Origin of the sequence: Streptomyces capillispiralis, from assembly GCF_007829875.1 — a bacterium.
Lineage (GTDB): Bacteria > Actinomycetota > Actinomycetes > Streptomycetales > Streptomycetaceae > Streptomyces > Streptomyces capillispiralis.
This window is the reverse complement of the sequence record NZ_VIWV01000002.1, coordinates 57,672-225,859: the sequence shown is the minus strand read 5'-3', so window position 1 is coordinate 225,859 and position 168,188 is coordinate 57,672. Positions and strand designations below refer to the sequence as shown.

At 72.1% G+C, this 168,188-nt stretch carries 104 protein-coding genes (1 of these 104 only partly in view); 63 read left to right on the top strand and 41 right to left on the bottom strand.

Annotated elements, in window-relative coordinates:
- The 5 genes from FHX78_RS36200 to FHX78_RS36180 form a co-directional block, all read left to right on the top strand.
- A partial coding sequence (locus tag FHX78_RS36200) for an NAD(P)H-dependent oxidoreductase (protein WP_208766221.1) occupies positions 1–396 on the top strand: 396 nt, incomplete at its 5' end.
- Positions 397–510: 114 nt separating this feature from the next.
- Complete coding sequence (locus FHX78_RS36195; RefSeq protein WP_145872425.1) at positions 511–1,872, top strand: ParB/RepB/Spo0J family partition protein; 1,362 nt, start codon at positions 511–513, stop codon at positions 1,870–1,872.
- 108 nt (positions 1,873–1,980) lie between these two features.
- Positions 1,981–2,889 carry a ParA family protein gene (locus FHX78_RS36190; protein WP_167532036.1) on the top strand — a complete coding sequence of 303 codons (909 nt, stop codon included), beginning with the start codon at positions 1,981–1,983 and terminating at the stop codon, positions 2,887–2,889.
- Positions 2,886–3,194 (top strand): hypothetical protein, encoded by a 309-nt coding sequence (locus FHX78_RS36185; protein WP_145872423.1) that lies wholly within the window; start codon positions 2,886–2,888, stop codon positions 3,192–3,194. The genes FHX78_RS36190 and FHX78_RS36185 overlap by 4 nt, the downstream gene beginning before the upstream one ends.
- Positions 3,195–3,312: 118 nt before the next feature.
- Positions 3,313–3,627 (top strand): hypothetical protein, encoded by a 315-nt coding sequence (locus tag FHX78_RS36180; RefSeq protein ID WP_145872422.1) that lies wholly within the window; start codon positions 3,313–3,315, stop codon positions 3,625–3,627.
- A gap of 1,016 nt (positions 3,628–4,643) precedes the next feature.
- Here the strand turns inward: FHX78_RS36180 and FHX78_RS36170 are convergent.
- Together FHX78_RS36170 and FHX78_RS36165 are read right to left on the bottom strand one after the other, a co-directional pair.
- Entirely contained in the window at positions 4,644–5,231 is a 588-nt protein-coding gene (locus tag FHX78_RS36170; RefSeq protein ID WP_145872421.1) for a hypothetical protein, read from the bottom strand.
- 113 nt (positions 5,232–5,344) lie between these two features.
- Positions 5,345–6,280, bottom strand: coding sequence for a lytic transglycosylase domain-containing protein (locus FHX78_RS36165; protein WP_145872420.1), 936 nt, complete (start codon positions 6,278–6,280; stop codon positions 5,345–5,347).
- Positions 6,281–6,584: 304 nt separating this feature from the next.
- Between FHX78_RS36165 and FHX78_RS36160 the strand changes: the two genes are divergently transcribed.
- Both FHX78_RS36160 and FHX78_RS36155 read left to right on the top strand, forming a co-directional pair.
- On the top strand, positions 6,585–7,568 hold the full coding sequence (locus FHX78_RS36160) for a M23 family metallopeptidase (RefSeq protein WP_145872419.1): 984 nt from the start codon (positions 6,585–6,587) through the stop codon (positions 7,566–7,568).
- Between the two features lie 374 nt (positions 7,569–7,942).
- Positions 7,943–10,849, top strand: a complete 2,907-nt coding sequence (locus tag FHX78_RS36155; protein WP_229924223.1) for an AfsR/SARP family transcriptional regulator — start codon at positions 7,943–7,945, stop codon at positions 10,847–10,849.
- 341 nt (positions 10,850–11,190) lie between these two features.
- On the opposite strand, the gene FHX78_RS36150 is transcribed toward FHX78_RS36155, so the two are convergent.
- A complete protein-coding gene (locus FHX78_RS36150) occupies positions 11,191–12,102 on the bottom strand; it encodes a hypothetical protein (RefSeq protein WP_145872418.1) in 912 nt (303 codons plus the stop codon).
- A gap of 189 nt (positions 12,103–12,291) precedes the next feature.
- Positions 12,292–13,233 carry a hypothetical protein gene (locus FHX78_RS36145; protein WP_145872417.1) on the bottom strand — a complete coding sequence of 314 codons (942 nt, stop codon included), beginning with the start codon at positions 13,231–13,233 and terminating at the stop codon, positions 12,292–12,294.
- A gap of 287 nt (positions 13,234–13,520) precedes the next feature.
- On the opposite strand from FHX78_RS36145, the gene FHX78_RS37095 reads away from it, so the two are divergent.
- Complete coding sequence (locus FHX78_RS37095; protein WP_167532035.1) at positions 13,521–18,659, top strand: hypothetical protein; 5,139 nt, start codon at positions 13,521–13,523, stop codon at positions 18,657–18,659.
- Here the strand turns inward: FHX78_RS37095 and FHX78_RS36135 are convergent.
- Positions 18,654–19,547 (bottom strand): LysR family transcriptional regulator, encoded by an 894-nt coding sequence (locus FHX78_RS36135; protein ID WP_145872416.1) that lies wholly within the window; start codon positions 19,545–19,547, stop codon positions 18,654–18,656. The two genes, FHX78_RS37095 and FHX78_RS36135, sit on opposite strands and share 6 nt — an antisense overlap.
- Positions 19,548–19,705: 158 nt before the next feature.
- Between FHX78_RS36135 and FHX78_RS36130 the strand changes: the two genes are divergently transcribed.
- Both FHX78_RS36130 and FHX78_RS36125 read left to right on the top strand, forming a co-directional pair.
- Complete coding sequence (locus FHX78_RS36130; RefSeq protein ID WP_229924224.1) at positions 19,706–20,698, top strand: zinc-binding alcohol dehydrogenase family protein; 993 nt, start codon at positions 19,706–19,708, stop codon at positions 20,696–20,698.
- 165 nt (positions 20,699–20,863) lie between these two features.
- Positions 20,864–23,587, top strand: coding sequence for an ATP-binding protein (locus FHX78_RS36125; protein WP_145872414.1), 2,724 nt, complete (start codon positions 20,864–20,866; stop codon positions 23,585–23,587).
- Positions 23,588–23,691: 104 nt separating this feature from the next.
- Here FHX78_RS36125 and FHX78_RS36120 read toward each other — a convergent pair whose 3' ends face one another.
- From FHX78_RS36120 to FHX78_RS36085, 8 genes are all read right to left on the bottom strand, one after another.
- Positions 23,692–24,441 (bottom strand): glycosyltransferase family 2 protein, encoded by a 750-nt coding sequence (locus FHX78_RS36120; RefSeq protein WP_145872413.1) that lies wholly within the window; start codon positions 24,439–24,441, stop codon positions 23,692–23,694.
- Positions 24,442–24,476: 35 nt separating this feature from the next.
- On the bottom strand, positions 24,477–25,298 hold the full coding sequence (locus tag FHX78_RS36115) for an alpha/beta fold hydrolase (RefSeq protein WP_229924222.1): 822 nt from the start codon (positions 25,296–25,298) through the stop codon (positions 24,477–24,479).
- Positions 25,299–25,431: 133 nt separating this feature from the next.
- Positions 25,432–26,148 carry an alpha/beta fold hydrolase gene (locus FHX78_RS36110; RefSeq protein ID WP_189908752.1) on the bottom strand — a complete coding sequence of 239 codons (717 nt, stop codon included), beginning with the start codon at positions 26,146–26,148 and terminating at the stop codon, positions 25,432–25,434.
- A 640-nt stretch (positions 26,149–26,788) separates the two neighbouring features.
- Entirely contained in the window at positions 26,789–27,196 is a 408-nt protein-coding gene (locus FHX78_RS36105) for a hypothetical protein (protein ID WP_167532034.1), read from the bottom strand.
- A 198-nt stretch (positions 27,197–27,394) separates the two neighbouring features.
- The gene (locus FHX78_RS36100) at positions 27,395–28,345 is read right to left on the bottom strand and encodes a hypothetical protein (protein WP_145872411.1); all 951 of its coding nucleotides are present in this window, start codon (positions 28,343–28,345) and stop codon (positions 27,395–27,397) included.
- A gap of 204 nt (positions 28,346–28,549) precedes the next feature.
- Entirely contained in the window at positions 28,550–30,217 is a 1,668-nt protein-coding gene (locus FHX78_RS36095; protein ID WP_145872410.1) for an AfsR/SARP family transcriptional regulator, read from the bottom strand.
- A gap of 28 nt (positions 30,218–30,245) precedes the next feature.
- Entirely contained in the window at positions 30,246–30,860 is a 615-nt protein-coding gene (locus FHX78_RS36090; RefSeq protein ID WP_145872400.1) for a sigma-70 family RNA polymerase sigma factor, read from the bottom strand.
- A gap of 861 nt (positions 30,861–31,721) precedes the next feature.
- Positions 31,722–33,023 carry a hypothetical protein gene (locus FHX78_RS36085; RefSeq protein WP_145872409.1) on the bottom strand — a complete coding sequence of 434 codons (1,302 nt, stop codon included), beginning with the start codon at positions 33,021–33,023 and terminating at the stop codon, positions 31,722–31,724.
- A gap of 214 nt (positions 33,024–33,237) precedes the next feature.
- Between FHX78_RS36085 and FHX78_RS38100 the strand changes: the two genes are divergently transcribed.
- The 11 genes from FHX78_RS38100 (at position 33,238) to FHX78_RS36025 (ending at position 45,159) form a co-directional block, all read left to right on the top strand.
- A complete protein-coding gene (locus FHX78_RS38100) occupies positions 33,238–33,840 on the top strand; it encodes a DUF6668 family protein (protein WP_145872408.1) in 603 nt (200 codons plus the stop codon).
- Positions 33,841–34,157: 317 nt separating this feature from the next.
- A complete protein-coding gene (locus FHX78_RS36070; RefSeq protein ID WP_145872406.1) occupies positions 34,158–34,433 on the top strand; it encodes a hypothetical protein in 276 nt (91 codons plus the stop codon).
- A gap of 20 nt (positions 34,434–34,453) precedes the next feature.
- Positions 34,454–35,239, top strand: a complete 786-nt coding sequence (locus FHX78_RS36065) for a DUF8175 domain-containg protein (RefSeq protein ID WP_145872405.1) — start codon at positions 34,454–34,456, stop codon at positions 35,237–35,239.
- A 1-nt stretch (position 35,240) separates the two neighbouring features.
- Positions 35,241–36,461: a hypothetical protein gene (locus tag FHX78_RS36060; RefSeq protein WP_145872404.1), complete on the top strand. Its 1,221-nt coding sequence runs from the start codon at positions 35,241–35,243 to the stop codon at positions 36,459–36,461.
- A 54-nt stretch (positions 36,462–36,515) separates the two neighbouring features.
- On the top strand, positions 36,516–38,012 hold the full coding sequence (locus FHX78_RS36055; RefSeq protein ID WP_145872403.1) for an SCO6880 family protein: 1,497 nt from the start codon (positions 36,516–36,518) through the stop codon (positions 38,010–38,012).
- The gene (locus tag FHX78_RS36050; protein WP_373313155.1) at positions 38,009–39,526 is read left to right on the top strand and encodes an ATP/GTP-binding protein; all 1,518 of its coding nucleotides are present in this window, start codon (positions 38,009–38,011) and stop codon (positions 39,524–39,526) included. The genes FHX78_RS36055 and FHX78_RS36050 overlap by 4 nt, the downstream gene beginning before the upstream one ends.
- Complete coding sequence (locus tag FHX78_RS36045; protein ID WP_145872402.1) at positions 39,526–41,283, top strand: type IV secretory system conjugative DNA transfer family protein; 1,758 nt, start codon at positions 39,526–39,528, stop codon at positions 41,281–41,283. Before FHX78_RS36050 ends, FHX78_RS36045 begins: the two co-directional genes overlap by 1 nt.
- Positions 41,284–41,361: 78 nt before the next feature.
- The gene (locus tag FHX78_RS38095; protein ID WP_145872401.1) at positions 41,362–42,003 is read left to right on the top strand and encodes a DUF4913 domain-containing protein; all 642 of its coding nucleotides are present in this window, start codon (positions 41,362–41,364) and stop codon (positions 42,001–42,003) included.
- Between the two features lie 197 nt (positions 42,004–42,200).
- The gene (locus tag FHX78_RS36035) at positions 42,201–42,815 is read left to right on the top strand and encodes a sigma-70 family RNA polymerase sigma factor (protein ID WP_145872400.1); all 615 of its coding nucleotides are present in this window, start codon (positions 42,201–42,203) and stop codon (positions 42,813–42,815) included.
- 95 nt (positions 42,816–42,910) lie between these two features.
- Positions 42,911–43,924: an N-acetylmuramoyl-L-alanine amidase gene (locus FHX78_RS36030; RefSeq protein WP_167532032.1), complete on the top strand. Its 1,014-nt coding sequence runs from the start codon at positions 42,911–42,913 to the stop codon at positions 43,922–43,924.
- A gap of 62 nt (positions 43,925–43,986) precedes the next feature.
- On the top strand, positions 43,987–45,159 hold the full coding sequence (locus tag FHX78_RS36025; protein WP_145872398.1) for a DUF418 domain-containing protein: 1,173 nt from the start codon (positions 43,987–43,989) through the stop codon (positions 45,157–45,159).
- A 3-nt stretch (positions 45,160–45,162) separates the two neighbouring features.
- On the opposite strand, the gene FHX78_RS36020 is transcribed toward FHX78_RS36025, so the two are convergent.
- Positions 45,163–47,904: an AfsR/SARP family transcriptional regulator gene (locus FHX78_RS36020; RefSeq protein WP_268257238.1), complete on the bottom strand. Its 2,742-nt coding sequence runs from the start codon at positions 47,902–47,904 to the stop codon at positions 45,163–45,165.
- A 365-nt stretch (positions 47,905–48,269) separates the two neighbouring features.
- Here FHX78_RS36020 and FHX78_RS36015 point away from each other — a divergent pair, with 365 nt between their 5' ends.
- Complete coding sequence (locus tag FHX78_RS36015) at positions 48,270–49,316, top strand: trypsin-like serine peptidase (protein ID WP_229924210.1); 1,047 nt, start codon at positions 48,270–48,272, stop codon at positions 49,314–49,316.
- A 30-nt stretch (positions 49,317–49,346) separates the two neighbouring features.
- Here the strand turns inward: FHX78_RS36015 and FHX78_RS37085 are convergent, their stop codons facing one another.
- Positions 49,347–49,745 (bottom strand): hypothetical protein, encoded by a 399-nt coding sequence (locus FHX78_RS37085; protein ID WP_167532031.1) that lies wholly within the window; start codon positions 49,743–49,745, stop codon positions 49,347–49,349.
- Between the two features lie 183 nt (positions 49,746–49,928).
- Between FHX78_RS37085 and FHX78_RS36005 the strand changes: the two genes are divergently transcribed.
- The gene (locus tag FHX78_RS36005) at positions 49,929–50,411 is read left to right on the top strand and encodes a hypothetical protein (RefSeq protein ID WP_145872395.1); all 483 of its coding nucleotides are present in this window, start codon (positions 49,929–49,931) and stop codon (positions 50,409–50,411) included.
- A 187-nt stretch (positions 50,412–50,598) separates the two neighbouring features.
- Positions 50,599–50,739 carry a hypothetical protein gene (locus tag FHX78_RS37080; RefSeq protein ID WP_167532030.1) on the top strand — a complete coding sequence of 47 codons (141 nt, stop codon included), beginning with the start codon at positions 50,599–50,601 and terminating at the stop codon, positions 50,737–50,739.
- Positions 50,740–51,631: 892 nt separating this feature from the next.
- Here the strand turns inward: FHX78_RS37080 and FHX78_RS36000 are convergent.
- Together FHX78_RS36000 and FHX78_RS35995 are read right to left on the bottom strand one after the other, a co-directional pair.
- Positions 51,632–52,612 carry an SCO0930 family lipoprotein gene (locus FHX78_RS36000; RefSeq protein WP_145872394.1) on the bottom strand — a complete coding sequence of 327 codons (981 nt, stop codon included), beginning with the start codon at positions 52,610–52,612 and terminating at the stop codon, positions 51,632–51,634.
- 155 nt (positions 52,613–52,767) lie between these two features.
- Positions 52,768–53,886, bottom strand: a complete 1,119-nt coding sequence (locus tag FHX78_RS35995) for a DNA primase family protein (protein WP_229924211.1) — start codon at positions 53,884–53,886, stop codon at positions 52,768–52,770.
- 442 nt (positions 53,887–54,328) lie between these two features.
- Here FHX78_RS35995 and FHX78_RS35990 point away from each other — a divergent pair, with 442 nt between their 5' ends.
- Together FHX78_RS35990 and FHX78_RS35985 are read left to right on the top strand one after the other, a co-directional pair.
- Entirely contained in the window at positions 54,329–55,054 is a 726-nt protein-coding gene (locus FHX78_RS35990) for a hypothetical protein (protein WP_145872392.1), read from the top strand.
- A gap of 105 nt (positions 55,055–55,159) precedes the next feature.
- A complete protein-coding gene (locus FHX78_RS35985; RefSeq protein ID WP_145872391.1) occupies positions 55,160–55,657 on the top strand; it encodes a peptidase inhibitor family I36 protein in 498 nt (165 codons plus the stop codon).
- Positions 55,658–55,844: 187 nt separating this feature from the next.
- Here FHX78_RS35985 and FHX78_RS35980 read toward each other — a convergent pair whose 3' ends face one another.
- From FHX78_RS35980 to FHX78_RS35965, 4 genes are all read right to left on the bottom strand, one after another.
- Positions 55,845–56,294: a DoxX family protein gene (locus tag FHX78_RS35980; protein WP_145872390.1), complete on the bottom strand. Its 450-nt coding sequence runs from the start codon at positions 56,292–56,294 to the stop codon at positions 55,845–55,847.
- A gap of 131 nt (positions 56,295–56,425) precedes the next feature.
- Positions 56,426–57,091: a GTP cyclohydrolase II gene (locus FHX78_RS35975; protein WP_145872389.1), complete on the bottom strand. Its 666-nt coding sequence runs from the start codon at positions 57,089–57,091 to the stop codon at positions 56,426–56,428.
- Positions 57,088–58,251, bottom strand: a complete 1,164-nt coding sequence (locus FHX78_RS35970; RefSeq protein WP_145872388.1) for a lysylphosphatidylglycerol synthase transmembrane domain-containing protein — start codon at positions 58,249–58,251, stop codon at positions 57,088–57,090. The genes FHX78_RS35975 and FHX78_RS35970 overlap by 4 nt, the downstream gene beginning before the upstream one ends.
- 177 nt (positions 58,252–58,428) lie before the next feature.
- Positions 58,429–59,520, bottom strand: a complete 1,092-nt coding sequence (locus FHX78_RS35965) for a glycosyltransferase family 4 protein (RefSeq protein ID WP_145872387.1) — start codon at positions 59,518–59,520, stop codon at positions 58,429–58,431.
- Positions 59,521–59,782: 262 nt separating this feature from the next.
- On the opposite strand from FHX78_RS35965, the gene FHX78_RS35960 reads away from it, so the two are divergent.
- Positions 59,783–61,057: a hypothetical protein gene (locus FHX78_RS35960; protein ID WP_145872386.1), complete on the top strand. Its 1,275-nt coding sequence runs from the start codon at positions 59,783–59,785 to the stop codon at positions 61,055–61,057.
- Positions 61,058–61,068: 11 nt separating this feature from the next.
- Here FHX78_RS35960 and FHX78_RS35955 read toward each other — a convergent pair whose 3' ends face one another.
- The 8 genes from FHX78_RS35955 to FHX78_RS35920 form a co-directional block, all read right to left on the bottom strand.
- The gene (locus tag FHX78_RS35955; protein ID WP_145872385.1) at positions 61,069–62,991 is read right to left on the bottom strand and encodes a non-ribosomal peptide synthetase; all 1,923 of its coding nucleotides are present in this window, start codon (positions 62,989–62,991) and stop codon (positions 61,069–61,071) included.
- Entirely contained in the window at positions 62,991–64,376 is a 1,386-nt protein-coding gene (locus FHX78_RS35950) for a condensation domain-containing protein (RefSeq protein WP_145872384.1), read from the bottom strand. The genes FHX78_RS35955 and FHX78_RS35950 overlap by 1 nt, the downstream gene beginning before the upstream one ends.
- Entirely contained in the window at positions 64,373–66,181 is a 1,809-nt protein-coding gene (locus FHX78_RS35945; protein WP_145872383.1) for an acyl-CoA dehydrogenase family protein, read from the bottom strand. The genes FHX78_RS35950 and FHX78_RS35945 overlap by 4 nt, the downstream gene beginning before the upstream one ends.
- A gap of 8 nt (positions 66,182–66,189) precedes the next feature.
- Positions 66,190–66,990, bottom strand: coding sequence for a thioesterase II family protein (locus FHX78_RS35940; protein WP_145872382.1), 801 nt, complete (start codon positions 66,988–66,990; stop codon positions 66,190–66,192).
- A 106-nt stretch (positions 66,991–67,096) separates the two neighbouring features.
- Entirely contained in the window at positions 67,097–67,348 is a 252-nt protein-coding gene (locus FHX78_RS35935) for an MbtH family protein (protein WP_145872381.1), read from the bottom strand.
- Between the two features lie 26 nt (positions 67,349–67,374).
- Positions 67,375–70,305, bottom strand: a complete 2,931-nt coding sequence (locus FHX78_RS35930; protein WP_145872380.1) for a type I polyketide synthase — start codon at positions 70,303–70,305, stop codon at positions 67,375–67,377.
- Positions 70,302–72,221, bottom strand: a complete 1,920-nt coding sequence (locus FHX78_RS35925) for a non-ribosomal peptide synthetase (RefSeq protein ID WP_145872379.1) — start codon at positions 72,219–72,221, stop codon at positions 70,302–70,304. The genes FHX78_RS35930 and FHX78_RS35925 overlap by 4 nt, the downstream gene beginning before the upstream one ends.
- Before the next feature lie 59 nt (positions 72,222–72,280).
- Positions 72,281–73,726 carry a hypothetical protein gene (locus tag FHX78_RS35920; protein WP_145872378.1) on the bottom strand — a complete coding sequence of 482 codons (1,446 nt, stop codon included), beginning with the start codon at positions 73,724–73,726 and terminating at the stop codon, positions 72,281–72,283.
- 500 nt (positions 73,727–74,226) lie between these two features.
- Between FHX78_RS35920 and abc-f the strand changes: the two genes are divergently transcribed.
- From abc-f to tpg, 10 genes are all read left to right on the top strand, one after another.
- On the top strand, positions 74,227–75,879 hold the full coding sequence (gene abc-f, locus FHX78_RS35915; protein ID WP_145872377.1) for a ribosomal protection-like ABC-F family protein: 1,653 nt from the start codon (positions 74,227–74,229) through the stop codon (positions 75,877–75,879).
- A gap of 69 nt (positions 75,880–75,948) precedes the next feature.
- The gene (locus FHX78_RS35910) at positions 75,949–76,902 is read left to right on the top strand and encodes an aminoglycoside phosphotransferase/kinase family protein (RefSeq protein WP_145872376.1); all 954 of its coding nucleotides are present in this window, start codon (positions 75,949–75,951) and stop codon (positions 76,900–76,902) included.
- Between the two features lie 113 nt (positions 76,903–77,015).
- Entirely contained in the window at positions 77,016–77,192 is a 177-nt protein-coding gene (locus tag FHX78_RS38090; protein WP_308439693.1) for a hypothetical protein, read from the top strand.
- Positions 77,193–78,421: 1,229 nt separating this feature from the next.
- Positions 78,422–79,078, top strand: a complete 657-nt coding sequence (locus FHX78_RS35900) for a hypothetical protein (protein WP_145872375.1) — start codon at positions 78,422–78,424, stop codon at positions 79,076–79,078.
- Between the two features lie 2 nt (positions 79,079–79,080).
- Complete coding sequence (locus FHX78_RS35895) at positions 79,081–79,623, top strand: hypothetical protein (RefSeq protein WP_145872374.1); 543 nt, start codon at positions 79,081–79,083, stop codon at positions 79,621–79,623.
- A gap of 369 nt (positions 79,624–79,992) precedes the next feature.
- Entirely contained in the window at positions 79,993–80,127 is a 135-nt protein-coding gene (locus FHX78_RS38025) for a hypothetical protein (protein WP_268257237.1), read from the top strand.
- A gap of 360 nt (positions 80,128–80,487) precedes the next feature.
- Positions 80,488–81,651, top strand: coding sequence for a ParA family protein (locus FHX78_RS35885; RefSeq protein WP_145872373.1), 1,164 nt, complete (start codon positions 80,488–80,490; stop codon positions 81,649–81,651).
- Positions 81,648–82,802 carry a ParB/RepB/Spo0J family partition protein gene (locus tag FHX78_RS35880; RefSeq protein ID WP_145872372.1) on the top strand — a complete coding sequence of 385 codons (1,155 nt, stop codon included), beginning with the start codon at positions 81,648–81,650 and terminating at the stop codon, positions 82,800–82,802. Before FHX78_RS35885 ends, FHX78_RS35880 begins: the two co-directional genes overlap by 4 nt.
- A gap of 288 nt (positions 82,803–83,090) precedes the next feature.
- Positions 83,091–85,358 (top strand): telomere-associated protein Tap, encoded by a 2,268-nt coding sequence (gene tap / locus FHX78_RS35875; RefSeq protein WP_145872371.1) that lies wholly within the window; start codon positions 83,091–83,093, stop codon positions 85,356–85,358.
- Between the two features lie 6 nt (positions 85,359–85,364).
- Positions 85,365–85,922: a telomere-protecting terminal protein Tpg gene (tpg, locus tag FHX78_RS35870; RefSeq protein WP_145872370.1), complete on the top strand. Its 558-nt coding sequence runs from the start codon at positions 85,365–85,367 to the stop codon at positions 85,920–85,922.
- 13 nt (positions 85,923–85,935) lie between these two features.
- Here the strand turns inward: tpg and FHX78_RS35865 are convergent, their stop codons facing one another.
- The 3 genes from FHX78_RS35865 to FHX78_RS35855 form a co-directional block, all read right to left on the bottom strand.
- Complete coding sequence (locus tag FHX78_RS35865; protein WP_167532029.1) at positions 85,936–86,547, bottom strand: GNAT family N-acetyltransferase; 612 nt, start codon at positions 86,545–86,547, stop codon at positions 85,936–85,938.
- 186 nt (positions 86,548–86,733) lie between these two features.
- Positions 86,734–88,284 carry a DNA primase family protein gene (locus FHX78_RS35860; protein WP_145872368.1) on the bottom strand — a complete coding sequence of 517 codons (1,551 nt, stop codon included), beginning with the start codon at positions 88,282–88,284 and terminating at the stop codon, positions 86,734–86,736.
- Positions 88,285–88,405: 121 nt separating this feature from the next.
- The gene (locus tag FHX78_RS35855; RefSeq protein ID WP_145872367.1) at positions 88,406–88,930 is read right to left on the bottom strand and encodes a MarR family winged helix-turn-helix transcriptional regulator; all 525 of its coding nucleotides are present in this window, start codon (positions 88,928–88,930) and stop codon (positions 88,406–88,408) included.
- A gap of 690 nt (positions 88,931–89,620) precedes the next feature.
- Here FHX78_RS35855 and FHX78_RS35850 point away from each other — a divergent pair.
- The 4 genes from FHX78_RS35850 (at position 89,621) to FHX78_RS35835 (ending at position 93,606) form a co-directional block, all read left to right on the top strand.
- Positions 89,621–90,664: a bifunctional DNA primase/polymerase gene (locus FHX78_RS35850; RefSeq protein ID WP_229924212.1), complete on the top strand. Its 1,044-nt coding sequence runs from the start codon at positions 89,621–89,623 to the stop codon at positions 90,662–90,664.
- Complete coding sequence (locus FHX78_RS35845; RefSeq protein WP_145872365.1) at positions 90,661–92,181, top strand: DNA primase family protein; 1,521 nt, start codon at positions 90,661–90,663, stop codon at positions 92,179–92,181. The genes FHX78_RS35850 and FHX78_RS35845 overlap by 4 nt, the downstream gene beginning before the upstream one ends.
- A complete protein-coding gene (locus FHX78_RS35840) occupies positions 92,178–92,579 on the top strand; it encodes a DUF6009 family protein (protein ID WP_145872364.1) in 402 nt (133 codons plus the stop codon). The genes FHX78_RS35845 and FHX78_RS35840 overlap by 4 nt, the downstream gene beginning before the upstream one ends.
- Before the next feature lie 181 nt (positions 92,580–92,760).
- Positions 92,761–93,606: an endo alpha-1,4 polygalactosaminidase gene (locus FHX78_RS35835; protein ID WP_145872363.1), complete on the top strand. Its 846-nt coding sequence runs from the start codon at positions 92,761–92,763 to the stop codon at positions 93,604–93,606.
- A 209-nt stretch (positions 93,607–93,815) separates the two neighbouring features.
- Here the strand turns inward: FHX78_RS35835 and FHX78_RS35830 are convergent, their stop codons facing one another.
- Together FHX78_RS35830 and FHX78_RS35825 are read right to left on the bottom strand one after the other, a co-directional pair.
- Entirely contained in the window at positions 93,816–94,130 is a 315-nt protein-coding gene (locus FHX78_RS35830) for a hypothetical protein (protein WP_145872362.1), read from the bottom strand.
- A 118-nt stretch (positions 94,131–94,248) separates the two neighbouring features.
- Positions 94,249–94,833, bottom strand: a complete 585-nt coding sequence (locus FHX78_RS35825) for a sigma-70 family RNA polymerase sigma factor (protein WP_229924213.1) — start codon at positions 94,831–94,833, stop codon at positions 94,249–94,251.
- Positions 94,834–95,382: 549 nt separating this feature from the next.
- Here FHX78_RS35825 and FHX78_RS35820 point away from each other — a divergent pair.
- Positions 95,383–96,213: a hypothetical protein gene (locus FHX78_RS35820; protein WP_145872361.1), complete on the top strand. Its 831-nt coding sequence runs from the start codon at positions 95,383–95,385 to the stop codon at positions 96,211–96,213.
- Positions 96,214–96,553: 340 nt separating this feature from the next.
- On the opposite strand, the gene FHX78_RS35815 is transcribed toward FHX78_RS35820, so the two are convergent.
- Positions 96,554–97,114 carry a redoxin domain-containing protein gene (locus FHX78_RS35815; RefSeq protein ID WP_145872360.1) on the bottom strand — a complete coding sequence of 187 codons (561 nt, stop codon included), beginning with the start codon at positions 97,112–97,114 and terminating at the stop codon, positions 96,554–96,556.
- Between the two features lie 147 nt (positions 97,115–97,261).
- Entirely contained in the window at positions 97,262–97,858 is a 597-nt protein-coding gene (locus tag FHX78_RS35810; RefSeq protein ID WP_145872359.1) for a MarR family winged helix-turn-helix transcriptional regulator, read from the bottom strand.
- A 115-nt stretch (positions 97,859–97,973) separates the two neighbouring features.
- Between FHX78_RS35810 and FHX78_RS35805 the strand changes: the two genes are divergently transcribed.
- The 5 genes from FHX78_RS35805 to hemC all read left to right on the top strand — a co-directional run bounded on the left by FHX78_RS35805 (position 97,974) and on the right by hemC (position 103,025).
- Positions 97,974–99,170, top strand: a complete 1,197-nt coding sequence (locus FHX78_RS35805) for an acyl-CoA dehydrogenase family protein (protein WP_145872358.1) — start codon at positions 97,974–97,976, stop codon at positions 99,168–99,170.
- A gap of 257 nt (positions 99,171–99,427) precedes the next feature.
- Positions 99,428–100,225, top strand: coding sequence for an aldolase (locus tag FHX78_RS35800; protein ID WP_145872357.1), 798 nt, complete (start codon positions 99,428–99,430; stop codon positions 100,223–100,225).
- On the top strand, positions 100,225–101,139 hold the full coding sequence (locus FHX78_RS35795) for a dihydrodipicolinate synthase family protein (protein ID WP_145872356.1): 915 nt from the start codon (positions 100,225–100,227) through the stop codon (positions 101,137–101,139). The genes FHX78_RS35800 and FHX78_RS35795 overlap by 1 nt, the downstream gene beginning before the upstream one ends.
- A gap of 111 nt (positions 101,140–101,250) precedes the next feature.
- Positions 101,251–101,763: a flavin reductase family protein gene (locus tag FHX78_RS35790; protein WP_167532037.1), complete on the top strand. Its 513-nt coding sequence runs from the start codon at positions 101,251–101,253 to the stop codon at positions 101,761–101,763.
- Between the two features lie 257 nt (positions 101,764–102,020).
- A complete protein-coding gene (hemC, locus tag FHX78_RS35780; protein WP_145872353.1) occupies positions 102,021–103,025 on the top strand; it encodes a hydroxymethylbilane synthase in 1,005 nt (334 codons plus the stop codon).
- Positions 103,026–103,099: 74 nt separating this feature from the next.
- On the opposite strand, the gene FHX78_RS35775 is transcribed toward hemC, so the two are convergent.
- On the bottom strand, positions 103,100–104,449 hold the full coding sequence (locus tag FHX78_RS35775; RefSeq protein WP_145872352.1) for an aminotransferase class I/II-fold pyridoxal phosphate-dependent enzyme: 1,350 nt from the start codon (positions 104,447–104,449) through the stop codon (positions 103,100–103,102).
- 43 nt (positions 104,450–104,492) lie between these two features.
- On the opposite strand from FHX78_RS35775, the gene FHX78_RS35770 reads away from it, so the two are divergent.
- Together FHX78_RS35770 and FHX78_RS35765 are read left to right on the top strand one after the other, a co-directional pair.
- Entirely contained in the window at positions 104,493–105,284 is a 792-nt protein-coding gene (locus FHX78_RS35770; RefSeq protein WP_145872351.1) for a YggS family pyridoxal phosphate-dependent enzyme, read from the top strand.
- Complete coding sequence (locus tag FHX78_RS35765; RefSeq protein ID WP_145872350.1) at positions 105,281–106,003, top strand: glutamine amidotransferase; 723 nt, start codon at positions 105,281–105,283, stop codon at positions 106,001–106,003. Before FHX78_RS35770 ends, FHX78_RS35765 begins: the two co-directional genes overlap by 4 nt.
- Before the next feature lie 371 nt (positions 106,004–106,374).
- Here the strand turns inward: FHX78_RS35765 and FHX78_RS35760 are convergent, their stop codons facing one another.
- A complete protein-coding gene (locus FHX78_RS35760) occupies positions 106,375–107,340 on the bottom strand; it encodes a catalase (protein ID WP_145872349.1) in 966 nt (321 codons plus the stop codon).
- Between the two features lie 245 nt (positions 107,341–107,585).
- Here FHX78_RS35760 and FHX78_RS35755 point away from each other — a divergent pair, with 245 nt between their 5' ends.
- Complete coding sequence (locus FHX78_RS35755) at positions 107,586–108,167, top strand: helix-turn-helix domain-containing protein (protein ID WP_145872348.1); 582 nt, start codon at positions 107,586–107,588, stop codon at positions 108,165–108,167.
- A gap of 12 nt (positions 108,168–108,179) precedes the next feature.
- Here FHX78_RS35755 and FHX78_RS35750 read toward each other — a convergent pair whose 3' ends face one another.
- Positions 108,180–108,782 carry a MarR family winged helix-turn-helix transcriptional regulator gene (locus FHX78_RS35750; protein ID WP_145872347.1) on the bottom strand — a complete coding sequence of 201 codons (603 nt, stop codon included), beginning with the start codon at positions 108,780–108,782 and terminating at the stop codon, positions 108,180–108,182.
- Between the two features lie 106 nt (positions 108,783–108,888).
- On the opposite strand from FHX78_RS35750, the gene FHX78_RS35745 reads away from it, so the two are divergent.
- The 3 genes from FHX78_RS35745 to FHX78_RS35735 all read left to right on the top strand — a co-directional run bounded on the left by FHX78_RS35745 (position 108,889) and on the right by FHX78_RS35735 (position 110,979).
- The gene (locus tag FHX78_RS35745) at positions 108,889–109,431 is read left to right on the top strand and encodes a carboxymuconolactone decarboxylase family protein (RefSeq protein ID WP_145872346.1); all 543 of its coding nucleotides are present in this window, start codon (positions 108,889–108,891) and stop codon (positions 109,429–109,431) included.
- Between the two features lie 192 nt (positions 109,432–109,623).
- Positions 109,624–110,301, top strand: coding sequence for a hypothetical protein (locus tag FHX78_RS35740; RefSeq protein ID WP_145872345.1), 678 nt, complete (start codon positions 109,624–109,626; stop codon positions 110,299–110,301).
- A 207-nt stretch (positions 110,302–110,508) separates the two neighbouring features.
- A complete protein-coding gene (locus FHX78_RS35735) occupies positions 110,509–110,979 on the top strand; it encodes an ATP-binding protein (protein ID WP_145872344.1) in 471 nt (156 codons plus the stop codon).
- Between the two features lie 87 nt (positions 110,980–111,066).
- Here the strand turns inward: FHX78_RS35735 and FHX78_RS35730 are convergent, their stop codons facing one another.
- The gene (locus FHX78_RS35730; RefSeq protein WP_145872343.1) at positions 111,067–114,375 is read right to left on the bottom strand and encodes a right-handed parallel beta-helix repeat-containing protein; all 3,309 of its coding nucleotides are present in this window, start codon (positions 114,373–114,375) and stop codon (positions 111,067–111,069) included.
- A gap of 101 nt (positions 114,376–114,476) precedes the next feature.
- Between FHX78_RS35730 and FHX78_RS35725 the strand changes: the two genes are divergently transcribed.
- Positions 114,477–115,628, top strand: coding sequence for a S8 family serine peptidase (locus FHX78_RS35725; protein WP_145872430.1), 1,152 nt, complete (start codon positions 114,477–114,479; stop codon positions 115,626–115,628).
- Positions 115,629–115,666: 38 nt separating this feature from the next.
- Here FHX78_RS35725 and eccCa read toward each other — a convergent pair whose 3' ends face one another.
- Positions 115,667–119,641, bottom strand: a complete 3,975-nt coding sequence (eccCa, locus tag FHX78_RS35720; protein WP_195832811.1) for a type VII secretion protein EccCa — start codon at positions 119,639–119,641, stop codon at positions 115,667–115,669.
- 325 nt (positions 119,642–119,966) lie between these two features.
- On the opposite strand from eccCa, the gene eccD reads away from it, so the two are divergent.
- From eccD to FHX78_RS35670, 9 genes are all read left to right on the top strand, one after another.
- Entirely contained in the window at positions 119,967–121,367 is a 1,401-nt protein-coding gene (eccD, locus tag FHX78_RS35715; RefSeq protein ID WP_145872342.1) for a type VII secretion integral membrane protein EccD, read from the top strand.
- Positions 121,368–121,407: 40 nt separating this feature from the next.
- Positions 121,408–122,901: a type VII secretion protein EccB gene (eccB, locus tag FHX78_RS35710; protein ID WP_145872341.1), complete on the top strand. Its 1,494-nt coding sequence runs from the start codon at positions 121,408–121,410 to the stop codon at positions 122,899–122,901.
- 80 nt (positions 122,902–122,981) lie between these two features.
- Positions 122,982–123,323, top strand: coding sequence for a hypothetical protein (locus FHX78_RS35705; protein ID WP_145872340.1), 342 nt, complete (start codon positions 122,982–122,984; stop codon positions 123,321–123,323).
- Positions 123,324–123,387: 64 nt separating this feature from the next.
- On the top strand, positions 123,388–123,708 hold the full coding sequence (locus FHX78_RS35700; RefSeq protein ID WP_145872339.1) for a WXG100 family type VII secretion target: 321 nt from the start codon (positions 123,388–123,390) through the stop codon (positions 123,706–123,708).
- A gap of 62 nt (positions 123,709–123,770) precedes the next feature.
- The gene (locus tag FHX78_RS35695; RefSeq protein WP_229924229.1) at positions 123,771–124,271 is read left to right on the top strand and encodes a type VII secretion system-associated protein; all 501 of its coding nucleotides are present in this window, start codon (positions 123,771–123,773) and stop codon (positions 124,269–124,271) included.
- A 77-nt stretch (positions 124,272–124,348) separates the two neighbouring features.
- The gene (locus FHX78_RS37075) at positions 124,349–127,561 is read left to right on the top strand and encodes an AAWKG family protein (RefSeq protein WP_167532026.1); all 3,213 of its coding nucleotides are present in this window, start codon (positions 124,349–124,351) and stop codon (positions 127,559–127,561) included.
- 22 nt (positions 127,562–127,583) lie between these two features.
- The gene (locus FHX78_RS35680; RefSeq protein ID WP_145872338.1) at positions 127,584–128,039 is read left to right on the top strand and encodes a YbaB/EbfC family nucleoid-associated protein; all 456 of its coding nucleotides are present in this window, start codon (positions 127,584–127,586) and stop codon (positions 128,037–128,039) included.
- A gap of 4 nt (positions 128,040–128,043) precedes the next feature.
- Complete coding sequence (locus tag FHX78_RS35675; protein ID WP_145872337.1) at positions 128,044–128,415, top strand: hypothetical protein; 372 nt, start codon at positions 128,044–128,046, stop codon at positions 128,413–128,415.
- 2 nt (positions 128,416–128,417) lie between these two features.
- A protein-coding gene (locus tag FHX78_RS35670; RefSeq protein WP_145872336.1) for a lonely Cys domain-containing protein crosses the window boundary here: on the top strand, positions 128,418–168,188 show its 5' portion. 3,399 nt of this gene lie beyond the right edge of the window; 39,771 of the gene's 43,170 nt are visible here — the first part of the coding sequence; the start codon lies at positions 128,418–128,420; the stop codon falls past the right edge of the window.

The window sequence follows — 168,188 nt, the reverse complement described above, 5'->3', positions numbered from 1 at the left end:
CTGGTCTTCCCCGTGTACTGGTGGTCGATGCCTGCACTCCTGAAGGGGTGGATCGACCGCGTCTTCGTCAACGGCTGGGCCTTCGAGCACTCCCCCGCTTCGGGCCTGCAGCCGAAACTGCAGAACCTCACCACCCATCTCCTCCCCATCGCCGGCGACGACCCCGGTGCCTACGAGCGCCACGGATACGAGAGTGCACTGCGGACGCAGATCGAACACGGCATCGTCGACTACTGCGGCAGCCGGCGCGGCTCCACGGCATTCATCTACCAATCAGAACAGCTCTCCCCCGAGACCACGGTGCGAGGTGTTGACCACGCGGTGCGGACCATCAGCGAAGCCATCCATGCCCGTTTGGGGGGCGGGGACCGGAGGCCATCGCCCCCTGCTGCGTGACACCTGGGTGCCAGAGCGTATTCCGACGGAATACCGCCCCGTTGCCGTACGGACGCCTTGCAGGCCGTTAGGGTCACCTCCTGTCAGCACCCTTCTGTTGCAGGAGCACACCTCATGGCTGGAGCCTCCGGGCCGACGATGACGTTCGGCAGCAGGAAGAAGAAGCGCAGCATCTGGGACGACCCGGATGCTGCGGAGATCATCGAGATCCCGCTTGAGCAACTTCACCCCAACCCGTTCAATCCCCGCCTCGTGTACCGCGACGAGGACATCGACGAGCTGACTGAGTCGATCAAAGCGGAGGACGGGCTTCTGCAGGACCTCTCGGTTGCGGAGGTCGGAGGCTTCCTGGAGTACTGGCGGGAGCGGCTTGCCGAGAAGCAGCCCGAGAAGCTGGACGAGTTGGAAGGAACGCTCGGGGCCGTGCCGGCCGAGGACTACGTCATCCTGATCGGCCACAACAGGAAACTCGCGCTGCAGCGCGCGGGCCGGGAGAGCGCTCCCTGCAAGATCATCAACTCGAAGATTCCGCGGGCCCGGCTCCTCGGTCTGCCTGAGAACATGCGCAGGGTTCCTCTGAACCCGGTCGAGCAGGCCCTCGCGTTCCAGGGCGCGCTGAGCGACGGCCTGACCCAGGCGGAGATTGCCCAGCAGACCGGGACCAGGCAGCCGCACATCTCCCGACGCCTCAAGCTGTTGAAGCTCCCCACTGAAGTGCAGGAGGCAATCATGGAGGGCCTCGCCGTGAGCGAGGCCGAAACCCTTCTGGACCGGCTCACCTCGCCAGAGCAGCAGTTGCAGGCCTGGAAGATCATGAAAGCGGAGGGCATCAAGGCGGCCTTCGCTGCCGCTCGCGTCCTGACCGCGCCAGACCCCGGGGTCCCGCCCTCCCCGACGGTGCCAGCCCAGAAGAAGCAGTCCCCCGACGAGACCGATGCCACGGGCGAAATCCACAGGGAGGCGCTGAAGTCGAACGCTGACGGCTCCAGAGAGGTCAGCCCTCGGCAGTCGAGGGGCAAGGAAGCGGACACCGACCAGGCGCAAGGCGAGAGCACCCCGTCGGCACCCGACCCGGCTGCCGAGGCCGCGCAGCGGCGTGAGCACGCGTGTCGGACCCTGGTCTCCATGGGTGTCCCGTCCAACCCGCGCGAGACGCTTCGTCTGCTGGGTCCCGCGCTGCTGGTGGGCCCGGACAAAGCGGCGCGCGAACTTGCGCACGCCTGGCTCAGGTCAGCACCGAATGCGGCGGAACCCGTAGCCAAGCCCGCCCGCTACTTCGAGACGGTGGCCTCCTCAGGCGACACAAGGCTCACCACTCGCGTCGCCTTCGCGCTCGCCCTGGCCACAGCGGAGCTCCGTGCGGCAGACTCCGCGCGTACGTGGGACGACAGCGACCGCGAATACCTCAACTACCTCAAGACAGGCGTCCAGTACGAACCCACCGAGTGGGAGCAGGACCGGCTCGCCAGCCAGTGATCCTTATCCCGTCGGAATGATCGCCTCGGGCAGGCCGTCGGCCGACCAAGCAGTATTCCGACGGAATACCCGGCCGCCGTGCCCGCGCCGAATCCACCAGGAGCGCCATTGCCCACCCGAACGATCACACCGCCCCCCTCCGACGGTCCCCGGATCTTCGCCTGCTCCGTCATCGCCGGAGGCGCCGGCAAGACGCAGGGAGTGGTGAACCTCGCCGTCGAAGCAGCCCTGCGCGGGCACAAGGTCGCCGTCGCCGACTTCGATCCCCAGCGCACCGCTTCGCACATCCTCGGCTACCAGGACCCGCCCGACGATCAGCCCACCATCTTCAGCGTCCTGCAAGGCAAGCACCGTCTTGAGGAAGCCGTCGTCCCCGCTCGCTACCGCATCGGGGAGGGGGAGCAGGATGACGCCTTCCGTCACATCCCGCGCCTGGAACTCGTCCTCGGTACGACCGAGATGGCGGACGCGGAGGTCAACCTCGGACTCGACCCGGCCGGTGTGCTGTGGCTGCAGAACGTCCTGGACGAGCAGATGCCGAAGGAACGCTGGGACATCATGTTCTTCGACTGCGGCCCGACACTCGGCATCCTGCTCCTGTCGATCGCCATGGTCGGCCCCGAGGTCATCGCCTGCGTCGCCGACGAGTTCAAGTACATCATCGGTCTGCAGGACCTCGAGGAGACCCTGGACAAGGGGTTCCGCAAGTTCCGCCGGTTCGGCTTCAAGACCGAGGTGCAGCACATCCTCGCCACCAACATTCCTCTCACTGCTGACGGAGAAGTCCGCCGCAGCGGCGGCGCCGTCACGGACGACGCCATAAGGGCCATTCGCAGCAACCCCGACTGGGAGCCCAAGCTGCTGCCCATCGTCCGGCGGAAGCAGCGCTTCAAGGACACAATCGTCAGGCAGCGCCCCCTGCGCTATCTCGACCCCCGCAACGAAGCACTCGGAGACATCGCTCTCGTCGCGGACCAGCTCGGCATCGCACGCCTCAACTCCACCCGTAAGCGGTGAGTATTCCGACGGAATACGGCGGCGGCGCCCTGGCCCTGGTGGAGCGGGCCGAGGCCGCGAACGCCGAACGGGCCCGGGCCGGACAGCCGGCCCGGTTCGCCGCAGCCGACGTGGACGCCCTGCGGGCCGTCGCCACGCCGGCCGAGCACCACGGCGGGCGGCTCTCCGTAAACCCGCCGCCCAGGCTCAACAGCCCCGCAGCCCGTCGTCCCGCTGCACCGCCGGCGACCGCGCAGCGCCCCGGAGTCGCTGCTCCCAGCACTGCTCCCGCGAAGGCGTACTCCTCGAACTTGTCGGAGCAGTGATCGCGTTCGGGCTGAGGGCGGGGGGCGTTCCGCCGTGTCAGAGGCCACATGGGGGACGTGAACACTTTGGGGGCGAAGCGTCGTACAGAGGATCAGAACGCAAAAGTAAGGATGAACCATGAAACATCTGATGAACTCTGCCAAGCCGTTCTCTCCCACTGTCCTCGGCCAGGCTGCCCAGTCGATAGCCGGATCCGACCTGAAGAAGTACGCCGCCTACGCCAAGAGCGCTGGACTGGCGGAGTCGTCGGACCTGCTGCGCCCGAAGCTCTCCCTGACTTCCCTCAGTCCCTTCCAAGTGTCGTTCGACGACATCGCCACGGCTGCTGGACTGGACAGCACGAGCGGTGAGGTCCGCTCCGCCGACTACGGGCGCCTCGTGGCAGCCGCTTCGCAGGCCGCACTGGAGCGACGGAGCCGGACAGTTCGCTGACCCCCGCCGGCCCTGCGAAAACCACTCCAGGGCCGGGCGGTCGCTTCGCCGGCTGCTTCGAGAAGCAGCCAGCGACTGTGGACCAGCGACTCGGCGACTGTTCGGTTGCCTCTGTTCACGAGACAAACAGCCAGGTCAGGACTAGTTGTCACCCAGCAGCGACTCAAGCGACCGAAGTCAGCGACCGACGACGTGCCGGTCGCCGTGCCCCTTCTCCGGTCGCTGGTGGCCCTGCGGAGGGTCGTGCACGGCCCGACGCCGAAGCCCTCCCACAGGGGTCAGGGCCCCGGGGATCTTCGCTAGTCCATGTCCGTCACTGAGTCGCTTCGGTCGCTGATTGGGGGTGGGGATGCCCGTTGAGCTGCAGTTTTCCGACAGCGACCCGCGGCAGCGCGTTTTCGATTCAGTCAGTCGCTGACCGGTGCCGGCACTCGCCCGCTGGACCGGCCGCCGCGGCCGGCCGGTCCATCCCCTCGCCCCCGGACGCAAGACCCCTGCCCCGAACTCCAGCGACTGCCGAATGAACCCTCACCCGGCCCAGCCGCCTGCCCGGGACCGCATCCTGCCCGGCATCCCCATAGGGGACCACGTCGACCTCAGAGGCGCGGCGAACGGTTTGCACACCCTCACCGGCCATCTGCCCGCCGGCCCGTTCCCGGCCCTCGTCCGGTGCCGCTCAGGGCTTGCCAGGCGGTCCTGGCCGCCGCCGGGCCGAAACCCGCGCAGGGGCATCTCACCATGGTCCTGGAGCCTGTGCGCGCCTGCGGTGAGGTCACGGAAGGCGCGGGATTCTCCGATGCCCTCAACCGTGCCGCCTACCTCCTCGGCGGGCTTGTCGCCGCCGGCCGTCTCCTCCGGGGCCATGGACCCCCGCACGCTCCGGCCGTGCGTCAAGGGCCACAAGACCGAGCGCTTCGAAGGCGGACGGCCCTCCGGCGCCGTGCGGCAACGGGCTACGGTCCTGCCCCTGTGACGGCCGGTCGGGAAGCGGCACGCACGCCGCCGGCTCGTCGGCCTCAGCGCGCGGCCGCCGGCCTGGCGAGGGAAGCGGCCCTCGGTGTGCCGGCTGCTGCCGTCCTCGTCGCGGCCGTGGTCCCGGGATAGTTGCCGCGCACCGCGTTCCCGCCCGCGATCGCCGCGATGTGGCCGTTCACCGGTGCGCCGGCGGCAGCGGGTGTCCTGCCGCGTGGCGTGGTGGGGAAGGCGGGGTGCACTCCTCTGCGCAGCCGACCGGAGGGCACAGGAGCAGGAGACGCCGCTGCCGGGGCGTGCCGCGGGCTGTTCCGCTCGGGCAGGTACAGGTCCGCAGCGTCGGCGAACGCGGGGTGTTCGGCCGACCGCTGCGGTGACGTGGGCGCGGTGCCCTGCCGCGCCGCTGTGTCGGGTTCCCGCTTCGTCTGCCGGCGGGCGGAGCCGCGGTCGGCCAGCGCGTCCAGCGCGGCCCAGAGCTTGGACCCACGGACGTCCGGGGGCAGGCTCTCGTCCCAGGTGACGCGTTCTCCGCCCTCCCTCACCTGGGAGCGCTGCGCCGCGTAGTCGACCCGGCTTGTGGTCTCGACGTCGACCTGGATCCGGATCGCGGTATCCCCGCCATGGTTGTTCATTGGGACATCCACATTGGTAGTAATCGGGCTATTGTCTCAATAGTTACTACGGTGGACATCCTTGTCCAGTTCATTCGGCCGCCGGTTCGGGCAGGGCGTCGGCCTCCGGCGGTTCACACGGCAGGCGAGTTCGCCGGGGCGGCCTCCTGCGCCGGGGGAGCCGGGATGCCGGGGCCGGTGTCGACCATGCCGTTCTGCAGCGGGATCTTCCGGGGAGGCGGCCCCACCCCTTCCATGGGGGCGAACCACAGCCGCACCCCGACGACGTAACTCTGGGCGTCCTCGGAGGCGGGTACGCCCTTGGCCTCCCGCACGGCGTCGATCCCCACGTCGTAGGCGGCCAGCGTCATGTCCAGAACCGAGCCGGCCGCCTGGCCGGTGCCGACCAGGTCCTGCACCTGGCCGGCCAGTTCGCACAGGTAACGGCCCTGGACGTCGATGGAGACATCGGCGTCCAACGGGTCGGCGCCCTCCTCCGCCAGCCGCTCGAAAGCCTCCGTCGGGACCTGGGAGACGCCCCGCGCGCCGTTCGGCCCGACGAAGTCCGTGCGGAACTGGCTCTCGTACATGATCTGCGCGGCGATGGTCACGGGGCCGATGACGTCGCAGACGGATCCCGCCTCGTCCATGTCCTCCAGCATGTCGTTGGGCACCGTGCAGGCGCTGCCCGACGGTGAGCCCCGCGTCACCCTTTCCAACTGGCCCTTGCCATCACCGTTGACGATGCGCTCGGCTCTGTCCGCCTGACTGTCCGGATTGCTCTCGACGAGGAGGGCCTCGGTTTCCTCGCAGGACCGCTCGGCCTGTGTCAGATCGTCGAAGTCTGCGTTCCCCAGGTCTTCGATCCCGGCCAGGGGGAGCCCCTGGATGATGACGAGGAAAAGCACCAGGGGCAGCAGCAGAATTCCGAAGCCGCCGATCAGAAGAACCGCGGCGACCGCCACTATCAGGATCACGGGCCCGGCGAAGGCGGCCAGGACGACCGATACGCCGAGGGCAATGACGGCGGCGCGCGGCATACCGCCCGAGCCACGTTCGCTCTTCACCATGAACCCCTAGTTCCCGCAGGTGACGGCGGGCACGGTCCGCGGCCCCCACACGTGGCTACGGTCCGTGCCCGGTACTGGTTCATGAAGCGAACGGCATCGCACAGTGCCGGACCGGGGGTGCGACGCATGAACCGGCGCACGCTGTGACGCGTAGCCGGATGTGTCCGAGGAACGTGCGGCCGGAGCGGCCGATCACCGGATCCGAGGACGGCACGATGCCTTCCTTTTTCCGTACTTCCGTAACGGGCCGGACGGCGGCCCTCGACGTTTCTGCGGTCCCGTACAGTGAGGTGTTCTCGAAGTGATGGCGGATTCCGGACGCGATGATTCCGGAGACATACCGGGTGAGGAATTCGGCGCCCGTTCCGAACGCTTCACCCGCCGTCCCTGGGGGGAACAGGCGCCGGTGCTCGGCTATGTGCCGGAGCAGCAGCCCGCATCCCGGCGGCCGGGAACGCGTACCGTCCGCGTCCTCGTCTCCCTTGCCGTCCTCGGGGCCGTGGTGTCCGCGGCGGCGTTCCTGTGGCCGCGGGCCGGGGCCGGTCCGGAGGCGGGGGGAGAAGCCGGCACCGTGCCCGCCGCCGACGGGAACAGCCCGACGCCATCCGCCCCCGCCGTGGCTTCCCCCGGCCGGCTCTCCCTCCTGCTGCCCCTCCGCCCGGGAAGCACGGCCGGCCGGGCGCTGCTCGAGCAGGCGACGGTGCAGGAGAAACTGGCCGCCGCCTTCGAGCAGGCAGTGAAGGACGAACGCGACCGCATCGCCCGGGTGCGGGAGCGAACCGAGGCGGAGCGCGCCGAACGGCGGCGGGCCGGACAGGAACAGGCCGACCGCGAGCGAGCGGCGCGCGAGCGGGCGGCGGATGCCGCCGCGGACGCAGCGCCCGAGTCCGGCATGGTCCTGCCCCTGAGCGACTACACCCTGACCTCGACGTTCGGTCAGGCGGGGAAGCTCTGGTCGTCCGGCCGTCACACCGGACTCGACTTCGCCGCGCCCACCGGCACGCCCCTGCGCGCGGTGGGGGAGGGATCCATCGTGGAAGTGACCCGTGACGGGCCCCTGGGCAACCGGACGGTCCTGCGCCTGCTCGACGGCACAGAAGTCGACTATTGCCACCAGGCCGACGTCTCCGTGGCCGTCGGACAGCGGGTCGAAGCCGGTGCGGTGATCGGCAGGGTGGGGGAGACCGGTAACACGACCGGGCCCCACCTGCACCTGGAGGTGCGGACCGCGCAGGGCGGTCTGATCGATCCCGGCAAGTGGCTGCGAGAGGCCGGTCTGCGCCTCTGACACAGCGCGCGGCCGACGCGTACGCGCGCCGGACCTCATGTCCGGCGGATGAATTCCACATGATGACAAGGGGGGTAGAACCTCACGCTCCGTGCATGACCGCGGGTGAAGGCACCGCCTCGGCACGGGCCCTCATCAGGTCATGCCCATCAGCGCCGCCTGATGGCGCCGACCGGGGGCCGCCGCTCGTCCTCGTCCGTCGACGGCGCACGACCCGAGTCGACGGGGGTTTCGTCCATACTGATTGCGGCCATGAGCCAGACCGATCTCGGCCGTTTCTCCCTCACGGTGCAGGGGCGCTCGCTGCTTCCCGCGGGCCGAAAAGTTCTCGGTATGGTGTTACTCCGCGTCATGGGGGCGTAGGGGGAGGAGACATGCAAGAACCGCTGCGCTTCACCCTGCTCGGGGCGGTGACGGCCACGCGGGGTTCCCAGGAGATCATGCTGGGGCCGCCCCAGCAACGAGGCCTCCTGGCGAGACTGCTGCTGGCCGAGGGAACACCATTGTCAGCCACCGTACTGATCGATGCGCTCTGGGGGGACAGCGCTCCCGACACAGCGGTGAACACCGTGCGCATCTACGCGCACCGCCTGCGCAAGGCGCTCGAACCGGACGTCGGACTGGAGGCATCCGTCATTCAGTCCCAGGGGGACGGCTATCGCCTGCGGATCTCCCCGCACCAGACGGACCTGGGAGTCTTCACGGGACTGACCGCGGAAGCCGAACGGGCCCGCAGGTCCGGTGACATCGCCGGCGCGGTGAAACTGCTGCACCAGGGCCTCGACCTGTGGCACGGGGCCCCGCTGACGGGTATCAGGGCGGCTTTCGCCGACCTCCACCGGGCCCGTCTCGAGCGGCTCCGGCTCGAGACCCTGACGGCCTGTCTCGCCGCGGAACTCGACCTCGGGACCAGCAGGCAGACCCTCGCGGAGCTGACCGCCCTGGTCACCGAGAACCCCCTGCACGAGGAACTGCGCGCGCTGCTGATGCTCGGCCTGTACCGCTCCAGCCAGCAGGCCACCGCGCTCAGCACCTACCAGGAGGGGCAGCGCCTGCTCGCCGACGAACTGGGCGTCGACCCCGGACCGCATCTGCAGTCCCTGTACACGCGGATGCTGCGCGCCGACCCCGCCCTGATGGCGGAGTCGACCGCCACCCCCGCTCCCGGCCCCGGCCGCCATTCCGACGCGTCCCGTACGTCCCCCAACCAACTGCCGCGCTTCGTGACCGCCTTCATCGGGCGCCGGACCCAGTCGGAGCTGGCGGTGGGCGTAGTGGAGGAGACCCAGGCGGCGGCGGTGGTGATAGCCGCGGTGACGGGGACGGCGGGAGTGGGCAAGACGACCTTCGCCGTGCATCTCGCCCACCGGGTGGCGGATCACTATCCGGACGGGCAGCTGTACGTCAACCTGCGCGGGTTCGACCCGTCGGGCGAGCCGTTGGACACGGGGCGGGCCCTGCGGGTGCTGCTGGAGTCGCTGGGTGCCGAACCGTCGCAACTGCCCCATGACACGGACGCGCTGGCGGCGCGGTACCGCAGTCTTCTGGCGGGGCGGCGGATGCTGCTCCTCCTGGACAACGCCCGTGACGCCGGTCAGGTGGTGCCGCTGCTGCCGGGCACTCCCGGATGCCTGGTGATCGTGACCAGCCGTAACCAGCTGATGCCGCTGATCACGCAGCACGAGGCGCTGTCCCTCCCGCTGGGCACGCTCACCACGCAGGAGGCCGACGAGTTCCTGCGCCGGCGACTGGGCACCGCCCGGGTGGACGCCGAGCCCCAGGCGGCCAGACGCATCGCGGAACACTGCGCGCACCTGCCGCTCGCCCTCGCGATCACCGCCGCCCGCGCGGCCGCCCACCCCGCCTTCCCCCTCGCGGCGATCGCGGGGGAACTCACCGACAGCCAGGAGACCTTCGACGCGCTGAGTACCGATCAGAGTGACACCGTCACCAACATCCGTGCCGTCTTCTCCTGGTCGTACCGCACACTCAGCGAGGAAGCGGGCCGCCTGTTCCGTCTCCTGGCCCACCACCTCGGCCCAGACATCTCCCTACGCGCCACCGCCAGCCTCATCGCACGCACCGTGGGGCACACCCGCCGGCTCCTCAACGAACTCGTCCAGGCCCACCTGCTCGACGAGCACCTGCCGGGCCGCTACCTCTTCCACGACCTGCTGCGCGCCTACGCGACCGAACTCGCCGCCGACGACCCGCCCGCTGTACGCGACGACTCCCGCCGCCGCGCCCTCGACCACTACCTGCACAGCGCGCGGCACGCCACCGAGGCCCTCGACCCCCACCTCGGCCGCATAGCCCATCAGGCCCCCGGAGAGGGCGTCGGCCCGGAGGCCTTCCCCGACCGTGCCGCCGCCACGGCCTGGTACGCGGCGGAGCACCAGGTGCTCCTCCGCTGCATCGAGCAGGCCACGGCACATCACTACGACGATCACGCGTGGCGGCTGGCCGTGACCACGTTCCACTATCTCGACCGGCACGGGCAGTGGCCGGACGTGCGCACCAGCCACGAACACGCCCTCGCGTCGGCCCGTCGTCTCGGCGACAGCATGGCGGAGGCCTTCGTACTCAAGGGCCTGACCAAGGCACATGGGTTCCTCGGTGACCTCGACGGCGCACGGCGGTACGCCGAGCTCACCCTGGAGCGCTTCAGCGCCCACCCCGACATGAGCCGCTACAGCGAGAGCCATCGCTACCTCACCTGGGTCGGCGAGGCGCACCACCCCCTGGTCTGGGTCGGTGAGAGCCACCGCCACCTCGCCTGGGTCGCCTACCAGCAGGGCGACGCCGCTGTGGCCTTCGAGCACACACGCAAGGCCTACGAGCTGCACAGCCTCGGTGACAACGCCTCACTCGTCGCCAAGACGCTGAACTCCCTCGCCTACTGCCGTATCGCCCTCAGCGAGTACGACGAGGCCGTCACCCACTGCCATGAGGCGCTGAAGCTCATGCGGGAGGCGAAGGACATGTGCGGCGAGGCCGATGTCCTGGACACCCTCGGCAACGCCCTGCAGCACCGGGGGGACCACGCGCAGGCCGCCGCCGCCTATGAACAGTCGGTCGTCCTGGCCCGGCAGTACGGCAACGCCGTGTGGGACGTGGCGGACACCTTGCGGCGGATGGGGGAGGCACGGCTGTCCCTCGACGACCGCGCGGCGGCCCGTGCCGCCTGGAGCCAGGCGCTCGCCCTGATCGAATCCCTCGTCTTCCCCGGTGCCGAACGGATGCGCCGGCGTCTGGAAGACCTGATGTCCGAGTCCGAGTGACGAAGCCATGACGGAGGCACCCGACCGACCGGGTGCCTCCGTCCGGCTGCTCGCCGTGCCGGGGGGAGGGAGCGGCGGCGAGCAGCCGGGGCGCGTCCCCGGTGCAGAGAGGGACGCACCTGTCTCTACGCGGGCGGCGGCGTCCGGGATCACCCTGTCCCGGCATTGTCTCCGCGACCGCGGGATCCGCCGTCCCGGCCGCGGGCGCCTGACGTCCGCTCCGGGAGGCGTGACGCCCGAAGCGGGCGGTGGCCGAACGCAGCTGTGCCCCGGGCGGGCCCGGGGCACAGCTGCGGGGGACTCAGGTGTTCCGTCCCGGCGTCCGACGCGCGGGTCTCCGCTCAGCCGGCGAAGCGGATGGACTTGATGGTGCCGAGGCCCAGTGAGTTCAGGTCGGTCACACTGCTCGTGATCGTCGCGGACTTGCCGGTGCAGTTGTCGCCGGCCCACACCTTGGCGGAGCCGAGGATGGAAACGGATCCGGGGAAACGGACCGGCTTGCAGCCGGGGCCCGTGATGCCCTCGGCCGGCTCACCGAAGTTGGGGGTGTCGAAGAACACGCCGCTCGTGGCGGGCTGCACGGCGGGGTTCTCCCCGCCGATGGTCTCGGCGGGCGGCTCGCTGGGAGCCACGGCACCGCCGCCGGCCTTCTCGCCCTCCGGGGTGACCGCGGCCCACGTGCCGTTGTCCTTGCCCTGGCCGTTGGTCTGACCGGCCTTGGTGTCACCGCTGAAGAGGTACACCGGCCAGCCCCCGATGGTGACCTGGAAGGCGCCGTCACGGGGGATGAAGCCCACCTGGGACGGATCGATCTTGAAGTGCACCTTGCCGCCCGGGGCGATGAGGTAGGGAGGCCAGTTCGCCGCGCATGCGTTGAAGCAGTTCGACTTGGACGGGCTGGCGGTGTCCTTGTCGAACCGGTACAGGGTGAAGCCGTTGCCGTTGACCACGATCTCGCCGAGTTCGGGGTGCTGCTTCGCGGTCGGCTGGACCCACTGGCGCACCACCGGCCGCTTGGACTTGGCGGCCACCTGGGGGGCCGCGTCGGGGGCCCCGTCACCGGTGCGGAGGTCGGCGCCGTTCTGCTTGGCCGTGCCGGCCAGGAACTCGAAGTTCTTCCCGTCCGAGGCGGCCGCCGCCGACTGCTGGGGCTTCTCGGCCGCGGCACCGTCGTCGGTCGAGCCGCCGCACGCCGAGAGGAGCAGTGCGCCGGTCGTGGCCGCGATCACGGCCATCATGCGAGTGCGAATCATGGGGTACCCCTTGGGGTGGCAAAGGTGTGATGCCGCGTTCTGCGGGATGCTGACACTCGGGGTACGGGCGGTTCTCGGGGCGGGTTCGTCGGTCCGCTGCGTGAAACTGTTCTGTGACAATCGGATGGCTTCCGGCGCCGTACGGGCACAGCCCCGGGCCGGCCGAGTGCCGCTTCCCGCCTCCACCGGTCACTTCATCTGGTGCGCGCTCGTCTGCGCCGGGGGAGCGGGGGCGGCCTGCGCCGCTCCTGCCGCACCCTGCGTCAGAGGGGTGCGGTCCGCGGCGTTCAAACCGGCCACGCTCGCCAGTGCGGAGGGCGAGGCCGGTGTGTGGGGGGACGAGCCCGTGCTCGCCGTACGCGTCCACTGCTGCTGCGTGAAGGGCTGCACACCGGTGGGCAGAGGAGGCAGCGGGCGAGAGGTGGTCCGGACGGCCTGCGGGGTGTTCGGCGCGGCGGCGGCAGTGGCCGCATGCGAAGGAGCCGGTGCCACCCTTTCCGCCGCCCGGCCGAGACTCTTGGACACGGCGGTCAGCGAGGCCGCGATTCCGCCGCGCAGGGCGTTGGCGATACGGGGCCGGAGCGACCTGGGCCTGCCCACCCGTTGGATGAAGCGGCCCACCGCCTGGACCAGGCGGCCGAAGGCGTTGAGGCTGCCGGGCTCCCGCCGGCTCGCGGAAACCAGGCGGTCACCGGCTGCGTTCAGGGTCCGTCCCAGCGCGTCGAAGACCTTGGCCATCGGATGCCAGGTGCCGGCCTTGTCCGCCAGGCGGGACAGCGCTCCCTCGACGGACGTCAACACCTTGCCGACGCCCCGGCGCAGGACGCCCGGAGCCCGGCGAACGCGTTGCGGGAGGGAGTTCTCCTTCTTCAGGTCCCGGTAGGCCTGCAAGTGGGCCTGGAGCGTGGTGCCGATCAGCTGCGCTTCCTGCATGCCGTCCCCTCCGCTCCTGCCGAGCCGGAGTGCTTCCGACAGTTGCTGGTACTGGTTGTCGGACGCCTTCCCCTGCCGGGCGTTCTGCGCGATCTGCGCGGCGAGGGTGCCGACGAGCTCCTCGATGTTCGTGTTCCCGGTCGCCGGGGGAGACGGTTCGGTCCGGTCCGGAACCGGAAAAGAAGGGGGTGTCGTCATCTGCTCAACCCGTCTGTGGTCGTCGGAAGGCGCCTTTTTCCTCTCAGCCGTGTACGACGGGAGCGCAACGGGGGTTCACGGCGACCGGACGACGCCCAGCCGGGCACGGAGCGCCTCTTTCCTGCCGCGCGGACACTTTTCTCCTGGCGTTCACCGTCTCGCGGAGAACCGGCCGGACGCGGATCCCGTACGGCGGGACGGGACCACCCACGTCCCCGCCGGTGGTGACGGGCCGTGTTCGGCCCGTCCCGCCGTCCCTCTGCGCCGTGCGACGACGGGAGTCCGGTATGACACCACAGCAATTCGACACACCGACCGCTCAGGAAACGCCGAGGGAACCGTGGTTCGCGCGACGCGGCCCGAAGGGCGACGCGCAGGTGATCGAGGCCGCCCGGCAGGAACCGGCCCAGGCCGCCGTCGACGCCAGGGGGGTCCTCACCTACGACAACCCCGTCCTGCTGCGCGATGTCGAGACCGCCGCCCGACGGCTGCTGCTGCGCGAGGGAGCCGACACCTGGACCTCGCTGCTGCGCCACGGTGAACTTCACGCCCTCCACGGACGTCTGGTCTGGCTCAGCCCCGTACTCGACGACATCGAGGCACTCCCCGCAGCCGGTACGGCGACGCCGGAGAGCGAGTACGACGTGTCCTTCAACTCCACCTCGGCCGCCACGGAGAAGAGCCGAACGACCACCAGGACCGCCGAGGCGGGCCTGCTCGCCGTGATGCGTCTCACCTCCCGGGCCGCCTCCGCCGTCGTCCCCGCTGTTCCGGTGCTCGGGGCGGAAGTGGGCGAGGGACAGGCCGAGGGGGACAGACGGACCGTCATCTCCGGGCACACCTCGCAGGTGGAGGGCCGGGTGACCTGCCTGAGCGGCATCCGGCTGCGGGTCTTCGTCGACGGAGTGGAGCACAGCACCCACAAGCCGATCGCACGCGGCCTGCGCGTCAGCTTCTCCGCCGAACACGCGGGACCGGCCGAGGGACCGGACCGGTACATCAGGGCCACGCCGGACGGCGTCGACGGCCCCGCACCGCACCACCGCTCACGCGAAACCCTCCACGCCGTCGATCTCGTGCCGCTGGTCGCAGCCGTGCAGCGCGACCTGCGGGAGGCGGGGGTGAGCGCGGAAAGCGCCGTGGAGGTCGTCCGCCAGGCCCAGAGCCTGCTCAACGAGCAGTCCGCACGCACCCGTCACGGCTGGTGGCTCAGCAGCGGTGACACGTCCGGCCCCCTCGGCCATGGCACCGCGCTTCCCGCCTTCGGGGGCTTCCGGGGCCACCTGCGCATTCGTGCCACGATCGACAGCGCGCAGTTCCTCGGCGTGTCCGGAACGAAGACGCGCACGGACATGGGCACCGGCAGCACCGTGTCCCGTGGCGCGAGCGGCGAGAGCGAGGCGTCCGTCACGGTCGGTGTCACCGCCGTGGGACTGCACGTGCCCACGGCCGACGCCACGGCCAGTGGCACGGCGCCGAGCGCCGCGGTGACCCTGTCCTCGGCCCGCGGCTGGTCCACCCGGCTGGCGGCGCAGTCGATGCCGCACACCGTGCTGACCGTGCAGGAACCGCAGGCCCGCTACGGATCGGTGTTGCTGATGGAGGTGGAATGGCAGTCACCGACCCACCCGGCGCTGACCGTGACGAGACAGAGGGCGTGGGCCGACCTGGGCGTCGCCTGGCGGCAGGGCAGAGGCGCCGCAGACTTCGAGCACCGCGTCTTCGGGCGGCTCGTCAGCCCCTACGTCAGGGATTACCGCGACTCCGTGCCGCCCGCGGCAGCCGTGCCCGGGCAGCCGCACACGAGGGCACGCGCCCGGCCGGTCCCGCGCGACGTGCGCCTGCGGGGCATGCCCCGCTGGACGAGAGGGACCTACCGGCCCGTCCGCAGCCCAGGGGAACCTCCCGCGCTGGCATCCCGGGTGGGACTCGGTACCGCCACCGTGACCGGGGTGGCCGGTGCCGAGTGGGTGAGGGAGAGCGTCCGGGCGGCGCTCGACGACGCGGTCGCGCGGATGAAGAGGGCGCGGCGCGACGCGGTCGACTGGGCGGGCGTCGACCGGCAACTGGACGTGTGGTTCGGTGCCCCCGCCCTGGCGGGCGGTCTGCCCGCGCTGATGGCCGGCACGGCCCACACCCTGCACCTCGGCGGTGTGCCGGTGACCGTGGACATCCGTGCCCACCTGCTGGACTCCCTGGGGGTGACGTCGTACGGGATGAGGATGAACAGCCGTGTCACCGCCGGAACCGCCATGACCGCCCAGACGGACGGACACACGTCCTTCAAGGCCGGCCTCGGCGGCGGGGCGCGGGTGAACGTCGCCGGCACGCTCCAGTTCCAGCTGGGCGCACTGCGCCTGACCGGACAGGCCGGCTGGGGGAGTGGATCCTCGTTCGTCAAGGCGGACAAGTTCTACGCGCGCAAGGAGACCGGTTCCGCGGTGGACCAGCACACGCTCGACCTCGGATTCCGGATGGAGCTGCGGCGTCCGGGAGCCAAACCGGACGTCTGGTACCTGTACCGGCCCCACGAGATGGTGGCGGAGATCTCCGTGCCGCACGAGTTCTCGCCGTCCGGGAGCCGGACCGGCGCGGCGGCCCGGCTCCCGGACGGCCCGTCACGCCCGGTGCCGTCCCGGGACTGGCCGGCGCCACCCGCCGCCACCTTGCGGCTCGACGGTGCGGCTTCGGGGATCTACGCGCACTTTCCCGTTCTCCCGCACCTGCGCGAGAGCGTCGCCGCCTTCCATCGCAGGCGCCGGCCCGGCCCGCTGCCGGAGACGTTCGCCGGGGCCCTGCGTCCCGATGCCCTGGCGGCCGCCTTCCCCTATCTGGTCAGCGAACGGGGCCACACCCTCGACCACACCGCGGAAGACGGCTGGACGTCCACGCTGCGGCTGCGTCTGCGGCTCAGCGGGGCCCTGCCGCAGAAGGCCGGCGGGCCGGGCGAGATCGAGGCGCTCGTGCAGTCCGCCAGCGGTGTGGTGAAGGCCCGCACCACCTCCCGGTCGGCGCAGGCCCAGTTGTCGGTGGGCCCCCGCGCGGCCTGGGGCGGAGCGGGCGCGCCCGCCGATGCCGGGGACGACGCCTCCTCCAGGACGAGGCTCGGCCTGTTCGCGGAGGGCGCGGCCTCCTACGCGAAGGGCACGGCACGGCGCGAGACGCATGGGGCCGTCGACGCCGCCAGGGTCACCTACGAGGGAACAGTCCTCTGGTATACGACCGACGTCACTGTGGAAGTCACGCTGGGACACAGCAGGGGACGTGACACCGTCGAAGACGAACCGCGCTACCTGTTCTACTCCGCCGCGGTCGACCTCCTCATGCCGCCCGCGCGCTGGGAGGACATCCGCCCGGATGCCGTGGCCGCGCCCCCGGCACCGCCGGACCGCGCGTACGTCAACGGCGGTGTGGTGCCCAGCACCCTGCACGGCGTCGAACTGCTCCGCGCGGACGGCGTACTGGAGACGATCCTGGAGCAGGCCCGGGCGCGCGGGATCGTCCCGGCACCCTCGCGGACCGGTCTCGAACACGCCTGTCCGCTGGCGAGAACGCTCGAGGCGACCTTCCGGAAGGAGAGCCTGACCGCGCACATGCCCGCGCTGCTCGGCGGTACGGGACTGTCGGTGGCCCTTCCCTTCCGGGGCCCCCTGGGGGCGACACGCTTCCTCTCGGTACGTGTCCGCGCGACCGGGATCGAGCCCGCCCGGTCGAGCCGCCACCGTCCGGAGGCGCAGCTGACGCTGCGCAGCGAGAGCGTCGAGGCGAGCGAGCAGGAGGACAAGAGCACGCTGACGACCGTGCTCGGTGCGCACGTCTCGATCCACGGCGGCCTCCAGCACGCGTCGCGGGACGCGCGCAGTGCCGGCGGGATCGGCGCCTTCGCCGGTCATGCCGCCCGGCGCAGCGTCGCCGGCAGCGAAACGGTCAAGAAGACCGGTATCTACCGAGGGTCCACGAAGGGCGCGGAGGGATGCCAGGAGTTCGAGCACGAAGTGGGTCTGTCGGTCGACATGGCTGTCGGCACCACCCCTCCCGAGGTGATCGACGCTCCACGCCGCGTCCTGACCGCGGCCGGCCGGCGCATGCGGAAGGGAACGCGCGGCAGGACACCGGCCGAGGAGTGGAGTAGCACCTCGCACCACCCCGTCCGGGTGGGCGTGCGCCTGCTCGTGCCCAGGCATCTGACCGTCGCGGTGGACGCCGGCGCACCGGTGGCGGTGTCCCGGCTCGCCGGCGCCGGCGACAGGCGCTGGTGGGGCCGTCCCGTCGAGCCCGGCCCCGCCCTCAACGAGGCACTGCCCGAGGCGTTCGCCAGGGCCCTCATCCCCTGGGACATGCCGGCGGCCCGCACCGTGCACCGCTGGCTCGCGTTCGTCGCGGCGGACGTGCGGCCGGAGCGGCCGTCGCTGGCGGCGGAGCCGCCCGACGTGCGCGGCCTCGCGTCCGCATCCGGTCCCGGACCGGCCTACGAGGCCCGTACGAGCATGTCCTGGCTCCGCCCGCGCGTGCCGTCCCTGCTGCGCACGGAGTACGAAGTGCCCGTCGACGGACGGATGCTCAGGGTGGGTCTGAAGATCACCGGTGCCCGCATCATCGGCCCCTGCGACGGAGCCCGCTGGAAGGCCCGCCGCTACGAACAGACGGAGGCACATGAGGAAGGGACGGTGCACAGTGCCGGAGGCGTGCACTGGGGCGCGGCCCCCTTCGCGGGAACCGGGACGAGCGACGACACCTTCACGGCCAAGGCGGCCTACGAGTACAGCGACATGCTGGATCACAAGGCGCAGGGCGGGACGGCGCAGGTCGAGGAGCACAATGCCGAGGCGACCCGGAACTTCCGCTACTACCGTTTCGACGTGACCGTGGTGATCCAGCAGACGGACGGCGCGCGCAGGGCCCTGCACGTACCGGTACCGGGCGGCCTGGTGGGGATGCTCCCCCTGGACGGACGGCACCTGGCCTTCGGACTGGAGTCCGTGCCCCGGGCCCCCTGGCTCTCCGTGGAGTACCACCTCCGCAAGGGGCACCCCGACCTCGGCCGCCTCCACCGACTGGTGACGGACGCCCTCGCGGCACCTGACGCCGACCGGTCCGGCCAGGTCGTCGAGTCCCTGAGCGGCGTCGCGCAGGAGCTGCGGGCGCTGGCGTCGAGTGAGTCCGAACTGCACAGCGACCACGCCCGGGCCCTGGCCTGCACCCTGGCCGCCAGGCTCCCGCAGGACCTGTCCCCGGCCTTCCGCCCCCGCGGGGCAGCAGCGGTACCCCTGGCTGCCGCTGCTGTGCCGGCTCCCGCGGCTCTCGCACGGTCCGCGGCCGCCTCGCCGCACCGGGGGACGGGGACCGGGACGGGCCCCCGGACGGCCGCGGCAGGGCCGTCCGGGCCGGTGTCCGGCCGCACCTCGGCCGGGGGACGCCCCTCATGACGGGCCGGTGGCCAGCAGCCGGTCGGCTATGGCCGTGATGAAGGAGCCGACCAGCTCGTCCGGCGGGGTGCGCGTGTAGGCGGTCAGTTCACGGCCGATCGGAGGGTCGGGCTGGATCACGTGGCCGGAGAAGTGCGGCGGGACGTTGTTCTCCGGCACGAGGGTCAGCCCCAGGCCCGCCGCGGCCAGACGCAGGGCCGAGGACGCCTGTTCCGTACGGATGACGACGACCGGGGAGAAGCCGTGGCTCCTGCACGCTTCGTCGAGGACGTCCGACAGGCCGCTGCTGGGCGTGAAGTGCACCCATTCACGGCTCGCCAGTGACGTCAGGGACAGCGAGGTGAGCCCTTCCCGGGCCAGCGGGTCGTCGTGCGCCGTGACGACGACGAAGCGTTCGATGCCCAGGGACTGCAGCGGGCCGTCCCACTCCTCGGGCCGCGGCCCGATCGCGATGTCCGCCTGTCCGGCGTACATCGCCTCGGCCATGGTCTGCGAGCGCCGGTGCTCGAAGAGCCGGATCCTGGCGCCGGGATGGGTCACCCGCCAACTGCGCAGGGCATCGGGCAGGATGCCCACGCTGTGCGAGTACAGCGTCGCCACATAGAGTTCCGCGTCCTGATGGGCCAGCACACGGTGCGCGGTCGACTCGACCCGCTGGGCGGACGCGACCGCGGTCATCGCGTGCGGCAGGACCGCGCGGCCGGCCGGCGTCAGTCTCGGGCGGCGCGGCACCCTCTCGATCAGACGCACCCCGAGCTGCCGTTCCAGCGCCTGGAACTGGTGCGACAGACCGGGCTGCGTCACGTTGAGCCGCTGCGCGGCCCGGGAGAAGGACTGCTCCTCCACGATCGCGATGAAGTACTCGAGCTGCCTCAGCGAGATATGCATGCACTCAATTTATGGGAAGCTGAGAAAACTGTCGTTGGACACATGCCCGGAGCGCGGCGAAGCTGGAATCCGTTCCCCTTCGACCCATTCATGCAGTCATGCAGTCATGCAGTCATGCAGTCATGCATCGTGAGCTTCAGGAGTACATCGTGCCTACCATGCGGGCCATCGGTTCCTACCAGGGACTGCCCGTCGACGACCGGGAAAGTCTGCTCAACATCGAGGTCCCCGTACCCGAGTTGCGGCCCCACGACATCCTGGTGCGTGTGCAGGCGGTCAGCGTCAACCCCGCGGACGTCAAGGTGCGTGCCGGACTGGAGAGTTCGCGCACGCCCCGCATCCTGGGATTCGACGCGGCGGGCCGCGTCGAGGCAATCGGTTCCGAGGTCACCACCCTCGCCGTCGGCGACGAGGTCTACTACGCGGGCGACATCACGCGCGCCGGCAGCAACGCCGAATTCCAGGCCGTCGACGAACGCCTCGTCGCCCGCAAGCCCGTCTCCCTCTCCTACGCCGAGGCGGCGGCGCTGCCGCTGACCGCCATCACTGCGTGGGAGACGCTGTTCGAGCACTTCCGGCTGACGTCCGAGTCCACCGGCCCCCTGCTGGTCATGGGCGGAGCCGGCGGAGTGGGCTCCATGGCCGTCCAGCTCGCCAAGGCGCTCACCGCCGTTCCCGTGCTGGCCTCCGCGAGCCGCCCCGAGTCCCGCAAGTGGATCGAGGAACTGGGCGCCGACGCCGTGGTCGACCACCACGACCTCCTCACCACCACGCGGGCCGTCGCACCCGACGGTGTCGCGTACGTACTCAGCCCGTTCACCCGCGGCAACATCGAGGCGTACGCCGAGATCCTGCGTCCGTTCGGGCACATCACCGCGATCGACGAACCCGAGGGACTGGAGCTCCTGCCGCTGAAGTCCAAGAGCATCAGCTGGCACTGGGAGTTCATGTTCACCCGGTCGATGCACCAGACCGCGGACATGATCGAGCAGAAGCGACTCCTTGAGCGCGTCTCCGGTCTGATCGACGAGAAGCGGATCACCACCACGGTCACCCGGGTCATCGACGACTTCTCCGCCGCGGGCATCCGCGAGGCGCACCGCCTGGTGGAGACCGGGCACGTGACCGGCAAGGTCGTCGTCTCCCGCTGACCCTCCCCGGCCGGCGTGCCGCCCCGCCGGAACGGCAGCGGCTCTCCAGCCGCTGCCGTTCCCCCGTTCCCCTCCCGCACGGCGGCACCGCGGTGCTCCGCGGCTCTCGGTCCGACAGCCGCCGCCTCCGGTGGACCGAGCCGGACCCGAGCAAGGTGATACCCGATGACGACGATCACGCCCGACGGACGCGCGGCCGCGTACCCCCTGCGTGGACGCGACGAAGAAACTGGACTGATCGACCAGGAGTTGCGCGAAGTGGCCGGGGGCACGGCGCGCATGGTCCTCGTCGAGGCCGACGCGGGAATGGGCAAGAGCGCCTTCGCCCGCCGCATCCGTGAGCGCGCGCAGGCCGCGGGGTTCGCCGCCGGGGCGTCCGCCGCCGCCGAGAACGACCGGGACACCCCGCTGGCCACCCTCGGTCCCGCCCTCAGGTCCGCGACCCCGACCGCGCTGCTCACCGTGGACGACCTCACGGCTCTGCTGCCCCTCGTCGAACAGCCGCTGTGGTTCGTCGAGCAGCTCGCCTCCCTGATCAGGCGACACGTGCCCGACCAGCCGCTCCTCATGAGCCTGGACGACTTCCACTGGGCCGACCCGCTGACCGTGTTCGCGCTGCGCATCCTGCCGGCGAGGCTGGCCGACCTCCCGCTGCTCTGGGTGCTGTCGGCCCGGCCCGGCGCGGGCGGCCCCGCCGAAGCCGTCGGCGCCGCGGCCGACGCCCGGCTGCCGGTCCGGCGGATGCGCCTCGGACCCCTCGACGACGACGCCGTGCTCGCCATCGCCCGCGACCGGCGCGGGGGAAGGACCGACGGCACCACAGCCGCACGAATGTCCGAAGCACGGGGCGTGCCCTTCCTCGCCGTCCACCTGGCCGAAGGACTCCTGCCGGGCGGGGCGGAGGCCTCCCGCCCCGGCGGCCTGCCCCCCGGGCTCATCGAGGGTGTCCACCGCAGGATGGCCCCCGCCTCCGCACGGGGCAGGTCGCTGATGCACGTGGGAGCGGTTCTGGGAACCTCGTTCACCCTCACCGATGCCGCGCGCGTCCTCGACATCCCGGTGACCGGTCTCGGCAGCCCGCTCGACGAGGCCGTGTCGACCGGCCTGCTGATCGACGACGGCGACCAGCTCCGCTTCACGCACGACCTGATCCGGCGGGCCGTCTACGAGCGGCTGACTCCCTCGATCCGACGCGACATGCACCGCACCGCGGCGGACCACCTGCTGCGCGGTGCGGGCGGAGCGGTGCGGGCGGCTCCCCACGTCCTGGCCGCCGCCGGCCCGGGGGACACGCACGCGGTGCGGATCCTGCGGGACGCGGCCTTCGCCCTGCTGGACACCATGGCCGTGACGTCGGCGACCATCATCCGCCAGGCCTACGACCTGGCCGGTGACGACGCGGCCCTGCGGACGGCCGTGGGCAGGGACGTGCTGGAGATCATGCTCAGGGCACGCAAGCGCGCGGAGGCCGAGACTTTCGCCGACGCCCTCCTCAAGGACACCGAGGACCCCGGCACCGCGGCCGAGGTACGCCTCCTGCTCGCACCCGAACTGTGGGGCGCCGGCCGGCTCGAGGCACTGCGCCGCCTGGCGCGCGACGAGCCGGGAGCCACGCCCCGGCTGCGCCGGCGGCTCGCCGCCTACCGCTTCCTGACGGGACAGGACCAGCCCCCGGACGGCGATGACCCCGTCGCCCGCGCGGTCGTCGCGGTGGCCGAAGCCGAACGGGCGGAGAGGTCCGGCGCCTACGCGCGGGCGCTCGCCGGCTACACCCGGGCCCTGCACCTCGGCGAGGAGCACGGCAGGGAACCGGGAAGCCTGCCGCCCGGTGTGCTCCGCCTGCGCTCGCTGTCGCTGCGCGCGGTGCTCGGGGAGGGACAGGAGGTCCTCACCGGCCTCACATCCGGGCCGGACGGAGCCCTTCCCGCGGATTCCTGGTCCGCCGCCCGGCACGCCCTGGTCCGGGCCCAGATCCAGTTCCGCGCGGGGCTGCTGGAGGACGCCGGCGCGTCGGCCGTCCGCTGCCTGGCCCTCGCCGAGGAACTCGACGACCAGGTGGTCACGCCGCAGGCCCGGCAGGTCCTGGCTGCCCTGGCCGCCCTGCGGGGCGACGCCGCACGGGCGCGGGAGCACATCGACGCCCTCCCCGAGGGCAGGTCCCGGACGGCCGCCGCCGCGCTGCTCGCCGACACGCTGGACCTGCCGGGTGCCCCGGCCGGGTTGCTGCGCGCCGCGACGCAGGCAGCTGCGCCCTGGCGGGACGAACTGCTCGTGCGGGCGGCCTGCTCGGCCCACCGCGCGGGCGATGTGCCCAGCGTGCGTGAGGCCGCGGAGCGGCTGGAGGAACTGCTGCGGCTCAACCCCGGGGCGCCTGGCCTCGAAGGCGCCGCCGCCCTGGCGCACGGTCTCCTCACCGGAGACCTCGGTCGCGCGCGCCGTGTCCTCGCCGGGGCGCGACGGCCGTTGCTGGGCGCGCTCGCCGACGAGGAATGGGCCCGCACGGCCCTGCCGACGGCACGGGACGAGGCCGTCGGGGCGCTGCGGCAGGCGCTGTCCGTCTACACCGGGGCCCAGGCACTCCAGCCCGCCGCACGGGTGCGCGGCGCGCTCGCGTCCGCCGGCGTACGGCGGGCGGGCCGGGGACAGGGCCGCACCAGGCCGGTCAGCGGGTGGGACGCGCTGACCCCGGCCGAGCGGAAGGTCGCCTGGCTGGTGGCCCAGGGGCACACCAACCGGGCGACCGCGCGGGAACTGTTCGTCTCACCCAGCACCGTGGCGACACACCTGCGCTCCGTCTTCGCCAAGCTCGGGGTGGACTCCCGGGTCCGTCTCACCCGTCTCGTCCTGGCTCTTCCCGGCGCGGCCCCGCAGGGCGGGGGTTCCCCCTGACACGGACCGCGTAGGTCGATGGAGAGACTCCGGCCACGCCGGTTTCCGCCGTGCGCGCCACGATGAAGTGGGGGACGTTGTCCCGCGTGGCGCTTGGGGCGCCGTCAAACGCTCCATGCGCTGAGCTTGCCGAGGGCTTCGGCGCGCTCCTCTATGACCTTCGTACGGGCGCGCCGTTCCGCATCGTGGTGGTGCCCGTCCTGGGCCGTGCTCTGTCCGGGCCACTTCCGGTAGAGGAGACCGCACTCCTGGATGAACCAACCGGTACTGACGGCGTTCAGGGCCATGAGAAGCCCCGTGTCCTCCGATGAGGGCAGAGCCATCCAACCCCCCAGAGCAGTCACGAGATCGCGCCTCGCGCACAGCGTCGCGGGGTGCACCTGGGCCCTGTGGTCGTGCGTCCGCCACCGCTCGAGGACGGCGCCCTGCGCGATGGGCCCTGCCGGGGGGTCCGCCTCGAAGCCGACCGTGCTGCCATCGGGAAGGAGATCGAGAACACGCGATGTCGTCCAGGCGATACCGCGCTCTTCGGTCAGCACCCGGATGTCTCGCTCAAGAGCGCCGGGGGTCAGTACGTCATCGGCGTCCAGGACCTTGACCAGGTCGCCGCGCGCCCGCGAGAGGGCCAGCGTGCGGGCCATGCCGGCGCGCCCCTTCCGCCCTTGCCCGAACCTCACCCTGGAGTCCGCGGGGACGTGGTGCTCCACGTCCCCTGTCTCCCCGTCCTCCTGCACGATCCATTCCCAGCCCCACCCCGGCGGCAGCTGCTGGCCGGTGAGTGAGGCGTGTGCCTCGGTGAGGTATTGCGCGCTCGGCCCGTGTACCGGCGTGATCACTGAAACGATGTTCGTCATGTGCCTCTCACCGCGAAGGGACAGCGCGGTGACGGTCAGCGACTGGTCCGCGCCGCCTTGTCGATCACCGAGGCGATCAGCTCCGGGTGCGTGACCGTGAGGTCGTGGGCCGACTTCACCTTCCACGTCCGTGCGTCGGCGCGCTTCGCCATGAACAGCTGAGCGGCCGGCGGGATCGCCTTGTCCTCGGTCGCGACCACCGCGTACGAGGGGATGGAGTCCGGCGCCGTGTGCCGCGCCTTGTCGCTGAGCGCCGAGGCGGCCACGGGACGCTGGTGTGCGGCGGCCAGTGCCGCGTCGCGAGCCGGCCGGTCGGCGGCGAACACCTCGCGGAAGCTCTCGGCGCGGACGTGCAGGTCGGGTCCCGCGGTGTGGTTGACGGTGTACGTCGTGTCGGGGCCCAGCAGGCTTCCGGGGTACTTGTAGTTCAGGTCCTGCAGGCTCTCGCCCGCCTGCGGGATGAAGGCCGACGCGTAGACCAGGGCCTTCACCTGCGGGACCTGGGCGGCGACCTCGCTGATCAGCATGCCGCCGTAGGAGTGCCCGGCCAGGATCACGGGGCCGTCGAGGGAGCGGACGACCTCGCTGATGTACCGGGTGTCCTCCTCCAGCCCGCGCAGGGGCGTCGCGGGGGACACCACGCGGTAGCCCTCGGACTGGAGCCTTCGCGTGATGCCGTCGAAGGTGGAGGCGTCCTCGAACGCGCCGTGGACCAGAACCACCGTGGGCCGCGGGCCGGAGTGCCGTTCACCGGCGCCGGTCCGGTCGTCGGTGGAAGCGGTGGCTGCCGTGGCGGTACCGGCGGCGACCGCCAGGGTCGCCGCGATGCCGGAAACGATGTGCGTACGACGGTTCATCTCTTCATTCCTCGTCTGTGTTCGCGTCTGTGTTCGCGTCTGTGAGCGGGAACCGCACCGCGCCTGCCGGTGCGGCACGCGGTGGTGCGGGGGGGCGTTCGCGGGTGTGGGGGCGGCCGGCGCTAGCCAGGCCTCATGCCTCGAGCGCGGCGAGGACCAGATCGACGACCGCCTGCGGCTGCGAGACCGTCACGGCGTGGGAGGCGTGCGCCCCGGCACCGCGCTCGGCGACGCGGGCGGCCATGGCCCGCTGCGCGTCGGGGTGGAGGCACTCGTCCGCCGTGGCGACGAGGTAGCGGCTCGGCAGCCGCTGCCACGACGCGGGGCCCGCTGCCTCCTCGAAGGCCGCGGCGTGGATGGGCCGCTGGCTCGCCGCCAGGACGCGAGCCTGTGCCTCGTCGACGTCCGCCGCGAACAGACGCGGATAGGACGACGCCTCGAGCCTCAGCCAGGTCTCCTGTTCGCCGTCCGCACCGGGCAGGAGGACCGGCTCGAGCGCCTTGCCCAGGTCGGTCTCCGGGTAGCGGTGCAGGATCTCCGCCGGGGTCTCGCCCTCCTCCAGCACGAAGGCGGCCACGTACACCAGGGCGCGGACGTTGTCCGCCTGTGCCGCGGCCTCGGTGATGACCACACCTCCGTAGGAATGGCCCACCAGGATCACGGGCCCGTCCAGGGTGCGGACGAAGGCGGCGAGCCGCGTCCCGTCGTAGGCGCCGCCGCGGAGCTCGTTGGGGACGGCGATGGCCCGGACGCCGTGCTGCTCCAGCCCGGCGATGACCCCGGACCAGGTCGACGTGTCGGCGAAGGCTCCGTGGACGAGGACCGCCGTGGGACTGTGGGTGGACACCATGATCGCTGCTTTCTGTGTGGGCCTGTGCTTGACGGGCTCCAGCAAAGCCCGGCGGCCGGGTGCGGCACATCGACGACTCGGACGATCCCGGGGGAGCGATGGGGGGCGGCCCGGGACGGCCGGGGCGTCATTTCCTCGTTCATTCGGGGGAGGAGAACCGTGCCGGCCAGGCACGATGCCGCGCGGGCAGCGGGCCGGCGACAGCGACACGGTGCGGTCCGTCCCGGCCCGGCCCGGCGGGCTCGGCACCGGGCCCTGCCCCGGGCATGCTGACGGGGGAGGACGGCAACCCGGCCCTCAGGCCGGCCGACGGATCGCTCGTACGCGTCCGGCCGGCGACGTCAGGAGACTTCACGGCTGTCAACGCCCTGCACCGGCGCTGTTCGACGTACGTGCGCCGTGGCCGGTTCGACAGGAGGCGGTCCCCTCCGTGCGGAGGGCCCGGAGATCGACTTCCCGGTGGTGCCGGAGCGGGCCGACGGCCGGGCGGACCGCCTCTTGCCGGCTCCGCCCGTACGGCCGGAACCCGCGGTGTGGGCCGACGGGATGCCGGGCGGGCGCGGTCCGACACCGACGGAGCCGCCCCGCCCGAACATCGCGCCGGACCGGGGCCGCCTCAGCGGCCCGGACCGGGGCCGCCTCAGCGGCCGTGCGACCGCGGGAGCGACGGAGTCATGGGGCGGCCGGGCGCAGCAGCCTGGGATGTCCCGGGGCCCGGCGTCTGCGGAGCCCTCGAACCGGAGCCCTGTTTGGGGGCCTCCGGGCGTGCCGACAGCGCCGCGGCGCCGGCCAGGGGCGTGGTGGCCGTGCTGGTGGACGCCATCCAGGCGTACCGGGGTGCTCCCATCAGCTCCCTGACGGTCTGTCGCGTCGTTTCAGCGTCGACGGGAGCTGCGTGGGCGGCTTTGCTCGCAGCGGCCAGCACCTCCAGCCGCCTCGACGCTTCCTCCAGCGGCATCTTCTTCCACTTGTCCCGCATCCTCTCGGAGTGGTTGTCCGCCCGTTCCTTCTTCACTTGCTCGGGAAGTTCGCGCCAGTACTTCTTCATCGCGGCGGACTTCCGCTCCCGTCGCTCTTCGGGCGTCAGGATCGACTTCCCCTTTCCCTTCTTGGCGGGGGGGTTGGCGGATGCGGGCGGAGGGGGAGGGGGAGTGGGCACAAGGGACTCCTGAATCGTATGGATGATGGGTCGGATGGGGCAGTCCGCCTGTTTCTCAGGCGGAAGTCGTTCGGTACGCCCGCGAGCTCACCTGGAACGGACGCGGGGGGTCTCACCCTGCGTCGCGGGAGCCGTCGGCGACGCCGTCCCCGCCTCGAGGTCTTGCGGCATCCGGGACTGCTGCCGGGGCAGAGGCAGGACCTTGGCCGCCGCCGCCAGCGTCAGGAGACCCAGTCCGCCGGCCGAGACGGCGCCGACGCGCTTCAGCGAGCCGGCGGCCCACAGCATCGCGCCCGACGCCGTCAGGGCCCCGGAGGCGACCTGCGCCGGGGTGTGGGCCGTAGCCATCTGCCGCGCGCCGATGGCACTGATGGAGGCGATGCCGAGCGCCCTCGTCTCACGGTCGTCCTGCATCAGGGCGGCGGAGAGGAGGAAGGGGTACAGCAGGGTATCGGTGACGGAAGAGACGACCCTGTCGTTGATCTCCCCCGGGGCGACGAGCCGGTCGACCGCGGTGGCGGCACCCGACACGGCGATTCCGGCGGCCGCCAGGTACCAGCCCGCCTTCATGGCGTCGGTCTCGCCCCGCTGGGCGCTGACGCCTCCGTTCGCGGCGCCCAGGCCCCACACGACGTCTCCCACGACGCTCGCGAGGAGCGTGGCCGCACGGGCCCACGTCGCCTCGTTGGCACCAGCCGCGCTCCTGGTCGCCGCCCGGCCCTCCTCCGTCTCCGGCGGGTTCTTCCACTGCGCGTGCAGATCCCGGACCTCGCGGTAGAGGTCAACGGCATGAGGAAGGGCCCCAAGGGCCACGCCGATGCCGCGCACCCTCGGATCGTGCGTCATGGCCGCCGCGGCGAGCACGACCGGGTTGATTCCTTCGGCGACGGCGTCCACCACACGTTCCGCGAGTGACTTGACCGGCTCACCGGAAGCCGCCGGGGCGGGCCGCGGCGGCTGGGGCAGGGACGCCGCGAAGGCGACCGGACCGACGTGCTGCGGAGGGGTGACGCGCCCTGCCGCTCGACTGACTGACATCGTGCCGACTCCTCGTCAGGCGAATGGACGATCAATGGCGATTGCGCAGAGCGTGCAGCACGCCTCTTAACGAGCTCTTGCCGTCCGCCTCACCCGGTGTTCCACCAGCGGCAGGAGGCCGGTCGGGAGCCCGAGACCGTAGACATCCGGGCCTGGCGCTGCCGGGGGGGAAAGGCGCCAGGCCCGGATGTTCCGTGGACCGGGTTATCGGTCTCCCTTTCCTACGGGTCCCGTTCGGAGCGGGTTCACCGGTGGTTCCGTACTCGCCGTCGGGTCCGTGGACACCGGCGAGGCCCCTGCGCCACCCGGCAGGACCGGAGCGGGTGCGAAGGGCGCGGTCAGTCCGCGGAAGGGATCCAGCCAGCCGGCCTCGACGTGCTGAGCGATGTCCGACAGCGGGAACCCGGGATGGGTGACGGCGTACGCGGCGACGGCCGAGAGCGCCAGCGGCACTCCCAGGCAGTGACCCGCCAGCTCCCGGACGGCGGCGGCCTCGGCGGCCGCACGGGTCCGGCCGATGCGGTGCGCGAGCATCTCGCACGAGGCCTGATGGGAGAGCGGGCGCAGGGGGAGATGGTGCGCCCCGTCCATCGCGATCAGTCCGTGGAGAACGCTCCTGCTGGTCACGACGACGACACAGCGGGTCGTCACCGGCAGCAACTCACGCACTTGCCGCGTACTGACGGCGTTGTCCAGCATCAGCAGCAGCCGCCGGTCCGCCACCACCTCGCTCAGCGTCCGCCGGTCGCCGTCCTCGGCCCGCGGGAAGGGCTCCAACTGCGCTCTCCACGCCTGTACGACGGCGTCGGGCCCTGGCGTGACGTCCTGCGAGGACACGGCCCCGTCCTCGCCCAGGTCCGCGTAGAGCTGTCCGTCGGGGCACAGATGAGCCAGCTCATGGGCGACCGTAAGGGCCAGCGCGGTCTTGCCCACCCCTGCCGCGCCCTGGACACAGATGATCGGCACCGGCCCGGCCGTCCCCAGGGCGACGCGTCTGACCTCGGCCAGCGTGTCGTCACGCCCCCACAGGCACTCGGGAGGCGCCGGAAGCTGGTGAGGTACGAGAGAGGTCGCGCGCACCGGCCGGTACGGCCGGTCGGCGGGTTGCGCCTGGGACAGGGACTCCATGATGTGCGAGCGCAGGCGCTGCAGCGCGGGACCCGGGTCCACACCCAGTTCCCTCGCGAGCGTGATCTGGGCCTGCCGGTAGACCCGCAGCGCGTCCGCCGGGCGTCCGGCCCTGTACCGGGTCAGCATCAGCAGTTCCCGGAAGCGTTCGTCGAGCGGGTGGTCCGCCACCAGTTGTTCCAGTTCGGCCGACGAGTCCACGAGTTCACCGGCCTCGATGGCGGCGGCCAGTTTCTCCTCGGTGACGGACAACCGCATGGCGGTCAACCGCTGGCGCTGCCGGGTGATGTACGGGCCCGTCAGGTCGGGCAGAGGCTCCCCGCGCCACAGGTCGAGCGCTTCGCGGGCGGCGAGGGCCGCCTCCGCGTAGTGGCCCCGCTCCCGCAGGCGCGTGGTCTCGGCGGCCATCTTCTGGAACATCAGCAGATCGAGAGCGTCTTCGGGCAGGTGCATCTGGTAGCCGGCGCGCACCGTTTCGATGCGCGCCTCGTCGCGCCCGCCGTCCGCGAATGCCCGGCGGAGGTGGTGGACATGCGTCTGCAGGGACGTCAGCGCGGACGACGGCCTCTCGTCCCCCCACACCGCGTCGATCACGTCGACGAACGGTACGTACTTCCCGGCCTGCAGCAGGAGTACGGCAAGGACGGCCCGGCGTCGGGGAGGACCGAGCACGAGCTCCCGGTCCCCGCGATGGGCGCGTACCGGGCCGAGGACGCGGAAGACCTGTCCGGCGGTGTCGTTCATGACAGCGATGCACCTGCCCACCCGGCGCTCATGGTGTGTATCCGCGGTGGGTGAGGGCGTTTTTGAGGGCGCGGAGGGCGAGGTGGGTGCGTGATTTGACGGTGCCCTGGGGGATGCCGAGCTGGTGGGCGGTGTCGGCGACGGAGCGGTCGAGGTAGTGGATGTGGAGGAGGATCTCGCGGTGGGAGGGGGTGAGGTCCTGGAGGGCTTGCAGGACGAGGGATGTGTTGAGGGTGTGTTCGTCGTGTTCGCCGCCGGGGATTTCGGGGGTGTCGGTGTCGCTGGTTTCCGGGGGGCGGGCCTGGCGGGCGCGGTGGGCGTCGATGACGAGGTGGCGTACGACGGTGACGAGCCAGGCGCGGATTCCGTCGGCCTGGGCGTCGAGGATGTCGGCGCGGCGCCAGGCGCGCAGGACGGCTTCCTGGACGATGTCCTCGGCGCGGTGGGTGTCGCCGCCGAGGAGTCCGGTGGCGATGCGCAGCAGGGCGGTGCCGTGTTTGTCGTAGACGGCGCGGATGAAGGTCTGGGGGTCGTGGGCGGGTGGCGGGCCGGCAGGCGGGCCGGGCGGGGGTGGGGCGGGTGTGGTGTCGGCGGGGTCCTCCCGGGGTGTGGGTGTGGCGTGCGCGGCGGCCCTGGGCCTCATGCTGATCTGGTCTCCCCCTCGCGCTGTTCCCGGGCGTGCCAGGGGGCGCGAACGTACGGTGCGTCGGTGTACGACCACCCTGTGCGGGGCCACTTAGCAGCGGATTAACAACCACTTGCCCCAGCCGGGGACCAGTCACGGAAGCCGGGCTCGTCCGGCTGGATACAGAACTCGTCGGTCGGGATCGGCAAGGAAGGGTTAACGGCCCCGGGGCCATCCTGGGCACGCGCACGACGTCCAGCAGGCGGCGGGCGGAATCGCCCTCTCAGCCCATGCTCCATGATCTGCACATCACCGAAGGACGAGTTCACATGCCGAACCGGAACGAGCCCCTACCGATCTATGTGCCGCAGGCTTCCCGGCACCAGCAGGCCGCGCTCGCGGAGCAGAACGCCGAGATCGAACGCGTACGCCGGGAGGTCATCGACTCCGGATTCGCGCCCGTGGGCGGTTCCAGGCTCCCTTCCTACGACGAAGTGGTGACCGACAGCGTGCGTGCGGCGGCACTGCAGGCAGTACCGGGTGCTGTGCCCGGGACGCCGCAGCAGGGGCACACCAGCACGCCGGCCACAGGAGTTCCGGCCCACACCCCTTCGCAGAACGATCGAGGGACAACCGCGCCTGCCCGGGCCTCCGGGCGTTAGCGCCTTCGACGCGACGTGCCGCGGTCCCGTCGTGCCCGGCACGAGGCCGCTGTCACCCGACCCGCCGGCCTCGGCGGGAACAGCTCGGCGGGTGGGCGCCGGACGGAAGACGCCCGCCCGCCGAGCGCGGGCACACGACACCGGTGCCGTCCGACGCCTCACCACGATGAGCCGGGCGCCTGGCTCCCCCAGGCAACAGGCCGTCCGCGCACGGCTGTCACTGCGGCGTCTGGCCCCACAGGCAGGCGTGGATGTTCCGCCGGACCCGTTCCAGCAGATGCGCGAGCTCCGGGGGCGCGGGGCCGTCGGCGGCGAGACGTGCCCACAGCGCGACGAACGTCCGGCCCAGCGCCGTAGCCGCACGGCGGTCCTCCAGGCCGTCCCAGGCCAGGGCGGCCTGCCAGAGGTCCTGCCACGCAGCGGGGTCCGCCGCCTCGCGCCTCATGTCCGCGAGTTCCAGGGACAGGGCCATGGCACGCAGGAAGTGACGGGCCAGCAGGGCCGTGTACGCCTCCAGCCCGATGACCGTCCAGAGGTCCGGATGCCGGCGCCGATACGCGCGCTCCGACATCTCCCGCAGCCGCACACTGACCGCGTGGGCTTCCGCGACGTCATTGCGGGCGATCGCCTCGTTGACGAGAGCGAACATCTCGCCGAGGGCGGTGTCGCCGGAGACCGCCTCCCGGTGCCCCCCGGCGGGTACGGCTGATTCCTCCTTTCCTTCCTCCTCTGCGACTGCTCCCCGCGGCACTTGCGATCCGGCCGGTTCCGTCCGGCCCGCGGGCGCGTCGGAGGACTTCGGGTCCGTCGCGGCGCGGTCGGCCGGCGCGGTCCGTCGCCGGTCCGGCGCCGGTCCGGCGGCGGCATGCCCGTTCCCGGCCTCCGGTGTCCGTTCCGGCCCGGTGGGGAACGGTGCCGGCCCGGAGCCGGGCCGGGGTTCATGTGCGGGCGGGGCAGGGGCGGTCCGGGGAACGGATCCGTCGTCCGCCTGGCCGGCGGTGCCGGTCTGCGGCCACGCCTGTCCGTGCTCCGCCTCCGTCCCGGACGGCGGCGCCGGACGCCCGGGCCGCGAGTTCGGCTCCGGGGCGTCCGCCACTGCGGGCGGCGGGGCGGCGGCCTCGGGCGAAGGTGCCTGGTGAGCCGGTGTGACGGGTGAGTCCGGAGCGCCGGTCGCAGGTGGGGCGTCCGCCGCGACGGACGGATCCGCGGTCTGCTCCGGTGCTCCCGAGTGCGCGAGCAGGCGGCTGGAGCCGTCGGAGGCGATCTGCACGACCGCGGTGTAGCGCTCCTGCCTGTTGTCGATCTGCGCCCTCACGGGGGCACCGTGGGTCCGCGCCAGTTCGTACAGGGTGTCGAGCACCATCTCCTCCGGCTCCCTGCCCTCCGGCACGGGCACGCGGTTGCCGTTGATGAAGGGCACACCCGACGGCAGCAGGATGACGGAGACGTCCATTCCGGCGTCCGCCGCCGCGCCGTCGTCCTGGGAAGGCAGTCCTTCCTGTTTCTTCCTGATCTTCATCCGGCACCTTCCGGGGGTTGGGAGATCGTGGCGGATCGCGGCCCGTACCGCCCGGTTCGAGGAGCGGCGCCGGTCGTCGGATTCCTCGTGAACCCCGTCGGCGCACCCCCCGTAAGCCAGTTCGTAGGCAGCGGCTCACGCTTCACTCGGGAAACGGCTGCCAGGGCGGGCCAGTTCACCCGCAGTGTCCGACAGTCCAGAGGGAGGGCCAGAGATGGCTGCCGTGTCCGGGAAGAGGGGCCCCATGTCGTGGGTCCGGGGGCCGATGGAAGAGCAATCCGTCGTTCCCGCCCCCTCCGACGGCCCGGCACCCGCCGCACGGCCCTCCGTTCGCCCGGGCGACCCCTCCGCCGCGCCCGCCGGGGCGGAGCCGGCTCGGCTGCCGTCCGCCACGCGGTTTCCTGGCGCGGCCGTCAGCTGGGTCGGCGCGCACGGGGGAGCGGGCTGCACGACCCTGGCCAGGCTGCTCGGAGGCGCCGACGTGGGAGTGCGCTGGCCCGATCCCGCACGCGGAGAACCCGCCCGCATGATCGTGGTCGCACGCACCCATGCCTCCGGTATCCAGGCGGCCTCGAGCGTCCTCGACGCCCTTCGCACCGCGGCGCCCGCACCGGCCGCGGAGGCGGCCGCGGTCGTCCTCGTCGCGGACGCCCCGGGCCGGCTGCCCGCCGAACTCGCGCGTCGTGTACGGGTGCTCGGCTCGGTGGCCACCGTGCACCGGGTGCCCTGGGTTCCTGCCTGGCGCCTGGGAACGAGACCCGGTCAGCCGCCCAGGGAAGTGCTGGCGCTCGCCGACCTCATAGGCCCTCCCGCATGAATCCCCGCATTCCTCCTTCTCCTCCGTCGGACGGTACTGAATGACATTGGCGGCTTTCGATCCGGGGCCCGAAGCAGGCTTTCTCCTCGGAGTGCTCGCCTGGTGCGCCACGGCAGCCGGCGTCTTCGGCATTCTCACGGTCGGGATTCTGATGTCGCTCCAGTTGCGGCACGGAGTCCCCGGAGAGAAGGCGGAACACCTGCGAGGTCTGACCATCGTCATGATCGCGTGCGTCCTCGCCGCTTCCGCGGGCCCTCTCGTCCAGGCCCTCGGATCTCTGACCCTCTGAACGGCCCATTCACACGCAAGGAAGAACAATGTCAGTGATACACACGGTCCTCGTCGCCGCTCCGGTGCCGACAGTGACCCGGCAGGCTCCCGACACGCTCATCGACAAGGTCGGAGTGGTCCTGGGCATCGCGGCCTGGGCGGGTACGGCGGCGGGCGTCGCCGGCATCCTGATCACCGGGGCCATGATGGCGGTGTCGATGCGGCGCGGCGAAAGCTCCGAGCACATGAGCCGTCTGGGGATGGTACTGGTCGGTTCGGCACTGGTCGCCGCCGCCGGACCACTGATCACCTTCATGTTCTGAGTGGGCCGGGGCTGATACTGATGCCGGGATCCACCGCACGAAGCAGGGCCGCGTCGAAGGCGCCGGAGCCCGTCAAGGGACCGTACTGGCAGCAGCGCGGCTGGCAGGCGGCCGCGGCGTTCCTGGCGCTGGCCGTCGTCGGGGCGGTTCTCGCCGCGTTCTCCGGCGGGGCGGGCGCCCCGGCCCGGGGGGAGAGCGTCGATCTGGGAAGCTCCCAGCCCCTGGTACGGGCCGCGGGTGCAGGGGGCGGCGCCGGTCCCGTCCGACGCGACGGCTGCCGTACCGACGACACCGCGACGAAGCTGCCGGGGGCGCCTCCGCGCGACGTGAGCTGGCGGCAGCTGGCCGGGGACAGCGTGCCGACCAGTGCCTCCGCCGGGCCCACGCTGGCCGGCGGGCCGGTGTGGTGGTGCTTCGCCCGCACGCCGATGGGCGCGGTAATGGCCGCCCACGTCATCCCCACGCAGATGTCGGGCGGGGCCTGGCGGTCAGTGGTGGAGGAACAGGTGGTGCCCGGCCGGTCCCGGGACTTCCTCGTCTCCCTGCGCTCGGCCGCCGACGGCCGGAGGGCCGGTGACGGCCCCCGTTCCTCGTACGCCGGTTACGCGGTGAACGACTACTCCCCCACGGAGGCCAGGGTGCGGCTGCTCCTGCGGGCCGGCGGGGGGACGTCCCTGTATTCGACGGAGGTCGTCCTCCGGTGGCACGACGGCGACTGGAAGGCCGTCGCACAGCCGGACGGTTCGCTGTTCTCGGACCTCGCCCCCACCGCCAACGGCGGGTCATTCGAGCTGTGGAGACTCTGACATGGCGTGCATCGTCTCCCCCACCGACCCGAACCCGGTGGTCGGCTTCTTCCAGTTCCTCGCCGATCCCATCGGAAAGATCGTCGAACTGATCGCGCGTCTCATCATGGCCGCCGCGATCAACGTGTACGGCGCTCTGATCGAGAAGATCCCCACCATCTCCAGCGACGACTCCGCCGAGAGCGTCAGCGCCCAGACCCAATGGGTCGTCGTGTACGCGGCCATCGCCTCACTGATCGTCGCAGCCGTCCGTATGGCGATGGAACGCAGGGGCGAGGCAGGCTTCACCGCTCTGCGCGGTCTCGCGCGCGTGATCCTGGTGGCGGGTGCGGGCACCGCGGTCGTCACGGCGCTCGCCAGTCTCTCCGACCGGTACGCGGACCACCTCTTCGCGGTGGGAGCCCAGGAACAGCTCAGCAGCATCGCGTGCGGCAGCAACGGGGGCCTGGAGAAGTTCCTGCTGCTGATCGTCGCGCTGCTGCTGCTGGTGGCGGCGATCGTCCACACCCTGCTGCTCTACATCCGGCTCGGTGTCATGGTGCTCCTGCTCGGAACACTGCCCCTGGCGGCGGCCGCGTCGATGACCGACTGGGGCAGCGGCTGGTGGCGCAAGCACATCGGCTGGCTGGTCGCCTGGCTGCTGTACAAGCCGGCGGCGGCGCTGGTGATCTACGCCGGATCGACGATGACGGCGGACACCGGGACCAGCGACGTCCACACGCGGATCGCCGGCATCGGCGTGATGCTGCTGTCGGCAATCGCGCTCCCGGCCCTGCTCAAGCTGGTCGTCCCGGCGACGGCCGCACTCGGCACCAGCAACCCCATGGGGGCCGCGGCGATGGCGGCGCCCGGAGCGATCGCCAGTGGAGCGCGTTCGCTCATGCCGGGCCTGTCGGGCGGCATGGGCGCCGGTGCGTCGGGGGCGTCCGGAGCGTCCGGAGCGCCGAGTTCACCCTCCTCGCCGCCCGCGGCGGTGGCGGGTGCCGTCGGCGCGGTCGGCAAGCAGGCCGCGGCAGCGGCCGACGGCGGCCGTCCGGGCGGCGGCGGTCAGGCCCCGGCCGGGCCGTCCGGTGCGGGCGGTGGGGGCGGCGGCGGTTCCGCGCCGGGCGCCGCCGTGGGCGCCGCGGCTCTCGGCGCGGCGGCGACGGTGGCCAAGGGCGCCATGAAAGCGACGGCGCACTCACTGGACGGCTCCGACGGCGCCGCAGGACACAACCGTTAGACCAGACGGCCGCCGGCGCCCGGCGCCGGCGGTCCTCCCCGAAGAGGAACCCACGTGACAGCACACCCCTCAGTGACGCACCCGACCTATGGCAACTGGCGCCGGCCCCGCCGGCCCGGACTCGGCCCGTTCGGCATGCTCGGCACCGTCGGTGTGTTCGGCGGGCTGGTGCTCACCCTGCTGTTCTCCCTGATCTCACTGGTCGCCGCCGTGGTGGTCGCGGTGCCGGTCGCGATGGCCCTGACCCCCCTGGTCGTGCGCACCCAGGACGGCCGCAACCTCTACCAGCTGCTGGCCGTGCGGGTGGGATGGAGGCGACGCAGGTCGAAGGGCTCGCACATCTACGTCTCCGGACCCCTGTCCCAGCGCCCCGGAGGCCGGTTCCGGCCGCCCGGACTGCTCAGCAGGGTGACGGTGTCGGAGGGCCACGACGCATACGGCAGGCCGTTCGGCGTCATCCACCACAACGGCCGCAACATGTACAGCATCGTGCTGGGATGCGAGCCGGACGGCGGTTCCCTGGTCGACCCGGACCAGGTCGACGTGTGGGTGGCGTCCTGGGGGGACTGGCTGGCACGGCTGGCCCACGAACCCGACCTCAAGGGCGCGACCGTCGTGGTCGAGACGGCCCCCGACCCGGGAACCCGGCTCGCGCTGGAGGTCCTGCCCCGGGTGTCCCCCGACGCGCCCCCGCTGGCCCGTTCGGTGATGGAGGAGGTGGTGCGCACCTACCCCGCCGCCTCCTCCGAGATGCACACCTACATCACGCTCACCTACCGCATGCCGCCCGGCAACAAGCGCGCCGTCGAGGAGATCATCGCCGACCTCGCCATCCGCATCCCCGGCCTCCTGAGCGGACTCGTCGGCGCGGGCGGCGGTTCCGCCGCACCGCTGTCCGCGGAGCGCATCGCCGAAGTCACCCGCGTCGCCTACGACCCCGCCGTGGCGTCCGACGTCCTGCACGCCCGCACCGGCCAAGGGGGCACGGGTCTGGAGTGGGAGGACGCGGGACCGGCCGCCGCCGTGGAGACGGTCGGGGCCTACCACCACGACTCCGGCGTCTCCCGCACGTGGCAGCTCACCCTGGCGCCGCGCGGTACCGTCCGATCCGGTGTCCTGCGCGGCATGCTGGAGCCCGCCGCCGGCACCCGCCGCAAGCGCATCGCCCTCATCTACCGGCCCATCGACCCCGCCACGTCGGCCCGCATCGTGGAATCGGACCGGCGTGCGGCCCAGTTCATGGCGAGCAGCGGCCGCGGCATGGTGCAGGCGCGTGCCGCCTCGGAGATCGCGGCGACCGAGCAGACCGCGGCCGAGGAGGCCTCGGGCGCCGGCCTCGTGGAGTTCTCGTTGATGGCGACCATCACGGTGGACTCCGCGGAGCAACTGCCCGACGCGGCGGTGACCCTGCGCAACCTCCAGGCCGGCGCACGCGTGTCGATGCGTCCGGCCGACCGGATGCAGGCCGCCGCGTTCACCTGCACCCTTCCCCTCGGGATTCTCCCCTGGGAGTACGTGATGATCCCGCGCGACCTGCAGGAGGCGCTGTGACGCGCAAGAACGGCTCCGACCCGAAGCAGCCGTGGGCGGCGGCCGGGAACACCCAGCCCCACGCCGTCCGCGGCTGGAGCGGACGCGGCGGCGGGCAGGTCGGATATCTGAGCCCGCCCACGATGTGGCGCGCCACCACGGTGCAGGCCTGCGGCCTGTGGCCCTTCGCCGCGGGATCGGGAGCGCCCATGACCGGGGTGCCTCTCGGCCAGCACCTGATGACCGGTGCCACCGTGTGCGGTGACCCCCTGTCCTGGTTCACCCGGGCCCGCTACATCTCCAACCCCTCGCTGTTCATGCTGGGCATGCCGGGTCTGGGCAAGTCCACCCTGGTGAACCGGATGCTGATCGGTCTGGCCGCCACGGGCGTTGTCCCACTCGTGCTCGGCGATCTCAAACCGGACTACGCGGACACCGTGCGCGCCCTGGGCGGCCAGGTGATCTCGATCGGCCGCGGCACCGGCGGCATCAACGTCCTCGACCCCGGAGCCATGGGGCAGGCGGCGGCCCGGATCGGCGGCGAGGCCGGGCGGGCGCTGCTCGCCGAGGCGCACGGCCGTGTGCTGAACATGGTCGCGGCGCTCGTGACGATCGTGCGGGGCAGGCCGATGGACGACCACGAGCAGTCCGTCCTGTCGGCGGCCCTGCACCTGCTGCGGGAACGCACGTCCGGCGGCAGGCCCGTCCTGCTGCCCGACCTCGTGGCCGTCCTCGCGGAAGGGCCGGACCGGGTGCGTGCCGTCACCCTCGACCGCGGGGAGACCGCACGCTACCGGGACGCCGTCGACCCGCTGCACCGGTCACTGGTGGGCCTGTTGGACGGCCCCTTGGGCAGCACCTTCGCCTCCGCCACCTCCACCCGCATCGACCCGGCCGCCCCGGCCGTGTGCATCGACATCTCACGCATCGGGGAGTCCGACACCCAGCTCACCGCCGCAGCGATGCTCGCCGCCTGGTCCGACGGGCTGGGAACGGTCGCCGCGTCCCACGCCCTGGCGGACGCCGGGCTGGCGCCGCGCCGGTGGTACTTCACCGTGCTGGACGAACTGTGGCGTCCGCTGCGGGCGGCGACCGGCATCGTCGACCGCATCGACGCGCTCACCCGCCTCAACCGGTCCCTGGGCCTGGCCGACGCCAAGATCACGCACACCCTCAAGGACGCGGAGGCCCTCGGCAGCGAGGCCGACAAGGCGAAGGCCCGCGGCTTCGTGGAACGCGCGGGAATGGTGGTGTGCGCCGGACTTCCCCGGACCGAGATGGAAGAACTGGGCCGGGTCGTGGGGCTGTCCGAGCGGGAGATCTCCCTGGTGTCCTCGTGGTCGTCCCCACCGGGCTGGGCCAGTGCCGGTGACCACGAGGAGCCTCCGGGACGCGGCAAGTTCCTGATCAAGGTGGGCGGCAGGCCGGGCATCCCGATCCGGGTCGCCATCACGGACGCCGAGCGGCACCTGCACGACACCAACACCCGCTGGACGCCCACCCGGACGGCCCGGCACGACGAGGGGACGCACTGATGGCCCAGGGCGCCAGGGGCGGCGACGAGCAGGTCACCCTCGCCGTCACGGTTCTGGCGGGCAGTGTCCTCGCCCTCTGCGGCGTGGTGTGGTTCGGCGGGACACTCGGGGTGGCGGTGGCCGGCGGAGGGTGGCGCCCACCGCCGTTCCGGCTGTCGACGTTCTTCGAGATCGTGTCCGTCGGCCCGAGCACGGCATGGCCGCGGTCACCGGCCGCCGCGGTCGTGGGAACCGTGGCCGTGACCCTCGTCCTGGCCGCGATCGTGGTACTCGTCGTCCGCCGGTTCCAGGGGCGTGGCCCGCACCGCAACGGCCTCGCCGGACGCAAGGAACTGGCCGCCCTCCTTCCGAAGGAGGCCGCCGCGAAAGCCAGACAACTGCGGCCCTCCCTGAGGGACGTGACCGAGGTGGAGCCCGACGACCGCGGCAATCTTCTGGGCGACCTCGACCCGGGCGGTCCGGAACTGCGCTCCTCCTACGAGGACGTCGAACTCGACCTCATGGCCCCCCGGGCCGGCAAGTCCACCGGCATCGCCATCCCCCGCGTCCTGCGCGCACGCGGAGCGGTGCTCCTCACCAGCAACAAGTCCGACGTCTACTCGGTCACCAGGGCCGCCCGGGAACAGGCCGGCACCGTGTGGACCTTCGATCCCCAGGGCATCGCCCACACACCGCGGCTCATGTGGTGGGACATGCTCGCCGAGTGCGTCACGATCGAGAACTCCCGGAGGATGGCCGGGCACTTCGTGGCCTCGGTGAACGACGACTCGGCGAAGAAGGACTTCTGGATCTCCGCCGCCCAGAACACCCTGACCGCGCTGTTCCTCGCCGCCTCGCGCAGCCGGTCGTCGGTCACCGACCTGCTGGGCTGGCTCGCCGACCCGGCCGACCGCGCGCCCATCGACCTCCTCAAGGAGGTCGGACTGCCGGCGATGGCCGAGCAGTTGCAGGGCACGGTGCTCGGCGCGGTGGAGACACGCGACGGCATCTACGAGACCGCCCGCCAGTGCGTCTCCTGCCTGCTGGACCCCGAGATCGCGGCCTGGGTCACGCCCGACCCCGGCCTGCCGCGCTTCGATCCCCATCAGCACGTCCTGGGCAACGACACCCTCTACCTGCTGTCCAAGGACGGCGGCGGCTCCGCGGCCGGCATCATCGCGGGCCTCGCGGACAGCACCATGCGCGCCGGTGTCGTCGCGGCGGAGCGGATGGGCGGACGCCTCGACCCGCCGATGACCGCCGTACTGGACGAGGCCGCCAACGTCTGCCGCATCTCCGACCTGCCCGATCTCTACAGCCACCTCGGATCCCGCGGCATCAACGTCGTCACCCTGCTGCAGAGCTACCGCCAGGGCAGCCGGGTGTGGGGGGAGGCCGGCATGGACGCCCTGTGGAGCGCGGCGACCATCAAGCTGCTCGGAGCGGGCCTGGACGACGCCGACTTCGTCGAGAAGGTGTCCAAGCTGGTCGGCCAGCACGACGTGAAGACCTACAGCACGTCCCGCAGCAGGGACGGTTCGTCACGGTCGATGTCCTACCGGCAGGAAGCGATCATGCCCGCCGACAAGATCAGGGCACTGCCCAAGGGCACCGCCCTGCTGCTGGCGACAGGAGTGCGGCCGGCGCTGATCCGGCTGCGGCCCTGGTACAAGGAACCCGACGCCGGACCGATCTCCGCCCAGGCCAAGGCAGAGGTGCAGGCGATCACCGAACGGGCGGCGCAGAAGTGGCACGAGCAGGCGCCGGACATGGTGTGAGGCCGTGCCCGCGCGGGGGTCGTCCCCACCGGCCGGCCGCAGACCGCGGCCGCGTCCGCAGACCGACAGGACAGGAACATGCCGGACCAGCCACCTTCTCTCATCAGCAAGCTGCTCTCCGAACAGGGCGGCCACCGGCTCCCTCCCGAGGAGACCCGGACGGAGCCCTCGCCGGCGCCGGAACCGCGGGAGGCACCCGGCGACAGCGGACCGTCACAGCGGTCCGGCCCGCTGGAGGAAACGGGACAGCAGGGGACCGCCGTCGTCCCCGAGCGGTCCGACACGTCGCCCCCGCAGGAGACGCAGGACGGCCCGGGCGTGAGTGACACCCCGCGACCGGGCGGTGAACCGGAGAAGGACGAGAACCAGCCGGGCTTCATCCTCTACCTCAGCGGCGACGCCTTCTTCGAGGCCCTGGCGGGTCTGAAGATCTGGGTCCACAACCTGCTGCTCCCCGTCTACGGCAGGGAGGTCACCTCGCAGGCGCCGTGGTGTCCCCGATGGTGGGAACACCTGGAAGCGGTGGCCCAGCTCTTCGGCCTGTGGATGGCCTGGCAGCAACACACCCGCACGGAGGGCGGGCTCGCGGGACCCGGCATCTGGCACCGGGACTTCCTGACACCCGTGATGACGTCACTGCGCCTGCCCAACGGCCCGTTCGCCGGATGCAAGACCGGCATGCACCGGGTGAAGCAGTCCCCGCCGGTCGATCCCGAGTAGGACACGCGGGAGGGACCGAGCCCCTCCCGCGTGCGGTCGGCGTGGGACGGATGGTCCGGCGTCGCGCCGGCGGCTGGGGCAAGTGGTTGTTAATCCGCTGCTAAGTGGCCCCGCACAGGGTGGTCGTACACCGACGCACCGTACGTTCGCGCCCCCTGGCACGCCCGGGAACAGCGCGAGGGGGAGACCAGATCAGCATGAGGCCCAGGGCCGCCGCGCACGCCACACCCACACCCCGGGAGGACCCCGCCGACACCACACCCGCCCCACCCCCGCCCGGCCCGCCTGCCGGCCCGCCACCCGCCCACGACCCCCAGACCTTCATCCGCGCCGTCTACGACAAACACGGCACCGCCCTGCTGCGCATCGCCACCGGACTCCTCGGCGGCGACACCCACCGCGCCGAGGACATCGTCCAGGAAGCCGTCCTGCGCGCCTGGCGCCGCGCCGACATCCTCGACGCCCAGGCCGACGGAATCCGCGCCTGGCTCGTCACCGTCGTACGCCACCTCGTCATCGACGCCCACCGCGCCCGCCAGGCCCGCCCCCCGGAAACCAGCGACACCGACACCCCCGAAATCCCCGGCGGCGAACACGACGAACACACCCTCAACACATCCCTCGTCCTGCAAGCCCTCCAGGACCTCACCCCCTCCCACCGCGAGATCCTCCTCCACATCCACTACCTCGACCGCTCCGTCGCCGACACCGCCCACCAGCTCGGCATCCCCCAGGGCACCGTCAAATCACGCACCCACCTCGCCCTCCGCGCCCTCAAAAACGCCCTCACCCACCGCGGATACACACCATGAACCTGTCCTTCCCGTCCCGACGAGGTCTCCTGCTGTCCGCAGCGGCGGGTGCGTTGTCCGCCTGCTCTCCCGGCCCTTCCGGCTCAAGTCGTCCCGTGCGGTCGCCCGGTACCGGCTCGCCCTCCGCGTCCGGACCTCCCCGCCCCCGCGAGACGCAGCGGTCGCCGTTCCCGATCTCCGCCGTCGGTCTGACGTGGACCGGCCCCGGCGAAGGCCTGCAGATCCGCTTCCTCGGCACGTCCGTTCCTCCGACACCGTGGATGCGGGTGAAGCCCGGGTGCCCCTGCGGCCGGGACGAGCGCAGGCCCGTCCGCCGGCGCGCGGTCTCCCGGGCGCTGGTGCGCGCTCCCGGGGCGGAGGCGTACCAGCTGGCCTATCCGGAGAGCATCGACCTGCTCAGCGGCGTGATCGTGGACACGGTGCACGGTTCCACTCCGACCCCCGGCGCCTCGCCGACGCCCACCGCCTCGCCGACGCCCCTGCCCAGCACCCCCGAGAAGGTCCCCGATCTCGCGGATCTTCCGGTGGTGCGCAGGAGCCAGTGGGGGGCGGTGCCCTCCCTCACCACCGCATCCCGTGCGTTCGCCCCCGTACAAGCGGTGACGGTCCATCACACGGTCACGGCCGACGACGACCCCGACCCGGCGGGCACGGTACGCGCCATCTTCCAGCTCCACGCCGTACACAACGGCTGGGGCGACATCGGCTACCACTTCCTCGTCGACGCCGCCGGACGCGTCTACGAGGGCCGTGACTCCGGCGACCCGGGAACGATCGCCCACAACGCGTCGGGCGACTGCGTCACCGCCTTCCACACGGCCGACTTCAACACCGGCAACATCGGTATCGCGCTCCTGGGCGACATGACGGTGCGCGAACCCACCGCCGCCGCTCGGCGGTCCGTCACCACCCTGGTGGCCTCCCTGTCCCGCATGCACGGCCTCGACCCGCGGGCGCCGCTGTCCTACCGCAACCCGCTCACGGGCCGGACCCTCCGACTCGGTTCCCCCGTGAACGCCCACGGGGCGTGGACGCCGACGGAATGCCCCGGAACCCTGACACCGGTGGAGGACGTACGCGCCGCGGCCGCGAAGGCCCTCCGCGCATGAGGGGCGCGGCGGTGCCGGGCCGCCCGAGGGCGGTGCCCCGGGGTGATGCCTCACCGGCGCTCGTGCGAACGCGGGCGATCGACGCGCTCCGCGGATTCGCGCTGGCGGGGATACTGCCCGTCAACGCCTTCCTGCTGTCCGGTGCCCACCGGCGCGGCCACCTCGGTGACGGCGGCCTCTGGGCGGACTGGCTGCCGGCCCTGCTGGTCACCACCGTGCTGGAGATGAAGTTCTACCTGCTGTTCTCCTTCGTCTTCGGCTACAGCTTCGCCCTCACACTGCCCCGCGGGCATGCGCCCGCCCGTCACGTCCGGCGTCTGGTGGCACTGTTCGCGCTCGGAGCCGTCCACGCGGTCGTCCTGTTCCCAGGAGACATCCTCACGACCTACGCGGTCCTCGGCGTGGTCCTGATCCTGGTGAGGTCCGTGTCCGCGCGCACCCTGCTGTGGGTCGCCGGCGGGCTCCTCGTCCTGTTCGTCGGCGTGCTGCTGGCGATCGGGCTGTGGAGTCTGGCGCTCGGCCCGTGGACGGCGGCCGACATCGCCGCCGTGGAGGCCGGTGAGCGGGCTCTGGCGGGCCGTTACCAGCAGGGCCCGGCGCAGACGATCCTCGAGAACGCGAGGATGTCCGGCGTGTACGTCGTCGGCGGGCTGCTCGCGGCCCCGGACATCCTCTTCGCCATGCTGTGCGGGCTCGTCGCGGGCCGTCGGGGACTGGCCGAGCAGGTCGCGCGACAGCCCGCGCTGCAGCGCCGCGCCGTACTGACCGGCCTGGCCGGAGGCCTCCCCCTGGCGCTGTTCGCCGCCGTGTGCACGCATGGCCCGCTGGGCCGTGAGTGGATCTACGTAGGGAAGGCGGCGAACGCCGTGTCCGCGCCGCTGCTGGCGGCCGCGTATGCCGCCGGGCTGTTCCTGCTCTGGCGGTCGGTGCGGGGCAAACGGCTCTGCGAGGCGCTCGCGGTCACCGGCCGCCTGTCCCTGACGCACTATCTGACGCAGTCGCTCGTCATGGCGTCGCTGTTCACCGGGCTGGGACTCGGCCTGTACGGGAGGTGGAGCGGTGCCGCCGTCCTCGGGCTGTGCGTGGCGCTCTACGCGGCACAGGTGTGGATCAGCGTGCTGTCCTGCGGCCGGGTCCCCGAGCGGCCCGTGCGCGGTCCCGCCGAGTGGCTGGTGAGCCTCGTCGGGGGAAGCCGTGGCGTGCGACGCGACGGCCCGGGCGCGCTCCGGCCGTGATGATCACGACGATCTGAACGGGGCGTCGGCGTGTTCGCCGAGGAGCCGCTCCATCCGCCCGAGTGCGAGCGCCGCCGCCCGCCGGTCGTACTCGTCCAGCACGGCGAGTGCGACGATCCACGACTCCTGGGCGGCCCACACGTCGCCGCGTGCGTGTTCCTCCTCGCCCCGGCGGACGAGGTCCTCGGCCGCCCGGACGGCACCGGCACGCTGCTCCAGTTCGCGGGCACGCCGATAGCAGCGCACCGCTTCGCTCCTGTCGCCCAGCCGGTGGTGAACGCACCCGAGAGCGTTCCACGCGGCAGCCTCGGCGGGAGTGTCGGCCAGTTCCCGGAGCACCGTGATCGCGGACCGGTGGCAGCGCGACGCCTCGGTCAGCCTCCCGCTCAGCTCCCACAGCCCGGCCAGCCGTCGCAGTGCCCCGGCCAGGGCGGGACGGTCCCGGGTCCCGGCGAGGTGGTTGGCCGCGGCCTGGGCGTGGGGGATGGCCTGGGTGACCTTGCCCCGCCGGAGGGCGACGAGCGCGAGGTACTCGTGGCAGCGCGCGGTCTCGAGCAGTTCACCGAGGTCGCTGAAGGCGGCCAGCGCGCGGACGAGGTGGTAACGGGCCTCGCACGGCCGGCCCACCTGGAGGTAGTTCAGGCCCGTGTCCTGGTGAGCACGTGCCTGCTCGGCCGGGTCCGTGGAGCGGGTGAGGATGTGTGGCGTGTCCTGCGCCGGCACGATCCGGGGACACCCCTCCCCGGTGGTCCCGCACCTCCCGCCCCCTCCGTCCGCACCGCTCGCCGCCCGTGACGACACGGCCGGCGGGGCGGCGGGGAGCTCGGTTCCCCACCCCGAGGCCGTGCGGTGCGACGTCACCGCGTGATACGTGGACAACCGGGCGGCGGCACGGCGGCTGTCGTGCCCGTCCGCACTCTCCTTGAGTAAGTCGGCGGCGTACGCACGCGGCAGGCCCGTCAGCACGAAGCGGCCCGGCGCCGGTTCCTCCACGAGGTGGATCGCGGCGAGCTCTTCCAGCAGCAGCCTCGCCTGGGACAGCCGCACACCGGTGAGCGCGGCGACGGCCCCCGGTGACAGATGGGACGCGGGCGCCAGGGTCATCAACCGGAACAGCCGCGCCGCCTGGGGCGTCAGGGTGCGGTAGGACCAGGACAGCAGGGTGCGCGGGTCGGCTCCCTCGCCCTCCTGGCCGAACCAGTAGAGAGGCGAGGCGGCGTCCGTCAGCTCGTCGGCGAGGTGGGTGAGGAGGACGTCCTTACGGGTCGCGGCCTGGGCCGCCGTCCGCCCCAGAGCCGTCGGCAGCCGATGGCCCAGGGTGACCAGCCGGCCCTCGGCCTCCTTCTCCCGCACCGTCCGCGGCACTCCGAGCCGGCTGCGCAGCAGCGCCCGCGCGTCCTGCTCGGGCAGTGCCTCCAGCCGGAGATGCCGGGCGCCGTCCTGCACCAGGTCCGCCAGATGGTTCCTGCTGGTCGCGACGACCAGGGACGGGGACGCGCCGGGCAGCAGCCGGCGCAGCTGGCGCGCGTCGACGGCGTTGTCGAACAGCAGCAGGGCCCGCTTGCCGGCCAGCACGCTGCGGTAGAGGGCGGCCCGCGCCTCCGTCCGTGCGGGGACACGCGCGGTGTCGACCCCGAAGGCCCGCAGCACGGTGTCGAGGACCTGCTCCGGGAGCAGTGGCGCGGCCGGTCCGTACCCGTGCAGGTCGACGTGGATCGATCCGTCGGGGTAGTGGGCCGAGAGCTGGTGGGCCATGCGGACGGCGAACGCGCTCTTGCCGACCCCGGCAGCCCCTGTGACCAGGCAGACTCCGCCCGTCCAGGCCGTACTGCGCGCCGCCTGGGCCATCTCCCTGAACAGGGCCTGCTCCTTCTGCCGTCCGATGAAGCCGGACGGTTCGCGCGGCAGCCGTGTCGGAGCGGGCGGCTCCGCGGGAGGGGTCATGCGGACCGTGCTCACCTGCTGAGGCCGGACGAGGTGCTTCTCGGCGAGAGCGGGGGCATCGGCGAGGAGCGCCGGATCGGCGCGGAGTATCTGCTGGTGAAGGAGACCGAGCGTCGGGCTGGGCCCGATCCCCAGTTCACGCGCCAGCAGTTCCCGGGTCTCCTCGTACACCGCCAGCGCCGACGCCTGCCGGCCGGAACGGTAGAGGGCCAGCATCAGCAGCTCACGGAAGCGCTCCTCGAAGGGGTACTCCTCGGCCACACCGGTCAACTCGGTGATGAGCCCTTGATGGGAGCCGACGCACAGTTCGCTGGTGAACAACGCGTCCAGGGCGTCGAGCCGCAGATTGCCGAGCCGTGCGCGCTGGGTCTGGGCCCACACCCCGGGCAGGTCGGCCAGACACTGGCCCTGCCACTGGGCCAGCGCGGAACGCAGCACCTGGCCGGCCGTCTTGTGATCTCCCTCGCGCTGGAGGTCCTGAGCGCGCGTCAGCACGGTCCGGAACACGGCGAGGTCCAGCGCCTGCGGCACCACATGCAGACGGTAGCCGCTGCCGATGGACTCGATCGACGGCCCGCCCTCGCCGACCGGCCCGATGGCACGGCGCAGCCGGTGCACGTACACGCGCAGGGCATTGGTCGCCGAGGCCGGCGGTCTGGGCCCCCAGACGGCGTCCACCAGCCCCACCGAGGAAACGTACGCTCCCCTTCTGATCAGCAGAGAGGCCATCACCACACGCTGCTGCGGGCTGCCCAACCGTACTTCGGTGTCTCCGCGCCAGGCCTTGACAGGTCCCAGCACGCAGAATCGCACTGCATCGCTGTCCACTTCGCTCCTGAGGTCGGCCCCGTCGGACGCTCACCGTTGTGCACGGGTCCGGGGCTGCCGTTCATGACGGCGGTGGGGCGCGTGCCGTATCCGCCCCGCGCTCGGGCTCACCGCCGTTGTCCCTGATCTCTACGTGGCTGGTGGCGGATGGGTTTGCGCGCCGGCGGGAAGGACCGCGGGCCCGGCGGCGACGGACGCGCGGCCCGCGTGACCGCACGAACCCGGGGGCGCCGGGGCGCGTAGTACGAGGCGTGCACCGTGGCCCATCGAGGGGCGGCGGGGCCGATCGCGGTCGTCGACTGGGGAGTTGAGCAGTGAGCCGAGGAATGACATGGATCATGGTGGGGTGTGCCGTGGCGGTGGCCGCGGTGACAGCGGTGCTCTCCGGCGTGCCCTCACGGTTCCTCGGTGACACGACCGGTTCGCGCGCGTCCGAGGGGTGGGCCGAGGGCCGATGGCGCGACTGGGACGACTCCGCGTGGCTGCGCGGAAGCGACGACTTCCTCAACCCCGTCATCGACGGTCTGTGGGACTCCGACCGCATGCGCGACTCGGCCAGCCGGGATGTGCCGGTGGCCGAGGACGCGGGCGACCCGGCGAGCGGTGTCTCCGATCCCGAACCGGCTCCCGTGACGGCGGAGGAGGTCGGCCGGCCCTATCAGCAGACCGTGCCCGTGATCGGCAAGCTCTTCTTCGACACCCCCGACGGACCGTCGGTGTGCTCCGCCACCGTGATCACCGACGCGGCCCGACCCGGTGCCTCGGACCTGGTGTGGACGGCGGGGCACTGCGTCCACGCGGGCGCGGACGGCGGCTGGTACCGGAACATCGTCTTCGTTCCGTCCTACAACGACCGGGGCGCGGACGATCCCGCCCCCTTCGGCGTGTGGTGGGCCGACGCGGCCCGCACGTCCGAGGAGTGGATCACCCGCGGTGCTCCCACGGGCGGCGCGGGAGCCGCGTTCGACTTCGCCGTCCTGCGCGTCCAGCGCACGGGTGATGCGGGAGGAGCGTCCCTGGAGGAGACGATCGGGGCGTCCGCCGCGATCAGCTTCGACGCGCCGGGCGCGCCGGAGGTCGCCGCCCTGCAGCTCTGGGGGTACCCGGCCGCCGCGCCCTTCGACGGCGAGCGCATGTTCACCTGCCAGGACCGTCCCGGACGTCTGTCCCTGGACGCCGCGGAGCCGACGATGTTCCGAGTGGGCTGCACCATGACCGGCGGCTCATCGGGCGGCGGCTGGTTCATCGAGGCCCAGGACGGCACACCGGTCCTGGTGAGCAACACCTCGATCGGCCCCGACGAACCGTCCTGGCTGGCCGGTCCCAGGCTGGGACCGGAAGCGCAGCGTATCTACGAGGCGGTCAGCGGGGCCCTGGTGCCCTGAGGGCCAGGACCGGCAGGGCGGGGCCGACGCTCACCTCGCAGGTGCGGCCGCGGCACCGGGCGCGGCCGCCTGTTCCCGCTGGTGGAAGGGCAGGCCCTGAACGATCTCCTGGGCCCTGCGGGTCGCCGCGGTGGCCGCCGGCGTGAAGGCCTTGATGCCGAACACCGTTGCTCCCAGGGAAGCGGCCGTGGCCACGGTGGCGTTGGCGGCTTTTGCGGTGGGATCCGTCGTGTAGGACGAGACCGTCCAGGTGACGGCGGCGATGGCTGCCAACGCCGTCGTGGTCACCGCGTACGGCGTATGGACGGTGCTTCTTCCGTCCGGCGGGCCGGGTTCGGGGCGAGCCGCCTCCGGATCTGCCCCCCGTTCTGCTGCGTTCGGCATCACAAGAATTCCATTCTTTCTCGTCCTGAAGTGTTCAATGATCACGGAAACGGCGCCTGCCAAGGAGCCTTTTCCGCGCGCCCGTATTGCATCAGATCCTGGTTAACATTCCCTTGCGACCGGGCTGAAACAGCCCGGTCGCAAACATTCTCACTGAACCCGGGACGCTCGCCATTCGTATGAGGCGGCAGCAGGACAGCGCAATGATGCCGCACAGTTGGAGGAGAAGTGAACGAAACGTACGATGCCGTTTACACGGCCTATTCGGAGCTCAGCGACAGGCAGCGGCGACAAAAAATGAAGCAGATCGCCGAAGCCGTTGCTCCTCGGGTGAACGAGATCCTCGGGCACCAGGGGCGCAGCCTGCAGGCGAAAACGATCGCTTCCAACTATCTGGCCACCGTCGTCCACATGTACGAGCAGGAGCGCGGCGTCGCGAATGCCGCGCGGGCCGCCCGGTGGGACGAGCTGGTGGACACGGCAGCGCGGGCCCAGCCGATGCCGAGTGCGGTCCAGGCGCCGAGTGATGCCCGCGCGGGCCGCGCCGAGCAGCATGTCAACGAACCGACTGGGATCGCGCAGGCCGCACAGACCCTCCCGCCGGGGGTTTCCCGGAACGATGTCGGAGCCGCCCGGGCGGGGCGCGAGACGGGCGAGGTTCCTCACGTGCAGGCCGCAGCCGCACACGCGGGTGCGCGGATGCGTCACTGACCTCGACCGGCCGTCCCTGCCCCTGGAAGAGCCCGCCGGGCACCGCGCTCGTCCGGGTCACGAGGAATGCACCAGGTGCCGGAGCAAGCCGCCGTTAATCACCACGGGGGAGTATTTCAGATGGCTTCCCTCGGTCATCCGACGTGATCCGGCCGAGTTATTCCCCTCTCCCAGAAAGAGTCGGCGTATGCACCGTCGCCTGCGTTCCCTCGCTTTTCTGATCCCCGCGCTGGCCCTGGCCGGAGCGCTCACCTTCACCAGCGCCCCCGAGGACGAGGTGATCAACGCAGCGGGCTGCGTGGTGCCTCACCTGTGCCAAGCCTGGTAGTCGACCGACGTCATCGGCCGGGATACCGGCCGGCCCGAGTGGAGGGGCGCCCTCGCCGGCGCCCCTCCACTCAAGTGTCCGTGGCCACTTACATCTGTCTCGAGGTTCCACGTGCTCAGCGAAGACGGCACCGGCAAGAGTGAAGCGCGCGACAGGCCAGGTGGGCAGCAGCCGATAGCCCGGAGCGCACGGCAGCAAAGCCTGCCCGATTGGTGGAAAACAGACGCCTTCACCAAGCCGCGTGATGCTCCGACCCCGCCCCGCCCGAGACCCGCTGCGCAGTCGCGGCCGCACACGTCCGGCGGCGACGTCACCAGGTTCAGGGCCGCTGTCGCCAGTCTCGACGCGGTGCACGACGCGGTGCCCGGAGGGAAGGAGGAGGGCTCCTACAGTCTCGGCCTCCGGAAGCAACTGGAAGAGATGCAGAAGGCAGAGGCGCGGAAAAGGCAAGAAAGGCAGAAAGCTGCCGAACAAGGGGCCCGGTCCGATGCGGGGGCGGAGGGTCCTCTCTTCACCGAGGGTGCGTCCTTCGTGAATTTCGAGTCCCACCAGAGCTTGTTCAAGCGAGCCGTGCGCACTCTCTCGACTCCGTTCACGAAACCCACGAATCCGGCCAGTACGTCGAGCAATCCTCCGCCCCCGCAGGCCCCGGGAGCGACGCGCGGCCGTTGATTCGGCTCATGGAGTGCGTGGCGGGCGCTTCCGGGGTCGAGGGTGTTGTGCGACATGTGGGGGAGTGCCGGTGCTGGTGGTGTGGTGTTGGGGTGGGGGGTGCCCGGCTCGTCCAAGGAGCGGCTGGTGGCGATGACGGATACGTCCGTTGATGCCGGGGACATCACGGGTTACGTCATCGCCACCACCGGAGGCGAAACCCTCCTCACCCCCACACCGGCTACTTCTTGACCAGGGAGCCGTCGGGGGCGACGGCGAACCACTTGCCGTCCTTGCCCTGACCGTTGATGTCACCGGGCTGCTGATCGCCCGTGAACCAGTACAGCGGCCAGCAGTCGAGTGTCTGCTGCTTCTTCCCGTCAGGCCGATTGAAGGGAATGACCAGTTTCGGGTCGATGCCCTCGACGTCGTTCTTCTCCACGAGCGCGGCCGGCTTCCAGGTGTCGAGACAACTGCCCGTGCACGCGGTCGTCATCGGCCAGTCGGTGTCCTTGACGAAGCGGTACAGCGTACGGCCCTTGGCATCGACGACGATCTCGCCCAGTTCGGGGTCGTCGACGACCGAGAGACCGGGCAGGGCCTCGAGCACCTCCTCCCCGACTTCGCCCTCCTGCGGCGGAGCCTCCCCCTCCGGTGCCTCCTCGGAGGGGCCGGAGGCGTCCACACCCGGCTGGACACTGCTGACCGTGTCCGAGGGGAGGGAGGCGAACCAGGTCTTGCCGACGCCCTCACCGGCGACCTGGCCCGGCTTGGCGTCCTTCGCGTACCGATACAGCGGAAGACCGTCGAACATCAGCTGCCGGCTGCCGTCGCCCCGTGTCACGGCTCCCAGCAGCGCGTCGTCCACCCCCGCGGGCGCGAGGGCACCGTCCGCGGGAACCGGAGGCCACAGCTTCGCGCACGCGGCGTCACACGCCGACAGTTCCGGATTGGGACCGTCCTTGGTGAAGCGGTAGAGCGTGAAACCGCTGGCATCGGTGATGATGGGCCCCAGATTCGGATCGTTGGCCACGGTCAGCTGTCCGGCCGGCCCGGTGCGGTCGCCGACGGGGGCGGGCCCCTGGTCCGCGAGGCGCTCCTGGGACGCTGCCGGAGAGGGCGCGCCGCTGGCATCGGAGCCGTCGTCCGACCCGCCGCACGCCGTCGTGACGGACATCGCCAGCACCGTGAGTGCCGCTGCCGCCAATCGCCTGGAGGACATGTGCTTCCTTCCTTCGTGAACAGTTGTTGCGTGGGCCGCGTGACGGCGGCTCACATCTGCGGGACAGAGAGGGAGCGGTGTTCGCTCACCGGGCAGGGGTGCCACCCCCGGACCGGATCACCGGTCCGGGGGAGTACGTGCGGCTGTCGGGCGGATCATCTCGGCGCCGGCGGCAGACCGGCCTCCTGCCTCACCCGAGCGGCGAACACGCGGGCCGGCTGCGACGCCAGGTAGCGGCGGGCGCCCTCGATGAGCCACTGGATGATTCCGGCGCCCTCGTGCTCCACCAGGTCCTCCACGAGGTGGTCGTTCCCGAGGGCGGGAGCAACGGTGCGCTGCGTGGGAATGAGCCGCATACGCCGCAAGAACGCGGGGCCGCCGACGGCGGCTTCCGGCGTGTGGTCACCCAGCAGCCACAAGTGGTGGGTGGGGGTGAAGGAGAAGCACTCCGTCCGGATACGGCGGCCCGTGAGGCGGCTACCGTCCGTGAGTGCCCGGACCTCGGCCTCGTCGATCCGGTCGTTCGCCCGGATCTCGCTGCACACGATCAGACGGCGCCCTCTCAGCTCGGCGGCCTCCATGCAGCGGTTCGAGCCGTGGCCGCGTTCCATGAGGAAGCCGGGGGAGGCCGCGTCCGCGTAATCGCCGAGGACCCGCATCACGGTTTCCAGCACGGACTTGCCGTTGTTGCCCGGACCATGGAGGAACGGCAGCACCCGCGCGCCGACCAGGCCGGTGATGGAGTAGCCCAGCATCAGCTGTACGTACGAGATCGTCGCGCGACCGTCCGGGTCCGAGCCGAACGCGTCGTCCAGGAACTGATGCCATCGTGGCGTGCCGCGGAGATCGGGCGCCACGGCCGTGACCCGGGAATGCAGGTCGGTCAAGGGCTCCGCGGCGCGCAGCGCGCCCGTGCGCAGGTCGACCACACCGGCAGGAGTGCACAGTTCGTACGGCTCGGCATCGAGGGCCCCGGGAGCGACCATCAGCGTCGGGGCAGCGCTCGCCTGCGCCAGCAAGGCGCGCAGCCCGTAGGTGGAGAGGGAGTAGCGCTTGTGCTCGGCGAGTTCCTCCGGGCTGAAAGCACCCAGTGGATCTCGCTCGACGATGTCCTCGGCCATCTCTCCGGCGGCCCACAAGGCGGCTTCCCGGGCTCCCGACTGCCGCCAGTGGGTTCTGTCCCAGGCGAACCAGCCCAGCCCCCGCACATGACGGAACCGGCGCCGGTGACGGGTGGCGAACAGCTGGGCGTTGCCCCTGTCGGTGAGTGTCACCGGACGCAACGTCCCGGAGACGGAAGCCGCTCCCGCCGCGGAGTCGGCGGCCATCACGCGAGCCGTGGATCGCGTCCGCCTCGCGGACGCGGATCCTGATGTGAGGCTGTGCAAAGTCACCTGCTCTGTCCGTGATCGGGTCGCGCCTTCTCCCACGTCTACTCGGGCAGGCTGAGATCGGTTCAGTGCCGTGATCGGGGATGACGGCGAGGAGGCCGGCCGCGCGGGCCGTCCGGCTCGGCCCGTCGAGTGAACCCGCGCCCGCCCCGTCTCGTAGACACTCAGTAGTCGCCGGGGATTGTTTTTGTGATTACAGGAGTTTTTCGTGGGGTGTGAGCGGGATCGGTCCGAACTGGCGGTTTTGGCGCTGGTGGGTTCTGGGGGTGGGCCTGAGGTCGAGGGTGTTCTGCGGCATGTGGAGGGGTGTGTCGAGTGTGCGGGGGTGCTTGAGGAGTTCGGGTGGGCGGTGGGTGCGCTCGGGCGGGTGTCTGCCGACGATGTGATGGGTGGCGGATGGGAGGAGCGGCTTCCCGAGGTGCGGGAGGCCGCGGTGCGGGCGGCGTTGCGGGAGGCCGCGGCGGGTGGTGCCGAGGCCGGGGCTGACGCTGGTGTGGACGCCGCAGCCGCGGCCGGGACCGGTGCTGGTGCTGGTGCTGGTGGTGTGGTGTCGGTGGGTGGTGCCGGGCGGCGGCGCGGTGTGCGTCGTGGAGTGTTGATGCTGGCCGCGTCGGTGGCGGGTGCGGTGCTGGGTGGCGGGGTGGTGGCCGGGGTGGCCGGTCAGGACAGTGGTGGTGGTGACAGTGGCGGAGTGGCGACGCTGGCACGGCCGGCGGGTGAGGGTGTGATGCGGGGGGTGTCCGCGTCAGGTGTGCGGGCGGCGGTGCTGGCGCGGGGGACGGCGTGGGGATCGGAGGTCACGCTGGAGTTGTCGGGGGTACGGGGACCCTTGGAGTGCACGCTGACGGCGGTGACGTCCGGTGGTGCCCGTGAGGCCCTCTTGAAGTGGAAGGTTCCGGCGCAGGGCTGGGGTGTGCCCGGCTCGTCCAAGGAACGGCTGGTGACGATGACGGGGACATCCGTTACCCCCGAGGACATCACCGGTTACATCATCGCCACCACCGCAGGAAAAACCCTCCTCACCCTCGACCGCGCCGACTCACCCGGGTGATCCCACGGATTCTCCGTCCGGCCGATTCCACCGGTGAACCCGCTCTTTCCGTGACGCGTACCAAATATTGAACAGGCATTCTTGGACCAGCGGAAAGAGTACATTGTGAAGAAGTCCATCATCGCTTCTCTGGTGGCGTTGCCTCTGGTGGTCGGCGGCGGATTCGTACTGATGGACCGGCAGGACGGAGGGACGGGCCCGATCAAGGCGGACTCGGTTCCGGCGCTCTCGACCAAGGCGGGCGCCAGTGCGGGAATCGGAGAGTTCTGCGTCTTCCCCGACCGCGACTTCGGGGGCAGATTCGAATACGGCGGTTCCATCGGGTTCACGTTCCCGAACTACTGCCTGAAGCCAGGCGAATTCGATGCCGACCTCGCGGACAATCGCGATGTGGGGATCGGCGGCAGAAGCGGCATCGACAATGTGGTGTCCTCGATATCGAACGATACGGACATCGCCTACTGCGTCTATCTCGCCAAGAACTTCGAGATCGGCTTCGGTGAGATGGAGATTCCGCCCCGCACTTCCTTCGCGTACGTCGGGGACCTGAACAACGACGGCATCACCTCGATCCGCCCGAAGAACTCCCGGCAGGCCTGCTGACCTCCACCGCGGCAACCGTCGGCTTCAGGCGAGGCTCCTGCAACCGCGAGGGAGACAGGTGTCTCTCTCACGGGTACAGGAGCCTCGGGCGTCGCGCGCGGCGGGTGATCGCATGTATCCGGTCAGGAACCGCTGACGATCTCCGCAACGGCGCCGTACGACGCGGGGCGTCCATGAGGACAGGCTTTCATCGAAGCTCGGTGCGCGACGATGCCTGTCCCGGGAACCCGTCCCGCGCTCGAACGAGCAGTCCCGGCAGGGACAGGGCACCCGGCCCGAAGAAGACCAGCATCAGGAAGCTCCAACAGAACAGCACCGGGGAGAGGCCTCCGTTCTGCAGGGGGAACAGCCCGTCCGGCTGGTGCTCGGTGAAGTAGGCGAACGCCATGATCCCCGAGCTGAGGAACGCCGCACCACGCGTCATGACCCCGAGAAGCATGAGAACGCCGCAGGCCAACTCGATGATCCCCGCGTACCAGAAGGGCCAGTCCCCCACGGGAGCGCTGCGCCGCCCCAGCACTCCGAAGACGGTGGCGGCGCCTTCGCCGGCGAACAGCAGGCCGAGGACGATACGGAACGCGCCGAGGACGAGCGGCTGGTGACCGGCCAGCCGGTCGCTCAGGGATGGGGTGCTCATGGGCGGGTGCTCCTCGAATCGATGGACGTGCTCCCGGCGACGCGGCGTCCTGCACTGGGCCGTCGCATCGCCGGCGAGGGCTGACGCAGACCGGGGGCGGCACGCCCCCGTCCGCCGGACCCCGGGGCGGGTCAGCCGTCCGTGTACGCGTCCAGGTGCGGCAGATGGTGGCCGAGGCGCTGCCGCTTGGCGCGCAGGTAGGCGATGTTGCTCTCGCACGGCGGTGTCAACAGCGGCACCTGCTCGCTGACGGGGATGCCGTACCGCACCAGCGCCTCACGCTTGCGCAGGTTGTTCGACAACAGGCGGACCGACCGCACCCCCAGGTCGTGCAGGATGCCGGCCGCCGCGCCGTAGTCGCGCGCGTCCACCGGCAACCCGAGCGCGAGGTTCGCGTCCACGGTGTCCAGCCCGTCCGCCTGCAGCGCCATCGCGCGCAACTTCGCCACGAGCCCGATGCCGCGTCCCTCGTGCCCGCGCAGATAGACGACGACGCCGTGTCCCGCGGCGACCACGGCCCGCAGGGCGGAGTCCAGTTGCTCACCGCACTCACAGTGCTGGGAACCGAACACGTCACCGGTCAGGCACTCCGAATGCAGCCGGGTGAGCACGTCATGAGTGCCCGGCGGCCCGAACACGAGGGCCATGTGCTCCTCGCCCCGTTCGTGATCGAGATAGCCGACGGCGGTGGACAGGCCGTACACCGTGGGCAGGGGAACGCTGACCACGCGTTCTACGCCGGTGTGCGGTACGGGTACGGGAAGGCTGCGGACGGCCTCCCTGGGCTTCCTGGTCATGATTCCTTCGGTTTCGAACTGAGCGACGGGATACGGGTGGTCCTGGCTGATGCGCCGCGGGAAGCGGCAGTGCACGCCCCCTGCCCGGCAGCCGTCGGGCGCCGGCCGGCCCGGGTCAACAGCAGGGCGGCTCCCGGCAGGCTCGCGGTGAGGCTCAGCACGCCGTAGACGGCGGCCGCGGCCAGGCCATGGCCGGCGCCCAGCTCCGCCGCGCCGAACGCCCAGGACGTGACGCCTTCCCGCGGCCCCCAGCCTCCGGTGGACGGCGACAGACAGGTGGCGAGCAGGGCGAGCGCAGCCAGCGGCAGCAGGCGGGTGGTGGGCGCGTCGACGCCGGTGACGCGAGCGGCCAGCAGGAACAACATCGCGTGACCGGCGAGAACAACGGCGGACGAGCTGAGGATTCTGGGTCCGTCACGGCGGGACAGCAGAGCCCGGCGGGCCGCGGTGAGCGGGCTCCGGCCCGGTCGGCCGGTGTGCGGGCGGCCCATGCGCACGGCCATGAGAACAGCGAGCGCGCCCCACGCGGCCAGTACCAGGAGCGGTATCACCCGCCGGGCGGTCCCGCGCACGGGAGACGGCACGCACAGCAGCACAACAGCACAGGCCACGGCCAGGACGACCAGCCCCACCGCCCGTTCGGCCGTCCCGGCGCGCGCCCCTCGCCCGGTCTCGCCGACGCCGTGCCCCACGGCACGCCACACGGGCCCCGGGACACCTCCGGGCGCCACGACACCGAGGAACAGCGCACGGTAGTACGCGGCCACAGCGGTGCCCAGGGGCAGGCGGACTGCCATGCCGCGCGCCACGAGCTGCCACCGCCACGCACCCGACACCGTGGTGAGCGCGCCGATGCCGAGGGCCGCCAACAGCACGGTGGCATCGATCCCGCGCATCCCGTACAGCAGCGTTCCGCCGCCCAGCCGCCACACCAGGAGGGCGACGGCGGACAGACCGGCGACAGCGCCGAGACGGCGGGAAACGCCACGGACACCGCGCAGTGACCGGCGGACCCTTCCGTGCGACCCGGCGGGCGGCCCGGACCGACGCGGCAGCGGATACGGACGGCCCGGCGAGGACCCCGTGAAATCCCACAGGTACACGGAGCCGGCCGCGGCCACGGACGGGCCCTGGGCGCAGGCCTTCGGACATGACGTCATGCGACGGCTTCCGCACGGCCGGGCGGGCCGAGTGGGTCAGTGCGCGGGCCGAGCAGGTGGGTGCGCGGGCCGAGCGGGTGGGTGCGCGGGCCGTGAGGGAGCCGGTTCCGGGGTCCGTCCGGCACTGCCGCAGCCTCTGCCGCGCCGCATCGGCCGCCCGCTGTGCTGACCCTCATCTCATGCTCCCGAGCCCACCGGCGGACCGGCCAGCACGTCGGCGAGATCCCGCGAAGTGGCCGCCCAGCTGCTCAGGTCCGCACGACGGCCGCGGGCGGCCGACTTCAGACGGTCTCGTACGCCGGCGTCGCCGAACCAGTCGCGCAGCGCGGCAGCCAGCGCGACGGGGTCCCCGGGCGGCACCAGGATGCCGGGCAGTCCGCCGCCGGGAGCGCGGCCGACGGCCTCGGGCAGTCCTCCGGCGTTCGTGGTCAGCACCGGGATGCCGCGGGCGAGTGCTTCGGTGACCGCCATTCCGTAGGTCTCGGCGTGAGAGGCGAGGACCATCAGGTCGGCCGCGGCGAAGCCGGCGTCAAGGGCCGCACCGGACTGCGGGCCGGCGAGGCGGACGCGGTCGGTCATCCCGTACCGTTCGATCAGCCCGCGCACCCGTGAGACGTACGCGGGGTCGTGGCCGAGGCCGCCGATCAACACACAACTCCACGGCAGGCCGGTGAGTTCGGCGAGCGCCTCGACGAGCAGGTGCTGGCCCTTGCGCGGGGTCACCGCGGCGACGCACACCAGCCGGGAGACGCCGTCGGTGCCGCCGGCGAGGGGCGCGATGTCGGCTCCCGGAGCGGCGACATGGACCCAGTGGGGATCCAGGCCGTGGTGGAACGTCAGACGACGCGCCGCCCAGCCGCTGGTGGCGACGACCGCGGCAGCCGCCCGCAGGACCGTGCGCTCCCTGGCGTCCAGCTCGGCGGCCAGGGACGGGGCGAGACCGGTCTCGTCGGCCAGCGGCAGGTGCACCAGCACGACCAGGCGCAGCCGTTCGGCTTCCGGGACGACGGACTCCGGGACGCCGCAGGCGACCAGCCCGTCGAGCAGGACGACCGCGCCGTCCGGCAGCCTGCGCAGTACGGCGGCGAGTTCCGCGCGGGACGCGGCATCCGGCCGGGGCCACTGTCCGCCGACCGGATGCCGGTGCACCTGCCATCCGGCACCGGGCAGGTCGAGGCAGACCCGGCGGTCGTAGGCGTTGCCGCCGCTGGGGAGAGCCGGATCGTCCACCCCGTCGGGGAGGACGAAGTGCACGGAACGCAAGGGCATCGGAACGGACTCCTTCTGTTCGGGCGCGGCGCCAGGACGCCCCCGCAGGACCGAGCCCCGTCGGCGCACCCGGAAAGCCCCGGCCGGCACGTGTGGCTCACTGATCCCTGCTACGCGTGGCCCACCTGGAGGGTTCAGCCGTCACCCTGTGCGTGCACGCCCCTGTGAACCAGTGGCCGTACGTCGCCGTAAAACCGGTGATGGGTGGCATCCGGCCTGAATCGGTCACGCCGGACGCATTCGGGAATCGAGGCTCTGGCGGATGCTCGGCTGGAAGAGCGAAATAGTCCTGGAAAAGCTGATGCGGCAGTACGGCAGGTGGCACGCCTTCACCCGTCCGCAGTACGAGGAGGTGACCCGAGAGATCCTCCCCGCGGGCATCGCGGACCTGACCATGAAGGGCTACCTGCGGCACTTCGTCATGGACGGTTCCCCGCGCTGGGCCGTGACGCGTGGGGCGGCGGAGGAGTACGCGACGTACCTGACGGACAACGGGCCGTTCGGCGCGACGGCCTCCAGCGACGAGGAGATGGCACTGGACGAGGCCGTGTTCAGGGTTCCCGTCTACGAGTTCAAGCCGCATGCCCTCCCGGGTGAGCCCTGCTACGACATGTACTTCCGGCACAGCCTGCGCTGGGACGGCCAACTCCAACTGTCCGCACTCTGGCGGGAATGGGTGGCCACTCAGAGTTTCCACTGGACGGTCGAGACCATGCGGAGGAGGCCTCACGTCCCCGAGAGACAGACGGGCGAACGTGAGAGCAGGTGGATGGCCGGCTACCTCGACTGGATCGGGCGAGGGCTGCAGGAGGGGAAGCCCGGACTTCCGTACGACGTGTGGCATGTCGTGAAGAACGTCCATCTCGGTGCGACGCTGCACGAGGACGTCAGAGGTTTCAAGCTCAACGCGGTGTACGTGGCCGGCGGACTGCGGGCGGCGGGGGGCCGGACCATGGAAGAGGTCCGACGGGACATCGCCCGCAGGATGACCGGTGTGCGCTGGGATCCCGACAGGGCGCTGCGCGGCGACGTGACCACCGACCGGGTCAGACGGGACTTCCAGTATCTGCACTACAAGCTCGGCGGAACGGATCCCGCCTACCACGGGAACAGGGAGAATCCGTTCCGTACGCGCCACAACTGGGACGCCGCGATCGCCCTCGGACCTCGAGGAATCCTCCCGGACGTCAACCTGGAAGCCGGCACGCTGGAGGCCGTGCACACGGGACGGCCCCTGACACAGCGGCAGAGAGCCGAGGCTGAGACGGAACTGACCCGGTTGTTCCTGGCGCTGCCGCCGCTGGAGCGTTCCCTGGTGACCGCATGGCGCACGAACCCTCCGCCCAGCTGGAAGGGAACATGGAGTCCGGACCGCGCGACCGGAGCCGGTCAGACGTCACCCGGTCTCCGGCACGCGGCGCAGCTGCCGGTGTCGAGCACGCCCGGCCGGCCGCATGCCACCGCTTCAGCGGGCCTTGGCCCTGCTGCGGACATGCCGCTCATGGCACACCCGGGCGGCCAGGCACCCGGACGCTGACGGCCCGCCCCTCACCGGGCGTGCCGTGGCAGCGGGCGTTCTCGCTTCCCGGGCTGCGGGGGCGGGCACGAGAGGGCCGGCGGGGACGTCAGCTGCGCGCCCGGCACCGCGCGGCGGCCTGCGACCAGAGCGGCCAGGGCCGCCAGATCGGGCTGGCGCATGACCTCTGCCGCCTTCACGCGGACGGGGTAGGTGCTCTCCAGCAGCGCGACCAGGCGCGCGACAGCCAGCGACGTCCCCCCGGCATCGGTGAAGTTGTCGGCGGGCGTGAGGTCGGGCTGGTCGAGCAGACGGCGGCAGGCAGCGAGCAGGAACGCTTCGGTGTCCTCGGCCTCCGGTGCCGGTGTGCTCCGCGTGTCCCCGGAGACCGCGGACGGCGCGGGGGCGGCCCGCAGGGCGAGCCGGGCCCGGTCCAGCTTGCCGTTGGCGTTCCACGGGAAGGTGTCGACGAAGCGCACCACGGCCGGCACCGCCTGCTTCAGCACCCGCGCGCGGGCGGCGGCCAGCACCGCGTCGGCGTCGGCCCGGGCCCCCTCGGCGAGCAGCACGAAGGCGGCCAGTCGCAGCCCTCCCCCCGTGCCGCGGAACGGGACCACCACAGCGCGCCGCACCGCATCGTGGGCCTCCAGGGCCGTCTCCACCTCGGCCGGTTCGATCCGCACACCGCTGATCTTGACCTGGTCGTCCATGCGGCCGAGGAACTCCAGCAGTCCGTCGGCTCGCATCACCGCCTTGTCGCCGGTCCTGTACACCCGGTCCGCGTAGGGCTGTCCCGCGGGGGCCGGCACGAACCGTTCGGCGGTGCGTTCCGGGTCCACGTAGCCGAGCGCCAGTCCCGCACCACCGATCCGCACCTCCCCGGCCCTTCCCCTCGGCAGGATCCGGCCGTCCTCGTCGGTGATGAAGACGGCACAGCCGGTCAGCGGCTCCCCGATCGGCACGCCGGCGGTCCGGTCGTCGCTTCCGGCCCGCAGCCGGTAGGCGGTGGTGAGCACGGTGGCCTCGGCCGGACCGTACACGTTGTGCACGACCGCGGTGCACTGCGCCGGCGGCCGGACCAGCATCCGGTCGCCGCCCACCAGGATGTGGCGCATGGCCAGGTGGGCGGGCCATGGCTGGGCGAAGGCGAGGTCCGCCAGCGGGGTCGGCAGCAGACAGTGCGTGAGACCCGACTCCTGCCACCACTGGAACAGCTCGGTCATCGACCCGCGGGCGTCCTCGGGCGCGACGCACAAGGCGGCACCGGACGACAGCGCCTCCCACAGCTCCTTGATGTGGGCGTCGAAAGTGGTGCCGACGAAAAGGCCGACGCGGGACCCGGGGCCGATGCCGAGCCGATGACAGGTCCAGCGGACGAGGTTGGCGACAGCCTCCCGCGGCAGCAGCGCCACCTTGGGCCTGCCGGTGCTGCCCGAGGTGGTGACCGCGCAGAAGGCCGCATCGGGCGCTGCTTCGGGCCGCCCGCCGCGCAGGGCGAGGACAAGTCCGTCCACCCCTTCGGCCGGCTCCGCGGTCCAGCCGGGCGGCAGCTCCGCGGCGCCCTCGGTGAGCAGGAGACGGAAGCCGGTGTCCTCCGCGAGCGATTCCACCCGTGGCACGGCGGGTCGCGCGCCGAGGGAGAGGTGGACCGCACCCGTCCGGGCCAGGGCGACCGCCGCGGCCACCAGCAGGGGGGAGCGCTCCAGACAGATCCCCACCAGCTCACCGCGGGCGACCCGGCCCTTCAGGGCCCGTACGATCCGCGTGGCGGCCCGGTCGAGCTCGCGATAGGTCCATGCGGTCGTGCCGCTCACCACGGCCGGGGCGTCCGGCTGCCTGGCCAGCCAGCTGTCGAACCACTCGAGCGGCCCTGTCCCCGGTGCGGGAGCGGGGGCGGGCTCACCTCCCCAGGCGATGCTGGGCAGCGGGTGGCCGGCCGGTTCCTGGGTGCCCATCAGATCTCCTCGGAGTGTTCGTGCGGGGGACGAGCCGGGGTGCCTGCGGCCGCGAGCGCGGCGAGGCGGGTCCCGGCGTCGGCGAGATAGGCCTCCAGCAGTGCGGCGAACCGTCCCTGCAGCCGGACGACCTGCGCGCGGTCGTACAGGTCGGTGGCGAAGTCCCAGATCAGCAGCATGCCGCCAGGACCCGACCGGGCGTTGACGGTCCGCCGGGAGTCGGGGATCAGCACCACGTCCAGGTCGAAGCGGGAGGTACCGGAATTGAAGGCCTCGTGGATGGAGACCTCCAGGCCGAGCCCCTCGACATGAGGGATCGGGGCGTCGTGCGCGCTGAACATCACTCGGAACAGGGGATTGTCCAGGCCGGTGCCGGAGTGCACGCCGAGTTCGCGGGCCAGGTCCTGGACCGGGACCGACTGGTGCGGCAGCGACCGGATCAGCACCTCGGTGACCTCGTCGACCGCGTCCAGCGCACTCCTGTCGGGCTCGAGCCGCACGCGCAGGGCGAGGGTGTTGACGAACATGCCGACGGTCTCCTGGAAGCCGGGCGGGCGGTTGCCCACCGCGCTGCCGATGACCAGGTCGGCCCGGCCGCTCTCCCGGCGCAGCAACTCCGCGAAGAGGGTGAGCAGGACCGAGAACGGGGTGTGCCCGTGGCTGCGGGCGGCGGCCCGCAGGCGTTCGGCCAGCCCGGGCTCCAGCGGTTGCCGCAGCTGGTCGCCGTGCGGGACGTCCCGGACCCGCCGCGCGTCCACCAGACCGGACAGCGGCAGGTCGAAGGCGGCGCCGTCCAGGGCGGTGCGCCAGTACGCCATGGCCGCGTCCTGATGGCCTTCCCGGTCCTCGACGGCCGTCGAACGGCGGATGTGCTCGATGTAGGAGCCCGGTTCCGGCAGGTCGACGGGGACGTCCTGGGCCAGCGAGCGGTAGGCGGTGAACAGGTCGCGCAGGACCAGGCCGAAGGACCAGCCGTCGTGCACCAGGTGGTGTTCGGTCTGGAGCAGCCGGTGGTGCTCCGTCCCCAGCCGGACAAGGGTCCAGCGCACCATGGGCGCCTCGGCGGTGTCGAACGGCTCGTCGTGCTGCTCGCGCCACACCTCCTCGAACGCCGCCTCCGGGTCCTCGGCGTCCGTGAGGTCCACGGTGCGGTAGCGCAACGGGCAGGTCTCCTTCAGACGCTGTCCGGGCGGGAACACCTCGGGGTCCACTTCGAGGCGGAAGGCCTCGTGGCGGGCGAGAACGATCACCAGGCTCTGCCGCAGGGCCTGCTCGTCCAGCGGACCGCGCAGGTCCAGGGCCGCGGTGAAGTTGTAGGCACGGCTTTCGGGGAAGAGCTCCTCGTGGAGCCAGATGATCTCCTGGGAACGGGAGAGGCCGATCATGCGGAGGCATCCTGTCCGCTGTGCGAGCACGGCTTGCGGTGGGGGCCGGACGGGGGCGCCGTCCCGGTGGGCGGGGTGGCGGTGACGGTGTCGCGCAGAAGGAACTCCAGTCGCTCGCCGTGGAGCCACTGTCCGCAGAGACCGGCGTGGTCGGGCCCGTCGGTGTCGGCCAGGCGGCGTCGGGCGTCGGCGATCCGGTGGCGGGCCTCGGAACAGAACACGTCGGCGAGTTCCTGGGCGGGCCCCGTCCCGTCGGGGTGTGACCGGGCGGCTTTGGCCAGGACCACGGACATGCTGAACAACTCGCCGGACAGCCTGCTGAGCAGGATGAGCGTGTGCTCCTCGGCGAAGAGCTCCTCGGGATCCGGGTGACGGTCCACCAGGTCGCGGCAGATGCGGGCGAACTGCACGGCCTGCTCGGCCACGAAACGCAGGTGACCGCCGTTGCGCGGGGACAGGGAGGTGGTCAGCGCGCTGACGTCGGTCGCGGTGCCGGCCACGGCCTGGGGCTTCGGGTAGTGGCGTGAGAGCAGGTGTCGTGCCGCCCAGTGGTCCACCAGGAAGTCCACCCCGCCGGACACACGCAGGGCACGCGCGTCACGGAAGAACCGCTCCACCGGCAGCGGCTGTGCGCCGCGCCGGGCCTTGCTCGTCGCCGTCTCCAGGCCCTCGGCGGCCAGCAGGGACACCGTGCGGTCCACGATGCGCCAACTCGTCATCGAGGTGATGTTCTTGGCCACCGTCTGCTCCGGGTCCAGGTCGATCCCCGGATGGCGCTGTTCGGCCAGCAGACACCACTCGGCCACGCTTTCCATGGCGAAGGTCTCGGCGAGGCCGGACGCCACGATGCGCTGGATCTCCTCGTACCGCTCCAGGGCCAGTCCGCCGACCGAGCGCCGCCGGACGAACTCCCGTGACCAGTGCAGGCAGAGCCTGCCGATGGCCAGGGCGGGCGCCGAGATGCCGTACATACGGCCCCGGACGCTGATGCTGTGCAGGGCCGGGACCAGGCGCCACTCGGTCTCGCTGCTCAGGCCGTCGAGGGTGAAGACCCGGCTGTTCGGGACGAAGACCCGGTCGAGGACGAGAGCCGCGTTGGGCAGTCCCTTCAGGCCCAGGAACTCGTGCCAGGACCTGACCTCGAAACCGGGGTCGCTCGTGTCGACGAAGAACAGACGGATGTGGTCGCGGCCGTTGTCGCGCACGGTGGCCGAGACGCGCAGCAGCCCCGCGACGGGGCCGTTCTGGATGAACACCTTCTCGCCGCTGATCAGGAAGCCCGTTCCGTCCTGGGTCGGCACCGCCGTGGTGGTCCGGGTCCGGTTGATCGCGCCGGTGGGCTCGGTGTCGGCGTCGCCCGAGATCGCGCCCGCGGCGAGGAGCCGCTCGATCTCGGATTTCAGTTCGCCCTCGGCCAGGACCGGCAGGTAGGCGCCGGCGCCCAGCCCGAGATGGACGGCCAGGACGAAGGAAGCGGTCACCGACCAGCTCGCGGTGGCCTGCATCATCCGGAAGGCGTTGTGGGCGGACAGGCCCAGCCCGCCCTTGTCGGGCGGGTCCTGGAGCGCGAAGTAGCCACGGGCGGCGCAGGCATCGTAGAAGCCGTCGGGGAGTGTGCCGGTGCGGTCCGTCTCGGTCGGGTCGACGGTCTCCCGCAGGAACCGCATCAGCTCGGCGACGGCGGCGTCGCCCTGGGCGCGGTCCTCGTCGGACGGGACGGGGAAGGGGCTGATCAGGTCCCAGCGCAGGCGGCCGAGGTGGAGCTCGGCCAGAAAGCCCGCCGCTGGGGTGGAGCCGTGTTGCATGGTCACCTTCACAGGTAGTGGGAGAGGGCGTCGACGGGGGACTCCCCGGTCCGGCGGTTCCCACCCAGAGCGGCCCGGACGAGCCCGAGCAGGGCGGCGCGCTGTTCACGGAGGTAGAAGTGCCCGCCCGGAAGCAGATCCAGGGAGAAGCCGCCGCGGCCGTGCTGCCGCCACTGGCCGAGTTCCCCGGCGGTCAGCCGGTCCCCGATGCCGCCGAACACGTGCAGGGGCAGGTCGAGGGGCTCGCCGGGGACATGGCGGTAACCGTCGACCAGTTCGAAGTCGCAGCGGTGCGAGGCCATGACGATCGCCCGCATCTCCGGGTCCTCGAGGATCTCGTCGGGCAGGGAGGCATACCGGGACTGGATGGCGTGGAACAGCTCCTCGTCGCCGAGATGATGGATCGGCGGCAGCCCGCGGGGCCGGTGCGGTGCCGGACAGGCCGACAGCAGCAGGCGCTGAGGTCCGGTCAGACCGCGCTCGCGCAGCGTACGCGCGGTCTCGTAGGCCAGCAGGGCACCGAGGCTGTGTCCGAAGAAGGCGAACGGCTCCCGGAAGCCGGTCTGTTCGACGAGGTCCTCGACCAGCGGGCCGACCCGGGTGTACGGGGGGTCGTCGAGCCGCGAGCCGCGGCCGGGCAGCTGGACCCCCCATACCTCGATGTCCGGCAGGTCGTCGCCCCAGCGGACGTATTCGGCGGCCGAGCCGCCGCTGTGGGCGAAGCAGTACAGCCGCATCACCGCATCGGGACGTCTGCGACGGTTGGCCAGCCAGCGCGATGGGCGTGGCGGCTCGGGGACATCGGGCACGAAGGGTTCCCAGGGATCTCGACGGTCCGGACAGGACCGGGTGAGGCGGACGCGGGGCTGCCGTCTACGGCACTCGGTGGACCGGTTCCGGCCGGCCGGACGGCGGTCACCCGGCGGCCGTGTCCGCCCCGGACCGGCGTCCCGTCTCGCCGTGCCGGGAGGCCGCGCGCCTCCGCGCGCTCCTCGGCCGGAGGTCGCGCCACATGCCCTCGATGATGACCAGGCACTCCTCCTTGCCGCCCGGTCCGCCCGCACGCTCCCACCCGGCCGGCAGCGCCCTGCCCACCGGCCACAGCGAGTACTGCTCCTCGGAGTTGCGGACCACCTCGTAGGTCCGGCCGTCGTTGTCCTCGAACATGACTGTTCCCTCTCGGAATCGGTGGCTCAGACGCGCTGGGCATCGCCGACCACCAGGGCCAGCCGACGTGGTGTGGCAGCGGTGAAGACCTGCTTGGCGGTGACGCGTACGCCGAAAGCCGCACGGACGGCGGACACGAGCTGGACGGCGATCAGCGAGTCCCCGCCGAGTTCGAAGAAGTCGTCCTGTACGGCGACCTCCTCCAGTCCGAGCAGCTGACCGAAGATCCGGGCGAGCTGCTCCTCGACGTCGGCGGCCCGGGCGGGCTCCTGCGCACCCGGCGCGGGCCGGGCGGTGACCGCCGGGGCAGGGCCGTCGGCGGCGAGCGGTGAGTACCGCTGTGGACTGAAGGGGTAGGTCGGCAGCGCGGTGCGGCACCGGCGCCCCGCGTGCAGCCGGGCCCAGTCCAGGTCGACGCCGGCTGCCCACAGCCGTCCCGCGGCGGCCAGCGAGGTCCGTACGGCGGACTGGCCGTCGGACCGGTGGGGGAGGCTGGGCAGCACCAGGTGCCGGTCGGTGCGCGCCGGGTGCCGGCGGGCGAGCGTGGTCAGCGTGTGGCCCGGGCCGACCTCGAGCAGGATCCGGTCCGGATCGGCGAACAAGGTGGTGAGGGTGTCGCCGAAACGCACCGCCCGGCGCATGTGGGCGCTCCAGAAGTCGGCACCGGGAGCACGGTCCATCGGCACCCACTCCCCGGTGCTGTCTCCCACCCAGGGCAGGGAGGGCGCCTTCGATTCGAGGTCGGCGACCAGAGCGGCGAACGGGGCGAGGACCGGTTCCACCAGGGCGCTGTGTGCGGCGGCGGCGATGGACAGCCGCCGCGCGTCGACACCGTCCGCCGTCAGCCGTGCGAACAGCGCGTCGACCGACTTCTGCGGCCCCGACAGGACGCACTGGCCGGGCCCGTTGACCGCCGCCAACTCCAGTCCGCCGCCGAGCAGTCCGGTGACCTCGTGCTCGGCCAGCGGCACGGCCAGCATGGCCCCGGCGGGCAGGCTCTGCAGCAGCCTGCCGCGCCCGGCCACCAGTCTCAGCGCGTCGGACAGGCCCAGCACACCGGCCACGCAGGCCGCGGCGATGGCACCGAGGCTGTGCCCGGCGACGGCGGAGGGCGATACGCCGCGCCGCTGCCACGTCCGGGCGAGCGCGTACTCCACCACGAAGACGGCGGGCTGGGCCACCCCCATGTCACGCAGGGACGCGGTCGCTGCCGCGGTCTGCCGCTCGCCGACCGGGTACAGAACCGTCCGCAGGTCAAGGCCGAGCAGGGGCGTCAGCCGCGCGCAGCACGCGTCGACCTCGCCGCGGAAGACCGGGTCGCTCTCGTACAGTTCGCGGCCCATGCCGACGTGCTGCCCGCCCTGCCCGGGGAAGACGAACACCACCGGCCGCTCGCCGCCGACCGGCGCCGGGCCGGCCACGTCGTCCGCGGTCAGTGCCTCGATCGCCTCGCCGCGGTCGGCGGCGACGACGAACCGGCGGAATCCGAAGGCGCGCCGCCCGGCCTGCAGCGTCCACGCCGTGTCGGCCAGGTCCCGGGCGTCGTCCTCCTCCTCGCCGGTGCGCCGCCGCAGGTGCTCGGCGAGCCGGGCGGCGCCGCGGTCCAGTTCGGACGCGGTCCGGGCGGACAGCACCAGCAGGTGATGGCCGGGCGCGGCGGGTGCGGCAGGCCGCGCGGGTGGCTCCTCCAGGATGACGTGCGCGTTGGTGCCGCCGATCCCGAACGAGCTGACCCCGGCCCGGCGGGGACCGTCCGGGCGCCACGGGTACGGCTCGGTGTTCACCACGAACGGCCCGTCCGCCCAGGGGATCTGCGGGTTGGGCGAAGTGCAGTGCAGGCTCGGCGGGATCAGGCCGTGCTGGACGGCGAGCACCGCCTTGATGAACCCGGTCACCCCGGCGGCCGCGTCCGTGTGGCCGATGTTGGTCTTCACCGATCCGATGCGGCAGAAGCCGCGCCGGTCGGTGCCGCGCCGGAAGGCCTCGGTCAGGGCCGCCAGTTCCACCGGGTCACCGAGTGGTGTGCCGGTGCCGTGCGTCTCGACATAGCCGATGCTGTCCGGTTCGACCCCGGCCACCAGGTGGGCCGCGCGGATGACCTCCGCCTGACCGGCCACCCCGGGGGCGGTGAAGCCCACCTTGTCCATGCCGTCGTTGTTCACCGCGGTACCTCGCAGCACCGCTCGGATGTGGTCACCGTCCTCCAGCGCGTCGACGAGCCGCTTGAGCACCACGACACCGACGCCGTTACCTGCCACGGTCCCCTGAGCCCGTGCGTCGAAGGCCCGGCAGTGGCCGTCGGGCGCGATGACACCGCCCTCCGTGTACTCGGGCAGACGCACCGGGACGTGGACGCAGGCTCCGCCGGCCAGGGCCAGGTCGCACTCGCCGGACAGCAGCGCCTGGGCGGCGACGTGGATGGCGACCAGCGACGTCGAGCAGGCGGTCTGCACCGTCACCGCGGGCCCGGTGAGTCCGAGCCGGTGGGCCACCCGCGAGGTGAGGAAGTCGATGCCGGTCGCCAGCCGCAGCTGCCATTCGCTGACCGGGCCGAGCCGGTCGCGGTGGGCCGTCAGCGTGTCCAGGTAGTCGGTCTGGCTGCTGCCCGCGTAGACCCCGACGGCTCCCGCGCAGGACCGCGCGTCGTACCCCGCGTCCTCCAGCGCTTCCCAGGCGCAGGTCAGGAAGAGACGCTGCTGCGGATCGAGGATCAGCGCCTCCCGCGGTGAGTAGCCGAAGAAGGCCGCGTCGAATGCGTCCGCGCCCTCCAGCACGCCGGCCGCGGGAACGTACTCGGGTGCCGACGGGCCGCCGGGAAAGCGGGTGACCGACTCCACGCCCTTCGTCAGGTTCTCCCAGAACGCGTCCACATCCCGTGCGCCCGGGTACCGCCCGGCCACGCCGATGACGGCGAGCGAAGGGCTGTCCGCGTCCAGCAGCGGTGCCGCCGCGGTCATCGGCCACCGCCCGCGCTCCGGCGGGAGCGACGTTGCTGAAGCCGGGCGTACGCGCTGCGACGTTCGCCGGCGCGCGCGTCACCGCGTACGCCGACGGTGGACTCGAGGCCGTGATCCTCCCGCAGATGGGCAGCGAGCTTGCGGACGGTCGGATGGGCGAAGAGCGTGACCGCGGGAACGTGCCGTCCGAGCGTCCCGCTCAGCTTGCGCTGCACCTGCACGAGCAGCAGGGAGTGGCCGCCGATCTCGAAGAAGCTGTCGTCCGGACCGACCCGGCCGACGCGCAGAACCTCCCTCCACACGGCTGCTATCCGCTCCTCCAGATCGTGCGGTGCCGCCGTCCGCGGTGGGACGTCCGGCGCGTCACGGGCGGGAACCGGCAGCGCGCCGCGGTCGATCTTGCCCTGCGCGGTCAACGGCAGTTCGTCGAGCAGCACATAGGACGCCGGGACCATCGCGGCGGGCAGGTGCCCGGCCAGGTGAGTCCGCAGGTGCGCCGGCTCGATCCCGGCACCGACGACATAGGCGACCAGCCGTTTGCCGTCCGTGACGTCGTCCACTGCCTGTACGTGCGCCTGACGCACCCCGGGGTGCGCGCACAGCACCGCGCTGATCTCCGCGGGTTCGATCCGCTGCCCGCGGATCTTCACCTGGTCGTCGGCCCGGCCGGCGAAGGCCAGGGTGCCGTCGGCGCGCAGCGTCGCGAGGTCACCGGTGCGGTAGAGCCTTCCACCGGGCACGTCGCCGAACGGGTCGGGCACGAAACGGTCGGCGGTCAGTGCCGGCTGCCCCAGGTAGCCGCGGGCCAGCACCGCCCCGCCGAGATACAGCTCACCGGTGCCGCCCACCCGGACCGGCTCCAGCTCGGCGTCCAGCACGTAGGCCCGGGCCCCGGCGAGCGGCCGGCCGATCGGCAGTGCGTCGCCGTCGGGCAGAGACGGCCCGGTGAACTCCTGGAGCACGGCGGTGATCGTGGTCTCGGTCAGACCGTAGGCGTTGATCACGGAGACGGAGGTGTGCCGTCGCCAGCCGGCCAGCGTACGGGTGTGACCGGTGTCGCTGCCCACGACCAGGAGCCGCAAGGTCTCGGGCAGCCGCCGGGGTTCGGCATCGAGGTCACGGACCCACTGGTCCCAGTACGGGGTCGGCAGATTGGCCACCGTGACCCGCTCACGGCGGAGGTACTCCTCCAACTCGACGGGTGAGGGCACCGCACTGGGCGCCACACAGACCCGGGCACCAGCCGTCAGCGCCGGGAACACCTCCTCGCCGAACACGTCGAAGCCCGGTCCGGCGAACTGCAGCACCCGGTCCGCCTCGGTGAGCCGGAAGGACCGGCCGATGGCGACCGCGTGGTGGGCCAGCGATGCGCGCGTGACGGCCACCGGCTTCGGACGCCCGGTCGAGCCCGACGTGAAGATCACGTAGGCGAGGTCGCCGGCCGCCTGCCCGGCCGGCCGCCGCTCGCTCAGCCCTGCCGGGCCGAGGGCGGCCGGGTCGATCACCTCGATCGTGTCCTCGTCCCCGGGACCGATGTACAGGGCGGCACCGGCCGTCTCCAGCTGGTGGCCACGCCGTTCGGCCGGTACCGCCGGGTCCACCGGCAGGTAGGCGGCGCCGGACTTGAGGACCGCCAGCAACGCCGTCACGAGTGCGCGCCCGCGTGGCAGATCCACCGCGACCACGGTCTCGGCAGCCGCGCCACGCCGCCCCAGCACGCCGGCCAGCCGGTTCGCGGCGGCATCGAGTTCGCCGTAGGTGATGTACCCGTTGTCGTCGGCGACGGCCACGGCGCGGGGACGGGCCCGCACCTGCTTCTCGAACAGCCGCACCACACAGGCCCCGGCGTGCTCGCCCCCGGGGCCGGGTGAGGTTCCGGTTTCCCCGTCGTCCTCTCGCCCTCGTACCTTCGACAACGTCCTGTCCTTCTTGGATTGATGCTCGTCGGTGCTCGCAGCAGCGGGTGATCACACGATCAGCGCGCCTGCCTCGGCCCTTGATTCGCGGCCGGAATGCTCACGGGATGGGTCGGAGAGGGGCCGGCCGGAGCGTGGGTCGGCCTGGTGTCAGTGGGCGCGCCCGGCCTGAGCGCGGCGGCATCCGCCAGGTTGGCCGCATGGACACCGCCGAGGCGTGCCCGGCACAGGGAGACCTCTTCTCCGGGGAAAGCGACGACTCTTCGCGTGAGGTCCCGGTCACGTATGTCACCGCACTCCGCATGAGCCGGCGGCCGCCATGACCCGTTCCACACGGCCGGATTCTCATCGTTGGCTTCATGCCATGTCCTGACGATCTTCTGGTCCTCGGGCGGCAGTGCGCTGAACGATTCATCGAGGGCCTGAGTGAGGTAGGCCTGCTGGTGCCCGGTCAGCGTCGGCTGGTCGTCGTCGTAGTACCAGCTCAGAAATGAATCCTCGACGATCTCGCTCAGCTTCGGGTGCAAGTAGATCTTGAACCGGGCGGGGAGATCCTCGCCGGTGCGACAGTCCACCCTGTCCAGTCGGAAAGGGTTGTTCCTGGATTCCAGGTAGGCCGGCTTGTCGGCAGCCCCCGCGATGCAATGGAAGTTGTGGAACATCCATCTGGCTGCGTCGACCCGGCGGTCTTCTCGCCCGATTCGACCGAAAGCCAGTTCCTCGTCCCACTCCTCCACCCCTCCGTTACGGAGCGACATGCCGGACAGAACTGTGGAATACGAGTACTTGGACAGGGGCTCGGCGAACTCGATCGCGCTGGCCGCCACCAGGAAGGCACGTTGCGGAAGCTTGTGGTGGTCGGTCACTCTCGACATCAAGTAGTGCACCACATCCGCGTTCAGCCGGACCTCACTCTCCTTCCCGTCGGGCAACGTCCAGGGTTTCTGGAGGTCGCCGGAGAGTGAGGCCACATGCGACCTGGCGGAATCGTGGGCAGCAAGAGCGTGAGAGGTGTACCCATCCGGATACGCTGCACGGATGCGGTCATTCGTCATGAAATGAGAATCCGATATCGGAATCCTCTTGAACGTCGTGGCCTGTTCGTGCAGCCAGTCGGGCCACGTGCTCCGCAGCCATCCCGTATCATCGAGATCGCGCATGCTGGCCGCCAGGCAGGCGACGTGATGAGCGCCATCGGGGCCGGGATCAGGGTTCCATCTGTATTTCGGGATCTGAACGCTCGACTCCTCGCGGGCACGCTTCTCCGCGTCATCGCCCACTCCGGTACTCCCGAACGGTCCGTTCCTCAGTAGACCCGGAAAATCCTCGGCGGCGCGCTCCGATAAGGAGAAACCCTCTTCCAGGAAATCATGCACATATCCGTGATCCCTCAGAGCGGTCAACACGGTCCAACTCTTCAGCAGGTCGGGAGTGTCGATACGGTGATGAAGGCCGCACTCACCCATCAGAAAGTCAAGCCATTGCATTTCGCCATGGGTGAGCATGTGTTTCCCCCGGTGTGTGCGTCATGGAGTCTCAAGGTGACTTTCCCGATGTGTCACCTCGGACTGGTGCCCCGAAACTGCACGCACCAGGATATATTTGGCGCATTAATGCGGCCTTGCCGGAATTCGTGACCGCCCCGGCCGCCCGGGTCTCAGGGGAATGACCTGCTGCCGGGCTCCGACCATGTCACCGGCTGCGGGCCCGTGCGGAGGACCGCAGCCGGGCCACCCCACCTGCGCCCACGGCACGGAACGTGGCGCTCGGGGGGAGTTCCACCGACCGGCCCCGGTGATCTCCGCTTCACCCTGACGAGATCGTCCCGGCCGAACCCGGTGGAGCGGTGGTTCGCCGAGCTCACGCAGAAGCTCCCCATTGAAACGAGACGCTTCGTCTTGTTATGGTGGGGCCATGGCTTTCCTCTTCTTCGTCTGAGTCCGGGCACGGCCCCTGCCGCCGTCTCTGCTGCCCGTAGACCTTTCGTACACCCAGGGAAAGCCCTATGCGCGACCGCGCCCCTACCTCCCTGCCCACCACCGTCCCCGCGGTGGCGCAGCTGTCCGTCAAGTCCGTTACCAAGTCGTATGGCATCCGGACCGTCCTCGACCAGGTCTCCTTCACCGTCCGGCCGGGCGAGAAGGCCGCCGTCATCGGCGAGAACGGCTCCGGCAAGTCCACCTTGCTGCGGCTGCTCGCCACGGCCGAGACGCCGGACGCGGGGGAGGTCACCGTCCGTTTTCCCGGCGGGACCGGCCACCTCGCCCAGACCCTCGACCTCGATGCGGACCGCACCGTGCAGGACGCCGTCGACCTCGCGCTGACCGAACTGCGCGATATGGAGCGAAGGCTCCGTGCCGCGGAGGACTCCCTCGCCGACGCGTCGGACGAGGAACTCGCCGCGTACGGCGAGCTGTTGACCGCTTACGAGGAACGCGGCGGATACGGGGCGGACGCCCGTGTGGATGCCGCCATGCACGGGCTGGGGCTGGCCCGGATCACCCGGGAGCGCCTGCTCGGCTCGCTGTCCGGCGGCGAGCAGGCGCGCCTCGCGCTCGCCTGCTGCCTGGCCGCCGCCCCCGAACTACTGCTCCTGGACGAACCGACGAACCACCTCGACGCGGCGGCCGTGCGCTGGCTGGAGGAACACCTGCGCGCACACCGCGGCACCGTCGTCGCGGTCACCCACGACCGCGGCTTCCTGGAGCGCATCGCCACCACGGTCCTCGAGGTCGACCGGGACGAGCGCACCGTGCGCCGGTACGGCGACGGCTGGGCCGGCTACCGCGCCGCGAAGACTGCCGCCCGGCGTGGAGCGGAGCAGCGGTACGCGGACTGGGTCGAGGAGGTGGCCCGGACGGAGGAACTGCTGGAGGCCGCCGGGAGGCGGCTGGCCGCCACCGGCCGCGACCCGAAGCAGGGCTTCGGCAAGCACCGCCGCTCCAGCGAGGCGAAGCTCGGCGGGCAGGTGCGCTCGGTACGGGAGCGACTGGACCGGCTGCGGCGCAACCCGGTGGCGAAGCCGCCCGTACCGCTCCGGTTCACGACGGCGCCGCCGTCGGCAGTCGACGGCCCCGTCCAGGGCACACTCGCCGAGCTCCACAACGTACGGGTCGGAGAACGGCTGCGCCTGGACGGGCTCCTGGCGATCAAGTCCAAAGGGCGCCTCCTTGTCACGGGCGAGAACGGCGCGGGCAAGACGACGCTGCTTCGCGTCCTGGCGGGCGACCTGCAGCCGGACGCGGGCACGGCGCGCCGGCCCGCCCGGATCGGCTACCTAGCCCAGGAACTGCCCGCGCACGCCACGCGGCTTCCGCTGCTCGCCGCGTTCGCCGCCGGGCGGCCCGGGCTGCCGGACGAGCACGCCGAACGCCTCCTGTCCCTCGGCCTGTTCCGCGAACAGGACCTGCACGTCCCCGTCGCCGCCCTGTCCGTGGGACAGCGGCGGCGGCTGCAGATCGCGACCCTGGTGACCCGGCCCGCCGACCTCCTCCTCCTCGACGAGCCGACCAACCACATCGCACTCGACCTGGTCGAGGACCTTCAGGCGGCGCTCGCGGCGTACCCGGGGGCGGTGGTCGCGGTCTCGCACGATCGCGACTTCCGCGCGCGCTTCGAAGCCGAGCAGCTGGAACTGCACGCCGGCCGCAGGCGCTGACCCGGTCCGGCCCGCCGCTCGCCCCACATCGCTTGACATCCATCAATCCACTGAGACAAGGGATGAGCCATGACCACCTTCCTGACACCACGACAGCGCGCCGACCGCACCTCCGCCGCCGTCGAGGCAGCAGTCGAGGCCGGGCGCGGGCTCGGCCTGACCATCACCGGGCCCACCGTGCTCCACGACGTCTTCTCGGTCGTCGTCCACCTGGCCCCCTCGCCGGTCGTGGCCCGGATCCCCACCGTCCTGTCCCGCCCGGACGACCTGGCCGCCCTCGCGCGCCGCCAGCAGGACGAGCTGGATGTCACACGGTGGCTGGCCGACCGGAACATCCCCGTGATCGCCCCCAGCCCGCTCGTGCCGCGCGAACCCGTGCAGCACGACGGGTACTCGATGACGTTCTGGCCGTTCGTCGAGGAGGCCCGGGACAGGGAACCCGACTACGTCGAGAACGCCGAGAGCGTCGCCGACCTGCACGCAGCACTGCGCGCCTACCCGGGCCACCGCCTGGAGTTCCTGTCCGCGGCCGACCCGCGGTTCATCGCGGACAGCCTCGTCCTGCTCGACCGGCATCCCGACCTGATCGGAGCGGCCGAGCTCGACCGGGCCCGCCGCGAATGGCAGGTCCTCGAACCCCTCGTACGCTCACGCAGCGCCTTCGAGACCCGGTTCCCCGGCATCGACCTCCAGCCCATCCACGGCGACTCCCCGCCCGCGAACATCTTCAACGCAGTGGACGGCGACCTCTACGCCGACTTCGAACTGGTCGCATTGGGGCCCGTCGAGTGGGACCTGGCCGCTCTCGGACCCGAGCACGAAGCCGCCTACAACCGTGGCGCACGACGCAACGGCATGAGGCCGCTCGACAAGGAGGTGCTCGCCTTCGTCAACGCCGTGGGCATGCTGCGGGTCATCGCCGCCCTCACGCTGGTCCCGCAGCTGCCCGAGCTGATGGAGTACCTCGGGCCCGCCGTCGACCGGTGGCAGACGACGCCCTTCGCCGGTGGCATGAACAGCTGATGACACCGGCCGGCTGACAGCTGAGCCCGGTACTCAGGCCGTCGTCGTGGTCGCTCAGCGGTCCACCTGCGCCACCCCCCGCGGGATCCCCTTGCAGAACCCACGAAGGCGAAGTGGCCATCCAGTACCGCACCGCCCGCTTCCACCTCGCGCCCCAACTCGCCAAGGCCCTGAGCGTGCCGACCCCTGCCGTACGCAAGCCGGGGTCGGTCTGGGCCGAGCTGCCCCGGCCCGTACGCGCCGGCGCCGAGCCGGTGGGGCACGTCCGCCAGGAAGCCGTGGAGTGCTGACGCGTGCCGCCGTTCCTCCCAACCAAGGGGCTGTGGTCCCCTACGGCATCACTCCGCGGTCGCGCTGCGACTACACCGCTCGTGTCACCCTGCACAACAACAGCACCGTGTACCTCTCCGGCTGGTGGAGGGCTCCGTAGCCTGCTCAGGTGCTCACGGATCTCGCGTGAGGAGTACGGCTTGTCGGCCAGGATCGTGTCCGGCCTGGTGCAGGGTCGAGAGCACACAGCCTGCTGTGGCCGCCGGCTGCGTGGCGCTGGCCCCGGCGTCGGCGGCCCGTTTCCCCGGCTGATCTCAGGGGTCGGGCCGCACCCCACGAGTCGTTCAGGGGTGGCGTGGGCGCTGCCGCCCCTGTCGTGGTGCGGCCCACCGATGAGCTCACAGCCAACGGAATCCCGCGCGCCTGCCGCCCGGCTTCGCCTGGTCGGGCAGCAGTTCCGAAGCCCTCGGCGAGCAGGTCCTGGTGGCGGAGCCGGGTGAAGCCGCGTCGACTCCCCGGGGCACCTACGCAGGCCGTCGGCTGGCTGTGACGACGGTCATTGTGCTCGGAGGACAGAAGCAACCCAGTCTGGGACTTCTATGTCTGGGGGGCCAACTACCTGGTGCCCTGGCGGCTCACTGTGGGACGCGGGCCGCTTTCGTCGGGTCCTTGAAAAGCAGGCAGCGTGGCTGATACGGGGACGGGGTTGCTGGAGACATACGCGCGCCTGATCGTTCGGCTGCGGCGCCGCTGTGGCTGGATTTCGGTGGTACAGGTCCAAGAGGGGCCCAGCGAGGGTCCGGGCCGGTTCACAGCAGTACACGTCGTCACACCTCACACCTCACACCTCGTCGATCATCGATCGTCGATCGTCGCTGGCGACAGGGTGACGACGATGCCGAACAGATGACCCTCGACCTCGGCTCAGGGACAGCGTCCAGAGACGGACCCGCGCTTATAGATATTAGAGAAGACCGCATCACCGCAGGTCAGAGGGCCTGACAAGGCCTCAGAACATGACTCCCACGTCATTTTTGGCCTGCTGAAGTTGTGTGGGGGGTCAAGCTGCCCCGTATTGATTGCGACGTAGATGCGCAATCCCGCGACGGGTGTCAGAACCTCCGTCAACATGACTCCGAAGTCATGTTCGACACGCCCAACGCGCAGATAAGTCGCGTCGTTGCTATCCATATGCGCAATCACTACTGTGCTCGCGTCTAGGTTTCGATCTTGAGGAGCACGTAGCGACATGTCCGCACAGCCTCAAGGGGACCCCCGCCGGGTTCCCGGCTCGTCTCCACCTCGTGCGCCAAGCCCCAGAAGCCCGTACGCGGGCGCGCTCGGTCCGAGGAAGAACCTCGTCGAGTTGCCGGTCGGCCATACGGCAGAGCTCAAGCCTCCGGTCACGGCCGGCGACTTCGTCGGCAAGTACTTCACCCAGGACAGCCTGGAGTTCCTGCGCTGGTCCGCCAGGTACTTCAGGGACGACAACGTGACCTTGTGTGTGCTGCTGTACATGATGGGAAGTCAGGAAGTGGGTGGAGCCGTCGAGCTCAAGCAGGCGGAGATCGCTGCCGAGTTGGACATGGACCCCGCCCAGGTGTCACGGGCCCAGTCCAAGCTGAAGAGGCTGGGGCTGGCCTACTCGCCGAAGAAGGGATCGATCCAGCTACAGCCCGCAGTAACCCTTCGCGGAGGCTACCGACTGATCGAGAAGCCCGTTCGCGGGTCGGCGGCCAAGAGCGTCAAGGTCCAGGTGGAACAGCTGAGCCTGCTCAATGAACTCGTGCTCGATCCCACCGTTCCCGAGGAGTTCAGAGGCATGGCCCTGCCAGGTGCGAAACTGCCCGAACCGTCGTCCAGGACGCGCAAGAACAAGCGTACGGAGAAGAAGCCGGAGGCGTGAGGATGAGGACTGCAGCGTCTGCGAACCCGGAGCCGCCGGAGCTGACATACGGCACCTTCAACGGCTTCGCCTACATGCCCGCCATGCCCGGGATCGCCTACCGAGTGCTTTTCCGGCTCCTGGGGACCCAGGAGCCGGGAGGGCGCTGCCTGGTCACCGAGGAGGAGCTGGCCGAAGCTCTGGAGGTGCACCGCTCCATGGTGGGACGGGGCCTGCAAGCCCTGATCCTCGCCAAGCTGGTGTTCCGTCAGGCCAAGGGCATCTACTACCTCAACCCGATGATCAGTGGCGCGCGCAGCGTCACCGAGCACTTGGAGGCCATCGGAACACTCGATCCCGCGGATCGTCTCGACGTCGACGACTACCAGGAGCGCTACGACGCCTCCGTCGCCCAGGCCGAGCGGGAGAAGAAGGAGAAGCGCCTGGGCCGCAGGAGTTCGTCCGGCAGTCCGAAGCCGGCCAAGGCCGTTGCCGAGGGGGCCGCGGACGTGCTGAGCCTCTCGACAGCCAGAGGGCGGTCGAGGCGGAAGCCGTCCCGTTCGTGACACGAGCGGCACACCATTGAGGCCCCCGCCGGAGCGGGGGCCTCAATGTGTCTAGGTTTCGACGAACAGCTTACCTTCCCACTCGGGCCGACACCACAGAAAAATCTTCACGCCGCCGTCGTGCTGGTACCTCCGAGCCGGACGACCGGTGCCTCAGCACCTGGTGCAGGAGCGGTCGGGCCCCGCTGGACAGCTTCGCTGACCGGCGTGGGCCGGATTGGGTGAGACGCGAGCGCTCGGTTCGTCGATACGAATCGGCCGGCCAACGCAGCTGCGCGTTCCGCGGGGTTCAGACCGCGCATGACGCTTACCCAGGCAGAGGCGCTGCCAGAAAGCCATGCGCCGATCGGTGCGGCGTAGGCGGGTGCGATGGCGATGACGCGCGTCGTCGGTGATGACCTTCGCGTCGGCACCATGGTCGAACTCGTGGCGTCACCGCCGGAACGTACCTTCGTCGGCGGCTCGCTGGAGGACGAGGCGGCGTCACGGATTATCACGGCGTGATAATCCGTGACCGTGACATCAGCGCACGCTCCTGATTGCGCAGGTGAGCGAAAGGGTGCGCTTGAAGACCGCTGAATCGGTCCGGAACTCGTCGTCGACACTCGGCGGGGGGGGCGGGTCGTCGCGAGGAACGTCGCGGTCGCCACGGCGGCCCCCAGCGCTCCGGCTCCACGGCGAACGTTTGGTGAAGCGCGTTCGCTGAGTCGGCCACGCCGGACGACGATTATCACGGCGTGATAATCGAGTGGGGCGTGTGGGCGGGTTGGCGGGTGGACCCGGGGGGGCGCCCATTGGGTGAAACGGCGTCAGAAACCGCAAAGAGGGTGTCTATACACCTTGACGAGTCAGTATGCTGACGTCATGGCATCTCCTTACCCCGACGGAGACCGGGAAAAGGTAGCGTCCAAGCTGCCCTCGGCGCTCCAGCAAGCACTCAAGGTCCGCGCCGCCGAGCTCAGCCTGGACATCCAGGACGCCGTCGAGGCGGCCATCAACGACTGGCGCGGCGGCACGAGCAGCGGCGTCGAAGTGGACACCGCCGGCGCGAAGTCGTTCTCCACGTGGCTGCCGCCAGGTCTGTACGAGCAGTTCAAGGAGGTCTGCACCGACCGCGGGGTCTCCTACACCCAGGGTCTCGCCCAGTCGATCCGTGACTGGCTCGACGCGAACCCCTCCCCCCAGCACGGCGGCCGCGGCACCGATCCCGAACGGAAGATCGTCGGCAACCAGAAGGGCGGGGTCGGCAAGACCGCCATCTCCGCCGGTATCGGCGAGGCCTACGCCGAGGCAGGCAAGCGTGTCCTCGTCGTCGACTTCGACCCGCAGGGGCACCTCAGCGAACAGCTCGGAGTCCCCCAGATCGAACCCAACCACGACAGCCTGGTCTCCCACATGTGCGGCGAGGGCAGTGGGGATCTGCGCGACCTCGTCGTGGTGATAGACGATCCGCGGTTCGAGAAGCGCCTGCACGTCCTGCCCGCCTGCTTCGACGGGTTCCTGCTCGACGCGAAGATCGCCGTCGTGGCGATGCAGAAGCGTGGCTTCCAGAAGGAAGCGGCACTCGAGCTGGCCCTGCGCCCGCTGGAAGCCGACTACGACGTCATCATCATCGACTGCCCGCCGAGCCTCGGCATCGCCATGGACGCCGCCCTCTACTACGGGCGCCGGCGCCGCGGCGAGCCCGTCGGCGTCTCCGGGGTCGTCATTCCCGTACTCGCCGAGGACTCCTCCGCCACCGCCTACGGCATGCTCGCCCAGCAGATCGAGGACCTCTGCGAAGACCTCTCCCTCGAAATCGACTACCTCGGACTGGTCGTCAACCTGTACGACTCCCGTCGCGGCTACGTGGCCACCTCATCCCTGGACAACTGGAAGTCTCTCGGCGACCCGAAGGTCCTTGCCGTCATCGGCGATCTGAAGGAACAGCGTGAAGCGGTCCGCAAGCGGATGCCGTTGCTGACGTACGCTCCCCACAGTGATCAGGCGGAAGCCATGCGGCAGGTAGCGAGGGGAGCCACCCGTTGAGCAAGGCAGACACCCTGGGATCGGCACCGGCGTTCGGCGCGGCCCGCGGCGCCCGGTCCTCCCGGCGCAACCTCATCGACAAGACCATCGCCGGGCAGGAGTCGACCGAGGCGGCCATCACCGAGCTGCCCGTCACCCTCATCAGCGACAACCCCGACAACCCGCGCAACCATCTGCGCAACCTCGACGAGACGGTGCAGACCGTCCGTGAGGTCGGCATCATCATCCCCATCGCCGTGGCTACGGTCGACGCCTACCTGCGCAACAGGCCCGACCGCGTGGACGACATCGACGACGGGGCGCAGTACATCGTCGTCGACGGCCACCGCCGCCTGGAGTCCGCTCGCCGCGTCGGGATGGCCACCATCCCGGTCCGCGTCGACAACGGACGGGTCGCCACCGACGAGTCCCTGCTGGAGGCCGCGTTCGTCGCGAACTACCACCGCGACGACATGACCGACCTGGAGGAGGCCCACGCCCTCAAGACCCTGGTCGATTACTACGGTTCCCAGACCAAGGCGGCCAAGCGGCTGGGCATTCCACAGAACACCATCTCCAGCAAGCTGTCCCTGCTGAAGCTCACTCCCGAGCTGCAGAAGGACCTGGTGACCGGGGCGCGGAAGGTGGAGCACGTCCGCAACCTCGGCAAGCTGTCTCCCGAGGAGCAGAAGGCCAAGGCGGACGAACGGGCCGAAGCGGCCCGCCTCAAGGCGGAGGCGCGGCCGCAGGAAGTCGTCGAGCGTTCGGCGGACCCCGCCGATTATCACGGCGTGATAATCCCGGAGGCGCCTACCGTGCCTACCGCGCCCACCGCGCCTGTTGGGCCTGCCACACCTGTTGGGTCTGCCGCTCCGCCCTCCCCGCCGATCCGGCCCAGCGCGGCCTCGCTGCCCGCCGGCCGCGAGCCGACTCCCGAGTCCATTCCGGAACCGCGCACCGGTGCGGGAGAGCCCGGGGCGGCGACGGAGGCAGCGCCGTCGAAGCAGCCGAAGCAACTTCCCTATGACGACGCCTTCTACTGCGTACACCACCTTCACCGGAAGATGAAGCCCGAGACCTTCGTGCAAGGGGCCCGGATGTGGATGGACATCCTGCGGGAGCAGCACCCGGACGAGTACAAGACACTGCTGGCCGAGCTGGGAGCCCGGTAGCAGCGCGCCCCTTGGCCCCGCTCGTCCTTCTCAGGAGCGACGAGCGGGGCTGTTCCGTTCACTGAGAGGGCTCGGACGCACGGGCGCCCCTGCCGAACGCTCCACAGCAGAAGGTCGCCCGCGGTGCCGGACACCGAACCGCAGCTGGAGAGCGCCCGCCCATGCAGCACCGGCATCACTCAAGCACCCCCTGCGAGCGGACCTGAGCACACTCCGTACGCGATCCATACGCCAGACGTACGTGATGCGTACGGCGGGAAGAGTAGAGTGCCGCTCGGGAGGTGTTGCATGTCCGAGCTGTTCGAAGCGGTCGACGCGCTGGTGGCGTCCCGCGCTCCGCTGCCGTCGGCGGAGGAGCGCAAGCGGCTGCGTCAGGCCCACGGGCTGACGCTGGACGATGTGGCCGGCGCGCTGAAGGTACGCCGCGCCACGGTGTCGGGCTGGGAGTCGGTCAAGAAGCCGGTCGAGCCACGCGGCCCGGAGCGGGAGGCGTACGCGCGGCTGCTGAGCAAGCTCGCGGAGCTCTACCCCGCGCCCGCCGCCGTCCCCGGCCCGGTGTCCGCCATGCTCACCGCAGAGCCCGCTCCGGCGGAGCGGACGCTTCCCACAGGACCGGTCTCCGATGCCGTACGCGTGGTCGCGCCGGAACCCGAGAACACCCGGACCGCCACCCCTGCGCCCGCCACGTCCCCCAAGCCCCCCACGTCCGCCACGCCCCCCGGGCAGGCCACGCGGCGCCCGGCACGCACCGCTGGGAGCACGTCGCCGTCGCGCCGCCCCGGTGTGAAGAGGACGGCCCCGCCCGGCCGCCCGGCGGACGGTACCGACCCGCGCTTCGAGAACGGGCCGCTGGCGGTCGTCGACGTCGAGGACGGTCAGGTCCTGGCGTACTGCACCGGCGGTCTGGTCCTGGACGTGCCCGCCAAGAGCATCCCGGCCCTGGTGGAGTGGACGCTGAAGGAGGCGGGGCTCGGGCAGCCGAGGCTGTCCGGCCCGGGCAAGGACGCCGACCCGCTGCTCGTGCTCACCGAAGCCGCGCTCCAGCGGTACGGCCTGCCCGTCACCCTCACCGATGAGGAGCGGCTCGCCGGGCGGATCCAGGAAAGCCACAAGGTCGTCAAGCAGCTGACGCGCACCGACTGGAAGCTGACGAAGCGCGGGTTCGGGCCGTGGGCGCGCATCTACCGCCCCGCGCAGGGTTCCGAGCGCACCTGCGTCCAGCTGTGCATCCCGTCCTGGCACGCGCTGGACACCCGCCACTGGGGCGCGGCCGCGCAGCTGCCACCGGCGGACCTCGCCCGCGTGCTGGGCGTGTACGCCTCCCGGGTCATGACCCCGCGCGGCTCCACCGCCGTGACCGGCCTGGAGCTGATGACCGCCCTGCATCCGCCGACCCGCGCCTCCGAACCCGACGCCGACGGCAAGCGCCACTCCGAGCACAACCCCGGCAGCCTGGGCAAGGACCCGGTCGACTGCGCCCCGTGCGAGGCCCCCGACGGACACCCGCTCCTGGCGGACCTGCCGCGCTTCCACGTCCGCGGCCCCGGCGAGAAGCTGTTCGAGGAGGCGTACGACTGGGCGCGTCCGCTCACCGACGCCGAATGCACCAGGCGCCACCTGGTCGGCATCGACGTCAACATGGCCTTCGCCGCAGGAGCCAACGGGCTGATCGTCGGCCTCGGTGCCCCCACGCACGTCAAGCGGCCCGTGTTCGACCCGAAGCTGCCCGGCGCGTGGCTGGTCGACCTGTCGCACGTCGACCTGTCGAGGGTGAAGGCCGGCAAGGACACGTGGGTGGAGCTGGACGCCGGTCTGTTGCCGAGCCCGTTCACGCCCAACGGCGACCGTCCGGAGGGGCCGGCCTGGTACGCGACGCCGACGGTCGCGTACGCGGTGGAGCTGGGGTACGACGTCCGGCCCATCGAGGCATACGTCCGGTACGAGAACGGCCGCTACCTGGACGGCTGGTACAATAGGCTGCGCGACGCCTACCTCGCGACGATGGCCGACCTCGGCGTCCGCGCGGACATGGAGCCGGCGGACTTCCTCGCGGCGATGAACGGCTACCGGGAGCACGACCCCCAGCTGGCGATCGTCGTCTCGGCGATCAAGGCGACCGTCAAGGGCGGTCTGGGCAAGCTGCGCGAGCGGCCCCGGGGCGAAGGCTGGCGGCCGGGCGAGCCGTGGCGGGCGCTGTCGCGTCCGACATGGCGGCCGGACATCCGCGCGGCGGTCATCTCCCGCACCCGGATCAACCTCCACCGGAAGATCGTCAAGCACGCGGCGTTCACCGGGCAGTACCCGGTGGCGATCCTCTCCGACTGCGTCGTCTACGCGACCGACGGCACCAGCCCGCTCGACTTCCTCCCCTACCGGGACGGAAAACCGCTGCCGGGCGGCTTCAAGCTCGGCGTCAACCCGGGCCTGGTCAAGTGGGAGGGCACTCAGGAAGTGCTGTGGGGCGAGGGTGTGCGCGAGCAGTTCGACGCGCCGGAGCTCAACCTCGCCCGGTACATCAAGGACGGCACCGTCACCGACACCGACACCGGGGAGTAGGCAGGCATGAGCCTGTTCGAGGACGGCCTGGAAGCCGCCGTGCAGAAGGCGTTCACCCGCCCGGCTCCCAAGAGCGCGGGCGCGCAGATGCGGTACCTGGTCAAGCAGCTCAAGGGCACCAAGCCGGTCGCCCGACTGCTGCGGATCTCCCAGCGCACCGTCGAACGCTATGTGAAGGGCCAGATCAAAAAGCCCCGCCCGGAGCTCGCCGCGCGCCTGGAACACGAGGTGAAGAAGCGGTGGCAGCCGCAGATCCGGGCCAGGGCCAAGGAGCGCGCGGCGACGACCGGCGGCATCGTCATCGACACCCGCGCCCGCCTCGGCTACACCGCCCCGATCGGCAGCACCGACCAGGACCGCATCCGGCACCTCACCGTCGCCCTCCCACCCCGCTACGCCGCCCGCCTCTTCGACGCCCAGCAGCAGGGGGCCGGCGACCAGCGTCTGCGGGAGATCGCCGCCGAAGCGCTCAAGAACGTCTACTTCCAGGACGGCGGCCGCCGCGCCGGAAGCCTGGAAGAAGTCCGCTTCACGGACATCGAGCACCTGGAATTCGAGCTGTAGCGCGCCGCACCCGTCAGGTCGGCGAGCCCGCACCGGCCGCGCCCGGTACCGGTTCGGCACGGATGCCGGACCGGTACCCGAGGACGGCACCCGTCCCTCCTCGTTCGTCCCTCACCGCGTCAGCCGGCCCACCGCTCCGCCCGGCAACCGCGATGCTGAACTCGACATCGGTACGCACCCGGTTCCGAGGGGACGCGCCCAGGCGGCGGGCGATCGTTTCCATTGCCCTGTTGTCCGCGGCGGTCAGGACGGTGACGGAGCGACAGCCCGTGCGGGCGCCGTGCAGAACGGCGTACTGGGCGAGCGACATGCCGAGACCTCTGCGTTGCCAGTCGTCCTCGACGAGGAGACCCAGCTCCCGGACTCCGTCGCCTCCCGTGTGCATCAGGTGCGAGAGGCCGATGACGCGCCCTGGCTCCTCCAGCGGTGTCGTGACCCAGCTCGCGCCCGCCGAAGGAGCGGTCAGACGAGCCCATTCGGCGGGCCTGATGCCGTCGCGGGGAGCACGGTAGCGCTGCACCAGGGAAGCTGTGGTGCAGCGTGCGTGCATCGCGTTCACCTCGGTGAGGTCCTCCGGGACCGCCCTGCGCACCACGGCCAGCTCGCCGGAGACGAGTACCAGCACTGACTGCTCCGCGGGACCAGCGCACATGACAACTCCGAGGGGACGACTCACCGATCACCGACTGTCGGCAGGAGACCCCTGATCAGGGCCGCCGCAGCGCCGGAGTACACATCGATCCGCCTGCCACCCGCACAACGGGAGGAGCGGCAGAGTGGTTCACTTCTGCGGCTCCGCTCCCTGATCCGTTCACACGGTGGCCCTCACACCGGCGACAAGTCCGATACCGGGATAGAACTTCCGCTGGTTGGAAAGGATCATGTTCTTCGGGGTCGAAAGGCCGACCGCTTCCCTCACACGGACGGCGAAGGTCCGGGAGGACTGCGGAACATGACCCTCGGCCCTGCACCACGTGCGGTAGGCGCCGTACAGCTGCGTCTGCTCGACCCGAAGGGAGGAGTCGAGACGGCAGCACTCCTCCAGGAACCTGCCGACGGGGTCTCGCACCTCCGCACAGGTACTCGCCACCGTTGCCGCACTCCCCGGTCCTGCCAGATCGCGCGTTCCGTTCAGGTAGCGGTGTGCGCCCGTGATCAGCCACTGCAGGATGCCCGGCCCCTCCTCGGTCACCAGGACGGCCGCGAGGTTGTCCACCTTGCGGCCGTCGATCGGCATCCGCTCGAACGGGATGACTCTCATCCTGCGCCGGACAACGACAGCACCAGGGTCGACCTCGGGCCAGTGGTTACCTATCAGCCACAGCTTGTGGGTGGGGCGGAAGCTGAAGGAGTCTCGCCGCGGACGGGGGACGGTGATGCGGCTGCTTCCCGTGAGCGCAGCGACCCTCGCCTCGTCGAGGCGGTCACCGGACCGGAACTCCGAGCACACGACCATGCGTCGGCCGTGCAGCTCCGCCAGGCCCGTGTGGGGTCCGTCGGAGGTCTGGGCCATCAGGAAGTCGTGGGGCGCTGCGTCGGCGTAGTCCCCGAGCAGTCTCATCACGACCTCCAGCAGCACACTTTTGCCGTTCTTGCCCTTTCCGTACAGGAAGGGGATGACCTGAGCGGTCACTTCACCAGTGAGTGAGTAGCCGAGGAGTTCATGCAAGAACGAGATCATGCGCATGCCTTCGGCGTCGTCGCCGAAGGTGTCCGCGAGGAACCGGTACCACCGCGGCGTAGGGATGTCCGCGGGCGGAACGCTGGTACTGCGCGAGTGGTGCCGCCCTGTCGGATCGGGAGGCATCATGCGGCCCGTACGCAAGTCCACCACTCCTGTCGGAGTGCACAGGGCGGCGGCATCGGCGTCCAGCGACGAGGCGTCCAGCGCGATACCCGGCGCATCCTTCGCGTGGGCGAGGACCGCCTTCATACCGGCAGTCGACATCGCCCGCTGACGGTTGCGCCGCAACGCAGCGGTGGTGAATCTGCCGGTGGCGTCCACCTCGGCCATCGATTCCGCCATGTCGCCCACCGCCCACAGCACGGCGTCGTCCTCGTCCCTCTCCCACCGCCAGCCCGACCAGTGGTACCAGCCCTGTTCCCGTACGTAGCGGAAGTCGCGCCCATGCAGTGCGACGAAGAGGCCGGCGTTGCCCCGGTCACCGAGGCTGTCGGGCACCAGGCCCGGGGACCCGGGACCGGCCCTCAGCTGCTCCGGGGAGGTGTGGTCCGGCCCTCTGGACGCCTCAGTGGCGGGCACCGCCAAGAGCGCGGCTCGCCCTGCCGGATCGGTCACATCGAGCAGTCCTTCCGCTCCCGAAACGGTTCCCTGCAGCACGTACACCCTCCTGGCAGACATCTGGCCGACTTCGCGCCGAGAGCGCGACCGGTGCCGACAGCGTCACTGACAGCGACTCAAGCGATCGTCACCCGGCATAGGCTCTACGACCAGCCGCAGGGGTCGGTTCACACCGGGACGGTCATCGCGCGGGACTCCCCGAGGGGGCGCCTTCGCTCCGTGGCCCACCGGCCTGTCCGTGTGCGTGCGGGCGGCCACCGCCGATCAGTTCGCGCAGGGCTCGCAGCAGGTCCTCGTAGGCCAGGGTCATGTGGGGGAGCGCGGCGCGGACGTCTGCCTCGAGTTCCTGAGCGGGGCCGCGCAGGGCGTCAGCGGCCGGGGTGCTGGACACCTCGACCCTGCGCTCGTCCTCCCGTTGACGGCGCCTGTCGACCAACCCCGCGAACTCCAGGCGCTTGAGCAGCGGGGAGAGCGTGCCCGAGTCCAGGCCGAGGACGTCCCCCAGCTCAGTGACCGTGACCGGCCCGCGTTCCCACAGGACGAGCATGACCAGGTACTGCGGGAAGGTGAGACCCAGTTCGCCGAGACGAGGGCGGCAGCGGGCGGCCAGTACCCGGGACGCCACGTACAGGACGAGTGACAGGGGTTCGCCGGCCCAGGCCTGGGGGCGGGGCGGTGTTGCTGTTGAACGGGAGTCGACGGTCATCGAAGTCCTCTGCGGTCAGTAGGCCCGTACGCGCCGCCGGGCACCCACCGCTTGAACGTCGCTCCAGTCTCTTCGGTTCGGCGGTCGACCCTGCGGGCGTCAGCGCAGCGACCGAAGCGACCCGGGAGAGGGGAAGCCTGACGAGGACCGACGGGGCCGCCCGGTCTTCAGTCGCTCAGTCGCTGTGTTCCCGGCCCGGGTGGAGGGTCAGCTACTGAAGCGCAGCGACTGAGCAGCTTTTGGTCGCTGCCGGAAGATTCGACAAAACCGCAGGCCAGAGGGGTCCCTGTAAGGGATCAGCGACTGAAGCGACTGAAGTACCGCATATATGAAGCCATTATGTGTGTGCGTGTGCGTCATATATAGGAGGCTTCAGTCGCTTCAGTCGCTGTTTAGGGTTGTGCACAGCGTTGACCTGCGGTTTTACCTGAGTCGCTGAGGAGCGACCGAACGGGCTTCAGTCGCTGTGCCGATGGTTGGGTCGCTGGCTCATGTCCTACCTGTCGCATCATCGACACGGCGTCGCGGTGTTTTCGCATGTGCTCCACGGTCTCACCGGCCTCGTTCGCTAGTCTGTGTCCGTCGTTGAGTCGCTTCGGTCGCTGATGGGGGGTAAGAATGCCTGATGAGCTGCGGTTTCTTCACAGCGACTCACGGGCGTCAGCCCCTGAGCCGCCAGTCGCTGAGCAGATGCCGGCGGTCGCGCGCTGGTGCGCGCGCCAGGGCTGGCCGGTGCATCCCCTCGCCGCGGGCCGCAAGACCCCGGCCGGAAACTGCGGTGACTGCCGTGCGCGTACCCACTCGGCCGGAGCCTGCCCCTGCATCCGGGCAGGCCGCTGGTGCCACGGTTTCCACGCCGCCACCCTCGACCAGGAGCGCATCAAGCGGTGGTGGGGGAGTCATCCCCATTTCGGTGTTGGCGTCTCCTGCGGCCCGGCCGGGCTGGTCGTCATCGACATCGACGCGCACACCGCTCCGCCCCCGGGCCGGGACCGCCTCCTGCCGGGTATCCCCATCGCCGACCACGTCGATCTCACCGGCCTGGCCACCGGTTTCCACGCCCTGGCCGTCCTGGCCGCACTGCGCGGCCGCCGCAGCCCGGCCGACGACGAGACCACGTTGCGCGTCCGCACTCCCTCAGGAGGCATGCACGTCTGGTACCGGGCTCCGGACGCGCGCCGCTGGCAGTCCTCCGTCGGCTCCAGCCCGGGCCGGGCCCTGGCCTGGCAGGTCGACATCCGGGCTCACGGGAGCTACATCATCGCTCCCGGCACCACCACGCGGCACGGCGCCTACAGGCCGGTCGGTGACGTCCGGGAGCCCGCCGCCCTGCCCCTCTGGCTCGCCCAGGAGCTGGAGCGCACCGGTCATCTGCCCGAGCCCACCGTTCCGGCCCCCAGGCCGGTCCCGCCCCGAGCGCGCCAGGCGGTCCTCGCCGCGGGCGGCGGCCGCGAGGGGCTGCGCCATGTCCTCGGTACGGTCCTGGCTCCCGTGGAGGCCTGCGGCAGCGCCAGCGAGGGTGCGGGGTTCTCCGACGCGCTGAACCGGGCCGCCTTCACCCTCGGAGGGCTCGTCGCAGCAGGCCGCCTGCCCCGGGACGAGTCCGAACAGGCCCTCAGGGAAACCGCGGCAAGGGTTCGCCCGGGACAGGAGCGGCGTATCGAACAGATCATCCGCAGCGGCCTCGCCGCAGGCCTCAGGAAACCCCTGCACAACACGGGAGGGCACCGATGACGTCCTCCAAGCCGGAAGTCCTCTTCGACTTCGACCCCGAAGCCGTCGCAGCCCAGATCCGCGCCCAAGGCTCCGCAGTGGTGCCCCGGCCGGCCCCGGCCCAGCGCCTTGAGACCGGTGAGGCGACCGCGGAGGGCCTGCTGCCGGACACACTGTCCGACCGGGGCAACGCCAAACTGTTCGTCAAGCTGTACGCCAACGACTACCGGCACGTTCCCGGCATCGGCTGGTACCGGTGGGACACCACCCGCTGGCAGATCGACGAGGACGACACCGTGCTCTGGGCGGCCGGTGACCTCGCGGAGAGCATCGCCAGTCACGATCCCCGCGGCGTCTTCACCACGACCGCCCTGCAGCAGCACCGTCGCCGGGCGCTGTCCACCACGGGCATCAACGCCATGCTCACGCAGGCCAAGTCCGCTCCCGGCATGGTGCTCAACGCCGCGCTGCTGGACGCCGATCCCTACGCCCTGTGCACTCCGGACGGGATCGTCGACCTGCGTACGGGAATGGTGAAAACCCCGGATCCGAACAAGGACTTCCACTCCCGCTCCACCACGGTCGGCCTGCAGCACGTGCCCACCCCCCGGTGGGAACGCTTCCTGACTGACACGTTCGGCGATGACGCCGAGGGCCGGGAAATGATCGACTATCTCCAGCTGCTCCTGGGGTACTCCGTGACCGGTGACGTCGGTGGCCAGATCCTGCCGTTCCTGTTCGGTTCCGGCAAGAACGGCAAGTCCGTCCTGCTGGACGTCCTGATGAAACTGCTCGGCGATTACGCGGACGCCGCTCCGCCCGGGTTCCTGATGTCCCGTCCGTACGAGGGGCACCCCACTGACCTGGCGGAGCTGCACGGCCGCCGTGTCATCGTGTGCTCGGAGGTCAAGCCGGGGGACAAGTTCGACGAGGCACGGGTCAAACTGCTGACCGGTGGTGACCGCATCAAGGCCCGCCGGATGAGGCAGGACTTCTTCAGTTTCGAACCCACTCACAAACTGTGGTTGCTGGGCAATCACCGGCCCGAAGTGGGAACGGGTGGCTTCGCGTTCTGGCGCCGTATGCGCCTGATTCCCTTCGAACGTGTCGTGCCCGACCACCGCAAGATCGACAACCTGGCGGACATCCTCGTGACCGAGGAAGGCCCCGGCATCCTCGGCTGGCTCATCGACGGGGCGCGGCGCTACCTCGCGGGCAGCCGTGACCTCACGGGTCCCGAACGCGTCCGTATCGCCACCACGGCCTACGCGGAGACCGAGGACCACACCGGACGCTTCTACGAGGAGTGCTGCGTGCTCGGCCCCGACCTGCGAGCCGAACAGACGGCTCTCTACGCCGCCTACAAGACGTGGTGCCAGAATGAGGGCGCACCGGTCATGTCCTCGAGGGCCTTCGCGGCCCGCACCCGGGAACTCGTGGGACTGGCTTCGCCCAAGGAAATGATCCTGTCCAACCAGCGCAAGCACTACCCGGGCATTGGACTGCTCACCGACCAGGAAAGGGACGCCGGCACATGAGCTCCCTGATCACCGAGGACGAGATCAGCCACGAAACCGAGCTCGTGTGGCTGGAAGACACCGACAACCTTGACTACGTTCGTCAGAGTCTGGACCGGCTGCCCACCCGCAAGGGCAGGCCCGCCTACCACCGTGACGGACGCATGGTCGGTTACGCCATCCTCGGCTCGACCGCCAAGCCGTCCCGCCAGTCAGGGACCTTCCGTCGCCGTGTGTTCTGGCTCCTGCCCCATGACAGGGACAGCCAGCCGGACGGGCTCTACGCGAAGAGCGCGCCTGCCGAAGCGGTGGACCCCCGCACTCTGGAACCACGGAGCAAGGGCTACAAGACCGAGCGTTCCGAAGGCGGCCCGCCCTCCACGGCCATGCAGCAACTGGGCATAACTCTCCCCCTGTGAGCGCCGGACGCACCGTGAACACGTACTCCGCAGGGGAGTCGGCGGCCGGCGCCAAGCTTTTGACAAGGCTCGCGTTGTGGGCTCGCGGAGATCGTTTCTAGGGTGGGCGCAGCACGCCTCGTCGGGGCACCGTGGTTCTCCGCCCCTCGCCGTCACGTCGCAGCCCACCAAGGAGTTACCCATGCGCTCCCACCGCCGGACTCGTACGGGAAAGGTCGTTGTCGGCCTTGCCGTGGCCGCCGCCTGCGGCACTGCCGCCGCCCTGCTGGGCCCGTTCCGTTCCGAAGCCGCTCCGACGGTCACCCTTCCCCCGGTGAACGCGCCGTTCGACTACCAGATAGGCGGCCCGTACCAGCCGGCTGACGATGTGGAGGTCGTCACCCGCGACGTCAAGGAGTCCCCCGTACCGGACCTGTACAACATCTGCTACGTCAATGCCTTCCAGACCCAGGAGGAAGGCGAGGTCGGCGGCCCCCAGGACTGGGACCAGGACCTGCTGCTGACCGGCGAAGACGGCACTGTGGTGATCGACCCGGACTGGGACGAGGTGATCCTCGACATCTCCGAGGACGGCAAGCGCGAGCGGATCGCGGCAGAGATCGACAAGCAGATCGACCTGTGCGATGAGAAAGGCTTCGACGCGGTCGAGTTGGACAACTACGACACCTACGCCCGCGACGTCGTGGGCGGCGCCATCACCGCCGACGACGCACAGCTCTACATCCGCCTGCTCTCGTCGTACGCACACAGCAAGGGACTGGCCGTGGGCCAGAAGAACACGGTCGAACTGGCCGGTCAGCACGAGCGGAACGGCCTCGACTTCGCCATCGCCGAGGAGTGCGGCGACCCGCGGTGGAACGAGTGCGGCCGGTACGTCTCAGCCTTCGGCGACCATGCCATCTTCATCGAGTACACGGACGAGGGCATGCGCAATGCCTGCGCCTACGCGGACCGGGTGAGCGTGGTCAGGCGTGATGTCGAGGTGTCCGAGCCCGACAGCGAGACGTACATCCGGGAAACCTGCTGAGGCCACGGGTGATGATGCGGTCCCGGCAGGTGCGGCCGCACCGGCCGGGACCGCGCCACGTGTGAAACCGGGGGAGGGCTCACACGTGGCGGTACATCAGGACGGGGCCGGGCACCACGGGGGATCGTGGTCAACACCGCCCGTTCCCAGCGGAGTCGTGGCGTACCCGTCCGCACTGGCACAACGGTGGAGGACGGAGCCCGGTTCACCTACTGCGCCACAGAGGTGCCTTCCGGTGCGCCGCGGGAAGCCTCACACGTGCCCGGGGCCGGCCCCGCCCCCTCCGGACGGCGGCTCGGGCCGCGTCGGTCCGGACCGGAGTGAGGGGCGGGCGCGGTGGCGTGGTCGAACAGGTGCAGAGCGACGTGCGAGAGCACTTCCACCACGTTGGTGAACCGCCGCTGCTCCGCCGAGCAGTCCTTGCAGCGGTCGAGGTGTTCTGCGCTCATCACGTCCAGTTCCTGGTGCCGGCCTCCGGTGAGGACCTGGACGGCGATCTCTTCTCTGGCTTGTCGACAGCGCACGGCGACTCCTCCGGTATCGGTCGATTGCTCCGGCTGAAACGTCCTCCCAGGCCGGAAGGTTCACGAACGAGGGCCGGGGACACCGGATCCGGACTGCGCGGCACCGGGCGGTGGCCGGTTACTCGCCGAGCACCCCCCGTGCTTCCAGAGCCTTGCGCAGGGCCCGCATCGCGTAGAAGGTGCGGCTCTTGACCGTTCCCGGCGGGATGCCGAGGTGCTCCGCGGCCTGGGCGACGCTGCACTCGAGGTAGTACATGAGCCTGATCATGGTCCGCTGCTGTTCGTTCAGGTCCTGCAGTGCGTCGAGCACCATGTGGAGGGTGAGCACGTTGTCCGGGCTCTCCCAGACGGCGTCGAGCTCTTCGACCGGCATCAGCTTCAACGGACGCAGGCGTCGGGCGCGGTGGTGGTCGAGGGCCAGATTCCTGGTCACGGTGAACAGCCACGGGCGAAGCCCTTCCCCCTGGGTCTTCAGGAAGGCGGCGTGCTTCCAGGCGCGGGCCGCCGTCTCCTGGAGGATGTCCTCGGCCTTGTGCCAGTCCCCGTTGAGCAGACGTGACGCGTAGCGCTGCAGCTCAGAGCCGTACTGGTCATAGATGGCCTGGACGAAGCTGTCGCAGTCGGTGTTCGGCCCGGCGGAGTGCCCCGGGGGCACTCCGCCGGGAGCAGGAGGAAGAGCCCCGACCTCCGTGGTCCCCATCATGGGTGGTGCCCAATCGTGTTCCGGCGGTTGTGTGGCGTGCCTGCCCTGTGGATCGAGAGCACGCTCAATACTCTCCGGAAGCCATTGGCTAAAGATTGTCGTTTCCTTGTTGGCCGACGGATGACTGGTGCAGCGCCGCAACCGCGGCTAGGCGCCTGCTGAACCGGAGGCCGCCCGATGCGGCCACCGTGGCCGGAACCCCCGTCCTGCGGTGCGCCGGTGGTGCCGTTGAGCGCAGGGCGCACACCGCATGACGACGCTTGCCATCCGAACCGAAATCCCTATAGTTGGCAGTGCTAAATAAGTGGGTGTCCGTCAGCCGGAGGGACCACCCATGCCTCGACTCGATACCGGCCCCCCGCCGACCTCGGGCATCCGGCGGTCAGCACTCCGTGGAGCACGGGAGCACGGGTGGACGCCTTCCCGAACAGGTCCGGCGGCATCCGAGTCGGTATCAGCAGCGATTCCCCAACCGATCCAGGAGGACAGACAATGGCACCCTCGGACAAGGCCGATCGGATCCACCCGCGGCGTCGGACGGTCACGCGCGTGGCGGTTGTCGGCACGGTGGCCGCAGCCCTGACAGCCGCGATAGCTGTCGCAGGATCCGCTCTCCAGAAGGACGAAACCGGCCGGCCGCACGACCACGCTTCGCACAGCCACTCCTCGGGTGGTGCCCACCACCACCCGAAGGGACATCACGGTCATCACGGCAAGGGCATCACCTCCGAGAAGGGCGATGCCGAGCCGGCCGCGTTCGACCTGGTGGAGACGACGGTTCGCCGGCAGGGCGACCGGATCGTCTTCACCGAGCGGGTGCGGGCGCAGGCGGGATCGGTGAAGCCCGAAACCGTGGGGGAGTTCGCCGGCAGCTCCGTCCTGAGCTACGTCTGGCCCGTCTCGCTGAACCCGTCGTCGGTCGGATTCGCCAAGGACAGCGGTGTGCTCGCCCTGGCCGCGACCAGTCACCCGGACTTCGACGACACTCCCCTCTACGACGAGGACGGAAACGGGCGCAAGGACGACGACGGCGGTCTGTGGCACTCGCACTGGGTGGTGCTCGTCCCGGACACCACACGGCCCGACGGGGCGCTGAAGGTGCGGGACATCAAGCCCGGCGAGACGCCCGACCTGCCGAAGACCTGGCCGAACGTGCCGATCTTCCTGGACAGCCCCGACTACGACACCAGGCTCACGGGGAAGAAGGTCACGATCGAGGTGCCGGCGAAGGAACTCGGCTTTCCCTCCAGCTTCTCCTACAACGGGGTCACCGCCGCGCTCAAGGTGAACGCGGATCTGCACGACCCGCTGCTGCGGGTGGAGAACGTCTTCGACTCCGCGTCCGGCGACCTCTCCATGCCGGGCCAGTTCAAGCGCTGACCTTCCGCGCCTCCCGCCTGCCGGCTGGGCCCTCCGGTCGCCGGCCGATGCCGGGGGCGGGGCCACATGGGCCCGCGCGCCGCATCCACGGCAGAAGAAAGCCCCCTACGACCTTGGGCAGGTCGAGGGGGCGGGCCGGATCCTCCGCGGGCGGTTCCGGCCGGCCTGCGCCTCCTCCGGGTCACCCGGGGGAGCAGGCCCCTTGGAAGAGAACCGCTCGCCGATCGCCGCCGTCGAGCCGTCCGGACTCCCGCTCGTGCAAAGAGGCCGTCACGCGGGCCGGCCCAAGGGGCGCGGCCCGGACGGCCTCCGGGGCGCCGGGGAAGAACCGCCTCCGGCGTCAGCCGCACTCCCCGCCCACCGTGCACACGCCGCCCGCGTCCCCGCCGGCGGCCTCGGCCAGGGCCACATCCACGCGCCGCTCCTCGAGGAGGGTGGCGATGGAGGCGCCGAGCATCAGGTCGTCGACGCTGCCGAACCGCTGCATGCGCAGCCTGCCCTCCTGGTCGATCAGCACGGTGGTCGGAGTTCCCTGCATGGCGTACCGAGCGAACGTGAGCGGCGTCGGATCGTCCTCGGCGTGCCGGTCGACAGCGACCGGAAACGTCACGCGGTACTCCGAGAGGAACGCCTCCAACGCCACGGGGGTCATCGCGGCGTGGTGCTCGAAGACCGAATGCAGTCCGATGACCTGGACGTCGGCCCCGGCGAAGGTGGATTCCACGCGCTTCGCCTGCGGAATCCCGTGCGCGACGCATCCAGGACACAGCATCTGGAAGGCCTCGAGGAGGACGACCTTGCCACGGAGCTGCTTCAGGTCCAGTTCATCGGAGTTGAGCCACTGGCTGATGTCCCAGGAGGGAGCGGCGCGATGCACCTGCGTGGCACGGAAAGTAGACATGTCTCCTCTTTCGTCATCGGGCGCCGGCCGGGGCGGCACCCGGCGACGATGCGGTACTCCCGAAGTGTATAGGACTCCTAACTAATTGAGGGCCGGGTGGGGGTGCGCCGTGTGTGCTCCCATGGCGCCGGGTGTCGATGCGGCCGTTCAGGCCTCGCAGTGGTCGGGGCAGTCCAGGCGTAGTTCGGCGTCCCCGATGGGGTTGTCCACGAACGCGCAGTGATGCGGCCTGTCGGTGCCGGGGTGGGTTTCAGGGCGGAAGAACTGGCAGGTCAGGCACATGCGCGAAAGGGGGATGGCCTTGCGGTCCTGCAGTGACCTGATCATGGTGCTCGTGCCGCGCAGCATGGCGGCGAGGTCGTCCCGCGTCAGGGTCGACATCGCGTCGCCGAAATCCTCCGGTACGCGTGCCAGCCGACTCGCCTCCATGTGCCCGTCCTGCGTCAGGGTCAGGGAGACCGCCCGGGCGTCGGAGGGGTCGCGCTGCCGCTCGACGAGCCCCTTGGTCGTCAGTGTCTTCACCGCGTCGCTGATCGTCGGAGGCGAGGAGGCGAGCGCGTGGGTGAGGTCACTCAGCCGCCGCGGCCGTGGATCTCCTGCCAGCAGCGTGACGATGTCCGCCTGCAAGGGGGAGAGCCGGTAGGCCCCCGCGTTGCGGTAGCTGTTGATGCGCAGGGCCTGGCCGAGGCGGACGAGCCCCATCAGTAGCTGCTCATGGGCGGGCGTGCCTGGAACGTCTGTCATGTGCAGCCTCCGGTCGGGTCGGAATGGTAATAATAGGCAGTGCCAATTTAAATGGGCGGTGTTCGCGCCGTGCCGGCGCTCGGATCAGCACGTACGAGTATCGATGGAAGGGCAGATGGGCGATATCGATGGGGTGGCCGAGGCGGCGGACGGTGTATGGAGCGGCTTCGAGGAGCTGCGGCATGCCGTGCTGCGGAGTTCCGAGCTGGCCGGCTCCCTGGCCGGGGCGGGCGAGGAGCGGCGGGCCCTGGACGCGGCCCTCGTCCGTGAACTGGTCGGGGCCGGACTGCTGCGTACCGGAGTGTCGCGCTCGGTCGGTGGGGTGCAGGCGCCTCCTTCGGTGATGCTGCGTGCCGCCGAGTCGGTCGCGCGGGGTGATGCCTCCGCGGGCTGGTTCGTCGCCATCGCGATGACGTCGAGCCTTCTGAGCGCCTACCTGCCGCCGGAAGGGGCAGGGGAAGTCTTCGGCGATCCGCGGTCGACGGCGGTAGGGGTGTGGTCTCCCACCGCTTGTGCCAGGGCCGTCGATGGCGGCGTCGTGGTGTCGGGGCGCTGGACGTTCTGCAGCGGTGTCTCCCACGCGGACTGGCTGTTCGCCGGGTGTGTGCTGGAAGCGGCGGACGGCCCGGCGGAAACCGCCGGGCCGGAGCTGCGGGTCGTGGCGGTCCCCACCTCGCAACTGAGCATCCTGGACACGTGGAACACCATCGGTATGCGGGGCCCGGGCAGCCACGACTGCGAGGCCGACGAGGTATTCGTTCCCGGTCACCGCATCCTGTCGGTCGTGGACGGACTCCCGGCCGGAGCCGAAGCGCTGTACCGGTTCCCGCTCTTCGGCTTCTTCGCCGCGGCGGTGGCGGCCGCCGCACTGGGCAACGCCCGTGGCGCGATGGACGACCTGAAGGTGCTGGCCGCCGTCAAGAAGCCTTTCGGATCGGGCCGTTCGCTTGCCGAGCGGACCCGGACCCAGACCGCCGTGGCCCAGGCGGAGGCTTCCCTCAGGGCTGCCCGTCTGCTGTTCTACCGCTCGGTCGACGACGCCTGGCGGGCCGCGCGGGAAGGTGCGCCCGTACCGGACGCGGTGCGAGTGGGCTTGCGCCTGGCCGCGGCCCATGCCGCGCGTACCGCCGCTGAAGTGACCGCGTCGATGTACGAGCTCGGCGGCGGATCGGCCATTTATGGCATGTCTCCGCTTCAGCGTCGTTTCAGGGACGCGCACACGATGACCGCCCACGCGCAGATCAAGTCGGCCATGTACGAAGTGGCGGGGAAATTCCTCCTCGGCCTGCCCCTTCGCACCGGGCTGCTGTGAAGTGCCGGACCGGTGAGGATCCCGAGCGGGGCACTTCGCTGTTCCGTTACGCCTGACAGGTGAAGAGGGGCGGCGGTGCCGCCGCCCACCCGCCGGCGCTTCCGTGCCGCCGGCCCGCGCGGAGGCCGCGCGAACGTCGGTCTTGCGTGAGGACACAAGGTGTCCTATCGTGAACACTGTTTCCTCCACGTGTTGCTCCAAGCAGCACACCGGACACGGGGTTCGCGACAGGCAGGGCCTCGGAACTGGAGCAGAGAATGGCAAGCACCCTGCAGGACTCGAAGGACGTCCTCGTCGACCGGGCCAAACGGCAGATGAGCGACTTCTTCGGCGACTCGAAGCTCACCACGCGGCAGAAGCTGGCCCTGACGTGCCGCATCGCCTTCGACGGCGGCCACGACTCGGGGCTCGCCGGGCAGATCAGCGCCCGCGGGCAGGAACCCGGCACCTACTACACCCAGCGCCTGGGCCTCGGCTTCGACGAGATCACCGAGGACAATCTGCTGCTGGTGGACGAGGACTTGCAGGTCCTGGAGGGGGAGGGCATGGCCAACCCCGCGAACCGCTTCCACTCCTGGATCTACCAGGCCCGGCCGGACGTCAACTGCATCGTCCACACGCACTCCCTGCACACCGCCGCGCTCGCCATGCTGGAAGTTCCGCTCGTCATCTCCCAGATGGACACCACGCCCCTGTACGACGACTGCGCCTTCCTCAAGACGTGGCCGGGCGTCCCCGTGGGCAACGAGGAGGGCGAGATCATCGCCGGCGCCCTCGGTGCCAAGCGCGCCATCCTCCTGGCCCATCACGGCCAGCTGGTGACCGGAGCCACCGTCGAGGAGGCCTGCAACCTGGCGATGCTCATCGAGCGCGCCGCGCGCCTCCAGCTCCTCGCGATGGCGGCGGGCACCCTCCAGCCGCTGGACCCGGAACTGGCCCGTGAGGCCCACGACTGGACCTCCACCGACCGCCGCAACAAGGCGAACTTCGCCTACTACGCGCGCCGGGCCCTGCGCAACCACCCCGACTGCGTCTCGGGCACGGTGGAACTCTGATGGCGAACCCGCCCCTGAAGGGCGTCATCTCCTACCCCATCACGCCCTTCGACACGGTCACCGGCGAGGTCGACCTCGCCGCGCTGAGCCGGCTCACCGAGGACCTGGTGGCCGCGGGCAGTCACGCCGTCGCCCCGCTGGGCAGCACCGGTGAGAGCGCCTACCTCCGCGAGGACGAGTGGGACGCCGTCTGCGAGACCACCCTGCAGACCGTCGCGAAGAGGGTTCCCACCCTGGTCGGCGTCTCGCACTGGAGCACGGAGGGCACGGTTCGCCGGGCCCGTGTGGCGGCTCGCAACGGAGCCACCGCGATCATGGTGCTTCCGCAGGTGTACTGGCAGCTGACGGAGGCGGAACTCGAGCGGCACTACGCCGCGGTGGCGGCAGCCACCGACCTTCCGCTGATGCTCTACAACAACCCGGGCACCAGCGGCGTGGACCTGCGGCCGGAGACCGTGGTCGCCCTCGCGCGCAAGATCCCGAACCTGACCATGGTCAAGGAGAGCTCCGGCGACGTCGCCCGCTTCCGCGCCATCCGTGAACTGTCCGACGGTGCGCTGTCGGTCTACAACGGCAACAACCCGGTCGCGCTCGAGGCCTTCCGCTCCGGCGCCGTCGGCTGGTGCACCGCATCGCCCTGCCTGGTCCCGCGGTGGGCCCTGGAGCTGTACGCCGCGGCGACGGGCGGGGACGACGAGCGGGCCGATGCCATCCTCGCGGAACTGCTGCCGTTCCTGCAGTTCATCGTCGGCTACGGCCTGCCGCGGGCCATCAAGGCGGGACTGCAGATCCAGGATCGCGAGGCCGGTTACCCGCGGACGCCGCTGCTGCCCCTGCCGGACAAGGAGACCGAGCGGCTCCAGGAGATGCTCGACCACCTGTCGGCGCACCCCCTCGTGGACAGCACGGCCTGAGGACCGACAGCCGTCCCCTGGGAGGGGGTCCCGGCCCCTCTCCCAGAGGGCTTCGTCCACGGGCACGCCAGGATGCGAGGCGAGCGGAGGAACAGCATGTACCGGACCGTCATGTCGTCCCGGGAAGGCACGCACCCCACCAAAGCGGCCCTCCTGCGCCGTACTCTGCGGCGCCACGCGGCCGGAGTCACCGTCATCACCGTCCCCGGGCCCGCGGGCTTCACCGCGACGTCCTTCTGCTCCGTTTCGCTGGACCCCGCGCTGATCTCCTTCTGCGTGGCGGCCCGGGCCTCCGTCGCACCCGCCGTGGAGCGGGCCGACCGCTTCGCCGTCCACTTGCTGGGCTCGGACGACGCGGGGCTCGCGGACCGGTTCGCGCGCAGCGGTACCGACCGGTTCGCCGGGACGGCCCGCCTGCTGGAGCACGACGGACTGCCGATCCTGTCGGCCGTGCCGGCCTGGCTCAGCGCACGCATCGTCGCCCGGTACCCCGCCGGTGACCACGTCCTGGTCATCGGTGAGGTCGACGCCGGGGGGATCCGGGAGGAAGCCCCCGCGCTGATACGCCACGACGGCAGCTATGCCGCACCTACGCCACTCCCACCCGCCCGCACCGACCGGTGAGGTCGCCGTCGTCCCCGCCCGAGGAGTACTGATGCAGTGTCTGGATTGCCGTCCGCGGGACATGGCCACGACGGCCGTCGGTATCTGCCTCGGCTGTGGTGCCGCCGTCTGCGGCGAACACGCGCACGTCACGGCCGGCGGCAGGCAGGGACCCCTGCTGGGCGCCCCGCGTCGCTTCACCCGAACAGTGCGCTGCCACCAGTGCGGACCGGCGTGAAGGCGTGGGCCGGGATGAACGCACGGAACCGGGGGCCGGCATGACTGAGAAGGCACTGAGGCTGGGGACCAGGCGCAGCAAGCTCGCCATGGCCCAGTCCGGGCAGGTGGCGGATGCCGTGAGCCAGGTGACCGGACGGCCCGTCGAGCTCGTCGAGATCACCACGTACGGTGACGTCTCGCGCGAGCACCTCGCGCAGATCGGCGGCACGGGCGTGTTCGTCGCCGCGCTGCGCGAGGCGCTGGCGCGGGGCGAGGTGGACTTCGCGGTGCACTCGCTGAAGGACCTGCCGACGGCGCAGCCCGACGGGCTGGTCCTGGCCGCGGTCCCGGTCCGCGAGGACCCGCGGGACGTGATCGTGGCGAGGGACGCGCTGAAGCTGGCCGACCTGCCGCGCGGCGCGCGCATCGGTACGGGTTCGCCGCGCCGCATGGCGCAGCTGAACGCGTACGCGCGCGGCCACGGCCTGGACATCGAGACGGTCCCGATCCGGGGCAACGTCGACACCCGCATCGGGTACGTCATGAAGGGCGAACTGGACGCGGTGGTGCTGGCGGCCGCCGGACTGAACCGGATCGGACGCGGTGACGAGGTGACCGACTTCCTGTCGGTCGACACGGTTCTGCCCGCCCCCGGCCAGGGGGCACTGGCGATCGAGTGCGCCGCGGACGACGCGGATCTCATCGCCGCGCTCGCCGAGCTCGACGACCCCCTCACCCGGGTCGCCGTGACGGCCGAGCGGTCCCTGCTCGCCGCCCTGGAGGCCGGCTGCTCCGCCCCTGTGGGCGCGCTGGCCGACCTCCCCCCGCTCTCGGCACCGTTCGAGCGGGGGGTCCCCCAGGCCGACAGGCAGACTGTCAAGGAAATGCGCCTGCGCGGCGTCGTCGGCACGACCGACGGCTCGACGCTGGTGCAGCTGTCCACCACCGGTCCCGTGCCCGAGACGCACGAGGCGGCGATGGCACTCGGTCGCGAACTCGCCACCGAGATGCTCGCGCAGGGCGCGGCCGGTCTGATGGGGGAGCGGTATCACGGCCGCCCTTGACGGGACGTGCTCGACCGCCGGCGTTCCCGCGACGCGTGCGGATCCTCCGCCCGCAGCCGGACGCGTGAGTGCCGTCAACCGGTGAACGGTGTGCGTACCGCGGGCCGGTAACCGACGTACAGCGAGACCTCGCCGACGGCCTCGGCCAGGTCGTCGGCGAGCAGTACCGCCTGGTCGTCCCCCAGCTGATGCACCGTCAACCGCAGATGCGCCGAGGCCGCTTGCGGGTGCAGGACGAAGCTGTCGCCGGTCCGGGCGAGCCATCCTCGCCGCAGCAGCCGCTCGGACACCGCCCGGGCGTCCACGCCCACCGGCACCCACAGGTTGAGTCCGTCACCGGCTCGGGCGCCTACACCGCGCGCCCGCAGCAGCTGCGCGAACCGGGCGTTGCGCTCGGCGTAGTGGGTACGAGCCCCGTCGATCAGCGCCAGGGCGGCCGGGTCGGTGAGCAGCACCGCGGCCAGACGCTGCAGCAGGTGGCTGGTCCACGTCCGGCCCGGACCGATCCGGGCCGCCAGGCGCTGCGCCGTACGGAGGTCGCTCGCGACCAGGGCGATCCGCAGATCCGGTCCGAGGAACTTGGACACGGACCGCACCAGTGCCCATCGCGCGTGGTCGGCCGGGACGACGCTGCGGTACGGCGCGTCGGAGAGCAGGGAGAAATGGTCGTCCTCGATGACCAGGACGTACCGGTGCCCGGCCAGGACCGCGCGCAGTTCCTTGGCGCGGGCGGCCGAGAGGCTCACCCCGGTGGGATTGTGCGCGCGGGGGGTGCACACCACGGCGCGCGCGCCCTGATCGAGCGCGGACCGCAGTCCGTCGACGGTCATTCCCTCCGCGTCGACGGGCACGGGGAGGGGGCGGTATCCGGCGAGGCGCACGGTGTTGATGCTCGACAGGAAGCAGGGATCCTCCAGTGCCACGGCGTCCCCGTGCGCGAGGGTTTGGTTCAGCAGTCTCTCCACCGCGTCGACGGCGCCTCCCGTGACCGTCAGACGCGCGGTGCGGGGCTGATCCGCTGTGAGCCACGGCAGAGCCCACCGTGACAAGGCGGGATCGACCGTCGGCTCTCCGTACAGCACCGGGTCCGCCGGCATGGGGCGCACCGCGTGGAGGTCCGGCAGCCAGGCGGGATCAGGGTTGCCATGGCCCACGTCGCGCAGGGGGCCGCCGGCCGCACGGCCCTCCTGGTCGACTGCGCCGGCGGCCTCCGCGACGACGGTGCCGGCGCGTCCCCGGCCAACTGCCACACCGGCCTGGATCAGTTGCCGGTAGGCCGCCATGACGGTGTTCCGGTTGACGCCCAGTTCCCCGGCGAGCCGGCGCACGGGAGGCAGGACGGCGCCCGGAGTGAGCTTCCCGGCGTCGCTGAGGGCGCGGATGCTCGCCGCGATCTCTCCCGCCGTGCGTCCCGTGATGTCCATACCGTCCTCCTCGACTGACATGAGTCATGCTAACTTTTGTCCTATGCCAAAGGAATCGGCGGGGTGCTCCGCTCCGTATCCCGAGGCGGAGAGCGTCGCGGACTTCGTTCGCCATCTTGACGAGGTCCGTGCCTGCATCGCTGCCGCCGCCGAGCGTGTCGGCCGTACCGGCGCGGAGGTGCGGCTCCTGCCCGTCAGCAAGACCGTGCCCGAGGAGCGCATTCGCCTGGCCGTCGCGGCCGGATGTCGCACGCTCGGGGAGAACAAGGTCCAGGAGGCGAAGCGCGAGTGGCGAAACCTCTCCGAGCTGCCGCTGACCTGGTCGGTGATCGGTCATCTCCAGACGAACAAGGCCAGGGACGTGGCTGCTTTCGCCGGTGAGTTCCAGGCGCTGGACAGCCTGCGTGCCGCCGAGGCCCTGGACCGGCGGCTGCAGGCCGCGGGCCGGGGCCTGGACGTCTACGTCCAGGTGAACACCTCGGCGGAGGACTCCAAGTACGGCCTGCCACCGGACGAGCTGATCGGCTTCCTCAAGAAGCTGCCGCAGTACGGGGCGCTGCGTGTCCAGGGCCTGATGACCCTGGCCGTCTTCACCTCCGACACCGAGCGGGTCCGCTCGTGCTTCCGCATGCTGCGCGGCTTGCGCGACCAGGGCCGGGAACTCGGCCTCGTCGGCCCCGGCGGGCTGTCGATGGGCATGTCCGGCGACTACGGGACCGCCGTCGAGGAGGGCGCCACCGTGGTCCGTGTCGGTCAGGCGCTCTTCGGTGCCCGGTCCTTGCCGGACCGTCACTTCTGGCCCGGCGTCACGACCGGCGAGCGGAGTGCCCCGTGACCCGTACCGCCGTTGTCATCCGTCATGTCGCCTTCGAGGACCTCGGCATACTCGGCCCGCTGCTGACGGAGCAGGGCTACCGCGTCCGGTACCTCGACGCCGGTGTCGACCCCATCGGGGACGGGGCCTTCGGCGACGCCGACCTGCTGGTCGTCCTCGGCGGTCCCGTCGGTGTCGGGGACATCGGACGCTACCCCTACCTCGCCGACGAGGCCGCCGCCGTCGCGGCGTGGACCGGCCGCGGGCTTCCCACGCTCGGCATCTGCCTCGGGGCCCAGCTCATCGCGTACGCCCTCGGCGCGGACGTGGTCCCCACCGGCCGGTTCGAGATCGGCTACGCGCCTCTGACTCTGACTCCCGAAGGCGACGCCTCCGTTCTCGCCGGGCTCGGTGACACGCCGGTACTGCACTGGCACGGCGACCAGTTCGCCATACCGGACGGTGCCACGCGGCTGGCCGAGACCCCCGGCTTCCCGAACCAGGCGTTCGCTGTCGGCGACACCGTTCTCGGCCTGCAGTTCCATCTGGAGGCAGACCACACGCAGATCGAACGCTGGCTCCTGGGGCACACCCACGAACTCACCGCCCACGGCGTCGACCTCGACCGCGTCCGTACCGACGCCCGCCGTCACGGTGGCAGGCTCACCACCCGCGCACGTGCCGTACTCACCGACTGGCTCCACCGCGCGCTGCCCGCCGCGGAGCCGGCCGAGGCATGACCGCCATGGGTACCAAGACCTCCCGGGACGCCACGCCCACCGCGTACCAGTGCCGGCTGCTGCTTGCCGCGCTCAAGGATTCCCGGCACCAGCTTCCCTCCACTGCCCGGAGCGTGACGACGGATGTCATGCGCCGGCGCCAGTGGGTCAGGGAGTACGGGGCCGACGGCAGGCCCCTCGATCCGCGCCGGTCCGATGGAGAGCGCGCAGCCGGGTCCCGCTTCCGGCTCACCCATCATGGCGTCAATGCCGCGCGGAGGGCCGAAGCGGCGGTCACTTCGAGGCCGTGACAGGCCGGACCGCTCCGGGGCCGGCGGCGACGTCGTCGCCCGTGCGCTCCGGGGTTTTCCCGCGCCGTCCCCGGGGGACGCTCAGGCGCTCCTTCCGTCACGCGGCACCGGCCGGCACGAGCCGTCCGCCCGCACGAGGCCCCGGCCCCCGTCGCGGACGGGCGCGGCCGTCTCGCCGGTCTCCGGCGTCAGGGCCTGCCACAGCGGACGCACCACCCGGGCCGGGCCGCCGGAGCCGCCCGGCTCCTGCCCGCTCGCCCCGCGGACGCCGCCGAACGCGATGAGGCGGCCCCGCGGCGTCCCGCCCGGGGCGGGGCCGGCGCACGGCACGGAGCGGGCCGGACCGATGGTGGGCCGCCCGGCCCCGGCGGCGGTGTCCGGAGGGCAGCCGAGCTCCAGCTCGCCGATCTCGATGACCGGGTAGTCCGCTCGCGGCCAGGCCCTGGCCAGGTCGAAGGGGCCCACACAGTCGGTCATGGGCATGATCTGCACGCCCACGGTCCACGGCAGGGGCCCGCCTCGCTCGGTGGCCTCCCGCGGGTCCCGCCGACGCGAGCCGGTGCCTTCGTCCGCGAGGACGCCCGCCCCGTCGGTCGTCGGGTTGTGCGTGCTCCGGCCGGTGCGGAAGTGGTACTTGACCCAGAAGGCCTGGCCGGCCTCGTTGTCCCACTGGTAGGTGTACGGGTCGTTGTTGCCGACGAGGTCGTGGTCGCCCTCCTCGGTGCAGAGTCTCACCGTGACGACAGGCAGGTCACCGGCCGTGTCCGCGGGGCCCCGCCGGCACGCCGCCGAGAACCGCAGGAAGACCTCGGTCTCCTTGCCCGTCTCCGAGAGGAACCCGGCCCGGGTGTACCGCGTGACGTCGGCGGTGACCCTGAAGGTGCCGCGGGCACCGGCACCACGGACGCGCACCGCGCGCCCCGGCATCCATCGCTCCACGCGGAGCTGGTCGTGAACGAGCACCAGGGTGCCGCCGCCCGCGGGCTCGCGATGCTGGTCGTCGGTCACCGGGACACCGGCCCGCGTGGTGAGCGGTCCCTGCGTCATGCATGCCTCCCTCGTCCGGTCCCCGCGATGCCGCACCGGTGTGTGGCCTGATATCGCCTCATGAGGATGGCCTGAAATACACTTTCAGGAAACGTTGTTCACCATAAGACACAATGTGTCATCCCGCAAGGGCGGGTCCTGGTGACGGGATGCCGGGGCTTCACCGACCGGCGGGGCGCCTCGCGACATACTGAGGCCCGGCCGGCCGGTGCCCGACCGTGGGACATGTGAAGGGAAGTCATTCAGTGATCAACCGTGTACGACAACTGCGCAAGGAACGGCTCATGACGCTGGAGGCGCTGGCCGAGCGCTCCGGCGTCACCAAGAGCTACCTGTCCAAGGTCGAGCGCGGTCGCAGTGTCCCGTCGATCGCCGTCTGCGCCTCGCTCGCCAAAGCCCTGGACGTCCCGCTGGACAACCTCTTCGCCGATGCGGAGGAACTCGCCGAGGTCACCGTCACCCGGGCGGGGGAGCGCCAGGCGCTCACCTCCGACGAGGAGCCCGGCACCCGTTACGAGGGGATAGCGCTCCAGGCCGGCACCAAGAGCATGACCCCCTTCATGCTCTACCCCCCGCTCGACGCCGACCACGTCCCCTTCCGTGACCATCCCGGCGAGGAGTTCGTCTTCGTCCACGAGGGACAGGTCGAACTCATCCTCCCCTCGCACAGCATCACCCTCGACCCGGGGGACTGCGCCTACTTCAAGGCCACCACACCCCACAAGGTCCGCTCCCTCGGGGCCCGGCGGGCGGCCCTTCTCCTTCTCGTCGCCGACGACCCCGCCGTCCCGGACGCCCCGCAGGTTCCGCACCCCCACCTCCCCTGACCCGGACACGGTTCAGGGATTCAGGTGATCGGGGCACTCCAGGCGCAGTTCACCGTCGCCGAAGGCGTTGTCGACGAACGCGCAGTGGTGCGGTTTGTCGCTGCCCGGATGGGCCTGGGGGCGGAAGTGGGAGCAGGTCAGGCACATGCGGGTGACCGGGATGGCCCGCTGGTCCTGCAGTGACCTGATCATGCCGCTCATGCCGCGGAGCATGGCCGCGAGATCTTCCGGCGCGAGGGACGACATGGCCTCGGCGAACTCCGCCGGCAGCCGGGCCAGGCGCTCGGCCTCCGCCTCGCCGGCCCGCGTGAGGGTCAGGGACACGGCGCGCGCGTCGGAGGTGTCGCGGCGCCGATCGACGAGCGCCTTCGCGGTGAGGGTCTTCACCGCGTCGCTGATCGTCGGAGGGGTCGACGCGAGCGAGGCCGCCACGTCATTGAGGCGTCGGGGCCGGAGATCACCGGCCAGCAGCACGATGATGTCCGCCTGCAGCGGGGAGAGGCGGTAGGGGCCCGCGTTGCGGTAGCTGCTGATGCGTAGCGCCTGCCCGAGGCGGGTGATGCCCACCATCAGCTGCTCGTGGGGCGGTGTGCCCGGAACGTCAGTCTCAGTCATAACACTCTCCGACAGGGATCCGTACTTGCCATAGTAGGCACTGCCAATCTATGTTGGCAGTGCCAAACAACGTTGGCGCAAAGACCCTGCTAGGTAAGGACCACCCATGCCCCGCCTTTCTGTCGTCGACCCGGCAACCGCTGAGCCCACGGCCAAGTCGCTGCTGAACAAGGTCGAGCGCGCTCTCGGTGTGACGCCGAACATGATGCGCGCCATGGCCGTGTCGCCGGCCGTCCTCGACGCCTACCTCTCCCAGAGCGGTGCCCTCTCCAAGGGCGCCCTGTCCGGCGCCGTCCGCGAGCAGATCGCCCTCGTCGCCGCGGTGGAGAACTCCTGCGAGTACTGCTACGCCGCCCACCACGTCCTCGGTGAGCGCGCCGACGTGAACGGCGACGACCTCAAGACCGCGGGCCAGGGTCAGGCGTCCGACCTCAAGACGCAGGCCGCTCTGACGTTCGCCAAGGCCGTCATCGAAACCCGCGGCTTCGTCTCCGACCAGGACCTCGAAGAGGTGCGTGCCGCCGGGTACGGCGACGGTGAGATCGGCGAGATCGTCGCCAACGTCGCCCTGAACGTCTTCACGAACTACTTCAACTCCGTAGCTCGCACGGACATCGACTTCCCCGTCGTCGCCCTGCCCGCCAAGTAGTACCGGCGCGCCGTCCGGCCGCTCCCGGGGATGTGCGCCCGTCCGCACCTGTCCCGCATCCCCGGGGGCGCGCTCCTGACGGCGCCGCTTTCGTATCACTGCATTCAGTTGCATGTGTTCCATCTTTGGCGTGGCGCCGCACACAACTGCACTGGCGCACAGCGTGTGACGTCGAGAGAGAACGGGCTGCACGTGATCATTACCCAGTTCATGCTCACCGACGACGAGGCCACGGTTCCGGGAGCCTTCGAGGTGTACGACGAGGTCGCCCGGACGTTCACGGCGGAGGAACTTCCCTACGTCGGCTTCAAGAACACCGGTCATCCCCCGAGTGCCCTCCGCCGCCTGGGACGCCGGATCGTGGGCGACGGAAGAAAGCTTGTCATCGAGGTGGCCGGCGGTCATGAGAGCGCTGAGCGCGAGGCCGCCGGCCTGGCGGTCGAACTGGGGGCCGCGCTCCTCATCGGCGGTGTGCACACCACGACGGTCCGCGAGATCCTCCGGGGAACCGGGATCGGCTACTACCCCGCGGTCGGCGACCTCACCACCGAGCCGGGACGCCTCCACGGCACGGTCGACGGCATCGTCCGTCAGGCCCGCGAGGTCGGCGCGCTGCCGGACGTCAACGGCGTGGCGCTGCACGGTTACCGCTACGCCGGCGACCCCGACGCACTCCTCCACGCCATCGCCCAGGTCGACGGGCTCCGGGTGGTCAACGTCGGCTCGGTCGACAGTGCCCAACGCATCGAGGAACTCCGGATCAACGAGTTCTGGGCGTTCACCATCGGCGGCGCCGTCCTCGACCACACCCTCCCCGCCGGGAGGACGCTCGCGCAGCAGCTCCGCTGGGTCCTGGCGGTCACCCACTGACGGCCCCTCCGCGAACCCGGCCGAGGAAGCGCGGGTAACGCACCGGAGCAGTCACCCGAGGTACGAGCTGTCCCCGCGGATCCGCACCGACGCCTGCCGCGTACCGGATCGCAGTGGCGTCTTTCCCTTCTGTTGTACCGCCCGGCGGGCCGACAGCTGATTCGGCTGGGCCGCCGCCCCATCGGGCCGAATCGCGAGGGCACTTCCATGAAGACGACACTGACCATCACTCGCACCTCTCCGCCGCCCGAGGCGACCGGAGCGCGCCGCCTCCCCCCGACGGCCGAGGTGGCACGAGCCGCGCGAGCCCACGTCGCCGAGCGGCTCAGCGAGTGGCGTGCCCCCGGTCTGATCGACGAGGCCACCCTGGTGACGAGCGAACTCGTCACCAACGGGGTCCGGCACGGGCACGCCCCCGTCTGTCTGGACGTCCACCTCGTGCGGGGCGAGCGGGGCGAGCCGGACCGGCTGAGGATCGAGGTGTGGGACGGCGGTCCCGGGTTCGACCTCGACGTCGTCCGCGAGCGCTGGACCTCCGACGACGACGGCCTCGCCGAAGGGGGAAGGGGCCTGCGCCTGACCGACGCCCTGTCCGAGAACTGGGGCAACTACGTGAAGAACGGCCGGCACGTGGTGTGGGCCTGCCTCTCCCTCACCGACGTCACCGACGTCATGTGAGGGAGAACGGCGCCCCGCTGCGTTCCGGGCCGGCGGCCGGTGTGTCCCCCGCGCGCCACCGCGCCCCGCGCCCCTCCCGGTGCTCCGTCAGCCGCTCACCCTCGATCCGGGAACGGGCAGGTCCTGCGGCAGCAGCGTCCGCAGGTCGTCCACGCTCGGCTGCTCGACCCCCGTCAGCCTGCGGGCCTGGCGCGTGATCATCGTCTCCAGCAACTGCCGTGCCAGCCGGGCATTGCCGAACGCACGGTCCCTGGGGACGGCGTCGATGTACGTGTGCAGCGCCTCCACCGTGGCCTGCGGGCAGGTGTATCCCGAGTCCTCGGCATGCCGTTCCATGATCGTGAGCAGCTCGTCGGTGGAGTAGTTCTCGAACTCCACGAACCGCGAGAAACGTGATGCCAGACCCGGGTTGGAACTCAGGAACCCGCGCATCTCGTCGGTGTAACCCGCGACGATCACGACCACCTCGTCACGGTGGTCCTCCATCAGCTTCAGCAACGTGTCCACCGCCTCGCGCCCGAAGTCGGACCCCGCCCCCTCGGGGGTGAGCGTGTACGCCTCGTCGATGAAGAGCACACCGCCCAGCGCGCTCTGGAACACCTCCTTGGTGAGCTGCGCGGTATGACCCACGTAGCGCCCCACCAGGTCGGCGCGCGCCACCTCGACGAGCTGGCCGCGGGGCAGCACGCCCAGGGCGGTCAGCAGTCCCGCGTACAGACGGGCCACGGTCGTCTTGCCCGTGCCGGGCGGCCCGGAGAACACCAGGTGCTGGTTGATCCGCGGGGTGGGCAGCCCCGCGGCCTCCCGCTGCCTGGCCGTCGTGAGCAGGCTGACCAGGTCGGTCACCTCGTGCTTGACCGCGTGCAGCCCCACCATCGCCTCCAGCCGCGCCAGCATCGTCTGCCGGTCCTCGGCCTGGGTCTGCTGCTCGGCCCCGGACTCGTCGACGTCGTCGGGCAGCAGCAGCGTCAGGTCGCGCTCGGCGGGCTCGGCCATCGTCGCCAGCCGGACGGCCTGACGGTCCACCATCTCCTCGAACACCCGCCGTGCCGCACGGCCGTTGCCGAAGGTGGCACCCTTCTCCATCGCCTCGAAGTGCGCCGCCAGGGCCTGGGTGGTACCGGGGCCGAGTTCGTACTGGTGGGAGCGGCACATGCTCTCCGTGATCGTCACCAGCTCCTCGACGGAGTAGTTGCCGAACTCGATGGTCCTGGTGAAACGCGAGGCCAGGCCGGGGTTGGACGTGAGGAAGGAGTCCATCTCGGTGGAGTAGCCGGCGGCGATCACCACCACGTCCTCGCGGTGGTCCTCCATCAGCTTCAGCAGTGTGTCCACGGCCTCCCGGCCGAAGTCGTTCGATGAGCCGCCCGTGGTGAGGGTGTAGGCCTCGTCGATGAACAGGACACCGCCGAGCGCCTTCATGAACGCCTCCGTGGTCTTGATCGCCGTACCGCCGATGACCTGGGCGACCAGATCGGCCCGCGACACCTCGACCAGGTGTCCGTCCCGCAGCGCGCCGAGCTGGGCCAGGATCGAGCCGTACAGGCGGGCCACGGTGGTCTTGCCGGTGCCGGGCGGGCCCGCGAACACCAGGTGGCGGCTCATGGAGGGCACCGGCATGCCGAGCCGCTGACGCCGCTGCGCGAGCTGGTTGAGGTTGACCAGCGTCCGCACCTGCTTCTTGACGCCGTCCAGCCCGATGAGACCTTCCAGTTCCTCCAGAGGATCGTGCGGGCCCGAGGCGGAGGAGTTCTTCCCCGCGGCCGTCCCCGGCGCCGCGGCGGTGACCTCCGCACCCCAGGCGTCCGGCATGGCGTTGCCCGTACTGGTGAGGTCCAGCACCTCCAGCCGGTCCCCGGCCCGTGACTGGGTCAGGCCCGCGCCCCGGTTGTCCCGCACCTTGCACGCGGTGACGGCCACGGCCTCGGTGGTGTCCACGCGGATGCCGTCGCCGAGGCTGCCCGTGATCTCGCACGACCTCACCTCGCCGCGGGAACCCGCGGCCAGGAGCACTCCGTGCGCCCCGGCTCCGCCGACCCCCACGCGGGTCAGGGACAGCTCCCCGCCGTCCTCGACCACGACTCCGGAGGAGCCGCAGCCCTCGACCTGGGTGTCGCGCACCGTGGCGACCGCCTCGCGGCCCACGAGGACACCGGCCTCCCCGCAGTCGCGCAGCACGCCGTCGTCGAGCTGGGTGCGGGCGCCGTCGGCGATGCGCAGTCCGGCGGCGGCGGAGCGTTCGACGGTGCAGAACTCCAGCCGCCCCCGGCCCTCCTCGCGGGCCTCGACGCCGCAGCGCCCCGCCCCGGTCACCCGCACCCTGCGGATCAGGGGATTGGCGTGGGAGGACACCAGAACCCCGCTGCCGGCGGCGTCCGTCACCTCGAGCCGGTCGAACTCGGCGGTCGCGCTCTCCTCCAGCTGGACCGCGGCCACCGGATCGGCGCAGTCGCTCACGGTGGTGCGCAGGAACGACGGGGAACTGGAGTCCGTGACCGTGATGGCGGGGCCGGCCGAACCGGTGAACTCGCAGTCCTCGAACGTGCCGCGCGAGCGCTCGGACACGATCAGCCCGTGCCCCTTGCTCCGGCTGGACGAGCAACGGCGCAGCAGGGGATCGGCTCCGGCGGACAGGGCGAAACCCGGCCCCGACGTGCCGGAGACCGCGACGTCCTCCAGGGTGGGGCGCGAGGAACTGGTCAGATAGACGCCGACCGCGCAGTCGTGGACCGTGGTGCCCGTCACGTGCGTGGTGCTGCTTCCCTCCAGGGCGATGGCGGGCTTGTCGGTGCCGGCGATGTCGCACGCGTCGACGACACCCTGTGCCTCACCGTTGGCCAGGACGCCGTTGCCCCGGGCGTCGCGGATACGGCAGCCGCGGACGGTGGACCGGGCGCCCTCACCGAGTACCACGGCCGAGGTGCCCAGGTTCTCCAGCACACAGTCCTCGATGACGCTCGGCGCGCCGGAGGTGTCCACGACGCCGGCGCCCTCCCGGTTCGTGATCCGGCAGCCGCGCATCGCCAGTGATCCGCTCTCGCGCGCCAGCAGCGCCGTCCAGCCGGAACCGATGACCGAGCAGTGCTCCATCGCCACCTGCCCGCGCGGTACGTCCACGACGGCCACGTCGTCGCTGCCGCCGCGCAGCACCAGGTCGGTGAGCATCACGGCGTCGGCCACCAGCGTGAGCGCCGTGCCGCGCCGCGGGCAGATCTCCACCCCGCCCGGGTCGCCGGCGCCCACGATCGTGACCCGGGTCCGTACCGTGAGGTTCTCCGGGTAGCGGCCCGGCCCGACCTGGATGACCGCACCGGTGCGTGCAGCGGCCAGCGCCTCGCCGATGGTCCGGAACCCGTCCGCCTCCCCCTGGCCCACCGTCAGAACTTGCCGTGACACGCTCGCCCCTCCTGATTTCCCGGTGGTGCCGGGACCGGCCCGCCTCCACCGCCGCTTCCCATATCATCTGCCCCATGCCGTACGACCGTTGCCGTCGTGCCATGGCGCTCGCGGCGGTCGCCGCTGTTCCTGCCCTGGTACTCGCCCCGCCTGCCGCTGCCGACGGCGAGCCGGTGCCCCTGCCCCCGCTGCGCCTGCGCATGGCGGTGGACGACACCTGTGCCACCGCCTCCACCAAGACGGCCGAACTGCTCCCCTGGACCCACCAGGCCCTCCAACTGCCCCGTTCGTGGCAGCTGTCGCGGGGCGCCGGTGTCACCGTGGCCGTGATCGACACCGGTGTCGCTGCGCGGACACCCGCCCTCAAGGGCCGGGTCACTGCCGTCGGCGAGGCCGGTGAGGACTGCGTGGGACACGGGAGCTTCGCCGCCGGGCTCATCGCCGCGGCGGCCACCGGCCCCAAAACCGTCACCGGCGTCGCGCCCGGCGCCGAGATCCTCGCCTTGCGCGGCACGGATGCCCTGGGCAATCCGGACGCGGCGCGAATCGCCCAGGGCATCCGGACCGCCGCCGACGAGGGAGCCGGTGTCGTCTACGTCGGCCAGGTCCTGACCGGGGACGGCGAGGACCTGGCCGACGCCGTCGCGTACGCCCTGGACAAGGACGCGCTCGTCGTCGCACCCGCGGCACCCGACGTCGCCCCCCAGGGCGCGGACGGCAGGCCCGACACCCGCCCGCGTGCCTACTGGCCGGCCCGCGTCCCCGACGTGGTGTCGGTCGTGGACCACGGTCCGGCGGGCACCCGGCCCGAGGCCGCCCCCGGCGCACTCGCCCCGGACCTCTCCGCCCCCGGCGACGCGGTCGTCGGCATCGGGGTCGAGGGCGACGGACACTTCCTCGGCTCGGGATCCTCGCTGGCGGCCGCGCATGTCGCCGGAGCCGCCGCCCTCGTACGGTCCTACCTCCCGGGTCTTTCCGCCGCCGAAGTGGCCCGCAGGCTTCAGGAGGCCGCCTATCCCGACAGCGTCCCGCGGCTGGACGCCTACGCCGGACTCACCGCGGTGCTGCCCACGACCCGGGCGAACGCCGAGGCCCGGCCCGAACCGGCGCGGATGCCGCACACCACGGCGGGGGGCACCCGCGACCGGGCCCTGCTCCTCGGCGGCGGGGCACTGTGCGTGGTGCTGCTGATCGGCGCGGCCATGGTCGTCGTACCGCTGGGCAAGGCCAGGGGCTGGCGGCCGGCACAGTAGCCACCGTCCGCCGGCCGCCCGCGGGGCGGGAAGAGCCCTCATGAGCCCTCCGCGTCGATCAGGGCCGTCTGGACGTCGACGTTCTTGCGCCGGGTGACGAGCGTGCCGCGGCCCGGAATCAGGTTGCGGCCCTTGACATTGCCGAAGAGGAAGCCCTCGGTCGGCGGGCAGGACAGCAGGATGCCCGGCGTGTTGACCTCCAGCAGCCGCCTGAGCAGCGGTTCGTTCAGGCCCCGTCCGGCTCCGGCCGCCGAACGGGCGACCACCACGTGCATGCCTATTTCGTGCCCCAGCGCCAGATGGTCCATCAAGGGCTCGAACGGCTGGTTCAGTGGACCGCCGCCGCCGACCATGTCGTAGTCGTCGACCAGGATGAACAGCCTCGGTCCGGTCCACCAGTCGCGCAGCCGCATCCTGGCCGGTGTGATGTCCGGTCCGGGCAGCCGGGTGCGGACCGCCCGTGCCGCGCCCTGGACCAGCTCCTTGAGCGCGTCGACGGTGACGGCGTGGCCGAGCCGGTACTCCTCCGGTACCGACTCCACGAGGGTGCGCCGGTAGTCGACCACCATGATCCGGGCCTCGGCCGGCGTGTAGCGCTCGGTGATCGCCCGTGCCATCAGGCGCAGCAGGTTGGTCTTGCCGCTCTCGGTGTCGCCGACGACGATCAGGTGCGGGGTGGCCGCGAAGTCGTGCCACAGGGTGCCCATGGACTCCTCCTCGGCGCCGAGCGGTACCCGCAGGTCCCCCTCGACGGGCGGGAGTTCGCCCGCCGGGAGCAGCGTCGGCAGCGTCCGCACGGGCGGGGCGGGCGGCCCCGCCCAGTGCTCCCGCACCCGGGCGACGAGATCGGCCATGCCCTCGGACAGGTCCTCGGCCTCCGGCCGCCCGTCCACGCGCGGCAGCGCCGCGAGGTAGTGGAGTTTGGAGTCGCGGGTCAGGCCGCGTCCGGGGACACGGGGCACGCCCGCCGCCTTGCGCACGTCGATGCCGGAGTCCATGGCGTCCCCCATGCGCAGCTCCAGACGGGTGCCGGCCTGGTCGCGGACGGTGGCGGTCAGTTCCACCCAGCGGGAGGTGGTGACGACGAGGTGGATGCCGTAGTTCAGGCCGCGGCCGGCCACCGCGTTGAAGGTGCCGATGTACTGGTCGAAGTCCTGCCGCACGGTGGACCAGCCGTCGATCACCAGGAAGACGTCGCCGTACGGCTCGTCGGGGAACTCCCCGGCCGCCCTGCGCCGCCGCAGGGAGGCCATGGAGTCGATGCCGTGCTCCAGGAAGAACCGTTCCCGGTGGGCGAGCAGCGCGGTGATCTCGGAGATCACCCGGCCCACCCGCTCGGTGTCCATGCGGGCCGCCACCCCGCCCACGTGGGGGAGGCCCGCCAGCCCGGCGAGGGATCCGCCGCCGAAGTCCAGGCAGTAGAACTGCACCTCGCGCGGCGTGTGCGTGAGCGCGAGCGAGGTGATCAGCGTCCGCAGCAGTGTCGACTTGCCGCTCTGCGGACCGCCCGCGACGGCGACATGGCCACCGGCTCCGGACACATCCACCAGCAGCTCCTCGCGGCGCTGGTCGAAGGGCCGGTCGACGATGCCCACGGGCGCGACGAGCTGCCCCCGCCGGGAGAGGTCGCAGGTCAGCCCGTACTCCGCGTGCGGGGCGAGCGGGGACAGCAGTTCGTCCAGGGTCGCGGGCGCGCCGAGCGGCGGAAGCCACACCTGGTGGGCGGCCGGCCCGGCGTCCCGCAGCCGCTCCACGGCCACCGACAGCAGCGACAGGCCGTCGTCCTCCTCCCCGGCCGGGCCCTCCGGCTCGGCCCGAGGAAGGTCGGGCGTCTGCCGGGGCACCACCCAGTCCGCAGTCCAGGGCACCACCTGACTGGCCACCCGCGCCTGGTTGACCGAACCGCTGCGCCGCCGGTAGGGGCCGGACACATAGGCCGCCCGGAACCGGGTCAGTGCCTCCACGCCGGTCTTGATGTAGCCGCTGCCGGGCGTCGGCGGCAACTCGTAGGCGTCCGGGACCCCCAGCACCCCGCGGCTCTCCATGGCCGAGAACGTGCGCAGACCGATGCGGTAGGACAGGTGGGACTCCAGCTGGTGCATCCGTCCCTCGTCCAGGCGCTGCGACGCGAGCAGCAGATGCACGCCGAGGCTGCGCCCGAGCCGCCCGATCATCACGAACAGCTCCATGAACTCGCGATGGGCGGCGAGCAGTTCACTGAACTCGTCGACGACGACGAACAGACTCGGCAGCGGCGCCAGCGGCACCCCGTCCGCGCGCGCCCTCTCGTACTCCAGCGCCGAGGTGTAGTTCCCCGCGGACCGCAGCAGCTCCTGCCGGCGCACCAGCTCGCCGTGGAGCGCGTCCTGCATCCGGGAGACCAGTTCCACCTCGTCCGCGAGGTTGGTGATCACGGCGGACGTGTGCGGAAGTTCGTCCAGGCCCAGGAAGGTCGCACCGCCCTTGAAGTCCACCAGGACGAAGTTCAGCGTCTCCGAGGAATTGGTCAGCGCCAGCCCCAGCACCAGCGTCCGCAGCAGTTCGCTCTTGCCCGATCCGGTGGCGCCGATGAGCATGCCGTGCGGGCCGGTGCCCCCCTGGGCCGACTCCTTGATGTCCAGCTCGATGGGCGTCCCGCCCGGGCCCACGGCGATCGGCACCCGCAGCCGCTCCGCGCCGGTGCGCCGGCGCCACAGGGCGGGCGGATCGTGGCGGTGCAGGTCGACGATGCCCAGGAGCGTCGTCAGCTCGGTGTCCGACGCCATGGGCTCGCTCGACTCCTGGCCCACGCCCATCCGGTACGGGGCCAGCCGCCGGGCGAGCGACCGGGCCGTGGCGACGTCCGTCCCGTCCGGCCGCCCGAGCGTGGAGAACTGCTCCTTGCGCTCCCGGTCGGTGCGGACCAGCCGCAGGTCCTCCTCCGCCAGATCCAGCCGCAGGGTCGCCCGACCGGGCCTCCAGGCCAGCGCCTCGTCCAGGTCGAGCACGACGGCGTTGCGGAACCCGGGCCCGTCCATGCGGTGGCCCGCCGGAACCACGGCACCGTCCAGCACGATCACCACGTACGGTTCTTCACGCCCGGTCTGCGCGTCCGGATCGTACGCCGGCCGCTCGGTGAACTCCGGGCCGAGCAGGACCTCCAGCTCGTTGACCGTGGCGACGGTCATGCGCACCGCGCCGGCCCCGTCCTCGTCCCCCCGGTGCAGGTTGTGCGGCAGCCACTTCGTCCAGTCCCACTCGGCGCGCCGCCCGTCCGAGGCACACACCGCGATCCACAGGTCCTCGGGGGAGTGCGCCACCGCCAGCTGCGTCACCATGGCCCGGGCCAGCGCGCGGATCCGCTCCGCCTCGCCCCGGAACAGCACCCGGGACCACGCCCTCAGGTACACGGCGATGGGCTGGTCGGGAATGGTGGAGTACGCGCGGATGAAACTCCGCAGCGCATGGGCGCTCAACGGTTCCAGGTCCTCCACCGGCGCGGTCGACAGGGGCGCGAGCCGCAGCCCCAGCTTCTGGCCGCCGACCGCGACCCGCACCTCGCCGAAGTCCTCGTCCGCGGGCCGGCGTTCCCACAGACGGCTGGTGCCCACCAGCGACCACAGCGCCCCGGGCGCCGGATGACGCCAGGCCAGGGCCCGCTGCTGCTCGGCCACCGCGGCACGCACCTTGCGCCGGACCTCGCGCAGGTAGCGCAGGTAGTCCCGGCGCTCGCCCTTGAGGCGCTGCTTGCGCTCACTGCTGCGGCGCACGTACTGCCCCAGCACCATGGCCCCCGCCGAGACCACCATCATCCCGAGTGCCAGATAGATGAACGTGCCGCTGCGGGAGCCGCCCGGCCGCATGTACATCAGCATCATGGAGACCGACATCAAGGCCATCGGCAGGTAGTTCCACACCGCGGAACTGTCGGGTGTCACCTCCGGAAGCGTGGGCGGCTCCTGGAGGCTCATCTCCCCGTCGGGCATGTCCGGTCCGCGTCGACGCGCGGGCCTGCGGAACAGGACGGTACTCAAGGAGCGCTCTCCTTCGGACTGCTGCCCGGGACGGACCCGGCGCGACACGGATACAGGGAACGAGGGACGCCGCCCGGGGACAACGCGGGGGGACGGCACGCGAATTCAGGCACGCGGAAGAGGCGGCGGGCACTGTCGTGACCGGACACCGGGCTGAAACCTCACCGGCCGCGAGCAGTCTACGATCCGTCTCACGGTTCGCTCGGACGGATGTACGCGAGGAACCGGTTCAGCATGCAGTGTGCAGCCCGATGCGCGCACACGTCCAACGATCGATCCGCCGGAGACCAGTGTCTCCCGACGAACGAAGCGTGAGTTCTCCCTCATGACCGACACCACCACGTCAGGCCTGTGCCGTGTCACCGTGCACGCGCCGGCGAAGTCCGTCGATCTGGCCGTCCCTTCCGACGTGCCGGTCGTCGACCTCCTCCCCACCCTCGTGAGTTACGCCGGCGACGGCCTCGCCGAAGAAGGCCTGGAGCACGGCGGCTGGGTGCTGCAACGCCTGGGCGGGCCGCCCTTCGAGGAGGGCGCGAGCCTCGGCTCGCTCGGACTGCTCGACGGCGAGACGCTCTACCTGCGTCCCCGCACCGACGCCCTGCCCGAGGTCGTCCTGGACGATCTGGTCGACGGCATCGCCGACACCATGCAGGACCGCCCCTTCGGCTGGAGCGTGTCCGTGTCCCGCCGGGTCCTGCTCGGCCTGCTCGTCCTCGTGCTCGCGGCGGGGCTGACGGTGCTCGCCCTGCCCGGTCCCCCCGCGCACCTGCGCGCCCTCGCGGCAGCGGCGGCGGGCCTGCTGCTGCTCGCCGGCGCCGGTTCGGCCAGCCGTGCCGTCGGCGACGCCGAGGCGGGCGCGGCCTTGGGCTTCGCCGCCGCGCCCTACTTCGCCGCCGTCGGCTGGCTGCTTCCCGGGGGCAGCCTCGGCGGACCCGACCACTACGAGGTGCTGGGGTCCCGGCTGCTCGCCGCCGGCGCGGCCGCGGCGGGCGGCGCCATGATCGCCGTCGCCGCCGTCGCGGCCTGCGCCGCCCTGTTCCTGGCCGTGGTGGTGGTCGCCGTCGCGGCGGTGGGCGCCGGCGCGCTGATGATCGCCACCGATCTCGGCCCGCACCACGTGGCGGCCCTCGTCGCGCTCGCCGCGGTCCTCTTCGGCGCGTTCGTGCCCTCGATGTCCTTCCGGCTCTCCGGCATGCGCATGCCTCCTCTGCCCACCAACGCGCAGCAGCTGCAGGAGGGCATCGAGCCGCACTCCCCGTCCGTGGTGGCCGGCCGCACCGTGGCCGCGGACGGCTGGATGACCGGCCTGTACGCGGCCACCGCGGCGGTGTGCGGAGCCTGCCTGCTGGGGCTCTCCCACCGGCCCGCCCTGCCCGCCGTCCTCACCATGTCGGCCCTGTCGGTGCTGCTGGTGCTGCACAGCCGGGGGCTGGGCAACACCTTGCAGCGCCTGTCACTGGTCGCCGCGGGCGTCTGGGGCGGGGCGCTGCTCGTCCAGGACACGGCGGGCTCGGCCGGCCCCGCCGCACGCCTGCTGCTGGCCGCCGGACTCGTCGCGGTCGCCGCCGCCCTGGCCATCGCCTCCTGGACCGTGCCGGGCCGACGGCTGGTGCCCTACTGGGGCCGTGCCGCCGAACTCCTCCACTCCGCCATGGCCATCAGCATGCTGCCGCTCGCCCTGTGGGTGCTCGGCGTCTTCGGCTGGCTGCGCGCCCTCAACGCCTGACGCCCGCCCGCACCGCACGATTCCAAGGACTCACGAGCCCATGCAGAACAAACGCGACCAGGTCCAGGCCCACATGTTCCTGATGGGCAGGCTGACCTCGAGCATGCTGCGCTCCGACCCGGACGCACCCGAGAGCCCCCAGGGGCGCACGAACCGCGGCATCGCCATCGGCGTGATCATCGCCGTACTGGTGGCCGCCGGAGCCTTCGTCATAGGGCTGATCAGCCCCGGCAAGCAGGACTCCTGGCGCACCTCCGGCGGCCTGATCGTCGACAAGAACACCGGAACCCGGTACCTGTACCTCGACGGCAGACTGCGCCCGGTGCGCAACTACGCCTCCGCCCGGCTGCTCGGCGGCGCCGGTCTGGAGACCACCACGGTGGGCTCCTCATCCCTCAAGGGCACACCGCGCGGCACACCGGTGGGCATACCGGGCGCGCCCGACGACCTGCCCGCCGCCGGTGACCTGTCCGACTCCCCCTGGCAGGTGTGCGCCACCCACACGATGAAGGCGTCCGGCGCCGTCGACCGCGTGACCACCACGCTCGCGGTCGCCCACGACACGGACGGCGAGAGTCTCGGTGCGGACGAGGGCCTGCTGGTCGCCGCCCCGGACGGTACCGAGTACCTGCTCTGGCAGGGCAGCCGGCTGCGGCTGGACACCGAGGCCGCGGCCGAGGAGGCCCTCGGGTACGCCTCCGTGCGGCCCGTTCCCGTGTCGGCCGCCTTCCTCAACGCCCTGCCGGCGGGACCGGACCTCGCCCCGCCCGACATCCCCGGCCTGGGCACGCCCGGCCGGAGCCTCGGCGGCGCCGGAACCACCGTCGGCCAGGTCTTCGTCCTGGCCGTGCCGGGCGCCGAGGAACGCCACTACGTCCTGCGCGAGGACGGTCTCGCGCCGCTCACCGCCACCGAACTCGCCCTGCTGCTCGGTGACCCGCGCACCCGCGAGAAGGCGTACGGCGGAGCGGCGCCCAAGCCCCTGCCGCTCAACTCGGAGGTACTCCAGGGCAACGTGGCCGCGACGACCGGGACGCCGGCCGGCCCGGGAGCATTCCCGAAGAGCCCTCCGAAGGCCGTGGCCGTTCCCGGCGACCGGACGCCCTGCGCCTTCGTGACCCCGGCCGGGGACGGCACGCGCGTCGGTGTCTCCCTGGCCGCCACCCAGGGCCTCGGCCCGGTCGCCCAGCACGCCTCCGGGGTGTCCTCCGCCGCCTGCCTGCCCGTGGACCGGGTCACGGTGCCGCCGGGACGCGGCGCCCTGGTGCGTGCCGTGGGTGCCGCCGGCGGCGACGTGGGCGGCACGGTGTACCTCGTCACCGAGACGGGGGTGAAGTACCGCCTGTCCACCAAGGAGGCCGTGGAGGCGTTCGGGTACCAGGACGTGACCCGCAACGCGATACCGGCACTGATGCTGGCGATGCTTCCGTCCGGCCCGGACCTGCATCCCGAGGCGGCCGAGACCGGCCGGGCGCAGGTGACCTCCCCGCGCTGCGCCTGGGGGGAGAAGAAAAGCAACGCGGATACAACCTGACGCCAAGTCAGATTCGCTGGGCTCCTCGTCCGCCGTGCATAGCATCTGCCTCCCCGGACCGAACGACGAGAGGGCTGGCGATGGCCGTCAACGGAATGCAGCAGTCTGAGGAGTCCGCGACACGCAACGGTGTCCAGGCGCTGGAAATGGCCTTCACCGGTGTCATGAAGTGCCGCCAGGACGTGGAGGGCACCAAGACCACCCTGATGACCCACTACAAGGGCAGCGACGGTGGTGCGTTCAGGGACCTCGTGACCGCGTGGGAGGAGAAGGCCGACGTCATCCTCGTCAATGTCCAGGACATGATCGAGACGCTCAACCAGACGCTCACGGAGCACGGCAAGCAGCAGGGCGCCTCGAACGAGGAGATCAACCGCGCGTACGCCCAGTCGGACGCCGTCTTCGACGCGCTGACCGGCTGACGCCCCCGCCGCGCGCAGCCCCGACTCCCCACCGTTCGCATCCGACGCGACTCGAGGACAGACCATGAGTGACTACACGGACGGCTACATCTACGTCGACTACTCGCAGATGAGCAACGCCGCCGACGACATGATCAGTCAGACCAAGGCGATCGCTCTGACGCTCTCCAACCTGGAGATGGAGCTCAACGCGCTCCGCAATTCCTGGATCGGTGACGACCGGGATGTCTACGACCGCAAGCAGCAGGCCTGGGACAACGCCGTCAAGGCCATGGAGGAGCTGCTGACCAAGCACTCGGGCCTGCTGACGTCGGTGTCGGAGAACTACCAGTACAGCGAGCGGTCCCTGACCCAGATGTGGGACTCGGTGAAGATCGGCCGTTGACCGCCCGCGGGGGACCGTCCACCCCCACCGCGCCCGGGTGACCCGACTCAAGGAGACGTGCCGTGGCAGAAGACCCGAATCCGAAGACCGGCAAGCTCGCCATGGACAAGGCCGGTCTCCAGGCGTTCCTGGAGAACCGCGTGCTGCCCTTCCAGGAGGACGTGCGCCGGATCGCGCTGGACGACCCGGTCCTCGGGCCCGCGATGGGCACTCTGATCAGGCAGACGGACATCACCAGCAAGCAGGAGTTCGAGGCCTACGGCTCCCAGCGGCCGCTCGGCATCGGGCAGATGGTCAAGGCGGAGCACCTGCACGGCAAGGGCGAGAAGCTGAACCAGGCCATCGGCAAGACGGCCGAGGAGCTGATCGAGGTCTACGAACAGCAGAGCAAGCTGTTCAAGGACCTGGTGGACAACCTGCAGACGACGATCGACACGCTGTTCACCGCGCAGAACAAGAGCCTCGTCGAGATCGACGGCCAGGAGTTCCTCGACGTCTTCGAGGACGTCCAGTCCGGTCTGAGCGGCGGGCAGCGCGCCGGCGGGGGCAAGGACAAGGACTGATCCGTCCCGCCCGGCCGCCGTAGCCCGCCCGGTCGCACCCCGCCCCGCACTGACCCGTCACCCGGAGGACCCCCAACGTGGCCGACAACGTCGTATTCCCGGCAGACTCCGTCGACGACTACTGGCACACCGCCGTCAAGGTCCTGACGGGTTACACGATGCCGGCCCGTGAAACGCTGTTCGGCCGGCTGCTGGGCAACGACAGCATCCCGCTGATGAGGGTCGAGTTCTCGGACTACGACGGCTATCCCCCCGACGCCATCGTCGACGCCGTCGACCAGCTGGAGTGGCGGCAGCAGAACTCCGGGTGGCGCGTCGAGAACACCGACTTCGTCGTCCCGTTCTACTCGGGCAAGAAGGGGGCCATCGGCGACGCCGGGGTCAACACCGAGGTCAAGATGAAGAAGGCCAGGGTCACCCTGCTGGGAACCACCAGCCTCGACGTCCCGGCCGGTGGTGTGGTGATGGGCAGCGAGTTCCGCAGCGGGCTCGGCCGTGACTTCCAGGGCCAGTCCAAGGACACCGTCTGGAGCAACAAGGCCCTGGCGCAGTACAGCTACGGGGGCGGCGAGGCTCTGAACCACCTGCTTGCCACCGGCAACACCCGAGGATTCTCGTGGAACGACCTGCCGGTCACCGACGCGGACGTGGTCGACCTGCGGTCCTTCGACATGAACGCCGAGGCGTTCGACCGCGTCGCCCAGTTCTTCCAGCAGCGTGCCCGCGACCTCAAGGACTGGGAGTTCGACCTCGGCAAGCAGGACGCGTCGTGGAAGGGACAGGCGGCCGGCGTCTTCCGGGACCTCGTGCACGCCCTCGCCCGCAACTACGACGCCTACAGCGAGCAGTTCCCCGCCTCGGGGTCCGCGGGTTCCGTCCACGGCAACGACCTGCGTGCGTTCCGCAGGGAGGTACAGGGTGCCGCCCAGCGCCTGTGGAGCTCCTGGAACACCTGGCAGCTCTACATGGGCAACCCGCTGCGCTGGCTCCACGACGTGCTGCTCGAAGTGACCGACGAGGTCTGGTACCACAACATCACCAAGGTCCGCTTCAAACACTTTCACAACCCTCGTGGCGTGGGCGGCGGCTACCACTACGTCAAATCGCCCGGCTTCTACGGCGGGGCCCGTGCGTTCGGGCCGCTGGAGCAGAAGGAGACGTGGAAGAAGATCGGCGAAGAGGCCATCAGGCGATGGCAGAAGTCGGTGAAGGACGTCCTCGCCACCGCCGGCCGGCAGGCGCTCATCGACATCGAGAACGCCTTCAACGACGAGCGGTTCCCCAAGAGGGTGCAGACCGAGACGGTCGACCTGACGCAGAAGTACAACACCGACCAAGCGGCACGCGAGAAGGCCGACGCCAAGAAGGAGAAGGAGGAGGCGGAGAGGCGGGCCGAGGAGAAGCAGAAGCAGGCCGAGGAACGCGCCGACAGGAAGCAGGCGGAAGCGGAAGCGCGCGCGGAGAAGAAGCAGGTGGAGGCCGAAACGCGCGCCGAGCAGAAGCAGGCGGAGGCGGAGCGGAAGCAGGAGGCGAAGGAGAAGGAGCAGGAGGAGAAGCAGGCCCAGAAGGAACGCGAGGTCGAGGAGAAGCAGGCCGCCGCCGAGCAGAAGCAGGAAGCGAAGGAGAAGGAGCAGGAGGAGAAGCAGGCCCAGAAGGAACGCGAGGCCGAGGAGAAGCAGGCCGCCGCCGAGCAGAAGCAGGAGCAGAGGCAGGCGGAGCAGGAGCAGAAGCAGGAACAGAGGCAGAAGGAGGCCGAGACCAAGCGGGACGAGCTGGAGGCCAAGCAGGAGCAGAAGGAAGCTCAGGCCGCCCAGCAGCAGGCGTTGTTGACTCAGCAGGCTGCGCTGGATCGTGCGCAGCAGAAGAAGGAACAGGAACGCAAGGAACAGGAGAACGAGCGGAAGCAGGCGGAGGCCGAGGAACGCGCCGAGCGGAAGCAGGCGGAGCAGGAGGAGAAGCAGGCCCAGAAGGAGCGGGAGGCGGAGGAGAAGCAGGCCGCCGCCGAGCAGAAGCAGGAGGCGAAGGAGAAGGAGCAGGAGGAGAAGCAGGAGCAGAAGGAACGCGAGGTCGAGGAGAAGCAGGCCGCCGCCGAGCAGAAGCAGGAGCAGAAGCAGGCGGAGCAGGAGCAGAAGCAGGAACAGAAGGAACGCGAGGCCGAGAAGAAGCAGGACGAGCTGCAGGCCGAGCAGGAACAGCGGCGCCAGGAGCAGGAGCAGCGGCAGATCCGGACGGAGTCCGAGTACCAGGCACGCCAGGAGGAGCAGCAGCAGGCGGCGGAGGAGCGGCAGGAGCGGCTCCAGGCCGAGCAGGAGCAGCGGCAGCAGGAAGCGGAACGCCGTGCCGAGCAGCAGCAGCGCGAGGCCCAGGAGCGCTACGAGCGCCAGGCGGGCGGAATCGGTGCCGGAGCGGGACTCCCGGGCGGACTGGACCTCCCGAGTGGTTCGGGGCCGGGGCTCGACGGGGCCACCACGACACTCAATCCCGACGGCTCGGTGACCCTGGACTACCCGGACGGAACCTCCCGGACCGTCGACCTCCCCAGCGGGGAGGTGGTGACCACGCACCCCGACGGTTCCACGTCCGCGGAGGTCCTGAGGCCGGGGGAGTCGATCACCAACAGCGACGGCAGCACGACCACCCTGGGTCCGGACGGCCGGCTCACCACCTCGCTCCCCGACGGGAGCACCAGCGTCTTCGACCCCGACCTCGGCACGGTCACCACACAGCGGCCCGACGGCACGACGGTCAGCACGCCCATCGATCCCGGCCAGACGCTGCCCACGGGACCCGGCGGAACCTCTGGCGCGGGAGCCGGCGGCGGATCCTCCCTCTACTCGCCGTCGTACGGCGACCTCGGTTACGAGGAGGAGTTGTACGACGACCTGCTCGACTCCGCGGACGCCTCGGAACACGGAATGGGTGCCGGCAACGGCGCGGGCGGCGGTATGCCGATGCTGCCCATGGGGACGCGCATCAACGGGGCGACCAGCGGCGGACCGGGCAGCGAGGGCGAACGGGTCCGTGCCATGGCCGACGACGGCCAGCCCGTCACCACTCGACGCTCCGCCGGCCGGGGCGGACACCAGGACGAGACGGTGACCGCGGCGAGCCGCAACAACGTCGCCACGATGGGCGGTGCCCCCTTCGCCCCTCCCATGGGCGGAGCGGGCGGACCCGGGCAGCAGCAGACGGAGAGCGGCGACCGCCAACGGGCCTCCTGGGCCGACGTGGACGAGGACGTGTGGGGCACCGACGAGGACGGCGCCCCCGCTACGGCGATCGGCCGTTGAGGGAAGCAGGGGAAGACACGCCATGACAGAACCGATCGAGGAAAGGCTGGCCAAGGCCATGGCCCACCTGGAGGAGACCAGGCAGGCCGTGGACCACGCTCAGCAGCAGCTCAGGACCGCCACGGTGACGGTCCGGTCCAAGGACCGCAGCGTGGAGGTCACCGTCGACTCCCAGGGGCACCTCGGTGAGGTGAAGTTCCTGAACGGCAAGTACCGCACCATGGGCGCCGCACAACTGTCGGCGGCCGTGGCCGAGGCCGCCCACCAGGCTCAGGCCGACATGGCGCACATGGTGCTGGAAGCCTTCCGCCCTGTGTCCGAGACCTCGGGTGCCCAGCCCCACGTCGAAGGCTCCGGCGTCGAATGGGACGACATCTTCGGTCCGTTGCTGGACACGGTCGACAAGGGCGCGGACGCCCGTCGGCGGGCGGGCGACCGACTGCGCGACGAGATCACCGAAGACGGAGAGAGGGGCTGACCGCGTGACGTACGGATACGGCAAGGCCTTCGAGGCCGATCCCGCGCTGCTCGCGTCGTTCATCAGGGAGGCCCGCGAACTCGGCAAGGACATCCGGGGCATGACCGGTGACTTCGTGGCCGCCACGCAGCCGACGTCCATGTGGTACGGGATCGACGACGACTTCGCCCGGGAGGCGGGACCGCAGGCCAAGAAGGACCTCGAGTACGTGGTCAGTGCCCTCGGCGCCATCAGCGATGCCTTCGTCGGCATCGTGGAGGGCCACCTCCAGGAGCTCCAGAGCATCAGGGGCGCCCAGGGCCAGGCGATGGACGACATCGCCCGGCTGAAGGGGCAGACCGGTGCCGTGGGCGACAAGGGCAGCGGAAAGCACTGACGTTGATCCGCGACAGCATCGAATTTCCCGACGAGGTCCGCTGGATCCTCTTCGTCCTGCTCGGCGAACTGCCGTTGCAGGGGTCCTCGGACATGGCGTACGAGAGCAGTGATCCGTACGAGGACTACGGGAATCGAGTGCTGGACCTGCGTGATCGCATCACGGACCTGGTCCGCAAGGTGGATGGTGCCCTGCCGCCCGAGGTGGCGGAACGCTTCAAGGAGGCGATGGGAACCATCACCGACGCGCGCGGCTCGGACACCATGTCCGAGCTGTCCGCCCAGCTGCGGCAGGTCGCGGACAACCGCGTCAAGCACTCCAGGAACATCATGGAGTCCAAGTACGAGATCATCGCCGAGGCCTTCCTGCTCCTGGCCCAGCTGGCGATCATCGCGGCGATGTCCTTCTTCACGGGCGGCCTCTCGTTCGGCCAGACCGCCCTGGCCAAGGCCCGCACCAGGCTGGCCGTGCTCATGGCCCTCTACCGTCTGCTCAACCAGACGCACCTCATGCCCGCGCTGAGCGAGGCGGTGCAGGAGGCGCTCACCACGTTCGCCGTGCGCCTGGCGATGATCGCCCTCAACGACGGCAAACGGCGCCCGGACGGCTTCGACGCGAGGGACATCCTCAGGTCCGCCGCGGTGGGTGCCTTCGCGGGTCTCTTCGGCTCGGTCATCTCCAAGTACATCGGGGACGTTTTCAAGCACCAGTTCAAGAACTTCGGTGACAACAAGTACGCGCAGTTCGGCGGCCAGGCGTTCCGCGGCGCCGCCAGCGAGGGGCCGAGCGAGGGCCTCGCCGAGTTCATCGTGAACGGCCTCTTCGACGGCAAGTGGAAGTTCGACCCCATGGCCCTCGCGGGCGGCAGTGCCAGCGCCGTCAGCGAGATGATCATCAGCAGTGGGGTCGAGCGCTTCAGTAAGGACCTGAACAACAAGTTCTTCGGCAACCACAACACGTCCGGCGTCTACAACCCGTTGCCCGGCGCGGGCTCCGTCCTCGGCCCGGCCGGAGGTCCGCGGGGCGGAGCGTCCGGCGCACCGAGGCCCACCGTCGACTCGAGCACCGCGGCCACGGCCACCGGCACGCCGACGCCGACGCCGACACCGCCCCCGCGCCCCGTCGTTCCCCCGACCACCGTCCACGCGACGCACACCGGCACCTCGACGAGCGAGGTCCCGGGCTCCGGAACCGACCCGTATCCGTATCCGTATCTGGATCCGGACACGTCCACGGTCCACACCACCGGCACCGGCACGGCGCCGGTCGCGGGGCCGGACGCGTACCCCGGCACGACCGGCGCGGACCCGTACACGGGGGCCGGTCGCCCAGTGCCGGACCACCCGTTCGGCACCACGCCCCTGACCACGCCCGAGGCGGGCGCCATCGACCCGACGCCGACGCCGACGCCGATGCCGATGCCGACGGCATCCTCGCTCGGCGGTGTGGACACCACGCCGGCCGGCGGCCGTGGGACGCCCTCCTCGTCCACGTCGCCCACTGCCGCCTCCACGACGCCGGTGCCTTCGCCGCGCGGCCGTGACACCACGTCGGACATCGCGGCCGGCCACACCCTCCACGAGACGCCGGACCCGGTACGTTCCCCGGCGGCGAGCCCGCTTCCGGACCCGGACGGGCTGACCGCGCCGAACGTTCCGGGGACAACACCCTCCGCGACACCGGACACCACCACGGGACGGGCCCCGGCGGCCACCGGCCAGGGCGGCACTCCCGCCAGCGACCACGACCCGGCCGCGCGGAACCGTCACCTCGCGGGCGCCGGCGCGGACACGGCCCGTACGGACACCGCCGGCGACCCCGCCCCCGCCGGCGACGCACGCACCACCGCCCCGCCCTCCGCCGACGGGACGGCACCGGCACCCGCCCCTCACCCGGCGCACACCGAACCCGCCCGCCCCGAGCAGTGGCGGTCCCGGCAGGCCTCGGTCCCCCCGGCCGTTGTGCAGGTGGACCTGCCGACCGCGGCCGACGACGCCCCGTCGGATACGCCCGGCGAGGTGCGGGAGGACCGGGCCGCCGGCCGCACCACGGTGCAGCGCGTCCCCACCGACGACGGCAGGTGGGTGAGGGTCCTCACGCTGGAGCTCCCGGTGACACCGGGACCGGGCTTCTCCGCCGACGCCCGCCAGGACTTCCAGGAGCGGATGCGCGCCCTGCTGGACACCGGGATCAACAACGGTCCGTACCTGCCGGGGTCCGGCGACCAGCTCCACGTCGACGTGCGCCTCGTCGACCACTCACCGGGTGCCGGTGCCGTGGAACTGTCCGTGACGGACACCCCCGCCGTGTCCGACCCGCTCCACATCCGGCTGCTCGCCGACGACCCGGCCCTCGCACCCGCCGAGCGCGACCGGCGCCGTACCGCGAACGACATGGCGGCCCTGCGGCAGATCCTGCGCCACGCCGGAATCCGTCCCGGCCCGGAAGACGGGTCCGGACCGGTTCTCCCGCCGGACACCCTCCAGGCCGTCGAGGACCTGACGGGGGCGGACATGAGCACCGCCCCGATCACCACGGTCACCTCTTCGCCCGGCAGTCCCACGAGCCCGGCCGCCCGTCCGTCCGTCGTCTCGGCCGGCCCCGAGGCGACCCCCGCTCCCCGAACGGATGCCGAGGCCACCTCCGGCGCACCCGAGCCCCTCCTCTCCGACGGTCCGGAGCCCGCGACCACGCCGCCGGTCCGCCGGCCCGCCACCGCATCCGACAGCGCCCCCGCGCAGACCACGGACGCCGCGGACGCCGCGGACGCCGCGGGCATCTCCGGCTCGCGCGGTGTGCCGGAGCCCGCTTCGGCACGGGCGCTCGTCGAGCGGTTGTTGTCTGCTTCGTCCGCTGGTGAGCGGGGGGTGGTGTTGGGGGGTTTGTCGTCGGTTGAGCTTGAGGGGTTGGCGGCGGATCCGGTGGTGGTGGATGCGTTGCGTGGGGGGTTGTCGGCGGGGGAGTTCGCTGAGGTCGCGGCGCATTTGATGGTGCGGGTTCCGGTGGGTGTGGAGCGGCCGGTTTCCGCGCGGGGTGTGGTGCGGGCGTTGGTGGCGCGGGTGTTGCGTGATCCGGGGGTGGCGGCGCGGCTGTTGAGGGGTGGGTCGCGTGTGGTGGTGGTGCCTCGGGGTGAGGCGGTGACGTCGCTGGGTGCGTTCCGTGGTCTGGCGGGGGGTCGGACGGCTGATGGTCGGTCGTGGGAGGGGGTGCGGGGGGTTGGGGGTCGGACGGCGGGTGTGGCGGAGGAGAACCTGCTGGGTGGGGTGACGTCGGTGGTGACGGATCATCCGTTCCAGCCGGACGGTTATTCGTCGACGTTGCATGAGGTGGCGCACACGGTTCATCAGTTCGGGCTTGATGAGTCGGACAGGCGGCTGATTGGTGAGGTGTTCGGGGCGACGGGGGAGGGTGCGTGGCCGGATGGTCCGTTGTTCTCGGTGGGTGTGGACGGGCGGCGTCGGGGGCCGAATTATTCGTCGCGGGACGAGTTCGAGTTCTTCGCTCAGTTGACGAATGTGTATTTGGGGGCGAATGCGGGGGTTGATCCGTTCACGGGTGAGCGGCGGAACAATGGTGGGCCGGAGTGGGTGGCGCGTTTCCAGCCGCGGTTGTTGCCGTTGTTGCAGCGGTTGTACGGGGTTGATCCGGGTGCGGTGTTCTCGGGTGTGGTCAATCCGGTGGAGGCGGTGCGGGCGGAGGAGGAGGCGTTCGAGGGGTTCCGTGCGTTGTGGGACCAGGTGGAGGGCACGCACCGGGTGCAGGCGCATGTGCCGGTGCCGGTTCCGGCTCCCCGTCTGCGGACCGTCACCGGTATCCCGGCGGGTACGCCCGCGGCACCGCCCGCCGCCGGCCTGACCCGCGAGCGCTACCGCGAGCTCTCCGGTGTCCTGACCGGGGCCCTCGGAGCCGGCATCACCGCCGACGCGCTGTTCCCGCAGCTGGTGAACACACTGGCGGTACTGGACGACGCCCGCGTGGGGGACTGGCGTTTCGGTGGCGGGGCGATGGACCTGGACGGCATCGTCCGGCGACTGTTCCATGTGCCCGCCGGAACGGCTCTGGGGCAGGCGGAGTACCGGGATGCCCTGATGGCGGTGGCCAGTGCCGCGCGGCGGGGAAGGGCGACCAGCCTGGCGGCGATCGCCGCCTACACCTTCCACCGCTCCGGCAACCCGCAGCCCGCGACGAACCTGACCGGCCCCGACGGGCGGCCCACGGGGCGGAACTGGACCGGACGCGCCGGATGGAACCTGGTGGTGGACCGGGTCGGATCCCAGCGGAGCGGCCAGGTGGTCGAGGCCGCGGCGCCCTGGGGTCCCCGCGCCCACGCGGTCGTCGTCGAGCGGTCGGACACCGGCCCGCTGGTTCTCAAGCGTCCGAACAGCAGCGACGTGCTCGTCGACGACGAGGAATTCGCCGAACTCGTCACCCATGACCCCGCTCGGCGTCCGGGCGAGCCGGTGGTCCTGCTGGTCCAGGACAGCGACCACCAGCGGATCGAGGCCTTGGCGCGGACGGTGGCCGACCGCATCGGCGGACGGGTGTGGTCCACGGACGGCGACCTGCGTCTGCAGCCCTCCTCCGCCCACCCCGGCCTGCGGGTGCCCAGCATCGCCGCCTCCAGCGGGGGCGACCGGCCCGCGGGCACCTGGATCCCCAGTGACCCGGGCCTCGTGCCGGACGACCCGCAGGCGCTGGTCACCGCCTCCGACGGGACCCGGTTCCCGGACGAGGACGTGTACTCGTTCGCGCTGACCACCGTCGACGGGCAGCGGCTGACCGGCCGCGCCTTCCTCGACCCCCCCGACATGGCACGCTTCGAAAAGGGCCTGCGTGAGGTGTCCGCGGTCCGGCACTACGTCGATGTCTACGAGGGAACGCCGGGTGTCGACGCTTCCCGCGAGAGCGCCCCGATGCCCCTGCCACGGGGGCTCGCGGACTCCTATGTCGCCGTCGGTCACGGCGACCGGGGCCGCGTGGTCGTGCCGCGCCGCAGCACCGGAGCCAACCAGGTGGTCAGGCCCAAGGAGCTCGGCCGGATGCTGGCCCGCCGCAAGAGCCTCACCCGGCTGCCGTCCGACCAGCCGGTGTGGGTGCTGTGGTGCGAGACAGCCATGCGCCCCGCCAGCGCCGACAAGCTGGAACACGTGCCGGCCGCTCAGGTGGTCGCCAACGAGACCCGTCGAACGGTCCGTTCCTCCAACGCCCAGCTCGGAGTGGACGGGGCGAAGGGCCAGGTGCCGCCCCTGCTCGTCAAGTTCGACGATCCGGACAACCCCGAGTTCAGTGTCGAGGAGTTCTCCCCCGAGCCGTCGGCGGACGGGCTCACCGAGATCGCCCGCCTCGCCGGGCTCCCCGACTCGATGCCCGGGCGGGCCGAGCGGGCGCTGCGCTGGGTGCGCGCACTCCGGACGACCCACGGCGTGGACATCGACGGCGACCCGTCCCGCGCCGCGGAGTTCCAGCAGCTCCTGCGCGGTCTCGGGGCGCTGGAGACGCTGCGGGTGAACGCCCCGGGCAACACCGACACCGGCCCGCTGACCTGGCGGACCCTCGAACACCTCGTGGGGGAGCACGCCGCCCGGCAGGGCTGGGACCGGGCACTGACCGCGAACACCCTGGAGCACCTGCTGTACCAGGCGCAGGCGGGCGGCCTCACCGACCGGGACGTGACCGTCGACCCGGCCCCGCCCGCCGCGCCGCCCGCCGCCCCGCCGGCGGCCGGGAACGCCCCGGCCACCCCGCCCGCCACCGCTGTGTCCGATGTCCTGGTCGGGGCGTTCGGGGCCGGCATCACCGCCGACGCCCAGTTCCCGCAGCTGCTCGACAGCGTGACGGTGCTCGAGGCGGCCCGTACGGGGGACCGGAGCCTCGGCACCGGGCCGCTCGACCTCGACGGCATCGTCCGGCGGTTGTTCCACGTGCCCGCGGGCACGGTTCTGGGGCAGGCGGAGTACCGGGCCGCCCTGACGGCAGTGGCCGGTGCCGCGCAGCAGGGGAGGGCGTCCAGCCTGGCGGCGATCGCCGCCCACGTCTTCCACCCTTCCGGTCATCCGCAGCCCTCGACGACCCTGACCGCTCCCAACGGACAGGCCACCGGACGGAACTGGACGGGCAACCCCGGCCTGAAGGTGCTGGTGGACCGGGTGGGCGTCGACAAGGGCGGCCAGGTCAGCGAAACCCCGGCGCCGTGGGGCACCCAGGCACACGCGGTCGTCGCCGAGCGGTCGGACACCGGCCTGCTGGTCCTGGCGCACCCCAGCGGCGTGGACGTGGCCGTCGACGAGGAGGAGTTCGTCGAGCACGTCGTCCACGACCCGGCCCGGCGCCCGGGTGAGCCGGTGGTCCTGCTGGTGCCGGACCCCGAGGGGCTGAGGACCGAGACACTGGCGCGGAAGATCGCCGACCGTATCGGCGGACGGGTCTGGTCCACGGACGGCGACCTGCGCCTGCCTCCGCCGTCCGGCCGGTCCGGCTGGTCCTTCCCCACCCTCGTCGCCGCGGCCCAGGGATCGACGGCCACGGGCACCTGGGTCCCGAGTGATCCGGGCCTCGTCCAGGACGATCCCCAGGCACCGGTCACCGCTTCCGACGGGACCCGGTTCCCGGACGAGGACGTCCTCTCCTTCGCGCTGCCCACCATCGACGGGCAGCGACTGACCGGCCGGGCCTTCCTCGACCCGTACGAAATGGTGCACTTCGAGGAAGCCGCCCGTGAGGTGTCCGCGATACGGCACTACGTCGATCACCACGATGGAACCCCGGGCGTCGATCCGCCCCGCAACAGCGGCGCGCTGCCCCTGCCGCGGGCCCTCGCCGACTCCTACGTCACCATCGGCCACGGCAGCAGCACAGTCATGGGCCTGCCCCGCCGGAGCACGGGCGGGACGAGTTTCGTGGAGGCCAAGGAGTTCGGCCGGATGCTGGCCCGGCGCAGGAGCCTCAGCCAACTGCCGTTCGACCAGCCGGTGTGGGTCCTGTGGTGCCGGCAGGCCCTGCGGGAGCCCGGCTCGGACCTGCTCGAACGGCCGGCGGCCGCCCAGTCGATCGCCAACCAGACCGGTCGCGTCGTGCACGCCGTCGACGGCGCGCTGTCCATCGCCGAAGCGGGCGGGGGATATCCGTCGGCGCTGGTCAAGTACGACGACCCGGACAACCCGGCTCACCGGTTCGAGGAGTTCCGCCCCGAGCCGTTGAGACTGGCGCTCGCCGTCCTCGTCGACATGGCCGGACTCCCGAAGTCGGCCCGGCAGCCCCTGACGCGGGCGCTGCGCTGGGTCCGCGCGCTGCGGGCGACGCACGGTGTGGACATCGACGTCGCTTCGTCACGCAGGGCGGAGTTCCACACCCTCATCCAGGGCTTCGGGGCGCTGGAGGCGCTGCGGATGAACGCCCCGGGGAACACCGAGACCGGTCCGCTGACCTGGCGGACCCTCGAACACCTCGTGGGCGGGTACGCCGCCCGCCAGGGCCGGGACCGGGCACTGACCGCGGAGAACCTCGAGAGCTTCCTCCACCAGGCGCAGGCGGGCGGCCTCACCGACCAGGACGTGAGTGTCGCCGCCGCAGCCCCGTCGGCTCCGGCCGCCCCGCCCGCAGCCCCGCCCGCCGCTCCTCCCGCGAGCGCCTCGGGCGGTGTCCCGACGACGGGCCCGGCGGGGCCCGCCGGACGGCGGCCCGCCCTGTCCGCCGGGGAGCGGACGGCGGGGGCCGCCGACAGCCGGGACGGCGCCCCGGGCACCGCGCGCGCACCGTGGCTCGACCTCCTCTTCGGGCCCGTGGCCCGCAGCGACCACGCGCCCGAGACGCTCGTCGGCACGGTGTCGTCGCTGCGGGAACTGGCGCGGCAGCACGCGCGGCCGTCGTCCGCGGCGAGCGGCGGGCTCGACGCACTGCACGACCTGGCCCGGCGGGTGCTGGACCTCGGCCCGGACACCGCGGTGAACGCTCGGCACCTGCTGCTCCTCGGCTCGCTGGCCCTGAGCGCCTCCCCGGACGAACTGGCCGACGCCGACGCCCTCGCCGCGTATCTGACGCGCCACGACGCCGCCCTGGCCCGGGACACCCGGGTGCAGCCGGAGAACGGCACCGCGCGCAACTGGACCGGCACCGGGAACCAGGTGCCGCCGCTCGGCTCGTACATGGTGGAAGGCGAGGACGGCGGGCTGAGCACCTGGCCCGCGCCCTGGTCGGACGCGTACGTGGTCCTCGCCCAGGCGGGTCCGGACGCGCTCCGGCTGGTCACGTCCCGCGGCAGGCTCACCTTGGACGACCTCGGCGAACTCGCCCGGCTCGTCGCGCGGGACCCGGCGCGGCCCCCGGGGGCCGATGTCGTCCTGGCCTTCCCGCACGACGACATGGCGGCCCTGGCCCGGCAGGTCGCCGACCTGACCGGTACGAGGGTCTGGTACTCGCCCCACGACCCCCGCCCGTCCACGGACTGGCGGTCCGGCACCGACCACCTCACGCTGGGGCCGGTCGGCGACGGCTTCGGCACGGTGTGGAACTCCGTCCGCACGGACCAGGACACCGACAGCGACGGCGACGTCTCGGCCATCGTCGGCCTGTACGAGTCGGGCTCCGACCATGACGAAGGGGTCGACGCGCGCCGGGCCGAGCCGCTGACCACCAGGAACTACGGCGTCGCGGACCACCGCGGCGAGGGCGTGCTCTTCCGCAAGCCCGGCGGGATCCGGGGCGCCTGGAACACCCCGCGGGCCCTGGCGGGCTCGCAGGGTGCCCCCGAACTCGCCCTGTCCGTGCAGGACTACCGCGAGACGCTCGCCACCGACCGGCCGGTCCTGCGGATCTCCGCGGACCGTACGCTCGCGGTCGAGGACGGCGCGTACGGGCAGCAGGTCTTCGCGACCGCCGAGGCCGTCGCCCGCGCGTCGGCCGCGCTGCCGGTCTCGGGCCTCTCGGTGCGGCTGCGGGTCGACGAGGACCTGAGCATCCTGCTGCCCACGCCCGACGGGGGCAGCAGGCGGCTGTTCCGCGTGACACCCGTCATGGGGACCCGCTCGGGACAGTCCTCGGAGGAGGTCTGCCGGGACTTCGCCGACATGCTGGCCGACTACTCCCGCACGTCGCACATGGTCTTCCGTGATCCCCGCACCGGCCTGGTGGTCACCGCGCCGGTCAACGCCTCCGACGGGGTGGAGGTCACCGGCACGCACCACCTCGCCGACGCCCTGGGCCGTGTCGCGGACGGCGACGCGGCGCCGGAGACGGTGGATCCGGCGTGGGCGGCCTCGTACGTCCGCCGCGACGACCGGCCCACCGGCGGCGACGACGGCCCGCTGCCCGGCCGCGCCTACGGCAGCGCGCTCAGCCTCGCCCAGCTGTCCGACCCGCGCCGCGACGCCCTGTCGGACGCCGCGCGCCGGATCGGGATCAACGAGCACGCCTGGGCCGACATCGGCGAGAGTTACCTCATCCAGTCGATCGCGGCGCCCGGTGAGCAGGGCCGGCCGAGCCTGGAGCGCAACTACGCCAAGCCGCAGCACGCCGCCGGCGGCTCGCACTTCGGCTATCACTTCGCCACCGTGGTCCTGGCCAGCGAGGACGGCGGCACCCAGATCTCCCTGGAGAACCACGCGCGGGCCGCGACACGCAGCCGACGGCACCGCAGAGCGGTCCAGGCGAACCTGAACAGCCTGCACCTGGACGAACTGCGGGAGACCGCGGCGCGACTGCGGCAGGAGATCGAGCGGCTCCAGGAAACCGGCGACGACGGCCACCTCACCGAGCTGCGCGGCTATCACGACCTGGCCCTGGCCCTGACCAGGGCCAAGCAGGCCCGGACACAGATGCGGCAGGCGCCCGCGGGTTCCCCGGAGCGAGCCGCCGCGCAGCGCACCCTGGAGGGCGACACCCGGGCCGCCGCTCAGCGCGTCGGACAGCTCGAACAGGTCATCCCGGGCAAGCACCAGTGGTACATGCGGATGTACTCGCAGCGTCCGGGCGAGTCGGCCCACGACACCAACGCCGAGCTGCTGGACGACAGGCCCTCCAGTGAGGCCAATCCGCTGACCACCGTGGTGCTGCGCGGTCAGCAATCGCTGCCGGTGTCCCTCTCCTTCGACAAGGGCACCACGCAGACGCCCGACGGCGCCCAGCACTCCCTGCGGTACCTGGCCAAGGTGGTGGCCAGAACCGCCCTGTGGAACACCGCCAACGGGCTGCCGCTGCCCGACGTCAAGGTCACCGGCCGGCGCGGCGGGCGCCTGACCGGCCGGGACATCGCGAAGGCGCGCGCCGAGTCGGTCGCGGCCTCGTTCCGGCAGGAACTCGCCGACGCGCTCGCGGCGCTCCAGGGCGGCACACCGGGGCCGCACCTCACCGCCGACCGGTTCACCGTCAGGCAGGTCTCGGCGCGCGGCCGGCAGTCCACGACCGGCGACGCGGGCACCGGCACCGTGGACCTCACGGTCGACGACCACCGCGGCGGGCCCCGGCAGGTCGCCGCGCGCGGGCCGCGCGGCGGCTCCGCGCGGGGAGGTCTGCCGGGCGGTTCGCCCGACGACGGTCTCGACCCGGTCGCCGAGCAGTGGCCGATCGGCCGCCCGGTCACCGTCATGCGGCCCCGCTACGGCGGCGTCGACCCGAACGCCGACGTCCCCGTCACCGCCGTACCCGACGTTCCGGTCACCGCCGTGCCCGCACCGGACGGATCCACGGGCACCGGCACCGCGGTGGGCAAGGCCGCGGCCGTCGGCACCGCCGGCGACACCCGGGCCGCCGAAGGCCTCCGCCCCCACCGGTGGTTCACCTACACGCGTGCCGCCGAGTCCCGCTCCGCACCCTTCACCTACGAGGTCGCCGACACCGGGCACATCCGGCTGCCCGGCGGGGAGGAGATCCCGCCGTCCGGGTGGACGCGCTTCGGGCACGACTTCGTCCACGAGACGGCGGGCGTGATCCTGCGCGGAGACAGCGGCTGGATCGGCCGCGTCGCCAACATGGACACCCTCGCCCTCGTCATGGCCGACCTCGACCACGACGTGACGCCGCACCGGATCGTGGCGGACCCCTCGGCCCTGTACGTCGTGCCGGCGGACGGCGGCGACACGGCCCTGCGCATCCCGCTGCGGGAGGCCACCGACCTCGCGGCCCCCGGGTTCGGTGAGTGGCTGGCCGGTTTGTCGGCTGGTGAGCGGGGGGTGGTGTTGGGGGGTTTGTCGTCGGTTCAGCTTGAGGGGTTGGCGGCGGATCCGGTGGTGGTGGATGCGTTGCGTGGGGGGTTGTCGGCGGGGGAGTTCGCTGAGGTCGCGGCGTGGTTGATGGTGCAGGTTCCGGTGGGTGTGGAGCGGCCGGTTTCCGCGCGGGGTGTGGTGCGGGCGTTGGTGGCGCGGGTGTTGCGTGATCCGGGGGTGGCGGCGCGGCTGTTGAGGGGTGGGTCGCGTGTGGTGGTGGTGCCTCGGGGTGAGGCGGTGACGTCGCTGGGTGCGTTCCGTGGTCTGGCGGGGGGTCGGACGGCTGATGGTCGGTCGTGGGAGGGGGTGCGGGGGGTTGGGGGTCGGACGGCGGGTGTGGCGGAGGAGAACCTGCTGGGTGGGGTGACGTCGGTGGTGACGGATCATCCGTTCCAGCCGGACGGTTATTCGTCGACGTTGCATGAGGTGGCGCACACGGTTCATCAGTTCGGGCTTGATGAGTCGGACAGGCGGTTGATTGGTGAGGTGTTCGGGGCGACGGGGGAGGGTGCGTGGCCGGACGGGCCGTTGTTCTCGGTGGGTGTGGACGGGCGGCGTCGGGGGCCGAATTATTCGTCGCGGGACGAGTTCGAGTTCTTCGCTCAGTTGACGAATGTGTATTTGGGGGCGAATGCGGGGGTTGATCCGTTCACGGGTGAGCGGCGGAACAATGGTGGGCCGGAGTGGGTGGCGCGTTTCCAGCCGCGGTTGTTGCCGTTGTTGCAGCGGTTGTACGGGGTTGATCCGGGTGCGGTGTTCTCGGGTGCGGTCAATCCGGTGGAGGCGGTGCGGGCGGAGGAGGAGGCGTTCGAGGGGTTCCGTGCGTTGTGGGACCAGGCGGAGGGAACGCACCAGGTCCAGGCGCACGTACCGGTGCCGGTTCCGGCGCCCCGGATGCGGACCGTCACCGGCACCCCGGCGGGTACGCCCGCGGCACCACCCGCCGCAGGCCTGACCCGAGAGCGCTACCAGGCACTGACGGACGTCCTGACCCGGGCGTTCGGCACCGGCGTCACCGCCGACCCCCGGCTGCCGCAACTGGTGGTCGCCCTCCGGGTGCTGGACGACGCCCGCGCGGGGGACCGGCGTTTCGGAGGCGGGGCGATGGACCTGGACGGCATCGTCCGGCGACTGTTCCACCTGCCGGACGGACAGACGCCGGACCACGCGACCTACCTCAACGCCCTGGTGGCGGCGGCCGGTGCCGCACAGCAGGGGAGGGCGGCCAGCCTGGCGGCGATCGCCGCCCACGCCTTCCAGCAGTCCGGGCACCCGCGGCCCTCCACCGTCATGGCCGGGCCCGACGGGCGGCCCGTCGGGCGCAACTGGACGGGCATCGCCGACCCGCAGCTGCTCGCCGACCGGGTGGGCCTGGACCAGGGCGGCCAGGTCAGCGAAACGCCGGCGCCGTGGGGACCGCGGGCTCACGTGGTGTTCGCCGTCCGGTCGGACACCGGCCTGCTCCTGCTGAAGAACGCGGAGGGCGAGCAGCGGCTCGTCGACGACGCGGAGTTCGCCGAGATCGTCGCCCACGACCCCCTCCGGCGTCCGGGCGAGCCGGTGGTCCTGCTGGTGGCGGACCCCGAGGGGCAGAGGAACGAGCTGCTGGCGCGAGCGGTGGCCGACCGGGTCGGCGGACGGGTGTGGTCCACGGACGGCCACCTGCGTCTGCGTCCCTCCTCCCGTCGGCCCGGCCGGCGGTTCCCCGCCCTCGTCTCCGGCCGGGCCGACCGGCCCACGGGCACCTGGATCCCCAGTGACCCGGGGCTCCTGCCGGACGACCCGCAGGCACCGGTCATCGCCACCGACGGGACCCGGGTCCCCGAGGACGACGTGTACTCCTTCGCGCTGACCACCGCCGACGGGCAGCGGCTGACCGGCCGCGCCTTCCTCGACCCCCGCGACATGGCGCAGGCCGAAGGGGCCTTCCGCACCGTGTCTGCGGTCCAGCACTACTACGACGCGCACATCGGATCCGACGGCGTCGTATCCCGCAGAAGCGCCCTGATGCCGTTGCCCCGGGCCTTCAAGGACTCCTACATCGCCGCAGGCCACGGCGACGGCGGCAGTGTGGTCCTGCCGCGCCGCAGCACCGGAGCCAACCAGGTGGTCGGGCCCGCGGAACTCGGCCGCATGCTGGCACGCCGCAAGAGCCTCGGCCGGCTGCCGGCCGACCAGCCGGTGTGGATGCTGTGGTGCGAGACGGCCATGCGGCCGGCCACGCGGACGGACACGCTGGAGTACCCGTCGTCCGCCCAGGTGATCGCCAACGAGACGCGCCGCAGGGTCGTCTCCTCCGACGCGTCGCTCGCACTGGAGCTGGGCCTGCGACGGGCGGGCCACCTGGTCAAGAACGACGACCCGGACCGGCCCGCCTACCGGATCGTGGAACTGCGCCCCGAACCCCTGACCGAGGAGCTCGTCGGGCTCTCGGGGCTCCCCGACTCGATGCCCGGGCGGGCCGAGCGGGCGCTGCGCTGGGTGCGCGCACTCCGGACGACGCACGGCGTGGACATCGACGGCGACCCGTCCCGCGCCGCGGAGTTCCAGCAGCTCCTGCGGGGCTTCAGGGCGCTGGAGACGCTGCGGGTGAACGCCCCGGGCAACACCGACACCGGCCCGCTGACCTGGCGGACCCTCGAACACCTCGTGGGGGAGTACGCCGCCCGGCAGGGCTGGGACCGGGCACTGACCGCCAACGCCCTGGAACACTTCCTCCAGCAGGCGCAGACGGGCGGCCTCACCGACCGGGACGTGACCATCGACCCGGCCCCGCCCGCCGCGCCGCCCGCGGCCGCCCCCGGCGACGCCCCCGCCACACCGGCCGCGCACGGTGAACTGTCGGCGTACGCCCGCAACTACGGCACCGCGCACGACGGGCACGTCGACCTCGCGTGGTTCGAGGAGACGCCCGCGCCGGTCCTCGACGGCCTGTACGCCCAGGTCATCGAGGCGCTCGGCATACCGGCGGCCGAGGCCGGGACGGTCCTCGGCCACCTCAAGGAGGTCCTGGGAGCCGCGGAGATCGACCTCCACCGCCCCTCCCTGCGCAGCAGCCGGGGCCACCGCGTCACCGTCCACCACGACGGCCGCGAACGCACCGTGGACGTACGGCTGGCCCACCGCGACCCGGTGTTCTCGGCGAAGCACGGGGGAACCGCCGGCACCTCACCCGGACCGCAGGTGGAGAAGTCGGCCGAGGGGACACAGTCGTCCTCCGCCGGTGAGAACTCGGGCACCTTCCGCACCGGCGTCCTGCCCTGGACCCTGGCCCGGCTGGCCGACGGCAGGGGAGCCCTGCACCGGGGCGACATGTCGCTCACGATGTCCCTTACTCACAACCAGCTCACGGAGAGCGTCGGGGTCAGGGAAACGTTCCAGGTCGTCAGCAGGCAGGGGTCGAAGGATCCGGCCCGGCCCCTGGACCTGGACACCCTCTGGCAGGTCCGCGTCGACACCCCCCGCGCGGCCTCGGGCGGCTGGTCACCCGGACGGTCCCACGGCGTCCTCACGGCCTGGCTGCCCGAGCACCGCGTCCTGGACGACGGCACCGGCTCGGCCGGCCTGCCCCCGCCCGCGGCGCTGGACGACATCCCGTTGTGGGGCGTCGAAAGCGTCGCCGAACCGGGCCGCCTGCTCACCGAGGTGCTCGCCGACGACCGGTTCGCTCCCCTGACCGGGCTGAGCGCCGAGTCCGGACAGGCCCTGGAGGAGTTCCTCTCCGAACAGGTCCTGCGCGGCACCCCGCAGCTCCAGGCCGGGGGCGGGGTGTTCTCGCCGGTCCTGACCGACACCGACGACCACGCCGTGGGCATGCTCCGCCTCACCGCCCGGATCGTCCCCGGGCAGCCGTTCGCCAGCAGCCACGCCGACACGTTCTCGCTGGAGACCCAGCTGGCGCGCGGCGCGGCCCTGGACCACTCCGCGAAGTTCACCAGCGGGATCGGCGTCGAGGCGACGGGCGGACCGGGCTTCACCGCCGACCACGCGCCGGGCCACCCCGACTTCGGGGCCTCGCTCGGCGGCCGGGTCACCGGCAGGCTCGGCACCAACTGGCAGGTCGACGAAGCACACAGCTCCGCCGGCTCGGCCACCCTGACGAACAGCGTCTCCAACAAGGGCGAACACCTGCGCACACCCGCCACGGTCACCTACGAGCTGACGCTGTACCGCTCCGGCGGGGGCGAGGTACGCGGCACGTTCGGGCCCTGGGACGACGGGCTGCGCCTGATGGTGCCGGCGCGCACCACCCTCGAAGGACAGCGGCCCGGCCCCGCGGAGACCCGCGAGCTGCCCCCGCGCCTGGAGAACCTGGACAGTCTCGGCCCCTCCGAGCTGGCGTTCAAGGCCGAAGGCGCCGACGTGCTCCTCGACCGCGCGGAACGGTGGCTGCGCCAGGAAGGCTTCCTGCCGCCCGCGGTCCACCGCGAACCCGCCCTGCCGATGCGCTTCGACGAACCGCTGCGCCAGGCACAGCTCACCAACCTCCGCAGGCTGGGACAGCTCCGCAACCGGCTCGGTCTCGCCACCGCCCTGGGTGAAGCCGTCGACGGCGGACATCCCCTGTGGTTCGAACTGCCCCGGACCGTGGCGGGCACCCGCCGGGTCCAACTGCGCCTCACCGCCGCCCGGGACACCGCCCGGGACACCGAGCACACGCGCCGGCTGCCCGACATCGACCAGAGCGGATCCAGCCGCTACGAGGCGGCATCGGCACGCCAGCGCGGGACCACGCTCGCCGCGGTGGCCGGCGGTGGCGGTGGCTTCGGCATCCCGCTCGGCGACGGCGAGGGACTGCTCGACATCGGCCCCGACTACACCGGTACCGGGCAGACGGGCACCGCCGTCACGACCGGCGGCGCCGTCGGGTTCGAGCAGTCCGCCAAGGCCGGCGACGGCAGCGACGTGTTCACCGTCCCCGCGACGTTCGCCCTGGATCTGTACGAGGGGGACCGGGACACCCCGCTCATCCGGTTCGGCGGCCACTCGCACGGCGTCCCCGGAACCGTCTCCCTGCTCGTCCCGCACTATCGCACCCGGCCACGCGGCACCGCCCCGGGCACCCCCGCACCCCGCCCCGGTCACGTCATCCGGCCGATCAGCCACGGCGGCCCCGACGACGACCTCCACCGGCTCGCCCTGGCCGACGCCGACGGAACACCCCTGCCGGAACTGGTCCGGCTGCCCGAAGGCGCCGTCGTGGACACCTTCCGCGGCACCGCCGCGCTGATGGAAGCCCTCCAGCAGATCGCCGCCGGGTCCCAGCCCGTCCGCCCGGCCCCTTCCTCACCCCTGCCCCCCACCCAGGGCCCCGGCACCGGACTGCCCGGCTCCACCGCATCCCTCGACGCGCTGGAGCGGCAGGCCGGGACCGCGGCCGTCGGAGCCGTCCCCGGCACCTGGGCACGGCACACCAACCGGGCGGCGGCGTTCGCCGCCGGTCTGCTGCCACCGCCGCTCGCCGCGGCGGCCCGACTGCCCTACACCTGGGGCAGCACCGCGTACAAGCGCGTGTCGGCCGCCGTCGTCGGCGCCCCCAGGAACGACGCGGGAACCCTCGCCGCGCAGGCGCGGTACACCGGGATCCGGCCCGCCCAGCTCATCGCCAGGGCGGCGCAGATCCTCGGCGGCCGGTACGTGGTCGAGGGACTGAACCTGCCCGGCATGGCGGCCGACCAGGTCATGGTCGTGGAAATCGAGGGCTATCTCCACCACCCCCGCCACCTGGGCTCGGACTCCCTGACGTCCGAACAGGGCACCACCGTGGCGGACACGGCGGGCGGGCAGCGCACCACCGGTCGCACCCACCAGGGGAACGCCACGCTGTCGAGCCTCCAGCTGGGTCCCAGGGATCTCACGCGGCCGGGCCACCGGTTCAACCCCGGCGTCCGGCACAGCTACGCCCGCCGGGCCGACGACGAGCAGACGCTCACCTCCGCGACCAAGGTGTCCCGCTCCCTGTCGGCGGCCGGCACGCACCACCTCATCGGCGCCGATGCGACCCTTCTCGTGACGGTGCGACGAGGCACCCGCAACGTGGCCGCGAACGCCGTCGGCTTCGGGGAACACGCCCCCGTCACGGTGGCGATCGACCTCCCGCGCGCCGTGACGTTCCTCGCCCCCGAGGCGGCGCTCGCCCGCCACCCGCGATGGTTCGGCCGGCTCCCCGGTCCGACCCTCCCCGCACTGCCCGCCCCGGACGTCCCCCTGCCCGACCGGTTCGCCCGCACCCAGGAACTCGGGTTCGGCACCGTCGTGTCCGTCACACAGCTCGACGACGCGACGACCGGGGTGGAACGGCGCGACAGGCTGCGCCGCGAGCTCACCGCGCTCGTGGAGAACGAGGCACCCGGCGTCACCCGGCCCGGACACGCCTCCTACCTGCCCGGAGTGGCCACCGAGATCGCCCGTCACACCGAGCCCAACGCCCTGCGCTCCCTGCCCGGGCGGGGGCGGCGGGCGACACGGTTCCAGTTCCTCCACCACGCCTACGGCGGCGCGCGGCTGGTCGAGGTCTCCCTCGTCGCAGAACCGGCCCTCCAGACGCCGGGCCTGCGCGCCGTGCGCGGACGCCCGGCGGCCGGCGGCCTGGGACTGACGCAGGCGCACACCCCCGAGGGCAGCGGCTCGACGAAGACGGTCAGCCGGACCCACCAGACCGCCCTCATGGCCATGTCCCGCTACCCCCGGCCCGGCGGCCCCCCGCGCACCGACCGGGTGGGCCCCTCCGTCGCACTGACCACCACCAGCAGCCGCAGCCGGCGCACCGAAACCGCGAGCGAGGACCGCTCCGTAACCCAGACGGACCACGCCGTCGACTTCGACGGGATCGACTACACCATCACCGCGTCGGTCCGCTCCGAGCTGATCACGCAATGGCCGGCCAACCTCCCCGGCGGACTCCTCCAGGCCGGAATCCTGTCCTTCACCAGCCTGGACGGCGACGCGGCGACCCGGCTGAGCACATGGGTCCGACGCCTGCTCACCGGCCGCCCGCAGAGCACCGTCACCGTCCCCGTCGCGGTCACCCTGCGGTTCGCGGCCTCGGAAGCGGTGCAGCCGGTCGAGCACCGCGGCCCCCGCCGCCCCGCCCTGCTCGACCGTGACCCCCGGCAGACGCGGCCGTCCGCCTTCGGCCCCGCGCTGGTGCCGTCCGGGAACACGCCGGTCCTGGACTTCAACGCCTTCCCCGAGCTGACACAGGCGCTCGAGCAGGTCGCCCCGGCGCTGACCGCGTCCTGGGGGCTGCCGGCCAACGCGTCCTCGGAAGCGGCCGCCACCCGCCTGGGCGAGCTCATCCAGGCCGGACGGATCACGCTGAACCCGCCCCGCACCGCGGCGGGCCTCACACCCCGGATGCCGGGAACCTGGCCCCTCGCCACGCCCGGCCACGCCCCCACCCTGTCGATCACGCTGCACGACCCCAGGCCCGTCACCAGCGCCGACGACATCGCGGTGGACCGGGGGCGCAAGCAGTCCCGCGGCAGCGTGTCCGGCTCCTCGGCGGCCGGCTCCCTCGCCCTGACCAACCGCAGCCTGCACGCCCTGCAGTCCGGCAGCCGCCATCTGCTGGGCATCGACCTCCCGGTGGTGGCCCAGCAACCGCACGCCTCCTCCGTGGGAGCCACGGCCACGGGCGCCGGCCAGAACCGCCTCAAGGCCGGCCGGGCCGGGGACACCGACGAGCAGCGCGGCTCCCGCAGCCACGAGACCCTCGTCGACCTGGTCGTGACCGTGGAGGGTTCCGAAGGCGTGCGGCACGTCACCGGAACCGCGACCGTCCGGATGCCGGAAGAGGACCTGCTCGGCTTCGGCGTGACTCCCGCACGCCCCGACGCGGGCATCTACGACCTCCCCGCCATGCTCGCCGGTCAGGACGCCGACGACCTCCGCGACTGGACGCGGCACCCCCTCACCGACCTCCCCGCGGTGCTGGCGGCCGGCATCGACGAGCGGGACTCCTCCGCCCGCCTGTGCCTCGCGCCCGGCGCCGACCCCGACGGACGCCTGCTGGCCCGGGCCCTGCTCACCGCCTCCCGCACGGCCGCCCTGGCCGGCAAGCCGGTGGAACTGGTGCTGCGCACCCCCGAAGGTTCCCGGTACTGGCCCTTCACCGCGGACGGCACCCTCGCCGACACCACCGACGCCACCCGCGAGACCTGGGCCGCGCTGTGGGCGACCATCGACGCCTGGACCGAGGCGGCCGACGCCGAACGCAGGGCCGTCGCCGAGGAACGGGAACTGACCGAGGACCTGGCCGGCGCGGCCGCGGTGCTGCACCGTTCGCAGGAGACCCTGACGGCCGCCACCGCCTCCCACCGGGCCGCGCGCGCGGCACTCGAGGAAGCCGTCCGGCGGGACCGCGCCGCGCGCGAGGGCGCCGACGCGTCCGTCCGCGACGCCGAGGCGGCACTGGCCCGCGCCGAACGGGCGGTCCTCGACGCGGAGGCCCTGCCGACCGCCCGGCAGGTGGACGACGCACGGCAGGCGGGGCAGCGGGCGCGGGCCGAGGGGGAGGAGACGCGACGGACGGCCGCCGCCGACGAGCCTCAGCCCGGCCCCGGACCCGCCCCCACCGCGCGCCGGGACGGGGAGGACCCCCAAGCGCGCCACCAGGGCCGCGACGCCGCCCTCCGCACCGCACACTCGGCGCTGACCGCCGCCCGCGACGCCGTCGACGCCGCACGCGAGCACCGCACCACGCTCGTGCGCGACAGCGAGAACGCGCTGTCCGCGGCCCGCCGAGCCGAGGACAGCGCAGCCCGTGCCGCCGCCCGCAGAGCCCGCTTCCGCGACGACGACCGGACCCGCCTCGACGAGATCGAGCAGGCCCTGCGCCAGGTCCGCGACGACCGGCGGAACCGGACGGGGCAGCAGACGGCCGCGCTGCGCGCCCTGCCCGGCCTGGCCTCCGCGCTCGACACGACACGCCGCGTGGAGGGCACCGGGGTGTCCGGCACCTTCCTCGGCCCCCTGGCCTCCGCCCCCGCCCGCTGGCCCGCCCCCGCCCGGGAACCCGCGCCGTCCGGCCGCACCGGCACGCCCGTACGCCCGGAGACGGAGACGGAGACGGAGCAAGCCGCACCCCGGGCCCAGGCCCTGGCCCCGACGGTGGCCCTGCCCACCGCCCTGTCGAGCCGTGCGGACCTGTTGCGGGCGGTCCGCCGAGTGGCCGCGCGGGAGCCGGACCACGGCCGGTCGGCAGAGCGCTGCCTGCACCTCCTGAGCGCCCTGCGCGACGAGCTGTACCCGCGGGGGGTGCGCCCCGCCGTCGCCCTCGACGACCTCTCGGTCGGCACCCGGACCTCGGCACGCGCCTCGCTCGCGCAGGGGCCCGGCTGGCGGAGCGTGCGCGACTGGGACACGGTCGTGAAGGCCGTCGCGGCGGCGGGCCCCGGCGCCACGGCACTGGTTCTCGCGCAACGCCGGGGCACGCTGCTGGGCCACGCCTTCGCGGCCGTCCACCTCGGCGAACCCGGCGGCGTGCTCTGGGTGGACGTGTCGGCCGGTACCGGCCGGGCCCTGTCCGCGATCGCCCCGCGGGTGGCGCCCTCCGACGCCCGCGCGGTGCTCATCGACCCGACCGGGAAGGTCGTCGAGGACGGGCTGCCCGCCTTCGCCGCCTCGTCCTCCCTCACCCACACCCTCCTCGACAGGGCGACCACCGACCGCTACGGCGCCATCGGCATCGAGTCGGAGAACCAGCGGATCTTCGTCGTCCTGGGCATGAACCTGGGGGACGAGGAGAACGCCGGCGACAAGGTGCTGGCCCACGGCAACGGCCTGAAGATCGTCCTGGACGTCATGGGCTTCTTCCGGGTCAACGGGCGTCTCACCATCGCGCGACCGAAGACCGCGCCCGGGGAGCCCCCGCCCCGCATGATCAAGGCGCTGATCGGCGAGATCGTCACGGACCCCATGTCGATTCTCCCGGGGGAGCGCGGCCTGACCCCGGAGGAGGCGCTGAGCCGGCTCGAACGGCTGCAGCGTGCGATGGAGACCACGGACAGGCAACGCGCACCTCTTCCCCTGTCCGCGCTGCTGCCGCCCGGTGACGGCTGGCACCCCACCGAGCTGGGTCTGAAGGCCCAGGTCTTCCCCGCCCCCGACGACTACAGAGGTGCCGCCTACACGCAGCTCACCATCGGCTATCCCGCGCTGGGGCTCCGGGAGCTCCAGGAAGGGGCCGACTCGCGGCTGGTCGTGGCGCCGTTGCGGCCTCTGGTCGCATCCGGGCGCTTCACGGCGATGGACACCGCGACGGTCTTCGTCCACCAGTACCTCGGCCGCGACGAGGTGCCGCCGTACCTGGCCCCCTTCCTGACGGCGATTCCCGACATCGACGAGCTGGTGGGGTACGCCTGGCTCGCCTACCAGAACGTCGCCGCCTGGCCCGCCGCCCAGGTCTTCGCCAACGCCACGCCCGGCGGCGCCGGCAACGACCCCCCGATCGTCAAGAACTTCCTGCTGGCCGCGTCCCGGCATCCCCTCGACCGGATCCTGAGGGCCCTGCGGCCCCGCACCCGCCGGTTCCTGAGCACCGAGCACGACCGCGTCAGCAAGGTGTTCGAGGAGCGGGCCAAGAACACGCTCGAGGCCTACCAGGAGCGGCTTGCGCCGTCCCGACGTCTCGACCCCGCCTTCTTCGACGCCGGCGGCGACGACATGCCCGCGCCGCGTGAACACCTGACGGCGGTGCTGACGGGGCGTACCACCCGGGGCGAGGTGATCACGCAGCGCCATGCGGTCGGCATGGACGACTACCCCGCGCTGGACACCGGCCACGGCCAACTCGCCATGGGGCTGGTCCTGACCGAACTGCGCCACCTCGGATTCACCGGCCAGTTCATGACGGCCCCGGAAGTCCGGCGGGTGGTCACCGATTTCGCCGAACTGAGCCGCACGGCCTACGCCTACGCGCGCGCGTTCGCGGCCCCCCTGCCCGACGACGTCCTCACCGCCTCCCTGACCCGCGTCCTCGACGACCCGGTCGTCCGCGGCCTGGGCGGTTTCCTGGCGACCGTGACCTTCGGTCTGTCGCTGGCCGACGGCACGCGCCGGATACTGATGTCCAACTGGGAAGCCCAGGGGGTGGCGTTCGCCCTCGGCCGGCGGGCCCTCGGGACACCGCTGCCCGCCGACGCCCCCGAGCAGCAGCTGCTGCGCACGGCCGTCGAGGCGGCGGCCGCGCTGCTGCCGGAGATCTCGCCCTCGGAACGCGACAGGATCGCGGACCTGGTCGAGGCCGCGCGCGGATCCCTCGCGACGCTCGCCGACCCGGCGCACACACCCCCCGTCCTGCCGTGGGCCCAGGAGGTCGTGGCCGTGGACGGCACCCGGGTGCTCATCGAGCAGGTGTCGCTGGTCAGGCACCGGGATCCGCAGGGCATGCCCGTCGGTGTCTCCTCGCGCCAGGCCGCCGACTGGAGCGCTCCCCACCGGCACCAGTACGGGCTGCTCCCCGTGACACGGGACTTCACCCTCGTACGCCGCCATGCCGCCCCTGAGGAGAGCGCCCCGCAGCCGCTTCCCTTCCGGGCGGCCCACCTCGTCGGGCTGCGCGGCGACGGCACCGGTGCCGCGCTCGCCCTGTCCGACGGCACCGGCGTGTTCCTCGACCACGAGCGGGTCATCGACTTCCTCTTCGCCGTCGACCCCCTCCTGAACGCCCTCCCGCCCGAGACCGTCGCGCTGTTCCTCGCGGCCGACCTGACCGGCCCACCGCTCCGGGACCCGCTGGAGTGGCCGTCGGCCGGGCAGATTCTGGCCAACGGCCTCGACCGCTGGGTGTGGACCACCGTCAGCGGCCACGAGCCGGTCCTCGCGCCCGGCGACACCGGGCTCGGCCCCCGGTTCCAGCTCCCGGAAGGCGACGGATGGGCCGGATTCCGGCCCGAGCCCGCCGCCCCGCGACTCGCCCGCATCGCCGAAGAGGTGACGGGCGACCGCAACCGTGCCGCCGACGTGCTCCGCTGGATCCGCGCGATCCGCCTGGTCTACGGCCCGGGGCTGGAGGACGACCGCGGCGCGTTCGAGGCGCTCCTGAAGGGTTTCTGGGCGCTGGAGCGGAGCCGCGCGGGCGGCGGCACGGCCGAGCCGCTGACGTGGTACGACCTGCGACAGGCGATCAGCTCCTACTTCGCCGACGGCCCCCTGGCCGAACCGGAGTTGCCGGTGGCGCTGCCCTTCCTGCTCCTCGTGGCCGCCGGCGCGGTCGGCACGGACCTGGAACTGTCCCGGTGGGACCTGACCCCCCGTCACCACAGCCCGCGCGCCTGGGGGCAGACACCCGCACCGCTGGCGCTGGCGCCGGCCTCCGAGCCCTCCGAGCCCTCCGAGCTCACGACCTTCGCCCCCTCGGCGCCCTCCGCCCCCGTGCCCTCGGCGCCCTCCGCCCCCGTGCCCTCGGCGCCCTCCGCCCCCGTGCCCTCGGCGCCCCCCGCCCCCGCCCCCTCGGCCTCCGCACCCTCCGTGCGCGTCCTCCGGCCGCCCTCCGGCACCTTCACCGGTCCCGGCGACCCCCTGCTCGGCCCGGGCACCCTCCTGACCGGGCCCTCGGGCCGGCCCCAGGGCCGCAACTGGACCTCGAAGCCCGCCGACCGGGTGTCCCCGGGCACCACGCTGGCCGTCGAGATCAGGCGGGGTGCCGCCCGGCCCGTCGCCCGGCGCGAGCGCGCGCCGTGGCCCGACTCCGCGTACGTCGTCGGAGCCGACGGCACGGCCGGCCAGCTGTGGGCGCCCGACGGCCGGGTCCTGGACCCCGGCACCGTGGCCGACGTCATCGCGGCGGACCCCGAACTGGCCCGGCTCCCCCTGGACGTACCGCTGGTCCTGGTCCTGCCGTTCGCCGCGGGCGGATACATGACCGCCCTGCGGGCCCTGTCCGACCGGCTGGGGCGGCCGGTGTGGGGTCCCTCCGGCGACGGGACGCTGCTGTCCGGCGGTCCGGGCACCGCCCTGGAACCGGCCCTGCTCGACACGGACCCCGCCCTTCCCGTGGGCGGGTGGGTCCGCGTCGATCCCTCGGACGCGGCCGTGACGCACGCGGACCGCGAGTGGACGGCGCTCGACGGCACCCGGTTCCGGGACAGCGACGTCGAGACCCGGCCGCTGAGCGACACCGACCACGAGCGGTTCGGCCGGATGGCCGTGTCGGCCCATGACGCGGTCCGGCTGCGCGAGGACAACTTCCGCCGCTACCGCCGTATGCGCGAACTCGTCCAGATGGTGCCCGCCGGCGGCCGCTTCCACCCGGCCGAGGCGGAGCCCGTCAGCCCGGACGCCGCCGTGTACGTGTACGCCGGCCACGGACTGCCCGGTCGGATGCATCTGCCGCTGCGGGACGGCCGCACGGTGTGGCTGGCCAAGCGGGACGCCGCCCGCTACATCGCCGGACTGGCCGACGTGCGGGAACTGCCGCCGGGACACCGCCTCCAGCTGGAGGTGTGCTGGAGCGCCACGGACGGCGACCCCGGACGCGCGTACGCGGCCCACGCGCCCGCCCCCAGGACCGACGACCCCCTGGAGGACGTGGCACAGGCCCAGTACGTGGCCAACGAGAGCCGCCGGGTGACCGACGCCCCGACCCGCTCGTCGGGTCTGACCAATCTCCGCCGGGGCGCCCTGGCGGCGGCCAACGGCGAGCGGGGCCGGATCGTCCGCCATCGCCCCGAACCCCTGGCGGCCGACCTCGACCGGCTGGCCCGCGACGCGGGGCTGCATTCCGGTACCGGCGCCGTGCCGTCCGAGACCCGGGCGACCGTGCTGCGGCTCGTGCGCGCCCTGCGCCGGGGCCTGGGCAACGAGGTGGAGGACGACGCCGCACAGTACGCCCGCCTGTGGCAGGGCATCGGCGCACTGGAACACCTGCGTGCCGCCGACCCGGCACTGAACCGGCTGACCCCGTTCCGCATGGAGCTGTGGGAGTTCCTCACCGAGCAGCACACCGGCCGCCCCGCCGACCCGGCCGGCCTCGTGGCACTGCTCGACCACGCCCGGACCGTACGGGCGCGGCGGCCGGACGCCCGGCTCACCGCGGAGTTCCCCGCGCCCGCCCTCGACCTGGTCCTCGGATACTTCCGGACCGGCGGCGACGCCATCGTCCGCCACGCCCAGGGCCTGCCGGCCACCGCGGTGCCGACGGCCCGGCAGCGGGCCTCCACCCTGTGGGCCGCCGTCCGGGCCGCCCACCTGTCGTCCCTGATGCCGCCGCGCGAGCGGGAACGCAGGGGCCGCGCCATCCTGCACCTGGGTCCCGCCGGCCCCTGGAACCGAGGGGCGCAGGAGACGCTGTGGGCCCTGACGGTCAAGGCGGCCGTCGCGGGGCTGGACTTCACCGACGCCGATGTGCTCGCCGCCTTCCACCTCGTGGAGAACGGCGCCTTCGCCCCGGCCGCGCTGCTGCCCGGCACGGCGGGCGCCCCGGGGGCGCAGGGCGTCAACTGGAGCGGGGTGCCGGCCCCGGCGGGAGTCACCACGGACCACGTCCAGCACGCGGTCACCGGCCCCGTCGGCACGCCCCCGAGGCCGGTCGTGCCGGCCTGGGCCGGACCCGGGCTCCCGAACCCCCAGCTGCGCCTCGTCCACGCCGACACGCCCGGGAGCATCGGCCTCCATCTGCCCAGCGGCCGCGCGGTCCGCGTCTCCGACGCCGAGTTCCTCGCCCTGATGGACCTCGACACCGCACTGCGCGCCGTGCCGCTCGGCGTCCCCGTCGTCTTCCTGACCACCGGCCCCGGCACGCTCTCCGCAGACCTCGCCGACCGGTTCGCGCAGCGCACCGGCCGCCCGGCCTTCGCCTACAGCGCCCCCATGACGCTGACCGGTGCGCCGGCCGCCCCGCTCACCGTGCTCTGCCTGCCGGAGCCCGGCACCGCGACCCCGGGCCACTGGAACGCGGCGACGCGGCGGGCGGGCCTCGCCGGGCCGTCGCCCTCCGCCGGCGGCCTGACCGTCTTCGGCCCCGGGACGACCCCGCCCACGGCACCGCAGCCCCCCGGCCCGCGACGGCCGTCCGCCGGCGACGGGGAGGAGACCGCGCCGGGTGCCCCGCCGCTGCCCCCGGACACCCTGATGAGGACCCCGACGGGTGCCCCGGGCGGACGCAACCTGACGGCCCGGAAGGTGCGCCGGGTGCGCCTGGGGCGGGTCCGCACGGTCGAGGAACGGGCGGACGGGCAGGTCAGGGAGACCGGGAACGAACCCGCACCGTGGGGCGATCGCGCGTACGCCGTGTGGGGCGACAGCGGGCCGCAGGGAGTCCTCACCCGGGACGGGACCACGTGGGACGCCGAAGACCTCGCCCAGCGGCTGGCGTCCGACCCCGAGCTGGCCGGACTGCCCCCCGGCACGCCCCTCGTGATCCTCGTGCCCTTCGCCGCCAACGTGCGCGGCCTCGCCGTCCTGCGCGAGGCGGCCCGGCGCACCGGGCGAACGGTGTGGGCGTCCAGCGGAGACGCCCGGCTCATACGCGACCGGCACGGCAACCACGTCCCGGCGCTGGTCGACCACGGTCCGGAGCAAGCCGTCGGCGCGTGGGTCTCGTTCGCGCCGCCGCCCGTGACGGAGCCCGCGACCGGTCTCGTGACGGCACCCGCCGTGGACCGGACGTGGACGGCGCTGGACGGCACCCGGTTCCGGGACAGCGACGTCGACTCCCGCCCGCTCGTCTCCGACCGGAACGAGCGGTTCGGGACGATGGCGCACGCGGACGACGTACGGGACCGCGAACGCGTGCTGCGCACCTACCTCCGCGCCCGCAAACTGGTCCACCTCATGCCGGCCGGCGGACGTACCGTCCTGGTCAGCGAGGAGCCGCGGGCGGCGGACGACACCGCGGTCCACGTCTTCGCGGCCCACGGCCTGCCCGGCGGACTCCAGCTCCCCCTCAGGGACGGACGCACGGTGTGGCTGGGCGCCGCGGACGGCGGACGCTACATCGGCGGCCTGCCCGAGGTCGGCGAACTGCCCCCGGGGCACCGCATGGGGCTCGAGGTCTGCTGGTCCGCGTCGGCGGGCGATCCCACGCTGGCGCAACTGGACAACCGCCCGGCGCCCACGACACACGACCCCCTGGAGACCGTCCCGCTCGGCCAGCACACCGCGAACGCCTCCCGCCGGGTGACCCGGGCGTCCGTGATGAGCAGTGGATTCGACGTCGACGCGCGGATCCTCCTGGACACCCCCGGCGGTGACGCCGGCCGCGTGACGGACTTCGTGCCCGAGCCGCTCGACGAGGAACTGGACGCCCTCGCCGTCACCGCCGGCCTGCACACCGGGCCGGGCCCGGCCCCGTCCGCGGTCCGCCACGTCACGCTGCGGCTGGTGCGGGCGCTGCGCCAGGTGTTCGGCCCGGAGGCCGAAGCCGACCGGGCCGGCTGGACGCGGCTGCTGCGGGGCATCGGCGCGATGGAGACCATGCGGGCCAACGACCCGCTGCTCAGCCGCTTCACGCCGTTCCGCATGGAACTGTGGACGGCCGTCGCGCAGCGCGCGGCGGCGGGCACCTCCGACCGCCGGGCAGCCCACCGCGCGGTGCTCGACCTCGCGGTCCAGCGGCTCGCCCAGCAGCCGGACGCCCGGCTCTCCGAGGACATCGGTGACCCGTACCTCCGGCACGCGCTGGCCCAGCTCGCCAAGCTCGGCGAGGGACTCGTGCGCAGCGTGCTGCGCCGGCCTCCCGCGGCGGGCCCGGTCACCGCCGACGACACCGCCCGGGCCCTGTGGGCCGTGGTGTCCGCGGCCCGCAGGATCGGGGACCTCGACGCCGCCGCCAAGGAGACGCTGGGGCGCCGGGTGCTCCATCTGCCGCCCACCGAGCCGTGGAGCCCGGCCCGCCAGCAGGAGCTGTGGATCCTCACCGCGCAGGTCGCGGCGGCCGGACTGGACGCGACGGACGACGCGCTGCCGGCCGCGTTCCACCTGGCGCTCAAGGGCGCGTTCGGGCCGCAGCACCACCTCATGGCGGGTCAGGCGCTGCGCGGCTACAACTGGAGCGGCATCCCGGCACCCGGCGGCGTCGACCTGCGCGTCCTCGGCCGTCCCGAGGAGCACCCCGACGGCGGGACGCGGATCCGGGAGGTCCCCGCCGACTGGACCACCGCCGACGGGCCGGACCCCGGCCCCCTCGCGGTGTGGACCGCCGCGGACAGCGCGGGCCTCGTGGTCCTGCGACTGTCCGGCATGCCCCCGATGCGCGTCTCCGACGCGGAGTTCCTCGCCCTGCTGGACCTGGCGCCGCTGCTGCGCGCCACACCTCTCGGCGTCCCCCTGGTGTTCCTGATGTCCAAGGGCGGCGCCGCGACCCGCCCGGCCCCCATGCCGCAGATGTTCTCCGACCGCACGGGACGCGACAGCTGGGCCTACGGCGGCAAGCTGCTCACGATGCCCTCCACCCCGCAGGAGGCCGCCTCCGCGCCCGGGAGCGACGGCACGGCACCGGCGGCGGCCGGGACCGCGCCGCTGCGGCTGATCACTTCACCCGACCCGGACACCGGGGCCCCGGGGGTCTGGAAGCGGACGGTACTGCGGGGCCCGGTTGTGCCGTCGTCGCACAAGATCTCCGCCCCGGCGGAACCCGCTCGGTACCGGCCCGCGCCCGTCGGCGGCGCCACCGGCCCGTGGGCGCGGGAGATCCCGTGGCTGCCCGCCGCGTACGTCACCAACGCACAGCCGCTGGTGCTGTACGTGACGAGCCACCGCCCGCTCGACAGCATGCTCGACGAAGGCGTACCGGAATCCGAGCCCCATCTGTACGCCTTCTCCGGCCCGCGGCAGGCCATCACCTACGGGCGCCAGCCGGCCGGCATGCTCCGCCTCGAGGTGGGGGCCGGTCTGGCGGTCGACGTCGAGCGGACCTTCGCCGACGGGAACACGGCGGGCGCACCCCCCTTCGTCGAGGGCATGGTGCAGACCGGCATCACCGAGGGCGTCTTCGTGCTGCCGGCGTCCTCGGTGCCCCGCATCGCGGTGACGGGAACGGCGCGCGTGGACCGCTCGGGGCAGATCACGGCGGCGCGGGCCCACCGTTCCTCCCTGAGGATGGTCGTCGAGCACCCGCGTCAGCCCGTGCGCGGGCTGCCCGCCGACGTCCCCCGCTGGCCCGTCACCGGACAGGGGCGCGCGCACGCCTATCTCGTGGTGGGCCCCGGAGCGGGTTCGCTGCGCGACGGCATCACCGTCACCGGGGGACGGCTCGAGCTCTCCACCACGAAACCGCAGCTCCTGCCGGCCGGGGGACGACTGCTGCGGATCTCGGTCAGGGCGGGACAGGCGGTCGACCTGAGGGCGACGGCCGCCACGTACCCCTTCCTCGACCGCCCCGGCAGCGACATCAGGCGCGCCCTCACCGCGGGAACCGATCTGTGGCTGCCGCGCACCGGCCTTTCGGCAGCGGTCGTCGACAAGGTCTACACCGGCCGGGACGACAGGTCACTCCCGGGCCGCCGGTTCGAGGGGACCCCCCTCGACCGGCTGGAGCGCACGCAGTACTTCGAGCCGGTCACCGCTCCCGGTCCCCTCTCGGCCGAGGAACTGTCCGCGCTCCCCGCCCGCGAGGTCTGGCGGTGGACCGCGGCCCGGGGCGGGCTGAGGAAACCGCAGGACTTCGAGCGCTGGATCTGGAGCGAGCGGCCGGACTGGCGGCGCACCCCCCTGTGGCGCGTCGACAGGCGTCAGCCCGACAGCGTCTTCCAACGGGGCATGACGCCGCGGCGGCCCCAGGCCGTCGACCTGAACGATCACGTACTCAGCGTGATGGGCCTCGACGGATCGGCCTTCGTCTCGTGGTCCGAGACCCCCGGCCTGCTGCGGACCGACGGCAACGGGGCCTCCTGGTCCGGGTACCTGTACGTCGGCTTCTTCCCGGGAGGGATCGACGCCGACCAGAGCGTGGCGAACACCGGGCTCACCGGCAATCCGTACTGGCAGCAGCGGGAGGTCACCGCCTTCGGAGGCACGGCAGGCCGTCACATCGCCGGAGCCTTCCCCATCCTGGCCACCGGATCCGGAGTGTCGCTGGGGGGCTGGATCCCCAACGGCGGCTTCGACCACTCGCTCGTGGACGAGGAGGTGTCGCCCCGGCAGACCGCCATGGCCCAGCTGCGCGGCGAACGGATCCTGTTCGAGACGCCGTCCCCGGTCCTGGCACCGAGCGACGGGGCGCACGAGTGGCCGGTGCACAACCTCCGCCACAGCCCCGAGGGGACGTTCCACTTCGCTGCCCTGCCCCCGCCGGCCTCCGGTGGCTCCGCGTCGCCGCAGCGGTCCGCCGTCGGCTATCCGGACGCCTCGCACATCAACGGCACACCCGTGCTCCGCCCGGCCGGCCCGCCGGACACCGCCGTCACGGACGTGCCCGGCCCGCGGGACACCTCCGACGGGGCTCCCGGCTGGTCCGTGCCGTCCTGGCAGCCAGCGGGTGCCCCCACCAGGGTCCGGTTCGCCCCGCTCTACCGCGACCGTGAGTGGCGGCGGCGCAGCACCGCCCTGGAGTTCGCGCTCGCCGGCCGGCTGAGCCGGGTGCCCATGGCCACCGAGGCCGCCCGGGAGGCGACCTTCCGCCTCTACGACGAGCTGTCCGCCCGCCACGGCGAGGACGCCGCCGCGCGCGCCTTCTTCGACCCGGAGAACCCGCCCGCCGACCCCGCCGGCGAGCTCGAACGCCTGCGCACACTGGCGCCGGGCGTGCTCACCCTCGATGAACTCATGGCCGCCTTCACCCGGGCCGCCCACGCCGGACCCGGACTGCCGCCGCAGCTCGCGGAGGCGCTGTCCCGTCCGGCCGGCGCCCGCGCCCGCCACACACCGGGCAGCGCCTACCGCACCGTGCACGACAGCCGAGGGTTCCGCCGGGCCGGCGGCGAGAACGGCCCGGCGGTGCGGCTGCTGCAGACCTACAGGGCCCTCGGGCCGTCCTCCCCCGCCCAGGCGGCCCTGTTCCGGGTCGCGCTGGTGGCCTGGCTCGTGCCGTCCGACCTCCAGTCCCTGTACGAGATCGTCCTGGCCGATCACCGCACCGGCAGCACCGACGCCGGTGAGCGGGCCATCGCCCTGCGCGACGGCGCGGGACTGCACACCTGGATCCTCCAGGCCTACCGCGGCCACGACCTGACCCCGCCCCACCAGGAGCTGTACGGCGAGCGGATGACGTACAGCAGCCGCATCACGCCTGGCGCCATCGACATCCCGCAGCATCTGGTGGACCTGGTGGACACCGCTCTCCGCGGCGGCCTGCGGATCGCCGACCGCCGGAGCCAGGCGCTGACCGACTGGCTGGAGCGCCACGGCGACGCGGGACTGGAAGCCCTGGAAAGCCTCGCTCCCGCCCACCTGACGGCACTGCACCTCTACAGCGCCGCCGACTACCGGCTCATGAAGGCCCACCTCAACGGCGAACGCCTGGGCGCCGGCATGAGCCGCCGTCTGGTGCGCCTCAGCGCCTGGACGGTCACCCGCAAGGCGGCCGAGGTCGGTGCACGGGACTACCTGCCGATCACCCTGCGGCGGCAACCCGGCATGGACGCCCTCTTCGACCAGATGTGGAGCGCGGACGATCTCGGCGCGGCGACCCCCGAAGTGGCGGCGCTACGCAGCCGGCTGGACGCGGTGGCCGACCGGGTGCACGCCGAACTGCCCCTGCACATCGACATGGCGATCGAGGCGCTCGAACTCCTGCCGCCGGTGAAGAAGGACGTCTGGTGGGGCGACCGGGGCGTGCCCGGACCCGTCGAGGCACCCGGGCACGGACCCGTCTACGGCCGGGACTCCCTCACCATGCCGTTCTTCCGCAGCACGTCGCTGCAGCGCGAACAGGCCCTCGGGTTCATGTTCCGCAGCAAGGGCATACCGCAGGACACGCACCGCGCTCTCGTGCACGTGCGGCGGTCGACGGCACGCGACGTCACTCCGTTCGTGGTCTACGTGAGTGAGCAGGAGGCCGCCTATCCGCCGGGAGTGTCGTTCCGCGCCGTACGGCACCGCCCCGTCCTCTTCGAACGCCGCGGCGTGCTGTACGAGCCCGTCTCCGCCGAGGAGATCCCCGCACCGCACCCGGCGGCCGTCATGCCCCCGCTGCGGCGGATCGGCGCCCCCGACGACCTGCTCCGCGCCGCCCCGGACAGCGGACGTGACGACGACCGCGACCGGTACGTGGTGCTGCGCGAGATCCGCGCCGGTGACGGGCGCCTCCTGGGCGTCGCCTCGTTCGACGGCGAGGACTGGGCACAGCGCCGGGCCGGGTACGCGCGCCTGGACGCCGCGACCGGTTTCGTGGAGTGGCGGCGCGACGCCTCGGGGACCCTCGTGCCGGCCCACCGCTCCCTGCCGGACGCCTCCGGTGGCACCTTCTTCTTCGCCTCGCACGGCGGGCCGGCGGGACTTGCCCTCGTCCTCGAAGGCGGCCGCGTCCGCCGTGACGACGGCGCCCACGTCGGGCAGTTGCTGCGGCCGATGCTCGGCCGGCGGTACACCAGCCTGACGGTGCTGGCCTGCGGCCCCGCCGGCACCGCCACCGACCTGGCGGCGGCCCGCGCGCGGGCCCGGCGGCTGGCCGACACGTCCGGGCTGACGGTCCACCTGGCGGCCGGCCGTGCCGCGGTGTCCGGCGGGCTGCCGCACCTGCTGGAGGACGCCGACGGGCGGGCCACCACCTGGGTGACCGAACACCCCGGCGGGCAGCCCCCGTCCACCGCCGCGACCGCCGAGGACGGCCCCGGCACGCCGGCCGGGCTTCCCTACCCGGGCGCCGGGCAGATCAACACCGACACGGCGATGGATGTCGACCCCGCGGACGGGCCGCAGGGACCGGGCGACGACATCACGGAACCGGCGGACGGGTCCGACGACACCGACTCCGACCGGATGAGCATCACGCGGTCCCACGACGGGGACAGCTCCGACGACCCCTCGGATTCCGAGGACGACGCGGACGTCTCCGGATCCGAGGGCGAGGACTCCGGTCCCGGGGGAGTCACCCGCCCCGGCCCGCCCCCGCAGATCGCCTCCTGGCAGATCACCGGCGCACCCGACACCCCCCGTTTCACCGGCCTCTACGGCACGGCGCCGTGGCGGCAGCGCAGCCTGCACTTCGAGTTCGCACTCGCCCAGTCGCTGGCGGTACGCCCCGACGCGTACGCCGCCGCCCGGCAGACCCTCGGCAGGGCCCACCGGTTCCTCACCCGGCGCTATGGCGCGGACGCCGCGGCCCGGGCCCTCGTGCCGCCGCACGACCCGGCCTGGCAGCAGCCGGCCGGCCCCCTCGCGCACCTCCTGGGCCCCGCCGCCGAGCCGGCCCTGACGCAGGTGCTCCAGGCGTACGCGAACGCGGTCTACGCGGCCGGCCGGGAAGCCGCCACCGTCGCACGGGCCCTGCCCGACCGCGTCGGCTACCGGGGGCAGGCGGTCGTGCCGCCGAACCGCACGGACGCCGCCGCCTGGAACGCGTACGACGCCCGCGGGTTCCGCAGGATGCGGGGGACCGACGGCCCGGCCCTGTGGCTGCTGCGGGCCGCACGCGAGATCGGTGCCACACCGGCCGAGCTGCTGCCGCTGCGTTCGGCGCTGATCGCCTGGACCGTCCCGGCCGGACTGCACTCGCTGCACGAGGTGTTGCTCGCGTCCCACCTGACCGGCGTGGGCTCACCGGAGGAACGACGTGCCGTCACGCTGGACGCCGGCCGCATGCACAACTGGGCGCGGGACAACCTCGTGCCCTGGGACATCATCAGGACAGTCCCGCAGGCGCAGGCCGCCGCCCTCGCCCGTGTGCTGCGCGCGCCCCACGAGGCCGTCTACAGCGACACCGCGCGCTATCCCGCGGACGTCACCGGTGCCTTCGCCGTACCGGACGAACTGCAGGCCATGGTCGGCGAACTGCTCGCCCCGGGCTCGACGGGCTACGCGGACCGGGAGCGCCTGGCGGTGGCGCGGGACTGGCTCGCGCGGTACGGCGACGCCGGACGGCGCGCCCTGCGCCGTATGGCCCCGGGCCACATGACCGCCCTGCTCGTCTACAGCCTGGCGGACTACGAACTGATCAAGGCGTATCTGAACGGCGAGCGGTTCGGGAAGGGCGTGAGCCGCTGGCTGATGCGCACCGTCGCCTGGAGGGCCGTCAGGAAGAACGTGGAGGGTGAGGGCGACGACCTCGCCCTCACCCTCGAGACCCAGCCGGGCTTCGACAGCGTCATCGCCGGTCTGCGCGACCTCCCCGACCTCGGACCGAGCCCCGAACGGGACCGGCTGCGGCGCCGGCTCGACGCCCTCGTCGACCGTATGTACCCGCAGTTGCGCCTGCACATCGAGATGGCCGCCGAGGCCCTCGAACTGCTGCCCCCGGTCGGGCGGACCGTGTGGTGGGGCGACCGCGGTGTGCCCGGAACACTGCGCCGCCCGCGCACCGACTCGCCCCTGTACGGTCCCGCGCGGATCACGGTGCCGTTCTTCCGCAGCACCTCCCTCCGGCACGAGGGAGCCCTGGACTTCGCCATCCACCGCAGGACTCCGCCGTCGGGCACCCACCGCGCCCTGATCAAGGTCCCCGCCTCCAGCGCCCGGGAGACCTCCCTGTTCTCGGCCTTCGTCGACGAGACCGAGGCCCTGTACCCGCCGGGCACCGTGTTCCGCCCCGTCAGCCGCGGCATCCGCCGCTACGGGGACGGCTCCCAGCGGTACGCGCTCGTCAAGGCCCAGGAAGCCGGGTACATGCGGCCGCCCGCGCAGACGGGGCGCCCCGCGGGCGGGGCGGGACCCGAACTCGGCGCGCTCTACGCCGACCCGCGCTGGTGGGGCCTGTCCGCGCAGTACGAGACGGCCCTGGGACAGGTCCTCGCGCACGAGCAGGCCGTGCTGGACGCCGCCCGCGCGGCGATCGACACCCTGTTCACCTACCTGGCGCACCACGCCGGTCCCCGCACGGCGGCCGCCGCCTTCCTCCCCCGCCTGCCCGCGCGGGACGACCCCGAGGAGCGCCTTGCCGCCCTGCTGGACGAGGACACCCCCGCCTCACTGGAGGCACTCGTCACCGCGTTCACCGCTGCGGCCCACGACCCTCAGGACGACCCGGACCGGTACTCGCTGCGGCGGCTGTGGGAAGACCGGCCCGAGCTGAACACCGCCGGCCTCACCACCCGGGCCGTGCGCGCCGGGCAGGACGCCCACGATCCGGCGGACGCCTGGTACCGGGACCGGCACGACCGGCGCGGCCACCGCGCCGGGCACGGCCATGCCACGTTGCTGGAATGGCTGCTGCGGGCGTTCGCCGCGCTCCCCGGCGGCGACCCCGCCGGTGCGCTCGGCCTGCGCACGGCGCTGCTCGCCGACCACCTGCGGTCCGGCGACCACTCGCTCGCCGAGGTGCTGGAGGCGTCCCACCGCGCCGGCGTGCGCGACGAGGGCGAACCGGCGCCGGGGGACGTCGACGCGGCCCGCCTCCACGCATGGGCCGACGCCGTCTTCGCCCCCCGTGACCGCCTCGCCTCCGAACCCGCGCTGCGCCGGGCACTCGCCGGCCAGGACGGCGACACCCTGCGCGACCACCTCCACCTCCCGCACCGGCGTCTGCACCAGCAGCGCAGCGGCTGGCTCGCCCCCTGGATCACGGCCGGGGCGGCGGAACCGGCCGCGATCACCGAACTCGCCGGGCTGGAGGGCGGCACCTGGAGCGAGGAGGACCTGGGGAACCTGCCCCGACCCGCCGGCGCACCGGCCCGGGAACGCCGCTCCGCCCTGCGCTCCTGGCTGCGGCGGCACGGGAACCAGGCACTCCTGCGCAACGTCACCGCCGGCCACGTCCCCGCCCTCTACCTGATCAGCGGGCCGGACGCCGCCCTGGTCCGCCACGTCATGGCGCAGTCGCCCGGGGAGCAGGACGGCCTGCGCGACTCCCTGACCGCGCTGGCCCAGCGCCTCGTCGCCCGGGGCGCCGCGGAGCAGGACGTCCCGCTGCTCCTCCTGCGCGACCCGCGCCTGCGGTCCCTGGTGCGGCAGGCCGCCCGCCGCCCCGCGTCGGACCCCGGCCGGCCGGCGGCCCTCCAGGCCCTCGCCCGCCAGGCCTCCGCACGCGCCGCCGAACTGGCCCCCGGGATCCGCGACGAACTCGCCGTCCTCACCCGCATGGCCCGGGAGGCCCTCGCGCTGCTTCCCCCGCTGCACACCACCGCCTACTGGGCCGCCTGGGAACCCGGCCCGCAGCCGTCGGGTCACACCTCCCCGGACACCGCCCGGCCCGCCTTCCACACCGTGGTCGCCTCCCGCACGGCCGCCCTGCGCTCCTTCGAGGCCCCTGCCGCCCGCCAGGGCCACCACCCGGTGCTGTACGAGGTACGGCGGTCCACCGCACGGGACGTGGCGCCCTTCGGACGCGCCCCCTGGCGGCGGCAGGCGCTGTACCCGGAGACGGTGCGCTTCCAGGAGGTGTCGCGGGAGACCCGCTACGACGGGGCACTGCGCCGTGCCTTCACGCACGTGGTGCTGCGGGAGGTCCCCGACCGGCCCGGGGCGCGATGGGAGCGGGAGATCCTCACCCGGCCGGTCGTCGCGCCCGACGGAACCTGGTCCGGCGTCACCGCCCACACCGCCCAGGAGTGGTTCGCGCGGCACCGCACCTTCACCACCCTGCCGGAAACGGCCCACTTCGCGTCCTACGACGACCGGACCGGGCAGTGGGCGGGCGACCGGACACCGGTGCCCTGGCGCCACGGCGCACTCTTCCTCGCCGCGCCGGGAGACGGACCGCTCCTGCGGGCAGGCACCCCCCACGGCTCGAAACTCGTCACCGCGCGGGAGGCCGCCGCCTTCCTGCGGCAGCTGTCGGCCGCCTCCGGCACGTCCCACGGCTCCCCCCTCGTCGTGATCCTCGACGCCCCCGGCACCGGGCCCCTGGCCCTGCGGCCGGCCGACGGGCCCGCCGCGGGGCCGCACGACCCGGCCGTCGACGCCGAACGGCTGGCCTCCCTGTACGCCGACCCCCGCTGGCCGGAGGCGAGCCGCGCCTACGAGCGGGCGGTGGGACACGTCCTGGCCGGTGATCCACGGGTTCTCGACGCCGCACGCCGGGCGCTGCGCGCGCTCCACCGGCACCACGCCGCCCGGTCCGGCGACCAGGCATCCGCCGCGGCGCTGCTCTTCGACACCGGCCGGCCGGGGGTCGACCACCCGGCCGAGCTGCGCCGGCTGCTCGACCCCCGGGCGGGCGCCACGCTCCCGGAACTGATGGACGCCTTCGCCCGCGGCACGGGACTGACCGCCTGGTCCGACCGGCCCGCGGCACCGGACCGCGACGGCACCTGGTACCGCGAACTCCACCACGAGCGCGGGTATCCCGTGGCACACGGCTTCGCCCGGGTGGCGCACGACGCCCTCGCACGGTACGGGCTGCTGCACGGCGTGTCCCGGACCGACGTGCTCGCCTTCAGGGAGGCCGTCCTCGGCTGGCTGCTGCCCGGCGGCCGCCACTCCCTGATCGAGATCCTGCTCGCCTCCCACGCCGCGGGACTCGGCGACGTCGCCGAACGGGCCGCGGCCACGGCCGACGCGGCACGGCTGCACCGGTGGGCCGAGGCGGTACTGCGCCCCACCACCCGCCCCGGTGCCCCGGCCCCCGGTGCGCTGCGGCTGCCCCACCGCGCCCTGTACGGCACCGGCGTGGGCCGGCTGTCCGGCGACGTCACCGGCGCCCTCTCCGTACCGGACGGACTCGCCGCCGCCCTGCGCCCCGACGGGCAGGCCCTCACGGGCCGCTCCGACGCTCGCGCGGACGCCCTGTCGGCGTGGCGCCGCCGCCACGGCACCTCCCCCCTCGACGGACTGGACGCCGCCCACCTCCCCGCCCTGCACCTCCTCGGCGGGCCCGACGCCGTCCTCCTCGCCGCCCCGGCCGCGTATCCGGCGGCGCTGAACGCGGTGTTCGCCGCGCTCGCCGACGGCAGTACGGACTTCCCCACGGTGCTGATGGCACGCCCGGACTTCCGGGCGGTCGCCGAGCGCGCCCGGTCGATCCCCGCGTCCGACCCGGACCGGGCCGGGCGTCTCGCCGCCCTCCTGCCGGAGCTGCGCGCGGCGGTCGCGCGGCCGGCGGACCTCCAGGCGGAAGTGGACCAGCACATCGCGCTCGCCGACGAGGCCCTCGCCCTGCTGCCGCCGATCGACGCCCCCGTCTGGTGGGCCACCTGGCTGCCCGCCGACCTGCTGCCCGGGCCGGACGGCACCGGGCCGGCCACGCCGGTGAACACCGTGTCCACGCCCCGCTTCCACGTCGCCCGCCACACCAGGGAAGCGGCCCTGTCCCGGCTGACGTCCACCGAACCGCCCGTAGGCCGGCGCCCCGTGCTGTTCGAGGTGGAACGCTCTTCCGCCCGTGACGTCTCCGTCTTCGCCAGGAATCCGGAGCACGCGGCGGTCGTGGGGCACACCCCGGCCGACCACACCGTCGTCGCCCGCCGGACCCTGACCGACCCCGCGAGCGGGCTGCGCTACGAACACGTCCTGCTCAGGGAGAACGGGGAGACCGCCGCACCGGCACCGTCCCTCTCCGCCCCGGCCCCCGTCGCACCGTCGTATCCGGAACCCGACTACTTCAACGCGCCGTGGACCGGCCACGGGTCAGGACAGCCGCAGGGCGCCCTCGTCGTCAGGGACATCCGGCACGGCGGCCGCCCGGTGGGCAAGGCGTCGTTCACCGCACGGGACTGGGCCCTGCGCGGCCCCTTCTACGACGGCCTGCACCAGGCGACGCACTACACCGAGTGGCACCGGGGCCCCGGCGGGGAACGCGTCGCCTCGCGCCGTCCCCTGCCCGCCACCGGGGCGGGCGGCACCTTCTTCTGGACGTCGCACGGCGGGACCGACGGGTTCACCCTCGTCCGCGACGACGACCTCCCCGTCGGCGCCACCGCGGAGACGGTGGGGCGGATCATCGGCCCCGGACCGGCCGCCGCCGGGTTCACCAGCATCACGGTGCTCGCCTGCGCCACCGGCCTCGGCACCGGCCAGGAGAACGCCGCCGCGGCCGTCGCCCGCAGGGCCCTGGCCATCGCCGACGCCACCGGCCTGGACGTGTACATCAATACCGGCCCGACCGCCGTCACCCCCGAGGACGGCACCGACAGCGGCGTGCCGGGGATCCACCTGCTGGAATCCGCCGACGGCAGCCCCACGCGATGGCTGCGCGTGCAGCCGTCCGGCAGGTCCGGCGCACCGCACGACCCCCTGCCCGCCGCCCCGGCGCTCCCGGCCCCGGCCCTCCCCGCCCCGGACGGGGGCCGCGCCGTCAGCCCCGCCAACCCGTGGTCCGTGCCGGGCTGGCAGGTCGCCGGGACCACCGAGAAGGTGCGCTTCGCCTCGCTGTACGCACGTCCGGAGTGGCGACAGCTCAGCGCCCGCTTCGAGTTCACCGTCGCGGCGAAGCTCGCCTCCGACCCCGAGAACCTGCGGCAAATCCGCGATCTCGCCACCCGGCTCCACACCTGGCTGTCCCGCCGGCACGGTTCCGAGGCGGCGGACCGGGCGTTCTTCCCCGCCGCGGCCCCCGGACAGCCGGCCCCCGCCCCTGGCGCCGTCGCCCGGTTCCTCCGGGACGAGCCC

Excerpts from the sequence above, each read along its gene's own strand:
- FHX78_RS36135 (WP_145872416.1), bottom strand. The coding sequence starts at position 19,547 with ATGCATATCTCGCTGAGGCAGCTCGAGTACTTCATCGCGATCGTGGAG.
- FHX78_RS35810 (WP_145872359.1), bottom strand. The coding sequence starts at position 97,858 with ATGACAGACGTTCCAGGCACGCCCGCCCATGAGCAGCTACTGATGGGG.
- FHX78_RS36150 (WP_145872418.1), bottom strand. The coding sequence starts at position 12,102 with ATGATTCGCACTCGCATGATGGCCGTGATCGCGGCCACGACCGGCGCA.
- FHX78_RS35790 (WP_167532037.1), top strand. The coding sequence starts at position 101,251 with ATGTCGTCCCGGGAAGGCACGCACCCCACCAAAGCGGCCCTCCTGCGC.
- FHX78_RS36065 (WP_145872405.1), top strand. The coding sequence starts at position 34,454 with ATGCCGGGATCCACCGCACGAAGCAGGGCCGCGTCGAAGGCGCCGGAG.
- FHX78_RS36000 (WP_145872394.1), bottom strand. The coding sequence starts at position 52,612 with ATGTCCTCCAGGCGATTGGCGGCAGCGGCACTCACGGTGCTGGCGATG.
- eccD (WP_145872342.1), top strand. The coding sequence starts at position 119,967 with ATGACCGACACCACCACGTCAGGCCTGTGCCGTGTCACCGTGCACGCG.
- FHX78_RS35825 (WP_229924213.1), bottom strand. The coding sequence starts at position 94,833 with ATGATGGGGACCACGGAGGTCGGGGCTCTTCCTCCTGCTCCCGGCGGA.
- FHX78_RS35775 (WP_145872352.1), bottom strand. The coding sequence starts at position 104,449 with ATGGACATCACGGGACGCACGGCGGGAGAGATCGCGGCGAGCATCCGC.
- FHX78_RS36180 (WP_145872422.1), top strand. The coding sequence starts at position 3,313 with ATGAAACATCTGATGAACTCTGCCAAGCCGTTCTCTCCCACTGTCCTC.
- FHX78_RS35980 (WP_145872390.1), bottom strand. The coding sequence starts at position 56,294 with ATGAGCACCCCATCCCTGAGCGACCGGCTGGCCGGTCACCAGCCGCTC.
- FHX78_RS35735 (WP_145872344.1), top strand. The coding sequence starts at position 110,509 with ATGAAGACGACACTGACCATCACTCGCACCTCTCCGCCGCCCGAGGCG.
- FHX78_RS36045 (WP_145872402.1), top strand. The coding sequence starts at position 39,526 with ATGGCCCAGGGCGCCAGGGGCGGCGACGAGCAGGTCACCCTCGCCGTC.
- FHX78_RS35885 (WP_145872373.1), top strand. The coding sequence starts at position 80,488 with ATGGCATCTCCTTACCCCGACGGAGACCGGGAAAAGGTAGCGTCCAAG.
- FHX78_RS35960 (WP_145872386.1), top strand. The coding sequence starts at position 59,783 with ATGCTCGGCTGGAAGAGCGAAATAGTCCTGGAAAAGCTGATGCGGCAG.
- FHX78_RS36195 (WP_145872425.1), top strand. The coding sequence starts at position 511 with ATGGCTGGAGCCTCCGGGCCGACGATGACGTTCGGCAGCAGGAAGAAG.
- FHX78_RS36095 (WP_145872410.1), bottom strand. The coding sequence starts at position 30,217 with ATGAACGACACCGCCGGACAGGTCTTCCGCGTCCTCGGCCCGGTACGC.
- FHX78_RS35975 (WP_145872389.1), bottom strand. The coding sequence starts at position 57,091 with ATGACCAGGAAGCCCAGGGAGGCCGTCCGCAGCCTTCCCGTACCCGTA.
- FHX78_RS37095 (WP_167532035.1), top strand. The coding sequence starts at position 13,521 with ATGACACCACAGCAATTCGACACACCGACCGCTCAGGAAACGCCGAGG.
- FHX78_RS35930 (WP_145872380.1), bottom strand. The coding sequence starts at position 70,305 with ATGACCGCGGCGGCACCGCTGCTGGACGCGGACAGCCCTTCGCTCGCC.
- FHX78_RS35910 (WP_145872376.1), top strand. The coding sequence starts at position 75,949 with ATGACCACCTTCCTGACACCACGACAGCGCGCCGACCGCACCTCCGCC.
- FHX78_RS35760 (WP_145872349.1), bottom strand. The coding sequence starts at position 107,340 with ATGACGCAGGGACCGCTCACCACGCGGGCCGGTGTCCCGGTGACCGAC.
- FHX78_RS35750 (WP_145872347.1), bottom strand. The coding sequence starts at position 108,782 with ATGACTGAGACTGACGTTCCGGGCACACCGCCCCACGAGCAGCTGATG.
- FHX78_RS36035 (WP_145872400.1), top strand. The coding sequence starts at position 42,201 with ATGAGGCCCAGGGCCGCCGCGCACGCCACACCCACACCCCGGGAGGAC.
- FHX78_RS36110 (WP_189908752.1), bottom strand. The coding sequence starts at position 26,148 with ATGGTGTCCACCCACAGTCCCACGGCGGTCCTCGTCCACGGAGCCTTC.
- FHX78_RS35795 (WP_145872356.1), top strand. The coding sequence starts at position 100,225 with ATGGCGAACCCGCCCCTGAAGGGCGTCATCTCCTACCCCATCACGCCC.
- FHX78_RS38100 (WP_145872408.1), top strand. The coding sequence starts at position 33,238 with ATGGCTGCCGTGTCCGGGAAGAGGGGCCCCATGTCGTGGGTCCGGGGG.
- FHX78_RS35700 (WP_145872339.1), top strand. The coding sequence starts at position 123,388 with ATGAGTGACTACACGGACGGCTACATCTACGTCGACTACTCGCAGATG.
- FHX78_RS35745 (WP_145872346.1), top strand. The coding sequence starts at position 108,889 with ATGCCCCGCCTTTCTGTCGTCGACCCGGCAACCGCTGAGCCCACGGCC.
- FHX78_RS35895 (WP_145872374.1), top strand. The coding sequence starts at position 79,081 with ATGAGGACTGCAGCGTCTGCGAACCCGGAGCCGCCGGAGCTGACATAC.
- FHX78_RS35725 (WP_145872430.1), top strand. The coding sequence starts at position 114,477 with ATGGCGCTCGCGGCGGTCGCCGCTGTTCCTGCCCTGGTACTCGCCCCG.
- tap (WP_145872371.1), top strand. The coding sequence starts at position 83,091 with ATGTCCGAGCTGTTCGAAGCGGTCGACGCGCTGGTGGCGTCCCGCGCT.
- FHX78_RS35855 (WP_145872367.1), bottom strand. The coding sequence starts at position 88,930 with ATGACCGTCGACTCCCGTTCAACAGCAACACCGCCCCGCCCCCAGGCC.
- FHX78_RS36015 (WP_229924210.1), top strand. The coding sequence starts at position 48,270 with ATGGTGGGGTGTGCCGTGGCGGTGGCCGCGGTGACAGCGGTGCTCTCC.
- FHX78_RS36070 (WP_145872406.1), top strand. The coding sequence starts at position 34,158 with ATGTCAGTGATACACACGGTCCTCGTCGCCGCTCCGGTGCCGACAGTG.
- FHX78_RS36115 (WP_229924222.1), bottom strand. The coding sequence starts at position 25,298 with ATGAACCGTCGTACGCACATCGTTTCCGGCATCGCGGCGACCCTGGCG.
- FHX78_RS36060 (WP_145872404.1), top strand. The coding sequence starts at position 35,241 with ATGGCGTGCATCGTCTCCCCCACCGACCCGAACCCGGTGGTCGGCTTC.
- FHX78_RS36160 (WP_145872419.1), top strand. The coding sequence starts at position 6,585 with ATGGCGGATTCCGGACGCGATGATTCCGGAGACATACCGGGTGAGGAA.
- FHX78_RS35970 (WP_145872388.1), bottom strand. The coding sequence starts at position 58,251 with ATGACGTCATGTCCGAAGGCCTGCGCCCAGGGCCCGTCCGTGGCCGCG.
- FHX78_RS35680 (WP_145872338.1), top strand. The coding sequence starts at position 127,584 with ATGACAGAACCGATCGAGGAAAGGCTGGCCAAGGCCATGGCCCACCTG.
- FHX78_RS35945 (WP_145872383.1), bottom strand. The coding sequence starts at position 66,181 with ATGCAACACGGCTCCACCCCAGCGGCGGGCTTTCTGGCCGAGCTCCAC.
- FHX78_RS35800 (WP_145872357.1), top strand. The coding sequence starts at position 99,428 with ATGGCAAGCACCCTGCAGGACTCGAAGGACGTCCTCGTCGACCGGGCC.
- FHX78_RS35835 (WP_145872363.1), top strand. The coding sequence starts at position 92,761 with ATGCGCTCCCACCGCCGGACTCGTACGGGAAAGGTCGTTGTCGGCCTT.
- FHX78_RS36105 (WP_167532034.1), bottom strand. The coding sequence starts at position 27,196 with ATGAAGAAGTACTGGCGCGAACTTCCCGAGCAAGTGAAGAAGGAACGG.
- FHX78_RS35815 (WP_145872360.1), bottom strand. The coding sequence starts at position 97,114 with ATGTCTACTTTCCGTGCCACGCAGGTGCATCGCGCCGCTCCCTCCTGG.
- hemC (WP_145872353.1), top strand. The coding sequence starts at position 102,021 with ATGACTGAGAAGGCACTGAGGCTGGGGACCAGGCGCAGCAAGCTCGCC.
- FHX78_RS35845 (WP_145872365.1), top strand. The coding sequence starts at position 90,661 with ATGACGTCCTCCAAGCCGGAAGTCCTCTTCGACTTCGACCCCGAAGCC.
- FHX78_RS36165 (WP_145872420.1), bottom strand. The coding sequence starts at position 6,280 with ATGGTGAAGAGCGAACGTGGCTCGGGCGGTATGCCGCGCGCCGCCGTC.
- FHX78_RS37080 (WP_167532030.1), top strand. The coding sequence starts at position 50,599 with ATGCACCGTCGCCTGCGTTCCCTCGCTTTTCTGATCCCCGCGCTGGCC.
- FHX78_RS35920 (WP_145872378.1), bottom strand. The coding sequence starts at position 73,726 with ATGCTCACCCATGGCGAAATGCAATGGCTTGACTTTCTGATGGGTGAG.
- FHX78_RS35935 (WP_145872381.1), bottom strand. The coding sequence starts at position 67,348 with ATGTTCGAGGACAACGACGGCCGGACCTACGAGGTGGTCCGCAACTCC.
- FHX78_RS38025 (WP_268257237.1), top strand. The coding sequence starts at position 79,993 with ATGGCGATGACGCGCGTCGTCGGTGATGACCTTCGCGTCGGCACCATG.
- FHX78_RS35900 (WP_145872375.1), top strand. The coding sequence starts at position 78,422 with ATGTCCGCACAGCCTCAAGGGGACCCCCGCCGGGTTCCCGGCTCGTCT.
- eccB (WP_145872341.1), top strand. The coding sequence starts at position 121,408 with ATGCAGAACAAACGCGACCAGGTCCAGGCCCACATGTTCCTGATGGGC.
- FHX78_RS35965 (WP_145872387.1), bottom strand. The coding sequence starts at position 59,520 with ATGCCCTTGCGTTCCGTGCACTTCGTCCTCCCCGACGGGGTGGACGAT.
- FHX78_RS35860 (WP_145872368.1), bottom strand. The coding sequence starts at position 88,284 with ATGTCTGCCAGGAGGGTGTACGTGCTGCAGGGAACCGTTTCGGGAGCG.
- FHX78_RS36120 (WP_145872413.1), bottom strand. The coding sequence starts at position 24,441 with ATGACGAACATCGTTTCAGTGATCACGCCGGTACACGGGCCGAGCGCG.
- FHX78_RS36170 (WP_145872421.1), bottom strand. The coding sequence starts at position 5,231 with ATGAACAACCATGGCGGGGATACCGCGATCCGGATCCAGGTCGACGTC.
- FHX78_RS36145 (WP_145872417.1), bottom strand. The coding sequence starts at position 13,233 with ATGACGACACCCCCTTCTTTTCCGGTTCCGGACCGGACCGAACCGTCT.
- FHX78_RS36130 (WP_229924224.1), top strand. The coding sequence starts at position 19,706 with ATGCGGGCCATCGGTTCCTACCAGGGACTGCCCGTCGACGACCGGGAA.
- FHX78_RS35805 (WP_145872358.1), top strand. The coding sequence starts at position 97,974 with ATGGGCGATATCGATGGGGTGGCCGAGGCGGCGGACGGTGTATGGAGC.
- abc-f (WP_145872377.1), top strand. The coding sequence starts at position 74,227 with ATGCGCGACCGCGCCCCTACCTCCCTGCCCACCACCGTCCCCGCGGTG.
- FHX78_RS36090 (WP_145872400.1), bottom strand. The coding sequence starts at position 30,860 with ATGAGGCCCAGGGCCGCCGCGCACGCCACACCCACACCCCGGGAGGAC.
- FHX78_RS36100 (WP_145872411.1), bottom strand. The coding sequence starts at position 28,345 with ATGTCAGTCAGTCGAGCGGCAGGGCGCGTCACCCCTCCGCAGCACGTC.
- FHX78_RS36125 (WP_145872414.1), top strand. The coding sequence starts at position 20,864 with ATGACGACGATCACGCCCGACGGACGCGCGGCCGCGTACCCCCTGCGT.
- FHX78_RS35955 (WP_145872385.1), bottom strand. The coding sequence starts at position 62,991 with ATGGGCACCCAGGAACCGGCCGGCCACCCGCTGCCCAGCATCGCCTGG.
- FHX78_RS35950 (WP_145872384.1), bottom strand. The coding sequence starts at position 64,376 with ATGATCGGCCTCTCCCGTTCCCAGGAGATCATCTGGCTCCACGAGGAG.
- FHX78_RS35705 (WP_145872340.1), top strand. The coding sequence starts at position 122,982 with ATGGCCGTCAACGGAATGCAGCAGTCTGAGGAGTCCGCGACACGCAAC.
- FHX78_RS35840 (WP_145872364.1), top strand. The coding sequence starts at position 92,178 with ATGAGCTCCCTGATCACCGAGGACGAGATCAGCCACGAAACCGAGCTC.
- FHX78_RS38095 (WP_145872401.1), top strand. The coding sequence starts at position 41,362 with ATGCCGGACCAGCCACCTTCTCTCATCAGCAAGCTGCTCTCCGAACAG.
- FHX78_RS36155 (WP_229924223.1), top strand. The coding sequence starts at position 7,943 with ATGCAAGAACCGCTGCGCTTCACCCTGCTCGGGGCGGTGACGGCCACG.
- FHX78_RS36085 (WP_145872409.1), bottom strand. The coding sequence starts at position 33,023 with ATGAAGATCAGGAAGAAACAGGAAGGACTGCCTTCCCAGGACGACGGC.
- FHX78_RS35850 (WP_229924212.1), top strand. The coding sequence starts at position 89,621 with ATGCCGGCGGTCGCGCGCTGGTGCGCGCGCCAGGGCTGGCCGGTGCAT.
- tpg (WP_145872370.1), top strand. The coding sequence starts at position 85,365 with ATGAGCCTGTTCGAGGACGGCCTGGAAGCCGCCGTGCAGAAGGCGTTC.
- FHX78_RS35770 (WP_145872351.1), top strand. The coding sequence starts at position 104,493 with ATGCCAAAGGAATCGGCGGGGTGCTCCGCTCCGTATCCCGAGGCGGAG.